General features: G+C 43.7%; 216 protein-coding genes, 6 tRNA genes, 2 rRNA genes, 1 pseudogene and 1 riboswitch (1 of these 226 cut by a window edge). Of the genes and pseudogenes, 71 read left to right on the top strand and 154 right to left on the bottom strand.

What is annotated here, in order from left to right:
- The 3 genes from motA to A3712_RS28565 all read left to right on the top strand — a co-directional run.
- Positions 1 to 648: the 3' portion of a flagellar motor stator protein MotA gene (gene motA, locus A3712_RS26100; protein ID WP_063525585.1), read on the top strand. The gene continues 210 nt to the left of window position 1, outside the view; 648 of the gene's 858 nt are visible here — the last part of the coding sequence; its start codon lies off the left edge, out of view; the stop codon is at positions 646 to 648.
- Entirely contained in the window at positions 648 to 1,640 is a 993-nt protein-coding gene (locus A3712_RS26095; protein WP_063525584.1) for a flagellar motor protein MotB, read from the top strand. The genes motA and A3712_RS26095 overlap by 1 nt, the downstream gene beginning before the upstream one ends.
- A 77-nt stretch (positions 1,641 to 1,717) precedes the next feature.
- On the top strand, positions 1,718 to 2,005 hold the full coding sequence (locus tag A3712_RS28565; RefSeq protein WP_063525583.1) for a hypothetical protein: 288 nt from the start codon (positions 1,718 to 1,720) through the stop codon (positions 2,003 to 2,005).
- A gap of 147 nt (positions 2,006 to 2,152) precedes the next feature.
- Here the strand turns inward: A3712_RS28565 and A3712_RS26085 are convergent, their stop codons facing one another.
- The 12 genes from A3712_RS26085 to flgB are packed head-to-tail and all read right to left on the bottom strand — an operon-like array spanning position 2,153 to position 12,167.
- Entirely contained in the window at positions 2,153 to 3,193 is a 1,041-nt protein-coding gene (locus A3712_RS26085) for a hypothetical protein (RefSeq protein ID WP_063525582.1), read from the bottom strand.
- A gap of 11 nt (positions 3,194 to 3,204) precedes the next feature.
- Complete coding sequence (gene flgL / locus A3712_RS26080; protein WP_063525581.1) at positions 3,205 to 4,104, bottom strand: flagellar hook-associated protein FlgL; 900 nt, start codon at positions 4,102 to 4,104, stop codon at positions 3,205 to 3,207.
- Between the two features lie 11 nt (positions 4,105 to 4,115).
- A complete protein-coding gene (gene flgK, locus A3712_RS26075; RefSeq protein WP_063525580.1) occupies positions 4,116 to 5,489 on the bottom strand; it encodes a flagellar hook-associated protein FlgK in 1,374 nt (457 codons plus the stop codon).
- Complete coding sequence (locus A3712_RS26070; RefSeq protein ID WP_063525579.1) at positions 5,490 to 6,038, bottom strand: rod-binding protein; 549 nt, start codon at positions 6,036 to 6,038, stop codon at positions 5,490 to 5,492.
- A 10-nt stretch (positions 6,039 to 6,048) separates the two neighbouring features.
- The gene (locus tag A3712_RS26065) at positions 6,049 to 7,170 is read right to left on the bottom strand and encodes a flagellar basal body P-ring protein FlgI (RefSeq protein ID WP_063525578.1); all 1,122 of its coding nucleotides are present in this window, start codon (positions 7,168 to 7,170) and stop codon (positions 6,049 to 6,051) included.
- Complete coding sequence (gene flgH / locus A3712_RS26060) at positions 7,170 to 7,841, bottom strand: flagellar basal body L-ring protein FlgH (protein WP_063525577.1); 672 nt, start codon at positions 7,839 to 7,841, stop codon at positions 7,170 to 7,172. Before flgH ends, A3712_RS26065 begins: the two co-directional genes overlap by 1 nt.
- Positions 7,842 to 7,869: 28 nt before the next feature.
- A complete protein-coding gene (gene flgG / locus A3712_RS26055) occupies positions 7,870 to 8,655 on the bottom strand; it encodes a flagellar basal-body rod protein FlgG (protein WP_063525576.1) in 786 nt (261 codons plus the stop codon).
- Between the two features lie 28 nt (positions 8,656 to 8,683).
- Positions 8,684 to 9,415: a flagellar basal-body rod protein FlgF gene (gene flgF / locus A3712_RS26050; RefSeq protein ID WP_063525575.1), complete on the bottom strand. Its 732-nt coding sequence runs from the start codon at positions 9,413 to 9,415 to the stop codon at positions 8,684 to 8,686.
- A gap of 12 nt (positions 9,416 to 9,427) precedes the next feature.
- Positions 9,428 to 10,627 carry a flagellar hook protein FlgE gene (gene flgE / locus A3712_RS26045; RefSeq protein ID WP_063525574.1) on the bottom strand — a complete coding sequence of 400 codons (1,200 nt, stop codon included), beginning with the start codon at positions 10,625 to 10,627 and terminating at the stop codon, positions 9,428 to 9,430.
- Between the two features lie 54 nt (positions 10,628 to 10,681).
- Positions 10,682 to 11,368: a flagellar hook assembly protein FlgD gene (gene flgD / locus A3712_RS26040; RefSeq protein ID WP_063525573.1), complete on the bottom strand. Its 687-nt coding sequence runs from the start codon at positions 11,366 to 11,368 to the stop codon at positions 10,682 to 10,684.
- Positions 11,368 to 11,802, bottom strand: coding sequence for a flagellar basal body rod protein FlgC (gene flgC, locus A3712_RS26035; protein WP_063525572.1), 435 nt, complete (start codon positions 11,800 to 11,802; stop codon positions 11,368 to 11,370). Before flgC ends, flgD begins: the two co-directional genes overlap by 1 nt.
- A 2-nt stretch (positions 11,803 to 11,804) precedes the next feature.
- Positions 11,805 to 12,167, bottom strand: a complete 363-nt coding sequence (flgB, locus tag A3712_RS26030; RefSeq protein WP_063525571.1) for a flagellar basal body rod protein FlgB — start codon at positions 12,165 to 12,167, stop codon at positions 11,805 to 11,807.
- A gap of 78 nt (positions 12,168 to 12,245) precedes the next feature.
- Between flgB and flgA the strand changes: the two genes are divergently transcribed.
- From flgA to A3712_RS26010, 4 genes are all read left to right on the top strand, one after another.
- Positions 12,246 to 13,043: a flagellar basal body P-ring formation chaperone FlgA gene (flgA, locus tag A3712_RS26025; RefSeq protein ID WP_063525570.1), complete on the top strand. Its 798-nt coding sequence runs from the start codon at positions 12,246 to 12,248 to the stop codon at positions 13,041 to 13,043.
- A gap of 135 nt (positions 13,044 to 13,178) precedes the next feature.
- A complete protein-coding gene (gene flgM / locus A3712_RS26020; protein WP_063525569.1) occupies positions 13,179 to 13,460 on the top strand; it encodes a flagellar biosynthesis anti-sigma factor FlgM in 282 nt (93 codons plus the stop codon).
- Positions 13,461 to 13,477: 17 nt separating this feature from the next.
- Positions 13,478 to 13,912, top strand: a complete 435-nt coding sequence (flgN, locus tag A3712_RS26015; RefSeq protein ID WP_063525568.1) for a flagellar export chaperone FlgN — start codon at positions 13,478 to 13,480, stop codon at positions 13,910 to 13,912.
- A 43-nt stretch (positions 13,913 to 13,955) separates the two neighbouring features.
- Complete coding sequence (locus A3712_RS26010; RefSeq protein ID WP_063525567.1) at positions 13,956 to 14,636, top strand: lytic transglycosylase domain-containing protein; 681 nt, start codon at positions 13,956 to 13,958, stop codon at positions 14,634 to 14,636.
- A 56-nt stretch (positions 14,637 to 14,692) separates the two neighbouring features.
- On the opposite strand, the gene efp is transcribed toward A3712_RS26010, so the two are convergent.
- Positions 14,693 to 15,259, bottom strand: coding sequence for an elongation factor P (gene efp, locus A3712_RS26005; protein WP_063525566.1), 567 nt, complete (start codon positions 15,257 to 15,259; stop codon positions 14,693 to 14,695).
- Positions 15,260 to 15,292: 33 nt separating this feature from the next.
- Here efp and epmB point away from each other — a divergent pair, with 33 nt between their 5' ends.
- Complete coding sequence (epmB, locus tag A3712_RS26000; RefSeq protein ID WP_063525565.1) at positions 15,293 to 16,315, top strand: EF-P beta-lysylation protein EpmB; 1,023 nt, start codon at positions 15,293 to 15,295, stop codon at positions 16,313 to 16,315.
- 123 nt (positions 16,316 to 16,438) lie between these two features.
- On the opposite strand, the gene A3712_RS25995 is transcribed toward epmB, so the two are convergent.
- Positions 16,439 to 17,416 carry a DUF3187 family protein gene (locus A3712_RS25995; RefSeq protein WP_004741345.1) on the bottom strand — a complete coding sequence of 326 codons (978 nt, stop codon included), beginning with the start codon at positions 17,414 to 17,416 and terminating at the stop codon, positions 16,439 to 16,441.
- A 433-nt stretch (positions 17,417 to 17,849) separates the two neighbouring features.
- Here A3712_RS25995 and A3712_RS25990 point away from each other — a divergent pair, with 433 nt between their 5' ends.
- Positions 17,850 to 18,338: an MgtC/SapB family protein gene (locus A3712_RS25990; protein ID WP_063525564.1), complete on the top strand. Its 489-nt coding sequence runs from the start codon at positions 17,850 to 17,852 to the stop codon at positions 18,336 to 18,338.
- Between the two features lie 75 nt (positions 18,339 to 18,413).
- Here A3712_RS25990 and A3712_RS25985 read toward each other — a convergent pair whose 3' ends face one another.
- From A3712_RS25985 to A3712_RS25950, 8 genes are all read right to left on the bottom strand, one after another.
- Positions 18,414 to 19,892: a sensor domain-containing diguanylate cyclase gene (locus tag A3712_RS25985; protein WP_063525563.1), complete on the bottom strand. Its 1,479-nt coding sequence runs from the start codon at positions 19,890 to 19,892 to the stop codon at positions 18,414 to 18,416.
- 195 nt (positions 19,893 to 20,087) lie between these two features.
- On the bottom strand, positions 20,088 to 20,645 hold the full coding sequence (locus A3712_RS25980; RefSeq protein ID WP_063525562.1) for a VC2662 family protein: 558 nt from the start codon (positions 20,643 to 20,645) through the stop codon (positions 20,088 to 20,090).
- A gap of 388 nt (positions 20,646 to 21,033) precedes the next feature.
- A complete protein-coding gene (locus tag A3712_RS25975; RefSeq protein WP_063525561.1) occupies positions 21,034 to 21,966 on the bottom strand; it encodes a KpsF/GutQ family sugar-phosphate isomerase in 933 nt (310 codons plus the stop codon).
- Positions 21,959 to 22,714: a 3-deoxy-manno-octulosonate cytidylyltransferase gene (gene kdsB, locus A3712_RS25970; protein ID WP_063525560.1), complete on the bottom strand. Its 756-nt coding sequence runs from the start codon at positions 22,712 to 22,714 to the stop codon at positions 21,959 to 21,961. The genes A3712_RS25975 and kdsB overlap by 8 nt, the downstream gene beginning before the upstream one ends.
- Before the next feature lie 3 nt (positions 22,715 to 22,717).
- Positions 22,718 to 23,281: a KdsC family phosphatase gene (locus tag A3712_RS25965; RefSeq protein WP_063525559.1), complete on the bottom strand. Its 564-nt coding sequence runs from the start codon at positions 23,279 to 23,281 to the stop codon at positions 22,718 to 22,720.
- A 413-nt stretch (positions 23,282 to 23,694) separates the two neighbouring features.
- Entirely contained in the window at positions 23,695 to 25,341 is a 1,647-nt protein-coding gene (groL, locus tag A3712_RS25960) for a chaperonin GroEL (RefSeq protein WP_063525558.1), read from the bottom strand.
- A gap of 52 nt (positions 25,342 to 25,393) precedes the next feature.
- Positions 25,394 to 25,684, bottom strand: a complete 291-nt coding sequence (locus tag A3712_RS25955; protein ID WP_047049180.1) for a co-chaperone GroES — start codon at positions 25,682 to 25,684, stop codon at positions 25,394 to 25,396.
- A 326-nt stretch (positions 25,685 to 26,010) separates the two neighbouring features.
- Positions 26,011 to 26,757 carry a hypothetical protein gene (locus tag A3712_RS25950; protein ID WP_063525557.1) on the bottom strand — a complete coding sequence of 249 codons (747 nt, stop codon included), beginning with the start codon at positions 26,755 to 26,757 and terminating at the stop codon, positions 26,011 to 26,013.
- A 338-nt stretch (positions 26,758 to 27,095) separates the two neighbouring features.
- Here A3712_RS25950 and A3712_RS25945 point away from each other — a divergent pair, with 338 nt between their 5' ends.
- Both A3712_RS25945 and A3712_RS25940 read left to right on the top strand, forming a co-directional pair.
- Positions 27,096 to 28,439 (top strand): MATE family efflux transporter, encoded by a 1,344-nt coding sequence (locus tag A3712_RS25945; protein ID WP_063525556.1) that lies wholly within the window; start codon positions 27,096 to 27,098, stop codon positions 28,437 to 28,439.
- Between the two features lie 241 nt (positions 28,440 to 28,680).
- The gene (locus tag A3712_RS25940) at positions 28,681 to 30,417 is read left to right on the top strand and encodes a methyl-accepting chemotaxis protein (RefSeq protein ID WP_063525555.1); all 1,737 of its coding nucleotides are present in this window, start codon (positions 28,681 to 28,683) and stop codon (positions 30,415 to 30,417) included.
- Positions 30,418 to 30,779: 362 nt separating this feature from the next.
- Here the strand turns inward: A3712_RS25940 and gpmM are convergent, their stop codons facing one another.
- Positions 30,780 to 32,312, bottom strand: a complete 1,533-nt coding sequence (gpmM, locus tag A3712_RS25935; RefSeq protein ID WP_063525554.1) for a 2,3-bisphosphoglycerate-independent phosphoglycerate mutase — start codon at positions 32,310 to 32,312, stop codon at positions 30,780 to 30,782.
- A 350-nt stretch (positions 32,313 to 32,662) separates the two neighbouring features.
- On the opposite strand from gpmM, the gene wecA (A3712_RS25930) reads away from it, so the two are divergent.
- Positions 32,663 to 33,727: a UDP-N-acetylglucosamine--undecaprenyl-phosphate N-acetylglucosaminephosphotransferase gene (gene wecA / locus A3712_RS25930; RefSeq protein ID WP_063525553.1), complete on the top strand. Its 1,065-nt coding sequence runs from the start codon at positions 32,663 to 32,665 to the stop codon at positions 33,725 to 33,727.
- A gap of 122 nt (positions 33,728 to 33,849) precedes the next feature.
- Here the strand turns inward: wecA (A3712_RS25930) and cysN are convergent, their stop codons facing one another.
- From cysN to A3712_RS25810, 24 genes are all read right to left on the bottom strand, one after another.
- Positions 33,850 to 35,259, bottom strand: a complete 1,410-nt coding sequence (gene cysN, locus A3712_RS25925) for a sulfate adenylyltransferase subunit CysN (protein ID WP_063525552.1) — start codon at positions 35,257 to 35,259, stop codon at positions 33,850 to 33,852.
- A gap of 98 nt (positions 35,260 to 35,357) precedes the next feature.
- Positions 35,358 to 36,317, bottom strand: a complete 960-nt coding sequence (locus A3712_RS25920) for a hypothetical protein (RefSeq protein ID WP_063525551.1) — start codon at positions 36,315 to 36,317, stop codon at positions 35,358 to 35,360.
- Entirely contained in the window at positions 36,317 to 36,964 is a 648-nt protein-coding gene (gene cysC / locus A3712_RS25915) for an adenylyl-sulfate kinase (RefSeq protein WP_063525550.1), read from the bottom strand. The genes A3712_RS25920 and cysC overlap by 1 nt, the downstream gene beginning before the upstream one ends.
- A 6-nt stretch (positions 36,965 to 36,970) precedes the next feature.
- Entirely contained in the window at positions 36,971 to 37,885 is a 915-nt protein-coding gene (gene cysD / locus A3712_RS25910; protein ID WP_063525549.1) for a sulfate adenylyltransferase subunit CysD, read from the bottom strand.
- Between the two features lie 17 nt (positions 37,886 to 37,902).
- Positions 37,903 to 39,642 carry an SLC13 family permease gene (locus A3712_RS25905; protein ID WP_197465922.1) on the bottom strand — a complete coding sequence of 580 codons (1,740 nt, stop codon included), beginning with the start codon at positions 39,640 to 39,642 and terminating at the stop codon, positions 37,903 to 37,905.
- A 294-nt stretch (positions 39,643 to 39,936) separates the two neighbouring features.
- Positions 39,937 to 41,040, bottom strand: a complete 1,104-nt coding sequence (gene wecA / locus A3712_RS25900) for a UDP-N-acetylglucosamine--undecaprenyl-phosphate N-acetylglucosaminephosphotransferase (RefSeq protein ID WP_063525548.1) — start codon at positions 41,038 to 41,040, stop codon at positions 39,937 to 39,939.
- Between the two features lie 241 nt (positions 41,041 to 41,281).
- Positions 41,282 to 42,148: a UTP--glucose-1-phosphate uridylyltransferase GalU gene (gene galU / locus A3712_RS25895; protein ID WP_063525547.1), complete on the bottom strand. Its 867-nt coding sequence runs from the start codon at positions 42,146 to 42,148 to the stop codon at positions 41,282 to 41,284.
- Positions 42,149 to 42,345: 197 nt separating this feature from the next.
- Positions 42,346 to 43,350: an NAD-dependent epimerase gene (locus tag A3712_RS25890; RefSeq protein WP_063525546.1), complete on the bottom strand. Its 1,005-nt coding sequence runs from the start codon at positions 43,348 to 43,350 to the stop codon at positions 42,346 to 42,348.
- A gap of 9 nt (positions 43,351 to 43,359) precedes the next feature.
- On the bottom strand, positions 43,360 to 44,526 hold the full coding sequence (locus A3712_RS25885) for a nucleotide sugar dehydrogenase (protein ID WP_063525545.1): 1,167 nt from the start codon (positions 44,524 to 44,526) through the stop codon (positions 43,360 to 43,362).
- 347 nt (positions 44,527 to 44,873) lie between these two features.
- Positions 44,874 to 45,029, bottom strand: coding sequence for a CBS domain-containing protein (locus A3712_RS27645; RefSeq protein WP_197465921.1), 156 nt, complete (start codon positions 45,027 to 45,029; stop codon positions 44,874 to 44,876).
- A 319-nt stretch (positions 45,030 to 45,348) separates the two neighbouring features.
- Positions 45,349 to 46,404 (bottom strand): DUF1972 domain-containing protein, encoded by a 1,056-nt coding sequence (locus A3712_RS25875; RefSeq protein WP_063525543.1) that lies wholly within the window; start codon positions 46,402 to 46,404, stop codon positions 45,349 to 45,351.
- A gap of 19 nt (positions 46,405 to 46,423) precedes the next feature.
- A complete protein-coding gene (locus A3712_RS25870; RefSeq protein WP_063525542.1) occupies positions 46,424 to 47,416 on the bottom strand; it encodes a hypothetical protein in 993 nt (330 codons plus the stop codon).
- 10 nt (positions 47,417 to 47,426) lie between these two features.
- Positions 47,427 to 48,887 carry a lipopolysaccharide biosynthesis protein gene (locus A3712_RS25865; RefSeq protein WP_063525541.1) on the bottom strand — a complete coding sequence of 487 codons (1,461 nt, stop codon included), beginning with the start codon at positions 48,885 to 48,887 and terminating at the stop codon, positions 47,427 to 47,429.
- A gap of 4 nt (positions 48,888 to 48,891) precedes the next feature.
- Complete coding sequence (locus A3712_RS25860; RefSeq protein WP_063525540.1) at positions 48,892 to 49,944, bottom strand: hypothetical protein; 1,053 nt, start codon at positions 49,942 to 49,944, stop codon at positions 48,892 to 48,894.
- On the bottom strand, positions 49,941 to 51,032 hold the full coding sequence (locus A3712_RS25855) for a glycosyltransferase (protein ID WP_063525539.1): 1,092 nt from the start codon (positions 51,030 to 51,032) through the stop codon (positions 49,941 to 49,943). Before A3712_RS25855 ends, A3712_RS25860 begins: the two co-directional genes overlap by 4 nt.
- 8 nt (positions 51,033 to 51,040) lie before the next feature.
- Positions 51,041 to 52,291, bottom strand: coding sequence for a hypothetical protein (locus tag A3712_RS25850; protein ID WP_063525538.1), 1,251 nt, complete (start codon positions 52,289 to 52,291; stop codon positions 51,041 to 51,043).
- A 79-nt stretch (positions 52,292 to 52,370) separates the two neighbouring features.
- Entirely contained in the window at positions 52,371 to 53,636 is a 1,266-nt protein-coding gene (wecC, locus tag A3712_RS25845) for a UDP-N-acetyl-D-mannosamine dehydrogenase (RefSeq protein ID WP_063525537.1), read from the bottom strand.
- Between the two features lie 18 nt (positions 53,637 to 53,654).
- Positions 53,655 to 54,785 carry a non-hydrolyzing UDP-N-acetylglucosamine 2-epimerase gene (gene wecB, locus A3712_RS25840; protein WP_063525536.1) on the bottom strand — a complete coding sequence of 377 codons (1,131 nt, stop codon included), beginning with the start codon at positions 54,783 to 54,785 and terminating at the stop codon, positions 53,655 to 53,657.
- On the bottom strand, positions 54,785 to 55,330 hold the full coding sequence (gene rfbC, locus A3712_RS25835; RefSeq protein WP_063525535.1) for a dTDP-4-dehydrorhamnose 3,5-epimerase: 546 nt from the start codon (positions 55,328 to 55,330) through the stop codon (positions 54,785 to 54,787). Before rfbC ends, wecB begins: the two co-directional genes overlap by 1 nt.
- A 3-nt stretch (positions 55,331 to 55,333) precedes the next feature.
- The gene (gene rfbD, locus A3712_RS25830) at positions 55,334 to 56,215 is read right to left on the bottom strand and encodes a dTDP-4-dehydrorhamnose reductase (RefSeq protein WP_063525534.1); all 882 of its coding nucleotides are present in this window, start codon (positions 56,213 to 56,215) and stop codon (positions 55,334 to 55,336) included.
- The gene (gene rfbA / locus A3712_RS25825) at positions 56,215 to 57,108 is read right to left on the bottom strand and encodes a glucose-1-phosphate thymidylyltransferase RfbA (protein ID WP_063525533.1); all 894 of its coding nucleotides are present in this window, start codon (positions 57,106 to 57,108) and stop codon (positions 56,215 to 56,217) included. The genes rfbD and rfbA overlap by 1 nt, the downstream gene beginning before the upstream one ends.
- Positions 57,108 to 58,205, bottom strand: coding sequence for a dTDP-glucose 4,6-dehydratase (rfbB, locus tag A3712_RS25820; RefSeq protein ID WP_063525532.1), 1,098 nt, complete (start codon positions 58,203 to 58,205; stop codon positions 57,108 to 57,110). The genes rfbA and rfbB overlap by 1 nt, the downstream gene beginning before the upstream one ends.
- A gap of 401 nt (positions 58,206 to 58,606) precedes the next feature.
- Positions 58,607 to 58,927, bottom strand: coding sequence for a hypothetical protein (locus A3712_RS25815; protein ID WP_063525531.1), 321 nt, complete (start codon positions 58,925 to 58,927; stop codon positions 58,607 to 58,609).
- 86 nt (positions 58,928 to 59,013) lie between these two features.
- Positions 59,014 to 59,994: a helix-turn-helix domain-containing protein gene (locus tag A3712_RS25810; RefSeq protein ID WP_063525628.1), complete on the bottom strand. Its 981-nt coding sequence runs from the start codon at positions 59,992 to 59,994 to the stop codon at positions 59,014 to 59,016.
- Positions 59,995 to 60,307: 313 nt separating this feature from the next.
- Between A3712_RS25810 and A3712_RS25805 the strand changes: the two genes are divergently transcribed.
- From A3712_RS25805 to A3712_RS25795, 3 genes are all read left to right on the top strand, one after another.
- A complete protein-coding gene (locus tag A3712_RS25805; RefSeq protein WP_063525530.1) occupies positions 60,308 to 60,727 on the top strand; it encodes a hypothetical protein in 420 nt (139 codons plus the stop codon).
- Positions 60,679 to 61,200 carry an N-acetylmuramoyl-L-alanine amidase gene (locus A3712_RS25800; RefSeq protein ID WP_443083628.1) on the top strand — a complete coding sequence of 174 codons (522 nt, stop codon included), beginning with the start codon at positions 60,679 to 60,681 and terminating at the stop codon, positions 61,198 to 61,200. The genes A3712_RS25805 and A3712_RS25800 overlap by 49 nt, the downstream gene beginning before the upstream one ends.
- A gap of 135 nt (positions 61,201 to 61,335) precedes the next feature.
- The gene (locus tag A3712_RS25795) at positions 61,336 to 61,671 is read left to right on the top strand and encodes a hypothetical protein (protein WP_063525528.1); all 336 of its coding nucleotides are present in this window, start codon (positions 61,336 to 61,338) and stop codon (positions 61,669 to 61,671) included.
- A 57-nt stretch (positions 61,672 to 61,728) separates the two neighbouring features.
- On the opposite strand, the gene A3712_RS25790 is transcribed toward A3712_RS25795, so the two are convergent.
- The 8 genes from A3712_RS25790 to A3712_RS25755 all read right to left on the bottom strand — a co-directional run bounded on the left by A3712_RS25790 (position 61,729) and on the right by A3712_RS25755 (position 72,131).
- Entirely contained in the window at positions 61,729 to 63,900 is a 2,172-nt protein-coding gene (locus A3712_RS25790) for a polysaccharide biosynthesis tyrosine autokinase (protein ID WP_063525527.1), read from the bottom strand.
- A gap of 143 nt (positions 63,901 to 64,043) precedes the next feature.
- Positions 64,044 to 64,484: a low molecular weight protein-tyrosine-phosphatase gene (locus tag A3712_RS25785; protein ID WP_063525526.1), complete on the bottom strand. Its 441-nt coding sequence runs from the start codon at positions 64,482 to 64,484 to the stop codon at positions 64,044 to 64,046.
- Positions 64,485 to 64,622: 138 nt separating this feature from the next.
- The gene (locus A3712_RS25780; RefSeq protein WP_063525525.1) at positions 64,623 to 65,759 is read right to left on the bottom strand and encodes a polysaccharide export protein; all 1,137 of its coding nucleotides are present in this window, start codon (positions 65,757 to 65,759) and stop codon (positions 64,623 to 64,625) included.
- Between the two features lie 516 nt (positions 65,760 to 66,275).
- Positions 66,276 to 68,405: a YjbH domain-containing protein gene (locus A3712_RS25775; RefSeq protein ID WP_063525524.1), complete on the bottom strand. Its 2,130-nt coding sequence runs from the start codon at positions 68,403 to 68,405 to the stop codon at positions 66,276 to 66,278.
- A gap of 198 nt (positions 68,406 to 68,603) precedes the next feature.
- Positions 68,604 to 69,506: a hypothetical protein gene (locus A3712_RS25770; RefSeq protein ID WP_063525523.1), complete on the bottom strand. Its 903-nt coding sequence runs from the start codon at positions 69,504 to 69,506 to the stop codon at positions 68,604 to 68,606.
- A 19-nt stretch (positions 69,507 to 69,525) separates the two neighbouring features.
- Positions 69,526 to 70,071 carry an outer membrane beta-barrel protein gene (locus A3712_RS25765; protein ID WP_063525522.1) on the bottom strand — a complete coding sequence of 182 codons (546 nt, stop codon included), beginning with the start codon at positions 70,069 to 70,071 and terminating at the stop codon, positions 69,526 to 69,528.
- A gap of 454 nt (positions 70,072 to 70,525) precedes the next feature.
- Entirely contained in the window at positions 70,526 to 71,074 is a 549-nt protein-coding gene (locus A3712_RS25760) for a sugar transferase (RefSeq protein ID WP_157618889.1), read from the bottom strand.
- Positions 71,075 to 71,186: 112 nt separating this feature from the next.
- A complete protein-coding gene (locus tag A3712_RS25755) occupies positions 71,187 to 72,131 on the bottom strand; it encodes a UDP-glucose 4-epimerase family protein (protein ID WP_063525520.1) in 945 nt (314 codons plus the stop codon).
- Positions 72,132 to 72,306: 175 nt separating this feature from the next.
- Here A3712_RS25755 and A3712_RS25750 point away from each other — a divergent pair, with 175 nt between their 5' ends.
- A complete protein-coding gene (locus tag A3712_RS25750) occupies positions 72,307 to 74,175 on the top strand; it encodes a nucleoside-diphosphate sugar epimerase/dehydratase (protein ID WP_063525519.1) in 1,869 nt (622 codons plus the stop codon).
- 30 nt (positions 74,176 to 74,205) lie between these two features.
- Here A3712_RS25750 and A3712_RS25745 read toward each other — a convergent pair whose 3' ends face one another.
- From A3712_RS25745 to A3712_RS25700, 10 genes are all read right to left on the bottom strand, one after another.
- A complete protein-coding gene (locus A3712_RS25745) occupies positions 74,206 to 75,024 on the bottom strand; it encodes a glycosyltransferase (RefSeq protein ID WP_063525518.1) in 819 nt (272 codons plus the stop codon).
- Positions 75,011 to 75,712, bottom strand: a complete 702-nt coding sequence (locus A3712_RS25740) for a CDP-alcohol phosphatidyltransferase family protein (RefSeq protein ID WP_063525517.1) — start codon at positions 75,710 to 75,712, stop codon at positions 75,011 to 75,013. Before A3712_RS25740 ends, A3712_RS25745 begins: the two co-directional genes overlap by 14 nt.
- An 18-nt stretch (positions 75,713 to 75,730) precedes the next feature.
- A complete protein-coding gene (locus A3712_RS25735; RefSeq protein WP_063525516.1) occupies positions 75,731 to 76,135 on the bottom strand; it encodes an adenylyltransferase/cytidyltransferase family protein in 405 nt (134 codons plus the stop codon).
- Positions 76,135 to 77,460, bottom strand: a complete 1,326-nt coding sequence (locus A3712_RS25730) for a capsular polysaccharide export protein, LipB/KpsS family (RefSeq protein ID WP_063525515.1) — start codon at positions 77,458 to 77,460, stop codon at positions 76,135 to 76,137. Before A3712_RS25730 ends, A3712_RS25735 begins: the two co-directional genes overlap by 1 nt.
- Positions 77,460 to 78,650: a CDP-glycerol glycerophosphotransferase family protein gene (locus A3712_RS25725; protein WP_157618888.1), complete on the bottom strand. Its 1,191-nt coding sequence runs from the start codon at positions 78,648 to 78,650 to the stop codon at positions 77,460 to 77,462. Before A3712_RS25725 ends, A3712_RS25730 begins: the two co-directional genes overlap by 1 nt.
- Before the next feature lie 41 nt (positions 78,651 to 78,691).
- A complete protein-coding gene (locus tag A3712_RS25720) occupies positions 78,692 to 79,576 on the bottom strand; it encodes a hypothetical protein (protein ID WP_063525513.1) in 885 nt (294 codons plus the stop codon).
- A gap of 23 nt (positions 79,577 to 79,599) precedes the next feature.
- The gene (locus A3712_RS25715) at positions 79,600 to 80,961 is read right to left on the bottom strand and encodes a capsular polysaccharide export protein, LipB/KpsS family (protein WP_197465920.1); all 1,362 of its coding nucleotides are present in this window, start codon (positions 80,959 to 80,961) and stop codon (positions 79,600 to 79,602) included.
- 86 nt (positions 80,962 to 81,047) lie between these two features.
- Positions 81,048 to 81,986, bottom strand: a complete 939-nt coding sequence (locus A3712_RS25710; RefSeq protein WP_082856317.1) for a glycosyltransferase family 4 protein — start codon at positions 81,984 to 81,986, stop codon at positions 81,048 to 81,050.
- A complete protein-coding gene (locus tag A3712_RS25705) occupies positions 81,983 to 82,930 on the bottom strand; it encodes an ABC transporter ATP-binding protein (protein ID WP_063525511.1) in 948 nt (315 codons plus the stop codon). The genes A3712_RS25710 and A3712_RS25705 overlap by 4 nt, the downstream gene beginning before the upstream one ends.
- A complete protein-coding gene (locus A3712_RS25700) occupies positions 82,927 to 83,703 on the bottom strand; it encodes an ABC transporter permease (RefSeq protein ID WP_063525510.1) in 777 nt (258 codons plus the stop codon). Before A3712_RS25700 ends, A3712_RS25705 begins: the two co-directional genes overlap by 4 nt.
- 298 nt (positions 83,704 to 84,001) lie before the next feature.
- Here A3712_RS25700 and A3712_RS25695 point away from each other — a divergent pair, with 298 nt between their 5' ends.
- From A3712_RS25695 to A3712_RS25675, 5 genes are all read left to right on the top strand, one after another.
- Positions 84,002 to 84,436, top strand: a complete 435-nt coding sequence (locus tag A3712_RS25695) for a rhodanese-like domain-containing protein (RefSeq protein ID WP_063525509.1) — start codon at positions 84,002 to 84,004, stop codon at positions 84,434 to 84,436.
- A 97-nt stretch (positions 84,437 to 84,533) separates the two neighbouring features.
- Positions 84,534 to 85,001, top strand: coding sequence for a protein-export chaperone SecB (gene secB / locus A3712_RS25690; protein WP_063525508.1), 468 nt, complete (start codon positions 84,534 to 84,536; stop codon positions 84,999 to 85,001).
- 176 nt (positions 85,002 to 85,177) lie between these two features.
- On the top strand, positions 85,178 to 86,242 hold the full coding sequence (gpsA, locus tag A3712_RS25685; RefSeq protein WP_063525507.1) for an NAD(P)H-dependent glycerol-3-phosphate dehydrogenase: 1,065 nt from the start codon (positions 85,178 to 85,180) through the stop codon (positions 86,240 to 86,242).
- Between the two features lie 201 nt (positions 86,243 to 86,443).
- The gene (cysE, locus tag A3712_RS25680) at positions 86,444 to 87,265 is read left to right on the top strand and encodes a serine O-acetyltransferase (RefSeq protein WP_004741407.1); all 822 of its coding nucleotides are present in this window, start codon (positions 86,444 to 86,446) and stop codon (positions 87,263 to 87,265) included.
- 94 nt (positions 87,266 to 87,359) lie between these two features.
- Positions 87,360 to 88,511: a murein hydrolase activator EnvC family protein gene (locus A3712_RS25675; protein WP_063525506.1), complete on the top strand. Its 1,152-nt coding sequence runs from the start codon at positions 87,360 to 87,362 to the stop codon at positions 88,509 to 88,511.
- A gap of 53 nt (positions 88,512 to 88,564) precedes the next feature.
- Here the strand turns inward: A3712_RS25675 and A3712_RS25670 are convergent, their stop codons facing one another.
- Both A3712_RS25670 and A3712_RS25665 read right to left on the bottom strand, forming a co-directional pair.
- Positions 88,565 to 89,203, bottom strand: a complete 639-nt coding sequence (locus A3712_RS25670; RefSeq protein ID WP_063525505.1) for a TetR/AcrR family transcriptional regulator — start codon at positions 89,201 to 89,203, stop codon at positions 88,565 to 88,567.
- Positions 89,204 to 89,311: 108 nt separating this feature from the next.
- Positions 89,312 to 90,475 (bottom strand): nucleotide sugar dehydrogenase, encoded by a 1,164-nt coding sequence (locus A3712_RS25665; RefSeq protein WP_063525504.1) that lies wholly within the window; start codon positions 90,473 to 90,475, stop codon positions 89,312 to 89,314.
- A 152-nt stretch (positions 90,476 to 90,627) separates the two neighbouring features.
- Here A3712_RS25665 and rfaD point away from each other — a divergent pair, with 152 nt between their 5' ends.
- The 4 genes from rfaD (at position 90,628) to A3712_RS25645 (ending at position 94,919) form a co-directional block, all read left to right on the top strand.
- Positions 90,628 to 91,569, top strand: a complete 942-nt coding sequence (gene rfaD, locus A3712_RS25660) for an ADP-glyceromanno-heptose 6-epimerase (protein ID WP_063525503.1) — start codon at positions 90,628 to 90,630, stop codon at positions 91,567 to 91,569.
- Between the two features lie 122 nt (positions 91,570 to 91,691).
- Positions 91,692 to 92,645 carry a lauroyl-Kdo(2)-lipid IV(A) myristoyltransferase gene (gene lpxM, locus A3712_RS25655; protein WP_063525502.1) on the top strand — a complete coding sequence of 318 codons (954 nt, stop codon included), beginning with the start codon at positions 91,692 to 91,694 and terminating at the stop codon, positions 92,643 to 92,645.
- A gap of 484 nt (positions 92,646 to 93,129) precedes the next feature.
- Positions 93,130 to 93,837: an O-antigen ligase family protein gene (locus tag A3712_RS28560; protein WP_231891892.1), complete on the top strand. Its 708-nt coding sequence runs from the start codon at positions 93,130 to 93,132 to the stop codon at positions 93,835 to 93,837.
- A complete protein-coding gene (locus A3712_RS25645; RefSeq protein ID WP_063525500.1) occupies positions 93,834 to 94,919 on the top strand; it encodes a polysialyltransferase family glycosyltransferase in 1,086 nt (361 codons plus the stop codon). Before A3712_RS28560 ends, A3712_RS25645 begins: the two co-directional genes overlap by 4 nt.
- A gap of 11 nt (positions 94,920 to 94,930) precedes the next feature.
- Here the strand turns inward: A3712_RS25645 and pseI are convergent, their stop codons facing one another.
- The 10 genes from pseI to A3712_RS25595 all read right to left on the bottom strand — a co-directional run bounded on the left by pseI (position 94,931) and on the right by A3712_RS25595 (position 105,892).
- Positions 94,931 to 95,965: a pseudaminic acid synthase gene (pseI, locus tag A3712_RS25640; RefSeq protein ID WP_063525499.1), complete on the bottom strand. Its 1,035-nt coding sequence runs from the start codon at positions 95,963 to 95,965 to the stop codon at positions 94,931 to 94,933.
- A gap of 6 nt (positions 95,966 to 95,971) precedes the next feature.
- Entirely contained in the window at positions 95,972 to 96,673 is a 702-nt protein-coding gene (locus A3712_RS25635; protein ID WP_231891891.1) for a VOC family protein, read from the bottom strand.
- An 11-nt stretch (positions 96,674 to 96,684) separates the two neighbouring features.
- Complete coding sequence (gene pseH, locus A3712_RS25630; RefSeq protein WP_063525498.1) at positions 96,685 to 98,871, bottom strand: UDP-4-amino-4,6-dideoxy-N-acetyl-beta-L-altrosamine N-acetyltransferase; 2,187 nt, start codon at positions 98,869 to 98,871, stop codon at positions 96,685 to 96,687.
- Positions 98,858 to 99,982 (bottom strand): UDP-2,4-diacetamido-2,4,6-trideoxy-beta-L-altropyranose hydrolase, encoded by a 1,125-nt coding sequence (gene pseG, locus A3712_RS25625; RefSeq protein ID WP_063525497.1) that lies wholly within the window; start codon positions 99,980 to 99,982, stop codon positions 98,858 to 98,860. Before pseG ends, pseH begins: the two co-directional genes overlap by 14 nt.
- 4 nt (positions 99,983 to 99,986) lie before the next feature.
- The gene (gene pseF / locus A3712_RS25620) at positions 99,987 to 100,676 is read right to left on the bottom strand and encodes a pseudaminic acid cytidylyltransferase (protein ID WP_063525496.1); all 690 of its coding nucleotides are present in this window, start codon (positions 100,674 to 100,676) and stop codon (positions 99,987 to 99,989) included.
- Positions 100,676 to 101,839 carry a UDP-4-amino-4,6-dideoxy-N-acetyl-beta-L-altrosamine transaminase gene (gene pseC, locus A3712_RS25615; protein ID WP_063525495.1) on the bottom strand — a complete coding sequence of 388 codons (1,164 nt, stop codon included), beginning with the start codon at positions 101,837 to 101,839 and terminating at the stop codon, positions 100,676 to 100,678. The genes pseF and pseC overlap by 1 nt, the downstream gene beginning before the upstream one ends.
- A gap of 8 nt (positions 101,840 to 101,847) precedes the next feature.
- Positions 101,848 to 102,861 carry a UDP-N-acetylglucosamine 4,6-dehydratase (inverting) gene (gene pseB, locus A3712_RS25610; protein WP_063525494.1) on the bottom strand — a complete coding sequence of 338 codons (1,014 nt, stop codon included), beginning with the start codon at positions 102,859 to 102,861 and terminating at the stop codon, positions 101,848 to 101,850.
- 81 nt (positions 102,862 to 102,942) lie between these two features.
- Positions 102,943 to 104,022, bottom strand: coding sequence for a glycosyltransferase family 4 protein (locus A3712_RS25605; protein ID WP_063525493.1), 1,080 nt, complete (start codon positions 104,020 to 104,022; stop codon positions 102,943 to 102,945).
- 14 nt (positions 104,023 to 104,036) lie between these two features.
- The gene (locus A3712_RS25600) at positions 104,037 to 104,807 is read right to left on the bottom strand and encodes a glycosyltransferase family 2 protein (RefSeq protein WP_063525492.1); all 771 of its coding nucleotides are present in this window, start codon (positions 104,805 to 104,807) and stop codon (positions 104,037 to 104,039) included.
- 20 nt (positions 104,808 to 104,827) lie between these two features.
- Positions 104,828 to 105,892: a CDP-glycerol glycerophosphotransferase family protein gene (locus tag A3712_RS25595; protein ID WP_231891890.1), complete on the bottom strand. Its 1,065-nt coding sequence runs from the start codon at positions 105,890 to 105,892 to the stop codon at positions 104,828 to 104,830.
- 102 nt (positions 105,893 to 105,994) lie between these two features.
- On the opposite strand from A3712_RS25595, the gene waaA reads away from it, so the two are divergent.
- On the top strand, positions 105,995 to 107,257 hold the full coding sequence (waaA, locus tag A3712_RS25590) for a lipid IV(A) 3-deoxy-D-manno-octulosonic acid transferase (RefSeq protein ID WP_063525490.1): 1,263 nt from the start codon (positions 105,995 to 105,997) through the stop codon (positions 107,255 to 107,257).
- Positions 107,258 to 107,273: 16 nt separating this feature from the next.
- Here waaA and A3712_RS25585 read toward each other — a convergent pair whose 3' ends face one another.
- Positions 107,274 to 107,987 (bottom strand): 3-deoxy-D-manno-octulosonic acid kinase, encoded by a 714-nt coding sequence (locus A3712_RS25585; RefSeq protein WP_063525489.1) that lies wholly within the window; start codon positions 107,985 to 107,987, stop codon positions 107,274 to 107,276.
- Positions 107,988 to 108,082: 95 nt separating this feature from the next.
- On the opposite strand from A3712_RS25585, the gene A3712_RS25580 reads away from it, so the two are divergent.
- On the top strand, positions 108,083 to 109,147 hold the full coding sequence (locus A3712_RS25580; RefSeq protein ID WP_063525488.1) for a glycosyltransferase family 9 protein: 1,065 nt from the start codon (positions 108,083 to 108,085) through the stop codon (positions 109,145 to 109,147).
- Position 109,148: 1 nt separating this feature from the next.
- On the top strand, positions 109,149 to 109,631 hold the full coding sequence (coaD, locus tag A3712_RS25575) for a pantetheine-phosphate adenylyltransferase (RefSeq protein WP_063525487.1): 483 nt from the start codon (positions 109,149 to 109,151) through the stop codon (positions 109,629 to 109,631).
- Between the two features lie 57 nt (positions 109,632 to 109,688).
- On the opposite strand, the gene A3712_RS25570 is transcribed toward coaD, so the two are convergent.
- The 6 genes from A3712_RS25570 to radC form a co-directional block, all read right to left on the bottom strand.
- Complete coding sequence (locus A3712_RS25570) at positions 109,689 to 110,693, bottom strand: NAD-dependent epimerase (RefSeq protein WP_063525486.1); 1,005 nt, start codon at positions 110,691 to 110,693, stop codon at positions 109,689 to 109,691.
- Positions 110,694 to 110,784: 91 nt separating this feature from the next.
- Positions 110,785 to 111,594 (bottom strand): bifunctional DNA-formamidopyrimidine glycosylase/DNA-(apurinic or apyrimidinic site) lyase, encoded by an 810-nt coding sequence (gene mutM / locus A3712_RS25565; RefSeq protein ID WP_063525485.1) that lies wholly within the window; start codon positions 111,592 to 111,594, stop codon positions 110,785 to 110,787.
- Between the two features lie 17 nt (positions 111,595 to 111,611).
- The gene (locus A3712_RS25560; RefSeq protein ID WP_063525484.1) at positions 111,612 to 112,127 is read right to left on the bottom strand and encodes a hypothetical protein; all 516 of its coding nucleotides are present in this window, start codon (positions 112,125 to 112,127) and stop codon (positions 111,612 to 111,614) included.
- Between the two features lie 202 nt (positions 112,128 to 112,329).
- Positions 112,330 to 112,497: a 50S ribosomal protein L33 gene (rpmG, locus tag A3712_RS25555; protein WP_002535344.1), complete on the bottom strand. Its 168-nt coding sequence runs from the start codon at positions 112,495 to 112,497 to the stop codon at positions 112,330 to 112,332.
- Between the two features lie 13 nt (positions 112,498 to 112,510).
- Complete coding sequence (gene rpmB / locus A3712_RS25550; protein ID WP_004728407.1) at positions 112,511 to 112,747, bottom strand: 50S ribosomal protein L28; 237 nt, start codon at positions 112,745 to 112,747, stop codon at positions 112,511 to 112,513.
- 291 nt (positions 112,748 to 113,038) lie between these two features.
- Entirely contained in the window at positions 113,039 to 113,713 is a 675-nt protein-coding gene (gene radC / locus A3712_RS25545; protein WP_004741426.1) for a RadC family protein, read from the bottom strand.
- Positions 113,714 to 113,938: 225 nt separating this feature from the next.
- Between radC and coaBC the strand changes: the two genes are divergently transcribed.
- The 3 genes from coaBC (at position 113,939) to lpxL (ending at position 116,947) form a co-directional block, all read left to right on the top strand.
- On the top strand, positions 113,939 to 115,186 hold the full coding sequence (gene coaBC, locus A3712_RS25540) for a bifunctional phosphopantothenoylcysteine decarboxylase/phosphopantothenate--cysteine ligase CoaBC (RefSeq protein ID WP_063525483.1): 1,248 nt from the start codon (positions 113,939 to 113,941) through the stop codon (positions 115,184 to 115,186).
- 169 nt (positions 115,187 to 115,355) lie between these two features.
- Positions 115,356 to 115,946 (top strand): nucleoid occlusion factor SlmA, encoded by a 591-nt coding sequence (slmA, locus tag A3712_RS25535; RefSeq protein WP_004741428.1) that lies wholly within the window; start codon positions 115,356 to 115,358, stop codon positions 115,944 to 115,946.
- Between the two features lie 17 nt (positions 115,947 to 115,963).
- Positions 115,964 to 116,947, top strand: a complete 984-nt coding sequence (lpxL, locus tag A3712_RS25530) for an LpxL/LpxP family Kdo(2)-lipid IV(A) lauroyl/palmitoleoyl acyltransferase (protein ID WP_063525482.1) — start codon at positions 115,964 to 115,966, stop codon at positions 116,945 to 116,947.
- A gap of 91 nt (positions 116,948 to 117,038) precedes the next feature.
- On the opposite strand, the gene pyrE is transcribed toward lpxL, so the two are convergent.
- A complete protein-coding gene (pyrE, locus tag A3712_RS25525) occupies positions 117,039 to 117,680 on the bottom strand; it encodes an orotate phosphoribosyltransferase (protein WP_063525481.1) in 642 nt (213 codons plus the stop codon).
- A gap of 107 nt (positions 117,681 to 117,787) precedes the next feature.
- Positions 117,788 to 118,504: a ribonuclease PH gene (gene rph, locus A3712_RS25520; protein WP_004741431.1), complete on the bottom strand. Its 717-nt coding sequence runs from the start codon at positions 118,502 to 118,504 to the stop codon at positions 117,788 to 117,790.
- A 248-nt stretch (positions 118,505 to 118,752) separates the two neighbouring features.
- Here rph and A3712_RS25515 point away from each other — a divergent pair, with 248 nt between their 5' ends.
- Positions 118,753 to 119,619: a YicC/YloC family endoribonuclease gene (locus A3712_RS25515; RefSeq protein ID WP_063525480.1), complete on the top strand. Its 867-nt coding sequence runs from the start codon at positions 118,753 to 118,755 to the stop codon at positions 119,617 to 119,619.
- A gap of 65 nt (positions 119,620 to 119,684) precedes the next feature.
- Here the strand turns inward: A3712_RS25515 and A3712_RS25510 are convergent, their stop codons facing one another.
- The 4 genes from A3712_RS25510 to A3712_RS25495 all read right to left on the bottom strand — a co-directional run bounded on the left by A3712_RS25510 (position 119,685) and on the right by A3712_RS25495 (position 123,390).
- Positions 119,685 to 120,548: an SDR family oxidoreductase gene (locus A3712_RS25510; protein WP_082856316.1), complete on the bottom strand. Its 864-nt coding sequence runs from the start codon at positions 120,546 to 120,548 to the stop codon at positions 119,685 to 119,687.
- Between the two features lie 16 nt (positions 120,549 to 120,564).
- The gene (locus tag A3712_RS25505; RefSeq protein ID WP_063525479.1) at positions 120,565 to 121,197 is read right to left on the bottom strand and encodes an alternative oxidase; all 633 of its coding nucleotides are present in this window, start codon (positions 121,195 to 121,197) and stop codon (positions 120,565 to 120,567) included.
- Between the two features lie 212 nt (positions 121,198 to 121,409).
- Positions 121,410 to 121,835, bottom strand: a complete 426-nt coding sequence (locus tag A3712_RS25500; protein ID WP_063525624.1) for a phosphate-starvation-inducible protein PsiE — start codon at positions 121,833 to 121,835, stop codon at positions 121,410 to 121,412.
- Positions 121,836 to 122,019: 184 nt separating this feature from the next.
- On the bottom strand, positions 122,020 to 123,390 hold the full coding sequence (locus tag A3712_RS25495; protein WP_063525478.1) for an NCS2 family permease: 1,371 nt from the start codon (positions 123,388 to 123,390) through the stop codon (positions 122,020 to 122,022).
- Between the two features lie 58 nt (positions 123,391 to 123,448).
- A riboswitch (purine riboswitch) is annotated at positions 123,449 to 123,548 on the bottom strand.
- A gap of 301 nt (positions 123,549 to 123,849) precedes the next feature.
- Between A3712_RS25495 and gmk the strand changes: the two genes are divergently transcribed.
- The 4 genes from gmk to recG all read left to right on the top strand — a co-directional run bounded on the left by gmk (position 123,850) and on the right by recG (position 129,387).
- Positions 123,850 to 124,473, top strand: coding sequence for a guanylate kinase (gene gmk, locus A3712_RS25490; protein WP_063525477.1), 624 nt, complete (start codon positions 123,850 to 123,852; stop codon positions 124,471 to 124,473).
- 119 nt (positions 124,474 to 124,592) lie between these two features.
- Entirely contained in the window at positions 124,593 to 124,865 is a 273-nt protein-coding gene (rpoZ, locus tag A3712_RS25485) for a DNA-directed RNA polymerase subunit omega (RefSeq protein WP_004741437.1), read from the top strand.
- Between the two features lie 39 nt (positions 124,866 to 124,904).
- Positions 124,905 to 127,031, top strand: a complete 2,127-nt coding sequence (gene spoT, locus A3712_RS25480) for a bifunctional GTP diphosphokinase/guanosine-3',5'-bis pyrophosphate 3'-pyrophosphohydrolase (protein WP_063525476.1) — start codon at positions 124,905 to 124,907, stop codon at positions 127,029 to 127,031.
- A gap of 277 nt (positions 127,032 to 127,308) precedes the next feature.
- On the top strand, positions 127,309 to 129,387 hold the full coding sequence (gene recG / locus A3712_RS25475; protein ID WP_063525475.1) for an ATP-dependent DNA helicase RecG: 2,079 nt from the start codon (positions 127,309 to 127,311) through the stop codon (positions 129,385 to 129,387).
- Between the two features lie 317 nt (positions 129,388 to 129,704).
- Here recG and A3712_RS25470 read toward each other — a convergent pair whose 3' ends face one another.
- From A3712_RS25470 to greB, 7 genes are all read right to left on the bottom strand, one after another.
- A complete protein-coding gene (locus tag A3712_RS25470; RefSeq protein ID WP_231891889.1) occupies positions 129,705 to 130,172 on the bottom strand; it encodes a hypothetical protein in 468 nt (155 codons plus the stop codon).
- A gap of 48 nt (positions 130,173 to 130,220) precedes the next feature.
- Positions 130,221 to 130,640, bottom strand: coding sequence for a MarR family winged helix-turn-helix transcriptional regulator (locus A3712_RS25465; protein WP_063525474.1), 420 nt, complete (start codon positions 130,638 to 130,640; stop codon positions 130,221 to 130,223).
- 311 nt (positions 130,641 to 130,951) lie between these two features.
- The gene (gene envZ / locus A3712_RS25460; RefSeq protein ID WP_063525473.1) at positions 130,952 to 132,247 is read right to left on the bottom strand and encodes a two-component system sensor histidine kinase EnvZ; all 1,296 of its coding nucleotides are present in this window, start codon (positions 132,245 to 132,247) and stop codon (positions 130,952 to 130,954) included.
- A gap of 166 nt (positions 132,248 to 132,413) precedes the next feature.
- Positions 132,414 to 133,133 carry an osmolarity response regulator transcription factor OmpR gene (ompR, locus tag A3712_RS25455; RefSeq protein WP_063525472.1) on the bottom strand — a complete coding sequence of 240 codons (720 nt, stop codon included), beginning with the start codon at positions 133,131 to 133,133 and terminating at the stop codon, positions 132,414 to 132,416.
- A 415-nt stretch (positions 133,134 to 133,548) separates the two neighbouring features.
- Entirely contained in the window at positions 133,549 to 133,758 is a 210-nt protein-coding gene (locus A3712_RS25450; RefSeq protein WP_063525471.1) for a hypothetical protein, read from the bottom strand.
- Positions 133,759 to 134,072: 314 nt separating this feature from the next.
- Positions 134,073 to 134,285, bottom strand: coding sequence for a transcription antiterminator/RNA stability regulator CspE (gene cspE, locus A3712_RS25445; protein WP_063525470.1), 213 nt, complete (start codon positions 134,283 to 134,285; stop codon positions 134,073 to 134,075).
- A 407-nt stretch (positions 134,286 to 134,692) separates the two neighbouring features.
- The gene (gene greB, locus A3712_RS25440) at positions 134,693 to 135,172 is read right to left on the bottom strand and encodes a transcription elongation factor GreB (RefSeq protein ID WP_063525469.1); all 480 of its coding nucleotides are present in this window, start codon (positions 135,170 to 135,172) and stop codon (positions 134,693 to 134,695) included.
- Positions 135,173 to 136,111: 939 nt separating this feature from the next.
- Here greB and A3712_RS25435 point away from each other — a divergent pair.
- On the top strand, positions 136,112 to 138,442 hold the full coding sequence (locus tag A3712_RS25435) for a Tex family protein (RefSeq protein ID WP_063525468.1): 2,331 nt from the start codon (positions 136,112 to 136,114) through the stop codon (positions 138,440 to 138,442).
- Between the two features lie 125 nt (positions 138,443 to 138,567).
- On the opposite strand, the gene A3712_RS25430 is transcribed toward A3712_RS25435, so the two are convergent.
- Positions 138,568 to 139,041: a hypothetical protein gene (locus A3712_RS25430; RefSeq protein WP_063525467.1), complete on the bottom strand. Its 474-nt coding sequence runs from the start codon at positions 139,039 to 139,041 to the stop codon at positions 138,568 to 138,570.
- A gap of 176 nt (positions 139,042 to 139,217) precedes the next feature.
- On the bottom strand, positions 139,218 to 139,994 hold the full coding sequence (gene bioH, locus A3712_RS25425; RefSeq protein ID WP_063525466.1) for a pimeloyl-ACP methyl ester esterase BioH: 777 nt from the start codon (positions 139,992 to 139,994) through the stop codon (positions 139,218 to 139,220).
- Between the two features lie 92 nt (positions 139,995 to 140,086).
- Here bioH and A3712_RS25420 point away from each other — a divergent pair, with 92 nt between their 5' ends.
- From A3712_RS25420 to cysQ, 4 genes are all read left to right on the top strand, one after another.
- Positions 140,087 to 140,800 carry a ComF family protein gene (locus tag A3712_RS25420; protein WP_197465919.1) on the top strand — a complete coding sequence of 238 codons (714 nt, stop codon included), beginning with the start codon at positions 140,087 to 140,089 and terminating at the stop codon, positions 140,798 to 140,800.
- Between the two features lie 109 nt (positions 140,801 to 140,909).
- Positions 140,910 to 141,494: a Fe-S biogenesis protein NfuA gene (gene nfuA / locus A3712_RS25415; protein ID WP_004741449.1), complete on the top strand. Its 585-nt coding sequence runs from the start codon at positions 140,910 to 140,912 to the stop codon at positions 141,492 to 141,494.
- A 288-nt stretch (positions 141,495 to 141,782) separates the two neighbouring features.
- Positions 141,783 to 142,334: an ADP compounds hydrolase NudE gene (gene nudE, locus A3712_RS25410; RefSeq protein ID WP_063525465.1), complete on the top strand. Its 552-nt coding sequence runs from the start codon at positions 141,783 to 141,785 to the stop codon at positions 142,332 to 142,334.
- 35 nt (positions 142,335 to 142,369) lie between these two features.
- Entirely contained in the window at positions 142,370 to 143,197 is an 828-nt protein-coding gene (gene cysQ / locus A3712_RS25405) for a 3'(2'),5'-bisphosphate nucleotidase CysQ (protein ID WP_063525464.1), read from the top strand.
- A 118-nt stretch (positions 143,198 to 143,315) separates the two neighbouring features.
- Here cysQ and A3712_RS25400 read toward each other — a convergent pair whose 3' ends face one another.
- The 12 genes from A3712_RS25400 to gspC all read right to left on the bottom strand — a co-directional run bounded on the left by A3712_RS25400 (position 143,316) and on the right by gspC (position 154,832).
- Complete coding sequence (locus A3712_RS25400; protein ID WP_082856315.1) at positions 143,316 to 144,095, bottom strand: type II secretion system protein N; 780 nt, start codon at positions 144,093 to 144,095, stop codon at positions 143,316 to 143,318.
- A 1-nt stretch (position 144,096) separates the two neighbouring features.
- Positions 144,097 to 144,585, bottom strand: coding sequence for a type II secretion system protein M (locus A3712_RS25395; protein WP_063525463.1), 489 nt, complete (start codon positions 144,583 to 144,585; stop codon positions 144,097 to 144,099).
- Positions 144,586 to 144,605: 20 nt separating this feature from the next.
- Positions 144,606 to 145,835: a type II secretion system protein GspL gene (gene gspL, locus A3712_RS25390; RefSeq protein ID WP_063525462.1), complete on the bottom strand. Its 1,230-nt coding sequence runs from the start codon at positions 145,833 to 145,835 to the stop codon at positions 144,606 to 144,608.
- On the bottom strand, positions 145,804 to 146,850 hold the full coding sequence (gene gspK, locus A3712_RS25385; protein ID WP_063525461.1) for a type II secretion system minor pseudopilin GspK: 1,047 nt from the start codon (positions 146,848 to 146,850) through the stop codon (positions 145,804 to 145,806). Before gspK ends, gspL begins: the two co-directional genes overlap by 32 nt.
- Entirely contained in the window at positions 146,837 to 147,601 is a 765-nt protein-coding gene (gspJ, locus tag A3712_RS25380) for a type II secretion system minor pseudopilin GspJ (protein ID WP_063525460.1), read from the bottom strand. Before gspJ ends, gspK begins: the two co-directional genes overlap by 14 nt.
- The gene (gene gspI / locus A3712_RS25375; RefSeq protein WP_063525459.1) at positions 147,588 to 147,962 is read right to left on the bottom strand and encodes a type II secretion system minor pseudopilin GspI; all 375 of its coding nucleotides are present in this window, start codon (positions 147,960 to 147,962) and stop codon (positions 147,588 to 147,590) included. The genes gspJ and gspI overlap by 14 nt, the downstream gene beginning before the upstream one ends.
- Entirely contained in the window at positions 147,949 to 148,542 is a 594-nt protein-coding gene (gspH, locus tag A3712_RS25370; RefSeq protein ID WP_063525458.1) for a type II secretion system minor pseudopilin GspH, read from the bottom strand. Before gspH ends, gspI begins: the two co-directional genes overlap by 14 nt.
- Before the next feature lie 66 nt (positions 148,543 to 148,608).
- Entirely contained in the window at positions 148,609 to 149,052 is a 444-nt protein-coding gene (gene gspG, locus A3712_RS25365; RefSeq protein WP_004741459.1) for a type II secretion system major pseudopilin GspG, read from the bottom strand.
- An 81-nt stretch (positions 149,053 to 149,133) separates the two neighbouring features.
- Complete coding sequence (gspF, locus tag A3712_RS25360) at positions 149,134 to 150,354, bottom strand: type II secretion system inner membrane protein GspF (RefSeq protein ID WP_063525457.1); 1,221 nt, start codon at positions 150,352 to 150,354, stop codon at positions 149,134 to 149,136.
- Between the two features lies 1 nt (position 150,355).
- Positions 150,356 to 151,858: a type II secretion system ATPase GspE gene (gspE, locus tag A3712_RS25355; protein ID WP_063525456.1), complete on the bottom strand. Its 1,503-nt coding sequence runs from the start codon at positions 151,856 to 151,858 to the stop codon at positions 150,356 to 150,358.
- Positions 151,858 to 153,894, bottom strand: coding sequence for a type II secretion system secretin GspD (gene gspD, locus A3712_RS25350; protein ID WP_063525455.1), 2,037 nt, complete (start codon positions 153,892 to 153,894; stop codon positions 151,858 to 151,860). Before gspD ends, gspE begins: the two co-directional genes overlap by 1 nt.
- A gap of 41 nt (positions 153,895 to 153,935) precedes the next feature.
- Complete coding sequence (gene gspC, locus A3712_RS25345; RefSeq protein WP_063525454.1) at positions 153,936 to 154,832, bottom strand: type II secretion system protein GspC; 897 nt, start codon at positions 154,830 to 154,832, stop codon at positions 153,936 to 153,938.
- Between the two features lie 315 nt (positions 154,833 to 155,147).
- On the opposite strand from gspC, the gene hslR reads away from it, so the two are divergent.
- The 4 genes from hslR to A3712_RS25325 all read left to right on the top strand — a co-directional run bounded on the left by hslR (position 155,148) and on the right by A3712_RS25325 (position 160,517).
- On the top strand, positions 155,148 to 155,534 hold the full coding sequence (gene hslR / locus A3712_RS25340) for a ribosome-associated heat shock protein Hsp15 (RefSeq protein WP_004741464.1): 387 nt from the start codon (positions 155,148 to 155,150) through the stop codon (positions 155,532 to 155,534).
- A gap of 18 nt (positions 155,535 to 155,552) precedes the next feature.
- Positions 155,553 to 156,431, top strand: coding sequence for an Hsp33 family molecular chaperone HslO (hslO, locus tag A3712_RS25335; protein ID WP_063525453.1), 879 nt, complete (start codon positions 155,553 to 155,555; stop codon positions 156,429 to 156,431).
- Between the two features lie 336 nt (positions 156,432 to 156,767).
- Positions 156,768 to 158,393: a phosphoenolpyruvate carboxykinase (ATP) gene (pckA, locus tag A3712_RS25330; RefSeq protein ID WP_063525452.1), complete on the top strand. Its 1,626-nt coding sequence runs from the start codon at positions 156,768 to 156,770 to the stop codon at positions 158,391 to 158,393.
- A gap of 153 nt (positions 158,394 to 158,546) precedes the next feature.
- Positions 158,547 to 160,517, top strand: a complete 1,971-nt coding sequence (locus A3712_RS25325; RefSeq protein ID WP_063525451.1) for an AsmA family protein — start codon at positions 158,547 to 158,549, stop codon at positions 160,515 to 160,517.
- Between the two features lie 44 nt (positions 160,518 to 160,561).
- On the opposite strand, the gene A3712_RS25320 is transcribed toward A3712_RS25325, so the two are convergent.
- Genes A3712_RS25320 through A3712_RS25310 form a run of 3 tightly spaced genes read right to left on the bottom strand, consistent with a single transcriptional unit; the run spans position 160,562 to position 162,864 of the window.
- Positions 160,562 to 161,497: a bifunctional GNAT family N-acetyltransferase/hotdog fold thioesterase gene (locus A3712_RS25320; RefSeq protein ID WP_063525450.1), complete on the bottom strand. Its 936-nt coding sequence runs from the start codon at positions 161,495 to 161,497 to the stop codon at positions 160,562 to 160,564.
- Between the two features lie 16 nt (positions 161,498 to 161,513).
- Complete coding sequence (gene dtd, locus A3712_RS25315; RefSeq protein WP_004741469.1) at positions 161,514 to 161,948, bottom strand: D-aminoacyl-tRNA deacylase; 435 nt, start codon at positions 161,946 to 161,948, stop codon at positions 161,514 to 161,516.
- Entirely contained in the window at positions 161,920 to 162,864 is a 945-nt protein-coding gene (locus tag A3712_RS25310; protein WP_063525449.1) for a virulence factor BrkB family protein, read from the bottom strand. Before A3712_RS25310 ends, dtd begins: the two co-directional genes overlap by 29 nt.
- An 84-nt stretch (positions 162,865 to 162,948) precedes the next feature.
- Here A3712_RS25310 and A3712_RS25305 point away from each other — a divergent pair, with 84 nt between their 5' ends.
- A complete protein-coding gene (locus A3712_RS25305; protein WP_063525448.1) occupies positions 162,949 to 163,590 on the top strand; it encodes a DUF2959 domain-containing protein in 642 nt (213 codons plus the stop codon).
- A 31-nt stretch (positions 163,591 to 163,621) separates the two neighbouring features.
- A complete protein-coding gene (locus A3712_RS25300; RefSeq protein WP_063525447.1) occupies positions 163,622 to 164,152 on the top strand; it encodes an AAA family ATPase in 531 nt (176 codons plus the stop codon).
- Positions 164,153 to 164,391: 239 nt separating this feature from the next.
- On the opposite strand, the gene typA is transcribed toward A3712_RS25300, so the two are convergent.
- On the bottom strand, positions 164,392 to 166,227 hold the full coding sequence (typA, locus tag A3712_RS25295; RefSeq protein WP_063525446.1) for a translational GTPase TypA: 1,836 nt from the start codon (positions 166,225 to 166,227) through the stop codon (positions 164,392 to 164,394).
- Between the two features lie 563 nt (positions 166,228 to 166,790).
- Here typA and glnA point away from each other — a divergent pair.
- The 4 genes from glnA (at position 166,791) to glnG (ending at position 171,740) form a co-directional block, all read left to right on the top strand.
- On the top strand, positions 166,791 to 168,200 hold the full coding sequence (gene glnA / locus A3712_RS25290) for a glutamate--ammonia ligase (RefSeq protein WP_063525445.1): 1,410 nt from the start codon (positions 166,791 to 166,793) through the stop codon (positions 168,198 to 168,200).
- Positions 168,201 to 168,427: 227 nt separating this feature from the next.
- Positions 168,428 to 168,985, top strand: a complete 558-nt coding sequence (locus A3712_RS25285; RefSeq protein ID WP_063525444.1) for a DUF4124 domain-containing protein — start codon at positions 168,428 to 168,430, stop codon at positions 168,983 to 168,985.
- A 167-nt stretch (positions 168,986 to 169,152) separates the two neighbouring features.
- Positions 169,153 to 170,229: a nitrogen regulation protein NR(II) gene (gene glnL / locus A3712_RS25280; protein WP_063525443.1), complete on the top strand. Its 1,077-nt coding sequence runs from the start codon at positions 169,153 to 169,155 to the stop codon at positions 170,227 to 170,229.
- A gap of 107 nt (positions 170,230 to 170,336) precedes the next feature.
- Positions 170,337 to 171,740, top strand: coding sequence for a nitrogen regulation protein NR(I) (gene glnG, locus A3712_RS25275; RefSeq protein ID WP_063525442.1), 1,404 nt, complete (start codon positions 170,337 to 170,339; stop codon positions 171,738 to 171,740).
- Positions 171,741 to 171,808: 68 nt separating this feature from the next.
- Here glnG and hemN read toward each other — a convergent pair whose 3' ends face one another.
- The 5 genes from hemN to A3712_RS25250 form a co-directional block, all read right to left on the bottom strand.
- Positions 171,809 to 173,200 carry an oxygen-independent coproporphyrinogen III oxidase gene (gene hemN / locus A3712_RS25270; RefSeq protein WP_063525441.1) on the bottom strand — a complete coding sequence of 464 codons (1,392 nt, stop codon included), beginning with the start codon at positions 173,198 to 173,200 and terminating at the stop codon, positions 171,809 to 171,811.
- Between the two features lie 282 nt (positions 173,201 to 173,482).
- On the bottom strand, positions 173,483 to 173,971 hold the full coding sequence (locus A3712_RS25265) for a DUF2489 domain-containing protein (RefSeq protein ID WP_008218483.1): 489 nt from the start codon (positions 173,969 to 173,971) through the stop codon (positions 173,483 to 173,485).
- A 6-nt stretch (positions 173,972 to 173,977) separates the two neighbouring features.
- Positions 173,978 to 174,535 (bottom strand): Der GTPase-activating protein YihI, encoded by a 558-nt coding sequence (gene yihI / locus A3712_RS25260; RefSeq protein ID WP_063525440.1) that lies wholly within the window; start codon positions 174,533 to 174,535, stop codon positions 173,978 to 173,980.
- Positions 174,535 to 175,173, bottom strand: a complete 639-nt coding sequence (locus A3712_RS25255) for a class I SAM-dependent methyltransferase (protein ID WP_063525439.1) — start codon at positions 175,171 to 175,173, stop codon at positions 174,535 to 174,537. The genes yihI and A3712_RS25255 overlap by 1 nt, the downstream gene beginning before the upstream one ends.
- Positions 175,174 to 175,743: 570 nt before the next feature.
- Positions 175,744 to 176,361: a c-type cytochrome gene (locus A3712_RS25250; RefSeq protein ID WP_063525438.1), complete on the bottom strand. Its 618-nt coding sequence runs from the start codon at positions 176,359 to 176,361 to the stop codon at positions 175,744 to 175,746.
- A 148-nt stretch (positions 176,362 to 176,509) separates the two neighbouring features.
- Between A3712_RS25250 and yihA the strand changes: the two genes are divergently transcribed.
- Both yihA and A3712_RS27235 read left to right on the top strand, forming a co-directional pair.
- A complete protein-coding gene (gene yihA, locus A3712_RS25245) occupies positions 176,510 to 177,169 on the top strand; it encodes a ribosome biogenesis GTP-binding protein YihA/YsxC (protein ID WP_063525437.1) in 660 nt (219 codons plus the stop codon).
- Between the two features lie 220 nt (positions 177,170 to 177,389).
- Positions 177,390 to 177,643: pseudogene (locus A3712_RS27235) on the top strand (GTP-binding protein); the annotation flags it as partial.
- Positions 177,644 to 177,962: 319 nt separating this feature from the next.
- Here A3712_RS27235 and A3712_RS29000 read toward each other — a convergent pair.
- From A3712_RS29000 to hemB, 4 genes are all read right to left on the bottom strand, one after another.
- Positions 177,963 to 178,010, bottom strand: a complete 48-nt coding sequence (locus tag A3712_RS29000) for a hypothetical protein (RefSeq protein WP_438356636.1) — start codon at positions 178,008 to 178,010, stop codon at positions 177,963 to 177,965.
- Between the two features lie 193 nt (positions 178,011 to 178,203).
- On the bottom strand, positions 178,204 to 181,002 hold the full coding sequence (gene polA / locus A3712_RS25240) for a DNA polymerase I (RefSeq protein ID WP_063525436.1): 2,799 nt from the start codon (positions 181,000 to 181,002) through the stop codon (positions 178,204 to 178,206).
- Between the two features lie 694 nt (positions 181,003 to 181,696).
- Complete coding sequence (locus tag A3712_RS25235) at positions 181,697 to 182,137, bottom strand: GNAT family N-acetyltransferase (protein ID WP_063525435.1); 441 nt, start codon at positions 182,135 to 182,137, stop codon at positions 181,697 to 181,699.
- Between the two features lie 76 nt (positions 182,138 to 182,213).
- On the bottom strand, positions 182,214 to 183,257 hold the full coding sequence (gene hemB, locus A3712_RS25230) for a porphobilinogen synthase (protein WP_063525434.1): 1,044 nt from the start codon (positions 183,255 to 183,257) through the stop codon (positions 182,214 to 182,216).
- Between the two features lie 208 nt (positions 183,258 to 183,465).
- On the opposite strand from hemB, the gene A3712_RS25225 reads away from it, so the two are divergent.
- Positions 183,466 to 184,227, top strand: coding sequence for a TatD family hydrolase (locus tag A3712_RS25225; RefSeq protein WP_063525433.1), 762 nt, complete (start codon positions 183,466 to 183,468; stop codon positions 184,225 to 184,227).
- Between the two features lie 286 nt (positions 184,228 to 184,513).
- On the opposite strand, the gene tatC is transcribed toward A3712_RS25225, so the two are convergent.
- The 7 genes from tatC to rmuC all read right to left on the bottom strand — a co-directional run bounded on the left by tatC (position 184,514) and on the right by rmuC (position 190,758).
- On the bottom strand, positions 184,514 to 185,269 hold the full coding sequence (tatC, locus tag A3712_RS25220; RefSeq protein ID WP_063525432.1) for a twin-arginine translocase subunit TatC: 756 nt from the start codon (positions 185,267 to 185,269) through the stop codon (positions 184,514 to 184,516).
- Positions 185,270 to 185,335: 66 nt separating this feature from the next.
- On the bottom strand, positions 185,336 to 185,743 hold the full coding sequence (gene tatB / locus A3712_RS25215; RefSeq protein ID WP_004740982.1) for a Sec-independent protein translocase protein TatB: 408 nt from the start codon (positions 185,741 to 185,743) through the stop codon (positions 185,336 to 185,338).
- Positions 185,744 to 185,746: 3 nt separating this feature from the next.
- Positions 185,747 to 185,989 carry a Sec-independent protein translocase subunit TatA gene (gene tatA, locus A3712_RS25210; RefSeq protein ID WP_008218506.1) on the bottom strand — a complete coding sequence of 81 codons (243 nt, stop codon included), beginning with the start codon at positions 185,987 to 185,989 and terminating at the stop codon, positions 185,747 to 185,749.
- Positions 185,990 to 186,041: 52 nt separating this feature from the next.
- Positions 186,042 to 187,676: a ubiquinone biosynthesis regulatory protein kinase UbiB gene (gene ubiB, locus A3712_RS25205; protein ID WP_063525431.1), complete on the bottom strand. Its 1,635-nt coding sequence runs from the start codon at positions 187,674 to 187,676 to the stop codon at positions 186,042 to 186,044.
- Entirely contained in the window at positions 187,673 to 188,278 is a 606-nt protein-coding gene (locus tag A3712_RS25200) for a ubiquinone biosynthesis accessory factor UbiJ (RefSeq protein ID WP_063525430.1), read from the bottom strand. The genes ubiB and A3712_RS25200 overlap by 4 nt, the downstream gene beginning before the upstream one ends.
- Positions 188,279 to 188,380: 102 nt before the next feature.
- On the bottom strand, positions 188,381 to 189,160 hold the full coding sequence (ubiE, locus tag A3712_RS25195) for a bifunctional demethylmenaquinone methyltransferase/2-methoxy-6-polyprenyl-1,4-benzoquinol methylase UbiE (protein ID WP_032554326.1): 780 nt from the start codon (positions 189,158 to 189,160) through the stop codon (positions 188,381 to 188,383).
- A gap of 65 nt (positions 189,161 to 189,225) precedes the next feature.
- The gene (rmuC, locus tag A3712_RS25190; protein ID WP_063525429.1) at positions 189,226 to 190,758 is read right to left on the bottom strand and encodes a DNA recombination protein RmuC; all 1,533 of its coding nucleotides are present in this window, start codon (positions 190,756 to 190,758) and stop codon (positions 189,226 to 189,228) included.
- A gap of 137 nt (positions 190,759 to 190,895) precedes the next feature.
- On the opposite strand from rmuC, the gene A3712_RS25185 reads away from it, so the two are divergent.
- From A3712_RS25185 to A3712_RS25165, 5 genes are all read left to right on the top strand, one after another.
- Positions 190,896 to 191,777, top strand: a complete 882-nt coding sequence (locus A3712_RS25185; RefSeq protein WP_063525428.1) for a DMT family transporter — start codon at positions 190,896 to 190,898, stop codon at positions 191,775 to 191,777.
- 252 nt (positions 191,778 to 192,029) lie between these two features.
- Entirely contained in the window at positions 192,030 to 192,827 is a 798-nt protein-coding gene (locus tag A3712_RS25180) for a substrate-binding domain-containing protein (RefSeq protein WP_063525427.1), read from the top strand.
- Between the two features lie 14 nt (positions 192,828 to 192,841).
- Positions 192,842 to 193,549: a hypothetical protein gene (locus tag A3712_RS25175; RefSeq protein ID WP_063525426.1), complete on the top strand. Its 708-nt coding sequence runs from the start codon at positions 192,842 to 192,844 to the stop codon at positions 193,547 to 193,549.
- Positions 193,550 to 193,559: 10 nt separating this feature from the next.
- Complete coding sequence (locus A3712_RS25170; protein ID WP_063525425.1) at positions 193,560 to 194,081, top strand: RNA polymerase sigma factor; 522 nt, start codon at positions 193,560 to 193,562, stop codon at positions 194,079 to 194,081.
- On the top strand, positions 194,066 to 194,827 hold the full coding sequence (locus A3712_RS25165) for a hypothetical protein (protein ID WP_063525424.1): 762 nt from the start codon (positions 194,066 to 194,068) through the stop codon (positions 194,825 to 194,827). Before A3712_RS25170 ends, A3712_RS25165 begins: the two co-directional genes overlap by 16 nt.
- 90 nt (positions 194,828 to 194,917) lie before the next feature.
- Here A3712_RS25165 and A3712_RS25160 read toward each other — a convergent pair whose 3' ends face one another.
- The 3 genes from A3712_RS25160 to ftnA form a co-directional block, all read right to left on the bottom strand.
- Positions 194,918 to 196,111 (bottom strand): NAD(P)/FAD-dependent oxidoreductase, encoded by a 1,194-nt coding sequence (locus tag A3712_RS25160; RefSeq protein ID WP_063525621.1) that lies wholly within the window; start codon positions 196,109 to 196,111, stop codon positions 194,918 to 194,920.
- Positions 196,112 to 196,339: 228 nt separating this feature from the next.
- Positions 196,340 to 196,663, bottom strand: coding sequence for a universal stress protein UspB (gene uspB, locus A3712_RS25155; protein WP_063525423.1), 324 nt, complete (start codon positions 196,661 to 196,663; stop codon positions 196,340 to 196,342).
- 68 nt (positions 196,664 to 196,731) lie between these two features.
- A complete protein-coding gene (gene ftnA / locus A3712_RS25150; protein ID WP_063525422.1) occupies positions 196,732 to 197,259 on the bottom strand; it encodes a non-heme ferritin in 528 nt (175 codons plus the stop codon).
- A gap of 189 nt (positions 197,260 to 197,448) precedes the next feature.
- Here ftnA and uspA point away from each other — a divergent pair, with 189 nt between their 5' ends.
- Together uspA and A3712_RS25140 are read left to right on the top strand one after the other, a co-directional pair.
- Positions 197,449 to 197,883: a universal stress protein UspA gene (gene uspA / locus A3712_RS25145; protein ID WP_063525421.1), complete on the top strand. Its 435-nt coding sequence runs from the start codon at positions 197,449 to 197,451 to the stop codon at positions 197,881 to 197,883.
- A 52-nt stretch (positions 197,884 to 197,935) separates the two neighbouring features.
- Positions 197,936 to 198,814, top strand: a complete 879-nt coding sequence (locus A3712_RS25140; RefSeq protein WP_063525420.1) for a carboxylate/amino acid/amine transporter — start codon at positions 197,936 to 197,938, stop codon at positions 198,812 to 198,814.
- Positions 198,815 to 198,932: 118 nt separating this feature from the next.
- Here A3712_RS25140 and A3712_RS25135 read toward each other — a convergent pair whose 3' ends face one another.
- The 3 genes from A3712_RS25135 to A3712_RS25125 all read right to left on the bottom strand — a co-directional run bounded on the left by A3712_RS25135 (position 198,933) and on the right by A3712_RS25125 (position 203,663).
- The gene (locus tag A3712_RS25135) at positions 198,933 to 199,499 is read right to left on the bottom strand and encodes a hypothetical protein (protein WP_063525419.1); all 567 of its coding nucleotides are present in this window, start codon (positions 199,497 to 199,499) and stop codon (positions 198,933 to 198,935) included.
- A gap of 121 nt (positions 199,500 to 199,620) precedes the next feature.
- On the bottom strand, positions 199,621 to 200,400 hold the full coding sequence (locus tag A3712_RS25130) for a class I SAM-dependent methyltransferase (RefSeq protein WP_063525418.1): 780 nt from the start codon (positions 200,398 to 200,400) through the stop codon (positions 199,621 to 199,623).
- A 140-nt stretch (positions 200,401 to 200,540) separates the two neighbouring features.
- On the bottom strand, positions 200,541 to 203,663 hold the full coding sequence (locus A3712_RS25125; protein WP_063525620.1) for an EAL domain-containing protein: 3,123 nt from the start codon (positions 203,661 to 203,663) through the stop codon (positions 200,541 to 200,543).
- 125 nt (positions 203,664 to 203,788) lie between these two features.
- Between A3712_RS25125 and asnC the strand changes: the two genes are divergently transcribed.
- Positions 203,789 to 204,253 carry a transcriptional regulator AsnC gene (gene asnC, locus A3712_RS25120; RefSeq protein WP_008218581.1) on the top strand — a complete coding sequence of 155 codons (465 nt, stop codon included), beginning with the start codon at positions 203,789 to 203,791 and terminating at the stop codon, positions 204,251 to 204,253.
- Positions 204,254 to 204,321: 68 nt separating this feature from the next.
- Here asnC and prlC read toward each other — a convergent pair whose 3' ends face one another.
- On the bottom strand, positions 204,322 to 206,364 hold the full coding sequence (prlC, locus tag A3712_RS25115; protein WP_063525417.1) for an oligopeptidase A: 2,043 nt from the start codon (positions 206,362 to 206,364) through the stop codon (positions 204,322 to 204,324).
- 277 nt (positions 206,365 to 206,641) lie between these two features.
- On the opposite strand from prlC, the gene A3712_RS25110 reads away from it, so the two are divergent.
- The 3 genes from A3712_RS25110 (at position 206,642) to A3712_RS25100 (ending at position 209,402) form a co-directional block, all read left to right on the top strand.
- A complete protein-coding gene (locus A3712_RS25110; RefSeq protein ID WP_063525416.1) occupies positions 206,642 to 207,481 on the top strand; it encodes a 23S rRNA (adenine(2030)-N(6))-methyltransferase RlmJ in 840 nt (279 codons plus the stop codon).
- 187 nt (positions 207,482 to 207,668) lie between these two features.
- Complete coding sequence (gene gorA / locus A3712_RS25105) at positions 207,669 to 209,024, top strand: glutathione-disulfide reductase (protein WP_063525415.1); 1,356 nt, start codon at positions 207,669 to 207,671, stop codon at positions 209,022 to 209,024.
- A 126-nt stretch (positions 209,025 to 209,150) separates the two neighbouring features.
- Positions 209,151 to 209,402 carry a DUF6482 family protein gene (locus A3712_RS25100; RefSeq protein ID WP_050644461.1) on the top strand — a complete coding sequence of 84 codons (252 nt, stop codon included), beginning with the start codon at positions 209,151 to 209,153 and terminating at the stop codon, positions 209,400 to 209,402.
- Between the two features lie 65 nt (positions 209,403 to 209,467).
- On the opposite strand, the gene A3712_RS25095 is transcribed toward A3712_RS25100, so the two are convergent.
- From A3712_RS25095 to A3712_RS25045, 11 genes are all read right to left on the bottom strand, one after another.
- Complete coding sequence (locus A3712_RS25095; RefSeq protein WP_063525414.1) at positions 209,468 to 210,709, bottom strand: NADH:ubiquinone reductase (Na(+)-transporting) subunit B; 1,242 nt, start codon at positions 210,707 to 210,709, stop codon at positions 209,468 to 209,470.
- Between the two features lie 217 nt (positions 210,710 to 210,926).
- Positions 210,927 to 211,898 (bottom strand): SPOR domain-containing protein, encoded by a 972-nt coding sequence (locus A3712_RS25090; RefSeq protein WP_063525413.1) that lies wholly within the window; start codon positions 211,896 to 211,898, stop codon positions 210,927 to 210,929.
- Between the two features lie 188 nt (positions 211,899 to 212,086).
- Positions 212,087 to 213,025, bottom strand: coding sequence for an ABC transporter permease (locus A3712_RS25085; protein ID WP_063525412.1), 939 nt, complete (start codon positions 213,023 to 213,025; stop codon positions 212,087 to 212,089).
- A gap of 2 nt (positions 213,026 to 213,027) precedes the next feature.
- Complete coding sequence (locus A3712_RS25080; protein ID WP_061033080.1) at positions 213,028 to 214,005, bottom strand: ABC transporter permease; 978 nt, start codon at positions 214,003 to 214,005, stop codon at positions 213,028 to 213,030.
- 178 nt (positions 214,006 to 214,183) lie between these two features.
- Positions 214,184 to 215,737, bottom strand: a complete 1,554-nt coding sequence (locus A3712_RS25075) for an ABC transporter substrate-binding protein (protein ID WP_063525411.1) — start codon at positions 215,735 to 215,737, stop codon at positions 214,184 to 214,186.
- A gap of 93 nt (positions 215,738 to 215,830) precedes the next feature.
- A complete protein-coding gene (locus tag A3712_RS25070; RefSeq protein WP_004740930.1) occupies positions 215,831 to 217,558 on the bottom strand; it encodes a dipeptide ABC transporter ATP-binding protein in 1,728 nt (575 codons plus the stop codon).
- A gap of 885 nt (positions 217,559 to 218,443) precedes the next feature.
- Positions 218,444 to 218,520, bottom strand: a tRNA-Pro gene (locus A3712_RS25065).
- 10 nt (positions 218,521 to 218,530) lie between these two features.
- A tRNA-His gene (locus A3712_RS25060) sits at positions 218,531 to 218,606 on the bottom strand.
- A gap of 45 nt (positions 218,607 to 218,651) precedes the next feature.
- Positions 218,652 to 218,728 (bottom strand) — tRNA-Pro (locus tag A3712_RS25055).
- Between the two features lie 76 nt (positions 218,729 to 218,804).
- Positions 218,805 to 218,880: transfer RNA gene (locus A3712_RS25050), tRNA-His, on the bottom strand.
- A 50-nt stretch (positions 218,881 to 218,930) separates the two neighbouring features.
- Positions 218,931 to 219,007: transfer RNA gene (locus A3712_RS25045), tRNA-Arg, on the bottom strand.
- A gap of 298 nt (positions 219,008 to 219,305) precedes the next feature.
- Here A3712_RS25045 and A3712_RS25040 point away from each other — a divergent pair.
- On the top strand, positions 219,306 to 219,719 hold the full coding sequence (locus tag A3712_RS25040) for a c-type cytochrome (RefSeq protein ID WP_063525410.1): 414 nt from the start codon (positions 219,306 to 219,308) through the stop codon (positions 219,717 to 219,719).
- Between the two features lie 96 nt (positions 219,720 to 219,815).
- Here the strand turns inward: A3712_RS25040 and rep are convergent, their stop codons facing one another.
- Positions 219,816 to 221,834 (bottom strand): DNA helicase Rep, encoded by a 2,019-nt coding sequence (rep, locus tag A3712_RS25035; protein WP_063525409.1) that lies wholly within the window; start codon positions 221,832 to 221,834, stop codon positions 219,816 to 219,818.
- A 181-nt stretch (positions 221,835 to 222,015) separates the two neighbouring features.
- Here rep and A3712_RS25030 point away from each other — a divergent pair, with 181 nt between their 5' ends.
- From A3712_RS25030 to ubiK, 4 genes are all read left to right on the top strand, one after another.
- Entirely contained in the window at positions 222,016 to 222,597 is a 582-nt protein-coding gene (locus A3712_RS25030; RefSeq protein WP_063525408.1) for a TetR/AcrR family transcriptional regulator, read from the top strand.
- An 18-nt stretch (positions 222,598 to 222,615) separates the two neighbouring features.
- Entirely contained in the window at positions 222,616 to 223,722 is a 1,107-nt protein-coding gene (locus A3712_RS25025) for an efflux RND transporter periplasmic adaptor subunit (protein ID WP_063525407.1), read from the top strand.
- A gap of 11 nt (positions 223,723 to 223,733) precedes the next feature.
- Positions 223,734 to 226,856 carry a multidrug efflux RND transporter permease subunit gene (locus A3712_RS25020; protein ID WP_063525406.1) on the top strand — a complete coding sequence of 1,041 codons (3,123 nt, stop codon included), beginning with the start codon at positions 223,734 to 223,736 and terminating at the stop codon, positions 226,854 to 226,856.
- A 118-nt stretch (positions 226,857 to 226,974) separates the two neighbouring features.
- Positions 226,975 to 227,226: a ubiquinone biosynthesis accessory factor UbiK gene (gene ubiK / locus A3712_RS25015; RefSeq protein WP_004740921.1), complete on the top strand. Its 252-nt coding sequence runs from the start codon at positions 226,975 to 226,977 to the stop codon at positions 227,224 to 227,226.
- A gap of 224 nt (positions 227,227 to 227,450) precedes the next feature.
- On the opposite strand, the gene ilvC is transcribed toward ubiK, so the two are convergent.
- Entirely contained in the window at positions 227,451 to 228,935 is a 1,485-nt protein-coding gene (gene ilvC / locus A3712_RS25010; RefSeq protein WP_063525405.1) for a ketol-acid reductoisomerase, read from the bottom strand.
- A gap of 145 nt (positions 228,936 to 229,080) precedes the next feature.
- Between ilvC and ilvY the strand changes: the two genes are divergently transcribed.
- Positions 229,081 to 229,971, top strand: coding sequence for an HTH-type transcriptional activator IlvY (ilvY, locus tag A3712_RS25005; protein WP_063525404.1), 891 nt, complete (start codon positions 229,081 to 229,083; stop codon positions 229,969 to 229,971).
- Between the two features lie 115 nt (positions 229,972 to 230,086).
- Here ilvY and A3712_RS25000 read toward each other — a convergent pair.
- The 3 genes from A3712_RS25000 to A3712_RS24990 all read right to left on the bottom strand — a co-directional run.
- Positions 230,087 to 230,177, bottom strand: a tRNA-Ser gene (locus tag A3712_RS25000).
- Positions 230,178 to 230,246: 69 nt separating this feature from the next.
- Positions 230,247 to 230,362 (bottom strand): 5S ribosomal RNA (gene rrf / locus A3712_RS24995).
- Positions 230,363 to 230,498: 136 nt separating this feature from the next.
- Positions 230,499 to 230,686 (bottom strand): 23S ribosomal RNA (locus A3712_RS24990); the annotation flags it as partial.

The following is a 230,686-nucleotide window of genomic DNA, read 5'->3' as shown; positions in this document are numbered from 1 at the left end:
GAATATGAGTACCACATGGAGCTAATGGCATTACTGCATAACTTGCTAGAAACCGCACGTAATCGTGGCTTTAAATTTTTAGACTCACATATTGAATCACCTGATCAAAGCTCGATCTTCCTCGCGTATCCAAAAGTTAATCAGGATCATCGCCTTGTTTCATTCATTACCGACAATTTACGTTTAATGGCAATGGGACAAATGTCGCCTCATGAATTAGAGGGACTGTTAGAACAAGAAATCGAAGCCATTCAAACCGAGATGTTGCTGCCTTCACGCTCAATGCAGCGCACCGCAGAAGCACTTCCAGGGTTTGGTATTCTTGCTGCAGTAGGTGGCATCATCATTACCATGCAAGCGATTGACGGCTCTATCGCTATGATTGGTTACCACGTTGCCGCAGCCCTCGTTGGGACATTCATTGGTATTTTCGGGTGTTACTGTTGTTTAGATCCACTCAGTAACGCCATGGCTCAGCGAGTAAAGCGAAACATGACGGCTTTTGAGTGTGTACGTGCCACTTTGGTTGCTTACATTGCGAAAAAACCAACATTACTCGCCATTGACGCTGGCCGTAAACACATTCAGCTCGATCTTAAACCGACATTTAACCAAATGGAGAGGTGGTTAGCTGAACAGGAGGGATAATGCAAAAACAAGAACACGTGGTATTCAAACGCGCTAAAGCTCACAGCTATGATGAGCACCATAATGGCGCGTGGAAAGTCGCATTTGCTGATTTCATGATCGCATTAATGGCGCTGTTCCTTGTCCTTTGGGTCATGCAAGTGGTCGATAAGGAAGAGCGTAAAGCCATTGTGGCGCACCTGAACAGTGCCAGCGTGTTCGAGAATAGCTATGGCAACCCTTTCGACACATCACCAAGCCTCTCTCCAGTCGATTTGGCACAGGAGTCTTCTGTGCCAAGCAAACATGAATCAAATCATATTGTAAGCTCATTCTTTAGAGGAGATGGCGATGGTCCAGAAATGGATTCATTAATTCCGGGAAGCTGGGATACCCAAGAACAATTGGCTTTACTTGCAAAAGTGATCGATGAGGTGATTGGGCAAATTAGCGCTCAAGACAACGTCAATATCACCATTACACCACAAGGGCTTCGTATTGTCCTACAAGATGATTATAAGCAACACATGTTTAGCCGAGGAGGAGCAGAACTTACCCCTTTCTTTGAGGATCTACTGCTTGCTTTAGCACCCGTGTTTGGCCGCATCAGCAACTCAGTCATCATCAGCGGACATACCGACTCAACCCCTTTCAAAAGACGTCTAAGTAACCAATCTAATTGGGCACTTTCTGCATCTCGAGCTGACGTCGCAAGACACACTTTAGTATCAGGTGGGATGCCTGAACAGCGTGTGATACAAGTCGCAGGAATGTCAGATCGCGCTCTACTTAATCCAAGTGAACCGGACTCAAGTGAGAATCGTCGAATCGAGCTGTTTATCTTAACGACACCAGCCGCACAAATGCTCGACACCTTATTTGGCCATCAGCAAAGTAGCGAACTACAACAAGCCAAACAAAAAGCCGCATTAAACCAGCCTGTGGTTCGCCAAGAAGCCCGTCACTATTCTGTGAATTCCGAGGCTCCAATCGCGAAAATTCAAGACTTGTAATCTTGACAGGTCACTGCGATGTGACCTTGCTGTTCTGTCATTTTTGTAGCCGCAACCATCGCTTCATTGAGTTAGATATGTCTGTATCCAAGTCCGATAAAAATAAAAGAGACGTCATCCAAAAAGCCTTTCTATGGTTAATCATCTTTGATTACCTATTGTTGGCTATTTTTCTTACTCGGTTATCAAGCTTGAACCTAAGTAGTGGCACCATGATCAGCCTGCTACTGGTTATCTACAATATCTTATTAGTTTCACTTTGCTACCAACGCACGACGCATCATGATTCTTACATCACTTACCCCGTACTCTCCGCTACTTTGCTTGCGTTTGTTTGCTTTATCTATTTTTTCTTTTTGGTGTAATCAAGCATCAAATAAGGCTAGCGCTTACCTCTATTACAAAAATATTTGGAGAGAGAAACACAATGATGACTCAGAGCCACGTAAAGAAGGAGCTTGGAGATAAGGCCGATATTTTCAAATAAATAGAAAGACCGACCTAAATACAGGTTATTTTAGAAGTGCGACAACCGTATGACGGCGCACATTAGCTTGTGCGTTGAGCGCTTGGAATGTCGAGATAAACTGCTCAGAAGTTGCCATAAAGCCATCGAGTTTCGCGTTCACATCAGCAGCGCTCAATGGGTTAGCCTGGCTCTGTACAGCTTGTATTTGTGAATTCAATTCTCCGTGAAATGCTCTCGCCTCTTCTAAGCTAGTTTGTACTTGTCTCAAATGTTGATTCACTGTGGCGATGGTTTGTTTAATACCGTTGCGAGAGCCCAAATCAAAACTTAACTCACCAATACCATCTGGCTCTGATTTCAAGCGCAAAGCATTCGCTTGCCCAGCAGGGAATCGATGCCCTTCTCCAGTCACTAATACTCTCTGTTGCATCTGTTGATAAGCCGAGTCACGCGCTTCAAATAAAATGGTCCCATCTTTCGAGAGTGACGCTCGCATCCCCATCGCAATCAAACTGCGATCAAGCATCTTAACTGTACGTTCTCCTTGGGATTGCCCATCAAACTGTATCATCACCGATTTCCCCTGTGGAAAATCTAAACGAATTTGCTCAGTTTTCTCACTGAGGCGATGGATATTCAGTCCGGGAATCGAAAAACGACGAACATCCGCTTTATCCAGATTAAAATTCAGTTCGTTGTCGATTAATTTTTTACCATCAAAGCGAGCTTTCTCAACCCCTTCTTGAATAGACAATTTCGAGCGGGTCAAACCTTCTTGCAACCCAGGGATATTTTGAATGCCTTGACTCATGGCTTGAGTCAGACTTCTCTTGATTTGAGTGAGCTCTTTGCCAATCGCTTGCAAAGATTTAGAGGCAATTTGCACCGACGTTGCTTGCTGCTGCCCTTGAACAAGCTGAAACCCAGAAATGGAATAGCCTGATGCGGTGTTTGTCTGAGCTTGCGAATGACGCGGGTTGACAATATGACTCGAATGGGTAGAACGAGTAGGCAGGATAGCGGGCTGCTCTTGCCCGCCTAAACGTATGTTATGAGCTCTTACATCGACGGTGCTCATTACCATATTAAACTTCCTTAGATACGATCAAATAAGTTAAGGTCATTGATCTTCACATAGCTCGCTTGTGTCGCTTGCAGCGCCACCATGTAATTACTCAAACGTACTGACGCTTCGCCATAATCCAGTGCTGATAAATCACTGGTCACTTTATCGACAAATAACTTATTTTCACTATGTGCGCTGTCCATAAGATCAAGATTGTTATGACGCCCGCCAATCTCAGTCATCGCACCGAGCACATTTGCCATCGTATCATCGATGGATGTCAAGCTCGCGTCGACGACCGATTGAAAATTGGGGCTTGGGTTCTCAAATTCAGCAAGCAATGCATCGAGTTGATTTAATACATTATCACCATTACTTAACTCTAAGATCTCTTTCGCCGTCATATTGGAGTCCATGGCTACCCCTTTCGCCACCGTCACAACTCGCTTATCACTATTACCATCGACTTGATATGTACCACTGTTATTGCCCACCGCTGGCACATCGGTTTTAGTTCCAGAGAATAAGTAAATGCCCTCTTCATCTTGCGCATTGAATGAGGACTCTATCGAATCACGGTAGCTCTTTAATTCAATAATTAAACCACTGCGGTCATCGTCGGTTAACGTACCGTTTGCCCCCCAAATCACTAAGTCACGTACACTCTTCAAACTTTCATTAATCGAGTCTAAGTGCGTTTCCTGTGAAGAAAGCGTCGTTTTCAAGTTAGCAATATTATCTTTATACTGACTAATCGCGCTATTTTCACGCTCAAGGTTAAGTAATTTAATGGATGCCATTGGATCATCTGATAGCTTAGTGAGCCGACTAGCAGTGGCCATTTGTTGCATAACTTCACCTAAACCAGAATTATTCATCTGCAGGCTTTGAAGCATCATTTGACTGAATTGGCTGTCACTGATTCGCATATTGAGTCCCTTTAAAATAACTGTAAAACAGAGTCAAATAACTCATTGGCGGTACTAATCACTTTCATATTAGCGTTATGCGCATTCGCAAATGTCATCAGATTTGCCGCCTCTTCATCACTGTTAACCGCACTAACATTATCACGAGCCGCATGAGCTTGTTTATTCATCACCGTTTTGGCTTGATAGTCGGACTCCGCCTGACGCGATTTAATCGCCGTTTCACCGACCATAGTCGTAAACGCATCATTCAAGCTCAGCATGCCATAGCCCGTTACGGAGACGGGTTTGTTACTCAGGTTAATCAGTTCATTCAATATATCTGCATTACCTGGTGTACCATCGCCTGAAAAGGCTAACCCTAGCGCACCGATATTGGTAATGGTCAAGCTGGCAGAAGGGTTGGCAGGATCATAGCTGAACAAAGGTTGCCCCGGATTACCGTTAAGGTCTTTACCGGTTGCCAGTACCGCGTTGTATTCATCAGCTAATGCTTTTGCCATATCGTCAAGTGCAACTTGATTTGGCTTTAAGACCTCTGTTTGATAATCATTAATCGCACCAAGCTTTCCCCCTACCGAATGATCAATAACAAAGCTTTGTGATGAAAAATCGACCGTCAAATCAGCAAGGTAAGGATCGCTCGGATTAGGTTTTGCCGTTAGCTGCCCGTATTCGCCCCCCATAATCAAAGGCTGTCCGGAAGCCAATGTGACTTGTAGGCTACCGTCTGACTGATCCGTAGTTTTGACTTCGACAATCTGAGAAAGCTCACCCACCAACAGATCTCGCGAGTCCATCAACTGAGCTGGGTTGCCTCCAGTTCCTTGCATCTCAACAATCTGTTTATTAATTTGGGCAATATTCGACATCAAACTATTCGCCTGACTCAGCGCTGCATTACGCTGATCACTCATGTCTTTTTGTTGATTATGGAGCGAATCGCTAAGCGTATTAAAACGACGCGCGAGCGCCTCTGATTCATTAATGATCTGTTGGCGGTAAGGAATTGATTCTGGTTTTACTGTTGCATCGTTAAGCGCTGCATTTAGGGAATCTAAGCCCGCCGACACACTGAAACCATCAGCTCCGAAAGTATTTTCAAGCTGGCTCATTGCCGTACTGTAGCTCGCTGAATAAGCAGCTAAACTATTGGTAGACCAAGTTTGTTTAACCAAATACTGATCGGTAACACGACGAATACTGGTTACTTCAACGCCCATACCGGGACTGACCTTACTGTACTTACTATCACCAACAGACGTCATCACCGCTTGTTGACGACTGTATCCTGCTGTGTTGATATTAGCGACATTTTGCGCGGTGACATCAAGCGCTACTCGGTTCGCATTCAGGCCTGAAAGGCCAATATTAACAAGATTCATTTACAGCTCCATTTTTCGGTTTAACGGCTGAGTAAACGCCGTTGTCATCCCAACCTCACCAAGTACTTGTTCAAATGAGGCGACCATATGCTGCACAGAATTAACTTCCTCAACGGATACCGTAGAGACATCGCTTTCAAGTTGTGAGATTCGTTCAGTCGCTGTGATCTTTTCATCGTTAGCTGAAGAAATATTGCGTGATGGGTCAAAGACCACCTCTTGCATTGAGGGGCTAAGCTGTTTGACCAACATATTGGCAATACCAGAGCTCTGCTTTTTAGCCAGCTCCATCGCCAGTTGTCCATCATACATGTCACGAAACACACCTTGTTGCTGGCTGGAAAATGGACTGTCTTTATCAGCCATAACATCGCTACTACTGCGCATTTGGCGCAGCACCATTTGTAAGAACATGGCTTCGAATTGACCCGCGACGGCCTCAAGTGCGCCCTCAGTTTCTGAGTTTTTCTTGATGCTCGCCAAAGCGCTGTTGTCATGATAAAGCAGCGTGTTTAATTGAGCTTGGTCATGGCCGGTATCTACTTTCATCCTAAACTCCTTAAATCACAACCAGCTCAGCATTTAACGCACCGGCTTCACTTAATGCTTGTAAAATCGACATCAAATCCGTCGGGGTCGCCCCTAAACTATTGACTGCATCTACGATGGTATTTAACTCCGTGCCCGGAGGCCAAATCACCATTTGGGCCAATTCTTCAGTGACATCGATTTGGCTTTGGTCCACCACTTTCGTTTCGCCTTCAGCAAACGCATTCGGTTGGCTTACTTGTTGCGACTCAGAGATCCGAACGGTCAGCCCTCCATGACTGACTGCAGCCTCACCCACCTGTACACTCTTACCAATAACGACAGTGCCAGTACGCGAATTAAACACGATTCGTGCTGGCTTACGCCCCTCTTCGACAAACATTTCTTCTAGCATTGACATCATGGTGACACGCTGCTGAGTATCCATTGGAGCACGCATCTCAACACGCGCTTTATTAATGGCCTTAGCCACATTACTACCAAACGTGTTGTTTATTTCACGTGCAATATTTTTTGCTGTGGTAAAACTCGGTTTACGTAAATTTAGGGTAATATCATCTCGTTGGTTGAAGTCCGTTTCGATTTCGCGCTCTAAGGTCGCCCCATTAGGAATACGCCCTGCCGTTGGAGTGTTAACTTCAACCTTAGATCCACTTCGACCTTCAGCCGACAAGCCTCCAACCACAACACTGCCCTGTGCAATGGCATATACCTCTCCATCAATTCCGCGAAGCGGCGTCAACAGTAAGGTACCACCACGTAAACTTTTCGCATCACCGATAGAAGAAACAACGACATCCAGTGTCTGCCCCTGCCCCGCCATGGGATTCACCGAAGCAGTGACACTTACAGAGGCGACGTTACGTAATTTAGGATTCATACTGTCATCAATCTGAACGCCGAATTGCCGTAACATATTAGTGACCGATTGTGCTGTAAATTTCACTTGGTTGCGATCGCCCTGACCCGCTAAGCCAACCACTAAACCATAACCAACCAATTGGTTTTCTCGGATGCCTTGCACATCCACAAGATCCATAAGCGGAATTTCTACTTCAGCATGAGAAGCCGCTGGAAATAAGAGACCTAACGCCAGTAAAAAATGAGAAAAAAATGCAAATATGGGCTTCATTAGAATGGTATCCATGGGCTGTTGAAAAACTGTGTCAGCCACCCGGCTGCATTACTGTCAGCTAATGCACCTCGGCCAGCATAGGTAATGCGGGCATCAGCAATACGTTGTGAAGAGACTTGGTTACTACGGCTAATATCGTCAACCCGAACGATGCCCGTCAGCCGAATAAATTCATCGCCTTGATTTAACCTCAACCACTTTTCACCGCTAATTCGAAGGACGCCATTAGGTAAGACTTCATGCACAGTAACCGTAATTGCACCTTTCAACTTATTTCCCTGTGAACTTGATGCATTACCATCAAAGTTACGACTGCCATCAACACTCACCCCTAAATCATCAATGGTTTGGGAGCCAAAGGTTGGGACTGCAAAGTTGATATTAGAACTCTTACCAAACTGCGTTCCCGCTTTTTTACTGGAGGACGTTTCTTCTGACAGATGCACCGTCAAGATGTCGCCAATGCGGTACGCTCGGCGATCTTGAAACAACGTCATGGTATATTGGTGGCGATAAAGGCTGCCAGACTGAGCATCAGGTAAGGTGTAATCTAATACAGGTGGTGCGTATTCTGCTGTATTAGGCTCTGGAGGAGTAAATTCATCACGTCCAGCGCAACCGGCTAGTAACACCATGGCCACTACCCAACTTTTTAAAAGCCACTTCATTGCTTTTTCCTCAATCACTCATTTCCACTTACATCGATTGCGAAACAAATTTCAGCATATCGTCGGCTGCAGAAACGACTTTGGCATTCATCTCGTAAGCTCGTTGGGTTGTAATCATATCGACCATTTCCTCTACAACCTGTACATTAGATCCCTCTAAAGCACCCTGCTTGATACTACCTGCGCCATCTTCTCCGGCCACCAATTCATCAGCAGGACCACTCGCTTCCGTCTCACGAAACAAGTTACCACCAACGGCTTCTAAGCCCGCCGGGTTAATGAAATTGGCTAAAGTGATCTGACCAAGTTGCTGCGGTGTCGGATCGCCGGCCGATGTCGCAGTGACAGTGCCATCGGTACCGACAGAAAAAGACACAGCATTATCTGGAATCTGAATTTGTGGCTCCAATGGCAAACCTTGGCTATTCACCATCAGCCCCTCGGAGTTGATATGAAACTGACCATTACGTGTATACATGATCTGACCATCTGAGTTTTCGATTTGGAAAAAACCTTTTCCCATCACCGCTAAATCCAATTCTTGGGTCGTGTTTTGCGTACTCCCTTGAGTAAACACTTTTTGTGTACCAACCACACGAACACCGGAACCAAGCTGTACCCCAGTTGGCAGCTCATTAACTTGATCAACCTGTGCGCCTGGCTGGCGTTGAATACTATAAAATAGGTCTTCAAATACCACACGGTCGCGCTTAAAGCCGACGGTATTAACGTTTGCTAGGTTGTTAGAAATCGCAGTCATCTTAGTTTCTTGAGCTGCCAATCCTGTTTTACTTACCCATAATGCTGAGTGCATTGCTTATCTCCTTTTAGGCATCAAATATCTATTTTGCCGCCATCAATTTATTCCCGGCTTGCGCCAATGTTTCTGCGGTCTTCATCATGCGCACTTGCATCTCAAAATTGCGCGTTAATGACATCACACTGAGTAGTTCATCAATTGCGGATACATTACTGCCTTCAATATGCTCAGGTGCTAGCTGTACAGTTTCATCCATAGGGAAAGGCACGCCGTCGACGCTATGGAGCAAGCTATCGCTCTCTTTCTGTAATTGGTTGTCGTCAGGTTTAACCATTTTTAATGTGCCGACTTCAATTTGAGCTCCCCCACCGGGTGGAATCACCGACACACGACCACGCTCGCTGATTTCCACTTTCTGAAACTCTGGCACGATTAGAGGCCCATTATCGCCAACCACGGGAAAACCATTGATAGTCATAGCACCAAAGGTATCCACTCGAATATTACCCGCTCGCGTATACGCTTCATTACCTGCTGGCGTTTCAACCGCTAAATACCCTTCGCCCATAATGGCTACATCAAGAGGACGTCCGGTTTGCATAATTTCACCAGAATCAAAACGTGTCGCCGCCGAGTTGGTTACCACCATAGTGCGACCATCAAAGCCAGCACCTTGTAGCTCGACACTGCGCACACGTTCCATATCAGCACGAAAGCCTGCTGTATCTGCATTTGATAAATTATTGGAGCGAACATGCTGTGCTTTCAGGACTCGACTCGCTCCTGACGTTGCGGTAAATAACAAGCTATCCATGCAATACTCCCATTACACTGCGTTAAACAGAGCTTGAGTGAGCTCATCACTGGTAGAAATGGTCTTTGCATTCGCTTGGTAATTACGCTGAGCCGTCATCAGTGCGACTAACTCTCCGGTTAAATCAACGTTAGACCCCTCTAATGCGCCTGATGTCAAACCACCTAGTGTGCCCGTTCCGGGAACCCCGATAATCGGTGCACCAGAGCTAAAGCTCTGAGTCCAAGACGTTCCGCTCACCGTCGATAGTCCTTGTGTATTAGCAAAATCGGCAAGAACAACCTGACCTTGTAGTTGCGATTGACCATTGGTGTACGTGGCATAAACCATCCCGTTATCTTCCACTCGAACACCCGCTAACTCACCCGATGTATAGCCGTTTGGATTGTTGGTGCTGACCCCAAAAGCCGAGCCAAACTGAGTACTACCACTTAAACTAATATCAATACTCACAGGGTCGGCACCCGCAGCAGGAAACGCGATATTGAATGAGCCACTTGGAGACGCTAACGTACCATCCGTATTAAATTGCACGATTTCGGATGTCGCGGGCACAGTCGGAGCGCCATCAACCTCAACGTTCAATTGCCACTCATTATCCGACGTTTTAGTGAAATATTGAGTTAAGGTATGAGGGTTACCAAGTGAGTCGTAGACCTTAGTCGTATAAGAGGAATTGAAGGACTTAGGGTTTGAAGAGTCGAAAGGGTGAACCGTTTGGTTAATCGAGGTTGTAGTGGCATCAAAATTCGCGACAAAGTCTAAGTTGTCAGTAGCCTTCGCGGTCAAAGAAGAGGTTGAAATCTGAATATCTCCAGCAGCACCGGTCAACAAAGTGTTGTTATTATCGACACTATATCCTTGTAACTTGGCGCCATTATTGGCGATAACATAGTTATTTTTATCTGTACCAAACACGCCAGAGCGTGTGTAGAGCGTTTGTCCCGCCTGATCTTTAGTAACGAAAAAACCATTCCCATTGATTGCTAAATCCATCGCTCGCCCAGTACCAGTCACCGAACCATTTTTATCAAAGCTTTGAGAAATCGATGCCACTTCGACACCACCAGGTTGCATACCGTTGTAAACCGCTGAAAACTCAGTACGAGCACCTTTAAAACCATATGTTGATGCATTGGCAATATTGTGACTGATGGTATTCAATTCTGTATTGGTCGCATCCAAACCACTTAATGCAATATTAAAACTCATAATGTCCTCTCATTTTCGACCGTTAATTTTTACTTCCATTTAATACAAAAAGGGTTAAGCACCAAACTGACTAATTTGATAAAAGGGCACATTGCCAACGCCTTGAACATTCACTAACGCCGCTCCCCCGGAACTCGGAATTCGGACTTGTTCCACAGTGCCAGCCATTAATATATTTGGGCTATCTTGACCATCTTGAACTTCGACCTCGACGCTATACTTCCCAGGCTTTAAGCCCAGTTCCTCTGGATTAATAGAAAACTCAACGTCACCCGCACCATGAGTACCGAGAGGTAACGTCGTTGACTGACCAAATTCATCTTTAATCACAAGATTGATTTGATTGGAGCCATGTTCTAACTCAAGCTTGCCACTCTGCACGCTATCGCCTAGCTCAAACTCATTCGACGAGACATACACGGTTTCCCCGACTAAACTAGCCGTGGAAAGCACCTGCATGTTATCGAGCAAAACCATGCTGTTTTGCATCAACGTCGACATATTTTCAGTACTCTGAACCTGCGAAAATTGAGCAAGCTGGCTGACATATTCAGTCCCATCTAGAGGGTTCAGTGGATCTTGATTTTGAATTTGAGCCACCATCAGCGTAATGAATTCATTTTCTAGCGAAGACGCACTATTAGAATCTGCTGGATTCGTCGCAATCCCACCAGCATTCTCACTGGCACTATTGGTCACAGGTACGTCTGAAGAGAGTGTGGTAAATTGTGCTATGCTCATTAGCTGCCCTGCCCTAATCTCAGTAAACCTTGCTGCATACTTTTCACATTCGATAGCACCTCAACATTGGTCTCGAAACTGCGTGTTGCTGACATCATGTCGGCCATTTCAGATACAACATCAATATCAGGGTAATACACGTAGCCTTCATCACTTGCCAAAGGGTTATTCGGTTCAAAGCGCTTTTCTGCCTGACCAGCGTTTTGCACCACATCAACGATTCGCACTTCTGCATTCGGATAAACGCCATTATCCGTAGCGAGTTGTGTTTTTTGATAGACAGTGGCAAAAACAGGCTTCAGTGCTTTATAGGCATCATCAGGATTAGCAGAAACAGCATCTGCATTAGCAAGATTACTGGCCACCGTATTGAGACGAACGGTTTGCGCCGTCATCGCAGAACCAGTAATCGAATAGATATCAGTAAATGACATGGTTAACGTCCCTCGATCGCTTTCGCCAAGCCGCTAAATTTCATATTGAGAAACGTCAGGCTCGTCTGAAAGTCCATGTTGTTTTGTGTGAATTTCGCTTGTTCAACCCCCAACTCCACAGTGTTACCGTCTTTGCTGTTTTGGTAAGGAACCGAATATTGTGCCTCTACCACTAACTTAGCTGCCGGTTTATTCACATTGCCCGCAAACGTATGATTCATCACAGTGGTAAAACTCAGATCCTTTGCCAGATACCCTGGGGTATCAACATTCGCTAGGTTACTGGCAAGGACTTTGGTACGCTGAACGCGAAAATTAAGCGCCTCTGGATGTACACCTAACGCATTTTCAAATGTGATCGCCATGCATCACTCCTTAAATTCGTCCTAATGACACAAAGAGTAAAACAAGATACATGCCAGAAATAAAAGCATTACATATCAATGATTTATAAAAACAAAAGGAAAGCTAACTTCCGCATATCGGAAGCGAGGCTAAGTAAGAGGAAAGCCCATACTTCCTCCGCTCTACTGCTGAGTGTGTTGGCGATAAGCACATGGTCGATGAGAAGCGTCGCCAGTGAGATAAGCTTCTCATCGGAGGCATTAAAAACGATCGTGAGTGAGCACTTTGAACAAGAGATCGCTCGTTCTGCACGATCGAATAACTGGCCAGACTATCAAGCCGACTATCGCGTTTGGGTACCAGGTTCAGCGAATCACTTACCAGTTTGCAAATCGCCTTTAACGATCACCGCTCGAGATAACCGTTCACTGCCTATTGGTCATTTAAAAAGGGCTGTGAGCTGTCAAGACGCCCAAACACCATGGCGAATTAACGTCACCATAAAATCGGCCATCACACTGCCAATTGTGGTAGCGAACAGTACCATTAGTCGTAATGAAGCGATTTCTCCTTCTCAGTTAAGAATCGAGAAACAGACCATCACGCGACAACATGATTTCTATACGCAGATAAACCAAGTAACGGGATTAGAGGCCACGCGCCGTATTCGCACGGGACAAATCATTGACCCAGCAACACTCACCTATTCCGCTCTGATTGAGAAAGGTAATCAAGTGGTTGTCATTGCTCAAAAGCAGGGGTTTAGTGCGACGATAAAAGGGGTTGCCTTAGAACAAGGTAGAAAAGGGCAGCAAATTGAAGTGAAAAATATCAGCTCGGGAAAAGTGATCAAAGCGATCGTCACAGGACTCAACCAAGTGCATACTCAGTTCTGATTTTTGGACTCAAGTTATCACTTCTGAATTTTTCTCCTCGTCAGAATAAGTAAATATCGAGTACAAAAAATATTTAATATTCTTTCAGACAAGTCGCCTATTAGATTTAGAATATGATGATTGAGGACAACAAGCATGAAAATCGACAAAGTCTCGGGCGGCCATGTCCCACAAACGACACTTCAGCAATCGAGTAAAAAGACCGCCGATAAAGTCACACGACATCAGGAAAGCGAGCCACTATTCGAAGCCAATACTGCCAGCATCGATCATGCGCAAGCCACCATGAAATCTCTACCCGATATAGACATGGCAAAAGTAAATCAAATACGTGATGCATTGGCAAAAGGTGAACTCAACCTAGATACCAAAGCGTTATCTAAAGCTGTCATGCAATTTCACACTGGTCACGAATAACACATTAGGAGTCATTCATGGCAACGGCATCACAGTACATTCAGCAGTTTGTTCGTTCTATTTCAGAAGACATCCAACGCTATCAACAATTATTGGTGTTGATTCAACAACAAAAAGCGTTGTATTTACAATTTGATGGCGAATTACTCAACGATAACATACAAAAACAAATGCCTATCCTGAATCAGATAGCGCACTCTACGCAGGAAAGAAGCCAGTTAATGCGCTCCTTGGGGATACTAAGTAATCAAAGCGGTGTTAACAGGATATTCAATGCTTTACCAAGTAAGGTCAGCGTCCCAGCTAGAAAACAATGGGTACTCTTAGAGTCATTGGTACTCCAATGCCAAGAGAGTAGCCAAAGTAATGGACAAAGTTCAGCCGCGTTCCAAGAATTACTGAACCAAATTCAACAGCCCGCGCAGCACACGTATGAAGAGTCATCCTTTTAATCTGCGTCTATCATGCCAACAGAAACGACAATTACAGAAATGGATGGCGCCAGGCTGGATATTGGCCTTCCTAATTTGCCTATCCCCGTTAGCGGCAGCCAAACCCAACGCTATGACTATTGAGAGAGAGTATCAAATACTCGCTCCATACCAATCACAAATCACCCAGCGACTCAATTCTGTCAGTACACTGATAGAACAAATTGTTAAACAACTCAAACAACAGTCGTTACCGATCGACCTAGCTCTCGTCCCTATGCTTGAGTCCTCATACAACCCCAAAGCAATATCACACGCGAATGCAGCGGGGCTGTGGCAGCTGATACCTGCAACCGCCACCCGATTTGGATTGAACGTCACCAAAGTTCAAGATCAGCGCTTTGATACGCAAGCCAGCACGCAAGCGGCCTTAGCGTATTTCACTTTTTTGTACACGAAATTTGAGCAAGATATGGCATTAACGCTTGCCGCCTATAACTCGGGGGAAGGACGAGTGGCTAAAGCGATAAAAGCTGCCGGGAGTAATGACTTCAATGCTTTAACACTGCCGAAAGAGACACAACAATATGTCAGCCGTTTTTATGCACTCCAGCAACTCGTGGATGTCCAGAGATTTCAAACCGAAACATTCCAACCTTTGCAATTATTCTCCTCCTCTCCCCAAGTGGCTAAACAACCATTAATAAACCTAGATCGATTGCCGCCACTCATTACTCTAAATTAACTTCCGTTAATAAAAAAGGCCGCCTAAGCGACCTTTTTTCAGAGGATTGAAGTCAATTACTTCACACGACCAACGTATTCGCCAGTACGAGTATCGACTCTTACCACTTCACCGATAGCGATGAATAGAGGTACGCGAACTACCGCGCCAGTGGCTAGAGTTGCAGGCTTACCACCAGTACCTTGAGTGTCACCTTTTAGGCCAGGATCAGTATCAGTTACTTCGATCTCAACAAAGTTTGGTGGAGTTACTGTGATAGGGTTATCATTCCACAACGTTAGAGTACATACGTCGTTTTCAACTAGCCATTTAGCTGTCTCGCCAACTGCTTTTACTTCAGCAGCGATTTGCTCGAATGTCTCGTTGTTCATGAAGTGGTAGAATTCGCCATCGCTGTATAGGTAGCCTAGTTCAACGTCTACAACGTCAGCGAGTTCTACTGTGTCGCCTGACTTAAATGTTTTCTCTAACACTTTGCCTGACAGCAGTTTACGAAGTTTTACACGGTTAAACGCTTGGCCTTTACCCGGCTTAACGTATTCATTTTCGATAATTGAGCAAGGCTCGTTATCCATCATGAATTTTAAACCGCCTTTGAATTCATTGGTGCTTACTGACGCCATGATTTCCTCTTACACATCTTTGAGTTGATTTCAATGCCGCATATCATAACCCGAAAAGTCGAATCTGTTGAGCAAAACTGGCTCAAACAACTATCGAATGCGATCTCAGACCCGACAAAACTCCTTGAAGCATTGGAAATAGACCCAACACCATGGCAAGGAGGCTTTGCCGCACGCAACCTATTTTCGTTGCGAGTACCGTTAAGCTTTGTCGAGCGAATGGAAAAAGGCAACCCGCATGACCCGCTATTACGCCAGGTTTTGCCATTGAGCGAAGAGTTCGAAGTTCATGAAGGCTACTCGGCCGATCCACTAGAAGAGCAAGACAACGCGATCCCGGGGTTGTTGCATAAATACAAAAGTCGCGCATTGATGATTGTGAAAGGTGGCTGTGCGGTTAACTGCCGTTACTGCTTTCGACGCCACTTCCCGTATCAAGACAACAAGGGCTCAAAGTCGGTGTGGCAAACCAGCCTCGATTATGTAGCTCAACACTCTGAGATTAACGAGGTCATCCTTTCGGGTGGCGACCCACTGATGGCCAAAGACAGCGAAATCGAGTGGCTGATTCACGCTATCGAACAGATACCACATGTGAAAACCGTGCGTATTCATAGCCGTTTACCCGTCGTTATCCCAGCTCGTATCACTGACGAGCTGTGCCAAATCTTATCTAAGACTCGCCTCAATGTAGTGATGGTGAGCCATATTAATCACGCCAATGAAATCAATGTAGAGCTTAAACACGCCTTCCATAAATTGAAGCTTAGTGGCGCGACGCTACTTAACCAAGGCGTGATGTTGAAAGGCGTGAACGACAGTGCTGACGCATTAAAAGCACTCAGTGAGAAGCTATTCAACGCTGGCATTCTACCGTATTACATGCACGTACTGGATAAGGTTCAAGGTGCCGCTCACTTCTATATTTCAGATGAAGAGGCGAAACATCACTTTAAGGGATTAATCTCTGAGGTTTCTGGCTACCTTGTACCTAAATTAACTCGTGAAATTGGCGGACGCAGCAGCAAGACACCACTCGACCTCCATATTGAGTGATAACGCACAATATTGAATAGTAGAACAGAAAAAAGGGCCAGCAACATCCGTTGATGGCCCTTTTGAGCAGAATACAACAATAACCTTTGGCTACTGGCTACGAACAATACGCGATCAAACACATCATAAGAAGTAACGAATTCCGAGCCCAAAAGCAATGTCTGCTGAGTTATCCATGTTGATAATGTTTTCAATCATGCTGGCTTCTAACATGGCGTTGCCAAGATTCAAACGATAGCCCAGAACCACTTCATTAGACGCTTCAGAGAACGCCCCCTCATCTTCCAACAAACCTTGGTACCAGTGATATTCAACAAGCACTTCATGAAAATAGCCAAATTTGTAACCATACCCAAAGGCGACCGCTCCGGTAAAATCGCGGATTTCAGTGCCTATCAACGCACTATTGTTGTCATTGTGCGTGACGCCAGCGCTTGCAAAAAATGAACTCGCCCCTCGGGCAAGGCTGTAATTCAACTGTACAGCTTGCTCAAAAGCACTTTTTTTGAATGGACCGCTGTCGACATTTTTGTAATAAACGCTTCCCCCGATGGCAAGTGCACTCGTATTCGAAGAAAAAAGCTGGTACTGAGTGTACCAATGCAAGGCTTTCGCTAACGCTTCCCCCTCGAAATCATCAATCGATACACCGTATTCATCACTGGATATATGGAATTGGTGTTTACCTGCTTCATCACGTCCGTTTTGTCCAATACCGAAAAAACTGTGGAAGTCCATGGTCAATGAGTCTAGGTGATTATTGGCCGCATAGGTGTATTGATATTTCACTTCGGTTTGCAATTGAGGGTTAACCTGCCAGTTGGCACCGACGAAAATGTGATTCTGATAATAATCAAGGTCTGCCGTATCAGAACTTGCCCAAACACTCGCCATCGTGCCCGATGCAAACAGCTCTACGCCATGGTTTCCAACCGGAAAAGCTGAACGTAGCTCCGTGGTTAAATGAGTCGATTGCTCGGGAGATTGAGCATAAGTACGAAGCGGGGTGGGAGGTTGAGCTGCGATAGCGGAGAGTGAAGTAAAAGTCATTGTAGTCAGAAGCAACATCGATGAGACTTTATTAGGGATAATCTTAACCATTACACAACATCCTAAAGTTATTAATTTAATGATAATCCAATAAATTAAATCCCTCTAGAAAATGTTGGACTTTCGAGCTTATTTATTTGGGCCTTAACAGCATTTCCTGGCCAAGCGCAATATCGATGCATAACCCAACAATATCAATAGCTTAGAAAGTCATTAAAAACAGTCACACCCTTGATACTCATAGAAAAGATAGGTAGCCAACGCGCTGTTACCTTACTGAAAAGAGCATGCCCAAAAGCCATCTCCATTTTGCCCTCACTGATCGCTAACGCCCCTCTTAGCCGTAGAATTGATAGTGTTTACCTGTCCCTTTTATCCATTGCGGGATCAACAAAATTAATCGAGAAGACAACAAATATTTGTTCGCTCGTCAGGCTGATTATCAGCATACTCGGCCCTATTCTAAATTTACAGGAGGGGTGATTTGTCACAATTTATAGAACAAACGTTAAACCTTGCCCCCTTTAGCTGGGCAGGACTGGCAGTATGTATGCTTTGTGGTTCGTTAATCGGTATCGAGCGACAAACACGCGGTAAACCAGTAGGTATCAGAACCTCGATTCTGATCATCAGCGGTACCTATTTCTTCCTTACCATGGCAATTAGCCTGTCACCAAACACACTCGATCAGGCTCGTGTACTTGGTCAGATCATAACTGGGGTTGGTTTTCTGGGTGCTGGTGTGATGATGACACTCGATGGAAAAATTCATGGTGTGACTTCAGCAGCCATCATTTGGGTATTAGCAGCATTGGGTATGATGATAGCGCTTGGTCACCTTTCACAATCGGTAATGATCACGCTGCTGGCGTTAGCAATTTTACTGGGTGTTGATAAGGTGGAAAACAGTTTCCAAAGCCTACGTCGTGGTGTTCACCAGAAATGGATGAGAAAAGGCCGTGTGAAAAAATAAAGCCACACTCAGTTACCTATAAGGACGACTGCAAAGACGAAGAAGCCTAGTCATGCGACTAGGCTTTTTTGTACATCAATGAACGTGGATACACAGTTGATTTGCGCCCAAGGACTTGGCAATGCCCAGTTGTTTACTTGAAGAACGGACACTCTGATTTTTCCATAGGTGTCCGATACTTTCGAACTTATGTAGAGAGTAGAGCACTGCTCCCCCAGAAACCGAGATAGCCACTTTCTCTCCTGTCAGACACTGGTAGTTCTGTAAACTAATATCGCTCTGGATTCGTTCAAATATTGACGAAAGCAATTCTGACGACTCTCCTGCAATCGCCACCACGAACTCCCGGCCATCAAATCTCGCCACGATATCGTGTTGTCTCACGCTGTTGGCGATAACTTCAGCAACGTGACAAATCACCCTATCACCAATCTCATTGCCATACCGATCGCAGATCGCCTTTAAATCATCGATTTCAAAGACACCAACCCCTAAGATTTTTCTCTCATCTTGCGCCAAAAATTGCGCTTCAAAGCCACTGCGATTGAGTAACCCTGTTAATGGATCGGTCATTGAAAGATCATTTAAACGGCGGTGTCTTTGCTCACGATAAAATCGCCATAGCCACCATGCTGCAATCACATATAGGAAAAAGAGTATCAGTACCCCTTTGTAGTCCCTTTCCAATATGTGTAAGAAGTGCTCGCTCTTTGTTTCTTGAATGGTCAAATACAGCTGCGTATTCACACCATCCACATACAAGGGTTGTGAAAAAGTGTAATCCAATAAGCCATATTTATTTCTGCCGCTGACACTGGTGATCTCATAGCCATGCTTCGCATTCGAAAATAAGCTAGAGGTATAGCCATCAATACCTAATACCCCTTTAAACTCACCGTTGATATAGATCCCTTTGGTTAAAGTCACCACTTTCTCACCAGTCAGGTAATCGTCGTATTGGCCAGTATAGACAACCTTATCTCTATTTTGAGATACGCCAAAGCGGATGGTATTGATCCAATAGGGCCGACGACTAACGATCGAGTCAAACGTATCACCTCTCATATATTGAGCAATATCAGAGGGGGCCGAGATGATAAATTTATCTTTGGAAATAAAATAAATGGCAGAGACACTACTGATGGTGTTCGTAAAGTAAGCCATCGTTGGGGCAATAAACAGACGCTTGCTCGCTTCCGCATACAGCGCAGATTGAGAGTCACACATCTCGGTAGGGCCAGAGAACATAAAATCAAAAAGAGGGTCTTTCTGCCCTTCACTAATGAAATAGCAGCTATCGTCTTCCGTCTTTTTTTCATACGGAAAGGTATAAGTCTCACCATGCAATGGGTGGAGCGCTGTAATGTTGTACTCTAGCGCATTCAGTATCTGAGTGAGTTCAGTGAGTCCATGTGTTACGCCTTGATTTTCTGATCCATACTGTTTGTCTGATTCTTCCGCTGAATCAAAGAGCAACAAGCTCAAAACTACTAAAAAACTGGCGGTCAGGCCAAAGAAAGCCTTTTTAAAATCGATAGTATGGGGATTAATCAAAGCATATCAATCATCGTTGTGAATTTAGCGCACATTGTACTTATGAATTAACTTACTGCAACAATAAATATAAAACAACATGCTTATATTATTCAGCACGAGAGAGTTTGAAAATGGATCAGAAAATACAGAGTAGAAATAACGCCTAAGTAAGAAGCACTTAGGCGTTACGAATCACAGTAGTAACACTAAGCCTTACTTAGCAAAGTTCACAATTGGGAAGCACGGGAAGAAACCGTTATCGGCACAGTTGAGCAAGCCTATTTGTACACCTTCAATTTTTTTCGTTTTGTTGAAGAGACCAACTTGAACTGTTGAAGTGTCTGAAAGGTTCGCCGCACCAACATCAACCATAGTGTCGCCTTCAGAGTAGTTTACGAAACTCACGTTTGCGCCTTTTACATCGTTAGTGATGTTCACAGCACCAAAGTTAAGGCCAGTCGTTTTACCCGTATTCCAGTTAAAGAAGCCCAGTGATGCACCTTTCATTTCTTGATTCACTTTCGATGCACCAAAAATACCCAGGTTCACACCCGTTGTCGTTTGAGTCTCAGACATCCCCACAACCGCAAGGTCAAGACCTTTAACATCACTGACTTGCCCGTGTAGTACCGCCAAGCGTACTCCACCAACACTATCAGAGTCTGGTGAGTTGTAACCATTTACCGTTGAAAACATAACAGGCGAAGAAGCGAATGCCGCTGGTGCCATTACCGCTGCCGACACAGCAAGTACTGAAAGTAGTTTTTTCATTGGGGAGTCTCCACTGACTATTGTTAACTTGATTTTATAATATCAATCAAGCGTTTATTATCCTTTATTTAACAGCTATCCATGTTATGTCAACGTCATAACTGTACTGTTGAATATAAGACGGTAAATCAGAAAGAGCAATATAAAGAAAGGGATACGATAAGAGGTAAGAGTAGCCATCGACACACATTTTGATGCATAACACGAAAGATTCCCTATCACGTTCGTGCCTCACTGTAGGGAGTGACGACGTCAGGACATAAAAAAACGGAGACTGAAGCCTCCGTTTTCAAGGTGTTAGTATGGTTAGATAATGACGAGAGACGTGGAGATAGAAAAAGCTCCTGACCTCATTAATAGAATCAAAGCCAAAACCACAAAGCCCAAGCTATTTCTTCAAAATACCCACTACAGAATTATTCTCTACGACGATCAATGAAGTAATTCCTTTATTCTCCATTACCTCGTAAGCCTCTTGTACATGCGCCTCAGGAGATATTGAAGCTGGGTTGAGCGTCGCAATATCTTTTGCAACAAGATCAAAAGCATCTCGTCCTTTCGACTCCATCGCTCTTCGTAAATCACCATCTGTAATAATAGCTAAAGACTCATCATTCAGATTAACCAATGTTAAACCTAAATGGCTCGATGATATTTTATGAATGATAGATGTAAAGTCTGCATTTGATGCAACACTAGGAAGGCTGTCAGAGAACATTTCATCTTGAACTTTCGACAGCAGTCTTCGACCTAAGCTTCCCCCAGGATGGAAGCGAGCGAAGTTTTCTGGTTGGAACCCACGAACGTCCATAAGGGCTACAGTCAAAGCATCCCCCATAACAAGAGTAGCTGTTGTAGAAGATGTAGGGGCAAGCTGCAGAGGACACGCCTCTTTAGGCACAGCAATATCTAAATGACAGTGTGAGTTTACTGCTAGTGTAGAGTTTTCTCTTCCTGTAATAGCAATGATGAAGTTTCCATTATCTCGTAAGAACGGCAACAGTTTCAAAACTTCATCCGTCTCACCTGAGTTCGAGATAGCAATAAATACATCTTCAGGTTTGACCATTCCCAGATCACCGTGAAAAGCTTCTCCAGGGTGCATGAAAAAGCTAGGCGTACCCGTACTCGCAAAAGATGCAGCTATTTTCTTTCCTATAATCCCAGATTTCCCCATCCCACAGATAATGGTACGGCCTTTGGTATTGATAATAGCGTTTATAGCAACTTCAAATTCAGAGCCTAATCTCTTTGCCATATAATCCAAACCGTCAATTTCGGTCTGAATTACTTGTTTTGCGATATCGATCGAGTTAACCATCGGTTTTTTCATCCATTATTTTTTTAGTATTTTCATAGTCTTCAATAGTATCAATCCCATGAGGCACAGCCCCTTCAAACACTATTGCTCCAATATTCATGCCATGGCTCAAGGCACGTAGTTGTTCTAGCTTTTCATAATTCTCAAGCTCATCTTCAGGATATGAACAAAATTGTTTTAGCGATGAAGCCCGATAAGCATAAATTCCGATGTGTCTTTTGGCCAATGACAAGTCATTTGGGGTATCACGGTTAATTGGTGATGCTGAGCGAGTAAAGTAAAGTGCACGACCATTATGACCAACAATAGCTTTGACCACATTGGTATTAATAAAATCATCAGCAGAGACCAAAGGAACGACAGCTGTTGTGATATCATATGAAGTATGTAACTGAGTAAAAGATACTATCCGTTGAATGAGTGCAGGAGGGATCATTGGTTCATCACCTTGCACATTCACAATAATAGTATCTTCACTCCAACCTTTAATTAAAGAAACTTCATTTATACGGTCAGTACCAGATTGGTGCTCTGGTGAAGTTAAAACAACTTGAATATTTTCAGATTTTAATGCATCGACTATGCGTTGATCATCAGTCGCAACAAAAATATCATTCTGCTCAATACCAGCTTCTTTACAACGTTCAATCACATGCCACACCACTGGCTTTTCAAGCAACGTGAGTAGAGGCTTTCCTGGCAGCCTAGATGAACCATATCTTGCGGGAATTACTACTTTAACACTCATCTTTTATTGCTCCATTGTTGCCACATCATCAAGGCGAATCTTATCAAGCAAAGGTTTGTAAACTTCTTTTAGTGAAAGGTTGAGTTGGTTTGTCAGAAGTAAATCGACAAATTCTCTGACCATCCCGTCTCCCCCCTTTAGACTTGATACCCAATCAGCATTACTAATAGCTAGACTATGAGCATCAATAGGAGCGACGGCTAACCCAACTTTTTCGAAGATAGGGATATCTAGGACATCATCTCCCAAGAATGCAATTTGATCTGCTGATATCTTATATTTAGAGCAGATATCAATCAAAGCAGGTAATTTATTCTTACAACCGGTAATTATTTCATCAAACCCCAATTGCTGACAACGAGTATCTAAAGCAGCACTTGCTTTACCTGAAATAACACCAACAAGAATATTATGACTACGTAATAACTCGATAGCTAAACCATCTTTAACATTAAATGATTTAAAAAACTCACCGTCTTTATTAATGTATATGGAACCATCAGTCATAACACCATCAACATCAAGCAATACCATTTTTATATTTTTACAAACTAACTTATCCAACATAACTAGACCAACTTAGACTCAATAAATGCTCTTGCGATGAACGGCTTCATCGACTTCCGATAGTTTTTCCATATACTTACGTGACAATATAGTTGGGCTATCACGCAATATTTGTTCAGCCCCTGAGAGTCCCTATAAAAACTCATGTTGTACATATTGCCAACTGATTGGGCAAAGTATGTGTTCCATACTTTTGAATATGGAGTATCCTAAAAATTTGAGGGGTATGATAACACTCCTGCTGAATGTTGAGTACCCATGCATACAGCGCCACTTCATAGTCTTGTCGAATTAATTATTAACGACGCTATTGAAATCTTCAGAGGACAACATTCAATTACCCCTAATGCTCTGTAACAAAAACGGAGACCGAAGTCTCCGTTTTTAATTTCACTATGAATAGCGAGGAATGATTACATCATACCGCCCATGCCACCCATACCGCCCATGCCACCCATATCAGGCATTGCTGGAGCATCTGTTTGTGGTAGGTCAGTTACCATCGCTTCTGTTGTGATCATTAGACCAGCAACGGATGCCGCGAATTGTAGTGCACTACGAGTCACCTTAGTTGGATCTAGGATACCCATAGCGATCATGTCGCCGTACTCGCCAGTCGCAGCGTTGTAACCGTAGTTACCTTCGCCAGCACGAACGTTGTTAGCAACAACAGACTCTTCGTCACCTGCGTTCTTAGTGATTTGACGGATAGGCGCTTCCATTGCACGTAGTGCAACACGGATACCAACGTTTTGCTCTTCGTTGTCGCCTTCAATGTTAGCCACTTTAGATGCAGCACGGATAAGCGCAACACCACCACCAGCAACCACACCTTCTTCAACGGCAGCGCGAGTTGCGTGAAGTGCGTCTTCTACACGGTCTTTCTTCTCTTTCATTTCAACTTCAGTCGCAGCGCCAACTTTGATTACTGCAACACCGCCAGCTAGCTTAGCAACGCGCTCTTGTAGTTTCTCTTTGTCGTAGTCTGAAGTTGCATCTTCGATTTGTTGACGGATTTGAGCAACACGACCTTGGATCATTGCTTCTTCACCCGCGCCATCGATGATGGTTGAGTTTTCTTTAGTGATAGTTACACGCTTAGCTTGACCTAGGTCTTCTAGAGTAACTTTCTCTAGGTCTAGACCGATCTCTTCAGAGATAACCGTACCGCCAGTTAGGATAGCGATGTCTTGTAGCATTGCTTTACGACGGTCGCCGAAACCAGGTGCTTTAACAGCAGCAACTTTCACGATGCCGCGCATGTTGTTCACAACTAGCGTTGCAAGTGCTTCGCCTTCTACATCTTCAGCGATGATTAGAAGTGGACGAGATGCCTTAGCAACCGCTTCTAGAGTCGGAAGAAGTTCACGGATGTTTGAAACTTTCTTATCGATAAGAAGGATGAATGGGCTTTCTAGATCAACAGAACCCGCTTCTTGGTTGTTGATGAAGTAAGGAGATAGGTAACCGCGGTCGAATTGCATACCTTCAACAACGTCTAGCTCGTCTTGTAGAGCTTGGCCTTCTTCAACAGTGATAACGCCATCACGACCTACTTTTTCCATTGCTTCAGCAATGATGTTACCTACTGTCGCGTCAGAGTTTGCAGAAATAGTACCTACTTGTGCGATAGCCTTAGTATCTGCACATGGAACTGAAAGTGCTTTTAGCTCTTCAACTGCTGCAACAACTGCTTTGTCGATGCCGCGCTTAAGATCCATTGGGTTCATGCCAGCTGCAACCGCTTTTAGGCCTTCAGTGATGATAGCTTGAGCAAGAACTGTAGCTGTAGTTGTACCGTCACCCGCAGCGTCATTCGCTTGTGAAGCCACTTCTTTAACCATTTGTGCGCCCATGTTTTGGAACTTGTCTTCAAGTTCGATTTCACGTGCAACAGAAACACCATCTTTAGTGATCGTTGGTGCGCCAAATGATTTGTCTAGAACAACGTTACGACCTTTAGGGCCTAGCGTTACTTTTACTGCGTCAGCCAGAACGTTTACACCTTCTAGCATTTTAACTCGTGCGTCGTTACCAAATTTAACGTCTTTAGCAGCCATCTTTATTTCCTTTAAATTCTTTATTCAGTCAGTTCAGTTTGTATAGCGCGGATTACTCAACGATCGCCATGATGTCGTTTTCAGACATGATCAGAACTTCTTTGCCGTCGATCTTTTCTGTTTTAGTGCCGTAGCCTTCAGCAAAGATAACCGTGTCGCCAACTTTAACGTCCAATGGTTGTACTGAACCATTTTCTAGGATGCGGCCTTTGCCCACAGCCAGAATTGTACCGCGAGTTGATTTTTCAGCAGCAGAACCAGTTAGAACGATGCCACCAGCAGATTTAGATTCAACTTCTTGGCGCTCAACGATAACTCGGTCGTGTAGAGGACGGATATTCATCGGTCGTATCTCCTGATAATTTCCATTTAATTTGATAGTTGCCACGATGGGCATTGGGTTAAAGAGTATGTTGGGGCGATACGGAAGATCCCAAGGGGTGGAAAGGAAATTTTGTGATCGAAACAGCAGATTTGGGATTCGAGATACAGAAGCCGTTATCGTCTCTCTGCTCGTACAATTGAAAAAGCCGAAGGGCGGAAGCGGCTTTCTCCGCTTTTCGCCCTTCGATAATCGTTTACTCGCTCATTGCTGCAGCCCTTTACTAATAGTAATAGAGACATTGCGTTAGGGTCTAACAGCATTTAAATACGAAAGGTCAACAGGCTCTAATTGCCATCCGTTAAGATAAGGTAAACATTACCATCCGGTAAATCACTGTGAGTAAAAACCTGAGATTCACCACCGCTCGCTTTGCTTATGGTCAGCTCTGTATAATCTTCGCCGTTAGAACACTTAGCAATCGTATCCTCGATACCTTTGGTAATAGAATACTTCTTAATTTGACCATTGCGTTCTAAACCCGACTCACACTTGGCCGTATAGTCATATACCTTATCAGTTGTGTTTTGTACGACAAACTTTGCATCCTCGCGACGAAAAGCTGAGCCATCGGTCAAGAACACATAATCACGCCCCTGATACTTTGCAATGGTCGCGACAGTATTCACTTTTCCTTTCTCAAACTCTTTCATCAACAAACCACAAATATTCGCAACGTCTTCTTTCGTGTTGCTATCAACAACATAAAAGCAACTATGACCAATATGGTGATAATCCTGAATCAGTCCACCTTGAGGCGCGCTAAAATTCACCGGATTCAGATCGGTTAAAAAAATATTATTGTCTTGATTGACATCAACGTACGAACTCAGCAATGAGACTACCAATGTTTGATAATGTTCAGGGCTGATAGAGGAGGAAGACTGCTCTTCAGGAATCACAATGTGCTTACCGACTTTTTTTGCCTCAAAGCTAATCAACTCGCTCCGACCTGCATCACCGCTACCACCACTGCCGTTGCAGGCAGAAACCATGGTTAATAAAAACACCATCGCAAACCATTTTCTGTACATAAAACCTCTCTGATAAAGCACCTTGCTTTCAATGGATGAACATCGCAGTGGCGCTATTGCCTTGACGATCAATTCTTAACCAGAACTGTAACCAAAAATAATCACCAAGCAACGAGAATCGTTATACATTTTACGAGCTACGTTCAGCCTCTCAAGTCTCACCATAAACCTTCCCGCTCCTCGAACTCCGTTTACTCTTATCTATTTTTCAGCTCTTCGCATCCCGAACCTCGTTGACTCGAATTTGCTCTTTAGAATTTCGCATCTGCTTTTCGCTTTTCTTTCTTTCCAAGCCACATCTGTTTATCCTACACCTTTCGTTCTAAATGGCGTTTTACATGCAAGATAAGCACGGGCTATTAACCGCCCCTATTGCGAGTACATTACGTACCATGACCATTCCGACTATCTTCGGTATGGTCGCGATCTTGATGTTTAACTTGGTCGATACCTTCTTTATCTCACTGCTTGGTACACAAGCACTGGCTGCCGTGAGCTTTACTTTCCCAGTTACCTTCGCAATCAACTGCATCACCATGGGCATCGGTGTAGGGCTTTCCACCTGTATTGGGCGGCTACTGGGCCAAGGGTGCGCACAAAATGCCGCTCGCTTTACTTGTCATGGATTATTGCTTGCTGTGTTGCTTGTTGGATTTGCATCAACACTGGGGCTTGTAACGCTAGAACCCATGTTTACTTTATTTGGGGCAGAACCAGAATTACTGCCACTGATATCTGAATACATGACAGTTTGGTACTTAGCCATTCCGCTGCTTGTTATCCCAATGGCAGGCAACAGCGCGATACGAGCGAGTGGCGATACCAAAACCCCCGCCAAGATCATGATGTTGGCGGGCCTGATTAACGGCATCCTCGACCCCTTGCTGATCTTCGGTTTCGGACCTTTCCCTGAACTCGGGATTCAAGGCGCAGCCATCGCTAGTGGTTTCAGTTGGTTTGGCGCATTGTGTGGCTCGCTGTATGTATTAATCAAACGAGAGAAATTACTCGCCCCGCCAAAAGTTCAAGAAGTTATCCTAGACTGGAAACAAATCCTCACTATTGGCACACCCGCTGCACTTTCAAACGCATTGAACCCACTCGCGGGTGCCATCATTATGATGATGCTGGCCAAGCAAGGAACCGAGGCTGTGGCCGCTTATGGTGCTGCTCAGCGTATTGAATCGATTCTGATCATCGTCTTGATGTCTCTCACTTCAGCACTCACCCCTTTTATGGCGCAAAACTTTGGCGCCGAGAACCCACAACGCAGTTTTAAAGCCCTGTTCTTAAGCATGCGTTTTGCCGTGTTGTTCCAAGGTTTGATCTTTTTAATGATGGTGCCACTGAGCATCCCTTTAGCGGCCCTCTTTTCTCAAGAAGAGTCGGTCCGAGGTCTCTTGTGGCACTACTTATTGGTAGTTCCATTTAGCTACGGTTTCCAAGGCATTGTGATGATGTTAATCAGTGCGATGAATGCGATGCATCAACCACTCAAAGCCTTCCAATGGAGCTTCATGCGCCTGTTCGTATTTACCCTGCCATTTGCCTGGGTCGGCAGCCAACTTGATGGTGTCGAAGGGCTATTTATTGGCCTAGCACTAGGAAACATAATGGGCGGCATTTCAGGATACTTGTTTGCGCTTCGTATAAGAGTTAAAGCGGGTGCGGGGTACGAGTAATAGGGATGCGAAGAGCCTAAAAAATCAGGTGCGTGAAGCGAAAAGATTTAAGCGCTAAACAGTAGAAATGATAATAGGAGCAAGTAAAGAGAATAGACCAACACCGCCTTTCAAGCGATAACATAAATATGGGTACTAATTTACATATATCATACAAGTGTCTTATTATTGAGCCGGTTTAACCCCTTTGACTGCGGATTTCAGTCATTTTTATAGTCACTTACAAGGATGTATAGGTTATATGACTCACCTTTCGTTTAAGAATAAACTCGTGTTACTGATCGTTGCGATCATCACCACAACGACGCTTATCTCCTACCTCAGCGTCAACCACTTTATAAGTCATTACATAAATCAATCAGACATTAAGAACATCACCCATGTTATTGACATCACCCGCGAAAAGATCGAAGCCGAACTCAATAGCAAAGTGACGCAAGCCACCAATCTCAACTTCAGTATGATGGACATTGCGGATACCAAAGAGGCCTCTGGTTTTGCTCAGATTGTGAAAATCGTCAACGGTTATGCGTTCGATGATACGGGCAACATCAGTGAAGAAGAGGCTCAGTATTTTATTAACGCTGCTGAGACACAAACTGAGCAACTCAGTATTAGTCCAATCACTGTTAAAGACAGCACCTCATACATCACTTTCTCCATTAAAAGATTTGACGATTCTGTTGATTTTCTCACTTACGATCTAGCTGCATTGACAAAGATCATCGTTGGGCTTGCGGCTGAGGGAAGCTTCGCGGAACTGATAGGTGATGGGACTGTTATTTACAACAATACGCACGGCAGTGACTTAACGCCGATAAAGCGAAATATCTCATTCGGTAATAGCCAGTGGCAACTCATTGGGTATATTGACCAAAGTAACATTCAAGCGAAAACAGACAAGCTAAATTGGATGATTACATTAGCGCTATTAATAACGGGTATGACCATAATATTGGGCAGTATTGTTTTGCTCCACTTTGCTTTTAGGCCTTTTGAGCAATTGAAGACATTAGTCGGTGACCTATCCGACGGCAACGGTGACCTAACGCAAAGGCTCAATATCGACAGCAAAGATGAGATAGGTCATATATCACAATCAATCGATCGATTTATTGCTCAACTGCAGAAGATGTTTGTTGATGTGTCTCATTCATCTGCACATATCGACCACGCGGTTGGTGAGCTTGCCAAACAGTCGCACAACAATAGTAGCACTCTAGATCAACACACCATTGAATCTGAACAGGCCATCACTGCCATTGAAGAAATGAGCGCGACGGCAGAGTCCATTGCGAACAGCGCTGACGATGCCGCTAAGCTGACTGACCGCACGAATCGCTACGCAGAAGAATCGAAACGTGCTGTTGGAAGCGCAGTACAAAGCGTCAGTGATATGGTCACACAAGCTGCTTCTATGTCTGAGACCATTGGAACAATGAACGAAGACACCAAGCAGATCAGCTCTGTGTTACAAGTGATAGGTGACATCGCAGAACAGACAAACCTGTTAGCCTTAAACGCTGCGATTGAAGCCGCTCGTGCGGGTGAGCAAGGACGTGGTTTTGCGGTCGTCGCTGACGAGGTACGCGCCCTCGCCGCTCGAACACAGCAAAGCACTTCTCAAATTAATGAAATGTTAGAGAAATTGAAGTCTACGACCGATAATGTCGTCAATGAAATGGCCTCAACGCACTCAAGTTGTCAACAAACGGTAGATCGTACTAACCAGGTCATGGACTCTTTAAACATTGTCACCGATTCTGTCGTAGAGATTAATGATCTTAACACCTTGATGGCGACATCGGCTCAAGAGCAGCGTCAGGTGACTCAGGAAGTCAGCCGGAATATGAGCGCAATTCAAGAGCTCATTCGTAAGCTCAACGAAAACGCCTCGCAAACAGCATCAGTCAGCGACGAACTGAAAGCAACCTCTGCAGGGCTGGGTGATGTCATTTCGCGGTTTAAAGTGCAATAACACAGGCGAACGACACACTTAAACGCCATCGTGACATACGATGGCGTTTTTCTTGGCGCAAATTTTTATTGGTGCGGAGAGGTGAGTGAATCAAACCTACCTAAGCTACCTAAGCTACCAGGCCGTTTATTCTTAAATTGACTGCGGAATCTCACCCCACTCTTCATCGCTTCTCATCCTGTTGACTCTAATCAAGCACCCGCTCTAAAGCTATTCTCATATCCTCTACTCGCACCCCGCATCTACTCCTGAGCTTTTCTCATCTCGTTTACTCGTATCTCGCATCTATTTTTCAAGATCCAGATACAAAAAAACGGCCACACTCGCGTGCAGCCGTTCTGGTATTAGATGAAAGTTAAAAGCTATTTAACTAAAACATCACCTGACATTTCAGCTGGGATTTCTGTACCAGTTAGAGAAAGCATGGTTGGTGCAAGGTCAGACAGCTTACCGCCTTCTTTGAACTCAACATCTTTGTTACCTACGTAGATAAGTGGCACTGGTAGGTTAGTATGTGCAGTGTGGATGCCGCCCGTTTCTGGGTTAACCATCATTTCTGCGTTACCGTGGTCTGCGGTGATAAGCAGTTGGCCGTCAGCTTCTTTGATTGCTTCAACCACTTTGCCAAGACACTCGTCTAGAGACTCTACGGCTTTCACTGCTGCATCGTAAACGCCAGTGTGGCCAACCATGTCACAGTTAGGGAAGTTACAAACGATAGCGTCGTATTTGCCCCCTTTGATTGCTGCAACGAGCTTGTCTGTTAGCTCTGGAGCGCTCATTTCAGGCTGTAGGTCGTAAGTTGCGACTTTTGGAGAAGCTACAAGTTGACGCTCTTCGCCTTCAAACTCGTCTTCGATACCGCCATTGAAGAAGAAAGTCACGTGCGCGTATTTCTCTGTTTCTGAAATACGTAGCTGCGTTTTACCTTGCTTAGATAACCACTCACCGTAAGTGTTCTCTAGAGAAGCCGGTGGGAATGCACATAGCAGTGGGATATCAGCTGCGTATTGAGTCAGCATCACGAAATCGATAGCTGGAAATACGTTACGCTCAAAACCAGCAAAGTCAGTCACGAATGTGCGAGTGATTTGACGAGCACGGTCGGCACGGTAGTTCATGAAGATAACAGCATCGCCATCAACGATAGCAGCAGACTCTTCGCCTTCTGCTTTAATTTCAGTCGCTTTAACGAACTCATCGTTTTCATCACGAGCGTAAGCGGCTTCTAGGCCAGCAACTGCAGTGTCAAATGTGAACTCTGCTTTTGCTTCAGTGAGCAGCTCGTATGCAGCTTGAACACGCTCCCAGTTGTTGTCACGGTCCATTGCGTAGTAACGGCCAACCAAAGAAGCCACACGGCCTTTGCCCAGTTTAGCGAACAGATCTTGGAAACGTTGAAGAGAATTTTCTGCACTACGTGGCGGCGTATCACGGCCATCTAGGAATGCGTGTAGGTAAATTTTCTCTGCGCCACGCTCTGCTGCCATTTCAACAGCTGCGTAGATGTGATCTTCATGAGAGTGAACACCACCTGGTGACATAAGACCCATGATGTGAACCGCTTTCTCCGCTTTCACCGCTTTGTCGATAGCATTCACTAGCGCTTCAGTTTGGCCGAATTCACCGTCTGCAATTGACTTAGTGATACGAGTAAGATCTTGGTATACAACACGACCAGCACCGATGTTGGTGTGACCAACCTCAGAGTTACCCATTTGGCCATCCGGTAGGCCGACATCCATGCCAGAAGCAGAGATTAGTGTGTTCGGTTGGTTAGCAATAAGACCGTCTAATACTGGTGTCTTAGCGTTCGCGATAGCGTTGTCTTGGTTGTCTTCACGGTAACCGTAACCGTCAAGGATCACTAGGGCCATTGGCTTCTTAGCTGACATAGAACTCACCTCGTTCAATTTGGAATAAATCGGTATAGAAACAAATTAGCGTAATTTTACTACAGTTTACAGTCAAAACTGTAGCGGAAGATCAAGAAACGTCTTAGGTAAGCGAATCGGATGTGAAAAAAAATGTCATTTTGTGTTCAAGACTCCGAGGCAATGTTTTGGATTAGACAGCAAATAACAACGCAAAATTCACGCAAGATGAGAGCTTGGATGCATATTTAAAAATGCTAACTTTGTTCCAAAAAAGTGAGCAGAACATACTCAACTAAGTGTACACATTGATAGTTTTAACGTAAGCTACACGCAAATAAAAACCATTAAAAATTTGGCTAGAGTTCATCATGTTAGTAGAGCTATCACTTGTTGGCTTCTTCTCCTTTTCGTCGCTCTTTGTGATGCGAAAAGCAGCAAAAGCCATCGGCTTAGTAGACAAACCCAACCAACGAAAACTGCATAACGGAGCGATCCCACTCGTAGGCGGAATCGCAATCAGCTTGTCGATAGCTCAGTTCATACTCACCCACCCCAATGTGATACCGCATAGCCAGCTTTTTTTAGCTTCTATCGCAGTGCTTATCGTTATCGGCGCGCTCGATGATAAATTTGATATTAGCTTCAAAATTCGGCTTGTCGTTCAAGCCATTCTCTCCATTTGCATGATGCACTTTGCCGATATTCGCCTAGAAAACATTGGTAATATTTTTGGCACAGGTGCATTACATTTAGGGTTTCTGAGTTCAGTAGTCACAATATTTGCGGTGATTGGAGCCATTAACGCGTTCAATATGGTTGATGGTATCGACGGCCTATTAGGTGGGCTTGCTATCGTCACCTTTGCTGGTATCGCCATTTTGCTCAAAATCGATAGCCAATACGGCTTGGCGTATTTGTGTACCGTATTTATTGCCGCGACTATCCCTTATATTCTGATGAACCTCGGGCTTCTAGGTCGAGAACGTAAAGTCTTTATGGGCGACGCTGGCAGCATGATGATTGGCTTTACTGTGATTTGGTTACTGCTGGGCGCAAGCCAAGATCCATCAGAAGCCATGATGCGACCGATTACGGCATTATGGCTAATTGCTATCCCGTTAATGGACATGGCCGCTATCATGTTTAGACGAGTAAGGCGTGGTGATTCCCCATTCAAACCCGACCGTGAACATTTACACCATATTTTCCAGCGCCTTGGTTTTACATCGCGCCAGACGCTGGCCATCATTTGTTTAATCGCCAGTGGCTTTGCTGGCTTCGGTATCTACGGTGAATTCCTAGAGATCGCGGAATCAACTATGTTCATCCTGTTTATGCTTTGCTTCATTTCGTACACCGTCGCGATGAGCTATGTTTGGCGTATCACAAGCTGGATTAGAAGTTGGCGTAATCTTCCTGAGAAAGTCTATTAATTTACATAAAGATAAGCTTTAAACTACAGCTGAAGTTTTGTAACGAATAGAGAAACAAAAATGGCCAAATTCACAATATGAACTTGGCCATTTTTTATTCTATGAAAATATAAGTTTCAAATTTATATTTCAGCACATCCCCATTCAGGGAAGTATTTACGTACATACGCATTCAAGTCTTTCTCTGCTTGAGAATACACCCGACCTTGCTCTTCATTTCCATCAATCACGGTTTCAACCATACCCGCACCTACTGTCACATTGGTATGGCGGTCAATCACAATGAAGGCACCGGTTTGCGGCAAGGCTTTGTAAGTATCTACAGCAACCTTATCAGTCAATGATACCTCTGACAGTGCTATTTCATTCAGCTCTAAAGAGTTACTATTTTCTGCGTGTTGATTTAGCGTGTTCACATCGATCTTGTGCGGGATTGCCTTCACTTTGCCCACACACGATTTGGTCGCAAACTTAAAGGTATACTCTTTGTGCGTACGCATTGGGTTTTCATCCATCCACACCACGTGCGCTTGCACTTTATTGGTCACATTTGGCTCATGACCGTTGTGTACAAGCATGTCGCCACGTGACACATCGATCTCATCTTCAAGCGTTATAGTAATCGCTTGACCAGGACGTGCGGTTTCAAGTTCACCGTCAAAGGTGTAGATAGACTTGATACGAGACTGTTTACCTGATGGTAGTGCCGTAACTTCATCACCGACTTGAACAAGACCAGAGGCTAGAGTGCCGCAGAAACCACGGAAGTTCAGGTTCGGGCGATTTACATACTGCACTGGGAAGCGCATGTGCTCCAAGTCTTTGTCTTGGTCGATTTTCACCGTCTCAAGCAGTTTCATCAAGGTTGCGCCTGGGTACCAGTCCATTTTCTCACTTTGGGTCACCACGTTGTCACCCTTCAGCGCTGAGATTGGTACAAAACGAATATCGTCGATGTTGAAGTTCTTCGCCATCTCACGGTAATCTGCTTTGATCTTCTGATACACCTCTTGACTGTAGTCCATCAAGTCCATCTTATTGATAGCCACAATTATATGCTTAATGCCCAATAAACTGCAGATGTAGCTATGACGACGAGTTTGAGTTTGAATACCGTAACGTGCGTCTACCATAACAATCGCCAACTCACATGTTGACGCGCCTGTTACCATGTTACGAGTGTACTGCTCATGTCCAGGAGTATCGGCAATGATGAACTTGCGCTTGTCAGTTGAGAAGTAACGGTATGCCACATCGATAGTAATGCCTTGCTCACGCTCAGATTGCAGGCCATCAACTAGCAATGCTAGGTCAAACGCTTCGTCCGTGGTGTTGAACTTTTGAGAATCTTTCTCAATCGCCGCCATTTGGTCTTCGTAAATCAGCTTTGAATCGTAAAGCAGACGTCCAATCAGAGTCGACTTACCATCATCTACGTTGCCACACGTTAAAAAGCGCAGCAAATCTTTATTTTCATGTACTTTCAGATACCCTTCAATATCCGACGCGATTAGCTCAGAGCTATGAGACATAACCTTCTCCTAAATTATTCATTGTTTCGGCTTTCCTGCCCAAACGTAAATTCTATTGTCCGCCCACACTGAGATCTGGGTAGGCATTGCTTGTTTCATTACTGGTAGAAGTCACTCAGCACTTGGGTAAACGTTTCAACGTTATATTTTGGCAATTGATTGATGCCAGCAGCGGCCTTACGCCCTCCTCCAGTCGGAAATGATGAACAGATCTCGTCTGCGCCGAAACGATTATTCAGCGGCGCACGTACGCTCACTGTGTAATCTTCACCATTTGCGTTTAGTGTTAACACTGCGTGAGCTAATTCGGGTTTTTGATTGGCAAGCTCATTACCAAAAACGCCACTGATGCGTCTCGCCCAAGCTTCACACGGTAGCTCAAACACTTTACATTGCGCATCGACATGGGAAGGCTCAATGTTAGTCACCTTCGCATGGTCGTTGGCATAACCTTTTTTCAACACGTGATATGGTGAGTTTTCATCATCAAGCAATACAAGCGGATCTTCAAATTCGCTCAACTGCCGATACAGCTCTGCAGGTTCGATATGCAAATCGCCAAGAGTTGCACCATAACCGTTGTAATTAATTAGTGTGCCAAGCTCTTTTAGAAACTCAGTTTCTGAGTCAGTCAAACCAACCTCTTGTGCCAGTTTTTGTGCTGAAACAAACAGGTTGTCACCAAACGCTGCCGCCACCGCCCACTTAGCATATTGACCATCAAGCTTTTTGTTTATAAGTAAACTAGTACACACTTCAGCATCAAGGTCGATCAGCGCTTCAAGCTTGTCAGAGTTTGGGATATCGCCGCTGCGGTGGTGGTCGCAGTAAAATACGGGGATATCCTTTGCAAGCAAACTTTCCAGCTCAAGCAGATTCTTCTCCATGGAGATGTCGAGTGCGGTAACCGAAGTCGCCTTTGCTACGTCAACTTGCTTAAGCAGTTTGATGTCGCGCTTCACACCCGTGACGAGAGTCGACTCTTTTGGCTCTGCAAAGCGAAGTTGCAGTAGCGCAATAATGCCATCAGCATCGCCATTAAATACATCGTAATGCATTACGCTTCATCCTTTAGGTTCAGATAGCCTTTCTTCTCAAGCTCACTCACCACATAGTCAGCGCAGGCTTCAATACTTAGCTTCTCTGTTTTGAGATGAATCTCGGGATTCACAGGCGCTTGGTATTCTGAGTCGATGCCAGTAAAGTGTTTAATTTCACCGGCGCGGGCTTTTTTATACAAACCTTTCGGGTCACGTTGCTCGCACACTTCAAGAGGCGTATCCACAAACACCTCAAGAAATTCGCCGTCCTGCATTAAATCACTTACTTGCTTGCGGTCGGAGATAAAAGGCGAGATAAACGCGGTCAAGACAATGTTGCCTGCGTCCACAAACAGTTTCGCCACTTCACCAATGCGGCGGATGTTCTCTATGCGGTCAGTATCTGAAAAGCCTAAGTCTTTGTTGAGACCATGGCGTACATTGTCACCATCAAGAAGATAGCTGTGTTTGCCCATTTGCAACAGTTTGCTTTCCACCGCATTGGCTATAGTGGATTTACCTGAGCCACTCAGACCTGTAAACCACAAGCAAACTGACCGTTGCTGTTTTAGAGCAACGCGATCTGCGTGAGTCACCGTCGAGTTGTGCCACACCACATCAGCGGATACCGAGTCATGGTCTTTACGTTGATAAGGAGTTGTCATGACTGCTTAGAAGTACCCTTCACGTTTTTTCTTCTCCATCGATCCCGAACTGTCGTGGTCGATAGCACGGCCTTGTCGCTCTGAAGTCGTCGTCAGGAGCATCTCTTGTATTATTTCAGGCAACGTTGCTGCTTCAGATTCCACAGCCCCTGTAAGTGGGTAACAACCAAGAGTACGGAAGCGAACCATTTTTTCTTCAACCACCTCGCCTTCTTTTAGCTCCATACGCTCATCATCTTTCATGATAAGCATACCATCACGCTCAACAACAGGTCGCTTAGCAGCAAGGTATAAGCCAGGGATCTCAATATTCTCTAAATAGATATATTGCCAAATATCGAGCTCAGTCCAGTTAGAAAGTGGGAATACTCGAATACTCTCGCCTTTATTCACCTTTCCGTTATAAATGTTCCATAGCTCAGGGCGTTGATTTTTAGGGTCCCAACGATGGTGTTCATCACGGAAGGAGTAAACGCGCTCTTTTGCACGAGATTTCTCTTCATCTCGACGAGCCCCGCCAAATGCCGCATCAAAGCCATGCTTCTCCAACGCCTGCTTCAAGCCTTGAGTTTTCATGATATCTGTATGTAAAGAGCTACCATGTACAAACGGGCTGATGTTCATTTTTACCCCTTCAGGGTTTTGATGAACAATCAACTTCATGCCTAACTTTTGGGCCATATAGTCACGAAACTCGATCATCTCCTTAAACTTCCACGTGGTGTCTACGTGCATCAATGGAAACGGCGGAATGCCTGGCGCAAACGCTTTTTGCGCTAAGTGCAGCATCACAGATGAGTCTTTACCTACGGAATACAGCATGACTGGGTTATCAAACTCAGCAGCAACTTCACGCATAATATGTATCGACTCAGCTTCAAGTTGCTTGAGATGAGTCATACGCTCTGGAGAAATCTTCATTTCTAAAAATCCTTAATTTACAATCCAATAAAGGCAGGGATTGCGGTTAATACAATCACGCCATAAAGCAGGCACATTGGAACTCCTACCTTAACAAAATCTTGCAGCTTATATTGCCCAGCGTTAAACACCATCAAGTTAGTTTGATATCCATATGGGCTGATAAAGCTTGCGCTTGCGCCGAACGCTATTGCAAGAATATACGCTTGTGGGTTAACCGACAAACTAGACGCTAGCTCAATACCAATAGGGAACACCAATGCGGCCGCTGCATTGTTAGTAACAAGTTCAGTCATAATCCAAGCCAACAAATAGACTACCACTAGCCCCATAAATGGCGAAAACAAGTAATCATACGAGTGAACAAGATATTTTAGTCCATCCAAAGCACCAGTATTGGAAAGCGCTTGAGATAGTAGCAATGCAGAAGAGATAATCAGCCAAATACCCTTAGGTATGCGTCGAAGAACCTCGTTCGCACTTAAGCAGCCAGTCAGCAGTAATAATCCAAGTAGGATCAACATCACCTTAAACAGCGATACTATACCGATTGCGGCCAATAAAATCGCACCAAGAAAGCCACCAATTGCTAGTTTCTCTTTCCACCCACCAAGGCAATGCTCAGTTTCCACTTCGTTCAATAGAAAAAAGTTCTTCGCTATGTTGTTACGAGAGGCATAATCATCACCCACAGCTAGCACTAAATAGTCGCCGGTTTGCAGTTCGACGTCTCCTAACTTGCCTGAAAGAGCTTCACCATCGCGCTTAATTGCCACTACAGCAGCATCAAACAGTGCGCGAAAGCCTGCATGTTTGAGTGTTTTTCCAATCAAGTGGCTTTCAGGACGAATGACCACCTCCGAGAGGTTATCAAGAGGGAGACCACTATCACTGGCAAATAACGACAAGCCATCAAATTGAGTTAAAGTAGTGACCTTTTTCACATCTCCACTAAACAGCAAGCGATCATGAGGCTGTATCACTTCCTGCGGCGTAACAGGAGATATCAAACGCCCACTTCGTAAAATCTCAACCAAGAACAACGACTCTAAATGTCGAAGGCCGTTTTGTTCAACCGTTTTACCAACTAAATCAGAGCTAACAGAAACCTCGGCATCAATAAGGTAATCACGAATTTCTACGCTGCCTTTTCCACGCTCAGGCAACAAGGGGCTAAGAATAAACAGTAGAACGCCGCAGCCTAACACTAAACATAAACCGACAGCGGTAAAGTCGAAAAATTTCAAACTTGGTAAGCCAGAATCAATCACTAGGCTATTTACGATTAAATTCGTTGATGTTCCGACTAAAGTGAGTGTGCCACCTAATATAGCAGCGTATGAAAGAGGTAAAAGAAGCTTGCTAGCCTTATGGTGGGGGTTATTGCGAATGGGTGCCAACATTGTTGAAACAACCGCAGTGTTATTCAAGATGGCAGACGAGAGTGTTGTCAAACTAAACAAGCGAAGCCAAGTAAGCCGATAATTCGGCCCAATCACATAGTTAGTAATTATACGCAGCAGTTTAGTTTTCTCCAGTGCCACCGAACAAATCATCAATAGTATTAGTGTGAGCAAACCTTTGTTGGAAAAACTCTGGATCACTTGTTCTGTGCTCACCAACGAACTTGTGAACAACACTAGCAATAACACACCAAATACTTTGTCAGATTGAGACTGATAGCGGATCAAACCTAAAATAGTCATCAAAAACAAAAGAATCACCTGCATGGCAGGGCTTATTAACCAATCAAGCAAAATGAATGCTCCGAATAAACGCACTAGGGTATAAAAGCACAACAGACTCGACAGCCTACCATGTTGAACATATTGAGTTAAGTGTACTTGTATTGTGTCGATAACCTAAACAAAAAGGGCCCAATCTCAATCTAGGTTGGGCCCTTTTGCTTGTGATATTGAATGATAACGACCTAAATGCAGAATTAGCGGAGCAGCACCAATAGATAACGATGAATTAAGCAGACGATAGATCAAGCCTAACCGTCGCGTCTACATACATGAAAAGACGGTTATCTCTGTACTCTCATCCCCTTATAATACTGCTGTTTCCTCTGGCTGTTTCTCTTCAAGCTTCTTCCACTGTCTTACAATCTTCGCCATCTTAAACGAGTGTGTCATCCAGTAAGTATGGAACAAGAAACACGCCACAATGGTGTAGAACATGATGAATTCAGGCACTTGGAAGTACTCTCCCAATAACCCCAAGGTTGAATAAAGCAATTGTACTAAGCATATCACCACTAACGATTCACGAGGGGTAAAGCCGATACGTTGCATAATGTGGTGGAAATGCTCACGGTCCGGTTTAAATGGAGAGTGCCCTTTACGAATGCGACGGATCATGATCGCCATCATATCGATCAAAGGGACGGCAATTAGCCATAATGCAGTGACAGGGCGAATCATATAGTGCCCGTCATCGGACTGCGTGCCACCAATCAATACCCAGATCACAATAAAGCCGATCATCATGCTGCCCGCATCGCCCATGAACACCTTACGAAGCTTGCCAAAGTAGCCCAAATTGAACAGAACAAAAGGGAATAACATGACCACTATGACCGCCATAGAAAAGGCATGAAACTCGAGTTCATAAGCAAAGAACACGACACCTAATGAGGTAAACACCACCATGCTTAAGCCGCCTAACAGGCCATCAATACCATCAACCATATTAAAGGCATTAATCGCAGCAATTACGGCTATCACCGTAATCACGCTGTCGAGCACCACAGGGAAATCTAACACACCAAGCCCAAATACATCCCCGACGTGAGAGAGGGTTAATTCGGTGTAATACATAATCACCATCGCCAACATCGCTTGTACGCCCATTCTGAGCTTAAAGCTGATGTCGAAGCGATCATCCGCCACCCCAACCAGCACTAGCACAGTTAAACACGTGGCAGCTACCTCTAGGTTATTGAACTGTTCTGCATTCACATACAGGAAGTACAACAAGGTAATGCACAAAGAGATGCCCCCGACTAATGGAACCACGCCTTCGTGGTGCTTTCTGGCATTGGGTTTATCGGTTAGGCCAATCGCATAACCGACTTTGCGCATGCAGTACAGCACAGCAAGGGAAATAAAGAAAAACATCGAGAGTTCGATGAGGTACTCAAACAGTGACATCAGGGAAAGCCTATTATTGGTTATTGTTTTATTGTTTTATTGTTTTATTGTTTTATTGTTTTATTGCTGAGGAATAGCCGAATGGCGAGTTATGGCAAGGCGCATTACTTTAAAACTTGTCGTTTCACGCCATTCTTTAAACTATGAGCAGTAGAGCATTGAAATAGGAGAAAGAGAGTAAAATGGTGAACCTCATTGATGAAATAACCTTCCATACCACGATTCACCACAGCCTAAAGTACTACCTTTTTTCTGTCGCCGTTTGGTCTATTTCCGCTTTGCTGCCTTTAAGGTAGATGTTTTGATAACAGTAGTTTGTCGCTTCAATGTAGCCATCGACGCTGCCACAGTCGAAACGCTTACCTTTAAACTTGTACGCAATCACACACCCTGTTTTCGCTTGCTCCAGCAGCGCATCGGTAATTTGGATCTCGCCGCCTTTACCTGGCTGAGTCTCTTCCAAAATATCAAAGATGTCTGGCGTGAGAATATAACGGCCAATAATGGCAAGATTGCTTGGCGCTGTGCCTTGCTCTGGCTTTTCAACCATATCGGTAATGCGAATCAAGTCATCACTCAAATGCTCACCCGCAATCACACCGTATTTGTGGGTTTCCGATTCTGGCACCTCTTCGACTGCAACAATTGAGCAACGGAACTGGCGATACAGTGCTGCCATTTGTGCCAGCACACCTTGATCTTCATTAATGCAAAGGTCGTCGGCCAATACCACAGCAAACGGGTTATCGCCCACAAGTTCTTTGCCCGTTAAAATGGCATGCCCTAGCCCTTTCATTTCACGTTGGCGAATGTAGGTAAATTGAGCGGAGTCGATCAAGGATCGAATGTCATCCAACAACGGCTCTTTATTGGTGCCTTGAATTTGGTGCTCGAGCTCGTAGTTCTTATCAAAGTGATCCATCAACGAGCTTTTACCACGGCCGGTCACCACCGCCATGCTGGTCATGCCCGCTTGAATGGCCTCGTCAACGCCGTATTCAATCAACGGTTTATTAACGATAGGCATCATTTCTTTAGGCATAGATTTTGTTGCAGGTAAAAAGCGCGTGCCGTAGCCCGCTGCAGGAAATAAGCAGTGTTTAAGCATTCTTTTTCTTTCTCGTTTTTATTATCAAGGTTCAGCAAGTATGGCTTTTGTTTGGGCATTCGAATGGCAAACAAAAGTGCCCCAAACCAGAATGGAATGAGGCACTAGCAACATCAGAAGAGCTGTATGTGTATAGAAGAGGTTTATAGAAATGGATTAATTTCTATAGTGGAGCTTTAGAAAGCTCTACTGTGGTTTTACTTGTTATAAAACTCGCGGTACCACTGAATAAATTCAGCGACACCCTCTTTCACAGTGACCTTAGGGGTATAGCCGGTTGCTGCAAATAGGTCTTGAGTATCGGCATAAGTTTGGTACACATCACCAGGTTGCATTTCGCGGAAGTTTTTCTTCGCTTCAATGCCCAGTTCATCTTCAATGGCTTTCACAAAATCCATCAAATTGATTGGTGAGCCATGGCCAATGTTATACACCGCATAAGGGGCAGAACTGGTTGCTGGCGAACCGGCTTCTACTGTCCATTCGTTATCACGGGTTGGCAGTACATCCGCGATGCGTACCACACCTTCAACAATATCATTGACGTGGGTAAAATCACGCCACATGTCACCATTGTTGTTGATATCGATTGTGTCGCCATCGAGAATCTTCTTAGTAAAGATAAACGGCGCCATATCTGGGCGGCCCCATGAGCCATAAACAGTAAAGAAACGCAGGCCTGTGGTTGGGATGCCATACAGATGAGAATAGCTGTGCGCCATCAACTCATTCGACTTCTTGGTTGCGGCGTACAGCGAAACCGGGTGATCCACCGAATCGGCCGTGGCAAACGGCGTTTTCGCATTTAAGCCGTACACAGAACTTGAAGAGGCATACACCAAGTGCTGCACTTTATTATGACGACATCCTTCAAGAATGTTTAAATGCCCCACAAGGTTTGAATCCGCATACGCGTGTGGGTTTTCAATCGAGTAACGCACCCCAGCTTGCGCCGCTAAGTGGATCACTTGATCAAACTGTTCCGCTTCAAACAAGTGAGCCACACCATCGCGATCAGCAATGTCTAACTCGACCAGTTTAAAATTGGTATGCTGAATACGCGCGAGGCGAGCTTCTTTCAGAGCGACATCGTAGTAATCGTTAAGGTTATCGACACCAATAACTTGATAACCTTTCGCTGTAAGCTGCTCTACCACCGCACTGCCAATAAAACCCGCCGCGCCTGTTACTAAATACTTCATTGTTTACCCTTAATCTGAACCAAATAGATCACGTGTGTACACTTTGTCTTGTACATCCGTCAGCTCTTGCGCCATGCGGTTAGACACAATCACATCACAGCTTGATTTGAACTGCTCAAAATCCGTTAGCACCAATGAGCGGAAAAACTCTTTTTCTTTCAGCTCTGGCTCAAACACCACTACTTCAATGCCTTTGGCTTTCAGGCGCTTCATAATGCCTTGAATGCTCGAAGCTCGGAAATTGTCCGAGCCAGACTTCATCACTAAACGGTAGATACCCACACGCATTGGGTTACGCTTGATGATTGAATCGGCAATAAAATCTTTACGTGTGGTATTCGAATCTACGATCGCACCAATAATGTTATTCGGTACGTCTGAGTAGTTAGCACGCAGCTGTTTGGTGTCTTTTGGAAGACAGTAACCACCGTAACCAAATGAAGGGTTGTTGTAATGCGAACCAATACGCGGGTCTAAACAAACGCCATCAATGATTTGGCGCGTATCTAAGCCGTGCGATTCTGCGTAAGTGTCAAGTTCATTAAAGTAAGCGACACGCAGGGCCAAGTAAGTATTGGAAAATAGTTTTACCGCTTCCGCTTCCGTAGAGTCGGTATACAAAATTTCAACGTCTTTCTTCACCGCCCCTTCTAACAGCAAGTTCGCGAAAACTGTCGCGCGTTCAGAACGCTCACCCACCACAATGCGCGATGGGTGCAGGTTATCGTAAAGCGCTTTACCTTCACGCAAAAACTCTGGTGAGAACATTAGGTTTTCACACCCTAGTTCCTCTTTAATACGCGCAGTATAACCAACAGGGATAGTAGACTTGATCACCATCACCGCATGCGGGTTAATCGTCATTACATCTTTGATTACCGCCTCAACAGAAGATGTGTTGAAGTAATTGGTTTCAACATCGTAGTCTGTTGGCGTGGCGATAATAACGAACTTCGCGTCGGCATACGCCAATTCTTTATCTAGTGTCGCGGTGAAGTTCAGCGATTTATTGATGAGAAAATCGGTGATTTCAGTATCAAAAATTGGAGATTGCTTATTATTTAGCATCTCTACTTTTTTAGCCATTATATCAACAGCAATAACTTCATGGTGTTGAGCTAACAACATAGCATTAGACAGGCCAACATAACCTGTACCAGCAATAGCAATTTTCATAAATAAGCCAACTGTATATGTGTCAATTAATTTTAATAGAAAGTATCAACAAACGGTGTATTCATTTAAATTCACAATAAGCGAACCGTATCCCAGAGGTGAGTTAATGTTTTCTTCTGAATACCTTAATATTGCCACTTGTAGAAGTTCACTCCAGTAGAACGTGATATGAAATTAACTCGTTCACACAAATTTCATATCAATAGCTTTTGAGTAAATAGTTAATTTAGCATGATACTAATTAAATAATAAATCAAGCATCTTCAATAATCACTGGTATGGTAATATTGTTGGAGGGGGGGGAAATACCTAAATCAGCACTGAACATTATCAAACTAAGAGCTAAATTATTCACTATTTTTTAGAAAGCCTACTAACCTAGTATCTTCAATGACTAATAGTGCATTAACTTTTTTAACTTCCATCAACTCATATGCACTTTGAATACTAACTTCAGGCGCTATAGTTACAGGATGGAAAGTTGCAATATCAATAGCCTTCATATCAAAAACGTCCTTACCATTCGTCTCCATAGCTCTTCGTAAGTCACCATAGACGCCACTTCATCAATAGGGGTATCTTCGTGAACATTCGTCAAAACACGTAAGCCAAATTCTTTCTTAACACTAGAAAGAATTTCCAATCCTTTGTCAATACCCAGTTCAACAGTAATATTTTGCATAGTTGAAGCAACTTCTAAAACGATTTATTCAGATTCAAATACACATGGCCCAGCGGTTAAAAGCATTTATTACACCTTAAAATAAATTAATTAAAAATTTCACAAAAACTATAGATTTATTCGTAAAAAACTAATAGAAATCAATAAAAGGATTCATATTGATTTTTTACAACATTCCAAGTATATCTACGTTGTGCAATTTCCTTAAGAGCCCTACCCATTTCTAAGCCAGTAGTTGCAAAGTCGAAACCAATAACTCCAGAAGTCAAACTGGCGACGTCAGAAAAGTAATAAGAAGCGTTTTCGGTACTGTACCTATTGAAAGAACAGTCAAAGGAAAAAACAGGTTTAGAGAAATGCATTATTTCTACCAATGAAGGGTTTGTACCACCTGCTGAGTGACCATGAATATAACCTATGCATTGTCTTCTCAGAAAATACAGCTTTTTCACATCATAAATAGGATCTAAAATCTCGATATTATCAAATTTTGAATACCTTCCCTTTAAATCCAACCCATATTCACTAGAATCCCAATTACCTACAAATATTATATTTTCATTTAAATTGGAAAATGCCTCCAATATAATATGAACATTGTTTTCAGGTTCAATCCGGCAAACCGATAAAAAATAGTTGTCTATTGAACCTATATCATTGCTAATTAAGGCATGATCACCGCCGTAAGCTATTATTTCGTTGCTCTTTCCATACTCATTTGTCACATAATCGCCAATAGCTTGGTTGTCAGCAATAACTACATCAGAATATTTTACCGCTATAGCCTCTGATAACTTCAAAAAAACTTTGGCAAGCTTGCTCCATTTATCCCTTTTCCACTCTAACCCATCAATATTTGTTATTACTTTTGCCTTAGACAAAAGCCGAAATACAGGCAAAAACAAACAACCGGAGACTCCGAGAATTAAAACGGAATCATACCTCTTAAAAACGCATAAAAACAGGGAAACTATATCGTAAAGTACACTTTGCATCCCATTAGCACGAAATGGCAGATAAATTAGTTTAGCACCATTATGTTCACATCGTTTGTTCTTATAATTTTCTGAAGAACAGAAAACTGTATACTGAATGTTATTAGAAGATTCTTTAGTCAAATTTTCGACTAAAGATTCAAAACCTCCATAACATGCAGGAATTCCAACAGTGCCTACCACGGCTACATTTTTTTTCATCAATTAATCAACTTATTTTCTAATTACAATCAAAAAGAACAGCTAGCATCTTCGTATGGACATCTGATGAGTGTTTCCATGAGCACTTCTCAATAAAATCCTTACAATTAGAACTATAAAATTCATAATTATGATAAATTTCATTATAAACATGATGTAAGTCAGAATAATCACACAACACTTTTCCAAGAGAATTCCTATAGACAATATTGTTAGAAGGAACATTATCTAATGAAATTATTGGAATTCCAAAACTAGCATACATGTATATCGAAGTAGGGACAGATAAATTTTCATGCCCCACAAACCCAACTAATCGGTCCGAAGATATCAGTAAATCAACAACTTCTTTTTTTACAAAACCATCATTATAAACCATGCAATTGTTAGAAGTCGAAAAACCTATATCTAAATTAGGTGCTATGATTAACGAAAAAATACCTTTACCATCATTTAGGCACCTGAGGTTATTTTTCTTAGCTGTTGATATTGATATTATATTTAAATCACCTTTGTGATTCTCTCTCCACGACTCTAATTTATTTTTGAAGTCAACATTGACTTGATTTTGACATAAGAAATGGTCTTTCATATCTCCGAATGTAGCTACATGAATTTTTTTATGGCAGTAACTTGGGAGACGGCACTTTATATCACTATGGAATACAACAATAGAATCAGAAAAGAAAACTACGATATTTCTAATCAAACCATTGTAAAACTTAGATTTAAAAGTATGCTCATAAACATTATGACAACTCCAAACAATTTTTACACTTTTCATCTTAGCCAAGGCGATGATAAAAACAAGCCTCAGCAGGGTAAAAATATACCCGCGAAATTTCAAATATCTGAAATGATAGATTGCATTTTTATCGCTCAAATTAATAATTTCTTTAACAATATAAAAAAAACCACCTGAAATAACATCTAAATTGTCTATACCAGAGAAAATACTTTTATATTTAAAATCAATAGGAGAGTCACAAAAAACTTTAACTAGCTTTTCCAAAACAAAAACCTTATTTTACACGCATATTTTCAAAAAAAGAAAAAATAAAAGAATAATGTTTAATCTTATATGTGAAAAAAGATACGATAGCCAATGAAACAATCATTGAAATAGAATGTAAACCAACAATCACAAAATCATTTTTCAATTCATATTTCAAAATTAAATCTAATTGATTTAGTAACAACATTACAATACAAACAAGAAAACCGAGAGTATGAGCTTTTAAAAAGTCGTGAGCACTGAGCTTTGAGATTGAGCAGCCCAATATAGTTTTTGTAATAAATTGAGCTAGCAGAGATAATAACATTCCAAATGCAATTCCCGTTAAACCATAATTAGCTCCTAGAGTACAACCAACAAATACATAGAATACATACATAACCTGACAAAAAGCTAATTTATATACATGCCCTCTAGCCCTAGCAATCACACCGTTCACTTTATAACCAATACGAAAATAAATTGCAAATGATAGTATCTGTAAAACTCTTGTAACATTTTCCCAGCCAGTGCCAAGAAGAATCATTACAATGTTCTTCGATATAAAAAATAGAAGCAATGAAAGCGGCATCAGTATAAAAGAAAGAGTAACTACAAATTGGTAATGCCTTTTTTTAAGTTCATCTTGACATTTCACGGCACTCAACGCGGGAAAAAGAACAGAGCTGAATACTCCTCCCATCATATTTGCAGGATAAGCCATTAATTGATATGCTCTATTGTAGTTCCCTAAAACAGACATACCCAGTAGTTTCCCTACTAGTAAAGTATCTAAGTTAACTGCAAATTTGTTTACAATACCAGTTATGAGCACACCACTAGAAAACCTAAATATTTTTTTCAGCTCACTAAATCGAAATCTTTTTAAACTTCTACTGTGCTTTTTAAGTAGTAGTAAAAATATAGCATTAACAAGCTCAAGGAATACTTGAGCATAGACTAAAGACCAAACGCCGAAGTCATTATAAGCAAGAGGAAGGGCTACACAGCTATATGCGATAACATATGATAATGTACTTCTCATTGCTAACTGCTTAAACTTCATATCTCTTATCAAAAGAGCTTCCGGTACAACACACAAACTTTTTAATATAAAAATCACTGACACAAATGGCAGGATTGAAATCAATTCTTTTTCATTAAAATACAAACTTATTTCAGATGAAAAACAATACAATGTAAATGAAAGTACAAAACCAACCATTAAATTAAAGAAAAAAACAGAGGACTCTTTATTTTTCGTCACATGCTCAGTTTGGATTAAAGCAGCGCCAACACCAGAATCAGTTAGTAATTGAGCTAGTGATACTAACAATAACACTATTGCGAAGATACCATAGTCTGTAGTCGACAAAAGGCGAGCAAGTAGTGCCATAAAAAGTAACTGTAAAAACACTTTAATCAAGGTTCCCGAGCTCATCCAAAAAACACCACTTAAAACGCGTCCTTTAAAACCTTTACTTTCCATAATGTCACTTCTTTATTAATCGAATTTTAATTGATTTTAACTTCTTTACTAAGCTTCGAAGAAAAAACTCAATATTAATATTATATGGTGACTCGAGCATGCTTCTGTACTCATTATTAATATCGAAGGTACCATCTTTCATGGTAAATTTACTGTTACCTTTTTCTATAATTTCCGATAAGGGCATAGTTCGATAATTTGTCTTTAGTATATTACGTTGAAAAGACATCCTTTCTGGGTTTGAATTGATAAGTTCCAAAAGCGTAGATTTTAAATCACATGACCGATGAATCATCCACCCTGACTGCATAAATAAGGGAGAGTCCCTATAAATTAGCTGACATGTCGGCTTATCAGCTAGCATCGAAGTAATAACTATACTGCTTGGCGTCGTGATCACACTAGATACTTTAGAAAGAACATGCTCAAAAGTATTTTTAACGTCGTTTTCAATATCAGAGCCATGCACGTTGTGTATACCTTGAAGTATACTGTCATCAAAAACTCTTAATATAAAATCAACTCTTAACTTTTTTAACTGGTTAATCGTTAAATTTAGCAATTGGATTATTTCAGTTAACTCCCTCTCGTCGAAATAAGCCGAGTTGGCTGTTGTCAATAATACTCTTGCGCGCCGGTCATCATTATTCATAATCTTTTCATTTATCTGTAATTTTTTTGGTAGGTACGAAAATGACCTATCGCTTATAAAGCTGCTCTCATAATCACCGGGGCAAAGTACAAAATCATGTAGTATATATTGAAACAATCTTTTCTTAGTTCTTAAAACTGCAGGGTGATGAAAGCAGTTATTCCATTCAATTATCCCATCAGTTAAAAGATAGGTAGGAATACCTGCCGCTTTAGACTTACTTATAATTATATTACTAACAGGCCATAAATATTGAATACTCAACACCGCATCATATCTATTAAACCAGCAAGTGGTTTTGCCATAAAATTTATAGCCATCAAACTCTATATCAATATCATTTAAAGAATCTTTATCTATAACATTAATAAAGTATTCTTTTGGCTCAACACACAAAATTCTCATAAAATTTCTTCATTTATAAAAGGAATTATTTGGGCATTGTAATTCAAAGTTGTAGAGTATAAGCCATAATTATAATTAGATTGTTTTTTAAAAGCATCATCAGACATACCATTAATATAATATAAAATATTTTCATTATCGCTATCGTCTACAGACACATAACCAAACTTATATTCTGAATTCAAATTAATCATTGAATGATTTTTGTAAGCAACAACTACCAAGCCACTTTGCAAATATTCATATAACTTATTCGGTGCGCAATACTTCGTATTTATAGATGTATCTTTCCATGTAATTAAACCAAAAGAGACTTTTCTTCTAAGCTCTCTCAGCTCTTTAGATCTCAAATAGCCATAATATTTGACTTTTTTATCATCTATCACTTTCCTAAATCTATCTTCATATTCTTTGTCAATTGGACCAGCAATATGGAATACATAGTCATCAGAACTCTCAGATATTAAATCCAAAAGCAACTCAGCATTTGCTTCCTTCCCTACCCTACCTTGATACAGAATTGACTTATTTTTCTTCTTTTCTATATCCATTTCGCCACTTAAAAACGGGCAGTTTTCGACCAAGTAAAACCGTGATTTCAAAAATATTCTCTTTAAAAACTCCAACCTATCCTTTTGAGCTGAAATTATCACATCGATATTATCAACAAAACAGTTAAATAATGTCCCCTTCCTATTCTCAACTTCAAACAACTCTGTACAGTAAAAAATTATTTTATATTTCTTAGGTAAAAATGAGAGTAGAGGAATATATCTAGCAGTAATTAGCACTCCTGGTTTTCTTAACATCAAAGAAAAGACAAAAATGTTAAAGAAGAAAATATTGAGAATCTTAATTATTAATTTCTTTAAAATTACATTGTCTACTTTAGATCTAATTACGTTCCCTAATTTAAGGAACCATAACTTCCTTTTGAAACCTTCAATATTTAAGTCATAATAATCTCTCTCGTAGTCTAGTGGCTCGATAAACTCAATTTTTTCCACTCCATTTTCTAATAGGATTTTAGAGAGACTAATATAGTTTTGATTACCGTACCCTAAAGTAACATTTGTGATAAATTGCATATTATAACCTAAAGCAACTTTAAAAGTTGATATAAAATTGGTAGGAACAACAATATTACTATTGTTAAATATTGATTATTTCTTGACAGAATCATCTCTTTATCAAAAAAAACATAACTTAATGAGAAAGCGAGTAAAAATGCGAATCGAACTCTAATATCTGTTCCACCTAAATGAGCAAGAGAGTATATTACCAAATTCAACAAGGAAAAAATATAAGCTGCATCTATAGTTTTCACATTTTTAATTACCAGACTTGTTCTCGTTAGGAATAGAGGAATAAAGAAGACTACGTTTATTATCCCTCCAAAAAAAATCAAAAACATATCTAAATCTGTATATATATTTAAAAAAACACCATCTGTTTCTGCAGAAAAATACTTTTCCATATAATTTGGTACTATTGGTGTAAATATAAACCTTACAAAGGCAAATATTATCACAGTCCCAATTGAAGTAAGAAATTCTGGACCTCTATTATACGACTGAACATTGGACAAAAAATAACCATAAAGTCCACCATAATCATTATAAAACCCATACCCAGCAACTACTGGGTATAAAATCGCTTGATAGAAAAGGTTAGAGTAAAAGAACAATACTAAGATGGCTACTATCACCATATACATGTGTATTTTTTTCAGTTTAAAGCTAATTCTATTTATAAGTTCTGATACAACTATGAAAAGAAAGTAAAAAGACCTACTAATTAACATGAGGCCATACGGTGTAGCCTTTTTTAACCAACCCACATTTCTATTGATTAAACTAAAACACATAAATGTCAAACCAAACACATGCAAGTCTCTAACATTTCTCAGCGTCGTTAACAGTAAATATGGGTGTAGCATTAATATTAACTCTATTCTAGAAAATTTGTAGCTACTCGTAGAAATCAAATAAAGTGATAAGAATATAGCTGCGTTAGATGATTTTATAAGAACAGAAATTAAATTAACATCGTGAAAATCTTTAGAAAAAATCCAGTTGATTAAAAAATAATAAACATTAGAACTGGTCTTATATTTTTCTATTACATCAAATATGGAGTCTAAGTCCTTAACACCTAAGAAATACACTTCAGGATCAGAGGGGTGGAACGACCTCCCCAGAGTTGTCAAGTTATATTGTGCTAAAAATATTAACAAGCTATAGAAGCAAATAAGAAACAGAGCAAAGCCCGTTCTTTTTCTATTTTTATGTTTTGCGATTGCATAGAGAAAAAATACAACTATAGATATTAGATATATTATTGACACTGGTTTACCATTTAAATTTAAAGATCTAATTTATTTTAAATTAATAGTGTTAAGTGCCAGTTTTCACGGCACTTAATATCTACCAAATCCCTTTAGTATCGATGATCTTACCTAACAAAGGTCTACTTACTTTAAACTCATGATGATCGACCAACATAACCTGTATATCAGATTCACTTCGTGCACAGTCAAATGTAACTAAATCAACACCGTTAATGTTAGGTGGTAATACTGTTATGTTTGGCTCTACGGCAACCACACGGCCAGGGTGCATATCAGAAATCTGTTTTGTTATCTCTACAGCTGGGCTCTCACGCAAATCATCTATATCAGGTTTAAACGCTAAGCCGTAACACGCAACTGTTACTTCGCGAGCAGTTTTGTCTGGATTTTCTTGAAGGAAATCAGCCACCGCTAGTTTTACTTTTTCTATAACCCACACAGGTTTGTTATCGTTTACTTCACGTGCAGTATGGATAATTTTCGCCTCATTTGGTGTTTTCGATACGATAAACCAAGGGTCAACCGCTATGCAGTGTCCACCCACGCCAGGGCCAGGCTGTAAAATATTAATTCGTGGATGGCGGTTTGCTAAAGAGATTAGTTCCCAAACATTAATATCCAGCTCATCACAAATAATCGAAAGTTCGTTGGCGAATGCTATTTGAACATCACGACATGAGTTTTCTGTTAACTTTGCCATTTCAGCGGTACGGGCATCGGTGATAACACATTCACCTAGAACAAAGCTTTTGTATAACTCCACAGAACGCTCAGAACAGCGAGTTGACATACCACCAATAACACGATCGTTTTCAACTAGTTCGCGAACAACGTGACCAGGTAAAACACGCTCGGGGCAGTGAGCAATATTAACATCTGCATTTTCACCAGCTATTTGAGGGAAAGTTAAGTCACTTCTTGCTTCAGCAAGCCATTCAGCCAGTTGCTCTGTTGCACCAACAGGAGAAGTTGATTCTAAGATCACTAAATCCCCTTTCTTTAAAATAGGGGCAATTGCTTTACCTGCAGCTTCAATAAACCGTAAGTCAGGCTCTGGAATTTCACCTTCAACGTACTCTTTAAAAGGCGTTGGAACTGCAATCAAAAAAGCATCCGCTGGTTCTGGAGTAGTGACAGCTTTTAAATAGCCTTCAGTTACTGCAGCATGTACGATCATATCCAGATCCGGCTCTACAATATGAATTTCACCGCGGTTAATGGTATCGACTGCATGTTGATTAACATCCACTCCAATTACTTTTTTCTTACGGGATGCAAACATGGCTGCTGTTGGTAGCCCTATGTAACCGAGGCCGACTACTGAAACTGTTTCAAAAGACATAATGGTTTCCTAACGTTACTATTTTTCTAATTCGTTTAAAATTCGTTGGCAAGCTTGCCCATCTCCGTAAGGGTTATGTGCAAAACTCATAGCTTGATAAGCACTTTCATTGGTTAACAACTCATTTAAACTATCAACGATCATCTCAACATCAGTGCCCACTAACTTCACCGTGCCCGCATCAACGGCTTCTGGTCTTTCCGTAGTATCGCGCATCACTAACACAGGTTTACCTAGTGAAGGGGCTTCTTCTTGAATACCGCCCGAGTCGGTCAAAATAATATTTGCGCGGTTCATAAGGTAGATAAAAGGCAGGTATTGCTGAGGTTCAATCAAGTGAATATTTTCAATGCCAGCAAGAATTCGGTTTACCGGTTCGCGTACATTTGGGTTAAGGTGCATTGGATATAGAATCTGTGTTTCTGGGTGAGCCTTTGCTGTAATGGCAAGCGACTCACAAATACGTTCAAAACCTCCGCCAAAACTTTCACGGCGATGGCCAGTAACCAAAATCAGCTTTTTGTTTTCGTCTAAAAAAGGAAATTGAGCAGAAAGTGTTGCCTTCAAATCACTGGCAGAGTCAATTTTGTCTTTTACCATCAACAACGCATCAATAACTGTATTACCAGTAACGCTTATGTTTTCTGGGTTAAAGTTCTCTTTTAGCAGGTTTTCTTTAGACGTTTGCGTGGGTGCAAAATGGTATTTCGTTAGCGCACCTGTTAATCGACGATTACCCTCTTCAGGCCATGGCGAATAGATATTTCCCGTACGAAGCCCAGCCTCCACATGCCCTACAGCGATTTGCTCATAATAAGCGGCTAGGCTCGCCGCAAATGTAGTTGCAGTATCACCATGCACCAAAACCACATCAGGTTTGAATTCTTCAAGTACGGGTTTAAGCTCTAACAAAATACGCGCCGTTACTTCGTTGAGTGTTTGACCCGCTTTCATTAAATTCAAGTCGTAGTCTGGTGTGATTTCAAACAGCGCTAAGACTTGATCAAGCATTTCACGATGTTGCGCGGTTACGCAGCACTTTGCTTCAAAGCGCTCATCGGCCGCAAGAGCATGAACTAATGGTGCCATTTTTATTGCTTCAGGACGAGTACCAAAAACTGTAAGAATCTTTTTTTTAGTTTTATTCATTACAAAGCCTTTATATCTAAGAAACGAAGAGCATTTATATCTTTTATTGATAATTTTGGTTGTTCTTTATTTGGCCACTTGATATCTAAAGTTTGATCATTCCACAGAATTGCCATTTCAGCATTCGAGTTATAGTAGTCAGTGCATTTATAAACAAACTCAGCCTCATCACTGGTCACATAAAAACCATGGGCAAAACCCTCAGGAACCCAAAGTTGACGTTTGTTCTCTGCCGACAAGTATTCACCAACCCATTGACCAAACGTCGGTGAGCCCTCTCGGATGTCGACCGCAACATCAAATACTTCACCAGACACCACGCGAACTAACTTGCCTTGTGTGTTTTCGGTTTGATAGTGCAAACCTCGCAAAATCCCTTTCTTTGACTTAGAGTGGTTATCTTGTACAAATTGTGTCGGCTTGCCCGTCACTAACTCTTCAAATTGCTTTTGATTCCAGGTTTCCATAAAGAAACCACGCTCATCACCAAACACACTGGGCTCTATAATTTTTACATCTGGAATACGTGTATCGATTACTTTCATTTTTTAATCCGTATACGCTTTAATATTATTTAATGCTACTTTCCAATCACTCACTTCAATGAAGAAGTTCGTCATAATTTTCTCATTGCTTAAACGAGAGTTACTCGGGCGTTTTGCTGGTGTTGGATATTGGTCAGTAGGAATACTTGTTAAAGCTGGCTTGTTCACAAGAACCTTTTGCTGAACAGCAACATCAAAAATAACGTCGGCGAATTCATACCAGCTTACATGGGGCAAACCCGAGAAATGGTAAACACCGTACTCTACTGTGTCACCTTGAGTAATACACTTCGTAATTTGAATCAGTGCCTTAGCAATATCACCGGCATAAGTTGGCCCACCCGACTGATCACCGACAATACTTAATGCATCACGCGTTGCACCTAGGCGAAGCATTGTCTTTACAAAGTTATTGCCGTGCTCTCCGAAAACCCACGCGGTACGAAGAATTATGTGCTTATCACATTCCTCGGCAATGGCGATTTCACCAGCAAGCTTACTTTTACCATAAACCCCTTGCGGGTTTGTCGTATCCGTTTCCGTATACTCGCCTGCTTTATTGCCTTCAAATACATAATCTGTTGAGATATGTAAAATAGCCGCATCGACACTTTGCGCGGCTTGTGCTAAGTACTTTGGACCATCACGATTTATCGCATAAGAGAGGTCAACTTCCTCCTCAGCCTTGTCAACCGCTGTATGTGCAGCTGCATTAATAATAACGCTAGGTTGAAATTCAGTAATGACTGTATTTACGGCATCTTGATTTGTAATATCAAGGTGCTCTCTATCAAGCGCTAATACTTCTGTATTATTATCATTAGCTAACTGCTTGGTGAGACAAGAACCAACTTGACCATGACAACCTGTAATTAATACACGCATTAAACCTCAGCCTTTTTCTTTGTTTCACTAACCAAACGAGTTAAATACTGGCCATAATCGTTTTTCATCATTGGCTTAGCCAAAGTTAGAACTTGTTCATCACTTAACCAACCGTTACGCCAAGCGATCTCTTCCAAACAAGCCACCTTCAAACCTTGTACGTGCTCAATGGTTTGTACAAATGACGACGCTTCATGAAGACTTTCATGTGTACCTGTGTCTAGCCACGCAAAGCCACGTCCTAGTAGCTCTACGCTCAACGAGCCATCATTAAGGTACATCTCATTAAGTGTGGTTATTTCTAGCTCACCACGCTCAGAAGGCTTCACTTGCTTAGCCATTTCAACGACACGGTTATCGTAGAAGTAAAGACCGGTCACTGCATAATTTGATTTCGGCTTTGTTGGCTTTTCTTCAATAGATACCGCTTTCATATTTTCATCAAATTCAACTACACCAAACCGTTCTGGATCTTTGACTTGATAACCGAATACCGTTGCCAAGCCTTTCTCTGTGAATTCACAGGCATGCTTCAGCTGCTTACCAAACGATTGGCCATAGTAAATATTGTCACCCAACACCAGACATACAGAATCATCACCAATAAACTCTTCACCAATGATAAACGCTTGTGCTAAGCCGTCTGGGCTTGGTTGAACAGCGTATTCAAGGTTAATACCAAAATCAGAGCCATCACCAAGTAAGCGCTGAAAGCCAGCATTATCTTCAGGTGTCGTGATGACCAAAATATCTTTAATACCAGAAAGCATTAATGTCGAGAGCGGGTAAAACACCATCGGCTTATCGTAAATCGGCAATAACTGTTTTGATACACCACGAGTTAATGGGTATAAACGTGTGCCAGAGCCACCAGCTAGAACAATCCCCTTCATTATTTCTTCACCTTTGATTCAACGGCTTCTATACCCAAACGCTCACGTTGATAGCTACCATCTTGAACATTTGTATACCAATCAGAATTATCTAGATACCACCGCACTGTTTTACGAAGACCCGTTTCAAAAGTCTCCTCCGGTGTCCAACCCAATTCACATTGCATTTTAGATGAGTCAATGGCGTAGCGACGGTCATGACCTGGGCGGTCTTGAACGTACGTGATTTGCTCTGCGTATTTAGTCTCTTTCGGAACTAGCGTATCAAGAATGTCACAGATAGTATTAACCACTTCCAGATTCTGCTTTTCGTTATGACCACCAATATTGTATGTCTCACCAACCTTACCTTCGGTTACTACCTTGTATAGAGCGCGCGCGTGATCTTCCACAAACAGCCAATCGCGGATTTGATCGCCTTTGCCGTAGATAGGTAAGTCTTTACCTTCAATAGCATTAAGGATGACCAGAGGTATTAGTTTTTCAGGGAAGTGATATGGACCATAGTTATTTGAGCAGTTCGTGACAATAGTTGGCAGGCCGTAAGTACGAAGCCATGCGCGAACCAAATGGTCACTTGATGCTTTTGAAGCAGAATAAGGGCTAGATGGTTCATAAGATGTCGTCTCTAAGAACATTGGGAGCTCAGTTCCCTCTGGCACTTCATCAGGGTGAGGAAGGTCACCATACACTTCATCGGTAGAGATGTGATGGAAACGAAACTGTGCTTTGGCTTGATCTTCAAGTTTATTCCAGTACTCGCGTGTCGCTTCCAATAACGTATATGTGCCAACTACGTTCGTTTCAATGAATGCAGCTGGGCCAGTGATAGAGCGGTCAACATGCGATTCAGCGGCTAAGTGCATTACTGCATCTGGCTGGTGCTCTTTAAACACACGATCTAAATCTGCTCGGTTGCAAATATCAACTTGCTCAAACGAATAACGTTCAGATGAATCCACTTCAATAAGAGATTCTAAGTTACCTGCGTAAGTAAGCTTATCAACGTTGACTACGCTCTCAGATGTATTATTTATGATATGACGAATGACTGCAGAGCCGATAAAACCAGCACCACCAGTGACGAGGATCTTCATAGTTTTCTCTTGTGATATATCGTTTAGAACAACTCACGAACGTGAATATATAGAGAGTTTTTGAGGTTTAACCTCATTGGTAGATCTCAGTTATTCAAAGTCACTGAGATACTTTTTATCCATTTTGAGACAGTCTGTTTGCGCGCTGCCTTAAAAGGCCAAAGTTTTACTTACTTTGTAAAACAGCCTTAATTGAGCAACCTGAAGACTATATAAATCCTTCAGGGTTACGATCTACTCTTGTTTAAGCACGCTACCGCCCTTAGGTTTGGCTCCTAAAGGCAATGGCTCATGATTTTTCACCGTACTTCATGCTAATACGGTTTTCATACGGTTTTTTGAAGGCCGAGATTGTAACAAAGTGTATGCATATTGACTAGTTTGAAATTTGAACCAATATCTCACAAAGCATTCACCCAGCGAAAGCGTTGTACGTCCTTAAGGTATTGTTTACCTATGTAATATCGGTTTTCTTGTGCGGCGTCGCAGTAGCGCTTCTCTATGTCGATGAATATTTTGCCGTTACGGTACAAAGAAACAAAACTGGGGTTGGTGTTCACCGCCAGTAGTGCTTTAATTTCAGTGCGGGTTAAACCTTGTGGGTAGTGGCTTACCAGTAGTTTTAAGAACTCTCCTATTCGCCCTTCTACTCGCGCCACCTCTTTGGCCAACAGCGTGGCTTGCTGTTCAGTCGTCAGTTTTTTTAAGCCTGTATCGTCCATGTTATTTTCTTCCTTGTTTACATTGCTTGCTCACTTACGTTGTGTGGTTTGGGTTGCTCGCTGTTTTAGTTGCTCCGAGCTTGGCTTCACTCAGTTTCACCGTTCATCTGCGCTTTCGATTGAATGAGCGCTTTAATGCGTGCTTCGAACGGGTTGTGGGTGTTATTGCTTTGGTATTCGGCCAGTGCTTGGGCAACAGGCGTTGTGCCTTTAGTTCGCTTTATTGGGGTGAATGCCCCCTGTTTGGTTTTGGTTTTCGCACTTCTTCTTAGCCAGCCATTCACAAAATGGCCAATGTGTTCAAACGGTTTACGTTTATCGGGGTTAATGTACAACCAGGCTTGCATGGCGTGCAGTTGTTGCAGTACGTCTAAGTTGGGGTAGGTGCGTTCTAGTATGGTAAAGAACTCGTGATAAATCGGAGCGCTTCCTTCTTGGGTAAGTAGGTGAATCACCGCGTCATCTGGGCTCTTGGTGTCCGAGTTTTTGGCGTCCGCGTTTTTGCTCTTCATGCTGAGTGTATCCGTTGTGGCTACGGCTCCCCTTTCTTGTTCTGTTTGCGCTAAGTGCCCCCTCTCGACCGTGGTCTTTTTTAAGCTCAACCCTGTTTTATGTTCTTTATGAGAGATTATGTGTGCCAGGAGGTCACTCTCCGTGCAGGATCGCCTGGCCTCCTGGTGGGTGTCGGATTGATCAGTACTAGGGTTGTGTATGGTATTAGCTACTGGATCCGTTACCGATACAGCTGCAGGCTGTGGGGTGTCATGAGTTAAGTCGCGCTGTTCAATATGGCAGCCTTCTGGCACACGCAGTTGGTATAAGTTGCTGCGCTGGCGCCCTGAATCATCAAAGCGCTTTATCCGCTGTAAAAAACCTTGTTTTTCCAGCTCTTTAACGTGCCGTGTCACGGTTCTTAATGACACTTCGCAATATTGCGCTAAATAATTTAATGAGGGGAAACACACGCCGCGCGCGTCGGCATTATCGGCCAATTTGAGCAGCACCAGCTTGCTGATCGGCGAGCCAGTTTTAAGCGGCATAAAAGAAAGAATCAGAGAAACACACATCATTAACGCTCCTTGTTAGCGGTTATTCATAAACCTTCTTCATGAAACTGATTCACAAACGAAAGTCTTGATAAAGTGATCATTAACACCGCTTTTTAAGAGTTAGGGGCATCTATGAGAGCGAGAGGTATCATTACACAGGGTGTTTTTCCTGTTCACTCTCATCTATATGCAACAAGAGTTGTTATTAAACTTATTCCCTTCGAAGCACCTCTCATTTTTTAGCTCAGCCTTGGTTATTGATGATCAACAGCACCCCTAATCGCAAATCTTGAATTACATTGCCTTCCCCGTCGCGACCATAAGGTGTTCAATGAAGGCAATCATCTCTCTTTTTATTTCCGTCTACCGAGGCAACATGGCCAGTGCAGAGTGCTACTCTTACTCTCCCCCTTACTCGCACTCTCACTATTATTCTCGCTGTTGCTCATATCAGAACTCTGTACATGGCGCACCACCTAAACACAGTGGCTTTGCCGCTGTTAACTACGAGGATGTTTGTTGGGCAATAAGCCGAGCTAGCAAGCGTGAAACCCTTGGCTACTGCATTGCTTACCTTCGCTATGTTCGCTACCACGACGCTTACGCTAATACAATGGAACGTGCTTGGCTGGAACATTGCAATTCGGAACTAAGCCAGGTGCCTGCATCCCAACAATGGTTACAGCAACATGAGGAAGCATTTTGTCACGCACTCCACCAGCAACTCATCGAAATCAATGGCCACGATTAACGGGCCAACCTTTATCCCTTTACTCCTTTTTGTGTCACCTCCCCGCCGGTTTGGCTTTCTCTTTTATTACCGTGCATTGCAGCGCCACGTCACCGCAGCAAGACATAGGCGTGAATGACATTCGCCGCTGGCATAAGAAAAGGGGCTGGCGCGATGTGGGGTATCACTTTGTGATTCGTCGTGATGGCAAGGTAGAGCTGGGGAGACCACTGTCGCAGACTGGCGCACATGTGAAAGGGCGCAACAAAAGTAATATTGGGGTTTGTCTAATCGGTGGCTGTAACGCAAAGCAGCAACCAGACGATAATTTCACGTTTGCGCAACGTAAGGCGCTGTTTGGCTTGCTGGCGGCGTTGCAAGAAAAGTTCGCTATTTCAGATGAAGCAGTAAAGGAGCATAAAGATTGGGGAGTGAATAAGGCGTGTCCGGTGATGAGATTAAGAGCAGATGCGAGATACGAGTATACGAGGTGAGAAGAGTTTAGGGGCAGATGCGGGGGATGGGTAAACGAGATATGAAGAGATTAGGATCAGAGGTAAAGAGCGAGAAGGTTAAACAGTCAAAGGCGATATAGTCAGCTAAAGCCAATCAATAAACTGAGGAGCAGTATGACATTGTTCGGGAGAATATTTGGAAGCCAGTCTTCCATTAGCAAAGGGTTAGAGGCACTCACCAACACAGGAGATGCGATGTTTTTTACTGATGAAGAAAAGGCGGAGCACAAGCTAGCACTACTGAAAGCGTATGAACCTTTTAAATTGGTGCAACGCTACATTGTGTTGTTGTTCACCATACCTTATGTCGCACTTCATGTGATGGTCATTCTTGGCTGCATGCACGGTTACGATTGGAAACCGTTGGGAGAAATGACCAATGAAGCGTTTGGTTATCCGGTGTTAGCTGCGATTGGATTGTATTTAACGGGAGGGGTGATAAAGAAGTAGAAAAACAGATAGGAGTGGCTTTTTCCTATCTCGCCACTCCCATCACGTCATTGCTGTTTATTCATTGTCGCTCGAATACGCGTAATTGTAGTAGCCGTAGCCGTATGAGCTTGAGGCTTTCTTCTCGACGGCGTTGAAGATAACACCTTTCACTTCAATGCCTGATTGTTCGAAGCGGTTACGAGCAACGTCGATCTCTTTAATGGTGTTTTGGCCATAACGCGCCACCATTAGTGTAGTACCGGCGAAAGCACCTACAATGCTTGGGTCGGTTACCGCTAATACTGGCGGAGTATCGACAATCACCAAATCATACTCTTTTGATGCCCACTCCATAAGCTCTGCAAAGCGTGGGTGCATCAGCAATTCCGATGGGTTGGGTGGTACTTGGCCGCGGGTAAGAATGTCTAGGTTCTCTATTGGTGTTGCTTTGATAGATTGCGCAAATTCTTGTTTATTGCTCAATACATCAGAAAGGCCATTATCCCATTTCAAACCAAAGCTTTGCTGTAGGTAACCTTTACGCATATCGGCATCAATGATCAACACTTTCTGGCCTGTTTTAGCCGCTACTGCCGCAAAGTTGGTCGAGATGAAAGATTTACCAATGCCTGGCGCCGGGCCAGAGATCATCAACACGTTGTTTTTGGCTTCAAGCATCGCAAAGTGCAAGCTGGTACGAAGGCCACGCAGCGCTTCCACCGAAAGGTCTGCTGGGTTAGATTCTGCCAGTAGTGCCTGTGCGCCTTTGGTTTTTATTTTTTTCGATTTATAGCGATTAGTTAGCTCAATTTGCAAATCGGATTTTGGTACCGCTGCGTAAACCGACAAACCAATCTGTTCAATTTGATCTGGGCTTTCCACACCACGATGGAACGCCGCTTTCACCAATACAAACGCCACACTCAACATGCCGCCTAGCAAAGTCGCTAATACTACGATCAGAGGCTTCTTAGGTTTAACAGCGCGCTTATAGGCTTGGGCGTCGTCTAGAATACGAACGTTACCTACCGTGCCCGCTTTAATAATGCTCAGCTCTTGCACCTTGTTTAACAGCTGAATGTAGATTTGTTGGTTCACTTCTACATCGCGTGTCATACGTAGCACTTCACGCTGCGTTTTCGGTAACTTTTGAATCTGTTCGTTCAGGCGGTCTTTCTCACGTAGCAGCGTTTTACGCTTATCAAGCAGTGATTTATAAGCGGGGTGATCTTTGGTGAAGCGCTGGCTTATTTCGCTCTCTTTAAACGTCAGTTCATTCAATTGCGCTTCAAGCTCTACCATTACTTTTAGGGTAGATTGCGCTTCTAAGCCAAGGTCGATCGATTCGTTCTTCTGGCGATAGTTGTTTAGTGTGTCTTCATAGCCCGTCAGCTCAGACTTGATGCCCGGCAGGTGGCTTTCTAAAAACGCTAGGCTCTTTTCTGCTTCTGCTGAATTGCGCTTCACATTTTGCAAGAAGTAGATCTGGCTGATGTGATTAAGGATCTCAGTGATCTGTTGCTTGTTTTCACCTACAAAGCTCAACTTCAAAATACCAGTTTGCTTACCCTGCTCAGACAAAGACAAGGATTTTTTCAACCATTCGATCGCTTCTAGTCGGCTTTGTTTAGCAATAGAGAATTCGAAACCGTTGTGAGATTCAAACCCTGCGACAAACAGGCTGTAGTCATCGGCCGTTGCTAACTCACCCACTTTACCTTGTAGGATAACGCGCTCATCATCACGCACCAGTTGGTAAGTGCCTTGCTTGGCATCCACAATCTCGATGGTGTGTGAGTAATCGCTCGCATAGCTTGGCAAGGTAAAACGGCTGACCGCAATATGGTTGATGTCACCGGTTAAGCGTGCAAAGCCTTTACCAACGATGGGTGCGTAAATGGGTGCCGTCACTGTAGTAAGGTTAAATTTATCCACCGTTTCACCTAAGATCATACGCGATTTGATGATCTCGACTTCGGTGGTTGCTGATGACTCTTGTGAGAATAGCTCGCCCATATCGCCAACCATAGAAGAGATGCCGCCAGAACTCTTCTCTTCAATTTGAATCAGCGCATCGGCTTTGTAGATCGGTGTTGAAAGCAGCGCAAACGCAATACCCAGCACAGCAAATACGAATGTGGTGAGCATGATTAGCCATTTGGCATCTAATAAGAGACCAAGCAGTTTTCCTAAATCGATCTCATCAGAGTTATCTGTATGCGATGGCTGCGAGGGTTGTGTTGTCATTGGTTTGCTACTTCCTAAATGATTGCTATTCAAGAGAGTGAACGACGCACCTCTTGTCTATGATTCTGTTATTGTTGCTTTTGTGACGGTTCGACGATGCGACGGTCAATGGCGTATACGCGGATTAAAGACGAAATATCAAGCTACAGCTTTTTGGCCCACGCTTGCGCGGCGTCGTCTATCAACTGATAAGCGTATTCAAACGCTTCTCGGCTTTGACGGTGCGGATCGGGAATGTCTTTCTGGCCAATCCACTGGCCAAACAACATAGTTTTGCCGCGTGCTTCTGGTGAGATCTGAGTGAGCGCTTCTAAATGGCCCTTCTCCATCACCAAGATCAAATCATATTGCGCACAAAGCTGAGGTGTCACTTGTTGGGCTTGATGGTTTTCCACATCGACGCCATTTTCTGCTGCAATTAAAATCGCGGCCTCATCGGCTGGCTTACCGAGTAAACGACTCTTTTCAGCCGCGATCCCTGCAGAGGCTATCTCTTTACCTGGAAGTAATTGTTGAAGAACGCGCTCTCCCGTTGGAGAACGGCAAATGTTGCCCACGCACACGACTAAAATTTTATTAAACATAGCTGTCTCTAATTGTATTGGGCTTGTACTCCCAAGCGACTTTAATAGGCAGGATTCAAGCATCCCGAAGTGACTTGGGTATAAATATAAAAATCAGGTCGCACTCAACATGCAACCTGATTGCCATTTTCTCTTAGCCTATGGCCAAGTGCGAATACGTTCAACGCCTTCAGTCAGGCTGTTGAATCCGTTGATGGTCGGTAATAGTTGGCCAATGACGCGGTTCCAACGAGTGAGCGGTGCTGCCGTCACATAAACCACATCGTAAGGTTTTAAATCAAACTCGGTGCCGATCACGAGCGCCGATGCGTCGGCAATGTCTAGCTGGTAGATGTCTGCCATACGCTGTGATTTATCATCAGAGGTACGAATCACAAACACACCGGTTGCGTCTGCCGTCAGTTCGTTAATACCGCCGACATTACTGAGCGCTTCAGTTAGGCTCATGCCAACGCGATCGATCTTCAGAAGTTTAGGCTCTTTCACTTCACCCATAACGAAAACTTTCTGATTATCGTTACGCGGCACGTGAACAATGTCACCCGCTTGCAATAAGCGGTTTTGAGTTAAGTCACCACGCTGCATTAAGCCATACAGCGATAGGTTCTCTTCTACACCGTTGCGCGTTAATGACACGTTGCGCCAATCGGCATCTTCTGAAAGGCCACCAGAACGGTTAACCGCATCAAGTAGCGTTAATGGGATATTGGTGATTGGCTGCTGGCCCGGTTTAGATACTTCGCCAGTGATGTAGGTTTTTTTAGAACGGAACGCCGCTACGTTAACATCCACTTGCGGGCTTTCGATGTATTTAGCCAAACGTGCTGCGATGTCAGCTCGAATTTCACGAACGGTTTTACCTGCCACTTCTACGGTACCAATGTAAGGGTAGAAGATGGTGCCATCGGCATGTACCCAATTTCCGGCTTCAGTACTACTGCGGTAAGAACCGGCTGGAATGGTCAACTCTGGGTGATCCCAAATCGTGATATTTAAGATATCCCCGACACCGACTTTGTATTCGTATTTCGCGATGTCTACGTCTAGCTCCGGGTTCGCTCTTGAAGCCGACAACTCGCCAGTTTGGTAAGTCGAGACTGACTGCGCGGTCAGTGGGTAAACGTTCACCACCTCAGAAATATCAGACTCTTGCTGATCTTCAGAAGTCTGAACCACATTCTTGCCACCCGTAGATAGGTGACTACCTGGAGTCGTACAGCCTGCAAGTAATACAGGAAGGAGCGCCAAAAGGAGACGATTTTTATTAATCTTCATGTTAACCAAGTTCTAGAAACGGAATGTGTTGTGATACCCCAAAGGACACCCAAAGGAATTAAACGAATAATTTTATCAGTTACGCTGTATTCAACGGAGATAAGAGCAACACCAACTGTGACTCTGCTTCCAATTAGTGTCAAAAGAATGAACCCAAAAACGCTACCGCCCCTTGGTACTCCGCGACACCACACTGCGTATAAAATGTATCCCTATCAATCTATGATTTATCTAGGAATTTTGAATTAAAACGTAACAAATCGAGTGTTTACGTAACGTTTATTTAATCCGTGTGCATTATCCACAAGATTGTGTTTATTATCAACCTAGTTGAATGGTTTCAACAAGGAAATCTAAGACACTAGACGCATAAGCTTAGATAATGGATGTGAGTAAATGAGATACAAAAAAGAATAACAGCAGATTAAGGGGACGAGTAAGCGGGATACGAGAAGTAAGAGCAAAAAAAGAGCCAACACTCTTGGTGTTGGCTCTTCCTTTTATAGTTACACTACGCTATTTAACGGCTTCTAAGTATTTTAGGTACGCATTGCGTAAGCGCTGTCGGTTTTCATGGTAGTAACTTGCGCCAATACGGTTACGGTTGAAGTACTGCCTTTCAATATTGTGTTGTAAGCCGGTATCGACACCTAAGCCTGTACCTAAATTATTATGGCTCTCACCAACGCGAGTTTGCAACGCATAAACAAACTGGTCAGTACCACGTAATTGAATATAGTCAGGGCTCATATCACGCCACAATGTTAAAGGAATCGCGATAGAAAGCGTAACAAAGTCTTCCGCTTCATTGCTGCCTTCGGCTTTTGTGGTTTGGTATGAAGCATCAACTCTTACGTCACCCAACCAGTGGCTAGTGGTAACACGCACTCCTTCATCGCCTTTCCAGAATTGGCCAGCTTGTACCTTACCTTGCCAGTTCCAATCCGGTCTTGAGTAAGTGTAGTGGCCAATCATCGGCGTCGCATCGGCAATCGCTTTCCCTCTTGAATCGTACTTATCTTGAGGAGAAAACGTCGCAAATTCTGTTCCTAAAATATGACGGCCGCTGTTACTCGCATACTGGGTTTCGTTCACGCCACCCAAAAAGTTTCCATAAACTTGTCCGAGTGAGAATTGAGTGGTGAGGTTATAAGGCAGTTGAAATGCTTGATGGAAAAGAACCCTATCAACTTCATTTTCAAAAGCATTCTTACCCCAAATTTCGCCCTCTTCAAAGTCATCACTATTGGCTAACGGCATTAAGTGTCGAACATCCAAAGCCGCACCTTTCCAAAGTGGTGTGTACAAGTTAGTCGCCAGTGCTAATGAGTAATCAAACACACCGTACTCTGTCGCGGTGTTGTGATACAAAGCTGGAGACACAATCACCTGTGTGCGGCCAAACCCCGAACGAGTAACCTCTTCACCAAAATTCGCTTTGGCATAACTCTTTTTCACATCAGAGGTACGAACAAGAAGCGTTTTGCAAGGCTCACCTGTTTTTACAAACTCACGGTAACAGGGTGCGCTGGTGATCACTTCCATCATCGGCATATCGTTCACCAAGTTAAACAAGCGAATGTTTTGTTGCTGGTAGTCTTTAACGCCAAGCTCTTGAAGCATCTCTTCTCCTACATAAGAGGAGATGATACCCAGAGCCACACCCACGCCATCCACTTGGTTACGATTATAACGACGGTTTTCTAACGCGACATTTAAACCAATATCGTCCGCCGAGATTCTCACATTAAGAAAACCTTCATCGACCAGCGCTTTTTTAAGCTGAACCACGCCAGCAAACTTATGATGCGCTTGCTCTACTGCGATCTTATCTTCTAAGGTTAACTCATTCACTCGTCGAGATTCAGAGAAGCCCATTAGGGGGGTTGATGCTGCTACCGACCAAATATCGATGTCGGCATTACCACTGGTGTAAAACTGGTATTGAAACGATAACTGCGTATCCAGTGGTAAGTAATGCTCTGGTGTGAACACCTTAAGGCCAGCATTAAATTGGTGGGAATCGTGCTCTGCAATCAGCTGAACAAAATCCAGTGGCTGATACTCTAAGCTAGCAAATGGCCCATTCAGAACGCCATGACTCACTTCTGATTTACCGTAGCCTGCACTGAACCTTGCTGGTACAAAATCAGGCTCAAAATCAGCAACCGCATAGTAAGTTTCAAAATTGCTGGCGGCGCCGCCTAAATCTTGGACACCGAGCGCCAAGTCAAACCCTGTCCACTCTTTGACAAAAGGAAGCTGGTATTTAAACGATGCTGATAGATCTCGAATACCAGAACCGCCACTGCCACCACAGTTGGGGTCATAGTTTGGTACATTTGAGTAGCCATGGCAGTTATACGTTTTTGTAACAATTCGACCAGCAGCTTCAAAGCCTTCAAACAGGCCAACACTGAACAAAATATTGTCTAGCTCGCTGGTTTTTCCTCTGTAGGGTACGCCCTGACCATAGAGAAAAGAGATATCTCCGGTGTCCATCACTTGAGCATTGGGCACGATGATCGCGCCAGTATAACTTTGGGATGACAATAAATTATCGACAGCGAAGGCATTCGGGGCGATGGCAAATGCATTCAGGGATGCAATCAGCGCTGCGTTTTTAGAGTGACTGAGTATTTTCATTGGTATGCAATAGGTTATAACTGTGTTCGCTAGTAGCTATTTGAAATAGAAACTATGCTCAATAGTGATAGTGCTAAATAATGAGTATTACTAAATAGCGAGTATGATAAATAGCAACTGCGTTTGATTGTGACGGTGTTGCTAGCAACAGCATGTAAAAAAGGCACCGACTGGTGCCTTTTTACCTCAATACTTAAATTAGCCGCCAGTACCACCGCCGTTACTACCGCCACCAGCGCCATTAGTACCGCCGGTACCGCCTGTACCGCCAGTGCCTCCGTTATCTCCATCAGGATCTGGAACCGGTTTAGATTCTTGTTCTGCTGAAGGTGGAATGGTTACGTCCGCTTCAGGGTTCGCAATAACATCTTCAATGAACGATGGATTTTCAGCAAGATCTAAGTAAATCTCACCGCCACCTGGTTTTTTAGGGTAATCAGGGTAGCTTTTGATCACTGCTTCGGTAATTTTAGCAGAAGCCTTAGAGATCTCAGCGGCTGATTTATCCGAGCTGACGACAAGCACATCAGATAGTACAGCCGTTGTCGCTGAAACTTGGCTAGCTTCGTCTGCAGGAAGATCTTCAATAATCTCTTGTGTACGACGTAAGAAATCAGCAACACTAGTAGCACGACCCTTGTTTATTAGATCGCCTAAACCAAGATCATTAAGAATCTGCTCACCAACTGAGTTGTTGTAAGGTTGGCCATCTAGCTCTTTCTCAATCAGTGTTGAAAGCGGAGAAGCCGTCGCCGTTTTACCTAGTGCTGCCAAGCCTTTAGGGAACTTGTAGCTTACATTGCTCATGTCTTTACCGTTGGATACATCAACGGCATCCGGCGTTTTATTGTAGGCAAACGCGCAAGTTTCTGGTGTATCAACAACCGTAGTTTCAGCTATTTTAGAAACACCTTTATAACTTGTTGCTTCCAATAGGCCAGTTACACCGTTGTCACAGCTGAATGTGCCCTTCATACCCATAATTGCAGGGTCGTACGCCATCGTCTCATATGACGGAGCGGGAACACTGTTTGTGTTATCGCTACCACAACCACCAAGAATTGCGCCAACGACGGATAGAGCTAGAATTTTATATTTCACAATTTATCCCTGAAAATAATTAGAAAGAGTGAGACAAAGCAAGATTAAACGAGTCGATATGCACACCACCAATATCTTGATAGATTTGGTACTCTAGACCAATCTTCATTGCCGGTGTGATAGAGAACTCAGAACCGAAGGCAATCGTTGGTGCAACGCCAGAGTCGTCAGACTTAACACCTGCTCCGCTTGCTTTCCAATCATAAGCGGCCACACCACCTTTTGCGTATAACGCTAGGCTATCCGTGACATTGCCCGACGCTTTTAGAACAACATCAAAGCTGCTTGCTTCGTAACTGCCGCCGCCAGCCACATCTTTCAGAGCATACTCACCAAGGTAGTTATAACCACCTTCGATCGCTAGCGTGTCTAGGATTTGGTAACCAACAAATAAGCCGTAAGACGTATCTGAATCGTCGATAGACGTGCGATTTTCCACTAATGGACCAAAGTTATCGGCCGTTACACTGCCGACTTTAGCGCCTACGTATAAGTTTTCAGCTCCGACAGCTGATGCTGATAACAACAACAACGGTGAAACCTTAGCTAACCACTGCATTTTCATATAATTATATCTTCCATATTTCAAACTGAACTGAGGCTGATTTTCCTAGCAAATCTGAGTTATAGGCAAATCATATCGATACAAACGAGGGACATATATGTACACCTCGCTTGTTCATGTATCGTGACACTTTAACTGCACGGTTTTCCTTCACGAAAGTGATTGGGTGAAACACCGAACATCAACTAAGCAACATATTTTGAAAGCGATATAAAAAAGCACCACAAGCAAGAGCAGTAAAGCTACCCTAAAACCTCTTACTTATTAGTTATCTCAAAATAAAGCACTCAGCTTAAACAACTAATTGAAGAGCATAATAGTTAATAACCACATTCAAGTAAATGGGTAAATCATAAACAATACCTTATAAAGCATCATATTAGAGGGGCTGCAGCACACAAACCTGTAAAAGTTGGCACACATCTCATATATCGTGAGCCTCAAGCACCGCTATTTACACTCGATCACCCGCCCCTTTACCTAATACCGTTTGAATGATGTATTGAAAGTAAAGCTTGGTCGTTAAGGTCTTGAGCATACGTTGATCCCATTCCGCCAATAGCTTGGGTGTCGACATATCGATATCATTGATTTGAGCCAACCCCGTAACACCGGGCCTTACCGCCAGCACACCTCTCGATTCTCTCTCATCGATCAGCTCTTGCTGGTTGAATAAGCATGGTCGCGGGCCAACCAAACTCATTTCACCTTTCAGAACGTTGTATAACTGTGGTAGTTCATCCAGCTTAGTCCTGCGTAAGAACCCACCCAACTTAGTCACTGAGCTCGCCCCCACCAGGTGTGTTGCTACTGATTGTGTTTCTACCGGCATAGTGCGGAATTTGACTAAAGTAAATGGCTTTTTGTTACGCCCGACTCGAGTTTGAAAAAAGACTGGAGAGCCAGTGTCAAAGTAACCAAGGATACAAATGACAACAAAAACAGGCCAAAGGAACAGCAGACCGAACAATGCAAAAAAGAAATCTAATAAACGAATCACAATGGATGCCTTAAACTCTGATAAACGAATATTGTGAATGCCGTAACTGACATTCGTTGATAAAGAGTACCTGACTCAATTACGGATATGAATGGTGGAAATTAGCTGAAACACATCAGTGTGACTTCAAGTATGCTTCTACAGTTTTATCGATCCCGTCTTTGAAAGTCACCGGAGGGTTCCAGCCCAAGATTTCGTTTGTATGGCGAGTTTCCACTTGAAGGTTGCCACATACTCTTTGGGCTAAATGCTGCTTTCGTAATACAGACGCGCCTCCCTTTATCCAAGACATTGGGATCGGTAAAAGCCTCGGTGATTTATCCATTGAAAGCGCAATAGCTCTTATTAATTGACTCGTTGAAACGTCCTGGCTATCAGAAGCCAAGAAGGTATGCCCGGGCGCAGAGGGGTGCTCACAACAAGTTAATATTAAACTTGTTAAGTTATCTACATACACCAAGCTTCTCTTATTATGAATCGCACCAAATGGAAGTGGGATGCCCTTTTCAACCAAACGCATCATTGATAAAAAGTTTGCTTTCACACCTGGCCCATAGACCAGTGGGGGCCTAACAATAACGACTTCCAAGCCTGTTTCTTTTGAGAGCTTCGTTAACGCAAGTTCCGCTTCATACTTACTCAAACCGTAAGGATCTTTCGGGATGTTATCTAGGTTAGGTAAAAAAGGTGAACCAGGTTCAGTAAACTCACCGTTAACTTTAATAGAGCTGACGAACACAAACCGTTTAACGCCGGCTTCAGCGGCTTGCTTCGCTAGGTTCAAAGTGCCAAGGGTATTGATATCTCGATAGGCAGCCAAAGCATTTTGCTCACTTTCATTCATTTGATGCACGCGAGCAGCACAATGAACAACACAATCTACACCTTCGAATGCATTGGACCAGTCAGTTTCCGGCCCAATAGATGAAACCAAGAAGAAGTTGGGTTGTGTTCTGGAACTCTGACGTACTACAGAAACTACTTCCCAATCAGACTCTTCTGCTAGCTCAACCACTCTAGCCCCCACAAAGCCCGTACTACCCGTAACCAAAAGTTTCATAAAAATCGCTCAACAATCGAACAAATAACAAACAAAATAAACAGTAAATCGATTAGGCAACACATAACCGCCAATTACATCTAGCTTACCGCACTTAAGAACATTAAAATATCGTGAATAAAATATTCAGTTTACCGTTTACTCGACTGAAGTTTAGAGAATATCAAGGAAAATCATGATTAAACCAATACGAGCGATTCTAAATACAAAGCGAAAAAATAAACGCTTAATCAGTATTGGTTACGACATCTTTGCCATAGTAATGTCGATTTACCTTGCCGTTGCTTTAAGGCTAGGTCGTCCTACATTTGAGCTAGGGGTAGACGAGTGGGTCACACTAGCGCTGACAATTACAATAACGATATTTACCTTCGCCAAACTTGGGATGTACCGAGCAGTGCTGCGCTATATGATGTTTCCTGCCGTAGGTAACATTTTCCTTGCTGTCTTTATCTCGTCTCTCACATTAGTGATGAGCGGATTCTTTTTTCAAACCTTTATCCCAAGAAGTGTTCCATTTATCTACGCCGGGCTAGCGATTCTTACTTTAGGTGGACCAAGAATAATGATCCGGACTGTCTATGACCAGATCATTAAGCGCAAAAAACCGAATGTATTTATCTACGGTGCTGGGGCTACTGGCCGAGAACTTGTCTACGCGCTAATACATGGTGATGAGTACAACCCAGTGATCCTATTAGACGATGACCCTAGCAAAAAAGGCAACATTTTGTTTGGGTTAAAGGTCCATCACCCTAGTGAATTTGAGCACCTTCAATCGCTTTATCAACCAGTGAAACTGTTGCTTGCGATGAACAACATTAACAAAGGTGCACGTCTACGATTGGTCGAGAAGTTGTCACACTGGCCAATCGAAGTACAGTCTGTACCATCTGTAGAGGATATAGCTGCAGGTAGAGCGACTGCGACAGAGATCAAGGATCTCGACGTAGCTGATCTATTAGGCAGAGCGCCTATCACTCCTGACAGTGGATTGCTGGCAAAAAATATTCATAACAAGTGTGTTATGGTAACCGGTGCCGGTGGCTCCATTGGTTCAGAGCTGTGTCGTCAAATCTTGGCGCAGCAACCGAAAACACTGGTTTTATTCGAACTCAATGAGTACAACCTATACAAAATAGAGCAAGAACTTAACGCAACAAATAAAAGTTTAGGAAATAATACTCAAATAATCGCTGCTTTAGGATCAGTTCAAAGACAGAATCGCCTAGAGAAGTTGATGCAAGCATACAGTGTGGAAACTCTATACCACGCCGCAGCATACAAACATGTTCCTATAGTTGAAGACAATGTCGTTGAAGGCATAAGAAATAACGTATTTGGAACACTTTCATGTGCACAAGCAGCAATAAACACGAATGTTAAAAACTTCACTCTTATTTCAACTGATAAAGCGGTCAGGCCTACTAATGTTATGGGTGCTAGTAAAAGGATGGCCGAACTTGTTTTACAAGCCCTATCCGACAAGGGAAGCGAAACAATTTTTACAATGGTGAGATTTGGTAATGTGTTAGGCTCGTCAGGTTCAGTTGTCCCACTATTTAAAAAGCAAATTAAAGCCGGCGGTCCAGTAACCGTTACTCATCCAGATATCATCCGCTATTTCATGCTAATACCGGAAGCTGCACAACTTGTTATTCAAGCTGGTGCTATGGGGAATAATGGACAAGTTTTCGTACTGGATATGGGTGAACCCGTTAAAATTCTAGACCTTGCAAAACGCATGGTACATTTAATGGGAATGAAGGAAAGCCTTAATTCAAGCTCGGATGAAGGTGATGTTGAAATCAAATTTACGGGTTTAAGACCCGGAGAGAAGCTATATGAAGAGCTTCTCATTGGTGACAATGTCGAAGGAACTAGCCACGAAAAAATCATGACGGCAATGGAAAGCAAGCTTAGCTGGCCTGAAATGGAGGTTTTATTGAACGAACTGGATGAATGCTGCCATGATTTCAACGTTGAGTGCATCAAAAGAATATTGTTAGACGCACCGACAGGCTATAAACCTAACAAAGGGTAATCTTGATTTTTCGTTCGCTAAATAGGGCGACTAATATCTATATTTACTCACTAAAGCCTCTAGTTTGTATTGAAATTTGAGAGGAAGAAGACTTCGGAAAAAAGGATAGAAAACACCAATTATTGCTACAAACCTGAAGTCGAAATGCCATACAGCTTTTAAGCCAACTTTAATTCGCCCCAAGCCTACAGCTATTGAGTTTTTCTTGAGATAGTCCGTTGGAGTTCTATATTTTATTAATACTGAGTCAATATTAGCAAAATTTAATCCGCCCAAAGCGCAACGAATCCAAAGTTCATAGTCCTCCTGTCTATGTGGTGCTTTAGCATCGTAACCGCCAACAGAGTTTAATCTCTCTTTTCTAAAGATGACAGTTGGATGAATCAGCGGGCATGTCCAAATGAGTTTAACTATATCTGCATGTCCGCATATCACGTCGCGTCTACCTAACTCTAAACCCAATTCATCGATCTTGACACACGCTCCCCCAACGATATCAACGCTAGGATGCTCTAACAAAAAGTCTATTTGTGACTTGAAACGATGACTCAGACAAACATCGTCAGTATCCATGCGGGCGATAAGGTCGTAACTACAATGCTCAACACCGACTTTAAGCGCATATGAAAGGCCCATGTTAGTTAGCAATTCTACCTGTTTGATATTTAAGGTTAACTCCCATTCACGTATAACACTTTCTAAAGCCGGTGTTAGCGGGCCATCTTTTACTAACACAACCTCAGTAGCCAAGAGTGATTGACTAGCCAAACTGGCAAAACACTCATTCAAATACTCAGGCTTTTCCTTTTCATAGACTGATAGTAAAACACTAAACTTAACGTTTTCCATTGTCACGTTCTACTCCAGCTTTGTATGCGATAAAAAAGTTAAAAATAACAAGAGGAAACACGACACCGGAGTAAAGTAATAACACTTCAACCTCGTAATTAAAATAAAATGATAGACATACGATGATATAAAGGTTGCCTGTTTCTAATAACTCATAAACTAATTTTGAGAAAGAAATAAGTAAGCTAGTATTTTCTCTGCGTCCGTATCCTTTTAGCTCAGGGAAATATAACACTCGAGTTGTTGAGAGCAATGCATTAAAAGTAATAAGGCCGCACCCTAAAATTATGACGAACAGCTCTATAGAAGTGTAGCTTTGAAAAGAGGCCCAAGAAGATACGATAGCCAAAAAGATTAAATTGATTAACCTGTCGATCGAAACATCTAAAAAGCCGCCAAATGAAGATTGTTTGTTCGAAGCCCTTGCCAATGCTCCGTCCGCGCAATCCAACACATATGACAACACCCAGAACCCTGCACAAAAAATAAAGCTCTCTTTAATAAAAAAGAAAGCTCCCAGGATAAACGATATTAAAGAAAAAAAAGTAATTAAATTGGGGGACAGACGTAACACAAAAAACAAATATGTGAATGGCATAGCAAGGTTTTGATACAAGAGCCCAGTTGACTTGCAAGAAACAACAGATTTGAACTTAGGGTACTCTCTTGCAAATGCAATAATATTCATCAATAGCAACCTTTGGGGTTAGATACTTTTAGTAACTTCTATAATTTGAGTTGTAGATATTGATGGGGTTCTTGGAAAATAGACCACCTCACAAATGTCTGAAAATTCATCAAACTTTCCCCTCCAATCATCTCCCATTGCAAGAATGTCTGCTTGATAGAACTCAATATACTCTCGCTTCTTTTCAAGAGACTTTTCAATAAACACCTCATCGACAAACTCCAAGGACTGAATGATCTTCATTCTGTCATCTTGAGGGTAAACTGGGTTGCGCCCCTTCTTATTGTAGTTTAGCTCGTCACTAGATACACCGACGATAAGTGTACCACCAAGAGAGGCACACCTTTCTATAATGTTCACATGCCCAACATGAAATATATCAAATGTTCCAAAGGTTATGACACGCTTAGATTCTTTGCTCATTATTTATTCAACCCTTCTAATCTATTGCATAAGGATTTGATAGAATCCTTATCTGCACCTTCATAATATATTTCTGAAAAATACTCTTCTCTCAAGTATTTTATATATTTGAAGACTAATTCAAAATTCAGTTCTTGACCTAATGTCTTTCCAATAACTTCATGAAGCACGTTATAATCTTGACAGTTGTTGACCAACCCTTCAATATTATAAAAAGCATCTCCCAAAGTTATAACATTCTTTCCTGATATTAACGCCTCAATTCCTACCGTCGAGTTAATGGTAATAACCAATTCAGAATTAGCAATAAGATCTTGTGTGTTTTCCTTCAATGAAATTAAAGAGGAGTTGTAACTTCCTAAATTTCGTATTATGTAGTCAATATTTACACTTTTATCAACAGGATGAGGTTTAAAAATAACTTTTAAGTTATCATCAAACTGCCTATTATATCGTTCAACAGAATCAGAGACTAATGCAACCAGATTTTTCATTGTCTTGATTTTATTGGAGAAGTTTATGATTTGAGAATCAGTTTCAACTTGAAAAGGCACAAAAATATAACGCTGATTCAAATCTACTTTAGAATAAGATCGCTCTTTTATCTTCTTGTAGATTACATTTTTAAGCTTCAACAGACTTGTTAAATTGACGGCTTTCTTTCGGCGAGGAAAACGGCTTGCTAAAACAGGATCAACCTCTGAAAAATATGCAGACTGAGGTTTAACTATCTTATCAAACTCATCACGACAACTTAGAGATTCATTATATCTTTCTAGATAAAATTGAGGGTCTCTTGGTAGTGAATTATCGAAATTCAAACCCTTAGTTTCGAAAGTAAGTGTATAAGGCCTAAAGTAACCATACTCAAAAATAACAACCTTAATACCCTTTGATTTAGCATAAGAAATAATGGAACTCTCTTTATACCTAAAACCTCCCCATACAACAAAAAGATCTATGTCAATTTCATTGCTTAGCTGGTCAACGGAGACAATAAAGTCGCTAATATTAGCTTTAACTCTATTATTTCTCTTGCCAACTTTTTTGTGTCTCTTATTTAAACCAAAAGAGTAGTTCCCAGCTTCGTTAATTAATTGAGAGCTAGGTTTGAAAGCATCAATGTTAGAAACTGTGGTATCTGGACTGTGGAAAGTTAGTGGAACTCCTAAATCCTTTGATAAACCACTAATATCATGCTTATAATTATAGTAATGGCAGGAGTGTCCATTAAGATCAAGCTCTTTAACCAACTTAAAAAGTAAGTCGGTTCTCCAAACTTCTATATCAAAGTTACAAAAACATATATTCAAACTAAAACTCACTAATTCTCTAACATACGAGCAACAACAGTGCTAGAGGCCACACCTGATTCAGCATGACAAAACTCTGTAACGACACTTTGTCGGGTATCAAATTCAAAATCATGAGATGCTAGATTATCAACTAATTCATCAAATGTATAACTTACCCTACCAATTCCACTAGTTCTGATATCAAAATAAACACCTCGGTCTTTCAAATAAGAATCATAATCATGAAGATATAAAACAACCGGTTTTCGATAATTAAGATAGTCAAACATTATTGATGAATAGTCGCTAATCAACATATCGGAAGCAACTAATAATTCTTGCGAGTCAGGATAATCAGAAAAGTCGTAGATAAAACCCTTATACCGTGACACATCTAAATTACTCGAGACTAGGTGATGTAATCTTAATATTATTACAGAATCCTTCGATAATAACTGGTGTAATTTTTCAAAGTCTAGATTCAAGGATTCACGTATATCGCTCGGCGAAGAAGACTCGCGCCAAGTTGGTGCAAATAGGATTACTTTCTTATCATTGTCTAAACCTAGCTTATTCCTAATCTCAAGTCTTTGAGAATTGCTCTTTGCACTATTGACTAAAATGTCATTTCTCGGGTAACCACATTCTAACACTTCACCTTCATATCTAAAAACTCTCTTAAATATTTTTGTGGTATAGCTATTGGGAGAAACAAGCAAGTCCCAACGTTTAGATCGAGAAAATAAACCTAGCAAATTTTGCTTATATGTATACTCTGGATTATCAATTAGGTCAGCGCCCATCAACTTTAGTGGGGTACCATGCATTGTTTGCACATGATATGTGCCTTCTCTTTTCTTCAAAAAATCAGGGTAATTGACATTGTTAACGACATACTTTGCTCGTGACAAGTAGTAAATATACTTAATACTCAATCTCTTTATATACAAAACCTCATCATTCAAATCATTATACAACTCCGGATTACGAACGAATGCTACACATTTAAAAGAAGAATCTCGCCTGGACAATTCTTTTTGTATATATTTTGGATTACCACTAAATGATTCACCTCTGTAACTTTCAAAAACAGCAAGCTTGTTATTAATAGGAAGAATACTAAAAATATCAAACATGACAGTAGGTGTTTTCCTTCTATAAAACGCGCGTGATTTTTTAACAAACCGTCGTAATAACCTAATAAAAGATTTAGCTTTCACTATATTCTCTCTCTTTAGTAATGCATAAAATTTAATGGAAATTAGTCGTTAAAAAATTCTTGTTCAATAATATCATTTGAAGGCTTATAAAAATCTTTTATTCTTTCCTCTACATCAACGGGGAAGATTTTGTGTTCAAGATCTAACATCTTTGCTAGCTTTCTATTATTTTTTATACATTTTTTCCTCAGTGCTTCTTTGAGAGACTCGTCAAACGGAGCGTTATTTATCCCCGCTATAATCAAAAGAGCCTCATCAGAAATAGCGACATTCGAGTATCTTTCCTTTGTTTCCTTAGATATGTTCTCCAAAAAATTTTCACAGTAGTTCTGTTTACTCATATTTTCAGCTATACGATTAAAAAATGATTCGATGATCGAACCTTTTGACTCTTTCTCATAAGAAAAGACAATTGCCTTGTGAGGATTTAATTCTGTAACCCAAGAAGATATTTTCTTATTATAGTCATAGTCTGATTTGTTTTTCTCAAAAAACTCTTCAAAAGAAACAGTCAACAAACCGCTTTTTACTTTTTGTTTATAGTGCGATTTTATCATTGATGTTTGCTCTCGAAGAAAACACACAAAAATAATTTCGAACTTTTTTAGAATCGGATAAGTGATTAACAACCTTTTAGGGCTAGCTGTCCAAAGTTGTTCTGAAGAAATTATGATATCTTTGTTGTGTAAAAGTGCACTTTCAAAGATGTTTTCATATTTTTCCTGACAAACAAGATCCTCGTTTGATTTATTTACTAGTAATGTTTTCCTAAATCCAGTTTGTCCTCCACCTTTGTTTCTTCCAACACTTGGATAAACAGAGTTATTTCTTGCAAGTACACCGCTCTCTTGCATTTCATTAAGAACATCTTGTATTGCAGTGGAGCCCGTTTTGGGACTACCTATATGTATAAAAAACTTAGGCATTGTTGTTCCTTAACCAGAAAAATTTATTTGATTGATTTCTTTATTTTTCTTTTTACTTTATTGGTAAAGTTAACTAAGTATGGTTTTTTCTCAGGCTCTATTTTCTTACTTTTTGTAACTCGTTTAGCCCCTGAGAAAATCACTCTATTTATCTTATCGAGTTCTGACTTTGTACTCTTAATGCTAAATAAATTTTCATTTAGATACATTGCCAAAAACAATTCAAGATTATCATATTCATCCAAATTAATTATTGATGAACTAGAAAGATACTCAACGATTTCGTCACTACCGATACAGTCGGATGTAAAACCAAATCCGCTATAAAAAGCATTACCTAATATAATCGGTTTAATTCCAGATAGCGCGCTTTCGATACCTGACTGTGAGTTAATTGTAATACAGTGATTAGATAATTCAAAAAGCTCTTGGAGGTTAAAAGACTCTGTTATAAACACTCTTGAAATTTCGGCTTTAGAATAACTTTCATTCAAATATCTAAGCAGCTCTGCATAAGTTACATTGGCATTTGATGCTAATTTAACTTTCTCCCAAGGGTGTGTTTTAACTATAATGTTATGATTTGTTTCTTTTAAAATAACATCAATTATTTCTTTATATAATTTGATTGATGAATAACTCGGTATATCTGACTCCAGAAGTGAAAAGTCATTGACTACCTGAGCTAAGATAAGAACATTTTCTTTATCATTTTTAAATGGCAACTCCTCAGAGCCTCTCTGAGGTTGAGTCACATTTTTATTTTTAGCATTATCTAGTTTTCTATATGCTTTAAGAACTGACTCTTTTATTTTTATATCGTCAGTAAGATTATTTTCAATTATCTTACTTCTAACATTGCTAAACTTAATATCAGAATTATTTGCAATGTGTTCATATTTCTCTTCGATATAATACTCATTTCCCGTGAATGAGCTTTCGCAAATATACGTTTTTACTCGAGTTCTTTTAGCTACCTCAATTAATGATTTGCTATAAATTAAAGAACCAGAGAATATAAATGCATGTGTATATTTTTCATCCGCAAGGTTAATTTTCTCATGCCAAAACTTCAACCAATACATCGCACATGACATATTACTTAACAATACATGGTAATGGTTTTCATACAGGTGTTCAAAAACCAGCTTCGAGTTTCCTTTTATTTTGAAGTCGAGATCAAAGTCATAAGGCATTGTGAAAGATAAGATCTCTGCTTGTGCAATTTTGAACAAGTTAATCCCTTGAAACGAAGACTCTTCAAATAAATCACATTTTGATAACTTTTCTAAATATTTATAACCTTCAATGATACGACTATCATTTACATCATAGTCTCCGTATTTAGCAATAATATCTTCGTTCTCAAGGTTATACTCAGTCAAGTATCCCTGCCTGTTAATGAGATCAAGAAGAGAGCGGAAGTTTCTTTTGTGGAAATGTAACTTATCCGAAAACAGTATCTTTACATTCATTTTTTAAATCTCTCATCAACTTCCAAGTAAATATTCTCATACAGCCTTGATACATCTTCCCACGATATCGGATCAATTTTGCTAGCAACTGTTTTTTGATAAATATCTTCATATTTATCAAATAATGAGTTTATGGTTTTAGCATCTTTATCGTAATCTCCATCAAGGAGTACACCATTGATACCATCTTTGATATAATCCGTCATCATACCAACATTAAAACCAATAATTGGTGTCTTGGTATACAATGCTTCGGGTACTGATGCCGGTCCCCCTTCATAAAAACTTACCATCAATAAGAAGTCGATCTTACTATACACCTGATCAAACATTCGATATGGCAACTTCTCATAAAGCTTGGCTTCAAACCCCATACTTACGGCCATTTTATATTCTTCAATCCGCCCGTTACCCACAAATAAAAAACTAAATCGGTTTTTATCGATCCTTTTTAGTAATTCATATATATAGGCTTCTCCTTTAACTCTGCGTCCATAACGTTTTGAGATAACACCTAAAACAAGCTTGTCATTACTTGGAACAACGGTGGCTTTTTGTCCTTTAGTTGAGAAAATATTAACATTAACACCATGAGGTATTATTGCTGAATTTATTCCATGGTTATTCAACAATAGTTTTTGTTGATTAGAATTCAAACAAACAACTTGGCCAGCCTGTTGGTAACGAGGAAGAAAAGAGTTAAAGTCTAACCATGAGTCGTTATCTCGTAAGTCATGGTGTATAGTTACAACACTATTTTCTAGTAATTCACACTCTAGTTGAGGTCTATGGTAGTGATATACATCCGCATCTGGTAAAGGCTCAATCGTAACGATATGCTCAAAGTATTGAGCGTTCTTCTCTATATACTTAATAAATGAAGAAAAAATACTACTCTCAGTACCGTTGCTCATAACATGATTAACTATCTTCACAATTTATTCCTTCCCAATTTTTTCTTATATTCTTCTACTTTATTGATGATAAGAGTTCCTGTCGGCCTCAGCTCAAGCGCCTTGTGCATGAAGTAATTAGCCATTTCCAAGTCAATATCCTCTATACATATAGCAATATTCCTCAGGGTTGATGCGCTGTTACCTGCCAACTCTTCCAACTCTTTATAATCTTTGGATATTATTTTTTTAACTAAGTTCCGATGTATCTTGGCATCCCCCTGAGCAATCTTAATTACAGGTTCTGCTTTAGGCTTTTTCGTTAATTCGGACTCATTCAAAGTGACTTCCTCACCAGTCGGTAACTTAATACAACGTTGGCAGATTCTTTTTATCTGGGCTTCGCTATGCGATACAAAAAGTACGGTTTGACCACCCCCAAGCTTATTTAAAAGAGCCTTCTCTGCCTTTTTTCTAAAGCTTTTGTCACCTACAGCCAATACTTCATCGATCATAAGAATATCAACATCAGTAATCAGTCCCGAAGCGAAACCAAGGCGAGCTCGCATACCTGACGAGTAGGTTTTTACTGGTTGCTCAAAAAATTCGTTGAGCTCAGAAAATTCTTTAATTTCCTCACAAACTTTTAGAGCTTGCGATTTAGAATAACCATTGAACATCGCACTTAATATAACATTATCTCGACCAGTCAACTCGTTATTAAATCCAAGCCCTAAAGACAATAGCGACCTTGTTGTATTTTGAGACATGGTCACCTTGCCGCTATCAGGAGATAAAACGCCAGCTAATACTTTAAGTAACGTAGACTTACCAGCCCCATTCCCTCCCAAAATGCCAAGAATCTCTCCCTTTCGGATTTCAAAACTGATATTATCGATTGCTTTATGCTTAAACGTGTTAAAAATACCTATCTTGTTAGTATATTCAACAGTCACATTTTCTACTTTTAATAATAAATCACTCATGAAAACAAAGATCTCGTAATTCGGTTATTATATTTTCTCAAGAAAATCAAAGAAGAGAACAAAATCGTAAAAGATATTAACAACACATTTAGTAGAATGTTAAAGTCTATCCATTGATTATGCATCATAATATCTCTGTACGATGAAACTAAAGATGCTAAGGGGTTAAATTTCAATATCAAATGCTTCAACTCTTCGTTAGGTAAAGTATTTACATCCCAAAATATACCAGAGCCAAACATTAAACCCATCATACACAAGCTAATTAGGTTAGAAAAATCTTTTGCTATTGCAACTAGAATTGAAAAGAACATTCCAACACTACATATAAAAATATACATCACAGCCGTCAATGGGATTATTTGCACCCAATTAATAGTAACTTCGTAACCTTGATTTAATATCAACAAAAACATAATTAGAAAAGAAAATAGACTCTTATACATAGACTCTTGTATATTAACCATTGGGAATATCCACTTTGGCAGAGCTCTTTGACCAATAATACCTTTATTCTGAGGTAAACTGTTTGAAGCAGATACAACACTCTTAGAAAACCAAGTGAATATTATTTTACCTATAATTAAAAAGCTCAGAAAGTCATCACCTCCCCTTTGCAAAATATGTCCAAAAACCAAGTAAAACAATGATATTAGTAATAATGGTTCAAGTACCCACCATATATAACTAAGTACAAGCTTATTCGCCTGAGCTTTCATCTTCATTTTCGCTTGAGTGTTTATCAATTCTATATATTGAAAGTGTTCTTTCATAACTTCTTCTATTAAGATTAATTTGATTTATTGTTAAAAAAATTAAACATTTCACGCGAGCCGCTATGCTTTATGTTAAGTGAACGCTACCGCCCTTTGATCTATACGAAACCACACTACGCAAACGCCAACAAATCCCTCTATTCTCTCATCTCAAACCTTAATAGGCAAACTCTTAGCTACTCTAGAGTCACAATGATAGTCCAAAGACATAAAACCACTCTATATACAAAACCTAAAACCTCGCTATACTCCTACCCTATAATTTTCTGCCCAATAACGAATAAGAGTTCAAGACATGCAAGAGTTAGTTCCATTTGTTCAAGAGAATATGATTTTAGCCATCGTATGGGTTGGCTTGGTTGTTGCCATCATTGCGAACGTAATCAAAACATCAAATGCAGCATACAAAGAGATCACTGCAGCACAAACTACACAGCTGATTAACCGTGAAAACGGCGTTATAGTTGATATTCGTACTAAAGATGAGTTCAAAAAGGGCCACATTACTGACGCACTTCACATTTTGCCGTCAGACATCAAATCAAATACCCTAGGTAGCCTTGAAAACCGCAAAGCAGACCCAATCATCGTAGTATGCAAGACAGGTCAAACCGCTCAAGAAAGCGCTAACTTACTGGTTAAAGCGGGCTTCGAAAACGTAAGCGTGCTGAAAAGCGGCCTAGTAGCTTGGAGCGAAGCTAACTTACCTCTTGTTAAAGGTAAGAAATAGTAAAGGGCAAAGTAATCTGACCTAGTAAACTAACTTTCGGGTTTTGTTCAACAAATATGACGAACAAAGCCTTATTTAAATTTTTAAGGACAAGAAAATGGCTGAAGCAGCACAACAAGACGCACAACAAAACTTCGCAATCCAACGTATCTTTCTAAAAGATGTATCTTTCGAAGCGCCAAACTCTCCAGACATGTTTCAAAAAGAGTGGAATCCAGATGTAAAACTGGATCTAGACACTCAAAGCCGTGAACTAGGCCAAGGCGTATACGAAGTAATTCTTCGTCTAACAGTAACTGTTAAAAACGCAGATGACACAGCATTCCTTTGTGAAGTTCAACAAGGTGGTATCTTCTCTGCAAGCGAAATGGAAGCGGGCCAACTAGCACATTGCCTAGGCGCATTCTGCCCGAACATCCTGTTCCCATACGCTCGTGAAACAATCTCTAGCCTAGTAGTTAAAGGGACGTTCCCACAATTGAACCTTGCACCTGTAAACTTCGATGCTTTGTTCATGAACTACCTACAGAGCCAAGCTCAGCAAACTGAAGGCGAGCAGGCTTAAGTCTCAAAGTAGAACTTAATCCTAACGATTCAAGCGTTAGTTAACTTTTAAATGCACATCGTAACTTCTGCGATGTGCATTTTTTCTTTACACTGTACTGAGATAGAAAGCCCTCTAATTTAGTAGGAAGCTTTTCCAGAACCCTTCGATTTGCCTCATTATTTTTAGGTGGAAGCATGACAGACACAACTCGCCCGACTCACACGACAGACGCTTGCGGTAAAGATAGCGCTTACGGCAAAGATATCGCAATGACTGTCATTGGCGCTGGTTCTTACGGGACCTCTTTAGCTATATCTCTCGCGCGTAACGGTGCAAATGTTGTTCTTTGGGGACACGACCCTGTTCATATGGCCCGCCTTGAATCAGAGCGCGCTAACAATGCATTTCTTCCTAATATCGATTTCCCAGAAAGTCTTATCATCGAATCGAACCTTGAGAAAGCCGTCACAGCAAGCCGTGACCTCCTAGTCGTCGTTCCTAGCCATGTATTTAGTACCGTATTAAATAGTCTAAAACCTTATTTATCAGAGAATTCTCGCATCTGCTGGGCAACGAAAGGATTAGAGCCGGAAACAGGCCGTCTACTCCAAGATGTCGCACACGATGTAATTGGTGACAATTACTCGCTAGCGGTTCTTTCTGGCCCTACTTTCGCCAAAGAACTTGCAATGGGTATGCCGACCGCAATTTCAGTCGCGTCACCGGATGAGATCTTCTTAGAGGAGCTACAAGAAAAGATCCACTGTGGAAAAACATTCCGCGTATACGCAAACTCAGATTTTATTGGTATGCAGCTTGGCGGTGCGGTTAAAAACGTTATCGCAATTGGTGCTGGCATGTCGGATGGTATCGGCTTCGGTGCTAATGCACGTACAGCGTTAATTACCCGTGGTTTGGCAGAGATGAGCCGACTGGGTGCTGCACTTGGTGCACAACCAGAGACCTTCATGGGTATGGCGGGACTTGGCGACCTAGTACTGACATGTACTGACAACCAATCGCGTAACCGTCGCTTTGGTTTGGCATTAGGTTCCGGTAAGGACGTTGATACTGCACAAGAAGAAATTGGCCAGGTGGTAGAAGGTTATCGCAACACCAAAGAAGTTTGGTTACTATCAGAACGCATGGGCGTTGAGATGCCAATTGTTGAACAAATTTATCAAGTGTTGTATCAAGGAAAGGATGCACACTTAGCCGCGCAAGATCTACTTGCTCGAGATAAAAAATCAGAAAGATAAAAGAGCAGATGCGGGATGCGAGTAGTCGAGATGCGAAGAGAATAAAAGCAGATACGAGATTCGATTAAACGAGATGTGAAAAGAAGAAGAGCAATAGAGCGTTTAATGAGGGCAGCTTTCGTTACTCGCTTCCTCTCTTATAGCTCTTCGAAACTCTCATCTCGTCACTAACATCTGCCCTGATAAAGAATGGATGGAAAAATGAAACACTGTGAACAACAAAAAGTTTGGCAATGCATTGTAAAAGAAGCTCGACAACAGTCTGAGCAAGAACCTATGCTTGCGAGTTTTTACCATGCCACGATTATCAACCATGAAAGTCTAGGGGCTGCGCTCAGCTATATTCTTGCCAACAAGCTAAAAACAGCTTCAATGCCAGCGATGGCAGTGCGTGAGGTGGTTGAGCAAGCCTTTAAAGAAGATGACTCAATCATTGATGCTGCCGCTTGTGATATTTGCGCCACCGTGACACGCGACCCGGCTGTAGAGATGTATTCTATGCCATTGCTTTACCTCAAAGGCTATCACGCCCTGCAAGGTTATCGCGTCGCTAACTGGTTATGGAAGCAAGGACGAATTGCCCTCGCCACTTACCTGCAAAACCAAATATCAGTCGCATGCCAAGTGGATATCCACCCTGCAGCACGTATCGGCAAAGCGATTATGCTCGACCACGCGACGGGTATTGTTATCGGTGAAACGGCGGTGGTCGAAAACGATGTATCCATCCTTCAAGATGTTACCCTTGGTGGTACTGGTAAAGAAGGCGGTGATCGTCACCCTAAAATCCGCGAAGGCGTGATGATTGGCGCAGGTGCGAAAATACTCGGCAATATTGAAGTGGGGGAAGGAGCGAAAATTGGCTCCTGTTCTGTGGTATTACAAGCTGTACCACCACATACTACGGTCGCTGGTGTTCCCGCGAAGATTGTTGGTAAGCCTCAAACAGACAAGCCCTCTCTAGATATGGACCAAGGGTTCAATGGCCGTACTCAGAACTTTATTCATGGTGATGGGATTTAAGAGCAGATACAACGCTAGAATAACCGAGATACGAAGCGAGTGTGAATTCGATTCAGCGACATTCGAAAAATTAAGAGTAGATGATTACAACTAAATGACGATAATGATGAAACATATTCGAGCTATCAGCCGAAATCTTCTTATATCAGTTAGCCTTAGTGCTGCGCTTTTATCAACATCGTCATTTGCCGCGTCTCAAGGTGAATTGAAAGGCGTATCTAGCGAAATATCTCGTCAAAAAAAAGCCCTCTCTTCACAACAAAAGAAGCTCGATACTCTACAAACAAACCTAAAGAAACAAGAGCTGTCTATCGCTGCACTGGAAAAAGCCATTCAAGACAGTAAAAAACAGCTTAATACGGCGAATGCAAATATTGCTAGCTTAGATGCTAAGATCACAGCACTTACCGCTCAGAAAAAAGTTCATACCGATAAGTTGGAACAACTGATTCAAACTTACTATATGACAAGCCGCGCCAAAGCCTCATCTAACATTCTCAACACGGGCGTCGAAGAAGATCGTATCAGCCATTACTACCAACATCTTGCTAAAGCCCGTTCTGCAACAATCAAAACCATTGAACAAACACAACTTGAGTTAGAAGAAAGCCATAAACAGCGCCAACTTGAACAAGAGCAGATCGCAACTCTGTTAAAACAACAGACAACAAAACGCGACAAGTTAGCCCAGACTCAAACACAGCGTAAGAAAACCGTTGGCAGTATTAAGAAGAACATCTCAGGTGATAAAAATTACTTAGCCGAGCTGCAGCGCAATGAGACTCGCCTCAAGGCGGAGATTGCCAAAGCAGAGAAAGCCGCTCGAGAAAGACGTAACGCGGTGCCTATGGATGGCTTAGCAAAGCGTAAAGGAAAGCTACCTTGGCCGATCAAAGGAAAAGTTCTGCATAACTACGGTTCACGCCAAACCGGGCAAGTTAACTGGAAAGGTATGGTGATCAATGCCAAATATGGTCAGCAGGTTAAATCTGTTTACTCAGGTACCGTTGTTTTTGCTGAGTATCTGCGTGGTTATGGCTTAGTAGTCCTTCTTGATCACGGTAAAGGTGACATGACGCTTTATGGCTTTAACCAAGCACTACTCAAGAAGGAAGGCGATAAAGTGAAAGCCGGTGAAGCGATTGCCCTTGCTGGTGATACTGGTGGTCAAACCCGCCCATCCCTATATTTTGAAATCCGCAGAAACAGCCAAGCTCAAAACCCAAAGAGTTGGTTGGTTAGGTAAAAGCAGATACGGGATGCGAATTAGTATCCCATACCGCACTTAATCCTATCTTTCTATTTAGAGTTCAACGCTCTGACACCATCTTCCAATAATGTCAGCTGTTCAAAACCTTGCGCGGTCGCAATCGGCTTAACGGTCGCGATCATCTGCAACATACCTTGATGAACAACTTGTTCCGTTATTTGCGCTTTTGGAGACATTGCTGATTGGTAAGCCAACCAACCCGATGCAATCAAGTGAAGAGAGGTCACCATCGACTTCATCTCTGAATCTGTCGCTTTCAGCAAGTTCAATTCAACAAAAGCTCCCATGATATCAACAAGATTCGTTTGTAATCTCTCTTGCACAGCCGTGTAATCGAGGTGAAGTTGTTCGTCACGAGATAAGATTTCAGGAAGGTTTGCATAGAAGAATCGGTACTTCCACATCAGAGTGAAAATCGAATCTAAATAATGTTTTAATAGCGTGAGGCTCTCTTTCTGACCTTGGATTGGAGTAAACCTTTCGAGCAACTCGGTAGAATAAAGGGTAAAAATATCACGGACAATTTCTTGCTTGTTACGAAAGTGGTAGTAGAGGTTACCAGGACTGATCTCGATGTGGTCAGCAATATGATTGGTCGTAATACTACGCTCACCATGCTCATTAAAAAGCTCTAAGGCAGCGTAAACAATCTTGTCACGTGTTTTCATTATTTATTAGTGTCCCTATCCGTTTAGTGATTCAGTATATCGCCACTAAACAGATAGATCGAGCTGTTAACATCTGGTCTAATTAGCCCTAGCAAAAATAGAACCAAATCAATCACTACCAAACAGATCTCGGGTGTAAACCTTGTCTGCAACATCTGCGATCTCTTCAACCATTCTGTTAGAAACAATCACATCAGATACCGCTTTGAATTCCTCAATGTCAGAATAGACTTTCGAATTAAAGAAGTGTTCTTCTTTTAGTACCGGTTCAAACACAACCACTTCGATACCCTTAGCTTTCAAGCGCTTCATAATCCCTTGAATTGAAGATGCACGGAAGTTGTCCGAACCTGCTTTCATGATCAAGCGATAAATGCCAACCACTTTAGGAGAACGCTTGATGATTGAATCCGCAATAAAATCTTTACGGGTGCGGTTAGCATCAACAATGGCACCGACAATATTGTTTGGTACATCTTGGTAGTTAGCTAATAGCTGCTTGGTATCTTTCGGTAGACAATAGCCACCATAACCAAACGAAGGATTGTTGTAGTGATTACCAATACGAGGATCTAAGCCCACCCCCTCAATGATCTGGCGAGAGTCCAAGCCATGTGCTTCCGCGTAAGAGTCAAGTTCATTGAAATATGCAACACGCATTGCTAGATACGTATTAGAGAAAAGTTTTACTGCTTCAGCTTCCGTAGAGTTGGTGAACAAAACATCGATATTCTCTTTTTCTGCGCCTTCGACAAGCAGGTCTGCAAACACTTTCGCTCGCTCAGAGCATTCACCAACGATAATCCGAGAAGGGTTCAAATTATCATACAACGCTTTACCTTCGCGCAAAAACTCAGGGGAGAATATGATATTTTCGCAGTTCAGTTCTTGTTTGATCCTTTCAGTATAGCCAACAGGTACCGTTGATTTGATGACCATCACAGCTTTAGGATTTACAGCCATTACATCTTTGATAACAGACTCAACGGAGCTGGTATCAAAGTAGTTGTTTTTAGGATCATAATCGGTAGGCGTTGCAATGATGACAAACTCGGCACCTTGATACACTGATTTATCGGTCGTTGCTCTGAAGTTCAGTGCTTTATTTGCCAGAAAATGTTCTATTTCAGCATCAACAATAGGCGATTGCTTATTGTTAAGCATCGTCACTTTTTCATCGATGATATCCACCGCGATCACTTCATGATGCTGAGCTAACAACATCGCATTTGAGAGACCTACATACCCTGTACCGGCTACTGCAATCTTCATGATAATACCTATAGTTTTGAGCAATTAACTCAACAAAATTTATAACTTAGCTTGCCGTATCATACTCCGGTTGGGGAATTATTCCACTAGCCCGCCTTATCCATTCCTTGCTATACTCGTGATAGTTTTGTATTCAAAAGAGTTAGAGAATTATGATTATCGTAACCGGTGGTGCTGGCATGATTGGCAGCAATATTGTTAAGGCGCTTAACGAAGCGGGCCACAACGATATTCTAGTCGTCGACAACTTAAAAGACGGTAAGAAGTTTAAAAACCTTGTCGACTTAGACATCACAGATTATATGGATCGTGATGACTTTCTAACTCAGGTGATGGCTGGTGATGACTTCGGCCATATTGAAGCAATCTTCCACGAAGGTGCGTGCTCTGCTACCACTGAGTGGGATGGCAAGTACATGATGCTTAACAACTATGAGTACTCAAAAGAGCTGCTTCATTACTGTGTTGAACGTGAAATTCCATTTTTATATGCTTCTTCTGCTGCGACATACGGTGAAACTGACACTTTCATAGAAGAGCGCAAATACGAAGGTGCATTGAACGTATATGGCTACTCAAAACAACAGTTTGATAACTACGTTCGTCGCTTAACGGCTGATGCAGCAGCGCACAACGAGACACTTTCACAAATCGTAGGCTTCAGATACTTCAATGTTTATGGCCCGCGAGAACAACACAAGGGCAGCATGGCATCCGTTGCCTTCCACCTTAACAACCAAATGAACGCCGGTGAGAATCCAAAACTGTTTGCAGGCAGCGAAACCTTTAAGCGTGATTTTGTTTATGTTGGCGATGTGGCAGCGGTAAATCTCTGGTTCTTAGAAAATGGCGCTTCTGGTATTTTTAACCTTGGTACCGGCAATGCAGAGTCATTTGAAGAAGTAGCAAAAGCGGTCATCAAACATCATGGCAAGGGAGAAATTGAAACCATCCCATTCCCAGACCACTTAAAAGGCGCTTATCAAAAGTTCACTCAGGCAGATTTAACGAAACTACGTAATACAGGCTGCGATATTGAATTTAAGTCTGTCGCCGATGGTGTTGCTGAATACATGAAGCTTGTTAACGCATAATAAGTTATCAAATATTGGATTTAATGACGGGGTCTCTTGGTGGAACCGACATTATAAGAATATGATCATTTCCTGAGTAGCGACCTCATGGTTTGCTCCCTTAATAAAACTGTAGTGTATTGATGACCACACAACGCAATGACTTTGACCCCAAAGCATACAACCCTGAATTTGAATGGGGCTTTTTAGCACCGAAGTACTGGGGCACCTGGATCGCAGTACTGCTATCTTCGTTAGTTAGCTTTTTGCCTAATCGTATTCGTTTAGCTATGGCGAAGTTTATGGCTAAACAGGCCGTGAAAATCAAAAATAAAGCCAACCGTCGAGCGCGTGTAAACCTTGCGATGTGTTTTCCTGAGCAATCAATCGAAGAGCGCGAAGAAGTTCTTTATAAGTCATACGTTACATCCATCTCATTTTTGATGGGCTTTGCATCCCTAACTCTTAAAAACAAAGATTGGCTAGAGAACAATACTTCAATTAATGGTCTGAGCAATCTCACCGATATTACAGACAGTGGCGATAATGTTATCTTGTTGGTGCCACATACATGGGCTATCGACATCCCGGCAGTATTACTCGCGTCACGTAATCTACCGGTATCTGCAATGGCGAAAGCCCAGAAGAACAAGCTCAGTGACTGGTTGATGCACCGTCAGCGCGTACAATACGGCGGACGAGTTTATGACCGCAGTGGTGGTATAAAGCCTTTCATTAAGTCTGTAAGGGATGGTTACCTAGGTTATTATCTCCCGGATGAAGATCTTGGTCGCGAGCACAGCGTCTTCGTTGATTTTTTTGCTACACAAAAAGCAACTATTTCAGGCCTTGGTCGATTATCTAAACTGAGCAAGGCTAAAATTGTTCCTCTGTTTGCTCAATATGATAGCAACACTGGTCAATATACTCTGGATTTCTACCCCGATTTGCCATTTCCAACAGGGAGCGAAGAACAGGACGCACGCATGATGAATCAATGTATTGAAGATTACGTGAGCAAAAAGCCTGAGCAATATATGTGGATCTTAAGACTGCTTAAGACTCGTCCTGAAAAAAACATCAACCCTTATAAATAATATGTTTCGAAAATTATTGCAATTTATACACTTACTACCAATTTATTGGACTGTTAGTGGCCTTTTTATTATCAGTAAAGGTGATAAGATTTTGGTCACCTTAATAATAATATCTTTAGTAACAAAGTTAATCTGCTGCCTATTCGATCGTGATGAGAGTATTGACATCCAATATAACCACATGATCGGAATTGTTTTGATCTGTGCTATATATGCATCCTTTAGTTATTATCACAATGGGTATAGCTCATCTGAAATTAGAGTACTTATTAGCACTGCTTTATATTCCGTATTTTCATTACCTAAAAAAATTCGCTACAAAAGCTTAATATATATAACTGCATTTAGTTCCATATATATATCTTATCAAACTATAAACATTATAGAGATACAACATCTAAGTCGGAACAAACTACCTCTGAATGCGATCCCTTATGCTAACTACACGGGATTATTATCAATTATTGCGTTGTATCTGAGTTACTTGAGCAGAAATAAATTACTATCCTTGCTATCATTTTTTAGCTTTATATTACTGACTATAAATGTAATTTTGGTTGATACGAGAGGAGCTTGGCTAGCTTTGATAGTTTCATATATTACCATTATTTTTATAATATTTTTAAGAAAAAGAAGCTTGAAGTTAACTCTGATTTCAATTTCTTTATTTTTAGCTGTGGCTTTACTAAGTTACCCTATAGTAGAGAGTAGAATCGAACGAACAATAAAAGAAGTCGAGCTCCTAGAAGAGGGAAATTTAGATTCATCCTGGGGAGTAAGAGTTCAACTTTGGACAGCAGGCTACAATATAGTAAAAGAAAACCCCTTAGTTTTAGGCTTAGGTCAAACTAAACATCTAAAACTAATTCAAGACATGTATAAAGAAGGCAAGTTAACACGACGAATAGCAAAGTTTGATAATAAAAACTTCCATAACAGCATTATTGACAGAACTGTTAAGTATGGCTTGTTGGGACTAGTTTTATACCTTGGGGTAGTTCTAATACCGTTCATTTACGGAATTATAAACTTAAACTCTAACTACTCTCCGTTACTAATTATCATGCCAATATTCATATTTGTAGCAGGGCTTAGCTATGTTCCACTGGCTCACCCCGGCACATATTTTCTCTATTTACTTACATCTATATTATTAATTAACAAAATAAGACATGACAGGACGTACAAATGAGCCTCTATGTTTGTTCTACACTAAGACACTTATTGTTTAGCTTATCCAGGTGCGCTTCATTACCAGAAGAAAAATCTGTCATTTTATTTTTCTATGACTACCAAAATGTAGACAAAGAAAAAATACAATCGAACATATCAAATAACAATGTAAAGATAATTCTTTTAAGTCGTAAAGAATTGATGACTCAGTTTAAAAGTTCTCTTTTAGGTAGGGTTCTTTTATTTCTCTCAATGAGAAGCATTAAACCAACAGAAAAAATAAAAAAATTAACAATCAATGAGATAGCAAAATTCATACCGTTAGATAAAAGTGACTTACAAAAATTACCTTTATTCCTTTTTAATGATAGAAATAGAACTTCTCGGATATTCAAATTACTCACACTGAACTATGAAATCATTGAAGATGGTGTGGGAAATTATTATGAAATACCCAAAAAAGGTATCAGTAAATACGTGAACCCTTTAAACTTTAGAGGGCTTAATACCTGGGTTATGGGGGAGAGTTCACGCTGCACATCTATAAATGTAGTAACACCGGAAAGGTTACCTAGTTCAGTCAAAGAAAAAGGGAAAGCTATTGATTTCCTTGGTAATATTGATGGTTTACCAATAGTCAACACTGTATTTAAGTTCACTCCAAAACTAACCAATGAACATTTAGGTGTTGTTATCATTGCAACCCAGCCATTGTCTTCTTCTCTTGCCAACAAGATCAAAGATAAAAACTATTTCCTCAACTTACATCAAGAAATAGCTAAACATATAGAAAGCAAAGGATTATCTTTTTTTATAAAACTACACCCAAGCGAAGATAAAGAAGACTATAGACCTTACTTTGATGAAGATAAGCTACTATCCGTCAAGCACCCTTTAGAACTCGAACTCCTAAATAGCTCAAATAAGATAACGGTCGCATCGATTAATTCTACTGCAGGGCTGGGATTTGAAAAATTTTGCGAAAGGCGTAGGCTGTTCAGAGATGAAGAAATGGGTAATTTTGATGAGCAGATCATTTCTTGGAAGAAGAACCCACACCTATTAAAAGAGCGCCTAGAAGAAACCTTTTACTCCCTCTAGGCGCTTCATACTTAATAATGCTTAAAGTCTAGAGGTGTTCCAAACTTAATATCGCATGTCGCTTTTGAGCCAATTACATCATCAAGGTATTTGGGCAATATGCCATTACCTGGACGGATTGAACGAACATGTTCTTCAGTAAACACTTCACCTTGTTTAATGTCTTTAACAACATAAAGTGAACGGCGATGACATTTAGTCTGTAACTCTGCCTCTGTACTTACAAAGTTTGGAGCTCCTATTGATTCAAAAGCCATAGTACAATTTGTTACTAGTGACTTTAGCTCTTCTTTTTCAAGCGAGAAAGCCGAATCAGGGCCACCGTCAGCACGCGCCAGTGTAAAGTGTTTTTCTATCACGCATGCGCCCAGTGCAACAGCAGCTACCGATACACCAATGTCCATAGTGTGGTCTGAAAGGCCAACTTCTACACCAAATGCATTGCGCATGACTGCCATTGTTGAGATATTAGCCTGTGATGCAGGGGTTGGGTAACCACTTGTGCAGTGAAGAAGTACGATATCTGACGCGCCTGCCGCTTTTGCTGCCGCAACCGCTTCTTCAATTTCTGCCAAATTCGCGTTACCTGTCGACATGATCATCGGCTTACCGGTTGCCGCCACTTTTCGAATCAATGGTAAGTCGATCAACTCAAATGACGCTATTTTATAAGCAGGAGCATTCAAGCTTTCCAGGAAATCGACAGCTGTATGGTCAAATGGGGAGCTAAATATGGTGATCCCAAGCTTTTCAGCCTCATCAAACAATGTTTTATGCCAATCCCAAGGTGTGTGTGCCTGCTCGTACAGGTCATACAGTTTTGAGCCATCCCATAGGCCACCGCGAATCATAAATTCTTCGCTATCGTGATTAATTGTGATGGTATCGGCCGTGTAAGTCTGCAATTTAACAGCATCGGCACCCGCATCTTTCGCGGCTTTAATCAATTCAATCGCACGAGTGATATCACCATTATGGTTACCTGACATCTCCGCTATGATGTAAGGTTTATGTCCCTTACCAATATCTCTATTTGCTATCTTCATTTTTTCCTACTTATTTGTCAGGTAACTTTCAATCTTTTTCAACGAATCCAACGTCGACATATCAGACGCTGGTATCGATATTTCGAATTGCTTTTCGATTTCCATTATTAACATCAAGTGTTTAAAAGAGTCCCATTCAGGGCAACTTGCCATATCCGTTCCGTCGTAATCAACGCGACTACTATCTATAACTGAACGATAGATCTCCATAAGCTTATCTTTTTTCGAATCTACAACATCAAGTTTAATAGACTTATGGGATACAGGTATTGAGTCTACAGGATAAGCTTCAAGTAACTCAAACAAACCATGATTTGGATGGACAAGAAAAGCAACTCTACGGCCATCAAATGCGCCGTCGGCACGAGGAGCAACCACAAGTTTTGCACCGAAATCCTGCTCAGCAACTTTGATCGCTTTATCAATGTCGTGCACGGCATAACACAGATGATAAGCCCCACCACCTGAGCCTAGGTGTCCGAGAATCGGAGAATGATCGTCCAGTGGTGCAAGTATCTCTACAACACCCATACCATTGAGCTCCACAAATGCATAGTACACTTGTTGTGCGGGATTTTCTCCAGGGCCACGGAGCAACTTAGCTCCGGGAACAGATAAAAAATCTTTCAATGTAGCTATCAAGTCTTTCGTCGTCACAGCATAGTGATCAACATGAAGTACACCTAAAGCCGAAAACATTGCATTCATATAAATTACTCCTACGCTTTCCAATTTAGAGTCATTATGTCGGACTCTGACGGCAACGACTGCTGAGCAAACTCAAATAACCATTGCTCGTTATCATCTGAAATAAAATGGTTGTTCTTGTAGAGCTCTCGAACTGGCATATTTTTAGAGCTCGCAATAAAGCGACCAACCACAGAATCCAGGGAAGACTCACTGGCTAAAAGAATCAACTTGCTCAATATGGCATGCTCAATATCTCTCCCCATAACACGGCACGACATTACGAAGTTATCAATTACCCAATGACGATCCTCTTTCACGATAACCAGTGCCGCAACGCCCTCATACTCTTTAGAGTATTTGTCTTTAGAGCGGACATGGAGGACTTGATGATCAGAAGTACTCATCCATTCGCTCAATTGCTCTTTGCTATAGCGTGTCGTTGTGGTGTTAAATTGATTCGTTTTATTAAAGAGTTGATGTGTTCGCTCGAAGTTATCTGAATTCAATGCTTCTACACATATTTCCATGCCCAAGCTTTTGATAAATGACGCTCGATCAACAAATTCGGTTTGTGCATTCTGAATATCCACTCTTTGTTTGTAGAGCTCCGAACGTCGTTTATCTGATTCACTCACTTGCGCGACACAAAGTTCAGGAAGATTACAAAGGAACTGGAACCATTCAGCAGGATCTTCCGGTAACTCAGGTACAAAAACGTCGGGGGCATTTCGACGCACTTCTGCACGCTCTACAGGGTTATCATCGATGAAACAAAAAGATGATAAACCAAGATTTAATTCTTTACTTAATGCATGAATATTCTGTGATTTTGGTTCCCAATTAATTCGATGACTGACAAAATCTTTCGCTCTGAGACGCATCTCTGGGTGGGTTTCAATAGCATCTAACGCCACTTCCTCAGTATTCTTACTGCATATAGTCAGCAAAATACCTCTGGATTTTAGTGTGAGGAAGAGCGACTGAAGGTCTTTGTAAATATTGCCTGGGTAGTCTCCCCCTAAGCTAATACCGTCTTTTCCATCGTCACCAATGATCCCTTTCCACAAGGTATTATCAAGATCAAGCACTAAGACTCGGGCAGAAAGTGCACTTGCAGCAAAGATAGTACCAATTAGAGCCTGGCTGTAGGCTTCCAGAAATTGAATGGAAAATGGTACTCTTGCCATATACCAATATTTATTGGAGAAACTTTGACCAATACGCTTGATGATTTGAGAGTAAGGAATCACTTCAACCAAATTCTCAGTTTTCATCGTATAAAGCGTATTATTCCATTCTTGGATTAGCTTCTGAATTTTTGAATCTGATAATTGTTCAGAAATCGAGAAAGGAAAGCCCTTCTGAATAGCAAAATCTGCAACAAAAACCCGATTCCCTCGCTGAGCTATACTTTTGACGAATGCAAGATATTGCAACACGCGTTGCTCTGTTTGTAACAAGGACTCTTCTGTTGGTAAGGTATAGATATCAGCAAAGAAGTCTTCAATTCGCTCGATAAAAGCGTAGCAAGAAGATGCATCATTGATATCAGCATTTTGAGAGTCCAGAAGATCCAGCTGATAGCGGCCGAATTCAGCTGTCGCTATTTTATAAGGAAACTGCGTATATGTCTTAATATGCTTCGTTAAGGTATCCGACAAAAAATCGGTATTATGAGATGCGAATAGGTACAACCGCTGACGTTTATCTAGCTTGTTTTCTGGGTAAACATATTTCATGTAAACAACATTTTTTGCAGTATCAGTCGCATCGACAGGAGCCTCACATTCTACAAAGCCGCTTTTTTGATGTAGTTTCCACGCGAGCTGATTCTGTCTTAGTGATTCACAATACAACTTATGAACCTTTAACGTTTTACCCGCATAGTGAATAACAGCTTGTTCCAGCTCAAGCCAAATAGCTGTTTTTTCAGCTTGCTCAAGCGCACTGTTGTTGAGGTAAAAACCCCACCATGCTGTCGCTTTATCTTGTTCCCATGAATAAATGGTCACGACACCAACTGGTTTCTCATCGCGACAAAATATTAAAATCTGTCTTTGGTTCATTAGCATGGTTTTATCCCACCATGCAGAATGTTCCGTTTTAGAGATAATATGGTCAGTTAACATCACAGCACGCACATCAGCGTGGTTGCGCCACTCTAACACTGCCCACTTATCGCCTTCTTGTGCAGGGCGGAGACTAAATGTTGTCATTTTTTGAAATCTCTTCTAAGTGTTCAACAACTCTTTCACACCCTTTACCATCAACGAGGTCACCGCAAATGGAAGATTGATTCAAGAGAAGTTCTTTTTGAGAAATAAAACGCTGATATGCAAGCGCATAATCTTGTGATGATAGCTCGGAGTTCAAGCCCAAATAGCAATGGCCGTCTATGTCATGCAAATCTTTAGCAAGCTGAGTTTGATTATCGGCGACCGAGCACACGATACCAGGAAGGGCAAGCACACACCTTTCCCACGTTGTAGCACCGACCGCTCCAACATACAGGTAGGCATCTGAAAAATAATCCATCATGTTTTTCACTTGAACATGAAGGGTCACCCTAGCCTTATGTTCAACACACAACGCTTCCAACTGTTGCTTGTGAGGGTTGTTCATCCCAATAATCACCTCGAGATGATCACCACTATCGACACTCAACAATCCACGTAACGCTTTAGATGTTTCATTAGCCCAATCAATGCCCCCAAAAAAGAGCACAACTTTTCTCTTAGAGAGCCGCTGTGTATAGCTTGGAATATGCTTTCTGCTTTCACGAAACTCATCTCTCAGCAACGCATATTTAGGGCCACAAAGGCGCTTAGTATAACTGGGAAGGTAAGCATCATAACGACTGTTACCTAAAGAATAATAATTCTGATCAAGTAACATGTTTACATCATGAACTCTATCAGCCAAGTCGTCGATTTGAAGAATACGGCAAGATAGTGGTCTCAAAGCCACCTGAAAGCGCTCATCTAACGCATAGTGATCAATTACCAACCAGTCCAACTTTGTTTGAGTTAGACCAGATAGATAATCAGACACGACATCTTGTACTTGTGCAATCTCAGTTTGATAAGGAACTTCCAACCAATTACCATGAGCACAATGCGTATTGTGAGTATCCTCTCCGTCCGGCTCAGGTAAACTAATAACATTGAAACTCTCTTCAATGAAATTAATTAAGTTTCCTCCCAATTTTCGACAGATGAAAACGACTTGATGTCCATTGCTCTCTAACTTACGTGCAAGTGTGAGCATTCTGAATGAATGCCCCGTACCCATCTTGAACGACGCATCAACGCGAATACCAATAAGCACCTATCTAACCTTTTAATGCTTGAGAAAGTAATAGAGCAAAATCCCAATCCTCGGGGGTATCAAGATCAACAACTCGTTTTCTAGAGATAGGGTATGCGATTGCTTTATCTGAAAACATAGGGGTCTTTTGACGATAAGCGCTTGGTTTACCCCAATAAAATTGCCCTACATCATGATACCCGACCTCAAGATCCTGAGAGCGGGTGTTGAAATGTTCTGGTTGGAACATCTCAACACGTTGTCCTTGAATCAACTTTACGCCTCTTTGTATTGGGAATGGAAACTCACACACAGGGAAGCAGTAATCAGCAGAGGGTGACTCTAGTAGCAACTTGTAGGTATTGCGTATGTCGTTGACATCGATAAAGGGTGCGGTTGCGTATATACAACACAGATACTCAATCGACTGCGACTTTTCTTCGTACCAATCAATAGAATGCAACAGAACGTCTGCTGTCGTAGCAAAATCATCCGAAACGTCTGCTGGACGCATAAACGGTACTTCTGCGCCATACTGTTCTGCGACTTCAGCAATTTCAGCGTCATCCGTTGATACGATGACCTTATCAAAGCATCCAGATGCCAATGCTGCTTCTATAGAGTACGCAATGATCGGCTTTCCGTTAAAGTCTTTAATATTTTTTCGCGGGATGCGTTTACTCCCCCCACGAGCTGGAATAATCGCTATTTTCATTACGCACCTTTTAGAATATCAGTTAATACGTCGACAACCATATTCTGTTGAGCTTCCGTCATACCGTGGAACATCGGCAGAGAAATCGCTTCGCGATAGTACTGTTCGGATTCAGGGAACTCCCCTTCAGTGAAACCTAAGTCTTGATAATACGGCTGGGTATGTACTGGGATATAATGCAAATTCACACCGATACCACGCTCACGTAGCGCATCAAAGACCTGTTGATGAGTAAGTGAAATATCATCTAGTTTCAAACGAATCACGAACAAATGTAACCCTGAGTATGTATCAGGAAGCTGATAAGGCAAGATAACCGGTAGATTGTCCAACTTAGTATAATAGCCTCGTGCTAACTCATGACGAGCAGAGACAAACTCATTCAAGCGCTTCATTTGGTTTACACCCAATGCTGCTTGCAGCTCTGTCATGCGATAATTAAATCCAAGGTCTATTTGCTGGTAATACCAACCACCATGAGACTCACCACGCATCAACTCTGGATCACGCGTAATACCGTGACTACGCAGCAGAGCCATTTTATCAGCAAGTTCTTTATTATTGGTCAGTGCCGCGCCACCTTCAGCAGTTGTCACAATTTTTACTGGGTGAAAACTAAACACCGTAATGTCTGAATATTCGCAATTCCCTATCGGCTGGTCTTGATATCGGCCACCAATCGCATGTGATGCATCTTCGATGACTCTAAAACCATACTCTTTAGCTAACTTACCTATGGCTGCCATATCACACGGCTGCCCACATAAGTGTACTGGCACGACGACTTTGGGCAGCTTACCGTCAACTTTTGCTTTAATAAGCTTCTCTTCAAGGCGTTTAGGACACATGTTGTACGTGTTTGGGTCAACGTCGACAAAGTCGACTTTTGCACCACAGTACAAACCACAGTTTGCTGATGCCACAAAAGTGACCGGAGATGTCCACAACCAGTCACCTTGCCCCAAACCTAGCGCGAGACAAGCAATATGCAATGCCGAAGTAGCACTGTTCACTGCCAATGCATAGCTCGCGCCAGTATGTTCAATCAGCGCATTCTCGAACGCAGGAACCTGAGGCCCCTGCGTCAAAAAATCCGATTTTAAAACGTCTAACACACTGTCAATATCTTGCTGGTTAATATCTTGTTTACCGTAAGGGATCACTTTTCATCTCACACTGTAAAATTTGGATCAACGTGCTCTTTAATGAGCTCACGTAAACCTTCAATGGTTTCCCACTCAGTATTCGTGCCTGAGTTATATTTAAAGCCAAACGGTACTTTTTCTGCTTTGTGATGGCCTAGGTACTCAGCCTCGGTGTACGTAAATGACACTGAAGGTAAAATTGCGTAGTACTTGCCCAGATCGATCGTATTCAAAGAGTCCGTATCAGTGATCATTTCTTCATGCAGTTTCTCACCAGGGCGAATACCGACAACTTTAGTTTTTATTCCAGGAGCGACAGCCTCCGCAATATCAAGAATCTTGTAAGACGGTATCTTAGGAACAAAGATTTCACCACCTAAGTGGTTTTCAAGAGCGTACATCACCATGTTCACGCCATCTTGCAAAGAAATGTTAAAACGAGTCATCTCTTCATGGGTAATTGGCAGCACACCTTCTTCTTTTTTCTTCATGAAGAATGGAATCACTGAACCTCGTGAACCCATCACATTACCGTAACGAACCACACTAAAACGAATATCTTTTGAACCTTTAATATTGTTCGCAGCGGCAAACAGCTTATCTGAAGCCAGTTTTGTTGCCCCGTACAGATTGATTGGTGCACAAGCTTTATCAGTCGAAAGTGCTACAACATCTTTGACACCACACTTTAATGCAGCATTAATTACATTTTCTGCACCATCGACATTCGTTCGGATACATTCTGTCGGGTTATATTCCGCAGTATCTACTTGCTTGATCGCTGCCGCATGAATGATGACATCAACACCTTCACACGCCTGTATCATGCGCTCACGATCGCGAACATCACCAATAAAAAAACGTAATTGAGGGAAATCCTTATGGGGATATTGTTGCTTGATCTCAAATTGCTTCAATTCATCACGCGAAAAAATGATGATTTTCTTTACGTCCTGGTAACGCTCAAGAATGGTTTTGATGAATTGTTTACCAAATGACCCTGTGCCACCGGTAATTAGTACTGATTTGTTATTTAGCATACTCAACTACTCTAATGTATTTCTTTTAATTCTATGTCTTCTGACTTAGAAACTTAAATTCAAAAATTATATCTAGCTATTTTATCTGACTAGCAAATTTTCAAAAAATTCCAGGTGCTTTTTCACTGTCACTCGTGAACTAAAGCTTTCATCTAGGCGCTTCTTAGCAGCTTCACTCATGGCTGTGCACTTGGCCTTGTCTTGTGCAAGCTTATCCATAGCCTCACCCAACGCTTTAGCGTCACCAGTTGGAACAATATAGCCAGTCTCGCCATCGACAACGAGTTCAGGAGCACCGCCAGTGGTCGTAACGACTGACGTTGTGCCATTAGCCATTGCTTCGACAATGGTGCGTGGCAATCCTTCTCCGCTGATCGATGGTTGAACTTGAAAGTCTGCCATACACATAATTGAAGGGATATCAGTTCGATGACCAATGTAATGAATTCGCTCACTCATCGGGCTCGCTTTCATCTCATCAAAATAAGGCTCATAACCACTACCCGCTAAGATCAAGTGGAAGTTGGGTGCCGAAATGTATTTGGTCGCTTCAAGCAGAACGGAAATACCTTTACTTGGCCTTACGTGCGCCGCGGTAATCGCAACTATATCTTCTTCACTCAATCCAAATTCAGAACGCTCAGTTGGTGGTACCTTGTACCAATCCAATTCATGCCCTTTGTATATGGTAACAACGTTATCTTTGTTCTTCCAAACACGCTTCACTACATCCTGTCGCACTGCTTCAGACACACACACAATGCCATCAACACGAGGATGGAGCTGAGTTAAGTAAGCGCTTGGGTCATGTCGATACAGCCCGCCAGTAGTTCCTCGATAAACAACCAACTTAACGTCAAAACCAATACATGCAAATGCTGCATTGGGGATTGTCTTAGAGTTAAAAGCATAGCAGATGTCATAATTGTGCGTTTTTAACTCATGACGGATCTTTTTAATGGTATCAAAACAGATTTTACGTTTCGGATAGCCATCGACCACTCGGATACCGTGTTCTTCTAGCTTCGATACGTGCTCAGATTCTCCCTGGGTCATGATCGTCACTTGATGGCCTTGACGAGCTAGCTCGATAAAAATCGCAGCTTCTGGGCGTAAGCTGTTCCATGCATGTAAGTAAGATGCACAAACTAAAATCTTCATCTATCGGTTCCTATTTAGTCTTCTGAGCAATTTTCAATAATCCACAAGCCAACGTGTTTGTTAAAATTCACTTGTGCATAGGTCATTGCCACAATAAATCCGACACTACCATCTAAAAAGCCACGACGAATGACATAGATTAAAAGGAACGTCCAAATAGCACGTAACAATGCTACCAGTAAACCTGAGCTCTTCTTTCCTTTTCGATGATACTTCTGAGAACCGAGCCACGCATACTTTGCAGCTTTATCCAAGCCATGCCCATAATCACGATGAGTATAATGGAGCAAATAGCCTTTCAGAATACCAGTCGTTCCTTGAACCGGTACAACGGTTTCGTGCACTTCATCCAACGTATATCGAGAGCCCTCTCTTCTGAAGAGCCTTAACACGGCACGAGCACTTCGACCGTACTTAAGCGTTGTTCCATAGAGCGTCACTCCCCAAGGAAGTTTATAAGCGGTATGTTTAATTTGCTCTTGTTTTAACAACTCTACAAGAGCCTTGCTCATTTCAGGATCTAAAGCTTCATCTGCATCGATTGACAACACCCAATCACATGTCGCTTTATCTAGCGCCCGTTGCTTTTGCTTACCAAAACCTGGCCAATCTGTGATGGTCACATTGTCTGTGTATTTTTGGCATATCTCAACGGTTGCGTCTGTTGAACCGCTGTCTAATACAATAATTTCATCAGCAATATCCACCACCGACTTTAAACATTCTTCAACACGATCTTCTTCATTTTTTGTAATTAAAATAACGGATAGTGAATGCTTTCTCATAACTGTTCTCTTTCGATAGTTTAAAACTTCCAGTGCCCCAGCACTTTCCTCATTTTATATTGTCTTAGTAAGTTAAGCGGCTTTCTCTTCAAATGTGAGGTACCTTTATCGATCAAATCGTTAGTTACACCTAATACTCTTAGGCTAGACTCTCCATCATTATACGGATGAATAAACTGACAGTATGCCTCCACCTCATCCATTAAATTGCTTGGTCGCGACAACGCCAACTCTAAAGCCCCTTCAACTTCACGTTTGTCCTGAATATTTAACAAATGAGGCTTAGGGCTTTGATTCTTAAAACTCACAACGGGTTTGTGTTGAAGTAAAAACATTAACAGAACTGAAGAAGTATCACACAACATAACATCAGCCGCTTGTAGCAACGGAACAACGTTATCAGTTTCCACAAATGTTAGATGCTCACTCTGAAGAGACTTGTACATTTCAACAATTTCTGTCGACATTTTAGGGTGGAATTGTACTAACCAACGCCACTTACCGCTTTGTGACATTCGTTTTACTTCTTCGTACAGATGAGGTGCACAAGTAAGATTGCGTGAAAACGTCGAGCACATTAAAACAACAGGGCGAGAATCATCATTATTTAAGTATGGATTTTCATTATGTTGCGAAAACAATGGGTCTAACATTGGCCAGCCAGTTTCTTCAACATCAAAAAAGCCATGCTTCGCTTTTAGCTCCAAAAATGGTGCAGTTGTTTGAGGGCCTTGAGTACAATACATATCAAAGCACCCTCGAATTTCAAAATGGTCTTCTCTGCCACGTCGATTGAGCTTTCCTGAATTAAAACCATGGAAAACCCCAACTTTAACGCCGGGGATAAAATTAGGGACGACGTTACCAGGTACAAATACAGCATCAGGGTTCCATTGGTTCACCTCGGCTATACTGTTTAATTGAACCTCGTCATGTAATAGAAACCGATCATCAACTTCGCTCCCCTCTAAGAACCAACGCACCTCCCCTTGATGTTCCAATATAACTTTTTGTAACGGGCGCAAGATTGCATATGAATAGTTTTGTGATATGTACATCAAATAACGACGTTTTTGGCAATTCACAGTTTATCCCTTTAATGCATGTTTTCTAGAGTCTCATTCTAACTTAAGATAGAGTTAATCTACGATGTTTCTTCGTTTTACTCTCAAAGTTTTTATATTTTTATGCTTATACGACTTATATACACTCTTATGTTGTCATTAGCCTCACCACTGCTCCTCTATGGGCTCTATAAAAGCAAACCCGGCAAACCAAGTTTCGGTAAGCGCTGGAAAGAGCATTTCGGTATTACGCCGCAAACCCAAGGTAAAAAACCTATCTGGATTCATGCGGTGTCGGTAGGTGAATCTATTGCTGCGATACCTATTATCAAGCAATTGAAGCAGCGAGACCCAAATCAAGCCATCATCGTTACCACGACAACCAGCACAGGAGCAGAGCAAATAGACAAACTTGGTGGTTTGGTCGAGCATCGCTACATGCCGATTGATTTTTCTTGGTGTGTACGAGGCTTCCTTAAATCAGTAAAACCAAAGCAAATGTTGATCATGGAAACAGAGCTTTGGCCAAACACGCTGCATTGCGTCGCGAAAGCTGGGATTCCTATTTCAGTACTCAACGCTCGTCTATCTGAACGTTCATGCCAGCGCTATGCCAAATTCCAACCCGTGTTTGACCTTCTAGCTAATAACCTTTCTCAGGTACTCTGCCAATACCCTAGTGATGCGGAGCGTTTTGTTAGGCTAGGCCTAGATAAAGCATCTGTGCATGTGACGGGCTCTATCAAGTTTGATATTGAAGTCTCTGCTGAACAAGTTGAAAAAGGCAAAGTATTAAGGGCACAATTTGGCTTTGAACGCGCTGTCTGGATTGCTGCTAGCACTCATCAAGGTGAAGACGACATTGTTTTAGATGCTCATAAGCAACTTCTAAAAGACAATCCGAATGCGCTACTGATCATCGTGCCTCGACACCCCGAGCGATTCAACCAAGTGACAGAGCTCGCTAAGCAGCACGGCTTCAACACAGTCACTCGAACGAGTCAGCAAGCATTAACATCTGATGTTGAAGTCTATATAGCTGATACCATGGGCGAAATGTTGGTACTACTCGGCGGCGCTGATGCCTGTTTTATGGGCGGAAGTCTTATTGGAGATAAAGTTGGAGGGCATAATCTGCTAGAACCAGCAGCTTTACAGCTACCCTTACTGAATGGCCCTAGCTACTTTAATTTTAGCGAGATCACCGACAAACTGCTTGAAGCTCAAGCTGTCACTATTTGCCAAAACAGCAATGAAATTGCAGGCCAACTCAAAAAGCTGTTCACACAACCTAACTTACGTAAAGATAAAGGCTTAGCGGCTTATCAAGTGGTTGAGCAGAATCGAGGGGCGTTGGGTAACACCTTACAATACATTAGTGGCTAACAACCATTCGATTTCGTTAGCCTTGGTAGCCTGTTAAAAGAGGCTCCCAATCCGACTCTTGCCATTGAATCTGGCGCTTGTTTACTTCTTTTAGAAATGAGCGCTTTAAGCGATTCAAGTTACCTTCTTTCCAGTCATCACCCGCTTGTTGACCGCACTTGTCAAAGTCAATAATCCACACCTTTTGTGAATCATCAAGCAGGATGTTATGAATGTTGAGATCAGTGTGATTAACGCCAGCATCATGCATTTTACGTATCTCTTGACCAATTTTTTGATAAATGTCCGCACCTATCGGATTAGCTACCAAGACATCAACCAGATCTTTCGCATTGGGGATTCGCTCCGACATCAGATCTGCACGATAAAAGAATCCGCTTTTGGTCGCCCTCGCAGCAATCGGCTTGGGTACATTCACACCGGCATTAGCCAATACATTAAGAACATTAAGCTCCATCGCGCAGCGCGTGCTTTCCCAATCAGAAAATCGATATTGGTCTTCAACGAGTTTGCCAAATAGCCCACCACGTCGATAGTGACGCAACGCAGCTTGCAGTCCATCAAGCTGAATAAACCAGGTGGTGCCACGACCCTGTGCACTCCCTGAAATAGCCTCACGTTGCTGCCAGTATTCTGCCTCAAAGATCTGAACCATCTCACTCACCGGCACTTGAGCCAGAAGTTCAGAGTCATACCAAATTGTTTGGTTCTTAGTGTTAATCGTTTCCATCTATGAGGCCTTTGGGTCGCTTTTAGTCATTGCTATTTTACAACTAATGCGAGTATCTGCATAATTCTGATGTTATTCACTTTCTCGGACTCTTTATGTCACTGTTCTCAACTGCACCTCAATCTCTTTGCATACTTCGCCTCTCTGCGATTGGCGATGTTTGTCATGCTATTTCTGTGGTTCAAGCCATCCAGAAGCAGTGGCCTGAAACGAAAATAACTTGGATAACTGGAAAAATAGAGGCCATGCTTATCGGCGACCTGCCAGATATTGAAGTCGTTGTTTTCGATAAGAAACAAGGCTTCAAAGGGATGCGTGAATTATGGCGTCAACTATCTGACCGCAAATTTGATGCGCTGCTACACATGCAAGCCGCACTCAGAGCCAGCGTACTTTCCTGGGGAATAAAGGCGAAATGTAAGGTAGGATTTGGCAAAAACCGCACTCGTGAAATGCAATCACTCTTTACTAATCGCCACCTGCCTATTTCAGATAAGTTTCATGTGTTAGATAACTTTGCCGAGTTTGCTCGCTACATTGGTGTACCCTTCGATAAACCTCAATGGGATATTCCTTTAACACCGGAAGACGAACAACTAGCCATCGACACTACGGCTGGGAAACAAACCTTGGTTATATCTCCTGCAGCAAGCAAAGATTCACGTAATTGGTTAACTGAACGATATGCCGCTATTGCCGATTATGCAGTAGAAAAAGGGATGCAAGTGGTACTCTGTGGCTCTCCAGCTCCACGAGAAGTAAACCTTGGTAAAGACATCGAAGCGCTATGCCAATCTCCTGTCATCAATTTAATTGGCAAAACTAACCTAAAGCAACTCACCGCTGTACTCAAGCATGCGACCATGGTAATCGCACCAGATACCGGCCCAGCACACCTAGCAACAACACAATCAACACCTGTTATCGGGTTATACGCACACAGTGATCCTCGAAGAACAGGGCCCTATAATGACCTTGATATTGTGGTCAGTGTTTATCAACAGCACGTAGAAGCGCAACAAGGGAAACCGGTTAAAGACCTTCCATGGGGAACTCGAGCAAAAGGCGATGATTTAATGAAAGACATCACGCTCGACATGGTAAAGCAGACTCTCGACAAAGCCTTAAACTCAATTAAAACACCAAGCAAGGACAGCTAATATGACCACACACGTTATCTACCCAGGCACTTTCGATCCGGTAACCAATGGTCACCTCGATATTATTGTCCGAGCTGCAAGCATGTTTAATCATATCACGGTGGGAGTAGCCGCGAGCCCAAGCAAAAAGACCATGTTTAAGCTAGATGAACGAGTCGAGCTGTTGCGTGATGCCGTGTCTCACTTGCCTAATGTATCTGTTGAAGGCTTTTCTGGGTTACTTGTCGACTTTGCCAAAGAACAGAAAGCTGACGTATTGGTGCGGGGCTTAAGAACAACCATGGACTTTGAGTACGAGTTCGGTCTCACTAGCATGTATCGCAAGCTCCTACCCGGTCTTGAAAGCGTTTTTCTAACGCCTTCGGAAGAGTATGCTTTCTTATCTTCAACGATCGTTCGTGAAGTCGCGATCCACGGTGGGGACATAAGTCAGTTTGTGCCACAGAAAGTTGCAGATGAAATCAAACTGAAAACAGTGAAATAAGCCTGTGTAAAAAAATAGCGCTCATTGAGCGCTATTTTTTATTAGAAGAATTAAGATTTACAAAGAGTAGTAAGCTTTATACCAATCCGCGAATGCTTTGGCGCCTTCTTGGATTTTAACTTGAGGCTTATAGCCTACTGCTTGAAACAGATCTTCAGTATCGGCGTAAGTTGCGTACACATCACCTGGTTGTATTGGCATGAAGTTCTTCTTCGCTTCGATGCCTAAAGCCGTTTCCAATGCTTCAACGTAATCCATCAATTTAACTGGGCTACCATGACCTATGTTGAACACACGGTATGGTGCAGAGCTGGTCGCCGGTGATCCTTGCTCTACCGTCCAATCTGGCTGTTTTGCTGGAATTCGATCTTGTACACGAATAATGCCTTCAACGATATCATCGATATAAGTGAAGTCGCGCATCATGTCGCCGTTGTTGTAAATGTCGATCTCTTTGCCCGCCACAATTAAGTTCGCAAACTTAAACATCGCCATATCTGGGCGGCTCCAAGGACCGTACACCGTAAAGAAGCGTAGACCGGTTGTCGGTACATCGTACAGATGAGAATAGGTATGTGCCATTAGCTCATTCGACTTCTTAGTCGCTGCGTACAATGAAATCGGGTGGTCAACGCTGTCTGCCGTGTGGAATGGCATTTTCTGGTTCAAGCCATATACCGAGCTTGATGAAGCATAAACTAAGTGTTCGACCTTGTTATGGCGACAGCCTTCCAAAATCGCTAAGTGACCAACAAGGTTGCTGTCGGCATAAGCCATTGGATTATCGATTGAATAACGAACGCCAGCTTGCGCCGCTAAGTGAATCACACGGTCAAATTTTTGCTGTGCGAAAAGCTCAGCGATACCTTCTCTATCAGCGAGATCAAGCTCGATAAAGGTAAGGTTTTCATGTCCGATACGCTTGAGGCGATCATGTTTCAAAGAGACTTCGTAGTAGTCATTTAGGTTATCAATACCAATAACCTCATGCCCTGCCGCACATAGTCGCTCCGACACTGCAGAGCCAATAAAACCAGCAACGCCAGTTACCAAATATTTCATTCTACTATTCTCAATTCATATAATTAGTACAATTGTAGCCACTCGCTAGTCTATCGACTAGCAATAAAAAGTGAACACGCGTTCAGATTTTCTATACTTGGCACTCGTCGCAATAAAACGTATTACGCTGACCGATTTTGAGCTCTTGAATCAGCGCTTCGCAGCTTGGGCACTTTTCACCTGCTTTACCATACACTTGCAGCTCTTGCGCAAAGTAACCTGGTTTACCGTCAGCCTGAGAGAAATCTTTCAGCGTCGTGCCACCTTGCTTGATAGCCGTCGCGAGCACTTGTTTGATCTCATCGGTTAACAAGATCCATTCGGCTTTGGTTACTTTGTTTGCTGCTCGTAACGGGTGAATTTTTGCAGAGAACAAGGCTTCATTAGCGTAGATATTCCCGACACCGACCACCACTTTGTTATCCATGATGAACTGCTTTACCGCGACTTTACGCTTTTCTGCTTTTTCAGCGATATAGTCAGCGTTAAAGTCATCCGTTAACGGCTCAGGGCCAGAGCCAAGCAACACAGCGTGGACTTCATCAGGTGCTGACCACAACCAAGCACCAAAACGACGCGGATCGTTATAGCGCAGTACTTTGCCGTTAGTGAGCTTGAGATCCACGTGATCGTGCTTTGCTGCCGGGAAATCGGCATCTAATACGCGCAGTGATCCCGACATTCCAAGATGAACAATTGCAGTTCCTGTATCAGTTTCAATCAACAGATACTTAGCACGACGTGAGATCGCACGAATCACCTGCCCTTCTAGCTTTTTAAGCTCTTGTGGGATATCCCAGCGCAGCTTTGGCGTACGAAAGGTCAGTTTCTTAATGGTCTCGCCGACTAAATGAGGTGAGATCCCCATGCGGCTTACTTCGACTTCGGGTAATTCAGGCATAATCTAATCGTCCGATTTTAGGGATTCTCTGAGCTAAGATTTGGAAACAGGTAGCTCTCTTCAATAGACACCGCCAACCACTGACCATTCCAGTTTTTTAGTAACCAAAACTCAGGCAGCTGATAGTAAGTAACGCGTTGAGGCTCTTCTTGGTCTTGATACCACACTTCTATGGTATGCGGAGTGCTGAGCTGAGAAGCAAGGTTAGTATAGGTTTGCGAGTCAACCTTGGTGCCAACAAGCTGTTGCCAGCGTTGAACGCGTTCTTGAGCACTAATGTTTTGCTCTGGGGCAAAGCCTTTCAATTGATAGCCCCACTGATCACCTTCGAGCACCAATGACCACTTCGCAAAGTATAACGCTTGCAGCTCGGCTCTAGGATTTAACAGGTGGGGGTAAGCGCTACTAACCTGTTGCTCAGGTTCTGGCTCGATAAGATACGCTTTGATCAAAGTAGGAAGGTTGAGTACCCCAATAAAAGCGATCACGCTTAACATGAGTATGTTGTTCCACCTACGTCCACGATATCTCATCTGATTCTGCCATCTAACCTATTGAGTCTTCAGTATATCGTGAAAGTGGCGATACTTTCTATGTTGCTATTTGTACTGGCTAGATCCTTATAAAGATTAAAAGATACGTGGAGGCATCAAATTTTAGGTATAAAAAAACCCAGCGATTAAGCTGGGTTTTTCAATTCTTTCTTCTACTAAAGAAGAGCCAAAAAAGCATCAATTACTTGATTTTCGCTTCTTTGTACATAACGTGTTGGCGAACTACTGGATCAAACTTTTTGATCTCAAATTTGCCTGGCATGTTACGCTTGTTCTTATCAGTTGTGTAGAAGTGACCAGTACCTGCAGAAGATACTAGACGAATTTTCTCACGAATGCCTTTAGCCATTGCTTAATTCCTCTTAAACGTTTTCGCCACGTGCACGAATATCAACAAGAACAGCATCGATGCCTTTCTTATCAATGATACGCATGCCTTTAGCAGTTAGACGTAGTTTAACAAAACGTTTTTCGCTCTCTACCCAGAAACGATGAGTTTGTAGGTTCGGCAGAAAACGGCGCTTAGTAGCATTGCGTGCGTGTGAACGGTTGTTACCCGTTACTGGACGCTTACCAGTTACTTGGCATACTCGGGACATGAATGTCTTCTCCAATCGTTTCAGCTCGATATCAACCTTGGTGGCCGAACCTCTCTATCAATAAAAATAGAAGGTAAAAACCGTTATGGAAAATCCATACAAGGCTATCAAAGGTCGCGCATTATACTAACTTGACACGCATTGCTCAAGACCCGAACAGATCCTTTTTGCGGATTTCGTGATCTTTTTTTGTGCAGCGCAGCTTGCTTGAGTAATCAGAGCTGATTTTAGGTCTAAAAATGTGGGCGGAATGATAGCAGATTTAACGTAGTTAACAACCTAAAATGTGATTCAAATCCATCCGCGCTCAGCAAAAGAGACAACTTCACCATCTCCGACCACAAAATGGTCGAGAATTCGAATATCCACCAGCGCCAAAGCGTCGGTCAATCGACGGGTTATTCGCCTGTCCGCTTGGCTTGGCTCTGCAATACCCGAGGGGTGGTTATGCGCCAAAATGAGAGCGGCTGCATTATGGTGAAGCGCCCGCTTAACGACCTCTCTGGGGTAAACCGATGCAGCATCAATCGTCCCCTCAAACATCACTTCATCCTTTATTACCCTATTTTGATTATCAAGAAACAATATATAGAAGGCTTCTCGCTGGCGGTCGCGCAACATACTCGACAGATATAGCTTAGTATGACTCGGGCTAGTCAATGCGTCACCTCGAGATAAGGTCTCCGCGAGGTAACGCTGCGTCATCTCTAATACGGCTTGTAATTGAACATACTTCGCTTGTCCCATCCCTTTATGAGCACAGAACTCAGCTTGTGTTGCTGAGAAAAGGTGCCTGAGTGAACCGAAGTCTTTGAGCAGCTTGTCTGCCAGCTCTAGTACGTTCATTCCTTGCGTGCCAGTTCGAAGAAAGATGGCCAGCAGCTCTGCATCACTCAAAGAGTCTGGCCCTCGAGTCAGTAGTTTCTCTCTTGGCATCGATTCTGCGGGCATTTTATTTATCGGCATAGAAGAGCAAATCCATTGCTTATGAACATAACCCATCAGCGTAACCAGCGAGTATCCAGAGATCCTTTAATAGAGATAAAGTCAGCCGAGCCACCAGCAAAACCGTGTAATTGATAAGTTTGATAACGCCAATTTGATGAGCGTCAAGTCTGTTCAAGTTCTGCTTCTAGGCACTCATCCTTTGTTCTGATATCGTAAGTCGCAGAAAAATTAAGGAACAGAATCATGCAAACACAGGTTAATCCACTGAGTAACGCTGACCAACCAGGCCTAGCAGGGAAAAAAATTCTTCTTGGTATTAGTGGTGGTATCGCTGCTTACAAATGTGCCGAGCTAACTCGACGCTTGGTTGAACGTGGGGCACAAGTGCAGGTCGTCATGACCAATGCAGCTAAGGAGTTCATCACTCCACTGACTATGCAAGCGGTCTCGGGAAGGCCAGTGTCCGATAGTTTGCTTGATCCTGCTGCTGAAGCTTCAATGGGTCACATCGAACTCGCAAAATGGGCTGACTTAGTATTGTTAGCACCGGCGACTGCCGATCTTATTGCACGTATGACTGCAGGCATGGGCAACGACCTACTGACCACTTTAGTTTTAGCGACCGATGCGCCAGTTGCGGTATCGCCAGCAATGAACCAACAAATGTACAGCCACCCCGCCACTCAAGAGAACATCGCGACACTAAAACGTCGTGGTTGTGAGGTTTGGGGGCCAGCGTCTGGCGAACAAGCATGTGGTGATGTTGGTATGGGCCGCATGTTAGAGCCAATGCAGCTTGTACACTGCTGTGAAGACTTCTTCCAACCTAAACCACTTGCAGGTCGCTCTGTGCTTATCACTGCAGGACCAACTCGTGAAGCCATTGACCCTGTGCGTTACATCACCAACCATAGCTCAGGCAAAATGGGCTATGCGCTAGCTGAAGCCGCAGCTAAGCAAGGTGCAACGGTCACGTTAGTGAGTGGGCCTGTGTCACTCGCTACGCCAGACAAAGTGACTCGCGTCGATGTCGATAGTGCTCAACAGATGTTTGATGTCGTTACTGCTCACGCCGCTCAACACGATGTTTTCATCAGCTGTGCTGCAGTTGCCGATTACCGCCCACAGACCATTGCAGACCAGAAACTTAAAAAAGTAGATGGCAAAGATGACATGACTATTCACATGGTGAAAAACCCAGATATCGTCGCTTCTGTCGCAGCAATGACAGAAGGTCGTCCATTTACAGTAGGGTTTGCGGCTGAAACGCAAGATGTTGAGAAATATGCTCGCGGTAAGCTAGAGCGAAAGAACCTCGATATGATTTGCGCTAATGATGTATCTGTTGAAGGCCAAGGCTTCAATAGTAGCAGTAACGAATTGCACCTTTATTGGAAAGGTGGCGATAAGTCTCTGCCACTGGATAGCAAAGGCGCGCTTGGCTTCCAGATCCTTGAGCAGATCCAACTATTGCTAGAAAAGCATCACTAACTCACTGATTAGAGCAATATTGTCGGATAAATAGACAATTTTGAGCTGACAATCTGCTGACACCTCTCGATTCTGTTGACCTAGGGCTTACAAAACTAGGAAACAGAATTGAATGGTGTTTATAATCCTTCTTCACTCAATCCTCATCTTTAGGAAAGGAAGTAAATAGATGGCTGGTACTCGAAAATCAAACCGTCGTGAAGAAATCCTACAAGCTCTCGCACAAATGTTGGAATCGACCGAAGGTGCTTCCCGTATCACGACGGTAAAATTAGCCAAGCAAGTTGGCGTTTCTGAAGCTGCACTTTACCGCCACTTCCCTAGCAAAGCTCGCATGTTCGAAGGTCTTATCGAGTTTATTGAAGAAGCTTTGATGTCTCGAATCAACCGCATTCTGGATGAGGAGAAAGACACGCTAGAGCGTATACGCCTAGTACTGCAACTGATCTTAGTTTTCTCAGAACGTAACCCAGGCCTGACTCGAATTTTATCTGGCCATGCTCTAATGTTTGAAAACGAGCGCCTACGTGACCGCATCAATCAACTGTTCGAACGCATTGAGACTCAACTTCGCCAAATTCTGCGCGAGAGAAAGCTTCGTGAAGGGAAGTCATTCCCCGTTGATGAGAAAATCTTAGCGGCACAATTGCTCGGCCAAGTTGAAGGCAGTCTGAATCGATTCGTACGTTCTGACTTCAAATATCAACCGACAGAAAACTTCGATGCTTATTGGGCACTACTCAGCGCTCAAATTAAGTAGCAATCCAACTTTAAGTGATGGTTATGACAAAAACTTCTCCGACAAGTAGCACTGCACAACACGTTATTACTAAGCCACCTTTTACCTTAGCACTGCTTCACCCTAAATATTGGGGAGTATGGTTCGGCTTTGGGCTGTTGGCACTTATTGTTAACGTTCTCCCTTACCGCCTGTTATTACTGTTAGGCCGTTCATTGGGCACTTTAGGCGCCCGCTATGGTAAAAAGCGCGTCGCAGTTGCCACTCGTAATTTAGAGCTCGCTTTCCCAGATAAGCCAGCAGATGAAGTCGCGGCTATGGTAAGCGAGAACTTTAAGAATACGGGTATGGCGCTGATCGAAACCGGCATTACTTGGTTCTGGCCAACATGGCGCTTTAAACGAATCTTAGTCGACAAAGACACTCAGATGCTGCGTACGCACAAAGCCAATGGCAAAGGTGTTCTTCTAAGCTGTGTGCATGCCTTGAACTTGGAGATCACCGCGCGAGCAATGGCTGTGCTGGGTATTCCTGGGTTAGGGGTGTATCGCCCACACAATAACCCAGCTTATGAGTTCATTCAGTACCGCGGTCGTACCCAAAACGGCAACCGCCTCATTCACCGTAAAGATGTGAAGCGCATGATCCGAATCTTGCGTCAGGGTGAGATCCTTTTCTACCTACCAGATCATGATTACGGGCGTAATAAAGCGGCATTTGTGCCTTTCTTCGCCGTGCCTGATGCATGTACGACGACTGGTACTAGTATTCTGGCTTACACTAGCCGCTGCGCGATTGTTCCAGGCTCTGGTTTTAGAAACGACAACGGCAAATATGAAATCATGGCCGATGAGTCCATCGAAGATAACTACCCGCAAAAAGATGAGAAAGCGGCTGCCGCTTACATGAATAGCTATCTAGAGAAAATCATCTTACGCGCGCCAGAGCAGTGGATGTGGCTGCACAAGCGTTTCAAAACCATGGAAGACCCAGAGGCTGAACGCGGCATTCGTTATAAGTAGAGTAGCCGCTATAAGTAATATTCTGAACCAAAAGAAAAGGGGCTGATGATTCATCAGCCCCTTGTGCATTCTATAGCTATAACAAATTGTATTAGATGCCGTACTGAGCGCGGTACGCTTTCACTGCTTCAAGGTGCGCTGCATCAGTCCCCTTCTCTTCAAGGAAAGTCACTAGGTCAGTCAGGCTAACGATAGAGATAATCGCACAGCCAAAGTCACGTTCTACTTCTTGAATCGCAGAGAGCTCGCCTTTACCTTTCTCTTGGCGGTCAATCGCAACAAGAACGCCCGCTAGATCGGCACCATTCGCTTGGATAATTTCCATCGATTCACGAATTGCAGTACCTGCAGTGATTACGTCGTCCACCAGCATGATACGACCTTCCAGTGCGCTACCGACTAGGTTGCCGCCTTCACCGTGGTCTTTCGCTTCTTTACGGTTGAAGCAGTAAGGCGTATCTACATCGTGGTGATCGGCCAGTGCAACAGCTGTTGTCGTTGCGATTGGAATACCCTTGTATGCAGGGCCAAACAGTACATCAAATTCAATACCAGAATCCACCAATGCTGCTGCGTAGAAACGACCCAAGCGCGCTAGGTCACGGCCTGTGTTAAACAATCCAGCATTGAAGAAGTAAGGGCTCTTACGGCCAGACTTTAAAGTAAACTCACCAAACTTAAGTACTTCTTTCTCTAGTGCAAATTCAATAAATTCACGTTGATATGCTTTCATGCTCATCCTCTATGTTTACTCAATAAAACTTAACTTACGCTCTGTACCACCCTCTCAGGTTTTACAGACAAAAAAATAGCCCCCAAATTGGGAGCTATTAAAATTGATTATTCTGCCAACGCCGATTTCTGCGCTTCAACAATATCGGCAATGCCCTTATTCGCCAAGGCTAAAAGCTTCATCAGCTCTTCGTGGCTGAACGGTTCGCCTTCCGCAGTACCTTGAATCTCAATCATTTTACCGTCTTCCGTCATTACAACGTTCATATCGGTATCGGCTGCTGAGTCTTCAACATACTCAAGGTCACACAGTGCTTCTGCACCAACGATACCCACTGAAACTGCCGCTACGTGGCCTTTCATTGGGTTCTTTTTCAGTTTACCGCTGTCTAGTAGGCTCTTGATTGCGTCAGCCATTGCTACGCTTGCACCAGAAATAGACGCAGTACGTGTGCCGCCGTCTGCTTGAATAACATCACAATCAACCGTGATCATGATTTCACCCATCGCTTTAAGATCCACAACAGCACGTAGGCTACGAGCGATCAGACGTTGGATTTCCATCGTGCGACCACCTTGCTTACCGCTCGCCGCTTCACGACGGTTACGAGTGTGCGTTGCACGTGGCAGCATGCCGTATTCAGCCGTTACCCAACCCTTTCCTTGACCTTTCAACCAACGCGGTACGTTTTCTTCTACCGTCGCATTACATAGAACTTTAGTGTTGCCGAACTCAACTAATACAGAACCCTCAGCATAAGCTGTGTAGTTACGAGTAATTTTAATTGGACGAATTTGATCTACAGCGCGGTCATTTGGACGCATTGGTATCTACCTTATTAACAGTCTGAAGTGATTTACTATCGAAAGCGTGCATCACCTAAGAAAGGGGTGAGACATATTTGATTGGGGCGAGATTATATAGCAGTTTACTGTGCAAAGCTATTTACCATTCGAAGACGCTGCTGAAGAAAAGCAATTCCTTAACGAAAGTGATGAGCTTCGGCTGTCACCCGTATCGTGATACTATGCGTGCGCGTTATTTTCAGAATGATAAAAGACAGGAAAATTCGATGATTTATAGTATGACCGCGTACGCACGCAAAGAAGTAAAAGGCGATTGGGGCAGCGCAGTATGGGAAATCCGTAGTGTAAACCAACGCTACCTAGAAACTTACTTCCGCATGCCTGAACAGTTCCGTGGTTTAGAGCCAATCCTACGCGAGCGTTTCCGTAAGCGCCTAGCGCGCGGCAAAGTAGAGTGTAACCTACGCTTTGAAGCTAACCCAGCAGCAAAAGGCGAGCTAAGCATCAACGAAGGTTTAGCGCAGCAAGTCATTAATGCGGCGAACCAAGTGATGACCATGACAGGTGAAGAGAGCCGTCTTAACCCATTCCAAGTCATGAACTGGCCTGGTGTGATGGAAACACCTGAGCAAGACATGGATGCGATCAACAAAGACCTGCTAGCAGCGTTCAACGATGCGATTGCAGAGTTCATTGATGCTCGTGCTCGTGAAGGTGAGAACATGAAGGCGCTAATCGTACAGCGCTTAGATGCGATCACTGAAGAAGTGGTAAAAGTACGTGCACGCATGCCTGAAATCCTAGAGTGGCAACGTGAGCGTCTGCTTAACAAATTTGAAGAAGCGAAGATTGAGCTTGAAGGTTCTCGCGTTGAGCAAGAGCTAATCCTACTCGCACAGAAGTCAGACGTAGCCGAAGAGCTAGACCGCCTAGACTCTCACGTGAAAGAAGCCAATACAGTATTGAAGAAAGGCGGCGCATGTGGCCGTAAACTGGACTTCATGATGCAAGAGTTCAACCGTGAATCAAACACGCTAGCGTCTAAGTCTATCAGCACTGATATCACTGCATCAGGTGTCGAGCTTAAAGTACTTATCGAACAGATGCGTGAGCAGATTCAGAATATCGAATAAACCAACGCTGAGTTAATACAAGTAGCCCCTGTATCGAAAGATGCAGGGGCTTTTCTTTTATGGTTTTATGCTAGCGATAGCGCTTTTTTAACATTGAGTTCAAACTCTTCTTGAGTCAGCTCACGACTCAGCTTGTCAAAATAAACGGAATCATTACCAGCTGGCACACGAGCCTGTTGCGCGTCACCTTCAGCAACGGCCAATACCGCTTTTGCCACCTCAATAGGTGATGGGCCTTGGTTTATCTTCTCAACAACCTGTGGCAATAAGATGTTCGCTTGCTCGGCATATGGAGAATCAGGACTCACCGTCAAAGGGTTCGCTTTCAGCCCATTCTTAATGAAGCCAGTTTGGAACAAGCCTGGTGCAACCGTGTGTACCTTGATTCCGTGAGGCGAGAGTTCATAGCGAAGTGAGTCCGTGATCCCCTCTACCGCATATTTACTGGCATTGTAGTGAGTAAGCAGCGGCAGCCCCATTTTTCCTAAGAATGAGCTGACGTTGATGATCATTCCTGAGTTCTGCTCGCGCATAAATGGAATCACAGCGCGACAGGTGCGAAGGACACCAAACACATTTACGTCGAACTGATGCATAAACTCTTCATCCGTTCCCTCTTCTACACTGGCCACTAAACCATAACCTGCGTTATTCACCAGAATATCGAGTCGACCTGCATTACTCACGACCATTCTGATTGCATTGTTCACATCTTCTGATCGCCTGACATCACACACAACAGGCGTCATCGCCAACCCTTTTTCAGCAAACACTTTTTCAAGCTCTATACCTTTGGCAATACTGCGAACCGATCCATAAACGCGATAATTTTTTTGTGCAAACAATAGTGCCGTCTCAAGGCCCATCCCCGAGTTTGCACCAGTAATAAATACGACCTGATGAGATTGCTGTTGAACGTTACTCGTCATAATAATTTCCTTTGAATTAGCATTGGTGCTCAGGTAAGTCTTTGGTTTTGTAGAGATTGGCAATGTCGTGATTCTTGTCACGATGCTTGGCTTCATCTTCTCTTATACGGAAAAGTACATCTAAGAATGTCGCATCTTCAGGTAGCCCGTAATAGGTCATCGCAATTCTCGGCGCAGGATGATTGGGTAGACTACCCTCTTCAATTTTGGCGATATACTCTGAGTAACTGTTGCAAGCTTCCTCTTCAAAGTAACCGACAATCCGATGTGCGGTTTTAGAAGAGGCTAAGTAAATCACGCTGTAGATAATTAAGAAGAGAAATTGTAAAAGCATCACTAAGATTCGCTCTATAATGGACGGCTTGGTAACGGTCAAGAAGATCATCAAGTGCATCCGTTCATTGTCCGCTTCGTCCAGCAGCTCTTTGATCCAACCACCGTCATCTTTCATGCGACGCAATGCTTTAAGGTGATTAAATACCCCCGCGACCATGCCCGGAACAGCCGCAATGGTCTCCAATAACATTGCTCGTTTGGCTAAATGTTTCCCATAAAACAGATTAAGCGTTTTTTTTAGAAGTCGAGTCACGACAAGTGCAACCTTTTCGGAGAGAACTTCAGGTTGATAGTGGGTACTTTCAAAATGCATAGCGTGTTCCTTAATATGAGTCTACTATTCACCAATCAACATTCATGCCAGAAAACAAAGCCTTATATTTCAAGGAAAAGCCAGAAAAAAGAGTCATTAGGACACCACAATAAAAATAGTCATTAAAACATTTAAATGTCTTTTTGACTCTTAAGAGGTAGTAAAAAGCCCAGCGACATGGCTGGGCTCTAAATGATTTGTCAGTCGACGGTTTACTCGTCCGGTTGCTTGGTTCGAAGATCAACATACGGCCAATAGTGATGCCCAACTCGAATCAACAAGGTAGCGGCAGCTAAGATAAACGCGGCTAAAGATAACCAAACAATGAGAACCGCATCCAGCTCCTTCATTCCAAGTGTTATGTAACGAGCAATCGCCATAATCGCGATATAGATAGGGTAACGTACCGGAATCTTACCGTTCATCACAAATTGTTGGACCATAGCTAACACTTCTAAATAGATGAACATCAGAAGAATATCGGTCAGCCGAACTTGTCGCTCAACAAACAAATGCATGAACTCTTCAACCATCGCAAACACGGTAGCGAGAGTAATCGCCACCAATAGTACCGCTTCAAGAGTATGAAAGACTTTCAAGAAAGGCTTACTAAAAGATTTAGGTAAATGAGAAGGCATTGTCACTCTGCAAAAAATTAATCCAATCTCTACAATAGCATGCCTCAGTATAAGCAGCTCCTTCTCTAGCGGAGAAACCATCAATTACACACCTTATGTGGAGACAGAAGATACAAAAATGGCCCCACATTCACTGTAGAGCCATCTATTCATTCTTCGTTTCAACTTAAATCGCCGATTAGCCTTAAAGAAGAATCAGGTAGGTCAGGAACACCACACACAGGCTATAGATCAACGGGTGAACTTCTTTACCCTTACCCGCGACAACCATAGTGAACGCATAGCTGATAAAACCCATCGCCATGCCGTTTGCAGGTGAAAAACTTAGTACCGTGAACATAATGGTGAAGAAGGCTGCGATGCGAGACTCTTTCTTCTCCCAGTCGATCTGACCAAGGCGGCCCACCATGTAGATGCCTACTACGACCATCGCCGGCGCAACCATAGCCGCCGAGAAAATAGAGAAGATTGGGTACAGGAATAGCGAGATTAGGAACAAGCCTGCAACCATCACTGCCGCCAAACCTGTCTTCGCACCTTGAGAAGAAGCAATACCCGACTCAGAGAATGCCGTAATCGATGTGGTACCAAGAACAGAACCAATCACCGTACCACCCGCATCTGCCACTAGAGCAGATTTCGCATTTGGTACCTTACCGTCTTTATCGATGATACCCGCATCACGGCCAACACCAACAATCGTGCTTAAGCCATCAAAGAAGTCAACAATCAGGAAGATAAGTACGATGAACAATAGATCGAACATTTTCTCAGGAGTAAACGCAGAGAAGTCGAAGATCGCACCAAAGCTGCCTGCCATGCTCGGTGGCATCGCGACTAGCTGATCTGGGATTGGCGCATTTGATGTACCCATGAACACATCAGCCATGATTGTCAGTGCAATCGCTGATACGAATGAGATAAATGTCGCCAACTTAATGTCACGAACCATACAGCCAAGGGCAATAAAGATGCTGATGTAAGCGATGATCACTTGTGGGTCTAAGATATCTCCTAAACCAACCAATACAAACGGATTCGAAACGATGATGCCCGCGTTCTTAAGCCCCAAGAAAGCGATGAACAAACCGAGCGATACCGTAATCGCCAGCTTTAAGTCCTCAGGGATCGATTCAATCATCGATTTACGAATATTGGTCAGTGAGAACGCGAGGTACAAAATACCAGAGAGGAAGATGCCAAATAGCGCTTCGTTCCAAAGCACGGCAACAGAACCACTCAATAACAAGCCTTTGAAAAAGCCATTCATGCTCATGCCCGGCGCTAGCATCACAGGGTAGTTGCCCCAAATGCCCATGATTAACGTCGAAATAGCTGCAGCCAAAGCCGTTGCAGTAAATACCGCCCCTTTATCCATGCCCGGGATACCGCCAAGAATTGCTGGGTTAACCGCCAGAATGTAGCTCATTGCCAAGAAAGTAATGAAACCAGCGTACAACTCAGTGCCAATCGTGGTCTTTCTTTCTGTGATTTGAAACATTGAATCAAGCGAACAAGAGGTGTTCTGGGCTTTCAGGGTGGAATCGGTACTCACAACAAAACCTTTGCAATAAATTAAGAATTTGGGGACTCAAATGCTGTGAGAATAGAGAAGTCTCTACACTAAAAACTGTAGTCACCAAGATAGGCTCGGTAGTAGAAACATTTGATCCATTTCATCAAACATATACAGCATTTAATCGTTTGCGCGGATTGTAAGGATTGAGATTAAAACTTCAATAAATTTTGTCGAGATCACATAAAAAACTGCAGTTGATGAGTGATTACATTTCTAGAACGATCTTTGAAAGGATCATTCGCTAATAAATAACGATCAAGCCAGTTGTTCTCAATAACCTAAATATGCTACTCTTCGCCTCCATTTTTCTGACCTAATTTTCACCAATTGTCGTTATATACGTGCAATTACCGGAACGCAGTTAAGGTCAGTGCTATCTTTTATAGTGTCGGTTTATCGCCTTCACTCAATCCAACCAACAGTGGAAATATACAGATGGGCAAAGGTACTCTTTACATCGTATCTGCACCTAGTGGCGCAGGTAAGTCGAGCTTGATCTCAGCAATGCTAGAAACCAATCCAACCTACGCAATGAAGGTATCTGTTTCACACACCACTCGCGGTATGCGCCCTGGTGAAGAAAATGGTGTTCACTACCACTTTGTAGAGAAGCATCACTTCGAAGACCTCATCAAGAAGAATGAATTCCTAGAGTACGCTGAAGTATTCGGCAACTACTACGGTACTTCACGCGTTTGGATTGAAGAAAACCTAGACCGCGGTATTGATGTATTCCTAGATATCGACTGGCAAGGTGCTCGTCAGATCCGCAAACAGATGCCTCAAGCGAAGAGTGTATTCATTCTTCCACCATCAAATGGTGAGCTAGAGCGTCGCCTAAACGTTCGTGGTCAAGACAGCGAAGAAGTTATTGCGAAACGCATGAGCGAAGCAAAGTCAGAAATCTCTCATTATAATGAGTATGACTACGTGATCGTGAATGATGACTTTGATGCAGCCCTAATGGACTTCAGAGCTATCATTCGTGCGGAACGCTTAAAAGAAGATAAGCAAGCAGCAAAATACAGCGGCATGCTTACTGCATTACTGGCGGAATAATTTAGCAAGGCTAGATTTTCCATTGAGATAAGTATACGGTGATCTAGAAAGTCTCTAGTTAAACTTGTATACTTTCTCGTCATCAAAAATTTATTAGTTAATTACTATTTGGAGTCCTCATGGCACGCGTAACTGTTCAAGACGCTGTTGAAAAAGTTGGCAACCGTTTCGACCTAGTTCTTATTGCGGCTCGCCGCGCACGTCAAATGCAAACTGGCGGTAAAGATTCACTAGTGCCTGAAGAAAACGATAAGCCAACGGTTATCGCTCTTCGCGAAATCGAAGAAGGTCTTATCACTAAAGACGTACTAGATGCTCGTGAACGTCAAGAGCAACAAGAGCAAGAAGCGGCTGAACTTGCAGCAGTAAGCAGCATCGCTCACTCTCGTTAAGAACGTCATTCGAACTAATTAACCTTCCGGGCCTTTAATTTGTATCTATTCGATAGCCTCAAAGACGTTGCCCAAGAATACCTAACAGAGCCTCAAATTGAGGCTCTGCGTCAATCTTATGTGGTAGCGAGAGACGCCCACGAAGGGCAAACCCGCTCAAGCGGTGAACCATACATTATCCACCCTGTAGCTGTTTCAAGAATCCTGGCAGAAATGCGTCTGGATATCGAAACTCTACAAGCTGCTCTACTTCATGATGTGATTGAAGACTGTGATGTCACTAAAGAAGATCTAGAGGAAAAATTTGGCAATACCGTTGCTGAATTGGTAGATGGTGTATCTAAGCTGGATAAGCTTAAATTTCGTGATCGCAAAGAAGCGCAAGCAGAGAACTTCCGTAAGATGGTTCTCGCCATGGTGCAAGACATCCGCGTTATCTTGATCAAATTAGCTGACCGTACTCACAACATGCGTACGCTTGGGGCACTTCGTCCTGACAAAAAGCGTCGTATTGCTCGTGAAACCCTAGAAATCTATTCTCCACTAGCTCACCGTCTTGGTATTCATAACATCAAGACCGAACTAGAAGAGCTAGGCTTCGAAGCCCTCTACCCTAACCGTTATCGCGTACTTAAAAACGTAGTGAAAGCTGCGCGTGGTAACCGTAAAGAGATGATTCAACGTATCCATAGCGAAATCGAAGGCCGCCTTGAAGAAGTCGGTTTACCTGCTCGCGTTCTTGGTCGTGAAAAGAACCTGTTCTCCATCTATAACAAGATGAAAACTAAAGAGCAGCGCTTCCACACCATTATGGACATCTACGCTTTCCGCGTGGTGGTTGATACTCCAGATACTTGTTATCGCGCATTGGGTCAGGCACACAGCCTGTACAAGCCTCGTCCTGGCCGCATGAAAGATTACATCGCGGTACCAAAAGCCAACGGCTACCAATCTCTGCATACATCGATGATCGGCCCTCACGGGGTACCAGTTGAAGTTCAGATCCGTACTGAAGATATGGATCAAATGGCAGATAAAGGTGTCGCGGCGCACTGGTCATACAAAGGCAATGGCTCACGAAGCAGTAATGGCACTACCGCACAGGTTAAAGCACAACGTTGGATGCAGAGCTTACTTGAGCTACAACAAAGCGCAGGTAACTCATTCGAATTCATTGAAAACGTTAAGTCTGATCTGTTCCCAGATGAGATCTTCGTGTTCACGCCGAAGGGTCGCATTGTCGAACTTCCTGCTGGCGCAACAGCGGTCGATTTTGCTTACGCGGTACATACCGATGTCGGCAACATGTGTGTAGGTGCTCGTGTAGACATGAGCCCTTACCCACTCAGCAAATCGCTGAAGAACGGTCAAACCATTGAGATCATCAGTGCTCCGGGCGCACGTCCGAATGCAGCATGGCTCAACTATGTGGTGACATCACGTGCGCGTACTAAGATCCGTCAGGTTCTGAAAACCATGCGTCGTGAAGAGTCGATTACCCTAGGTCGTCGCCTGCTGAACCACGCACTGGGTGAACATTCGATTGGTGATATCGGCCAAGAAAACGTTGAACATGTATTGTCTGATCTTCGTCTCGACAATATCGAAGACTTGCTGGCATCGATTGGTCTTGGTGAGCTAATGAGTATCGTGATTGCTCGTCGTTTACTGGGCGATGCTGACGAACTGACTGAAGTGGAAAACAACAGCGGGATACCAAGGAAGAAACTTCCGATCCGTGGTGCTGAAGGATTATTGCTGACGTTCGCCAACTGTTGTCACCCGATTCCAGATGATCACATCATTGCCCATGTATCTCCAGGTCGTGGTCTTGTGGTTCACCGTGAAACGTGTCCAAACGTTCGTGGCTACCAAAAAGAACCAGACAAGTATATGGCGGTGGAATGGTCTGACGATTACGACCAAGAATTCACAGCTGAACTTCAGGTTGATCTGCAGAACCACCAAGGTGCACTGGCTGAGTTAACTAACGTTATCTCGAAAACAGGCTCAAACATTCACGGTATTTCGACCGAAGAACGTGATGGACGCTTGTACACAGTGACAATCTTGCTGACGACTAAAGATCGTGTTCACCTTGCGAGCATTATGAAGAAGCTACGTGTGATGCCACACGCGCTCAAAGTAAGACGCCGTAAGAACTAGCTCTAAAAGCAGATAGATAAAGCAGATGAGAGATACGAGTCTCAAGATGCGAAGAGCAAAAGCTTTTCAGCACTCAACTTTTCGTCTTTCGAGTCTGCTTTAATTTTTTCTACTGCCTTATTCTTTCATCACACCGATAACTCCAAGATCCTATTTGCTTTTTATCTCTTCGCATCTCGTTTACTCGAACCCCGTATCCGCTTCTAAGCTTTATCCTGTACAAAAATCCAGTAAAATGCTTGAATAGATCATCACTCTTACGTTTATGAGCCTTGTTATGTCACAGCTTTTATCTGCTATCCCTCTCAACTCTTTATCTGGAGTCGGCGCTAAAGTCGCAGAGAAACTGGAAAAGGTTGGGCTTAGCAATGTACAAGACCTACTGTTTCATCTGCCATTACGTTATGAAGATAGAACGCGAATCTATCCGATCATCAAACTGCACGCTGGAATCTGGGCCGCAGTCCAAGGCAAGGTGATGAGCGTGGATACCATTTTCGGTAAACGTAAGATGTTGGCGGTAAAGATCAGCGACGGTAATGGCACTATTACACTGCGCTTTTTCAACTTCACCGCCGGTATGAAGAACAACTTTGCCGAGGGCAAGCAAGTTCATGCTTATGGTGAAATCAAGCGTGGTAATATGGGGCTTGAGATCGTCCATCCGGATTACAAATTCTTTGCTCCAAGACAGCAACCAGACGTGGAAGCGAACCTTACTCCTGTGTATCCAACCACTGAAGGACTGAGACAAGTCACACTGCGTAACCTGACCGACCAAGCATTAGAACTGATCGACAAAGCAGCCGTCAATGAGCTACTACCGTCTGGTTTGTACGACCATCAAATTACTCTCGCACAAGCACTGCATACCATTCACAGACCACCTCCGGGTATCGATCTCGAGTTATTTGATGAAGGTAAACACCCAGCCCAGCTGCGTTTGATTATGGAAGAATTACTGGCTCAAAACCTGTCGATGCTGTCTGTTCGCAGTAAAGGACAGCAAGATAAAGCGATGCCGCTTCCTCCCGTGAATACACTCAAAGATAAACTACTGGCTCAGCTACCATTCTCGCCAACCAATGCTCAAGCACGCGTAACCCAAGAAATTGAAAGTGACTTAGAAAAGCCACACCCAATGATGCGCTTAGTACAAGGCGATGTAGGTTCAGGTAAAACCTTGGTTGCTGCGCTAGCGGCGGTTCGCGCACTGGAACATGGTCAGCAAGTCGCTTTGATGGCACCAACCGAACTATTAGCAGAACAGCACGCAATCAACTTCGCCAATTGGTTTGAAGCCATGGGCATTCAAGTCGGTTGGCTGGCGGGCAAACTCAAAGGTAAAGCACGTGAGACTGAGCTTACGCGCATTGGCAGTGGTGAAGCACAGATGGTGGTCGGTACTCATGCTCTCTTTCAAGAACACGTCGAATTCAAAAACCTTGGCTTAGTCATCATTGATGAGCAACACCGATTCGGTGTCCACCAGCGATTAGAGCTGCGTGAAAAAGGCGCTAAGCAAGGTTACTATCCTCACCAATTAGTGATGACGGCAACGCCCATTCCACGAACACTAGCAATGACGGCCTATGCTGACCTCGAGACCTCAATCATTGATGAGCTGCCGCCGGGTCGAACACCTATTCAAACCGTCGCCATCCCTGACACCAAACGTGAGGACATTGTTGAACGAGTGCGTAATGCCTGCCTCAACGAAGGCAAACAAGCCTATTGGGTGTGTACTCTGATTGATGAGTCTGAGGTATTGGAAGCGCAAGCTGCTGCAGATACAGCAGAAGAGCTGCAACGTAAACTGCCAGACGTAAAAATTGGTTTAGTACACGGCCGAATGAAACCTGCCGAAAAACAGGCTGTGATGCAGGATTTCAAAGGGAATAAGCTGCACTTACTGGTTGCCACAACGGTGATTGAAGTGGGTGTGGACGTACCGAATTCGAGCTTAATGATCATCGAGAACCCAGAGCGTCTTGGCCTAGCTCAACTTCACCAATTACGCGGTCGTGTTGGCCGTGGTTCGGTCGCAAGCCACTGTGTACTACTGTATCACTCTCCGCTATCAAAAACCGCTCAGAAGCGCTTAGGGGTGCTACGTGAAAGTAACGATGGCTTTGTGATTGCTCAGCGAGACTTAGAGATCCGTGGCCCTGGTGAACTGCTTGGTACTAAACAAACAGGCTTGGCTGATTTCAAGATTGCCGACTTAGTACGAGACCAACGTTTAATCCCTGAAGTGCAACGTATCGCACGCCATATTCATGATAGCTATCCCGATAACGCTAAGGCGATCATCAATCGCTGGCTAGGTGAACGTGATGTGTATTCGAAGGCATAATAGCCCAGATATTCAAGCTTACAATGTAAAAAGGCTTCCATTTAGGAGGCCTTTTTTACGCTACTTTTACTTTCATAGTGAAAGCAGTTCTGAATATCAGCTTATACAGTAAAGATTATGCAATATAGTTAGCAAAAGGTGTTTAGCTAAGCCTTCAATTAAAAATCTATGTTCATCTTTCTTGCTCGATCAAGAATCAAAACTGAGTACTTAGATGTGACATTTCCGACTCGAAAACCCCTTTTGTACCTAGGAGAGTGTGATACCGACGAATAATTGCTTCTCAATCAATTGGACATCGACAAAACTCAATAATCTTAATTTGCTTTCATGGCTCTTTTAATGCCTGCAACAGATAACTTAGGTTTACTCACAGCGAACACAATAGACATTAAAATAAGCACAATGTTGAATGCGCCAAAGACAGCTTCATACTCAAGAGCCTCTAGAAATTTCAACTCATCAGTACCTAATGCCAAAGTCGATGTCACGATTGCCGGGTAAACAAAGAAGTAGGTGTTAAGGCAAATCAACATAAAGCTAAACAACTTGGCCCAAACCCAAAAAGATTTAGGTTTACCGCTTAAGACTAACCCAGTAAAACCTGTAGTACACATAGCCACTACAGTTAAGTAAGTCGTACTTTTTAAAACCCACTCTCGATTCAAAGCAAGCGCATGCATGTCAGTTTCTGGTGTGATTAAACCAAGAAATACATATGTCACTATGCTGCCAAAAAACACACATAAACTAATTAAATGAACAATTTTCATTAAGTTTTTCATTCTATCCTCTGCGAAAATAGTTAGCACGCTAACTAAATGGGTAAAAATTTAATCCATATTATCTAGGATTCTTTTTAAATACATTTTCAGGATCTTTGTCTCTTCTGCATCAAAGTTCTTGAGTGCTTTTGTGTTTACGGCCATGGCCAAGTTGGGAAGCTCAATCATCAAGTCTTTTGCTGCACTCGTTAAATAGATCGTTATGATTCTTTGATCCTCAGACTGACGTCGTTTAACGATTAGACCTTTATTCTCCAGACGTTTTATGATTCCAGATATCGTTGGCTTATCAAAATATAATGACTTGCCAATTGCGCCTATTGTTTGCCCCTCCTTTTCTGTTAGACGTGACAGAACTGACCATTGGCCAGGTGTCAGATTGAAAGGTCGTAGAGAGTTTTCAAATGTGTATTTCATCTCTCCGGCGGCTTTATTGATTAAAAAACCAAGGCTATCATCTAGTTTCATATTAAAAGGTTAGCATGCTAACAATATAAATGCACGCTCTTATAAAATTTTTATATCTCAATTTACATCGAAAGTGGGGGATTTATGGATTAGATCTTTACCCCACATCCAGATCAATTCAAAGCCAAGCATCGTTGGCCTCAATAAGCATTTCTAAAGAAAATAAACACCATTTCTGAGGTAATTCACTTACAGGCGCCCCATATTTTACAATGCAGGATTTTTTAGGTTAAGACCAACATTAATGTTACTGCAAGGAAAAGACCGAACTAGGAGGTTATTTTCATCCCCTCCCTGTAACTCATTATGACCTAAGGCTTAACAGGGAAACTGATCTGCGCTTTTAAGCCGCCTTCACTACGGTTATTCACCACTACCGCACCTTGGTGTTGGCTAACAATACGTTTCACAATCGCCAAGCCTAAGCCTGTTCCTTCACTGCCACGAGCCGTATCGCCACGAGTGAAGGGTTCAAATAGCTTGCCGATCTGGTCTTGTGGGATACCCGGACCGTTATCTTCTACTGTCACCCAAGCCAGTTTGTTATCCGCTGTCATACCCGTTGATACTTTCACCCAACCATTACCATAACGCAGCGCATTGACCACTAAGTTACTCACAGCACGCTTCATCGCGATCGGGTTGCCTAATGCAGGCTTCATGGTATCCGGAATATCCGTTTCAATTTGTACCTCATAGCCACCTTCAGAGCTTGATACCTCGCGTGCAATATCATCGACAGCGACCGCTTCAAATGACTCTCGATCAACTGGCTTTAGGTAATCCATAAATTGGCTAATGATCTCATTACACTCTTCCGTATCACTGATAATACCTTCGGCTAAATAACTGTCTTCCGGTGACATCATTTCTGTCGCTAAACGAATACGAGTAAGTGGGGTACGTAAATCATGACTCACCCCTGCCATCAACAACGTTCTATCTTCTTCTAACTCTTGGATATCCTTAGACATTTGATTAAAAGTCCGAGTCACTGAACGAATTTCCTTTGTTCCTCGCACCGTTAATGGCGGTGGAATTTCACCACGCCCAACCTCCTGCGCTGCTCTTTCTAAAGCGATCAATGGCCTGTTTTGCAAACGAATAAATAACCATCCACCAGCAACGATTAACATTGCCATGATCAGACTATTGCGAAATAGTGGCATAAAGTCTTCTTCTTGAAGCTCTGATAACGGTATGCGAATCAGTGAATTAGGAAGTTTTGCAATATCCATCCACAACACATAGCTATCTTTGGCTAGAATCAGACGCACTTCAGTCTCAGATCCTAACTCTTTGGTCATCTCCTCACTCATCAAGTCAATCGAGACTGCGTGGTAATATTCGTTCGCTACTTCGCTATCTTTAGCATGTACCGTCACCCCTAATTGCTCAAGCACGCGCTGGCGCATTGGGGCCTCAATCTCAATATCATGTCTTTGGTCTAGAACTAAATTCAGCTCATGAGCCAGTATCTTATTGAACTGCTGCAAACTAGGCATTAAAGCGTAATTAAATACTGCGTAGTAAGAAAAGATTTGGCTTGCGACCAATAACGTTAAGAAAAGTACTATCGACTGAGTAAAGGAGCTACGTATACGCATGGGGCACCCAAGATGTTGAGAGAAAAAACAAAGCGTTATATGACTATAACCATAAACCTTCGCTCTGAATAGAAAACGGGCCATCACATATCAATGAGATGGCCCGCAAATAGAGAGCTCTGAATCGCAGAATCAATGAAACGGCTTTCGGGCTTTCAATACTAAATTACAACGCCTTACCATCAGGAACGAAGACATAACCTAAACCCCACACTGTTTGGATATAGCGAGGCTTACTTGGGTCTTCTTCCACTAGGCGACGTAAGCGAGAAATCTGCACGTCGATAGAACGTTCCATCGCTGAATACTCACGACCACGAGCCATGTTCATCAGCTTATCGCGAGACATTGGCTCACGTGCGTTGGTGACTAATGATTTAAGTACCGCAAATTCACCTGAAGTCAGCGGCATTGGCTCTTCACCGCGGAACATCTCACGCGTACCCAAATTCAAACGGAATTCACCAAACTCAACCACTGATTCTTCTGTGCTTGGGGCACCTGGCGCTTCAATTACTTGGCGACGTAATACTGCTTTGATACGAGCAAGCAGTTCACGTGGGTTGAATGGTTTTGGTAGATAGTCATCAGCACCAACTTCCAAACCAACAATACGATCCACTTCATCACCTTTTGCTGTCAGCATCAAGATAGGCAAAGAGTTATTTGCATTTCTTAGACGACGACAGATTGATAGACCGTCTTCGCCCGGCAACATTAGATCCAATACCATTAAGTGAAAGTTTTCACGGGTTAACAGGCGGTCCATCTGTTCACTGTTTGCCACGCTACGTACTTGAAAGCCTTGCTCTGACAGATAGCGTTCTAGCAAAGAACGTAAACGAGCATCGTCATCGACCACTAAAATTTTGTAGTTTTCTTGCATGTAATGGTTCCACCAATTAAAGCTCAGACCTAAGGTTAAGCGTTCCTAGTAAATGTATTTTGGTATAAGACACTTAAAATGTAACAGCCTTGGAGAAAAAGTCGCCAAAAGAATTGTTAGCGTATGTTGCCTTCCTTATGGTAACTCATCACACTATACACCTAGGTAAAGTTGATAAAAGTTAAATCATTAATCTATAAGAATAATCAAACATGCTTAAGTAAACAATCAGCAAATCTTTGCATGCCATGGCAGACACTAACTAAGTGTCATTTGCTGTATTACGTATACTTTTATAGCGATGCTAACAAGGGGGTGTGGTATTCAGTAGCGCACGCTAGAGGAAAGAGATTCGATTGGTGGAAAATGGGGGGAAGTCATCATGAAACGAAACAAAGCATCTAAGTGCCCTGTATTAGGCTAAAATACTGAACTCGCCCAAAGTATCATCATGCTGATTACTAATGCGACCAGTAGATGTCGCTTCACAGTATGAAAACCTGACATCTACACAACCCACATTGCCATTGACAAGCACATGGCGCTTTAAAATATCACTATTAAGCTGATGAATAACACCGCTCCAAGAAAGATTATCTTTAAATAGATTAAATTTAATATTCATACTATTCCTACTTATTATTAGAAGTTTGTTTTTGTCTATTTTGTTGAAACCAAAAAAGCTTACGTCCGGTAGATCGAGACATATTTATCCCTTATTTATTTTCGTTAGATATAACGAACCTGTAGTATTTTAAATATTACTTACAGTATGTGATGATTATTTTATTTATAAAAACGAAGTAAATAAGAAACGTAACGACAAATACAAAGAGTATGAGAGGAATGTTGAATATTTTCGCGAGGTGATATAAATATAATTTTTGTTACGAGGGAAGTGACGCAAGCATTCATCGACCACTTGCGCCTACTTAAATCTTATGCAGCTACAACGTTTGCAGCTTGAAGACCTTTTTGGCCTTGCTCTACTTCGAAAGACACTTGCTGGCCTTCTCTAAGAGTCTTGAAACCTTCAGAAGCAATTGCACGGAAGTGAACGAATACGTCAGCACCGCCGTTGTCTTGAGTTAGAAAACCAAAACCTTTCTCTTCGTTAAACCATTTTACTACGCCGTTTGTTTTATTAGACATGTTGTGTCCCTTATATAAAATAAAAATTAATCGCAAGAATAGTGCGATGCGCTGAAAGCTTGAATTATTTAATGTATCTATGAAGCTAAGGGAAACACTGAGGACAACAACAATAACGAAGGAATTCTGAGGGCTTGACTTTTACAACTGGATGTTTCATTTAATAACTCTGAACAACAGAGCGAGGCCATTGTTAGTCATTATCGGTTCATTGTAAAGATATATTTTCACTTGATAAAAATAACTGTTTTTTTATTTAGCCAAAAATCATCGATTTTGACGTACAAGCCTTTCTCCATAAGGGTTTTTAGTTCTTAAAAAAGAATGATAAAAAATTTTATTTTTTGCAATGCCTTTTATCCCACGACATAAAAATGACGCTCAGTCCATAAAAATAGAAATTCAAATTAAGGTTTATCGTATGAGATGGAATTTATAAACCACTCTTTATCCCCATCCGGAGTACGAACAACAAACTCATCATCCACTTCTTTTTTGAGTAACGCACGTGCCATAGGAGAATCAATCGAAATGTAACCTTTCGCATCACCGTAAATCTCTTCAGGTCCAACAATGCGGAAGGTTTTAACATCACCCTCTTCATTTTCAATTTCGACCCAAGCCCCAAAAAAAACTTTCCCTTCCTGTTGTGGTGAATAGTCGACAATAGTGACATCAGGCAAGAACTTGCGTAGAAAGCGCACACGGCGATCGATCTGACGAAGCAAGCGCTTATTAAATGTGTAATCTGCATTTTCAGAGCGGTCCCCTAGGCTCGCAGCCCAAGTCACGATCTTAGTAATCTCAGGGCGTTTCTCGTGCCATAAATGATCATGCTCAGCTTTAAGCTTGTTGTAACCTTCTCGAGTGATTAGTTTCGTCTTCAATTCAATAACCTTGAGTATTCATAAATGCATTAAAGGCGTTAGTAACGTTTTGTTTATCAGAGATAACAAACGGAAAGCATGATAATAGAGCCTGCTTTACATCATGTTCAAGCCTATCAGCACTTTTTAATCATACATTCGATTTGACTCGTCACCACACTATCACCAACAGTATGATAAATCGCAAGAGACGCTATACGAGAGGGCCTTGGTACAATAGTAAGTGAGCAAGAGAACGAGGTATATCGAAGTGAATTCAATATGTAGGATTCATCTTATCATCGTAAATGATAAAGCAGCACTGTAAGTCCTTTCCAAGATATTTGACGCAGATAAAAGAAAACCCCGCAAGGCTTTCGCCAAGCGGGGTTAAGTCTCTATCGCAGCAATCCGGCTACTGTTTATCTCTTCGAGATAAGGTGCTCCCTGCATCTTTCCTTGATAGTGGCTAAATCCTTTAACCAATTTCCTTTTTGTTCATCGCCATCCTAGCGGTGTCCATTCTAGCCTGTCGTCCTGACTGGCGAATCTCATCCAGAGATTATCACTTCCTTGCTGACTACTCATCCTAAGTAATCAAATCTTCATCCTGAAGATACCTAGTCCATTAGGCTTTTTCCTGTTCCTGCCAACTCCCTGTCGACAAGTTAAATATTACGGCAAATGGCTGTGTTTCCTAGATAGTCCTAAAAAACATTTACTATGGGAAATACGCCCAAAAACATCAAGTTCAATAAAATCATAGCCTTACGTTTTTGTTAGGACAATTTTCTGAGTTTAAAGTGACTTAGTCTCACATCACTTGTAAGAGATCTCGCACAAAGCGGGTATCACAAACGGAAATTCGACTTCTGACAGGATAATTACACAATCAAAGCTAGAAAAAGCGTACGCTCACCCCCATGTATTTGTCACGATATTAAATAAGAGATTCATCGGATGAGCCAAGCTATCTGTCGACTGATCGCTGAAGAACTGAATGTTCGTTCAGAGCAAGTCACCGCCGCAGTAACCCTAATTGATGACGGAAATACCGTTCCCTTTATTGCCCGCTACCGTAAAGAGGTTACGGGAGGCTTAGACGATACCCAATTACGTAACCTTGATAGCCGCCTTTCTTACCTTCGTGAACTTGATGATCGTCGCCAAACGATTCTTAAGTCGATTCAAGACCAAGGTAAGCTCACGCCAGAACTCGAGCGTGATATCACTCAAGCCGACAGCAAGACTCGCCTAGAAGATTTATACCTACCTTACAAACCAAAACGTCGCACGAAAGGTCAGATCGCGATTGAAGCAGGTTTAGAACCACTTGCCGACACACTGTGGAATGAACCACAGCACGACCCAGAAACGGAAGCAGCGAACTTCATCAGCAACGATAAAGGCATTGCCGATACCAAAGCCGCTCTCGACGGCGCTCGTGCGATCATCATGGAACGCATTGCGGAAGACGCAAACCTACTAGAAAAGATTCGCCAACACCTAACCCGCAACTCAGAGCTAGTCGCTCGTGTGGTGGCAGGTAAAGAGCAAGAAGGCGAGAAGTTCAAAGACTACTTCGAGCACAACGAAACACTCAGCAAGGTGCCTTCTCACCGTGCGCTTGCGATGTTACGAGGCCGTAATGAAGGCTTCCTAACACTAGCGATGAATGCCGATCCTGAACAAGAAGAAGGCGCTCGTGGTTCTTACTGTGAAAACATCATCTCTGATCACTACGGTATTACTCTGAGCAGTGCACCTGCAGATGCATGGCGTAAGCAAGTGATCAGCTGGGCATGGCGTATTAAGGTTTCTATGCACATGGAAACCGAACTCATGAGCGCGATGAAAGAGCGTGCAGAGATCGAAGCGATTGAAGTATTCGCCACCAATCTAAAAGACCTACTGATGGCAGCGCCTGCTGGCCCTCGTGCAACGTTAGGCCTAGATCCAGGTTTACGAACCGGTTCAAAAATCGCGGTTGTTGATTCAACAGGTAAGGTTCTCGCTACAGAAACTATTTACCCTCACCCACCACAAAAACAATACGACAAATCAGCACACATTGTTGAGCAGATGGTGCGTCAGTTCAACGTTGACCTGATTGCGATTGGTAACGGTACCGCTTCACGCGAAACCGACAGCTTTGTGGCTGATGTGATTAAGCGTGGCAACTTAAAAGCACAAAAGATCATTGTTAGCGAAGCCGGTGCATCGGTGTACTCAGCGTCTGAATTAGCAGCAAAAGAGTTCCCGAACATGGACGTATCGCTGCGCGGTGCTGTATCTATCGCGCGTCGTCTACAAGATCCTCTGGCAGAGCTTGTGAAGATTGACCCTAAATCGATCGGTGTGGGCCAATACCAACACGATGTAAGCCAAACCATGCTTGCTAAGCGCCTAGATGCGATTGTCGAAGACTGTGTAAACGCGGTGGGTGTTGATGTGAATACGGCTTCTGCTGCACTACTGACGCGTGTCGCAGGCCTTTCTAGCGCGATCGCTCAGAACATCGTCGACTACCGTGATGAAAATGGTCGCTTCGAAGCGCGTACGACACTGAAAAAAGTCGCTCGTTTGGGGCCAAAAGCCTTTGAACAGTGTGCTGGCTTCCTGCGTATCATGGACGGCAAGAACCCGCTAGATGCATCATCGGTGCACCCAGAAGCTTACCCAGTGGTGAAGAACATCGCTGAGAAAAACCAGAAAGACATTAAGTCTCTGGTAGGTAACACAGACTTCCTACGTAGCTTGCATGCGATTGATTACACCAATGAAAACTTTGGTGTACCGACGGTGACTGACATCATCAAAGAGCTGGATAAGCCGGGCCGTGACCCTCGCCCTGAGTTCAAGACTGCTACCTTCGCCGATGGTGTAAACAGCGTTTCAGACTTGGAACCGGGCATGATTCTAGAAGGTGTGGTATCAAACGTGGCTAACTTCGGTGCCTTCGTCGATATTGGCGTTCATCAAGATGGTTTAGTACACATTTCAGCGCTTACCGATCGCTTTGTCTCTGATCCACGTGAAGTGGTTAAAGCGGGTGACATCGTGAAAGTGAAAGTGATGGAAGTGGATGTTCAGCGTAAGCGTATTGCACTCAGCATGCGTATGAAAGATGAGCCGGGACAAGATAATAGAGCTCAACGTTCAAGCGCACCTCGCACGCAAAGCCGCCCGCATCAACACTCGCAAGGTGGACAACGCCGTCGTGAGGAGCCACAACAGAATGGCGCGATGGGTGGTGCATTCGCAGCAGCTTTTGCTAAAGCGAAAAAATAATCCGTTAGCGGATCTGAGAAACGAATTCGCCTAAAACAGAAAACCTGCATCCCTAAGGGTATGCAGGTTTTTTATTATTTGTTCAAAAAAGACATCGAAATTTGGTTGTATCATGAATTTTCGATTCATAGCACGACTAACATTTCAGATGGAGCATGAGGCGCAACAGCATGACCATAATGATACTTAATGACCTTACGTCGTTTCTCCATCTGTCCCTCCTGAATCGCCGCATCTAAAACATGCTTTGGCAGGCGGAAACGCATGGTATAGCCTTTTCCTTGGTCAGCACTGTATGTTCGCAGCGCCAACAAGCTGAACAGCCTATCAAAGGGATCTTGTGACTCTTCTTGGCTAACCGAATTGGCCTCTGACTCGTTCTCCCTTTCATAACCTGGATGGTCTGAAGGATCCCAAGCCGACTGCTGCCTTCGTTTATCGTCCGACTTTACCTTGCGCTCTGCATTGGTTCTTGCCAATGCTACTGCGGGAGCAACAGGCTCTCGGACTTTGTTATCACGCGCGACTTGCTCTGTTTGCACATTAACGGACGGGGCGATTAGTGGCACACTCACTGCAGTTGCAGGTGACACAATCATCGCGAACTCTCCTCAAGAATCGCCCATTGCTGCTGCCATAACACTCTTGTACTGAGTTAGCACAACAAGTATGGCCCAAGTTACTGCACTCTGCTCAGGTGAGAGAGAGATGTCTGAGTATCATGCAGTGCATTGGTTAGATTATATATCGACCAAGATGGTGATAAATTTAGCCATTATTTTTGTGCGAAACTGACTAGCTCACTGCAAAAGGCATCTGCTTCCGTCATAAACGGTGCATGTGAGGATTGAGTGAAGATGTACTGCTCGGTGTGAGGCAGTGCATTGCCCAGATCTTTGGCTACCTTGATTGGTACCAGCCCGTCTAATCGACCATACAAGCGCAGCATAGGAACGGAAATCTCCGGTAATTGCTCTCTTAAATCGACATCAGACAACATCTTTAGTCCTACCAATAATGAATCAGGGTTTGGTAATGGACGGGACAGTACCGCTTGCTTAAGCTGTTTTACGTCTTGCCTTGCTGAAGGACTGCCCATGGCTTGCAAGGCCATAAAACGCTCAATGGTGGTTTGAAAGTCTTCAACCAACTGTTCCGTAAACGCGGTTAATACCTTGGGTTGAATACCGCGCCATAGTACCGGCTCTTTCGCGGCAGCGAATTTCGGTGAACTGGCGACCGTCACCAGCTTGCTTACGTAATCGGGATGATGAAGAGCCATGTGCGTCGCGACTAAGCCACCGAGTGACCAACCGACCCAAATCGCTTGCTTAGGAGCTTCGGTCAACAGTTGCTGGGCTATCCCTTCAAGATCTTGAGCGTGACAATGAGAGCTATGGCCGTATCCAGGCAAATCGACAACGTGAACTCGGAAATCAGCCTCTAACGCACTAACGGTTTGCTGCCATACAGCACCGTTCATTCCCCAACCGTGAACCAACACCAAATCGGGGCCCTGCCCTGAAACATGCCAATATAACGCGTCACTCATTCTCAAATTCCCTACTTTTTCCATCAGCGATAACCTGCACTTTTCAGTATGGTGAGCAAAAGGAACACCATAACCCAAAAGCATCGCGAGCTATGTTATCCGATTGGCTACAAAAACACACACCGCGTCTGGTCACACCTCAATGCCACCTCTGTAAGCTAGATAAACAGCCCGATGATAGCCACCCTCGATGGTGTAATAGTTGCCTAAAGCTGTTCGAGTCCGTGCCTCGCTGTAAAAGGTGCGGGCTGAAAACGGTTGCAGCCGTCGAACAATGTGGTGAGTGCTTAGCTAACCCACCACCTTGGCATCGGCTCTATTGTGTCGGTGATTACACCTTTCCAACCGCAGGCTATATACAACAGATAAAGTATGCCGATAAATTCTGGTTTGCCCGAGATTTGTCGACTTTGCTCGCATCACGCATCGAAGAGCCAGCATCGCTAGTCACCAGTGTTCCCTTACATTGGCGTCGATACTTTCATCGTGGCTTTAATCAAAGTCAGCTACTAGCGCGTTACACCGCTCAAGAACTCAAGGTGGAGCATGCTGTTTTATTCAAGCGCATTCGCTCAACCGCTTCGCAACAAGGGCTAACTAAATCAGCAAGAAAAAGTAATTTGAAAGGGGCATTCGCGATGAGAAACGCCAACTTTTCAGCTTTGGATTACTCGCATATCGCGATAATTGATGATGTTGTAACCACAGGCAGTACTGTGTATCAATTATGCCAATTATTACTTGAAGTAGGGGTGAAAAGGATTGATATTTACTGTATCTGCCGCACTCCTGAGCCCTCTGGATAACTGGCGTGAGTCGCTACTTGTACAGCAATCCAACAAAAAAGGGCTGAATTACAAATCTGACAGGAGTAGAATGGCGCTAATAGCCTACAAATTTACTCAGGTATTCGTCGTGTCAAATATTACTATTACAGAAACAGCTCAAACTCATTTTGCCAATCTGCTGTCACAGCAGCCTGAAGGTACAAACATTCGTGTGTTCGTGGTAAACCCAGGTACACAAAACGCAGAGTGTGGTGTTTCTTACTGCCCAACAGATGCTATTGAAGCGTCTGACACAGAACTTAAATTCGAAGCTTTCTCTGCATACGTAGATGAGCTAAGCCTACCGTTCCTAGACGAAGCTGAAATTGACTTCGTTACTGACAAAATGGGTTCTCAGCTAACGCTTAAGGCACCAAACGCTAAAATGCGTAAAGTAGCAGACGATGCACCCCTTCTAGAACGTGTTGAATACGCAATTCAAACACAAGTTAACCCACAACTTGCTGGTCACGGCGGTCACGTTAGCTTGGTAGAAATCACTGAAGACGGCGCAGCTATCGTAGCATTCGGTGGTGGTTGTAACGGTTGTTCTATGGTTGATGTAACGCTGAAAGAAGGTATCGAAAAAGAACTTCTTCAACAGTTCGAAGGTGAACTGACTGCTGTTCGTGATGCAACAGAACACGATCGTGGTGAGCACTCTTACTACTAATCTCTAATTTAGAGTTAATCGCTATTTGAAGGTTGATGCGCAAGCGTCAACCTTTTTTGTTATGTGTATGAGCAAGTTAGGACTATCGCGCTCTCTCTATAGTCTTTTGTGATCCAACAATATTTTCACCTCGTTACCAGCTTGAGTAAGGTATGCAAGTGATCGTAATCGATTCTTGCTTCAATAATTTTCGGATATGAAAACTCGGATCTAGGAACTCAAGGTCATTTCCCCTATATTAGAATAACTTTATAAGAAAGAATTCCAATGAGCTAAGGAGTGAGCGCAATGACAAAAAGGACCAAGCCAGAGATTTTGGCTAAACAAACTGTCGCTCAATCAAGACTATTCTCTATCGAGTCTCTCGACTTACGCTTTTCAAACGGTGAAGAGCGCACTTACGAACGCATGAAGCCTAGTGGGCGCAACGCAGTGATGATGGTTCCGATTACTGAGCAAGGCGATATTCTATTAGTACGTGAATATGCAGCGGGAACTGAACGCTACGAGCTCGGCTTTCCAAAAGGGCTGATTGATCCGGGTGAACAACCAAGTGACGCTGCGGTTCGTGAACTCAAAGAAGAGATTGGCTTTGGTGCTAACAAACTCACCCCACTCAAGGAAGTGGTTCTCGCTCCCTCTTACTTTTCTAGCAAAATGACGCTGTTTATCGCAGAAGACCTCTACCCAGAGAAGCTAGAGGGTGATGAACCTGAACCACTGGACATTGTGCGCTGGCCGCTTGCTCAAGCCGAAGAGCTATTAACGCATCTCGACTTCTGCGAGGCTCGCAGTATTACCGCCCTACTATTGACCCTTCGCTCGCTAAAAAATAACTAAAGCAATAAGCGCACTCGAAGAGTAAGAGAATATTTATGCCAACAACAAAAGATTTGTCTCATCTCCTACCCTCTGTGATTGAGGTTGCTCGCTCTGCAGGCCAGCTCATTTTAGAGATCTACGAAAAGAAAGATTACGAAGAGTTCACCAAGAGTGACGACACGCCGGTCACCAGTGCGGATCTAGCAGCGCATAAACTGATCTCGAAAAAACTGAGTGAACTCACGCCAGATATTCCTGTGCTATCTGAAGAGGCCGCTGACATTAGCCTAGAAAAGCGGGCGCAATGGGACCGCTACTGGCTGGTTGACCCACTAGATGGAACACAGGAGTTCATCGCAAGAAGCGGTGATTTCGCGACAATTATCGCCTTAATTGAACACAACAAGCCGATAATGGGTGTGGTGTATGCTCCAGTTTCTGGTGTGAGCTATTACGCATACAGCGGTAAAGGGGCTTGGAAGATTCCAGACCTCAATGACAGTGTTAAAATCAAAACGCATCGTCATGAGCTACCAAATCAATCTATCGCAATGGCGATCAGCCGTCGTCAAGACATCAACCGTATTACTAGCCGTATGAGTCCCGCTTGGAACTATGACTTAGTGCCATTAGGCTCAGCAGCTTTGAAAGCCTGTTTAGTCGCAGAAGGTGCTGTCGATTGTTACTTGCGCCTTGGGCCTACTGGCGAGTGGGATACCGCGGCGACACAATGCATTGTTGAAGAGGCAGGTGGACGCATCTTAAGCACGCAATTAGAGCCACTCTCTTACAATGAAAGAGAGACGCTTGAGAACCCGAACTTCATTGTACTGGGTGATTCAGACTTACCATGGGCCGAGATCTTACAGAGCAAAGATTAGGGGCTGTTGACCTTTCGAGCTGATACAGTATTAAAATAAAATGGGCACCTCGATGAGGTGCCCATTTTTTATGTCTTGTTATCGGATAACTAGCACAACTTAGTTATTGAGAAGCTAACTAGAAGCGCCCTTGATAGCTAAACTGGTACTTACCTTGGCTATCTGGATTACCAAGCCATTTCAGCTGACTTTGCATCGCTGGTGGGAATTCTGCACCCGGTTTAAACCATGCTGCCGAAGTGTAGCTTTGATTTGGTGTGACACTTGCAGAGAACTCACTATCCACTTGAGCACTCTTCTGAGAGCCCTTTGCTGCCAATGTATTATCTTCACAAGTGATGTCAGCAATCACAGGACCGAGGTCCAACGAACCCACTGGCGAGTCGACTGCAGCACCAGACCAAGCCACAGTGCCTTCTCCAGACTGACACCAAGGTTGAGCATGAATCGCATGCTTGATCGTCAGCTCAACTTGTCCAGCAATTGAAACCGGGACTGGAATCGCTGGCGCATACTTCATCACGTTAGCAGCGGGCATTGATGCGACTAAGTTTTCCGCATACGCACCGCTCATACTGTACCCAACGCGCCCTTTTCCTGACAAGTTCATGTCGCTATTGCGGCCAAAGCGCACCGCTAATTCAGCTTTAGCTTGGAAGAGTTTAGAGAACTGGAAGTCCCACTGCACTGATCCGTAATTAACACGCTGCCAAGATATATTATTAGCGCTGCCTTGCCAAACCGTTCCTTCAACACCTTCAATATTCAAGCCTCGCACAGCAGGTGCATGTTTGAGCACAAAAGAGGCCGGTAGATGTAGCAACAGACTAACCGAGAAAAAGACAATAAAGATACCGCCAAAAAGTAAACCTAACTTCAAAGATAAACCGCGTTTCACATTAACCTCGTTTAAACTGTAGTCGGTTGACCTCAATAACCCCTGGGCTATCGGAACGATCAATGTCCATAAACTCAACCTCGACACCCTGCTTCTCTTTCAAGTATGTCAGCCAGTCTACGAACTGATTAAAAGGCACAGGTTTGACCCAGACTTGCAGCATCTCGCCACGCGGCTGAACTCGAATCAATTCAATCTTAAAACGACGCATAGAAGCAGGCACAGATTGGTTCAAAGGCTGGCTAGCAACAATCCCACCACTTCCTCGCAGCTCTACCACTTCGTTGGCTTTATTGGTTACCCAAGCCAGTAGTTGCTTCTCGCTTTGAATACGACTTTGCGCCATCTCAGCTCGCTGGCTAAGCGGCTGCAATAGCCCCCAGTACACGATGCCTACCACCAACAGAATGGAACAACCGATCACTAATCGTTGCTCTCTTTGACTTATTGAAGTCCACCACGCTTGGAGTGGCTCAATCATATTTCTCATCACTGATCTCCTTACGCAGTTTATTGACGGGGTTTAAGGGTGAAGCTGCCAAATACGGCATCACCATTACGATTCAATGGCCCTTGCTCAACGGTAAACTTCTCTTCAAGCTTCACTCGCGCGGTCTCGAAATGTTGGAAGTCAGAACTTTTCGCTTCCAATCTCACCTCTGAGCGGTTGCCGTCGTAGCGAATACTATTCACTTCGATGGCTTTCACTTGTCCTAAGGTTTCTGGCAGTAACGCTAGCCATCCAAGTAAGGAGTCACCATCACCCGATCCACCATACTTCTTAGCTTCATCGTTCATCTGGCGCTTCAGGTAGCTAACCGTCGGAATACGTTGCTTACCCGGAAGTACGCTTCTAAAAATACGTTCACTCTCCATTCGATACGCTTCAGCTTGTAACTCATACTGCCGAACCTTTAAGACTTGTTGAGTGACGATTACCGCCACCAGCAAACAAGCTGCAATCGCTACTTTTTGCCATACGCGCCAGTACTTACTGAATGAAGATTTGGTTTTAAAGGTGCCAGTCAGTAAGTTTACGCTACTCGTGATGGCTTGTTGGCTCAGTAAAGACATCACCAGTTCAGCAGGCTTAGCTTGCCATTCAATGCCACTTTGCTGTTGGACGTCATCACTTGGCAGTGCGGTGTAGCTAAAAATCGTTGGTGACTGCTCTTCATCACCCAGGGCAACCCAATCGCTTTGTAAGAACATCGCTAGCCATGCTTCACTGATCGACACTGCTTGGTAGTGGCTTTGACGCAATAACCAATGTTGGTCGATCTGCAGCGCACTGATGCCCTGCTCTTCTAAAGGCAAGGCTAAGGTGTCTGGCAGTACTTTACGAAAGATAATGTTCGCTTCGCGGAAGGTATCTAGCGCCTGCTTAAGCCACTCACGCTCAACACCACACACAGTGGCATGGGTTGCATCTTTATCTAAAACGGTCAGGTGTAAGTCTTCGATATCTTGCGCGACTTCGTCTTCTAATAAAAACGGCAGCATAGAATCGAACTGGCGAGCAGCACCTTTCGGGATCTCAACACGCTTAATTAAGCACTCATTTCCCGGCAATAAAGCGATACAACTGCGTTTTTCTGCGTAAGGGGTTAACTCATCCAGCTGCTCCCAGCTAGACAATTCACCACTTGCTATCACTTCTTGTTGGCTTGTCGACCAAACTAACCACTGCACAGGGCTCTGTGGTTCGCTACTCAGTCGAACGGTCAGAAACTCGCTCACTGATTCCTCCAAAACGACGGCGTACCACCGTCACTGTTTCTCGATTACTACTATAGAAAAGCGTTCGTATACGTACACGAGATTGCTCAACTAAAACCTCTGCATCTAGCTCAAAATAGGCACTATCTACAGTTAAATATGCTTTTGCTTTTTTGCTGACGTCAGCACTCACTGCGGTAATGGCGCCCTCTGCCATGAAGTCATCCACAGTCTCCCAGCCATCAAACGGACGCTTATCAATCAGTTGTTTCGCATCCGACTCACTCAAGCCTGGTGCAAACATCGCTTCCAATAACGGCGCTTGTTGCTCCGTCAAGGTATTCACATTCAGTCGAAAGTCATCGGTCGGTAAGGCACACACAAAAGGACGAACTTTATTCATGACCTCACCAGTCACCTGATACACCGCTCTCAACTCGGACTCATCCGCCATCAAACCATTTGGCGTAACATAAGGTGGCTTCATCGCCTCATAAGTGCTGTCCTCGACGCCTGCAGAAGAGGTTGCTCGAGTATCGCTGTCGACAAATTCCCAGCTTGAATGCGCGATAACCTCAGCTTGATAAGGCTCAACGTCTTGATTTTCTAATAAGGTTTGCCAAACCTTCACTAAATAAGGTGCTTGGTTACTGGAAGTGGTTGCCACTCCCGCTAATGCATTGAGATTAAAACAAGATTGCGCGTCAATAATACGCCCTTTAACTTGTCCATAATCTAATGGGTATACCTGCTCTTCCAATGCCCACGGCTGACTTAAGTTGACCGTATCACTGTCTTTGTAGCTTTGCCTAATACCATCTTGTACGAGCGCTTCAACGCCAATGCTATACCAATAAGCTTGTTGGTAATTCAGCTGATTACCAACGCGTTTGAATTGAGTAAACAAGCGTTCCGACATGCTGCCTGCAATGGTTGCCATTATCGCCAATAACATCAGAATAATAATCAGCGCAACACCACGTTGCTTGCGCCCTAACGATCGTCTTGTTAGTACAAGCTGATTAGTTCGACGCATCACCGTCCCCCTCGCGACTATCTGAGGAGTCACTGCTTGAAGAGTCACTGTTTGAATCACCACCAACCTGATCTAGGGTGCCACTTGGTGTCAGATAAATTCGCTCTATCTCACCATAATCTTTTAACGTCAGCTTAAGTCTCACCGCCTTTGGTAACGACTTATCGCCTTGCCATTCTTTGCCCCAACGCTTTCCATCGTAGAACTCAAACTCCAAAGCCTCAACCTCACCAAGCAAAGGGGTAATGACCGCTTCCTGCCCTGCGGGTGTATCTGGGTAGCGCCACCACAGGCGTTCAAGCGTCTCTTCTTTTAGACGGTAGCCCACTTTCGTCACTTCACCACGAGGAAACTGCTGCTGTGGGTTGTGCCAACCAAGACGAGTAAACACGATACCTATGCTATCGGAGTCCAATAAATACTCTTTCACTATGACCAGCTTAGATGGTGCTTCTTCACCATCAGTACGAAATTGTCGCACTGCCATCTGGCGAAAATCATTATCTAAGATAACTAAACTGCGCTGCAGTTGGTTCAAACGAGCACTACGCTCTGTTGAAAGCTCGTTGCTTCGCTGCACTTGATTTACTACTTGATAGGCCGCCATACTCAGCGTAGCAAAAATAGCAATCGAAACGAGCACCTCAATTAAAGTAAAGCCTCTCCCTTTTGAAGGTAGACCTAGTTTGCGAGGTATACTGTTGTTTACCGTCATGCTTTTTACTAACCGCATTCTCTTAGTTGACCACATAACTGCGCACCGTAACGACTGGAGAAGCCTTTTTGCTAGTTGCCACACTCACATCAAAAGCTTTTAGCATATTATCGGCCGTATCGATTGGGGTAACTTTCCAAAACCACTCTCGACCGGCTAGCTCTTGCGTGCCTTGTGTCTTTTTCAGCTTCTCCGGGTGTAACATCACCAAAGCCATTTGATTATCAACGACCATAGCCGCGAAGGTTTTTTCTTCTAAATAGCTCAATGTATTGATGTGCTGGGTTACGGCGCGAATAACACTGATCGCCGCAGTAGCAAATATCGCGAGTGCCACTAACACCTCAAGTAGCGTCATACCACGAGAGCGATAAGGAGAACGGTTATTCCTCTTCATCTTCTTCTCCTGGTTCTAACAGTCGAATCACACCATTATCCGACGCTTTAATGCGCCAGCCATCTTGTATGGTATCGCCTGTATTGGGATAAAAAGAGAGTGTAAATGGTGTCACTTCAGCACTCGACAAGATGTATACTTGAGGTGGCTTAGGTTTCTTTTCTTCTTCAAGATCAGCAAACATATCTTCATCAAATAGGCTTCCTGGGTTGAATAACCGATCATCATCTGCCCATGCGCCACCGCCTAAGTTAAGTGATAATGCGAGATCTTCTGGTAATTCTGTTGAAGAGGGTATTTTTTCGAATTCGACTTCTTGCCAGCCTTCAGACTTAAGCGTCATCAGAACATAGGTCGACTTCTTTTCATCGATGCGAATACCAAAATCCAGACCACTCAAAATCGCTTCTTCGCTAAGCAGCTGAATTCGTTGATAGAAACTTTGAGCGTATTTTTTTGCGGCATCTTTACTGTTGGTAGGAATGGTCGCAATCACAGCGACCGCCGTTACTGATAGCAATACCAACACCAGCAGAATCTCAATCAAGGTGAAACCTGGCTGTTTGTGCGTAGTTTTCACCTTGCAGACTCCATATGTTTACGTCCGACCATCAAATAGCGGCATCAAGCGACAATAAGCTTAGGCTTACTGAAAGTCTTGCATGTTCCAGTTACCGATATCCGCAGCAATACCTTCACCACCTTCTTGGCCATCAGCACCAAGCGTAAAGATGTCGATAGTGCCGTTATCACCAGGGCTTAGGTATTGGTACTCGTTGCCCCATGGGTCGTTAGGTAAACGCTTGATGTAGCCACCGTCGCGGTAGTTACGAGGCTCTGGGCTGCTTGGCTTAGAAACCAGTGCATCAAGGCCTTGATCCGTTGTTGGGTACACGCTGTTATCCAGTTTGTACATATCTAGCGCATTCTCTAGTGCCACGATATCTGTGATAGCTTTCTGTTGGTCAGCCTTCTCTTTATTACCCAATAGGTTAGGTACAACAAAGCTCGCCAACACGCCAAGGATAACCACAACCACCATCACCTCTAGTAGGGTAAAGCCTGATTGTTTCTTCATTTTATTCTTCATTATTTTCTCCAAAGTACAGACAACGAGTTGAGGGGAATGGTGTCCTTCTCTCGATAATCCAAAAACGTTTTATGAACGGAATTAGCCGCTCATTAAATTGTTCATTTCAAGCATTGGCATCAAAGTTGCCATCACAATAAACAGCACCAACCCCGCCATCAAAGCAATAAGTGCCGGGGTAAAAATGCCTAACGCAATATTTACCGTCGACTCAAAGCTTTGGTCTTGGTTATCGGCTGCACGAGTCAGCATCTGCTCTAATTGACCACTCTGCTCACCACTAGCAATCATGTGCAGCATCATCGGTGGGAAAAGCTTAGTATGATCAAGCGCTTTACGCAGGCTTGCCCCTTCCCTCACGCTATCTGATGCTTGTAAGACTTGTTGTTTCACATGGTGGTTCGACATCACGTCAACCGCAACCTTCATCCCTTCAAGGATTGGAATCGCACTTGAAGTACAGATTGAAAGTGTACGGGCAAAACGAGAGGTATTAATGCCTTTCGCTATCTTGCCAATCAACGGGATACTCAACAATTTTCGATCCCAACTTAGACGCACGCCCGGTCTTTTAAGCGCAGTCTTAATCAACACAATCACACCAATGATCAACAACAGTAATTGGATGCCCCAATCCTGGATAAATTCACTCGATGCCAATAAAAATTGGGTGGATTGAGGAAGCTCTTGTCCCATCTGGATGATTGGTTCAACAATCTTGGGTACTACCGTTGCTAATAGGAACGAAACGATAGTGACCGCAAACACTACTAGAACCACTGGGTAGATCATCGCTTGCAGCAGCTTAGAGCGCATTTTCTGGCGGTTTTCCGCGTAATCGGCTAATCGCTCTAGTACCGCGTCTAAGTGCCCGGATTTCTCACCAGCCGCCACCATGGCTCTAAACAGTTCATCAAAGATGTGCGGGTAATCAGCTAAGCTATCCGCTAGCGAGTAGCCTTCCGTCACTTTGGAGCGAACTGCCAGTAACATAGTTCGAATACGAGGCTTTTCGGATTGCTCAGCTACGGCCTTCAAACACTCTTCCAATGGCATACCTGATTGTACTAGAGTTGAAATTTGGCGAGTAATCAAAGCAAGGTCTGGTGTACTGATGCCACGCTTAAAGCTGGTCGATGGCGTTGAGCCTTTCGCTGTTTTCGCTTTAGCTTCGGTCATTTCAACCGGCATTAAGCCTTGCTCTTTTATGCGCTGGCGAGCCTGACGAGCGTTATCCGCTTCAATCGAACCCTTTTTACTTTTGCCTTTGGCATCCAGTGCTTTGTATTCAAATGCCGCCATATTAGACTTCCTTGGTCACGCGCATCACTTCTTCTAGAGACGTTATCCCTTTCCGAACCTTGCTCAAGCCATCATCTCGAATACTTGGTGTTGTGCCACGAATTGCTTTTTCAATCGCCTGTTCGCCCGCTTCACTGTGAATCAGTTCTTGTACTGAGTCATCGATCATTAGCAACTCATGAATACCAGTTCGGCCACGATACCCCTTATGGTTACACTCTTCACAACCTTTTGCATGATAAAGCGTTAGGCTGTCTTTCTTCTTTAAATCAAAAAGCTTTTTGGTCTCTTTGTCCGCTTCGTACGGTTCTTTACAGTCGTTACACAAGGTACGAACTAAGCGCTGCGCTAACACACCAAGCAGAGAAGAGGAGATAAGGAATGGTTCAATACCCATATCGCGCAGACGCGTAATGGCACCTATCGCGGTATTGGTATGCAGAGTCGACATCACCAAGTGACCCGTCAAAGAGGCTTGAACCGCAATCTCAGCAGTTTCTAAGTCACGAATCTCACCAATCATTACCACGTCCGGGTCTTGACGAAGAATCGCACGTAAACCGCGAGCAAAGGTCATATCCACCTTAGGGTTTACTTGTGTTTGGCCGATACCATCGATATCGAATTCGATTGGGTCTTCGACAGTAAGGATATTACGTTCGTTGCTATTTAGCTCTTGCAGGCCAGCGTACAAGGTTGTGGATTTACCCGAACCTGTAGGACCCGTTACTAAGATAATGCCGTGCGGACGCTGAATCAGTTTACGGAAGTTTTCGTGGTTCTCTGCCGTCATACCTAAACTGTGCAAGTCTAGGCGAGTCGCGTTTTTATCCAACAGACGCATTACCACACGCTCACCATGCGATGAAGGCATGGTAGAGACACGAACGTCGACAGCTCGACCACCAATACGCAGTGAGATACGACCATCCTGTGGCACGCGTTTTTCTGCAATATCCAACTTTGCCATCACCTTTACACGCGACACAAGCAACGGCGCCAATTTACGGCTTGGCGCGAGAACATCACGCAACACACCATCAATACGGAAACGGATCGAAAGCGACTTCTCAAAGGTCTCGATATGGATATCCGAAGCACCTTCTTTTATCGCCTCACCCAACATCGCATTAATCAGCTTGATGATTGGCGCATCGTCTTCTGACTCAAGCAAGTCTTCATCTTGCGGTAACTCTTCTGCTAGCGAGAAAAAGTCGTCGTTGTCAGCCCCAATGTCTTCCATGAGCTGACGAGCTTCTGACGAGTCACGCTGATAAGCGTCGGTCAATTTTTTATCAAACTCATCGAGAGTAATCGCTTGTGGCGTGAAACCATTTTTCACAACACGACTCACTTCAATGATCGCCGCCGATTTCAGTGGCTCAACATAATAAAGTATCGGTGCGCGCTCTGGATGCTGAGACTCCAACACCATCTTATAGCGATTCGCAAAGCTAAACGGCAAGCGCTGATAAGTACGTGCCGCCCCTATCAACTCAGCCATTATTCTTGTTCCATTTGATCGATGAAGGCTTGGATCTCAGCCGGATGATTCCTCTCTGAACCGAATTTAGGCAACACTGGGATGTTGTCGTTATCCATCAATTTCAGGCCTTGCTCTGACTTATACAGCTGTTCAGCACGGATGAAGTTGTATTTACGCTGAGTGATACCATCGGCTGTCATACCATCACGAATGATGGTTGGCTTGATGAATACCATTAGATTCTTTTTCTCAACCTGAGTACTGGTTGATTTGAATAGATGACCGAGCACCGGGATGTCGCCCAATAGTGGCACCTTAGACTCACTCTCTAATGCACGCTCGTCAATCAGACCACCAAGTACCAACATTTGACCGTCTTGAACAATCACTGAAGTATTGAGCTGACGCTTAGCAAAACGCACATCAACCGCACCGTTTGCGCCTAATACGTTCGATACTTCTTGTTCTATTTGCAACTGAACCGAGTCACCTTCGTTGATCTGTGGCACCACTTTAAGCTTGATACCCACTTCTTTACGTTCAACCGTTTGGAATGGGTTATCGTTGTTTGAACCAGCTGAAGAGCCAGTGAGAACCGGCACCTCTTCACCGACAATGAATGATGCCTCGCCGTTATCCATCACGGTAATGCTTGGAGAAGATAAGATATTTGAGTTGGAATCGGTCGCAACTGCACTGATCAAGGCTGTCCAATCGCCCATCACCACACTCATCGCCGCACCATTTACGCTAGACAGTGCAGAGGCTAATGTCGAATAATCCCCTTTTTCAGAGAACTTACGTTCAACATAACCATCAATCGCATTTGGGTTTTCAGGGTCGTATGTGCTTTCTGTTCTTTCCGTATCCTTGGCCTCTTCTAAGCCAATCATAACCTGGCCAACCGAGGTGCCAGTATTGCTGTATTGAATCATGGCACCCGTTTCTAGGTTACCCCACTGCACACCAAGGTTAACGCCATCGCCTTCTGCCATTTCAACAATCAAGGCTTCAATCAATACTTGAGCACGACGAATATCTAATTGAGCAATCACATCTTGTAGCGCGTTCATGATATCGGGTTGCGCGGTAATCACTAACGAGTTGGTATCGCTGTGTGCCGAAATCACAACTTTATCGCGTTGAGAAGAGCTGCCTTTGGTTGAAGTCTGCTTTTCTGACTGCAGGTTATCCGATACACCTTTAAGTACATCGACTAAGTCTTCTGCTTTTGCATATTTAAGATAGATAACTTGGTTGTTGCCCTTGGTTGCCATCTCGACATCAAGTTGCTCAATCAGTTTTCTTAAACGGCTACGAACTTTAGGGTCACCAGAGATAAGAATTGCATTGGTGCGCTCATCGGCTACTAGCTTAGGTTGTAGAAATGCTGGAGTGTTTTTCGCGTCAGTGTTTTTGTTCAAAGCATCTACGATACGCACCATCTCAGCGGCTGAAGCGTTCTTTAATTCAACCACTTCGATCTCTTTATCACCGGCTTGGTCAACACGTTTGATGATTTCAGCTAAGCGATTCACGACCGCAGCACGGCCAGTGATTAGGATGATGTTGGCTGGATCATAGTGCACAACGTTACCCGCACCTGCATTGTCATTCAGCTGACGTAGCAATGGCGAAAGCTCGCGAACCGAAACATTACGAACCGTCACAACGCGAGTGACCACGCTATCGCCTTTAATATTTTCACGCTCGCCAACCACAGGAATCGCAGAAGTCTTAGAGTCTTTGGCTTTGATGATCTTCAAAACACCAGATTCCATCTCAACCACGGCGTAACCGTAAACCTCTAAGACGTTGAGGAAGAAGCTATAATATTGCTCTTCATTGAGTACGTCATAGCTACGCACATCAATTTTTCCGCGCACTGACGGGTCAACGATGATCGTTTTCTCAAGGTTACGGCCAACAATATTAATAAACTCTTGAATATCAGTGCCTTTAAAGCTGGCACTAAAATCATTAGCGAAGGCTGCGGGCGTGCAGATTAAGCTTCCTGCCAGTAACCATGCACTTTTCTTAAACCAATGCTTCACGTACTTCTCCTACACTTTCGTCTTTCGTTAGACGCAAAGTTTTAAAATTCAATAAACACTTCATGTTGTTGTCCATCTCGCTCAACGACCAGGTTTAACTCTGTCAGTTCTGAGATTGAACGGAATATCTTGCCCATAGCCGCTGGGTCAGTCAGGTCTTGACCATTTAACTGAGTTGCAATATCGCCGTTTTGGAGCCCAACAGAGTTAAAAAGTTCTGAATCTTTGCCAGGGCTCACACGATAACCAATCACACTGTCGTCGCGCTTCACTTGAGATAAGCGAACATATTGGAAGATTTGCTGTGGATCTTTCATTATCTTCGCTTTAATTTCATCGAGCTTCTCTTCTGCAGAAGCTGGGTTGTTGCCACGCACTGAAGAGGAAGCCCGACGTGGTGCGGGTTCAGATACAGCTAAACGCTTATACTCGATACCTTCTAGCATCAGCGTTTCATCACGACCTGAGTTATCAATGATGACGCGGTCAATTAATACGGCTTTGAGTTTGGCTCTGGTGCCTTCTATCTGTTCATTAATCCCGTAGGTCGCTTGCGTACCACGGTTGGCAATCACAGCTAAGCTCAGCTCCGAGTTAGAACTGGCAACCGCACCCACTAACACCAAGTTAAGACGAGTCTTAGGCGCATCCTGAATCACCTGTTGTTCAACCACTGCAGGCTTGCTTGGGTTGTAAGCGCCAAACATGTTGCTCTTTTGCAAAGAAGAGATGTCTAAGGTTGATTGAGGAGTCGCAGACGATGAGATTGTTGCTTTCCAGGGCAAGACTGTTTGCTCAACTGGTTCAATAAACCAGACAAGCTGCCCTAAAATCCATGCAGAGACTGCAATAAGCACACAACAAATAGCGAGGCTCAGTTTCTGCTGAAGCACAAATCCATTCTCTAATAGGCGGCTCAGCAGCGGGGAATTCCCCATGCGACTTTTGAGCTCTAAAAAGTCCACTTCCTTTGCCCCTTCTCATGACAACAAACATTGCAAACTATTAAACTTTCAGCTTTTTTATTCATTCGTTAGATACCGAGTTCATATAAGCATAAGATCTCGAACTATATCATAGCTAATCGATAAATCGTCATTACAAAGCGATTTTGCTCTATGACTTGAAAAAAATGCTAACTGCCTCCACATAAAACCTCTACCTAACGTGATAAGCACCATCAAAAACATGTTGCGCACTGTTCATAACAGTTAAACCGAATTCATTTTTCACTAAATAAGGTACAGCCCTATATGAAAACTTCTAATGAAGCTGTCAGACTCGATAAATGGTTGTGGGCAGCACGCTTTTACAAAACTCGATCTATTGCTCGCAATATGGTCGATGGTGGCAAAGTCCACTATAATGGTCAGCGCAGCAAGCCAAGTAAGATTGTCGAACTTGGGGCAGTTATTACACTGCGCCAAGGTAATGAGGAAAAGACGGTAACGATCGAGAAAATTTCAGCCCATCGTGGCGGAGCACCGATCGCTCAAACCCTCTATGAAGAAACCACTGAGAGCTTGGCGAAACGAGAAGAATTTGCGAAACAACGCAAGCTACACGCACATAACCCAGCTCCAGAGCGTCGCCCTGATAAAAAGCAACGTCGTGACATCATCAAGTTCAAGCATCAATAAGCTAGAAGGAATAGCCAAATGGCAAACAATGTTTTAAATCGCTACCTATTTGAAGACCTATCAGTACGTGGTGAATTGGTACAAATGGATGAAGCGTACCAACAGATTATTTCTAGCAAGGAATACCCAGCTCCAGTACAAAAGCTGCTGGGTGAGCTATTGGTTTCAACCACGCTACTGACTGCGACTCTAAAATTTGAAGGCTCTATCACTATGCAACTGCAAGGTGATGGCCCAGTATCTCTAGCAGTTATCAATGGCGACCATAACCAAAAGATCCGTGGTGTTGCTCGTTTTGAAGGTGATATTGCCGACGATGCTGGCCTACACGACCTAATGGGCAAAGGCCACCTAGTGATCACTATCGATCCTAAGAAAGGCGAACGCTACCAAGGTATCGTTGGTCTTGAAGGCGACACACTAGCTCAAGTACTTGAAGGTTACTTCGCGAACTCTGAGCAGCTTAAGACTCGTCTATGGCTGCGTACTGGTGAGCACGAAGGCAAAGCACACGCTGCTGGTATGTTGCTACAAGTTATGCCTGACGGCACTGGTACTCCAAATGACTTCGAGCACCTAGAGCAGCTAACAGACACAGTGAAAAACGAAGAACTATTCTCTCTAGAAGCAAACGAACTGCTTTACCGTTTGTACAACCAAGAGAAAGTACAACTTTTCACACCGCAACCAGTTGAATTCTTCTGCGGTTGTTCTCGTGAACGAAGCGCAGCAGCGATCATTACCGTTGCTCAAGAAGAGATTTACGACATCCTAAGCACTGAAGGTAGCGTTGCTCTTCACTGTGATTACTGTGGTACGAGCTACTCGTTCGACAAGAACGATGTTGATGCACTGTATGCAGAAGCAGCAGATAAAGGCAGCAATACGGTTCATTAATTTACGTCGTACCAAAAACACGTAATTTACCCCAAAAAGGTCAGCACTAAGCTGGCCTTTTTTGTGATCAAAATAGCGCAAACTTCGTAACATCTCGTAATAAAATCACCGCTTAATTTTAATCAATTAATAATGTTTCAGCCCCTAGCGCAAAGGTTTGCGTACAGGATAGACTAGTTAGGCCAATATGTGACGAGACACTTAAAACCCCATGGTTAATATGGATGTTTTTGAGCTACATCCCTGTTTCCCCCGAGTCTCGTTGCTAGCATGGTGAGCAGATAACAATAAAAAATTAATACAAAATCCCTACAAAATATCCTACAAGGAGCACCTATGACCGTTATGGAACATACTAAGGCTGCACAAATTGATCTAACAAAGCACGGACTTACTGGCGTTACCGAAGTTCTTCGCAATCCTAGCTATGAGCAGTTATTCGTTGAAGAAACACTGCCAGGTTTGGAAGGCTACGAAAAAGGCGTAGTAACGGAACTAGGTGCTGTTGCTGTTGACACTGGTATCTTTACTGGCCGCTCACCGAAAGATAAGTACATTGTTAAAGATGACACAACCCGCGATACCATGTGGTGGTCAGATCAAGGCAAAAACGACAACAAACCGATCACAACTGAAGTATGGAATGAGCTAAAAGAGCTTGTAACAACTCAGCTATCTGGCAAGCGCCTGTTTGTCATTGACGGTTACTGTGGTGCTAACCCAGATACGCGCCTAAGTGTGCGTATTATCACAGAAGTAGCGTGGCAAGCGCACTTCGTTAAGAACATGTTTATTCGTCCAACTGACGAAGAGCTAGCAACGTTCGAACCTGATTTCGTGGTAATGAACGGTGCTAAAACAACCAACCCTAACTGGGAAAAACAGGGCCTAAACTCTGAAAACTTCGTAGCATTCAACCTAACAGAGCGTGTTCAAATCATCGGTGGTACTTGGTACGGCGGTGAGATGAAGAAAGGCATGTTCGCAATGATGAACTACCTACTTCCTCTGCAAGGTATCGCTTCAATGCACTGTAGTGCAAACGTCGGCGAGAAAGGCGATGTAGCGGTATTCTTCGGTCTATCGGGCACAGGTAAAACAACGCTATCAACAGACCCTAAACGTGAGCTAATCGGTGATGATGAGCACGGTTGGGATGACGACGGTATCTTCAACTTTGAAGGCGGTTGTTACGCGAAGACGATCCGTCTATCTAAAGAAGCAGAACCAGAAATCTACAATGCAATCCGTCGTGATGCACTGCTAGAAAACGTGACGGTTCGTGGCGATGGTTCTATCGATTTTGATGACGGTTCTAAAACAGAAAACACTCGTGTTTCTTACCCGATTCACCACATCGACAACATCGTTAAGCCAGTATCAAAAGCAGGTCACGCTCAAAAGGTTATCTTCCTGACTGCTGATGCATTTGGTGTACTACCACCAGTTTCTAAACTGACTCCAGAGCAAACGAAGTACCACTTCCTATCTGGTTTCACAGCGAAGCTAGCAGGTACAGAGCGCGGCATCACAGAGCCGACTCCAACCTTCTCTGCAGCGTTTGGCGCGGCGTTCCTAACGCTTCACCCAACTCAGTACGCTGAAGTACTAGTGAAACGCATGGAAGCAGCAGGCGCTGAAGCTTACCTAGTAAACACAGGTTGGAACGGTACTGGTAAACGTATCTCTATCCAAGATACTCGTGGCATCATCGACGCTATCCTAGATGGTTCTATCGACCAGGCTGAAACTAAGGTTATCCCTATGTTTAATCTAGAAGTGCCTCTAGCGCTGCACGATGTTGACCCAGCGATCCTAGACCCACGCGACACGTACACAGACCCACTACAATGGGAAAGCAAAGCGAAACATCTAGCAGAGCGCTTCATCAACAACTTTGATAAGTACACTGACAACGCTGAAGGTAAGTCACTGGTTGCGGCTGGTCCACAACTCGATTAATCCAAGCATCTGCTCGGGCTAAGCCAAAAGCGAACGCTCATTTAAAACGATATTTTTGTAGCAAGCCCCTCTTTTGAGGGGCTTTTTTGTTGATGCTTGTCCCTTTTTGTTCCACTCTGTTTTAAGACTATTGAAATGTAAGGCTTTCAGGGAATGAAAAAGGTATTCATGGTGTTCGGTATTGTGTTGGCTATCGCCGTTGCGGTTATCGCAGCGTTGCTATTAAGCCTACAGACTCAATACCGTGCGGATGTTGCTAACTTTTTTATCAAGCACACGGTTGATCAACCAGTGGTCATTGAAGATGTCGAGTATCAAGCGCCTTATCACATCACCCTAATGGGAATCACCTATACCCAACCAGAAAAGCAACCACCTCTGTATATCGATAAGGTCGATCTCTGGTTCAGCCCTGACTCTCTCATTGAAGCCAAACTCGTCTTAGACTCTGTATTAATCAGTGGTATCCAGTTGGAATCGAGCGATCTCGAAGCGCTCTCACCTCTGTTAACCGAGCAAAACCTCAAGCTCCGCCAGTTGGCGATCAATAATCTGGATTTTTCGACCAACAGCTTTAATGTGCGGGGCATCGATCTACAGATCGCCGAGCCAACCTTTAGCAATAATCAGACACTGCTGCCTTATGGCAAAACCCAACTTTCCGCTTCGCAACTCTATTGGCAAGGTGAAGCCTTCGATAACCTTCTGATCGACCTTGACCTTAAACCGAGCGACAGCACTCTTTATGGCGCTTCGTTTGAATGGCGCGGTGCCAAAATTTCAGGACAAGCAGAACAATATAAGCATGATTGGTCACTAGTGAATGTCACTGTAAATGGTTTACGCCTCAACCAGCAGCAAAGTCAGAGCCTATTAAACAAAGAATGGGACGTAGCGGGCATTCGTATTAACCATATCAACAGCTTAGATATTTTACATAGCGACATCGAATGGCCAAGCGGGCACCTTGCTGCCTTTGATGCTTCACTAGAAAACATCAAATTGCCTTTCGAGCTTTGGCGACAACAGAAAGCACTTTTCTCGCTGCAAGCCGAAGGGGTCACTGTTGATGATGACATCTTCATCGAGCCAAATATCAAGCTAAGCCTAGAGCCAAACCAGATACTGATTGAAGATTTCTATACTCAATTTCTGCAAGGCACCGTTCAGCTCAATGGTGAAGTCACCCCTAGAAGCATTGAATTAGCTCAGCTCGATCTGCAAGGCATTAAATGGGTCACAGAAAGCCAAGATAAACCACAGCCAGTAACACGCCTCTTACCTTGGCTTAAAGAGCTTCAGCAAGCTTCTATAGACCGACTAAATGTGGAACGCACCCAACTCATACAACTGGCACAAAAGCCTTACTGGCAAGTCTCTGGGCTCCACATTGAAGGACACCACGTTCAACTGCTTCAAGATAGAAAGCTAGGTTTGTGGCAAGGAAAACTGATGGCCAGCGCGAACGACGCTAGCTATCACAATATTCTCAGCGCTCAACCTGTGATTGAGATGAATAGTAACCAAGGGAAATGGACGCTAACACGCCTGTTTGCTCCTCTTAAGCAGGGTTATATCGAAGCCAATGCGACACTCGACTTTAACCAAATCAGCAAACCGTGGCGTGTCGATATCTCCGCAGATGGCTTACCTATCTCGCCAATGCTGCAGCAACTCGACTTACCACTCGATGCAACGGGTTTTTGTGAGTTTGAACTGCAAGCCTCTGGTCTCTATGGCGATTCACTCATGCTGGGCTATTCAACCACGGGCCAACTTAAAGGCAGCGTTCGCCAGGGTGTGATGACCTTTAACAATACGCTTTCGGAAACCTCGACCGATAACGTGTTTGAAATCCCCGAATTCAACGCGAGTTTTGACCGTGGTCGCTTCAAGCTTGAACCTATGCACATTATTGGAGCATCCGCTGCAGAGGAAGCTTCACAGAGCGTTCAAACTTTAAATGGTGAAGTTTCTGGAGAGCTAGACCTGCTTAAAAAAGAACAACACACTCTCTCAGTTATGCTATCCGACCCATGTAACCAAATCTCTGGCAAGCTTGATCAACCGGAGTACACAGCGATTAATGACTGCCAACAAAAAAGCGCCACTTCAGAGGAGTAGCGCTTTCAATCCATAACTCAATCTATCATCAAGCGAGCGTGGAGTTATTCGCTCACCTTGCTGTCACTCGACAGGACCCTCTTGTAGTCAGGGATTATCATATAGGTTCCGGTAAACTCTACGGCTTCCGCATCACCGCTGTGGATGGTCACATGAATAATGATACGTGCCTTTCTTCCTGATGCGAGGCGATCTAAGTCACCACTGATACCATCTAAAGAAGTTGAAGCGACAGGGTTTTGCTCCACAGGATGACGGTAACGAATATGACTGTCGGCTAAGACAATGTCGCCAGTTAGACCACGTTCTTTCATCAATAACCATGTCATACCCCAACCCGTCAGTGTTGCTAGCGTAAAAGCCGAGCCTGCGAACATGGTGTTGTGTGGGTTCAAATTTGGGTTTAGCTGAGCACTGCACTCGAACTGATAACCTGTGTACTGGTTTATCTTGATACCCATCTTGTCGCTGATAGGGATCTGATGCTCCCAACGCTGCTGAAGCTCATTACACCATTCAGGCTTGCGCAAAACATCCGCCATTGGATCAAGATGTTTCACCATCTGTTGGTGGCGAACTGGGCCACGTTGGTCGTTAATCTCACCACGACGCTCAAAGCTGTTCTTTTCATAGAATGAGATAGCATCTTCACGCGCGTTACACACCAAGCGCTTAGCGCCCTCTTGGCGAGCCAACGACTCTAATGCAACCAAAATCAGTGAACCCATGCCTTTGCTACGGCGAGAGTTTTTTACCGCCATATAGCGGATCTGACCTTCAAGATCTGGGGTGATATACAGACGGCCAATCGCCATCGGACGACCTCGACCATCCACAATCATACGATGGTGACTCATGCCATCGTATTCGTCACGCTCGGAACCTACCGGCATTCGCCAAGGTTCACGCAACATCTGCCAACGAAAATGATAATACTTGTTCAGTTGATTTTCGGTGGTTGGAGTTATGAGTTTAAACATGCTTATTCCTTTAAGCTTAAACCTGCAGCCAGAATGTTACTGGACCATCATTAACCAGAGACACTTTCATGTCGGCTGCAAATCGGCCACGTTCCGTTGGCAACACTGATTCACATTGGTCAGAAAAATAATTGTAAAGACGCTCGGCATCTTCTGGGTGAGCGCCACGAGAAAAGCCTGCTCGTGTGCCTTTTTTGGTATCGGCTGGCAGTGTGAATTGAGAAACCACTAACACCTTGCCATTCACCTGCTTCACGTTGAGGTTCATTTTATCGTCTTCATCTCCAAAGACACGATAAGTCGTCACTCGTTCCATCAAACGCTTCGCTTTGGCTTCGTCGTCACCTTTTTCTACGCCTAATAGTACTAATAAGCCTTGTTCAATCTCACCAACTACTTCGCCATCAACACGGACGGCAGCTTCACTTACTCTCTGAATCAGTGCTATCACTGTTGTTTCCTTGCTCTGTGATTTTGTCGTTATCCGTGGAGTGTACCATTATTTTTTGCGTCTCACTCCACTCTTCCTTCTCACCGAGCGCAGCCGTCACCTCAGCACCCACCAGCACGATCAACCAACATAAATAAACCCAAACAAACAGAATCGGGATCGCCGCTAATGCGCCATAGATCACCTGATATGAAGGGAACTGAGTGATGTAAGCAGCGAAGCCTTTCTTACTGAGTTCGAACAGTAATGCCGCCACCAAAGAGCCAGCCGCGGCATGAGAAAAATGGATTTTCTTATTAGGTACCAATAGGTATAAACCAAAAAACGCAAAGAAAGAGAGAATCAGAGGGAGTTTGCGAATCAGAGTATTAAAGGCACCAGATACCACTTCGTTTTGTAACAAGCTTAATGATGTCACATATGAGGTGGCTGCAATGCTCGCCCCAACCAAGATTGGCCCGAGAGTGAGCACCATCCAGTACATCGAGAACGACAGTACGGCACGTCGCTTCTCAGTGACACGCCAGATATAATTTAGGTTCTTATCGATGTTAGAGATAAGCATTAGCGCGGCAATAAATAAGAACGCACCACCAACCGCCGTCATTTTACCCGTGTTAGCGACAAACTCTAACAAAGCGCCATGCACCGCATCCCCAGATGCAGGGACAAAATTGGTAATGATGAAGTTTTGAATTACGATCCCCATGTCAGCGAATACGGCAAATGATGACAAGATAGAGAGCAAAACCGTCAACATGGGTACGATTGAAAGCAAGGTAATGTACGCCAAATAGCCCGCATTCACATTGACTCGATCATGCGTCATACGTGCTAAAAGGTAGCGAAAATACTGGATACTAAGTATGCCGACCTTTGTTATCTTCAACTTGTAACTCCCTGGTAACTCGTTCATAGTTCTAATTAATAATCCGTTATACCAATCACAGAGAGCAAGTGATTTACTACAATTGGTATTAGTTAACTATAGGAGACAAGGATGCCTTATTTAATAGTTATAGTCCTCTCTATTTTTACTCTTACTGGATGTCAATCCGCTTATTACTCTGCAATGGAGCAAGTGGGTTATCACAAACGCGACATCATGGTCGACAGAGTAGAAGATGCCAAAGAGTCGCAGCAGGATGCTCAGGAAGAATTTACCAGCGCACTTGAAGCACTCAGCAGCCTGACTAATTTCAGTGGCGGCGACCTAGAAGACATGTACAACAAGATAAACGATAAATACCAAGACAGCGAAAAAGCAGCGCAAAATTTGACTGACCGAATCGCTGCGATTGAAGATGTATCTGATGCGCTGTTTGAAGAGTGGCAAACTGAGCTCGACCTCTACACCAGTGACTCTCTACGTCGTTCGAGTGAGCAAAAGCTGCGTGAAACGAAATCGTCTTACCAAACTATGCTGTCAGCAATGAAGCGCGCAGAGAAGAAGATGGAGCCGGTGCTCAATACCCTTCGCGACAATACTCTTTATCTGAAGCACAACCTCAATGCGAGTGCGGTTGGCTCGTTGCAAGGTGAGTTTATGAGTCTAGAGAAAGACATCGCGTACGCGATCAAACAGATGAATGCAGCGATTGCCGAGTCGGACAAGTTCCTTGCTCAACTAAATCAGAAATAACGCCTGAAAGGGCTAAACAAGATAAGCCTGTATGAATCCAATTATTATAACTGGCGGCCCCGGCGCCGGAAAAACCACTCTGATTAATGCCTTGGCTGATACGGGTTATCCCACCTTCGCAGAGTCCTCTCGTCAATTAATAGAACAGCAAAGTCAGCTTGAATACGGTATCTTACCTTGGGTAGACCTTGCTGGCTTTGCTGAGCTTTGTTTAGATGTGATGAACAAGCAAAAAGACCAAGCCAATCAACATCCGATTGCCTTTCTCGATCGCGCTATTCCCGACATCTGTGGCTATTTGGCTCAGGCTAACTTAGAGATCGATGCGGCCTATCGAGATGCAAGTCAAGGTTACCACCCTCAAGTGTTGTTCTGCCGCCCCGAGGTTTCGATCTATGTTCAAGATGAAGTGCGCCCTTACCCATTTGAAGAAGCGTTAGAGATTCACCACGCGCTGGTCAACGTCTATCAAGAGCTTGGGTATGAGGTAGTTGAAGTGCCGTTTATGTCGGTAGATGAGCGAGTGCAGTTCGTTGAAAGCCACCTAGGAATCAAAAGCTAGATTCCTGACATCTCGTTCCTCGATTCTGGAATGACGACTCGATGATAGGAAATGGATAAAAAAGACAGGCAACGAAGGTACTGACCCTCTTAGTATGTTGCGATCTCCAGTCTAAACACGCTCTTCGTATCCTGCATCTCGTGTACTCATATCTTAGCTAACTAAAAAGCAAAAACCCTGAGCAGCTAGGCTACTCAGGGCTTTCTTATTTACTTAGCTAGAAGCTAGTCAGCGAGCAATTAAGCTTTAGCTGGACGTGCTGCACGCTTACGTTCATTTTCAGTAAGAAGCTTCTTACGGATACGAATGTTTTCTGGCGTTACTTCTACTAGTTCGTCTTCGTCGATGAACTCAAGAGCTTGCTCTAGAGTGTGACGGATAGGTGGCGAAAGAACCTGTGCTTCATCAGTACCAGATGCACGAACGTTCGTTAGCTGCTTACCTTTCAGACAGTTTACTGTCAGGTCGTTTGAACGGTTGTGAATACCGATGATTTGACCTTCGTATACTTCGTCCGCGTGCTCAGCGAATAGACGACCACGTTCTTGTAGGTTGAATAGTGCGTAAGTCAGAGCTTTACCTGTTGCGTTCGAGATTAGAACACCGTTGTTACGTTGACCAATTACGCCACCTTTATGTGGACCGTAGTGATCGAACGTGTGGTAAAGAAGACCAGAACCAGACGTCAGCGTTAGGAACTCAGTTTGGAAACCGATAAGACCACGAGAAGGCATCATGAAGTCCATACGAACACGGCCTTTGCCATCTGGAGACATATCAGTTAGCTCACCTTTACGTAGACCGATGTTTTCCATGATGCCACCTTGGTGCTCTTCAAGCACGTCGATAGTCACAGTTTCAAACGGTTCTGTTAGGTTGCCATCTTCATCTTTCTTGATGATTACTTCTGGACGAGATACTGCTAGCTCGAAGCCTTCACGACGCATGTTCTCGATCAGGATAGAAAGGTGAAGCTCACCACGACCAGATACACGGAAACGGTCTGGATCATCTGTTTGTTCAACACGTAATGCTACGTTGTGTACTAGTTCTTTCTCTAGACGCTCAAGGATGTTACGTGAGGTAACGAACTTACCTTCTTTACCCGCGAACGGAGAAGTGTTTACTTGGAACGTCATTGTTACTGTTGGTTCATCAACAGAAAGCGGAGTCATCGCTTCAACGTTGTTCACGTCACAGATAGTGTCAGAGATTTTAAGCTCGCCAAGACCTGTAATTGCAATGATGTCACCAGCATTCGCTTGTTCAACTTCATGACGGTCAAGGCCTAGGTAACCTAGTACAGTACCTACTTTACCGTTACGCTTATTACCGTCAGCGCCGATGATAGATACTTGTTGGTTTGGCTTAACAGAACCACGAGTAACACGTGCAACACCGATAACACCTACGTAAGAGCTGTAATCTAGTTGAGAAACTTGCATTTGTAGTGGACCGTCAAGGTCAACAGCTGGTGCGTCTACTGTATCTACAACAGCTTGGAACAGTGGTTCCATGTCCGTACCAGTTTCACCTTCAGTCATTGTTGCCCAACCGTTTAGAGCTGAAGCGTAAACAACTGTGAAGTCTAGTTGCTCATCAGTCGCACCTAGGTTGTCGAAAAGGTCGAATACTTGATCCATAACCCAATCAGGGCGAGCGCCTGGGCGGTCAATCTTGTTGATTACAACGATTGGCTTAAGACCGTGTGCGAATGCTTTTTGCGTTACGAAACGTGTTTGAGGCATTGGGCCGTCAACTGCGTCAACGATCAGTAGAACAGAGTCAACCATAGACATGATACGCTCAACTTCACCACCGAAGTCCGCGTGTCCCGGGGTATCTACGATGTTGATGCGGTAATCATTCCAGTTGATTGCTGTGTTCTTAGCAAGAATGGTAATGCCACGCTCTTTTTCGATGTCATTCGAATCCATGACACGCTCTTCAGCTTCACCACGAGACTCAAGAGTGCCTGACTGTTGTAGCAGTTTATCAACCAAAGTCGTTTTACCGTGGTCAACGTGCGCGATGATCGCGATATTTCTTAACTTATCAATCTGTGGAGTAGACATGGATTCTCGATTCACTCATAAAAGTAGCCGCAAATGACCTCTGAAAATAGAGGAAATGCCACTAGCTTGATTAAAAAAACGGTCAATAATATACCAGATTCTAGACAAAAACCCAGAAATATGTGATCTGAACCAAGGCTTTTTTCTTAGTTAGCGATTCACATTAGCTTAACTTTGATTCAGTACAGTGTTGGCTAGCAAAATCTGTAGGATTCTAAAAAGTCTCGTACGCGAGTAACTCGCCAAAACTCCGGCTAAATAACAAAAGTGGATTGACAATGTCTGCAATTCATTGCTGAATGGTGTTCGCTTTTGTCTCATATTGGTGCATTGAAAAACAAATGCACCAATATAGTGCAATCAAAGATCATTTTGGTGCATAACTAGAGGCGGGCGAAACAGAAAAAACAAGTAAAACATTGAAATTAATGGAATAATTTTTTTGGCACGCTTTTGGCAACAGTTAAATCAGCATCGATTAATGCACTTGTCAGACATTAATCAATGCTAGTTTCAACCGAATCGAGCTAATACCAAATTAATAACACTGGAGGTTATCCAAGATGTCAGTAGAAAACGTACTATCGCTGATCCAAGAGAACGAAGTTAAATTTGTAGACCTACGCTTTACAGATACTAAAGGTAAAGAGCAGCATATCTCTATTCCTTCTCACCAAGTTGACGCAGACTTCTTCGAAGAAGGTAAAATGTTCGACGGCTCTTCAGTAGCTGGTTGGAAAGGCATCAACGAATCTGACATGGTAATGATGCCAGACGCATCATCTGCTGTTCTAGACCCATTCACAGAAGACGCAACGCTAAACATCCGTTGTGACATTCTAGAGCCTGCAACTATGCAAGGCTACGACCGTGACCCACGCTCAATCGCAAAACGTTCTGAAGAGTACATGCGCTCTACAGGTATCGCAGACACAGTTCTAATCGGTCCTGAGCCAGAGTTCTTCCTATTTGATGACGTTAAATTTTCAACTGACATGTCAGGCTCTTTCTTCAAGATCGACGACATCGAAGCAGCATGGAACACAGGTTCCGACATAGAAGGCGGTAACAAAGGTCACCGTCCGGGCGTTAAAGGCGGTTACTTCCCAGTAGCTCCAGTTGATTCATCTCAAGACATCCGTTCAGCAATGTGTCTAGTAATGGAAGAGATGGGCCTAGTTGTAGAAGCGCACCACCACGAAGTAGCAACTGCGGGTCAAAACGAAATCGCAACTCGCTTCAACACGCTAACAACGAAAGCTGACGAAACTCAAATCTACAAGTACGTTGTACACAACGTTGCTCACGCATTTGGTAAAACAGCGACATTCATGCCTAAGCCACTAGTTGGTGATAACGGTTCTGGTATGCACGTTCACCAATCTCTAGCAAAAGATGGCGTTAACCTGTTTGCTGGTGATAAGTACGGCGGCTTATCTGAAATGGCACTTTACTACATCGGTGGTGTAATCAAGCACGCTCGTGCAATCAACGCGTTTGCTAACCCATCTACTAACTCGTACAAGCGTCTTGTACCAGGCTTCGAAGCTCCAGTTATGCTTGCTTACTCTGCACGTAACCGTTCTGCTTCTATCCGTATCCCAGTGGTACCAAGCCCTAAAGCACGTCGTATCGAGCTACGTTTTGGTGACCCAGCAGCTAACCCATACCTATGCTACTCAGCAATGCTAATGGCTGGTCTTGACGGTATTAAGAACAAGATCCACCCAGGCGAAGCTATGGATAAAGATCTATACGACCTACCAGCTGAAGAAGCGGCAGAAATCCCAACTGTAGCTTACTCACTAAAAGAAGCTCTAGAATGTCTAGACGCTGACCGTGAGTTCCTAACAGCTGGCGGTGTATTCTCTGACGACTTCATCGACTCTTACATCGACCTTAAGTCTCAAGATGTAGAGAAAGTAAACATGACAACTCACCCACTTGAGTTCGAACTGTACTACTCTGTTTAATCTCTGCTAGATAAGCTTTCTTACTGCAATCATGTAAGAATCGCTGACTAAATATTAGGCTCGCCTCGCAGGCGGGCCTTTTTTATATTCTCCCAACCTCTCCTTCTTCATAACATGCCTTAAATAATAGACAAAAGCCCTCAGAGGCTGTCGAGCTAAATAGAATAAAATCAATAATAAACCAACGCCAAACGTGAAATCACCTAACGATGAAAGGGGCCAACCATATGAAAAAAATACTGTTCCTGTTCGGGTTAACAGTCGCATTCTCATGCTCTGCTCAAACGGTCTATACCTGGGTAGATGAAGATGGCGTACTTCATTTTAGTGATACACCGACAGGCAAGGGCGCTAAGTCTCTTGAGCTTCCGGATGTTCAAGCCTCAGCACCCGCATCTAAATTCGAGCCATCGAAACCCGTTGACGACCAAAGCGCCTCGGCTATGCCAAGCCAAGAGCAACCAAAAACACAACAGACCGAGCGAGAAGTCCCAGCACCATTAGCTCTTACTATGCTCACTCCCATTCACGACCAAACTATTCGCAGTAATCGTGGCTTCATCTCAATTCAAATCGAACTCAACCGTAAACTGGGCATAGGTGAGCGGCTGCAATTGATGCTCGATGGGCGACGTTATGGCGCACCACAAACCCAACCTAACTGGCAGTTGAAAGATATCGTTCGCGGCACTCATACCATTGCAATTCAAGCACATAGAAGCGGCAAGCTTATTGCATCTACTAGTCCAGTCACCGTGTATTTACATCGAGCGACGATCAAGTAGGCCAATAGGTTAAAAGAGACTGAATAACATCAACTTTTACCTTTTCTCAGCAGCTTTTCGCGACTTTTATGAATTATCTTTAGCTTCTGATTGATATGCGCCATACTTGAACTTAGCTACGCACCAATTTGGTGCAGTGAGAAAAACACCAGTTCAAGGACGAAACAGTGAATCGATCAGCCAAAAGCGACAGCATAGATACACACGATCTTTCCAACGCCATTCTCGATAATATGGTGACATCGACATTGATGCTCGATGAACAGTTATACGTACGATACGCCAACCCGGCAGCTGAACAGCTCTTTTCACAAAGTGCGAGACGCATAGTTGATCACCCACTGAGTCAACTTATTCAACACGCTTCGCTCGACCTAGCACTGCTTACTCAACCTCTACAGAGTGGCCAGAGCATTACCGACAGTGACGTGACTTTTGTTGTCGATAACCGCCCGCTGATGCTTGAAGTGACGGTAAGCCCGATCACCTGGCAGCGCGAGACGCTGCTGCTCGTTGAGATGCGCAAGATCGACCAACAAAGGCGTCTCAGCCAAGAGTTAAACCAGCATGCACAACAACAAGCGGCGAAGCTGCTAGTACGCGGTTTAGCTCATGAAATAAAGAATCCGTTGGGTGGCTTAAGAGGGGCAGCGCAACTGCTTGGAAAAATGCTTCCCGATCAATCGCTGAATGAATACACCCAGATCATTATTGAGCAAGCCGACCGCTTGCGTGCCTTGGTCGACCGTCTACTTGGCCCACAAAAGCCGGGAACCAAGTCAGAAGAAAATCTCCATCAGATACTCGAAAAAGTCAGGCAGTTGGTCGAGCTCGAATCTGGCTCAACATTAGCTATCGAACGAGATTACGATCCAAGTCTGCCACCAATTGTGATGGATTCAGCGCAGGTTGAACAAGCGATGCTCAATATCGTGAGCAACGCGGCACAGATTTTAAAGGAACAGGATTCAGGCAAGATCACCATTCGCACCAGAACGGTGCATCAAGCCAACATTCATGGTCAGCGACACAAACTCGCGGCTCGTATTGAGATCAGCGATAACGGCCCGGGTATACCTGATGAATTAAAAGACACCCTGTTCTACCCCATGGTCAGTGGGCGTGAGGGCGGTACAGGGTTGGGACTATCGATATCTCAAAACCTAATCGACCAACACAACGGAAAAATCGATGTTGAGAGCTGGCCGGGGAACACCACATTTACGATTTACTTACCCATTTAAACAAAGCAACACTTCTCGATGAGAAACCAAGCTTCAGGCAAGGAACGAATACAGAACAATAAAAACAATGATTATCACAATAGATTTGGCTGCAAAGGAATTGAATTATGAGTAAGGGATACGTTTGGGTCGTCGATGACGACAGCTCTATCCGCTGGGTAGTAGAAAAAACACTTTCATCTGCGGATATAAAGTGTGAAACATTTGCTGATGCAGAGAGCGTACTGCTTGCGCTTGAGCGCGAGACACCCGATGTACTGGTATCTGATATCCGCATGCCCGGTATTGACGGGATTGAGCTATTGCATCAAGTGCATCAACGCTCTCCCGATCTACCTGTGATTATCATGACGGCGCACTCCGACTTAGATGCCGCGGTGAATGCTTATCAAAAAGGCGCCTTTGAATATCTACCTAAGCCATTTGATATCGATGAGACACTTACCCTCGTGGAGCGAGCGATCGCTCACAGCCAAGAACAAAAGCGCGAACAAGCTAACGAAGCCTCTGAAGAGACCAACGCCCCTGAAATTATTGGTGAAGCGCCTGCAATGCAGGAAGTATTTCGTGCTATCGGTCGTTTATCTCGCTCATCGATATCGGTATTGATTAACGGTGAATCAGGTACTGGTAAAGAGCTGGTTGCTCATGCTTTACATCGCCACAGCCCAAGAGCAAAGAAGCCTTTCATTGCCCTCAATATGGCGGCAATACCGAAAGACCTCATCGAATCAGAACTGTTTGGTCACGAGAAGGGTGCCTTTACCGGCGCTAACAGCGTTCGCCAAGGACGCTTTGAACAAGCCAACGGCGGCACCCTATTTCTGGATGAAATCGGTGACATGCCACTCGATATTCAGACTCGTTTGTTGCGTGTACTTTCTGATGGTCAGTTCTATCGTGTCGGCGGCCACTCAGCAGTTAAGGTAGACGTTCGTATCGTTGCCGCAACCCACCAAGATCTTGAGCGATTAGTGTATGAAGGCGATTTCCGTGAAGATTTGTTCCACCGACTTAACGTTATTCGGATTCACATTCCTGCCCTACGTGAACGTAAACAAGATATCGAAAAGCTGACTCATCACTTCTTAGCCTCAGCGGCTGAAGAACTGGGTGTGGAAGTGAAAACACTTCACCCAGAAACCATAATCAAGCTGAACCAGCTAAATTGGCCAGGTAACGTGCGTCAACTAGAGAACATCTGTCGTTGGTTAACAGTGATGGCGAGCGGTAGTGAAATCCTTCCTTCAGACCTACCACCGGAGCTATTGGAAGAAAAAACCGTCACACCATCAGGTACTGGCGATAACTGGCAGCAGCTACTTGCTAATTGGGCAAAGTGTGCACTTGATTCAGGAGAAAAAGAACTGCTCACTTATGCTCTACCGGAGTTTGAACGTATACTGCTAGAGGCTGCACTCAACCATACGAATGGTCACAAGCAGGACGCAGCCAAGGTTTTGGGCTGGGGAAGAAACACCCTAACTCGTAAGCTCAAAGAACTGTACTAGGCCTCTTAGGATACAAAAATGCCAGCATGATGCTGGCATTTTTTATGTTTTGATTCTCAAGCGCGTGATTAGATAACGCGAGAGAACTGCTGTTGGCGAGCCTTAGCACGCAAGTATTTATCGAAACACATGCAGATGTTACGAATCAGCAGACGACCACGAAGCGTTACGCGGATTTCTTTGTCGTCTACTTCAACCAAGTCATCATTAATGAAGGTTTGCAGAAGCTCTAAGTCTTCTTTGAAGTAACGATTAAAATCAACAGCGAACTCAGATTCGATCATCTTCTTATCGAGTTTGAAGTTACAAATAAGCTGCTTAATCACTTCACGACGTAGTAAATCGTCGTTATCTAGTACTACACCTTTCCAAAGCGCATGGCGAAGGTCATTCACTTGAGCATAGTATTTCTTAAGTTCTTTTTGGTTTTGCGCGTAAGAGTCACCCACCATAGAGATAGCCGACACACCAAAGCCTACTAGGTCACACTCGCCCTGAGTCGTGTAGCCTTGGAAATTACGGTGCAGTACCCCCTCACGCTGTGCCACTGCTAGCTCATCTTCTGGAAGCGCGAAGTGATCCATACCGATGAACTGGTAACCTGCTCCCGTTAGAGTCTCGATGGTATCTTGCAAGATAGCCATCTTCTCTTCAGCTTTTGGTAGGTCTTCATCTTTAATCTTACGCTGCGCCGCAAACAGTTGTGGCATGTGAGCATAGTTAAATACCGATAGACGACCAGGTTTCATCTCAAGTACTTGCTTCAGCGTTTCAGCGAATAACGCTTGAGTCTGCTTAGGCAAGCCGTAAATCAAATCTAGGTTAGTTGAACGGAAGCCAAGCTCTTTAGCACGCTGAACCATAGCTACGATGAACTCTTCATCTTGCTCACGGTTCACCAGCTTTTGCACTTCTTTATTGAAATCTTGAACACCGATACTCAGGCGGTTGAAGCCTTCATTACGTAGGTGATCCAGTACATCGAGTTCAATCTCACGTGGGTCAATCTCGATGCTGATCTCAGCGTCAGCAGTGAAGTTAAACTCATCACGTAGGATCATCATTAGACGAGTGATTTGGGCCTTGCTTAGGAAAGTTGGCGTACCACCACCGAAGTGCAATTGAGTCACTTCACGACCATTTAATAAAGAGGCACGTTGGCGGATTTCATGTTCAATCACATCTAGGTACTCGTCTGCTTTGTGCGAGTGACGAGTAATCACCTTGTTACAACCACAGTAGTAACAAAGCTTATGGCAGAACGGAATATGTACGTAAAGCGACAGTGGACGCTCTGGGTATTGCGTGCACGCCATGTCGTAATCAGAGACGGTAAACGCTTCATGGAACTCCAACGCAGTTGGGTATGAAGTGTAACGAGGTCCCGAATAGTTGTACTTGTTTAAGATTTCTTGGTCCCAAACGATTTGCTGATTCGTTGTTACTGGCTTGCTCGACATAGCGGTACTTCCAATTTAGATTCGCGAGAACCTAGGCTCTCTCAAATCAATTTACATACATTAAAATATAGACGGGTTATTTTGCCACACGACCTGTAAGGTCGTTTCAAGACAAAATCCATTTTCTAGATAAAAACTCAGAACTGCTAGCTTGATCACTAACAATGCACCGTAATAAAGAGGTGCAAAAGGTAAGAAGGCTCATTTAGCAATCGGGTTAAAGATTATTCATCTTAAAAACACCGGTAGTAAACAAGCCTCTATATTTAATAGTCTTAGCGACTAGATCATCTGGATATTGATTTGGTTGTTAAGAGGCTTAACCTTCTCCTGCAACCTTTTCAAATCCTCAATAACTGCATCGTTCAAGCGAGTCTCTGCCTTGTGGCGTGTGAGATTCTGCTGCATGCGCTCTTTCTTGGTCAGTTCCTGCCTTTCTTCTCCGCGCGCCATATCTTTAACAATATGGTACAGCTCGGAGAGGGCCGGATATTCTGCGTCAAGGTCGACACGCTCATCTCCCTGAACATTATCCATGATGATACACACTCGGATACTGATCTCAGGCAAATCACACTGGCCTTGAATACCCGCAAGGCACAAAGTATTTACGTTTTCGTAAATCGTCGCGTTACGTTTTTCAATCGCTAGTGCTTGATGCTGCTTTTGCAACTCCGTCTGCTTCTTCACTTGAAGTAGAAGGTAACCTGCGTAAGAGCCCAAGCCGAGAATGATAATTCCACCAGCAATTGCTAATAAGGTTACGTTCATTGGCTATTAACCCTTAAAGCTGTCTAAGTCGATGTCTTCGAATTGAGATAGCAAGTCTTCATCAGAGTTTGCTTTCTTGTTCGATACTACCGGCGTTTCTTCGAAGAACTCTTCTTCATCGTTTTCTGGCTCTAATAGACCCAAACGGCCCATTAGGTGCTCAATGCGATCAAGCTTCTCATCAACGAACTTCTGTAGACCTGCACCTAGGTTTTCACCATTTTCGATACGGTCTAGTAGCGTGTTCAGTTGTGGATCATTCTCAAGCATCTCTAACTCTTGCTCGTTAGATAGCTTGCGCTCTTGCTTAGTTAGCTTCTTCACTGGTTCAACGATCAGTGGGATTTTTTTCTTGCTGCCTAAGCGTGGGTCGCGAGATTGTGCTGCTTTACGCTGTTTCGCGTCGCTACCATCTGAGTGGCGGCTGCCTGATTTTAGGCCTTTACGCTTTTTCAGACGCTTACGTTCACGACCTTCAACATCAGATTCGCTACGGTTACGAGTAACGATAACTTCAGGAGCACCATATGCTCCCGGCTTTCTAGATTTTTTACTACGGCTCATTACTGGGTCTTCCTCAGTAAAATTACATCATTTCCAATAAATTCGAGTTCGAGCTTATCCCGCTCTGCCAAAAACTGGAATGTTTGGCGACTAAAGAAGGCGACATGTGTCGGGTCATTCTTATAGTGCCAACCAGCAAACGCGTCCACGTCTATTACCAGCTTGGTCATCAGACCAATCCAGCCCTTGGGCTTAACTAAATTCAACCACTGCTGCCACACCTTATCCGGGTGGTAAAGGTGCTCTATCACCTCGGTGGCAGTCATAAAGTCATACGTTTTCTCCAGCACAGAAGTTTCTGGGTGGTAGTAAATATCGTACAACTCCATGGTGTGTCCGGCTTCTTCTAACATAATAGATAGCGTAGGGCCCGGGCCACAACCAAAATCCAACCCGTATGAGTTAGATGAAATTTTGTCTGTCAATGGATCCGCGATGCGAGATAAAAAGCGGCGATAGCCCGCATCACTAGGATCGTTCTCATGGAGATCATAGTGCGCTTTCTCTTCGTTTGCTTCTAACCTTTTATCTGGTTTTACAAATACCAGCTCACATTGCTGACACTGCAGATAAGCTCTGCGTTTGTCTTCAAAATAGTGATTCACGCCTTGGTGATGGCATAAGGGACAAGTATACATAGCACATCCTTAAACAGGGATGCGAAACATACCAGAAACTGCGTTTATAGTGGAGAGGTATTGGGTGTTTTTTCATCAAATCAATAAAAAAAGCGATAGGAAAACCTATCGCTCTCTAAATCTGCCTATATCGGCCAAAATTTGCATACTCAACTTGGTACACAAATCTCCATTTGTTATTGGTGCTTTCCATGCCAAATTTGTTTGTTGTTCATCGTCCTGATGAGTTTTGGCTATCCTTTTCTAACACCTTGTTGCTGGGCTGTCCTAGCCTGATCCGTTTCTGTCTATACCGTTAGACGAGATGATCATCCGTATCTAAGTCAGCTCCTAGCTGATGGCACTTACTTTACCGTGTTACAAAAAGACTACAATAGTGCGACTTCACACTTTCGAACACTAATTGATCACACATTGATAAATTAGACACAACAAGATAAATCATCACAAATATCTATTGGTAAAGCCTAAAAAAAGAAAACGCCCCAATCATTTCTGATCGGGGCGTCTTCTTCAATCTCGCTCGAACGTACATTTCTTCACTCTGGCTAAGAGCGAAAAACCGACAAATTAGTGTAGACCACCAACGTACTTCGATAAGGTATCAATTTCTGCGTCTGTTAACTTTTTAGCTACATCACGCATCATCGCATTCATGTCGTTATTACGGTTACCATCGCGGAATTTTTCAAGTTGAGCCTTGATGTATTCTGCGTGTTGGCCTGAAATTTTAGGGAAGCCTGACAACTCGGTGCCGTTACCACGAGGGCCGTGACAAGCGATACACGCTGTTAGGCCGCGCTCTGCGTTGCCCGCTGTGTATAAGGTCTTACCTTCTTTAACTACGTTCTCAGGAGTAGAGTTGTTAGAGATTGGGAGAGATGCGTAGTATGCCGCTAGGTCAGCCATATCTTGTTCAGACAGAGGCATCGCCATTGCACCCATTACAGGCGCATAACGACCTTGCTTACCACCACTCGTCATACCTAGCTTAAGCTCTTTTAACTGCTTCTCTAGGTACTTCTCATGTTGACCAGCCAACTTAGGGTACTGAGTGATCAGACTGTTGCCGTCAGCACCGTGGCAGGCAACACATGTTTGTGATTTGGCTTTACCAGCTTCTATACTACCTTGAGCCCATACTGAGCAGCTGGCTAAAAGACTCAAAATTAGCGCTAATTTCTTCATGACATTCCATTATAATTATCAAGCTTCCAGTACCACTCTATGTTGCCACTCATGGTACAATAGGCGACCTTATGCCGAGCACGGTTATTTTACACAAATTCACAAAAAAGTAATCAATCGACTACACAAAGTCGAGATGGAGTTAACAGTGAGCGTAAAAATTCATTATCAAAACACGCATTTCATTACCAGTGCACCTGATATTCGTCACTTACCAGAAGACGAAGGGATCGAAATTGCGTTTGCAGGACGCTCCAATGCTGGTAAATCTAGCGCGCTAAATCGCGTTACCAACCAAAAAAGCCTAGCGAAAACCAGTAAAACACCTGGTCGAACTCAGCTTATTAACCTATTTAAGGTAACGGACGGTTGTCATATCGTCGATTTGCCTGGGTACGGTTTTGCTCAAGTACCGCTTGAGATGAAGAAAAAGTGGCAGAAGTCGCTAGGTGAATACCTTCAAAAACGTGAGTCGTTGAAAGGTTTGGTGGTATTGATGGACATTCGACACCCAATGAAAGACCTAGACCAACAAATGATTTTCTGGGCCATTGATAGCCGTATTCCAGTACAAGTACTGCTAACTAAGGCTGACAAACTAAAACAAGGCGCACGTAAAGCACAGCTACTGAAAATTCGTAAAGATGCGCAATCTTTCGGTGGCGATGTCGCTGTTGATGTTTTCTCTTCACTGAAAGGCATTGGTGTTGACCAACTACGTAACAAGATGGATGAATGGTTCGCGCCAGCGCTTGCTGATCAACTCATCGACGAACTAGAAAACGAAAAACACAACGATTCAGAGTAGTCTCTATATAAAGGGAACACATAGCGAATCGATCGCGACTCCAAGAGATCGCACCTTAACAATACCCTGCCTTATATAGGTGGGGTATTTTTTGTCTATAAATTAACGATTTAAGCTCAAAAACCGAGAATAAAAAGTAAGATAAACCCGTTACAAACAACAGAATGAACCATACTAAAAGACAAGCTTTTATAAACAGTACAATGAGAAAGGAACACTCATGTGGAAAATGCCCCTAATCGTAATAGCGTTGATTATGGTTTCATTTTCAGGATCCGCCTCTGAAAAAGAAGCATCGGAAACGCCACTAATCAACGTTGATATGACTTTAGACCTTGATGGCATGGAGAGGTTTGCTCAAGATGCAAGCCATCGTCAAGAACCCTATCCTTAGTGACGAACAAAAATGGCGCTTAACCAAACGGTTGAAAGCATAAACAAAAACTCGCTGACACCACCAAGACTTCACTCAAGTAACTGCCACAAGCCTTAGACCAACATTCACCCACTCAATGCACTGATAAATAAGGCGCGCGCGATCAATACTTTATCAGCACTTTGTAAAATAAAAGTTATTTCAAATGATAAAACAATCATTTTATGTGTGGATTTAAATTACCAATTGCTGATTGAATTCCAAATTCACAACGAATGGAATAGATAAAGAAGGCATTTAAAAAGCGTAACAAAAGCACTAGAAATAGGGCGTTTTTCAGGGGGATTGTAGGTCGAAAATATTTTTCCTTCGCACAAGAAAAAACGCCCCAGTCAAATACTGACTGGGGCGGCTGAATCAGCCTAATCCAATAACGTGAAACAAAAGGTCTGAAAGATAGAACATCTTACCTCTGTACCCTACGAGATTTAATGTACAACAATTGCTCAGAAATGAAAACAATTTTTGTAGTTTTTTTTCATGAATGTTTTATTAAAACACTTACCCCCTTTGCGTAATTGAACTTTATTCGAGACAAAAAAAAGCCAGTGTTTGTGCACTGGCTCATACTAATTTGCTCAATAAGGTCAAAAACTGATTAGTGGGCTTGGTCCCAGTTGTCACCGTGACCAGCTTCCGCAACAAGCGGCACATCTAGGTCAGCAGCAGATTCCATCAATTCTCGTACTTTACTTTCAATTTCGGCTAAAGATGACTCTTCCACTTCAAATACCAATTCATCGTGTACTTGCATCAATAGCTTAACTCGGCCATCACCTTCCGCCTGAATCCATTCATCCACCAACAGCATCGCTTTCTTAATGATGTCTGCCGCTGTACCTTGCATTGGCGCGTTGATCGCTGCACGCTCAGCTGCCTTACGACGCATGCCATTACGAGATTGGATTTCAGGTAGGTGCAGACGACGACCATAAATGGTTTCAACGAAGCCCTGCTCTGAAGCAGCGCTGCGTGTGTCTTCCATGTACTGCATCACACCAGGATAGCGCTCGAAGTAAGTATCCATGTAGTGCTGTGCTTCACCACGAGGAATACCAAGCTGCTTAGCCAAGCCAAAGGCACTCATGCCGTAGATAAGACCGAAGTTAACCGCTTTAGCACGACGACGTTGCTCAGAAGTCACATCCTCAATATTAACGCCAATGATCTCAGCTGCCGTTGCCGCGTGGATATCTTTGCCTTGTTGGAATGCCTCCAGTAGCGCTTTATCACCCGATAGGTGCGCCATGATACGCAATTCAATTTGAGAGTAATCGACTGCTAGAATCTTCCAACCATGCTGTGCAACGAATGCTTGGCGGATACGACGGCCTTCTTCATTACGAATTGGGATGTTCTGTAGGTTTGGATCGGTCGAAGACAAACGACCAGTCGCCGTTACCGCTTGATGATACGAGGTATGAACACGACCCGTTTCTGCATTGATCATCTTCGGAAGTTTGTCAGTGTAAGTCGACTTCAGCTTCGCAAGACCACGATACTCAATGATCAACTTAGGTAGCGGATAATCTAGCGCCAGTTCCTGTAGTACCTCTTCATTAGTTGAAGGCGAACCAGATGGCGTTTTCTTGATAACAGGCAAACCCATTTTCTCGAACAGAATCGCTTGCAGCTGTTTCGGGGAGTTCATGTTGAACTCTTGCTCTGCAATCTCGTAAGCTTTTTGCTCTAACTCATCAAGACGAACCGCAATCTCTTGTGACTGTGCACCTAGCAACATGTCATCAACGAATACACCGGTACGTTCAATGCGAGACATGACTGGAATCAGCGGTACTTCGATCTCTTCATAGATCGCTTTTAGCTTTTCATCTTGCTGGATATTTTCCATTAGGCGGTTATGCAGACGCAGTGTTACGTCAGCATCTTCAGCTGCATATGGAGACGCTTCATCCAGCTCGATCTGGTTGAACGTCAATTGTTTCTTACCTTTGCCCGCAATTTGCTCAAATGAGATGCAGCTATGTTGTAGGAAACGCAATGCCAAACTGTCCATATCATGCTTACCGCCAACGCTATTGAAAACGTAAGACGCTAGCATAGTGTCATGCTTGATGCCTTTCATCTCAATACCGTAACGCGCTAAAACGCTCATATCGTACTTGAGGTTTTGACCCACTTTAGCTTGTGCATCATCTTCAAGAATCGGCTTAAGCTGCTCTAGTACCCAATCGCGATCCAGCTGTTGTGGTGCGTCTAGGTAGTCATGAGCAACTGGTACGTAAGCAGCAACACCTTCTTCAGTTGCGAACGATAGGCCAACCAGGTTAGCTACCATGTAATCTAGACTGTCAGTCTCGGTGTCAAAAGCAAACACCTCTGCCGCTTTCAACTTCTCTAGCCAAGCGCTGAAAGTCTCTTCATCAAGAATAGTTTCGTATTTGCTACGATCAATCGTCACTGCTGAAGTGTTCATCTCAACGGTTGAGGTTGCTGATGTGCCACTGCTACGTACGGCTCCAGATTTCTCGTCAGCTTCAACGACACCAGTACCGCCCTCAAGAAGCTCACTCAGCCAAGACTTGAAAACTAATTGACCATATAGCTTAATCAGCTCATCGGTATTTGGTTGCGTTTTTACGAGTGATTCTGGTGTCTCTTCAAGCTCAACATCCAGCTTAATCGTCGCCAGTTGGTAAGACATTTCAGCGTTATCTTTATTGTCGATAAGCTTCTTAGCCATCGTCTTAGAACCACGAAAACCAAGCGCAGCAATATCATCTAGGTTTTGGTACAACTTCTCGATGCTACCAATACCTTGCAGTAGAGCTGTTGCTGTTTTGTCACCAACACCTGGAACACCAGGTATGTTATCCACTTTATCGCCCATCAGAGCAAGGTAGTCGATGATAAGCTCAGGTGGGATGCCAAACTTCTCGATAACACCTTCGCGATCCATCACCACATTGGTCATGGTGTTGATCAAAGTAACGTTGTCATCAACCAGTTGGGCCATATCTTTATCGCCAGTACTGATCAAAACCGGCATGCCCGCTTTAGATGCTTGAGAAGCCAGTGTACCGATCACGTCATCCGCTTCAACGCCTGGGATCGAGATAAGTGGCAGACCCATTGCACGAATCACATTGTGCAAAGGTTCGATCTGGCAACGCAGATCATCCGGCATAGGTGGACGATTAGCCTTGTACTCTGGGTACATGTCATCACGGAACGTCTTTCCTTTCGCATCAAAAATAACCGCAATACGATCAGAAGCAAATTGACGCATCATGCTGCGCAGCATGTTAACTACACCGTAAACCGCGTTAGTCGGGATATCACCATTGCTCATGGTGCCAGGGTAAGCATGAAACGCGCGATATAAGTAAGAAGAGCCATCGATCAGAATCAATGGATTGTCAGGAATACGAGCCATAATGTTTGTGTATCCAGTAAGTACAGAAATTATCTGTTAAGAATGCCACGTCTGTTGGTTGGATTCCACGTTGTCGATCCGTATCCGTTCACTCGGTTGTGTTCGATATAATCAATTTGTTGTTATTTTTTGTTCTTAGATACAGGCGTTCTGTGGATAACTCTGTTTATATTATTTATCCACCCTGTTGAGAACTAAGACAAACAAAGCAAAAAACACAAACAAACCATTGAAAATAAAGTATAAATTTACAGATCGAACAGATGATCAACGATCTTTTTAAGATCTTACGTTGTGGAAAAGAATACTGATGGCGTTTTATTCGTAAAAATACGTGCCACTAAATATGCATCATGTGAAATGGTAGGCATAAAAAAAGCGACACCCGAAGATGTCGCCTAGCAAAAACCGGTAAAGCCATTCAAATTGAATACCACAGCTTTACCTAAAAGCTATAAATTACACTGGAAGCAATGTGAGCAATGTCGTGTCAAAAAGAACTCAGTACAAGTTCGCGAGAATTCTGTTGGGTAACCAAGTTAATACTCGATTACTTAACATCCTTGTGAACATTTCCTCATTCCCTAAGACAGTTTTAATAATAATGATTCTCATTTAATAGTCAACCACTAAATGATAATAAATCTCATTTAATTTCATTTAACTGATTAATGCCACGACTTAGAGATGTTAACTATGCTACCAGACGCTTAACAAAATGAATGCGATGCTCTCGAATATCCTTTTTTTCTTCCAGTTTTTCGATCTGGTAACCATTCCTCAGTAATAGGCGCAACATAGCAGGAAACTGGTTACGCGATTTCACTTTGAGTTGTTGGTAGCCTTGTTGTTTCACCCACTGTTCTTGCACATCTAATTGTCCCTGTGCGACTCCTTTGTTTCTCGCGAGCGGTGATACGCCACCAAACCAACTATAAAAAGTGTTCGATTCCAATTCATAGCCGATCTTAAAACCTAGTAGCACACCCGCTTCTTCCGCGACTAAAATCAAACTCTTCTTGCCTGATAAGCGCTGCGCAAGGGAGGCCACACTCTCTTTTTGAGCAAACTCGTTAATCTGCTCAACAACCGAAACCACTTCTTCCAGCGAGCCTTCACGTATGATAACTGACATACTTTCCACCCTCATAAACGAAAGGGTTGGCACGACGGCCAACCCTTTAAATAACTTATAGCTTAACCTAAAGTCGTTACTTTTCTCTTAGATGCTCAGCGGCCTTTGCATTGTGTTCAGTTAGCCACTCAGCTACATCTTTAGCAAAGTAAGTTAGGATGCCATCCGCACCAGCACGCTTAAAGCACAGTAGTGATTCCATAACTGTATCGCGCTCTTTCAGCCAGCCGTTTTGAATCGCCGCTTTATGCATCGCGTATTCGCCAGACACTTGGTATGCATACGTAGGAGCTTGCAGCTCATGCTTCACACGGCGCACGATATCTAGGTAAGGCATGCCTGGTTTCACCATCACCATGTCCGCACCTTCGTTAAGATCCATAGCGACTTCGTGAATCGCTTCATCACTGTTTGCAGGATCCATCTGGTAGTTCTTCTTGTTACCACCTTTCAGGTTAGATGCACTGCCGACAGCATCACGGAATGGACCGTAGTAGCACGACGCGTATTTCGCCGAGTACGCCATGATTTGAGTGTGAATGTGACCTGCTTCTTCTAGCGCTTCACGAATCTTACCAATACGACCGTCCATCATGTCCGATGGAGCAACCACGTCGGCACCCGCTTCAGCGTGAGACAATGCCTGTTTGATCAGCACTTCTGTTGTCTCATCATTCATCACGTAGCCATCTTCATCGATGATGCCATCTTGGCCATGTGTGGTGAACGGATCTAGCGCGACATCTGTGATAACACCAATGTTCGGCACATGTTCTTTTAGTGAACGTACAGCACGCTGAACCAAACCTTCCGAGTTATGGGCTTCAGCTGCGCATAAACTTTTAGCATCTTGGTTCACGACTGGGAATAGAGCAATCGCAGGAACACCCAATTTAGAAAGGTAATCCGCTTCCTCAAGCATAAGGTCGATCGACAGGCGTTCAACACCCGGCATAGACTCTACAGGCTCGCGGCGGTCTTTACCCATTAGGATAAACATTGGGTAAATTAGATCATCCACAGACAATTGATTTTCTGCCATTAGGCGACGGCTAAAGTCGTGCTTACGCATACGGCGCATACGGCGACCTGGGAATTGACCTTGAATTGAAACAGACACTAGATTCTCCTTGCCTAGTCTAAGTACTGAAATACTCAGATATGAAAAGTGCTAAATACAGGCAAAAGCATATCACTGATGGCTCAGGACGCTAGCAGTAAAATATAAAACCCACTCAAAAACAGGGAGAAATGGCAAAAAATGACCTTCTCCTCACACTGCCGTATACTCATGGCAACTCAGTAAAGACCCCATTCAGGACAAAACAATGATCGACACCCATGCTCATATTTACGCTAGCGAATTCGATGAAGACCGCGAACAGGTAGTGCAGCGCGCACTGGCTCAAGGTATTGATACGATTCTACTACCAAACATCGACCTAGAATCTATCGAGCCAATGCTAGCAACGGAAGCTCAATTTCCAGAAGTATGTCGTTCAATGATGGGCTTACACCCTTGTTATGTTGATGGAAATATTGAAGAAACGCTAAAGACCATTCGCGCGTGGTTCGATAAACGCGATTTTATCGCAGTGGGTGAAATCGGTATCGACCTCTACTGGGATAAAACCTTTAAAGCCGAGCAAGAGATGGCTTTCGTCACCCAACTGCAGTGGGCAAAAGAACTCGACCTGCCGGTGGTGATCCACACTCGAGATTCAATAGAAGAGACCCTGACTCTGCTAAAACAAGAACAAGACGGCAGTTTACGTGGTGTATTTCATTGCTTTGGCAGTAGCCTAGAAGAAGCTCAAGCGATCAATACGCTCGGCTTCCACCTTGGTTTAGGTGGTGTTTCAACCTTTAAGAATTCAGGTATGGATAAGGTGATCCCACACCTAGATATGGACTTCGTTATCTTAGAAACAGACTGCCCTTACTTAGCACCAGCGCCAAACCGTGGTAAACGCAATGAACCTGCGTACACAGAGCTAGTCGCTAAGCGCATTGCAGACCTGCGAGGCATCACTCTAGAAGAAGTTGAAAAGATCACAACAGCCAACGCTAAATCATTGTTTAATTTATAAATAATGTAGAAAACCAATTTCTATTGTTTTCAATAAAATTCATTTGTTAAAACAAGGTGACATGTATATTATCTACTGCTTGCATATAGAGGTAGTTAATAATGTGTGACCACTCACAATACTTACAACGTCAGCATCGAACTCTATGGCATAAAATCTTGGGCATTAAAGAGCTCTATGTATGTCAAAACTGTGGCTATCAGCTGAAAATTCGATAACGAAGAAGAATAAAAAAGCGGCCTAGGGCCGCTTTTTTATTATGAGATTTTTACTGCAGAGATCTAGCTTACGATTCAGCTTCTTCCTCTTCATCGCCATCTGACTTACGCACATAGAAACGAGAGAAGAACAGGCCGATCTCAAACAGGATACACATTGGAATCGCTAACAGTGTTTGAGAAATCATATCTGGCGGTGTCAGCATCATACCGATAATAAAAGCACCCACGACAATGTAAGGGCGCTTCTCAGCTAGCGCTTTAGGTGTCGTTGCACCCGTCCAACACAATAAGATAATCGCAACTGGTACTTCAAAGGCAATGCCAAAAGCAAAGAACAGTGCGAGTACAAAATCAAGATAACTCGATATGTCCGTCGCAAACTCTACCTGCCCTAACGAGATAGCCGTAAAGAAGCTGAATACCAATGGGAACACCACGAAGTAAGCAAACGCCACACCACAGTAAAACAGCAGAGAACTTGAAGCCAAAAGTGGCATGATCAAGCGCTTCTCATGCTTGTACAAACCCGGAGCCACAAAAGCCCACACCTGATACAAAATAAACGGTACCGCGACAAACACTGCGGAAATTAACGTTAGTTTCAAAGGTGTGAAAAATGGCGATGCAACATCGGTTGCGATCATCGTCGCCCCTTCAGGTAGACGATCTACCAAAGGTGCGGATACGAATTCATAAATATCATTAGCAAAATAAATTAGCCCGATAAACACCACTAGAACGGCGAGAATCGATCGTAGTAGTCGATTACGGAGTTCTAGAAGATGGCTAATTAAAGGCTGTGTCTGCTCAGTCGAAGACATTTCAAACCTCTTAAACAGGAAGATCGAAAAGGAGTCGCGTATATTTGGCGACCCCTCCTTGCGAGACTATTCGGCTTTTTTATCTGACGGTGCTGAAGCTTCACTGTTTACCTGAATGGTTTCAGATTCGACAGTTTCCGTGACACTAGGTGTAGTCTCACTCGGCTTATCAGACTCAGGCTTAGCATACGGACGTTGAACCTCAGCAGCGGCCTGCTTGAGTTCATCGACTGACGCTTTAAGGTCTGGAGATAAATCTTCCATACCCATTTGTTCCGCCTTGCGTAGATTTTCTTGTAGCTCTTGCACCTTAAGCTCGTGAGAAAGTTCATCTTTCACACTGTTTGCCATACTTTTCGCCGCACCCACAAACTTGGATACACTGCGAATTGCCACAGGCAAACGCTCAGGCCCTAGAACCACTAACCCAACGACAGATATTAATACCAGTTCCCAAAAACCGATATCAAACACGATTTACGCCTGCTCTTTGTCTTTCTTTGTTTCAGCAGTCGCTTCTGTCTTCTGCTGTTCAATATTCTTTGGTTCGAAGTCTGCGTCTTTCTTATCTGCAGGCTTTTCATCATCGCTCATTGCTTTCTTGAAGCCTTTAACCGCTGAACCTAAGTCACCGCCCATACCGCGCAGTTTCTTTGTTCCGAATAGCAAAATTACAATTACAGCAATGATTAGAAGTTGCCAAATACTGATACCACCCATTGTCATTGTCCTCGGGTCTGTCTACACAAAAAATATAAAGAGAGTCTACTGTCTATCGACGGTAAGCTCGCCAACTAAGCAGCCAAAATGTGACACCTGCGATGCCACAGCCCATAGATAGCTGCTCATAAGGGCTTGAAACTAATATTGCGGAGCATACGACTAAAGTGGCTCCAACGCCAAACAAAAACTTTCCAGTTGCTTGCTGACGCTTACTCTCTCGGTAACCTTGATAAAGCTGATCCATTCTATGGTTCATCGCTTTACCTTGGCGCAAGCTGTCATAAAGTAACTCTGGCAGCTCTGGCAGTTTTTCTGCCCAGAATGGCGCGCGCTCTTTGACTGCGTTAATCACAGCTTGCGGCCCCACCTGATTCATCATCCAAGTTTCAAGGAAAGGCTTTGCGGTTTCCCACAAATCAAGTTGTGGATACAGCTGACGACCTAACCCTTCAACATACAACAAGGTCTTTTCTAGCAGTACCAACTGAGGCTGAACCTCCATGTTGAAACGCCTTGCTGTATTAAATAAGTTTAGCAACACATGACCAAATGAGATCTCACCGAGTGGCTTGGCAAAAATCGGCTCACACACCATGCGGATCGCGAACTCGAAGTCATTAACGTTGGTATCATGAGGTACCCAGCCCGAATCAACGTGCAGCTCTGCAACTTTACGATAATCTCGGTTGAAGAAAGCCAGCAGGTTTTCCGCTAAATAACGTTTATCTTCGCTGCTTAACGTGCCGACAATGCCACAATCGAGACCAATCCATTGAGGATTATCTGGGTTATCTGGGTTAACGAATACGTTGCCCGGGTGCATGTCGGCATGGAAAAAACTGTCTCGGAATACCTGGGTGAAGAATACCGTCACACCACGTTCCGACAGCAATTTCATATTGGTGCCGTTGGCTTTCAAAGTCTCGACATCCGACACTTGAATACCATAAATACGCTCTGACACCATCAAGGTTTCGCTACTTAAATCAGGAATCACCTCAGGAACGTATAACTCTTCACTGCCTTCAAAATTACGACGCAGTTGAATGGCATTTGCAGCCTCTCGGCGTAGATCCAATTCATCAATTAAGGTTTTTTCGTACTCATGAACCACCTCAACCGGTCTTAAACGACGTGCTTCAGGAAGCGACTTAGCGACTATACTAGCCATTCGATGCATCAGTTTTAGATCTGCATCAATCACCGGGCGAATATCTGGTCGAATTACCTTCAGAACCACCTCTCGGCCGTTCTCTTTTAACTTCGCAGTATGCACCTGAGCGATGGACGCTGAAGCAAGCGGTGTAATATCGAAGTCGGTAAACCAGTTATCTAAACTGCCACCCAGTGCCTTCTCTATATCTTGCTTAGCCAATTCACCATCAAACGGCGCCACCTGGTCTTGCAAAAGTGCCAACTGATCGGCGATATGAGGAGGGAACAGATCACGACGTGTCGACATCATCTGTCCAAACTTAATCCATACCGGACCTAGCTCTTGCAAAGCCAGACGTAAACGATGCCCTAACTCTTTATCTTTGTGCTTGTTCTTAATCCAAAACAGAGACTTTCTCGCCAACAAAGGCGCTTTGGTCAATTGGTGCTCTGGCATCAGCTCATCAAGGCCATATTCCAATTGTACCTTGATAATATGATAAAGACGTTTCAGTTCTGTTGGGGTCATGCTTTCTCCAACAGAGCGTTCAACTTAGCTTCTAGGCGTGCAGCTGAGCTTTTTACGTCATCAACCTGATCGCAAAAATGTGCCACCTCTAATGGCGCAGGAGCGATCTTCCACTCCTCAGTCAGAACCTGAGCGAAGTGGTTTTGATGTCTCGTCGCTTGCTTTGCCACAAGCCCACCAACGTTCTTAACGCCTTGTACCAAGGTATGAGCCACCACATCACCTGTCACGCGAGACAACCACTCTTCCAAATCAGGTTTGCAGTCTGTCATCAACTGAGAAAACTTCTGCGCCAACTGAATATCACCTTCCAAGATCAGCTTATCTTGCTTGATAAGCTTAGTAATATTCGATTGTTCGCGGAGTTCTGGCAATACAGATAGATTCAAAGATAAGTAGCAATCAGGTTGCCCTTCGTATTCTGACAACACATCAATTTGTTGGCTAAAAACGAACGTAAGTGTTTTATTCAACTCTTTCAAATTGACTTGAATGATCTGCCCTTTTAAACGCGACAAACGACGAACCAGTGCTGGATCATCGTTTACTAGCGTATTCAAAGAGGTTTCAATAACCGCGGTTACCAATGGATCAAATGGCATGACTGTCCTTACCTTTGAAAACGGATAAGCCTTAACCTATCCGTTCTATCTTTATTCTTATCTTCTATCTAACACGCTCAAAGCACTTGCTACCAAGTTCAACTAGAACTTGTAACCTCGGTGCAGCGCTACAATACCGCCCGTTAGGTTGTAGTATTTCGTATTCTCAAATCCCGCTTCTTGCATCATGCCTTCCAGCGTTTCTTGGTCTGGGTGCATACGGATAGATTCTGCAAGGTAACGGTAGCTGTCTGCATCGTTAGCAATCAACTCACCCATTTTTGGCAATAGGTGGAATGAGTACGCATCGTATACTTTAGACAGTGGCTCAAGTACTGGCTTAGAAAACTCTAGAACCAATAGGCGACCGCCCGGCTTAAGCACACGGTACATAGAGCGAAGTGCTTTATCTTTATCGGTTACGTTACGCAGACAGAAGCTGATGGTAATGCAATCGAAGTAGTTGTCTGGGAAAGGCAGCTCTTCAGCATTCGCTTGTACGTAATGTACGTTGCCAACAATACCGCTATCACGCAGTTTATCGCGGCCAACATTCAGCATTGAATTGTTGATATCAGCAAGAACTACGTGGCCTTTTTCACCAACGATACGCGAGAATTTCGCGGTCAGGTCACCAGTACCACCACCAAGGTCTAGAATACGCTGACCAGGGCGAACGCCACTGCAATCAATCGTGAATCGTTTCCACAAACGGTGAACACCACCCGACATTAAGTCATTCATGATGTCGTATTTAGCGGCTACAGAGTGAAATACCTCTGCTACTTTCGCGACTTTTTCGTCTTTCGCGACTGTTTCGAAACCAAAGTGTGTGGTTTCTGACTCTACTGCTGAATTTGTCTGCACGCTTGTGTCCATAATGCTGTTATCTACCATGGTAAGTTCTCATCGACAGCACACGCTATGTTTAGAGGCGCTGCGGCCAATTAGTTTACTTTATCCTCAGCGGGTTGTCTTTCTACTAAGGAGGCATTTTCTGAAAAAGCCTCATTTTGCGCCATTTCTGCCAAGCCAATAGAGATAGGTTTCTTCACCTCAACGCCAAGTTGCTTGAAGCTTTCTGCCTGACGAATCACGTTACCTCGGCCTGTTGCTAGCTTATTCATGGCGCCTTGATAGCTTTGATTGGCTCTATCTAACGAGCTACCAAGGCCTTCCATATCATCGACAAACAGACGCAGCTTGTCGTAAAGCTTGCTTGCGCGATCGGCAATCACCTGAGCGTTCTGGTTCTGTCTTTCATTGCGCCACAAGTTATCAATGGTGCGCAGTGCCACCAGCAAAGTAGTTGGGCTTACCAAGATGATGTTTTGCTCCATCGCATCTTTCACCAAGCTAGGGTCAGCTTGAATCGCGACTTGGAATGCAGGTTCAACTGGGATAAACATCAATACGTAATCCAAACTTTGGATACCTTTAAGCTGATGATAATCCTTCTGGCTCAGGCCTTTGATGTGCGCTCTCAGTGAGACCAAGTGATCACGCAATGCGGCATCACGCTGCTGATCAGTTTCGGCATTGAAGTAGCGCTCAAACGCGACCAACGCCATTTTCGAATCGACGACCACTTGCTTATCTTGTGGCAAATGGACAATCACATCGGGCTGATAACGCTTACCTGCATCATTCTGTAGGTTCACTTGCGTTTGGTATTCATGCCCTTCTCGCAGGCCTGATTCAGCAAGCACACGAGCCAGTACTACTTCACCCCAGTTACCTTGCTGTTTGTTGTCACCCTTGAGCGCCTGAGTCAGGTTAACCGCTTCACGAGTCATGCTTTCATTGAGGCGCTGCAAGTTTTTCAATTCATGTACTAAGGTATGACGCTCTTTGGCTTCTTGGCTAAAGCTATCGTTAACCTGCTTCTTAAAGCCTTCCAATTGATCTCTTAACGGTGAGAGTAACCCCTCTAAGCTCTGCTTATTTTGCTGATCGACCTTAGCGGTTTTGGTTTCAAACAGCTGATTAGCAAGATGCTCGAACTGCTGCTTTAAGCGTGATTCAGCCTTTTCTAAGAGCTGCAGCTTTTCACTGTTAGCAAGGTTCTCTTGATCGTGCCTTGCCTCTTGTTCACGCAGTTCAGCCTCCAGCTCAGACTTATGGTCTTTCAGCACATTAATCTCATCGGCATACTGCTGTCGTTCTTGTTTGACCGCTTCGAAGTAGCGAAGCTTTTCCATTGCCGCCATCACCTTGCCATGTGCTTGTTTAAGCTCGAATGCGGCTTTGTCTCGCTCGTCATCCATTTCATCGAGCTCTTGCTGTGCCTCTGCCAAGGAGGATTTGAGCTGTGACTGCTGAGATTCATGCAACAAACGATCAGACTCAAGTTGCTGCTCGAGCAGTCGCTGCTGAAAAGAGAGCTTCTGTTTAACCCACCAACCCACAACGCCTCCACTGACGAGTGCGCCAGAAAGTGCAGCAATAAGCGTTGCCTGATGTTCGATAATCCATTGCATGATAATGATTTAGCCTAATTGGAAATAACTCATTAAATGGTATTTTGATACTGGATAAATGTCCAGTTTGCCGTATTAAAATTCGACAGATAGACTAAGCGCTCCGTATTCAGTCCCCCCCATTAGAGTGAGTTGTGATGAACGAACGTCGTGCCTTGGGCTTTGGCATTTCCGCAGTACTGCTGTGGTCAACGGTCGCTACTGCTTTTAAGCTGACCCTTGCTGAGTTTTCACCTATCCAAATGCTGACCATTGCCAGCATTGTGTCGTCGATTGCGCTGATCGCGGTCTGCGCCTTTCAAGGTAAGCTTTCTCAGCTAAGCACAACATTCCTATCAAACCCTTGGTACTACCTACTGCTCGGTTTGGTTAACCCTCTGGTCTACTATCTGATCCTCTTCAAAGCATACGACCTATTGCCAGCTTCTCAAGCTCAGGCCATCAACTACAGCTGGGCGATCACGCTAACACTGATGGCTGCCGTTTTTCTGGGGCAAAAAATTCGCAAGCAAGATTGGGTGGCTTGTACCTTCAGTTATGCGGGTGTGGTTGTAATTGCTACCAAAGGCGATGTACTAGGCATGCAGTTCGATAGCCCACTTGGTGTAGCACTAGCACTGCTTTCAACTCTACTGTGGGCGGGCTACTGGATCCTTAACACCAAAAACAAGGCTGATCCTGTGGTAGGCGTACTACTTGGATTCTTAGTGGCGCTGCCCTTCGCAATTGGTTTAACCATTTTCGAAGGTGAGAGCTTTAGCCAAATCACGGCGAAAGGTTGGATGGCGGTGACTTATGTCGGCCTGTTTGAGATGGGGATTACCTTTGTGTTGTGGCTATCGGCATTGAAGCTAACCAACAACACAGCACGCATCAGCAATCTGATTTTCGCCTCACCATTTATCTCTCTAATGCTACTTTCCACCATTATCGGCGAAGAAATTCACCCATCAACCCTGTTTGGCTTAGTGCTGATTATTGCTGGTTTGGTGATTCAACAAATCAAAGTGAGTAAATAGATCAGGCTCATTATAAAACATAACTTTCTAATCTCTTGGTAAACATTGTTAGGTGCCAACCTTCTTTAGGCTGGCACCTAAAATCGCGAACTACCCACTTCTTTAACCCTCAACTGCACCTTCTATCTCATTGAGAAAAAATAAAATCACGACCTAAATAACAAGGCTGAACAAAAAATTTACCTTTACCGCATCCAATCGATGATCTCTTGCGTCTCTTGTAAGCATTTTGAGTTTAGATTAGGAGAAAAGATGCAACTTAAACTAACTACTGTAGGCCTAAGCATACTGCTTGCGAGCACTTCAACACTCGCCTCACCTCAACTTGATTCAGACATCACCCATCAACCTCAAGATGGAGAAATCAATGTGTATGGTCCAGGAGGCCCCGACACTGCTCTTCGTCATGCCGCAGAAGCTTTCAGTAAAAAAAGTAATGTGACGGTAAACGTGATCGCTGGGCCTGAATCAAAGTGGACGAAAGATGCACAGAAAAATGCTGACTTAATCTTTGGATCCGCTGAACAATCCATGAGCGCTTTTGTTGAAACCTACCCGTTTATTACCGATCAAGATGTTGAGCCAGTGTATTTGCGCCGTGCAGTGATTGCGGTCCCAAAGGGGAACCCAAAAAATATCAACGGGATTAAAGACCTACTCGAAAAACCAGCACGAATAGTCGTGACTGAAGGTTTAGGGGTTTACAACACTTCCGGTACAGGCGTTTGGGAAGACGTCGCAGGGCGCACAGGTTCGCTGGCTGACGTACAGAACTTTCGCAAAAAAATCATTGCTTACGCCAAAGGCAGCGGAGCAAGTTTCAAAGCTTTTCAACAGCAAAAGGCTGATGCGTGGATCACTTGGATTCACTGGCCACTCAACCATGCCGATAAAGTCGCCTATGTAGAAATTGAGCCAGAAAGACGCATCTACCGAGATCTCACCCTAGCAAAGGCAAAAGGTGCAGATCCACAAACTCAAGCTTTCATTGATTTCGTTAACAGCAGTGAGGGAGAAACCTTTTTCACTCGCGAAGGTTGGACTCGTTAATAAGGAAAACGACTGTGAAAAAATTACTATTTTCGGCATTACTGGTCACCTCAACTAGTTTTGCTGCGCCAACTACAACTACGTCAGTTGGAGAGGTGTACACCGATGCCTCGGGCAAATCACTTTATACCTTTAGCAAAGATCCCGTTGGGAAATCTGTATGTACTGACCAATGTGAGAAGTTATGGCCGCCTGTTCTTGTAACCGCACAATCCAGCGAGCACTTCGGTACGCAAGCAGACTTCAGCCAAATAACAAGAGAAAACGGTAATAAACAATGGGCTTTGAACGGAAAACCACTTTATCGCTGGCATCAAGACTCTCAGAAAGCAGAGATCACAGGTGCGGGCATCAAAGGCGTTTGGCCGCTAGCCCGTGCGGATGATGTCACCATCAGACTATTCAATAATGGTAAGCAACGTTATCTAGTCGATAGCCACAATCAGACCCTTTATACCTTTGATAAAGACAAGCCAAACCAATCCGTTTGCTACGATGATTGCGCCTCCAAGTGGCCACCTGCTCTTGTGGATACAGAGATAACTCAAAAGGGGATAGACAATCTAAAGCTGACGGGAGGGTTTGGTGTGACTCAGCGCAACGACGACTCATATCAATGGACATATCACAACAAACCGCTTTATCGTTGGATAAAAGACCAAAAGCCCGGTGACACTAGCGGTAATGGCGTAAAACATGTCTGGCACATCGTAGAACAATAATGAGGAAAGCGTGAACACCGATAAACATAAAATAGGTTTACTGCTTTCCCAAGTAGCGCTTCGAGACCAAGCTGCGTTCGAAGCGCTATACCAGTTGACCAGTACCCGGCTTTTCAACGTTATCCTCGGCGTCGTTAAAGACGAACACGTTGCAGCGGATATACTTCAAGAGGGGTTCGTAAAGCTCTGGCACAACAACCAGCAATATCCAGTAAATCACCCTTGGGCTTGGTTATGCCAAAGTATGAGAAACCTCGCTATAGATGAAATTAGAAAGCGGAATAATCGAGGGGAAGAACAACTGGTAAAGCCCCCCGAAGAGGTCGTTCTCGAAGTAACATCTGACTCAGGAGCCAACTTATCATACTGTCTAAACACGCTCGCTGAAGAGAAAAGGAATGCGATTATCTTGGCCTATCAGCATGGGATGAGCCATCAAGAAATCGTCCAGCATGTGAGCACTCCACTTGGTACAGTAAAATCGTGGATTCGCCGAGGTTTACAGGAGCTAAAACGATGCCTAACCAATTAAAACACGCACGTTATCAAAATCAAAAGCTAAGAGATAAACTCGCCGGCGAATACGTTCTTGGAACATTAACGCCACTCGTACGAAAGAGGTTGGAAACACTCATGCGATCAGATCCCACTTGGTGGGAACACATCGACCTTTGGCATCAGCATTTATCTAGCTTAACCCCAGCAGTTGACATGGCACATTCTGAAGGCAACTTAAAACCTCCGCCACGCCAAGTATGGAAAAACATCGTATCCCAAACAATCAAACCACCGAAGCAAACTCAGACTATGCGTTGGTGGTGGCTCCCTATTAGCATGGCTTTTTCTCTGCTCCTAGGGTTGTCGCTACAACCTTTTTTATCGCCAACCTCGCAACCAACAGAGATAGCACAGGTACGCCCTATTAGTTACTTAGCCATGATGTCGTCTGAGAGCCAAAAAGACCATTTTGCTTTGGTCGCCTATCAAGGAGAAAAGCCCGGGCAATCAAGCATCCGCATGCAGAGAAACCGTGCGATGGCGAAAGTACCTATGGATAAAACAATGGTATGGATGAGGGACGGAAATACTGGTGAGCTCAAACTCATTGATAGCCTAGAAAATGTAAATAACGTCCGCTATATGTCGCCAACTGAATGGCAAACGCTTAAAAACAGTTCTGAACTGCTAGTGACCGCTAATCGCGATCCAAACAGTGAAATTTTATATCGAGGGCGTTGTGTAGAACTAAGCAACCCACCAACAAGCAAAGCATCATAAGCCCTTAGCTTTCGGCAAAGCCTAGTACGGTATTGAACAGCAGCGATGGTCGTCATTATGAGTCCATCGCTATTGCGTATAAATTGTTAGCTACACCCACTGTCCAGCAGTAAAACCTGAGCTCCAACACCATTGGAAGTTGTAACCACCAAGCCAGCCCGTTACGTCCATCACCTCACCAACGAAGAACAAGCCTTTGATGTTCTTACATTCCATGGTTTTTGAAGACAGGTGATCGGTATCCACGCCGCCAAGAGTAACCTCCGCCGTACGGTAACCTTCAGTGCCATTTGGTGCGATTTTCCAGTTTTCTAGATGCTCAACAATGCCATTAAGCTGCTTTTCGGTGAACTGCTTAAGTGGTTTGTCTTCAAGCTCTTTACGGTCAATCAACACTTCAACAAAACGCTTTGGTAGTGCTTTTGCTAGTGTGTTCTTTAAGCTCTGGTTTGGATGCTTCTCGCGAGAGTTAGTCAATAACTCAGCCACATCGACTTCAGGTACTAGGTTAATTGAAACCGACTGACCCGCTTCCCAGAACGAAGAGATTTGCAGTACAGAAGGGCCAGATAGACCGCGGTGCGTAAACAGCAGCGCTTCTTTAAATAAGGTCCCATCTTGCGCTGTAATCTCAGCAGGAATCGCAATACCAGAAAGCTCGGCGAAGTCTTCTTTGTCTTCTTTATGCAGCGTAAACGGCACTAAGCCTGCTGTGGTCGGCATGACGGACAAACCAAATTGCTCCGCAATCTTGTAGCCAAATGGCGTTGCGCCCAGCTTAGGCATCGATAAACCACCAGTCGCTACCACCAGTGAATCACATTCAACTTGGTCGGTATTTAGTTGCATCTTGAAGCCAGAGTCGGTCTTTTCGATAGAGTGAACGTCGCAGCGGTAGCGTTGCTCAACTTTCGCTTGCTGACACTCTTCAAGCAGCATGTTCACAATATCTTTTGCTGTATGGTCATTCACACAAAATAGCTGACCATGATCGCGCTCTTCGAATTCAATGCCGTACTTGCTCACCATAGAGATGAAATCCCAGTTAGTGTATTGAGACAAAGCTGACTTTACGAAGTGAGGGTTTTTACATAGGAAGTTATTCGCAGACACATCGTAGTTGGTGAAATTACAACGACCACCACCTGAGATTAAAATTTTTCTGCCTGGCTTTTTAGCATGATCAACCACCAGCACTCGTCGGCCACGTTTACCAGCTTCCGCGGCACACATTAAGCCTGCGGCGCCCGCACCAATCACGATTACATCAAATTTTTCACTCATTGCGGTTCTGCTTTCTTCATTTTGCACCTTGAGGACGCCCTGTTCTCAAAATGCCATCAATAAAAAAGGATGTGCATTAACAGCACATCCTTACTAATTGCCCGCTATTCTAGCGGCAATTTTAAACTTTGCAATTGGTGTTCGACCGTACAAACTTCATACACTAACTAGCGTATATCAAAGTCCAACGAGAAAATAACCGACACTCTAATCACACACGTTAGTTGCCTAGACGATAAAGGCGGCCACTAACGTCACACCAAGCAGAGCCGAAGACAGTATGAATAGCTCTCTCACTCGATCACATTTAGATGTGAACACCTCGTCGTGGTGATGGTGATACTCTTTGCTTTTGATGTAACTAAACAATCGAACTTGTTTAGTCATATTGCCATGAGTCGTGAAGAACCCGCCTCCGTCTACTTGTTGATACAGTAGAGGATGTGCTTCCCGCATAATATGAATGAGCGTTCGTAGAGTCGTAAAATAACGCGCCCAGTTCACACACGTCACAGCCATTAGTGCAAATAGAATAGTGTCGCTGCTGATCATCCTTTCCTCCCTACATCTTCAAAGGAAAACTCAAAAGAAAAAGATAATCAGAGTCTTTTTCTTACAGCCTAGGCTGCAGGAGCATCCATGATTGAAGATGAACCATCTTTTGCCAATTGCGCTAGGTCTTTATCGATAAAAAACAGTGCTTTCCCGTCTTCACCAACAAGCTCTAGCTTATCCAATACACCTTTAAATAACTTCTCTTCTTCGTGTTGCTCTGCAACGTACCATTGCAGGAAGTTAAAGGTTGAGTAGTCTTGTGTGCTGAAAGCAACGTGGGCAAGCTTGTTGATTTTTTCTGTAATCATCTGCTCATGCTCATAAGTTTCTCTGAACACCGCTCCAAGACTATCGTATTCATGTTTTGGTGCTTCGATCGCGCCTAAAATTGGCATCGCACCTGTCTCACTCACGTAGGTAAATAGACGCTGCATGTGCTCCATCTCTTCTACAGCATGAGCTCGCAGAAATTCTGCTGCACCTTCAAATCCTTTGTCTTCACACCAAGCACTCATTTGTAAGTATAGATTGGATGAGAAAAATTCTAGATTAATTTGCTCATTCAGTTGCTCAACCATTGTTTTTGACAGCATTTAAGACTCCTAAGTACATCCTCAATTTTCTCTACTATATCACTTTTTCATTAATATCTCGCTGACCATTAGTTAACCGATATTTTGAACCTTCATTACGCAAGACGATGGATATGAGATCACTTCAGCAAAAAAAGGCATCGCATAGTGCTAATCTTTAATCAGGCAATGAATAAAGGAGGTTGCGATATGAGTTACAAACATATTTTGGTCGCGGTCGATTTATCAGAAGACAGCAAATTAATTGTGGATAAAGCGGTAGCATTGGCAAAGCCATTAGAAGCCAAAGTCTCTTTTATCCATATCGATATTAACTATGCCGAGCTTTATACCGGGCTGATTGACATCAACATGGCCGAGACCCAACACAACGCAATGGAAGCGTCTCGCATTCAGCTACAAAACTTTGCAGAGCATGCTCAATACCCGATTACTCACACGCTTGTGGGTAGCGGCGATCTGAGTCATGAGCTGTGCGATACCATCACCGAATACAACGTTGATTTAGTGGTGTGTGGTCACCATCAAGATTTTTGGAGCAAGCTGCTCTCTTCTACACGACAACTGATCAATGCTACTCCGGTTGATATGCTGGTCGTGCCTCTAAGAGATTCAGAAGACTAATGAGTTAAGGTTAGGTAACATACAGCTCATCTCTTAAAAACGAAGTTTTACTATGAGCTATTTAGCTGGTGTTACCCTCCTATGGGCCTTCTCTTTTAGCCTGATTGGCGTCTACCTTGCTGGTCAGGTTGATTCTTGGTTCTCTGTTCTGATGCGTGTAGCTATAGCAGGTATCGTCTTCCTTCCTTTCCTGAAGTTCCGTGGCATCCCTGGTAAGTTGATCGCTAAATTAATGGCGATTGGTGGTATTCAGCTTGGCCTGATGTACTGCTTCTACTATCAATCCTTCTTACTGCTATCCGTACCGGAAGTGCTGCTATTTACCGTCTTTACTCCAATCTATGTCACTCTGATTTATGACTTCCTAAAAGGGCAATTCTCACCTTGGTACTTAGTCACGGCTGCGATTGCGGTATTGGGCTCAGTGTTCATTAAGTTCGCTGGAATTAACGACAACTTTTTGGTTGGATTCCTTGTCGTGCAAGGTGCAAACCTCTGCTTTGCGATAGGTCAGGTGGGCTATAAAGTGGTGATGGAGAAGGAATCGACAGAGCTTCCTCAACATACGGTATTTGGCTATTTCTATCTGGGCGCTCTGTGTGTGGCTTCGGTTGCGTTCATGCTTCTAGGCAACCCTGAAAAACTACCAACCACTTCACTTCAATGGGGAATCCTAATCTACTTAGGCTTAATTGCTTCTGGATTAGGCTACTTTATGTGGAACAAAGGTGCATGCATGGTAAACGCAGGTGCACTTGCCGTAATGAACAACGTATTAGTACCTGCTGGTTTGGTGGTGAACATCCTGATCTGGAACCGAGACGTTGATGTAGTGCGACTATCGATTGGTGGCGGTGTTATCTTGCTTTCTCTCATCGTGAATGAGACGTGGGTGAAAAAGCGTGTGGCGAGATCGGCGGCAAACGCCTAACAAATTTTAATGCGCCAGCGCCGCCAAATCTTCAACGAAGACAAAAAAACAAAAGAGCGACCTAAAGTCGCTCTTTTTAGATATGGCTGACGTGTTGAATAATGTTCAACAGCTGTTGTTAGTGAATGTGATTCACAACCACAGCCTGGTTTTCAGTGAAGGCGGCATCATCAAGTCGTAGGTTAATGCGTTCCAATTCACTTTCTAGCTTCTGGCTCTTCTTAAACAACTTTTGCTGCTTCTTAATCATCTTCGCCAGCTTCTTATTGTATTTCTCTTGTTTCTTAGCCGCTTTCTTCGCTCGCTTAAGTTCTGATTTCTCATCACCACTCGCGTGAGCGATGCGTTTTTTCAGCTTGGCTTTTTTCGGTGTCGCTTGTTTTTCTGCGTCCCCGAGAGCAACGGCTGGGTCAAACATCTGTACGGATGAATCAGGCATCTCTGCCAGGGTGACCTCAGGCTTTGGTAGCGTTTCGGCTAACAGACCACAAGCCGCCTTTTCTTCAGCTGGCTTACTCTGGCAACCGAGCGGTGGGATTGCAGTTGGTTTGCATAGGTTCGCTTCGTCCGCCGATGAACGTGCACAAGAACGGCACACAAACTTTGGCTCAGTAACCAAGCTGTGGATCTCGCCTAGGTGTTCGGTAATATCTCGACGATTTAACTTACAAAAGCGTTTAGCCATGCTACAACTCCAGCTAAGAATAATAATGATTCTTAGTTAGATATACATCCGTAACGCGACTATCGCAAGTGTTAAATGGCAATTTATCGTATTTATGACGGGAAATTTTCTTAGCGCATCGCTAAGTCATTGATGCTTTCACATACACGTCAAAACGGTTCTTTTTGGTTTCGATCGCCATACTCGGTTTTTTCTCATCTAACCAAGCCGCATAATCGGGTCTTTTGACCACAACTCGCTTTGATGCGAGCTTCATTGCAGGTGCCAATAGAGCATCCGCATCCAAATCTGCACCGACCAAAGATTGGAATACGCGCATCTCTTTTTTGACTAAAGCCGATTTCTTTTTGTTCTCAGGGTGTGGGTACATTGGATCTAGATACACCACATCCGGTTGCTCAAAGTTAGGGTCGTCACTGAGCTTATCCAGCGCATCATGGCTTGAAGCATGAATCAACTTCATACGTTCGCTAACCCAACCACCGATATCAGGGTCTTGCTGTGCACGCTGTAATCCATCATCAAGCAGCGCTGCAACAACAGGGTGACGCTCGACCATCTGCACCTTGCAACCTAGAGAAGCGAGTACAAATGCATCGCGCCCTAGGCCAGCCGTACCATCAAGAATGGTTGGCGTAGCGCCTTTATTTAAGCCTGCCGCCTTGGCGATAGCTTGGCCTTTGCCACCACCAAACTTACGTCGATGACCAACCGCGCCGCCAACTAAATCAACGAAGATAGCGCCTAGTTTGGGCTCGTCTACTTTGCGCAGCTCAAGTCGCTCGCTAGTCAGCACCAAAGCAAATTCGCTGTTTTCATCGTGAGATAAATTCCAACGGGTCGCTAAGTCATTCAGGTGATCGATTTGGGTAGCATCTTCGCAAATCAGTTGTAGTTGCAAGGTCGTCTCCAACAGACAGTAGTATTCAAAACAAAAGAGGCAACCAGTTTACCTGATTGCCTCAACAATACATATTAGCGGTGCAAACTATTAGCACCGAAAGTCGCGAGTTTAAAACAAGGGCTGTACGCAAGACCTAGTTAGTTTACGTTTTCTAACGCTCGTTCTTGCTGAAGTTCATCAACCAACTCAGCGAGCGGCTTAGGTCGACCAATGATATACCCCTGAGCATAGTTCACTCCGAGCTCAATCAGCTTGTCGATGATCTGGATGTTTTCAACGAACTCAGCCACTGTGTGCTTACCCATCTGCTTGGCTAGATCATTGATAGAACGAACCATCACATGGTCCATCTCATTGACATCAATATCACGCACGAACAAACCATCGATCTTAACGATGTCGACTGGTAGCTTCTTCAAGTAACCAAACGACGATAACCCAGACCCGAAATCATCGAGTGCAATCATGCAGCCAAGGTCTTTGATTCGAGTGAAGAACTTGATCGCCTGCTTCATGTTACTCATCGCCGCTGTTTCGGTGATCTCTAAGCAGATCTTATGACACGGAATCGACGAGTTGCTCAAGCTTTCAATCAAGAACTCAACAAACTCTCGATTACCCATCGAGTGGCCGGAAAGGTTAATAGAACACATCCCCAAATCATCAATCAGATGTGGGCGTTGCTCTAACCAACTGAGTGTCTGACCGATCACTTGGCGGTCAATCAAATGCGCAATGTTGTAGCGCTCAGAAGCAGGCATGAAGATCCCCGGAGAGATGTATTCCCCATCCACATTCTTAATGCGCACTAAGATCTCGAAGTGCATTTTGTTGCTGTCTTCGTCTAAGCCAAGAATACGCTGTGCAAACAACTCCAGGCGATCATTGGCCAGGGCTTCATGCACTAGGTTAACGCATTCCATCTCTAGGTGACGTCGACGCAAGTCTTCATCATCTTGATGGTAGAGGTGATAACGGTTACGCCCTTCCTCTTTAGCCGCATGACACGCCGCATCTGCCTGAGCATGCACCATTTGTGGCGTTGCGGCAGTATGGTCGATCAGTCGAATGCCGATAGAACAGGTTAAATTAAGTCGGATGTCACCCCACAAGAATGGATTTTCTCCCATCATCGAAATGATACTGCGACACACATTCACCGCGTCTCGCTCAGTACAGTCTTTGATGAGCACCGCAAACTCATCTCCACCCATACGTGCCAATACCGCATTGTATGGCAGCACCTCTTCCAATAACTGCGCGCTAAACAAGATCGCAGCATCGCCTGCTTCATGCCCTGCGGTATCGTTCAGTACTTTCAGCTGGTCTAGGTCTAAGAACAGCATTGCGTGAGTGCGCATGTGGCTCTCAACCTCTTTGAGTGCCTTCTGCAGCTCTTGCTCAAAGTGGTTGCGGTTAAAAGTATCAGTCAGCAAATCATAGCGTGCCTGATACTCCAACTTTTCTGAAAGCTCATGTGTCTCAGTGATGTCCTCTCCCACAATCAACAACTGATCAGATTCCACCAGCGGGCGGATATTTTCTCGAATCCAAATCGTGCTGCCATCGGCATGACGATATTCAATATCACGACGCCATACACCACGAATCTTATGCTGTGGCTGCAACAAGATATGACGTGGAATCATTGCGTTTTCATCGACATAGAACTCTCTAGGGCGATGACCTAAAAGCTCATCCAGTGGGTAGCCAAGCAGCTCTTCGGCAAACTGATTCACTTGTTGGATGCGGTTATTGCCATTCAAGGTAATCATCATCACCGGTTGTTTGTCGTAATAGAGTTTTAGGTTCGCTTCACGTTGGAAAAGCTTGTTCTCAGCCAACTTACGTGAAGTGACATCGCGCGCCTCAAACAAGAACTGAATATCACCTTCTTCACTACCCGGCATTGGCTTTAATGAGATATCCAATACCATGGCACCGCGATCTCGGCACCAAACCTCAGCTTCGAAGCGTAAAGATGGGTGATCATCTCGCTCAATAAAATACTCTCTCAACACCTCACTGGCAGAATCTTCCCAGTGCTGATGTTCTTGCAAAGGTGTTCCTAGCTTATAGCCCTGATTATAGAGCAGCTCATGCAGCTTGCTATTACTCGACAGCAACACACCGCCTTTGTCGATAATGCCCATAAACTGAAGGCTCTGGTCGAATATCGACTCCAACAGTCGCTGGCTTTGGCGGCTTGCTCGTTCGCTCTTCTTGAGACGATTGAGGTAATACACCAAGGTGGCGATTACGCATGACATACCAAGGAAAATTAAACCAATATTGCGAATTTCATCACGATAGCGCATCAGGAAAGGCTTTGGCTTGTTAAGAAACGTTACTGCCGCTTCGTTTTCTGCTCCCAAATCCCAACGCGATATTTGTTGATAGTCGAGTTTAATCTCCGGTGAACCTGCAACCACAGGAGGCAACGGTTTATTAGGGTTCGCCAACACCTGCAACAAAACACGACCCGTGTTACGCCCTTGAGTTTCACCGCTTTGAATCACACCGCCAATGGCACCAAAACCTAGACCTAAGTCGTGCACCATATATAGTGGCATTTGCGTTTTAATGTTCAGCTGGCGCCAGTCTTCATCACTACTCACATTACCTTTTGCATCTCGGTAATACGCCCAAAACAGCAAGCTTTTCCCTAAGTCTGCGCGCTGCGAAAAAGTCGTCAGTTCTTGGTATGAGTCCGGAACATAGTGTTCAATTAAGTCTGCAAAGTTGGGGTTGTTTTCAATAAACAGGTCGATTTGCGCGCGAATGGCCTCACCAGTCACCGAGTGATCGGTCACCATGTAAACCTTTTTCACGGTCGCCTGGAGACGTTTGATAAGTTCGATGTTCCCAACCAGATCGATGTCTTCAGTGATACCCGTTGCGTTCAAACCTTCTATCATTTTAGGAGAGAAGTGGTTGATGCCACCGAAGATGACCGGGGTTCCATCGAGCTCTGACGCTAAACGCTTCATCAGGTTCAGGGCGTTGTTATCACTCACCACAACCGCTGCAAACTCTTCGTGCATTAATTTGGTATGGTAAAGCTGGTACACGCGCTCTAAATATTCAGGGTTTTGAGAACGTTTGCTGTCGAGGTAAACAACGCGGTAAGACAACCCGTCGCGATCAAGTTCTTCGGACAATCCTTTATGGAAATCATTTGTCCAGAAGAAGCCTTGATGGTAGGAGTGGATCACCAATACATCTTTTGTCTGCGCCGAAGCAAATACGCTCCAACACATCACAATAAATAACACCCAAAATCGCACTGAATTCACCCTAACATCACTGTTGCTGCTAATATTATCACCCTTGGCTATGATATGTGCTCTAGCCAATATATTTTCACTCAATCTAAGGGTTAAGCATGTCCACAACTACCGCTCGTCTCGATGATCTAGACCGTGCCATTCTGAAAACCTTAATGGAAGATGCTCGTACGCCTTACGCTGAGATGGCAAAGCAGTTTGACGTAAGCCCAGCGACTATTCACGTCCGTATCGAGAAAATGAGATCGGCCGACATTATTGAGCGTACCGAGGTGGTGGTTAACACGAAAAAGCTAGGTTACGACGTATGTTGCTTTATTGGCATCAACCTTAATGCAGCCAAAGATTACCACTCGGCAATCGCTAAGCTGAATGCCCTAGATGAGGTGGTTGAAGCCTACTACACCACTGGTGCCTACAATATTTTCGTTAAGCTGATGTGTAAATCGATTGAAGAGCTGCAGTTCGTTCTAATCGATAAGTTGCAGGCAATTGATGAGGTGCAATCGACCGAGACGCTAATCTCACTGCAAAACCCAATCAATCGTAATGTGAACCCATAATCAATTGATAAACAGTGACAAAAAGAGCCTCACAAGGAGGCTCTTTTTACATTCTGACCAGCACAATATTACGCGCTGATACCTGCATGGCGCAGCATCGCGTCGATTTGCGGCTCACGACCGCGGAAGCGTTTGAACAGCTCCATTGGCTCTTCACTGCCACCCATTTCTAGGATGTTATTCAGGAAGCGATTACCCGTTTCAGTGTTGAAGATACCCTCCTCTTCAAATGCTGAGAACGCATCTGCCGATAGCACTTCAGCCCATAGGTAGCTGTAGTAACCCGCGCTGTAACCACCAGCGAAGATGTGGCTGAAGCTGTGTGAGAAACGGTTCCAATCAAGGCTTGGTAGTACAGCCACTTTAGACTTCACGTCAGCCAGTGTTTCAAGTACGCGCGCGCCCACTTCTGGGTCGTAAGTAGTGTGTAGCGTAAAGTCGAACAGACCGAACTCTAGCTGGCGTAAAATGAACATCGCTGATTGGAAGTTCTTCGCCGCTAGCATTTTCTCTAGCATCTCTTTTGGTAAAGCTTCACCGGTTTCGAAGTGACCAGAAATGAATGCTAGAGCCTCTTCTTCCCAACACCAGTTTTCTAGGAACTGACTTGGCAACTCAACCGCATCCCAAGGCACACCATTGATACCGGCAACCGCGCCTGTTTCTACTTGAGTCAGCATGTGGTGGATACCGTGGCCGAACTCATGGAACAGAGTCACAACTTCATCGTGGGTAAACAATGCTGGCTTGTCGCCAACCGGTTTATTGAAGTTACACGTTAGGTAAGCAACTGGCGTTTGTAGTTCACCAGCAGCGGTAATACGACGACCACGGCAGTCGTCCATCCATGCTCCACCGCGCTTGTGTTCACGAGCGTACAAATCTAGGTAAAAGCTACCTCGCAATGTGTCATTAGCACCAAAGATATCAAAAAAGCGTACCGACTCATGCCATGTGTCGACGCCTTCTCGCTCTTTCACTGTCATACCAAATACACGATTCAGTACTTCAAACAGACCCGATACGGCTTTCGATTCAGGGAAGTAAGGGCGCAGCTCTTCATCTGAGATTTGGAAGAGGTGCTGTTTCTGTTTTTCGCTGTAATAAGGGATATCCCAAAGCTCTAGCTCAGACACACCAAACTCTTTTTCAGCGAACTGGCGCAGCTCTTCGACTTCACGCTCACCTTGAGGTTTTGCTTTCACCGCTAAATCATTTAAGAAGCCCAGAACCTGATCTGGCGTCTCTGCCATTTTGGTTGCCAGAGACTTCTCGCTGTAAGTGCCAAAGCCAAGCATACGTGCGATCTCATGACGCAATTTAAGCTGCTCGGTGATGATCTCAGTGTTGTCCCACTTGCCTGCATTTGGACCACGATCTGAAGCGCGAGTAACGTAAGCTTCGTACAGCTCTTTACGCAGCTCTTGGTTATCACAGTAAGTCATTACTGGTAAGTACGATGGGATATCTAGCGTCAGCAGGTAACCTTCTTGCTCTTTAGCCTCTGCCGCCGCTTTTGCCGCCGCCAGTGCTGATTCAGGCATGCCTGCCAACTCAGCAACATCAGTGACCTGCTTGCTCCAACCCATAGTTGCATCAAGTACGTTATTTGAGAATTGAGAACCCAGCTCAGACTGACGCTTGCTTATCTCGCCATAGCGATGCTGCTCGTCAGCGGGTAAGCCAATGCCCGACAATTCGAAATCACGCAGTGCATCAGTAATGGTTTTTTGTTGAGCTCGATTTAATCCAGAGAACGCTTCGCTCGCCTTGATCGCTTTATACGCTTCAAACAGACCTTTGTGTTGACCAACCCAAGTGCCGTACTCAGACAGCAGGGGTAAACAGCTTTCATACGCTTCACGCAGCTCGTCGCTGTTCACAACCGAGTTCATGTGGCTTACTGGTGACCAAACACGGCCTAAACGATCATCCACTTCTTCAATTGGAGCAACTAAGTTGTCCCAGCTTGGCGAAGTATTACCTTCAAGTACTTGTTCTATCTTGTTGCGACACGCTTCAATCACTTGCTCAACCGCTGGCTTAACATGCTCAGGTTTGATTTGTGAAAACGGAGGTAAGTCCGTGAAGGTTAATAGCGGATTAGACATATAAACATTCCTTTGGCGTTAGAGACTTTCGTCTTTTTTGTAATGAGGTCGTCTTACAGTCATCAGGCTAAGCTGCGCCCTAAAAATCACCTGCGAATAGTTATTAAGTAGTGTCCATAAAGGCAAATTTCAATAGTAGAACCAATAACTAACTGCAGATAGCTGACGACTGTCCCTGAATTGTTCGAGAATTTATGGTCCATTGAGGGTTATAATAATCAGATTAGCCCACCTACACTAACCACACTCTAAAACGAGAGTGTTACGAGAGTTTAATTTGTTAAGTTATCGCCACAGCTTCCACGCAGGTAACCATGCCGACGTAGTAAAGCATATCGTACAGAGCCTTATTCTTAATTCTTTGAAACAGAAGGATAAGCCTTTTGTTTACCATGACACTCACTCTGGTGTAGGTCGTTACGACTTAACACATGAATGGTCTAAAAAAACCAGTGAATACAAACAAGGTATCGCTCGCGTCTGGGAACAGCAAAATCTTCCTGAAGACATTCAAAGCTACCTTGAGTCTATTTCAACGCTAAACAACGGCGACAAGCTGCGCTACTACCCAGGTTCGCCACGTGTTGCACGTGCCCACCTACGTGACCAGGACCGCATGGTACTGACCGAGCTTCACCCAGCTGACCACCCGCTGCTTGAGCAAGAGTTCCACCGTGATCGTCAGGTATCGATCTACAAAGAAGATGGCTTTAAGCGTCTAAAAGCAAGCCTGCCGCCAAAAGAGCGCCGCGGCTTAGTACTGATCGATCCACCGTACGAACTTGCAAAAGAGTACCGTGATGTAGTGACAGCCATTGCTCAAAGCCATAAGCGCTGGGCAACGGGTATCTACGCAATTTGGTACCCGGTAGTGAACCGTTGTGACATCGAAGACATGATTGAAGGCTTAGAAAGCCTGGGCATCAACAAGATTCTACAGATCGAACTTGGTGTATCACCAGACACCAACGAGCGTGGCATGACAGCATCAGGCATGATTGTTATCAACCCACCTTGGAAGCTGGAAAGCCAAATGAACGAGATTCTTCCATTCTTGAAGGAAGCAATTGCTCCAGCAACCGGTCACTACAAAGTAGAGTGGATCGTACCTGAGTAATCTCGATGCCACATCGAAGCTCAAAGAGCAGTCAAAAGACTGTGATGTGGACGAATAAATTTAAAACAGGGAGATTGAGTTCAACCAATCTGCCCTCAATATAATAATTAGACAATTTTAGAATCTATAGGACGTAGATATCCAGTGTACTCACTGTGACTACAACCCTCAATAAATGGAGAAAGTAATGGCGACTCATTTTGATTACATCTGTATCGGCGGCGGCAGCGGCGGCATCGCATCAGCAAACCGCGCGGCAATGCACGGTGCAAAAGTTGCACTTATCGAAGCTCAAGACCTTGGTGGTACTTGTGTAAACGTTGGTTGTGTTCCTAAAAAGGTAATGTGGCACGGCGCTCAAGTCGCTGAAGCGATCAACCTATACTCTGAAGACTACGGCTTTGATGTTGAAGTGAAGAAGTTCAACTGGAGCAAGCTGATTGAGAACCGCCAAGCGTACATTGGTCGTATCCACCAATCTTACGATCGCGTACTTGGTAACAACAAAGTAAACGTAATCAAAGGTTTTGCTAAGTTCGTTGACGAAAAGACGGTTGAAGTAAACGGTGAACACTACACAGCTGATCACATCCTGATCGCGGTAGGTGGTCGTCCAACGATTCCAAACATCCCAGGTGCAGAATACGGCATCGACTCAAATGGTTTCTTCGAGCTCATGGAGCAACCAAAACGCGTTGCGGTTATCGGTGCAGGCTACATCGCAGTTGAGATCGCAGGCGTACTAAGCGCACTTGGCACAGAAACACACCTGTTCTGCCGTAAAGAGTCTCCACTGCGTAGCTTCGACCCAATGATCGTTGAGACATTGGTTGAGGTAATGGAAGCAGAAGGTCCAACACTTCACACGCACTCTGTGCCTAAAGAAGTAGTGAAAGAAGCGGATGGCACGCTGACTCTACACCTAGAGAATGGCAACATCCAAAACGTTGACCACCTAATCTGGGCTATTGGCCGTCACCCAGCGACTGACGCTATCAACTTAGCATCAACGGGCGTAGAGACAAACGACCGTGGCTACATCAAGGTAGACGAGTTCCAAGCGACTAACGTTCCTGGCATCTACTGTGTTGGTGACATCATGGAAGGTGGTATTGAGCTAACTCCTGTGGCAGTTAAAGCAGGTCGTCAGCTTTCTGAGCGTCTATTCAACGGTCAAACTAACGCGAAAATGGACTACAACCTAGTTCCTACTGTTGTATTCAGCCACCCACCTATCGGCACAATCGGTCTAACGACTCAAGAAGCTGAAGAGAAGTATGGCAAAGACAACATCAAGGTTTACACATCTGGCTTCACTGCGATGTACACAGCAGTAACCAAGCACCGCCAACCTTGTAAGATGAAACTAGTATGTGCTGGCGAAGAAGAGACAGTCGTTGGCCTACACGGCATCGGCTTCACGGTTGATGAGATGATTCAAGGCTTCGGCGTTGCAATGAAGATGGGCGCAACCAAAGCAGACTTCGACTCTGTTGTGGCAATTCACCCAACGGGCAGCGAAGAGTTCGTAACTATGCGTTAATCAACACCTTTAGTTGATACTTTTAAAAAGCAGTCCTTAGGACTGCTTTTTTTATGCCCGCTTTGAACCTTAGTTCTCGATTCGACGTAACACAAATATCCACCTAACTAGAAAATGGAGTTTGTGATGAATCTACTAATTGAATCATTTGAAGGCGGAATTTACTTAGCTTACCAAGTCGTTGGCGAGCAAAAGCGATTAATTAAAGACGACCACCAGCACCCGATGAAATTTTTGAGTGTCAACCAAGCGCGTGACCACTTCAGTGATCAAGGCGTGTCGTCAGCAACGCTGATACATAACAGCGCTTACGATGAGATGTGTGGTGAGCACTGTGGTAGTACACAACCATTCGAGATTGATTTGAAGTGGAGTTGAATGGCTTTTATGTTTCTTTATCAATAGAAAGGCTTGCACATAGGCAAGCCTTTTTCTTTAGTAGATTAACGCGCCATGCGTTTTTGCCTACGCTTAATATTCTGTTCTTTCACAATGAAATCAAATAACGGAGCAAACAGGTTCGCAAACAAGATTGCGAGCATGATGCCCTCTGGATAGGCAGGGTTGAGTACTCGAATACCAACCGTCATTACGCCAATCAGGATCCCGTAGGCCCATTTACTATTATTAGTGAACGCTGCAGATACAGGGTCGGTAGCCATGAAGAAGGTACCAAACGCGACGCCACCTAGTACAAAGTGCCAGTAAAACGGCATCGAAAACATTGAGTTAGTATCCGATCCGATCCAGTTCAATAGACTCGACGTCACTACAAGACCAACAATCACACCAGCCACAATACGCCAAGACGCTATCTTCATGACAATCAGAATCACACCGGTCAGCATAATAAGCAGTGAAGACACTTCGCCCATCGAGCCTGGAATGTTTCCGATGAAGGCATCCATCCAAGTAATTGCCTCACCAGTCATGTTATTGACAAGCGATGAGCCACCACCTTCATACCATTGGCTGAGCGGTGTCGCTCCTGAATAGCCGTCAGCGGCAACCCATACCAAGCCACCGGACATGTTGGCAGGGTAAGCAAAGTAAAGAAACGCTCGCCCCGCCAGTGCAGGATTGAGGAAGTTTCGCCCTGTGCCACCGAACAACTCCTTGGCAACGACAATACCAAAGGTGATACCTAAAGCGGCTTGCCACAGCGGGATGGTTGGCGGAAGAATAAGTGCAAACAATACCGAGCTAACAAAAAAGCCTTCATTCACCTCGTGTTTTCGTACAACGGCAAACAAAACTTCCCAGAATCCCCCGACCACAAATACGGTGGCATAAACAGGTAAGAAGTAGAGCGCTCCCAAAAACATCTGGCTTCCCCAGCCGCTTGCTACTAACGACTGTGTATCACCAAACGCCCACGATAGGCGCCAACTACTATCAATGATAGAAGCCAGCTCGGCACTGGAGTAGGTAGCCGTTAACCCCATCACGGATTGATGGCCTACGTTGTACATACCCCAAAACATCGCGGGGAAAGTGGCTAACCACACCAGAATCATAATCCGTTTTAGGTCAATGCTGTCTCGGACATGGGTTATACCTCGGTTCACATTCCCTGGCGTGTAAAATATGGTCGCAAATGCCTCATACACTGGGTAGAGCTTCTCGTACTTCCCCCCCGCTTCGAAGCTAGGAGCCACATCTTCTAATCGTTTTTTCAAACTCATAATCTCAATCACCTTGTTGCTGAGTTATGGTTTTCTACGCATCAACTGCACTATTTGAGCAATTTTTAGTGCTTTTTGATCAAATTCATTTGAAGGTGTCTGCCATCGGCTTCCTATAGACTACTTAACAGCATGTCCTAACCTTTAAATAACAAGGTCTAAAAACAACAAAGCCCCAGCAATCGCTGAGGCTTAAGTAAGGTTTCAATCCAACGTGTTACTTCACACACATCACGTTAAGTAATGAAGAGCCTTTGAGTTGGTTTACGTTACCATTGGTGAACAGGCCTTTCTTATCCGCTCCCCAATAAGGTAGGTGCATTGGCCAATTCTGGTTTTCCATCACTCTTGATCCGAGGATGCTCTGCCATTGCTTTTCAGTCATCAGCTTCATGTTGATCTTATTACATACCAGCTCTGCACTACCATAATCCAAACGACTCCAAGGCTTACCTTGCTCCATGTAGAACTGCTGCTCATGGTCTAGCAAGTAAGGGATCGCATATTGGCTACCGGCAAAATTTGTCGTCACGCGAACTTCAATCTCTAGATCATTATCTGAATTTTTGCCACCACTTGGTAATGCCTGAATGGCTGCCGCACTGGTGACTGTTGCCGCTGGCTTCGCTGCTACGGGTTTCGCTGCTAGCTTAGTTGCAGGTTTTACAGGCGCCTTAACCGGTGTCGGTTTTGCTGCTTTAGGCTCGGCCGCCTTTGCCACGATAGGTTGTGATGAGGTCTGCGACTTATCAACCATACGAATAAAGGCTTCTCCATAACCTGACACCTTACGAACCTGAGCTAGATCTTTTCTTGCATCTGAAAATGTAGAGTAAGGGCCAATCAAGCAACGATAATCACCACCCTCAGGTTTCATCCATACGTTGGTCGAAATTTTGCCGTAAAGAGGTTTTGCTTGGCTCAGTGACAAAGGCTTGTTCAACAGGCCACATTGAACCCAAAACAGCTCGTTATCTGAATGACGTTTAGGCGCTTTATTCCCCCAAACACCCTTACCGATCGGACATGATTGCTCTAGCTGTGGTAATTGATTGGTACTTGCCTGAGTAGCATCACATAAAACCGATTCTGCATTAACTTGGCTCGATACCAAGAGGGATGCAGCAATAAGCCCCATACGATAATTTCTAGTCACAGCACGACATACATCATTCATTGTCAATTTCATAACCACCACTTAAACCCTCACGGGTTAATTGTTACCGAATTAATGTTGATAAAACATAAATTCCATTTTAAGTACTATTGACACAATCAATGATACTTAGTTCAAGATCCATTAAGCAAAAAAAGAGCCGTAATTGCTTACGGCTCTTAGTTTAGTGATTTTTTTTTACTAAAAATCAAACCAAGCTATCACCCTTTATAAATTTTAGGGTTAAACACGTCACGTAACCAGTCACCTAGAAGGTTGATCACCAGTACTAGCGTCACCAATACGATACCAGGGAAGGCTGTAATCCACCATGCACCAGAGAAAATGTAGTTAAAACCAGTACTGATTAGTGCGCCTAGTGACGGTTGGTCTACCGGTAGGCCTAAACCTAGGAAAGAAAGTGCCGCTTCTGACATGATGGCATTTGCCACCTGTACCGTAGAGATAACCAAAATTGGTGATAAACAGTTCGGTAGAATATGACGGAACATGATGCGCGGCGCTCTGAAACCCATCACGCGTGCTGCTTCTACATACTCTTTCTTCTTCTCAGCCAATACCGATGCACGAATCGTACGAGCATATTGTGGCCATTCGGCAATACCGATGATCACCACCAGCATCACTACCGCATATTGCGCGTAGAAGTCACTACCGAAACTCGCCTTAAAAATAGCCGAGACAATGATCGCAACCATCATGGTTGAGAACGAGAGCTGAACATCAGCAAAACGCATCAAGAAGCTATCAATACGGCCACCGAAGTAACCCGCAGACAAGCCAATGATGATACCAAGCGTCAGTTGTAGGCCTACCGCTAGGAAACCAATGGTCAGTGATAATCGCGAACCATAAAGCATAGTCGATAGAATGTCACGTCCCTGCTCATCGGTACCCAGTAAGAAACGCTCTTCGCCATCTTCCATCCAAGACGGTGGTAGCTCAGAGTCCATGATGTCGATAGACGTCACGTCATATGGGTCTGTTGGCGCGAGAATAGGTGCCGCCAATGCCATCACCAAGAAAGCAGTGAAAACAGCAAAGCTGAACATTGCCACTTTGTCACGCAAGAAGTAGTACAGAATATCTGACTGCTTAAATCGCTCCCAACGAGATGGAGCTGTTGTAGTTTGTTCCATGATTATGCTCCTTTCCCTGTGATGTTCACTGTTGGGTTAATGATGCCATATAGCAGGTCAACAATGGTGTTCGTTACTACGAAGATAAGACCAACGAAGATAACGTATGCGGTAATCAGTGGTGTATCCACTCGGTTAATCGCTTCAAGGAATAGGAAGCCGGTGCCCGGCCACTGGAATACAGTTTCAGTAAGAATGGTGTAAGCCACCATAGTACCAATCTGAACACCACCTACCGTTAGTACAGGCAGCATTGTGTTTTTCAGAGCGTGCTGGTAGTAAATCTTGTTCAGTTCCAGACCTTTCGCTTTACCAAACTTGATGTACTCAGAGCTCAGCACTTCTAGCATCTCTGAGCGAACCAGACGAATGAAAAGCGGTAGCATGATCGATGCAAGCGCGATACTTGGCAGAACTAAGTGTGCAAGACCATCTAGCGTTAGGAAACCAGACTCCCAGCCAAACCAGTTTGCAGTTTCACCACGGCCAAACGACGGCAGCCAGCCAAGTTCAATTGAGAAGACGTACATCAACATGATTGCCGTTAAGAAAACAGGCACAGAGATACCGATACTACTGCCCGCCATCACCAGCTTAGTGAAGAAACTTTTTGGGTGTATTGCTGAATAAACGCCTAGTGGAATCGACAGACAAACGATGATCAGAGAAGCGCCAAACACAAGTTCAAGCGTCGCCACCAGCTTATCTAAGATTACGTCCACTGCAGGGCGTTTAAAGAAATATGAAGTACCAAGATCACCTTGTAGAGCTGCGCCTACAAAGCGAGTGTATTTTGTAATGAAGGGATCATTTAAGCCGAGTTCATCACGCAGCGCTTGACGCTCCGATTCTGACACAGATTGACCGACTAACTCACGCAACGGGTCGCCCAGGTTATCCTGAATGGCAAACGCCACCAAACTGATCACAAACATCACTATCAGTGCCTGAAACAGGCGCTTGACCAGAAACGTAACCATTCCTTGCCCCTTATCTATCCATGATTATCTAATCAAAATCCGCGACCAGATAACAAAAATTCAGTCTTAAAAAAGGTATTTAGCCAGACTGAAGGAAGACCAAATACCTAAACTTAAATCTATTTCTTAACAGTTTGAGAGCCTGAAAGCTTCAGGCTCTCGATTCTCGCAAGCTAGGTTATTTTACAACTAGATCACCGAAGTAAGGGAAGTTCATGCCGTTGATAATTGGACCAATCTCAACGTTACTCTTAGCTGCCCATGAAGGGTCTTGCCAATGAAGTGGTACGAACGCAGCTTCATCATATAGGACGGCTTCAACTTGCTTCAGCATCGCACTTCGTTTAACAAGATCAGTTTCTGAATTCGTTTCTAAAACTACTTTATCGATTTCAGAATTTGAGTAGTGACCACAGTTATACTGACCTTTACCTGTAGCTTCATCACGAGTCATCGTGAGGAATTCAGAGAAGTTCGCAGAGTCTTCAGTATCAGGGTGCCAACCAATCATCATCATATCAGCAGCACACTTATCAAACTCAGGCCAATACTGCGCTTTAGGCATAGTCTTAAGATCAACTTTAATACCAATCTTAGATAGCATTGCCGCCGCTGCTTGCGCAATCTTAGCATCGTTCACATAACGATTATTTGGTGCCATCATAGTTAGCGTAAAGCCGTCTTCATAGCCCGCTTCTTTCATCAGCTCTTTTGCCTTTTTAACATCATAGCGAGGTTTTAGTTCTTCGTTATAGCCAGCGTATCCCACAGGGCTCTGTTGCGCAGCTGCAGTAGCCGCACCTTTCATGATTTTTTTAACGATACCTTCGTTGTTAATCGCATAAACAATCGCTTGACGAACGCGCACATCTTTCAGTGCCTCATTACTGTTTTGGTTCATTTGAAAGGTAATAATACGCGTTCCAGGCATTGTATATAAATCAACACCATCAGCATTTTTAACTCGCTTGTAATCATTTGGTGCAACAGGCGCGATCATATCAACATCACCGGAAAGAATAGCAGCGACACGCGTTGCATCTTCCTTAATTGGCACAAGCGTAAGCTTGTCGACATTACCTTTTGAAGCGCTATCCCAGTAATCAGCGAAACGTTCAAACTCAACCTTAACACCCTGTTCACGAGAATTGATGATAAAAGGACCCGTTCCAGACTCATTGGTTGATGCAAAGGAGTTACCATGCTTAACCAACTCAGATTTGTCTTTTCCGTCTGCAGTTTTTCCAGAGTAGAACTTGCTGTCCATTGGGAAAATATAGGTCGCCACATTTTCGATCAATGGATACGTACCATCAGTCTTAACTTCAACGGTATAGTCATCTACCTTAGTCAAAGATACCAAAGGACCAAAGATGCCTTTGAAATCTGCCGAAGACTTCAAACGTTCGAAAGTCCAAACTACATCATCAGCTGTAAATGCATTTCCTGAGTGGAATTTGACTCCCTTACGAAGATTGAAGCGCATAGTCTCATTATCAATTCGCTCCCAGCTTGTCGCTAGACGGCCTTCGAAATCCATCTCTTGAGTGAAACGTACTAGAGGGTCAAACACCATGTGAGACATTTGCAGTGTGCCACCAGACAGCTGCTCGTGCGGGTCAAGTGATACTGGGTCAGCTGCATAGCCAACGGTAATATCTGCTGCTGCTGCACTAAAGCTTAGGCCAGCTGCCATCAAAGCTACTGCTAATTTGCTTTTCATGGTTTTCATTGCATAACTCCTTCATGCGGGAATCCAGATCCCTAGTTGTTGTATTTGCGTCTGTTTATTGTTGTTAGCAAGCTAAACTCCAGCCTGCTGATTTTATACCGCGGCTTGTGCCACTGCTTTTTCTTCTCTCAAACCTGTAAATTCAGGCATTAAAGAAATCAGTTGTTTGCTGTATTCATGCTGAGGTGATTGGAATAGCTGCTCTGTAGGCGCAACTTCCAATAGTGTCCCCATCTGCATCACACCAACACGGTCACACATTTGGCGAATAACCGGTAAATCGTGACTGATGAACAGCATGGTTAGGTTTAACTCGTCTTGTAAGTCTTTTAGTAGGTTAAGGATTTGAGCCTGTACCGACACATCCAGTGCCGATGTTGGTTCATCACAAATCAAAAGACGTGGGCGAGTCGCCAAAGCGCGAGCGATAGAAATACGCTGACGTTGACCACCTGAGAATTCGTGTGGGTACTTCACCCCAGCCATTTTACCTAAACCAACGTGCTCTAGCAGGTCATTAACAATCTGACGAGTTTCGCTTTCGTTGCGAGTAAGCTTATGGAATCGAATAGGTTCAGCAATGATGTCGAATATCTTCATTCGAGGGTTCATTGATGTATAAGGGTTTTGGAAAACCATCTGCATTTGGCGACGCATAGGGCGACGCTCTTTTTCAGATTTCAGGCCAGTCAGGTCAACGCCTTCAAACGTTACCTTGCCCGAGTTTGGCGCGTACAAACCAGCAATTACACGAGCAATCGTTGATTTACCTGAGCCTGATTCACCCACCAAACCAAACGTCTCGCCTTCATGTACTTCAAAGCTCACGTTGTTTGACGCCTGAACGTACTCACGACGGCTCTCAAAGAATGAATCTTTAGTGGTGAAACGCAGGTTTACGTTTTCAACATTTAATAGTGGGCCTGTGTAATCACGGTGATCTTGGCTTTGACCCAACCAGTGATTTTTCACATCAAGTGGTTCCATCTCGTGCGCTTCTTCGATGTAGCTCACCAGTGGGAAACGATCGAGTTTGCGGTCTGAACGCGGAACCGCAGAGATCAAGCTGTGTGTGTATGGGTGTTCTGGCGTACCAAGCACTTTAGCTGTTGGGCCAAACTCAACCAAATCACCACGATACATTACGGCTACGCGATCGGTTACGTTAGATACCACACCCATGTCGTGCGTTACCAACATACAACCTACGTTTTTCTTAATACATAGATCGCGAATCAAACCTAAGATTTGGTCTTGGATAGACACATCCAGTGCGGTGGTTGGTTCATCTGCGATGATAAGGTCAGGCTCACCAGCCAATGCAATCGCAATAACCACACGCTGACGCATACCACCAGAAAATTGGTGAGGATACTGTTTTAAGCGGTTTTCTGGCTGTGGGATACCAACTTGATTCATCAAGTCGAGGGAGCGCTCATAGGCTTCTTGATCGGAAACCTTCATGTTGGCGTGAATCGTTTCTTTTAACTGCTGTTCTACGGTGAATAGAGGGTTAAGAGACGTCATTGGATCTTGGAAGATAAAACCAATCTTTGAGCCGCGAACAGAGCGCATCTGTTCAGGAGATAAGCCAGAGACTTTTTCGCCATCCAGAAATACCTCGCCGCTAGCAATGCGACCAGGAGGGCTCAACAGATCGATAACCGCGTTACCTACCGTTGACTTACCAGCACCAGATTCGCCTACAACACCAACAATTTCACCACGTTCAATATTGAACGAAAGCGATTTAACTGCGGCGTGAACTCCATGACGAGATGGGTATTCGATACGAAGATTTTTTACTTCTAAAAGTGACATTACCAGACCTCTACTGCTTTGGCAGCTTTCTGCCCTGTCTGCAAAATTGAATCCATTCTTACCAGAATATTGTTCTGATATTTTATACGATTGACAATTTGGCAAATAATTCACAGAAAATCAACAAAAATAGGATAAAAAGTCGACATTAAACGCTTAACAAGCAAAACCAACACATAACTATTCATCACAAAGGCATATAGTAAGAAAAAACAGCATTATACTAGTGGTAATAAACACTCACAAAACCCTTGCCACAACTTACTTGTAAAGCTAAAGCCATGGTTGAGAGCAGATCTCACTACCAATCATCAAAAACAAATAATTATTCCAAAAAACAATTAACACTATAGAAACATAATCTAATTTATCTATTTATATCAAACAGAACAACTAAATAGGGTTGTTTGAGCCATATTTACAACCACTAATATAGGCTAGAGAAATATGAGATAACAAAACAAGCAGATGGATAAATTAGTTGGAATTTTCGGCGATTTGGGAGGGGGAAAAATGCTAAATACGGCCATTAATCGACAGTTTTGGGATTAGGTTTCATTTTTCGTAAAAGTCTTTAGACCAAACCTATCAACCTGTCGAATTTATCAGTCATTAGATTATATGAAATTAGATATAGATCGACCGGTTTAATGAATTGTGGTTTTGTGGGGAGAAAGCTGAGGAAAAGAGCGGTCACATTGAACGTACGACACTTCTAAGAGGTTATTTTTCTTGTACCGCATTTATGGCACGGATAGCTCTAGTTAAAGCTATTTATAGTGGGTTCGATCGAGTTAGCTCTCAAGCCAACACCCTTCAAGTCACAAATGCTCTAAATACTAAACGAAAAAAAGCCCCGTCATTTCTGACGAGGCTTTCTTATAGTGGTCGGTGAAGAGGGATTCGAACCCCCGACCCTCTGGTCCCAAACCAGATGCGCTACCAAGCTGCGCTATTCACCGACAAAATTAATGGGGTGGCTAACGAGATTCGAACTCGCGACCACCGGAATCACAATCCAGGGCTCTACCAACTGAGCTATAGCCACCACTAATTTTTTGTATAATCGCTTAATGAACGATTATTGAAATAGTGGTCGGTGAAGAGGGATTCGAACCCCCGACCCTCTGGTCCCAAACCAGATGCGCTACCAAGCTGCGCTATTCACCGACTAGTTTTATATCGATTCTTGGGATAATGAATCAACACTGGAAGCCGAAGCTACCGATAATTTGTAAAGAAAGAATGGGGTGGCTAACGAGATTCGAACTCGCGACCACCGGAATCACAATCCAGGGCTCTACCAACTGAGCTATAGCCACCATAATTTCTTTTTCTGCCAATTTTTTACTTACCTAAGTAAGTGACCGGATGGCGCGCCTGAAAGGATTCGAACCTTCGGCCTTTGGCTCCGGAGGCCAACGCTCTATCCAGCTGAGCTACAGGCGCATGCCCTGTCGGCGGAGTGGAATAATACGTATATCACCCAATGCCGTCTAGTACTTTTTTAACTTTTTTTTCTGTTTGGTCTCTTTTTCGACAGTTAATATGTGATAAACCCCTTATTTGAGTACTACAACCCGCCACAGCTTATAAGTTGTTGTTTATTGCAACAACTTATCGGGATATAATCACCCATTATTTACATTGGTTTAACAGTTGCTCTTTAGTGGTTAAAGCCAAAACACCCCTCCAACACTATAATTTGGTAAGCATGTACTTACCTTGGGAATGTAAAGTGAGTTTAATGGATATATCTCGTCGGATTTTAAGCGTTGTTATCGCAGTTTTAACCTTCTCAACTGGTGCAATGGCTTCAGGCCTAAGTGAAGCAGAGCAAGATGCAATTGCTGAGCGCATCAAACCAGTTGGTCAAGTATACCTAGTCGGCAGTGAGCCAGTAGCCGCTGAACCAACAGGCCCTCGTGATGGCGCAACAGTTTATGGTACCTTTTGTATCGCTTGTCACGCATCTGGCGTAAGTGGCGCACCTAAAAAAGGTGATGCTGGTGACTGGGGTCCTCGTATTGCCCAAGGTCGCGATGTTCTAGCTGACCACGCAATCAATGGCTTCAACGCGATGCCAGCAAAAGGTTCATGTATGGACTGTTCAGACGACGAAATCAAAGATGCTATCGAGCACATGATTGCTGGTCTGTAATTTGCTGAGCTATAGTTAAAAATGCCAAATTCAAAAAAGGTGACCATCAGGTCACCTTTTTATTGTCTTCTATATAATGCTATTTAAAACAGAACATCACTTCTTATTGAACATCGCTCGAATATTGGCAATGTGCGCCTGCCCTTTCTCCATTCGCTCTTCAGCAGACTGTGGCTTCTTCACACTTTCCCATTCCACATCATCATGTGGCAATTCATCAAGAAAACGACTTTGTGTTGGTTTAATTAACTCACCAAACTGGCGACGTTCACGACACTTAGTAAAAGTCAGCTCTTTCTGCGCTCGAGTAATGCCCACATACATCAGGCGACGCTCTTCCTCAACGTTACCTTCATCAACACTGGTTTGGTGCGGCAAGATGCCCTCTTCTGTTCCCATCAAATAAACATATGGGAACTCCAAGCCTTTCGATGCGTGTAGTGTCATTAACTGTACCTGGTCAGCATCGTCATCATCTTCACCTCGTTCCATCATGTCGCGCAGGGTTAAGCGTTGCACAACCTCACGTAGCGACTTCTCTTCTTTATCGTAATTGTCGCCTTCTAAGTCAGCCACAATCCAGCTGTAGAGATCAGACACGTTCTTCATACGCATCTCTGCCGCTCTCGGGCTTGCTGAGGTTTCGTATAACCAATCTTCGTAGTTAATATCACGTACCAAAGCACGAACCGCATCTACGGTATTGCCACGCTCTGCATTATCCGAGATACGAACGATCCAATCAGTGAATCGACGCAGGTTCTCTAAGCCTCTACCTGTTAGGGTTTGCTCTAAGCCCATCTCGAAGCTAGCCTCAAACAAGCTCTTGCCACGCATGTTGGCGTAACTACCTAACTTCTCTAGCGTCACCGGGCCGATCTCACGGCGAGGCGTGTTTACAATACGTAGGAACGCGTTGTCATCATCAGGGTTCACCAGCACACGCAGGTAAGCCATGATGTCTTTAATTTCCGCTCTAGCGAAGAACGAGGTGCCGCCGGAGATCTTATAAGGCACACGGTTCTGCATCAGCGCTTTTTCAATCAAACGAGATTGGTGGTTACCACGGTAGAGCACCGCGTAATCTTTATGCTCAGTACGATTCAAAAACTTGTGCGCGATGATCTCACCAGTAATACGCTCGGCCTCATGTTCCTCATTCTTGGCATTCAATACTTTCAGCTTTTCGCCATCGGGGATCTCAGAGAATAGAGACTTTTCATACACGTGCGGGTTATTGGCGATCAGGATATTCGCTGCACGCAAGATTCGACTGGTTGAGCGGTAGTTTTGCTCTAGCTTGATTAAACGAAGATTTGGGTAATCTTCACCGAGCAACACCAAGTTTTGCGGTTTAGCACCACGCCACGAGTAAATAGATTGGTCATCATCACCCACAACCGTCAAGCGGCCACGCTCTCCCACCAGTAGGCGAACCAATTCGTACTGGCTGGTGTTGGTATCTTGGTATTCGTCCACAAGTAGGTAGCGAATACGTGACTGCCAACGTTCACGCACTTCTTGATTGGTTTTGAGTAATAATACTGGTAGTGCAATCAAATCATCAAAGTCGAGGGCGTTGTAGGCCTTCATCTGCTTTTGATACATCTCGAAACAGAACGCAAACAACTGCTCTTGCTCACCTTGAGCACGCGCTTTGGCCTGATCTGGCGTCAGCATGTCATTCTTCCAGTTCGAAATCGCACTCATCAATGCACGCAATAAGTCCTTATCGCCATCAATTTGTCTTTCAGTTAGCTCTTTTAACAGCGCTAACTGATCTTGGTCGTCAAACAGAGAGAAGCCCGCTTTTAAGCCCAGTGCTTTGTACTCACGACGAATAATGGTCAAACCCATAGTGTGGAACGTCGAAACGATAAGTCCTTTCGCTTCACCTTTACCTAAAGTTTGCCCTACACGCTCTTTCATCTCACGCGCTGCTTTATTAGTAAAGGTTACCGCCGCAATGTTACGCGCCTTGTAGCCACACTCCTGAACCAAATAAGCAATCTTATTGGTGATAACACGTGTTTTGCCTGATCCAGCGCCTGCTAATACTAAACAGGGTCCTGAAACATACTTCACGGCTTCATCTTGTCTGGGGTTCAGTTTCATTTGGTTCTCTATCTGTTTTTACAAGGTCAAATTAGTTGCGTGCCTATAGTAATGCTGCAACATCACGAATGCTACGTTCTCCTATTGAAGAATTTACATCATTCATACAAAAGGGGGTTACACATAAGTCTAGTTATTAGGCTATAATGAATGAACGTTCATTCGCTGGGGTGATAAGTATATGACAATTCATACACATAGTGACAAACGCCAGCAAATACTTTCTGCTGCAGAAAAACTGATTGCTGACGTCGGTTTTCAAGGTCTGTCGATGCAAAAGCTTGCAAAGGAAGCTGGAGTCGCTGCGGGGACGATATATCGCTACTTCGACGATAAAGAACACTTGATTGCTGATGTTTGTGTACTCGTAACTCAACGAGTAGCTGATGCTGTTCAAGAAGGCGTGAACGATTCAGATCCAATCAAGCAACGCTATAGAACCATGTGGCTTAACATATGGAACTTAGCAGGAACGAACTTGGCTGCGATTAAAAATCGGGTCCAGTATGAGGCTCTACCCATCACAAATAGCCTAAACTTCAGGGAACTTGAACGGAAAATGTTTGACCAAGTTGAGCAGCTATTTAATGAGGGGAAAGAGCAAGGGTTGTTTAAACCGCTTCATAACGAAGTATTAAGCGGGTTGAGCTTAGCGGCTAGTGTTTCTCTAGCGCGAAAGCATTCTTTAGGATTTTACCAAATGGATGAGGCCGCATTAGAAGCAGCAATAGAAGCCAGTTGGGACGCAATAATTACACACTAGATCGGAGTTTTGACCATAATGAAAAAGTGGACTTTCTTCATGTTACTCATCGCTGTATTACTCTTCGGCAGCGTTATTGGGTTTAACATGTTCAAGCAACAAAAAATAGCGGAATACTTGGCAAATCGCCCTGAACCAGAGTTTCCTGTCACCGTTACTGAAGTTCAGCCGATCGACTGGGTCCCTGTGATTGAAGCTATCGGCTTCATCGAACCAAACCAAGGTGTAACTCTAGCGAATGAAACCAGTGGTGTAATCGACCAAATTTCTTTCGAATCAGGCACTGAAGTTAAAAACGGTCAGCAACTTGTTCGTTTAGATTCTGATGTTGAGAAAGCGAATTTAAAAAGTTCTGAAGCGCGCTTACCTGCTGCAAAAGCGAAGTACAAGCGTTACCAAGGCCTATTCAAAAAAGGGTCTATCTCTAAGGAAGCTTATGACGAAGCAGAAGCAAACTACTTCTCTCTTTCGGCTGATATTGAGAGCTTAAAAGCGTCTATCGATCGTCGTGAAATTCGCGCACCATTCGATGGCACCGTTGGTATCCGTAACGTTTACCTAGGCCAGTACCTACAATCAGGTACAGATATCGTTCGTCTAGAAGACACCAGTGTAATGCGCCTGCGCTTCACAGTATCTCAAACTGACATCTCTCGCATCAGTGTGGGTCAAGCGGTTGATATCTTCGTTGACGCATATCCTGAAATCCCATTTGAAGGATCAATCAGCGCTATTGAACCAGCAGTTAGCGTACAAAGCGGTCTTATTCAAGTTCAAGCAGACATTCCAAACAATGATGGCAAGCTTCGTAGCGGTATGTTTGCTCGCGCTAACATCATTCTGCCTAAACTAGAGAACCAAGTAACCCTGCCTCAAACAGCGATTACTTTCACTCTATACGGTGACAATGTTTACATCCTGAATGAAGAAGACGGTGTTCAACGCGTTACTCAACATGTTGTAAAAGTTGGTGAACGCACTGCTGATATCGCACACATCCTTGAAGGTGTGAAAGCTGGCGATACCGTTGTGACTTCTGGCCAAGTACGTCTGAGTAACGGTGCCAAAGTTAAGGTTGTGGAAAGTGATGCAATCACACCACCAACTGAAACACCTAAGCTGTAACTGGAGGCATAATGCGCTTTACTGATGTTTTTATTAAACGTCCAGTTCTAGCGGTATCCATCAGCTTTTTGATTGCTCTGCTTGGCTTACAAGCAATCTTCAAAATGCAGGTGCGTGAATACCCTGAAATGACGAATACCGTCGTAACCGTGACCACGAGTTACTACGGTGCAAGTGCCGATCTTATTCAAGGCTTTATCACCCAGCCCCTCGAACAGGCTGTGGCACAAGCGGATAACATCGATTATATGACTTCATCTTCTGTACTCGGTAGCTCTACGATTACCGTTAACATGAAGTTGAACACCGACCCGAATGCAGCGCTATCTGACATACTGGCCAAGACAAACTCGGTTCGTTCTCAGCTTCCAAAAGAAGCGGAAGATCCAACCGTAACCATGTCGACCGGTTCAACGACAGCGGTACTCTACATTGGTTTTACTAGTGATGAGTTGGTTTCGAGCCAAATTACCGATTATCTAGAGCGTGTAATCAACCCGCAGCTATTTACGGTAAACGGTGTATCGAAGGTTGATCTATACGGTGGTATGAAATACGCACTACGCGTGTGGCTAGACCCGTCAAAAATGGCTGCAGTTAATCTAACCGCTAGCGATGTGATGTCGGTACTGAATGCCAACAACTACCAATCGGCAACCGGTCAGGCAACTGGTGAGTTCGTTCTCTACAACGGCAGTGCTGATACCCAAGTATCTAACGTTGAAGAACTAGAGAATCTTGTAGTACGAAGCGGTGAAGGCGAAATCATCCGTCTATCTGACATTGCTAAGGTTTCTCTAGAGAAAAGCCACGATGTGTACCGTGCAAGTGCGAACGGTCAGGAAGCGGTTGTTGCAGCGATTAACGCGGCACCAAGTGCTAACCCGATCAACATTGCAGCCGATGTTCTTGAGCTTCTTCCTCAGCTAGAGAAGAACCTACCAAGCAACATCTCAATGAACGTAATGTATGACTCAACGATTGCGATTAACGAATCGATTCAAGAGGTTATCAAGACTATCCTTGAAGCAGCATTAATCGTACTGGTTGTAATTACCTTGTTCCTAGGTTCTTTCCGTGCGGTACTGATCCCTATCGTTACTATCCCACTGTCTTTGATTGGTGTGGCAATGGTAATGCAGGCAATGGGCTTCTCTTGGAACCTGATGACGCTACTAGCAATGGTACTCGCCATCGGCCTGGTAGTAGATGATGCGATCGTCGTGCTAGAGAACGTCGACCGACATATCAAACTCGGGGAATCCCCTTTCCGTGCTGCAATCATCGGTACTCGTGAAATTGCGGTACCAGTTATTGCAATGACATTAACGCTAGGCGCGGTATACGCGCCGATCGCGATGATGGGTGGTATCACAGGCTCACTATTTAAAGAGTTTGCATTAACCCTAGCGGGTTCAGTATTTGTATCTGGTATCGTGGCATTAACGCTGTCGCCAATGATGTGTTCAAAAATGCTGAAAGCTCATGCAGAGCCAAGCAAGTTTGAAAAAAAGGTACATAGCGTACTGGATGGTATGACTAACCGTTACGAGCGTATGCTTGGTGCGGTAATGAACCATCGCCCGGTATTCATTGGTTTTGCGGTTATCGTATTTGCCAGCTTACCGATGCTGTTTAAGTTTATCCCAAGTGAGTTAGCACCTTCTGAAGATAAAGGTGTAGTCATGCTGATGGGTACAGCACCATCAAACGCAAACTTAGACTTCATGCAAAATACCATGAACGACGTAAACACGATTCTGTCTGATCAGCCAGAAGTGGCGTACGCACAGGTGTTTACTGGTGTGCCAAATGCAAACCAAGCGTTTGGTATCGCATCTATGGTTCCATGGAGTGAACGTAAGGAAAGCCAGTCAGCAGTGACTAACCGCGTAGGTGAGCTAGTAAAAGACGTACCAGGAATGTCAGTAACGGCGTTCCAAATGCCTGAACTTCCAGGTGCCGGTTCAGGCCTTCCAATTCAGTTTGTTATTACAACACCAAACAGTTTTGAAAGCTTGTTCCAAATCACTACTGACATCTTGGCTGATGTAGCATCGAACCCACTGTTCGTTTACTCAGATCTTGATTTGAACTACGATTCAGCAACGATGAAGGTACACATCGATAAAGACAAAGCAGGCGCATACGGTGTGACCATGCAAGATATTGGTATCACACTTGGTACAATGATGTCTGATGGCTACGTAAACCGTATCGACTTAAACGGTCGTTCTTATGAGGTTATCCCTCAGGTAGAGCGTAAGTTCCGTTTGAACCCTGAATCGATGAATAACTACTACGTTCGTGCTGCAGATGGCAGAGCGGTGCCACTGGGCAGTTTAATTACGATTGATGTTGTGGCAGAGCCTCGCTCTCTTCCTCACTTTAACCAATTGAACTCAGCAACGATTGGTGCAGTACCAGCCCCGGGCGCAGCCATGGGTGATGCGATTGCGTGGTTTGAAGATACGGCAACGAACAAGCTACCAAGTGGCTACAACCACGATTACATGGGTGAAGCACGTCAATACGTAACAGAAGGTAGCGCACTTTACGCAACCTTTGGTTTGGCGCTAGCAATCATCTTCTTAGTACTGGCGATTCAGTTCGAATCTCTAAAAGATCCATTGGTTATCATGGTATCTGTACCACTGGCGATTTGTGGTGCCTTAATTGCTCTAGCTTGGGGCGCGGCAACGATGAACATTTACTCACAAGTAGGTTTGATCACGCTGGTCGGTCTGATTACCAAGCACGGTATCTTGATCTGTGAAGTTGCAAAAGAAGAACAGCTGCATCACCACAAAACTCGTATTGAAGCGGTAATGGAAGCGGCGAAAGTTCGTCTTCGTCCAATCCTGATGACAACGGCAGCTATGATCGCGGGCCTAATCCCACTAATGTACGCAAGTGGTGCGGGTGCAGCTCAGCGTTTTAGTATCGGTATTGTAATCGTTGCAGGTCTAGCGATTGGTACTATCTTTACGCTATTTGTACTGCCAGTGATTTACAGCTACCTAGCTGAAAAACACAAACCTCTTCCTGTATTTGTTGAAGACAAAGATCTAGAAAAACTAGCTCGCGTCGATGAAGCAAAAGCAGCACACAGAGAATTAGCAGACAACAAGTAATCGCTGAGTCGTAAAATAATTAAAAAGGCTACTTCGGTGGCCTTTTTTATGCACGATAGGCGACATATCAAGTGTGATTAAATAGAATAGTGATAAATAGTCAGGAGTTTTAATCGATATGTTTGATCCAAAAAAACTAGAGCAAATTGCTAAGCAGATCCACGACTCTATGCCTCAGCCAGTAAAAGAACTGGGTTCAGACGTAGACCAGAAAGTTCGTCAAGTTATACAAGGCCAGCTAAACAAACTAGATGTTGTAAGCCGTGAAGAGTTTGATGTTCAGACCCAAGTACTACTACGCACTCGTCAAAAGCTGACTGAAATGGAACAAAAGCTTGCAGAGCTAGAAGCTAAACTTGCAGACAAGTAAGCACTCAAGCAAGAAATGATAAGTGGGCTGGCGTGAAAACGTCAGCCCTTTTTTATGCACCCGAGCCTTCAGGGAGCGGCTCCCGACAGCGCTTGCATGCTTCCCAAATAAACAAAAAAGGCTTGGTCAACGGCAACCAAGCCTTTTAATTAGATGTTGTGTTTTTATTTATGACTCCGTTTTTGGAGCTCTTTAAATTTTTTTAATGCTATCGAGTTAAGGAATTAACCGCCTACTGCAATGCGCTTCATGTCGCTCATGTAAGCACGTAGCTCTTCGCCGATGTACTCAACTGGGTGGTTACGGATAGCTTCGTTTACTTCAATTAAACGAGCGTTATCTACTTGGTTAGATGTTTCACCTAAGCCTTTTCCGATTACGTCTGTTGATACTGAAGGCATGAACTTCTCACGTAGTAGTGGTGTTGCTACGTTAGCAAATAGGTAGTTACCGTATTCAGCTGTATCAGAGATTACTACGTTCATTTCGTATAGACGCTTACGAGCAACCGTGTTTGCGATTAGTGGAAGCTCATGTAGAGACTCGTAGTATGCAGACTCATCGATGATGCCAGATGCTGTCATTGCTTCGAACGCTAGCTCAACACCCGCACGAACCATAGCAACAAGTAGGATGCCGTTATCGAAGTACTCTTGCTCAGAGATTTCTAGATCAGAAGCTGGGTAGTTTTCGAATGCTGTTTCACCTGTCTCTTCACGCCAGCCTAGTAGGTTCGCATCGTCGTTTGCCCAGTCAGCCATCATAGTGCTAGAGAATTCGCCTTGGATGATGTCATCCATGTGCTTGTTGTAAAGCGGGCGCATTAGGTCTTTTAGCTCTTCAGAAAGCTCAAATGCTTTGATTTTAGCTGGGTTAGATAGGCGGTCCATCATGTGTGTTACACCACCAAACTTAAGCGCTTCAGTGATCGTTTCCCAACCGTATTGTAGAAGCTTACCAGCGTAGCTTGGGTCGATACCGTCAGCAACCATCTTCTCGTAAGATACGATAGAACCAGCTTGTAGCATGCCACAAAGAATTGTTTGCTCACCCATAAGGTCAGATTTAACTTCAGCAACGAAAGAAGACTCTAGACAACCTGCACGGTGACCACCTGTACCAGCAGCCCAAGCTTTAGCGATATCCCAACCTTCACCCTTAGGGTCATTCTCTGGGTGAACAGCGATTAGTGTTGGTACACCAAAACCACGCTTGTACTCTTCACGTACTTCAGTACCTGGACACTTAGGTGCAACCATTACAACCGTTAGGTCTTTGCGGATTTGCATACCTTCTTCAACTACGTTGAAGCCGTGTGAATAACCTAGTGCAGCGCCTTCTTTCATTAAAGGCATTACGGTTTCAACTACATTAGTATGTTGTTTGTCTGGAGTTAGGTTGATTACTAGATCCGCTTCAGGAATTAGCTTCTCGTAGCTATCTACTTCAAAACCGTTCTCTTTTGCGTTTTTGTAAGACTGACGTTGCTCGTCAATCGCTGCCTGACGTAGAGCATAAGCCACGTTTAGACCTGAATCACACATGTTTAGACCTTGGTTAAGGCCTTGAGCACCACAACCAACAATTACGATTTTCTTGCCTTCAAGGTATTCAGCTTCTGTCGCAAATTCTTCACGATCCATGAAGCGGCAACGACCTAGTTGGTCTAGTTGTTCACGAAGGTTTAATGTATTGAAATAGTTAGCCATTTGAGGCACTCCTTTAAAAATAAGTCCGTAAGGTCGATATCTCTCTATCGAATGACTTCATACTAAAACAGACATTCCGTTGCTGAAAGTGATATATTCACAATTAGTTATTGCAATAAATGCAACATGGAAAAGATCACAGAACATGAACATAAAATCTCTACAATTGTTTATACATTTATGTGATAGCAAGAGTTTCAGCAAAACCGCTGCAGCCATGCATGTCAGCCCTTCAGCACTGAGCCGTCAGGTACAAAAGCTTGAGGAAGAAACAGGACAGGAACTGCTTATCAGGGATAATCGAAGCGTTGATCTCACTCCAGCAGGAAAACACCTATTGCCAGTAGCGTTGAGTATTGTTGGAGAATGGCAGCAATATAACCTTCACCTAAAAGGTGGTGAACAAGAGTTAAAGGGTGAGATCAGGATATTTTGCTCCGTGACTGCAAGCTATAGCCATCTTCCTGAATTAATTACCGAGTTCAGAGCTATTCATCCATATATTGAGTTCAAGCTCTCGACGGGCGATCCAGCTCAATCTATCGATAAAATATTAAATGACGAAGCGGATATCGCGATTTCAGCGAAACCAGACATCCTCCCTTCAAGGTTAGAATTCGAAACCATTAGTGATATACCACTATCTGTCATCATCCCATCTGGTGTCAGTAGCTTTGGTCAACAACTGCAATCCGACAAACCAAACTGGAATAAAGTCCCTTTTATCATCCCTGAAGCGGGCACCGCTCGTGAGCGTGCAAATGCATGGTTTAAGAAGATGAAGATTAAACCCAACATATATGCACAAGTGTCAGGTCATGAGGCAATTGTAAGTATGGTAGCGCTAGGGTGTGGGGTTGGTATCGCACCCGATGTGGTCATAAACAATAGCCCAGTAAGAGATAAAGTAAGCCGCTTAAAGATAGAGCCCATCAAGCCATTTGAGTTAGGCGTATGTTGTAAGCGAGCGCAGCTAGATAACCCTCTAATTCGAGCGTTCTGGCAAGTCGCAGAAGGTAAGTATTTAGCGGACTAGTTGTCACTACTTTCAATCCTAAGAAGGGAAGAGCACTTTAGTGCTCTTCCCTTTTTTATTTATATATCGCAGATAAGAAAAAAGCCCGCTGATTTCTCAGCGGGCTTTCTAATGGTGGTGGAGGGATAGGGATTTGAACCCTAGAACCGCTATTAACGGTTGCCGGTTTTCAAGACCGGTGCTTTCGACCACTCAGCCATCCCTCCAACAAATTGTCATCAACAGCTTAGTGCACTGTTGAGGTTGCTACTTGTTATGCAAGTAACGAAATTAAAGCCTGGCGATGTCCTACTCTCACATGGGGAAGCCCCACACTACCATCGGCGCTATTGTGTTTCACTTCTGAGTTCGGCATGGAATCAGGTGGGTCCACAATGCTATGGTCGCCAAGCAAAATTTTGCTTTTACTTTCAGCTTCTTTAAAAACTGAAGGCAAAATAATCTGGAAAGCTTATTAAAAGTCTTGTCTCTTCAAACTCATTCAAGCGTTTGTATTTTTGAGTCCATCAAAACCCCTTGGGTGTTGTATGGTTAAGCCTCACGGGCAATTAGTACAGGTTAGCTCAACGCCTCACAGCGCTTACACACCCTGCCTATCAACGTTCTAGTCTTGAACAACCCTTTAGGACGCTTAAAGCGCCAGGGAAAACTCATCTCAGGGCTCGCTTCCCGCTTAGATGCTTTCAGCGGTTATCGATTCCGAACTTAGCTACCG

The sequence above is a fragment of the Vibrio sp. HI00D65 genome (genome assembly GCF_001635455.1).
Taxonomy (GTDB): Bacteria; Pseudomonadota; Gammaproteobacteria; order Enterobacterales; family Vibrionaceae; genus Vibrio.
This window is presented reverse-complemented; position numbering and strand designations above follow the sequence as displayed.

Excerpts from the sequence above, each read along its gene's own strand:
- wecB (WP_063525536.1), bottom strand. The coding sequence starts at position 54,785 with ATGAATAAAACTAAAAAAAAGATTCTTACAGTTTTTGGTACTCGTCCT.
- A3712_RS25775 (WP_063525524.1), bottom strand. The coding sequence starts at position 68,405 with ATGAAAATACTCAGTCACTCTAAAAACGCAGCGCTGATTGCATCCCTG.
- glnA (WP_063525445.1), top strand. The coding sequence starts at position 166,791 with ATGTCAGTAGAAAACGTACTATCGCTGATCCAAGAGAACGAAGTTAAA.
- A3712_RS25180 (WP_063525427.1), top strand. The coding sequence starts at position 192,030 with ATGCAACTTAAACTAACTACTGTAGGCCTAAGCATACTGCTTGCGAGC.
- recG (WP_063525475.1), top strand. The coding sequence starts at position 127,309 with ATGTCACAGCTTTTATCTGCTATCCCTCTCAACTCTTTATCTGGAGTC.
- A3712_RS25945 (WP_063525556.1), top strand. The coding sequence starts at position 27,096 with ATGCAAGATAAGCACGGGCTATTAACCGCCCCTATTGCGAGTACATTA.
- A3712_RS26010 (WP_063525567.1), top strand. The coding sequence starts at position 13,956 with ATGGCGCCAGGCTGGATATTGGCCTTCCTAATTTGCCTATCCCCGTTA.
- A3712_RS25505 (WP_063525479.1), bottom strand. The coding sequence starts at position 121,197 with ATGCATTTTGAAAGTACCCACTATCAACCTGAAGTTCTCTCCGAAAAG.
- A3712_RS25465 (WP_063525474.1), bottom strand. The coding sequence starts at position 130,640 with ATGAAACTAGATGATAGCCTTGGTTTTTTAATCAATAAAGCCGCCGGA.
- A3712_RS25980 (WP_063525562.1), bottom strand. The coding sequence starts at position 20,645 with ATGAAAAAACTACTTTCAGTACTTGCTGTGTCGGCAGCGGTAATGGCA.
- flgC (WP_063525572.1), bottom strand. The coding sequence starts at position 11,802 with ATGTCATTTACTGATATCTATTCGATTACTGGTTCTGCGATGACGGCG.
- uspB (WP_063525423.1), bottom strand. The coding sequence starts at position 196,663 with ATGATCAGCAGCGACACTATTCTATTTGCACTAATGGCTGTGACGTGT.
- cysE (WP_004741407.1), top strand. The coding sequence starts at position 86,444 with ATGAAACACTGTGAACAACAAAAAGTTTGGCAATGCATTGTAAAAGAA.
- hslO (WP_063525453.1), top strand. The coding sequence starts at position 155,553 with ATGGCAAACAATGTTTTAAATCGCTACCTATTTGAAGACCTATCAGTA.
- A3712_RS25160 (WP_063525621.1), bottom strand. The coding sequence starts at position 196,111 with ATGAGTGAAAAATTTGATGTAATCGTGATTGGTGCGGGCGCCGCAGGC.
- A3712_RS25765 (WP_063525522.1), bottom strand. The coding sequence starts at position 70,071 with ATGAAAATGCAGTGGTTAGCTAAGGTTTCACCGTTGTTGTTGTTATCA.
- A3712_RS26065 (WP_063525578.1), bottom strand. The coding sequence starts at position 7,170 with ATGAAGCCCATATTTGCATTTTTTTCTCATTTTTTACTGGCGTTAGGT.
- A3712_RS25570 (WP_063525486.1), bottom strand. The coding sequence starts at position 110,693 with ATGAAATATTTGGTAACTGGCGTTGCTGGTTTTATTGGCTCTGCAGTG.
- A3712_RS25030 (WP_063525408.1), top strand. The coding sequence starts at position 222,016 with ATGACAATTCATACACATAGTGACAAACGCCAGCAAATACTTTCTGCT.
- groL (WP_063525558.1), bottom strand. The coding sequence starts at position 25,341 with ATGGCTGCTAAAGACGTTAAATTTGGTAACGACGCACGAGTTAAAATG.
- A3712_RS25235 (WP_063525435.1), bottom strand. The coding sequence starts at position 182,137 with ATGTCAGTTATCATACGTGAAGGCTCGCTGGAAGAAGTGGTTTCGGTT.
- A3712_RS25855 (WP_063525539.1), bottom strand. The coding sequence starts at position 51,032 with ATGCAATTTATCACAAATGTTACTTTAGGGTACGGTAATCAAAACTAT.
- prlC (WP_063525417.1), bottom strand. The coding sequence starts at position 206,364 with ATGTCTAATCCGCTATTAACCTTCACGGACTTACCTCCGTTTTCACAA.
- A3712_RS25040 (WP_063525410.1), top strand. The coding sequence starts at position 219,306 with ATGGATATATCTCGTCGGATTTTAAGCGTTGTTATCGCAGTTTTAACC.
- A3712_RS25310 (WP_063525449.1), bottom strand. The coding sequence starts at position 162,864 with ATGAACGAGTTACCAGGGAGTTACAAGTTGAAGATAACAAAGGTCGGC.
- A3712_RS25740 (WP_063525517.1), bottom strand. The coding sequence starts at position 75,712 with ATGAATATTATTGCATTTGCAAGAGAGTACCCTAAGTTCAAATCTGTT.
- A3712_RS25305 (WP_063525448.1), top strand. The coding sequence starts at position 162,949 with ATGCCTTATTTAATAGTTATAGTCCTCTCTATTTTTACTCTTACTGGA.
- A3712_RS25695 (WP_063525509.1), top strand. The coding sequence starts at position 84,002 with ATGCAAGAGTTAGTTCCATTTGTTCAAGAGAATATGATTTTAGCCATC.
- gspG (WP_004741459.1), bottom strand. The coding sequence starts at position 149,052 with ATGAAGAATAAAATGAAGAAACAATCAGGCTTTACCCTACTAGAGGTG.
- efp (WP_063525566.1), bottom strand. The coding sequence starts at position 15,259 with ATGGCGTCAGTAAGCACCAATGAATTCAAAGGCGGTTTAAAATTCATG.
- A3712_RS25865 (WP_063525541.1), bottom strand. The coding sequence starts at position 48,887 with ATGGAAAGTAAAGGTTTTAAAGGACGCGTTTTAAGTGGTGTTTTTTGG.
- wecA (WP_063525548.1), bottom strand. The coding sequence starts at position 41,040 with ATGTCACTGTTTGAGTACCTCATCGAACTCTCGATGTTTTTCTTTATT.
- flgL (WP_063525581.1), bottom strand. The coding sequence starts at position 4,104 with ATGCGAATCAGTGACAGCCAATTCAGTCAAATGATGCTTCAAAGCCTG.
- A3712_RS25325 (WP_063525451.1), top strand. The coding sequence starts at position 158,547 with ATGAAAAAGGTATTCATGGTGTTCGGTATTGTGTTGGCTATCGCCGTT.
- rfbD (WP_063525534.1), bottom strand. The coding sequence starts at position 56,215 with ATGCGTGTATTAATTACAGGTTGTCATGGTCAAGTTGGTTCTTGTCTC.
- wecC (WP_063525537.1), bottom strand. The coding sequence starts at position 53,636 with ATGTCTTTTGAAACAGTTTCAGTAGTCGGCCTCGGTTACATAGGGCTA.
- A3712_RS25580 (WP_063525488.1), top strand. The coding sequence starts at position 108,083 with ATGTCACTGTTCTCAACTGCACCTCAATCTCTTTGCATACTTCGCCTC.
- radC (WP_004741426.1), bottom strand. The coding sequence starts at position 113,713 with ATGCCGATAAATAAAATGCCCGCAGAATCGATGCCAAGAGAGAAACTA.
- A3712_RS25605 (WP_063525493.1), bottom strand. The coding sequence starts at position 104,022 with ATGAAGATTTTAGTTTGTGCATCTTACTTACATGCATGGAACAGCTTA.
- A3712_RS25780 (WP_063525525.1), bottom strand. The coding sequence starts at position 65,759 with ATGAAGATTAATAAAAATCGTCTCCTTTTGGCGCTCCTTCCTGTATTA.
- A3712_RS25165 (WP_063525424.1), top strand. The coding sequence starts at position 194,066 with ATGCCTAACCAATTAAAACACGCACGTTATCAAAATCAAAAGCTAAGA.
- A3712_RS25470 (WP_231891889.1), bottom strand. The coding sequence starts at position 130,172 with ATGAAAAACTTAATGAAAATTGTTCATTTAATTAGTTTATGTGTGTTT.
- cysC (WP_063525550.1), bottom strand. The coding sequence starts at position 36,964 with ATGACAACTCCTTATCAACGTAAAGACCATGACTCGGTATCCGCTGAT.
- polA (WP_063525436.1), bottom strand. The coding sequence starts at position 181,002 with ATGGCTCGTATTCCTGACAATCCATTGATTCTGATCGATGGCTCTTCT.
- A3712_RS26095 (WP_063525584.1), top strand. The coding sequence starts at position 648 with ATGCAAAAACAAGAACACGTGGTATTCAAACGCGCTAAAGCTCACAGC.
- asnC (WP_008218581.1), top strand. The coding sequence starts at position 203,789 with ATGTCCACAACTACCGCTCGTCTCGATGATCTAGACCGTGCCATTCTG.
- envZ (WP_063525473.1), bottom strand. The coding sequence starts at position 132,247 with ATGCGTATACGTAGCTCCTTTACTCAGTCGATAGTACTTTTCTTAACG.
- A3712_RS25430 (WP_063525467.1), bottom strand. The coding sequence starts at position 139,041 with ATGATTGTGTCACCTGCAACTGCAGTGAGTGTGCCACTAATCGCCCCG.
- A3712_RS25955 (WP_047049180.1), bottom strand. The coding sequence starts at position 25,684 with ATGAATATCCGTCCTCTACACGACCGAGTTATCGTTGAGCGCCAAGAA.
- A3712_RS25705 (WP_063525511.1), bottom strand. The coding sequence starts at position 82,930 with ATGAGTGATTTATTATTAAAAGTAGAAAATGTGACTGTTGAATATACT.
- A3712_RS25095 (WP_063525414.1), bottom strand. The coding sequence starts at position 210,709 with ATGAGTTTGAAAAAACGATTAGAAGATGTGGCTCCTAGCTTCGAAGCG.
- A3712_RS25600 (WP_063525492.1), bottom strand. The coding sequence starts at position 104,807 with ATGAGAAAGCATTCACTATCCGTTATTTTAATTACAAAAAATGAAGAA.
- A3712_RS27645 (WP_197465921.1), bottom strand. The coding sequence starts at position 45,029 with ATGAAGGCTATTGATATTGCAACTTTCCATCCTGTAACTATAGCGCCT.
- A3712_RS25920 (WP_063525551.1), bottom strand. The coding sequence starts at position 36,317 with ATGCATTACGATGTATTTAATGGCGATGCTGATGGCATTATTGCGCTA.
- A3712_RS25075 (WP_063525411.1), bottom strand. The coding sequence starts at position 215,737 with ATGAAAACCATGAAAAGCAAATTAGCAGTAGCTTTGATGGCAGCTGGC.
- rfaD (WP_063525503.1), top strand. The coding sequence starts at position 90,628 with ATGATTATCGTAACCGGTGGTGCTGGCATGATTGGCAGCAATATTGTT.
- A3712_RS25720 (WP_063525513.1), bottom strand. The coding sequence starts at position 79,576 with ATGCCTAAGTTTTTTATACATATAGGTAGTCCCAAAACGGGCTCCACT.
- A3712_RS25950 (WP_063525557.1), bottom strand. The coding sequence starts at position 26,757 with ATGTACAGAAAATGGTTTGCGATGGTGTTTTTATTAACCATGGTTTCT.
- ubiK (WP_004740921.1), top strand. The coding sequence starts at position 226,975 with ATGTTTGATCCAAAAAAACTAGAGCAAATTGCTAAGCAGATCCACGAC.
- A3712_RS25255 (WP_063525439.1), bottom strand. The coding sequence starts at position 175,173 with ATGTATACTTGTCCCTTATGCCATCACCAAGGCGTGAATCACTATTTT.
- A3712_RS25745 (WP_063525518.1), bottom strand. The coding sequence starts at position 75,024 with ATGGAAAACGTTAAGTTTAGTGTTTTACTATCAGTCTATGAAAAGGAA.
- waaA (WP_063525490.1), top strand. The coding sequence starts at position 105,995 with ATGCTTATACGACTTATATACACTCTTATGTTGTCATTAGCCTCACCA.
- A3712_RS25975 (WP_063525561.1), bottom strand. The coding sequence starts at position 21,966 with ATGGTTAACTCGATCGATATCGCAAAACAAGTAATTCAGACCGAAATT.
- nudE (WP_063525465.1), top strand. The coding sequence starts at position 141,783 with ATGACAAAAAGGACCAAGCCAGAGATTTTGGCTAAACAAACTGTCGCT.
- A3712_RS25070 (WP_004740930.1), bottom strand. The coding sequence starts at position 217,558 with ATGTCACTTTTAGAAGTAAAAAATCTTCGTATCGAATACCCATCTCGT.
- hslR (WP_004741464.1), top strand. The coding sequence starts at position 155,148 with ATGAAAACTTCTAATGAAGCTGTCAGACTCGATAAATGGTTGTGGGCA.
- A3712_RS25790 (WP_063525527.1), bottom strand. The coding sequence starts at position 63,900 with ATGACAACACAACCCTCGCAGCCATCGCATACAGATAACTCTGATGAG.
- cysD (WP_063525549.1), bottom strand. The coding sequence starts at position 37,885 with ATGAAGATTTCTCCAGAGCGTATGACTCATCTCAAGCAACTTGAAGCT.
- gspJ (WP_063525460.1), bottom strand. The coding sequence starts at position 147,601 with ATGTGGTCAACTAAGAGAATGCGGTTAGTAAAAAGCATGACGGTAAAC.
- A3712_RS25020 (WP_063525406.1), top strand. The coding sequence starts at position 223,734 with ATGCGCTTTACTGATGTTTTTATTAAACGTCCAGTTCTAGCGGTATCC.
- A3712_RS25185 (WP_063525428.1), top strand. The coding sequence starts at position 190,896 with ATGAACGAACGTCGTGCCTTGGGCTTTGGCATTTCCGCAGTACTGCTG.
- A3712_RS25085 (WP_063525412.1), bottom strand. The coding sequence starts at position 213,025 with ATGGAACAAACTACAACAGCTCCATCTCGTTGGGAGCGATTTAAGCAG.
- glnG (WP_063525442.1), top strand. The coding sequence starts at position 170,337 with ATGAGTAAGGGATACGTTTGGGTCGTCGATGACGACAGCTCTATCCGC.
- A3712_RS25795 (WP_063525528.1), top strand. The coding sequence starts at position 61,336 with ATGACATTGTTCGGGAGAATATTTGGAAGCCAGTCTTCCATTAGCAAA.
- flgK (WP_063525580.1), bottom strand. The coding sequence starts at position 5,489 with ATGAATCTTGTTAATATTGGCCTTTCAGGCCTGAATGCGAACCGAGTA.
- pyrE (WP_063525481.1), bottom strand. The coding sequence starts at position 117,680 with ATGAAAGCATATCAACGTGAATTTATTGAATTTGCACTAGAGAAAGAA.
- A3712_RS26085 (WP_063525582.1), bottom strand. The coding sequence starts at position 3,193 with ATGGTAATGAGCACCGTCGATGTAAGAGCTCATAACATACGTTTAGGC.
- ilvY (WP_063525404.1), top strand. The coding sequence starts at position 229,081 with ATGAACATAAAATCTCTACAATTGTTTATACATTTATGTGATAGCAAG.
- tatA (WP_008218506.1), bottom strand. The coding sequence starts at position 185,989 with ATGGGTGGTATCAGTATTTGGCAACTTCTAATCATTGCTGTAATTGTA.
- rph (WP_004741431.1), bottom strand. The coding sequence starts at position 118,504 with ATGCGTCCAAATGACCGCGCTGTAGATCAAATTCGTCCAATTAAAATT.
- A3712_RS25965 (WP_063525559.1), bottom strand. The coding sequence starts at position 23,281 with ATGTTGGATAAGTTAGTTTGTAAAAATATAAAAATGGTATTGCTTGAT.
- A3712_RS25090 (WP_063525413.1), bottom strand. The coding sequence starts at position 211,898 with ATGAAATTGACAATGAATGATGTATGTCGTGCTGTGACTAGAAATTAT.
- A3712_RS25755 (WP_063525520.1), bottom strand. The coding sequence starts at position 72,131 with ATGAAACTTTTGGTTACGGGTAGTACGGGCTTTGTGGGGGCTAGAGTG.
- gpmM (WP_063525554.1), bottom strand. The coding sequence starts at position 32,312 with ATGTCAGCTAAGAAGCCAATGGCCCTAGTGATCCTTGACGGTTACGGT.
- A3712_RS25225 (WP_063525433.1), top strand. The coding sequence starts at position 183,466 with ATGATCGACACCCATGCTCATATTTACGCTAGCGAATTCGATGAAGAC.
- rpoZ (WP_004741437.1), top strand. The coding sequence starts at position 124,593 with ATGGCACGCGTAACTGTTCAAGACGCTGTTGAAAAAGTTGGCAACCGT.
- A3712_RS25875 (WP_063525543.1), bottom strand. The coding sequence starts at position 46,404 with ATGAAAAAAAATGTAGCCGTGGTAGGCACTGTTGGAATTCCTGCATGT.
- A3712_RS25435 (WP_063525468.1), top strand. The coding sequence starts at position 136,112 with ATGAGCCAAGCTATCTGTCGACTGATCGCTGAAGAACTGAATGTTCGT.
- pseB (WP_063525494.1), bottom strand. The coding sequence starts at position 102,861 with ATGCTAAATAACAAATCAGTACTAATTACCGGTGGCACAGGGTCATTT.
- mutM (WP_063525485.1), bottom strand. The coding sequence starts at position 111,594 with ATGCCTGAATTACCCGAAGTCGAAGTAAGCCGCATGGGGATCTCACCT.
- A3712_RS25635 (WP_231891891.1), bottom strand. The coding sequence starts at position 96,673 with ATGAATGCAATGTTTTCGGCTTTAGGTGTACTTCATGTTGATCACTAT.
- epmB (WP_063525565.1), top strand. The coding sequence starts at position 15,293 with ATGCCGCATATCATAACCCGAAAAGTCGAATCTGTTGAGCAAAACTGG.
- gpsA (WP_063525507.1), top strand. The coding sequence starts at position 85,178 with ATGACAGACACAACTCGCCCGACTCACACGACAGACGCTTGCGGTAAA.
- A3712_RS25025 (WP_063525407.1), top strand. The coding sequence starts at position 222,616 with ATGAAAAAGTGGACTTTCTTCATGTTACTCATCGCTGTATTACTCTTC.
- gspI (WP_063525459.1), bottom strand. The coding sequence starts at position 147,962 with ATGAAGAGGAATAACCGTTCTCCTTATCGCTCTCGTGGTATGACGCTA.
- A3712_RS25395 (WP_063525463.1), bottom strand. The coding sequence starts at position 144,585 with ATGAGAAATATGATTGAGCCACTCCAAGCGTGGTGGACTTCAATAAGT.
- A3712_RS25320 (WP_063525450.1), bottom strand. The coding sequence starts at position 161,497 with ATGTTTAAACTCATAACTCCAACCACCGAAAATCAACTGAACAAGTAT.
- cysN (WP_063525552.1), bottom strand. The coding sequence starts at position 35,259 with ATGTCTCATAGCTCTGAGCTAATCGCGTCGGATATTGAAGGGTATCTG.
- rep (WP_063525409.1), bottom strand. The coding sequence starts at position 221,834 with ATGAAACTGAACCCCAGACAAGATGAAGCCGTGAAGTATGTTTCAGGA.
- A3712_RS25510 (WP_082856316.1), bottom strand. The coding sequence starts at position 120,548 with ATGACGAGTAACGTTCAACAGCAATCTCATCAGGTCGTATTTATTACT.
- gspE (WP_063525456.1), bottom strand. The coding sequence starts at position 151,858 with ATGGCTGAGTTGATAGGGGCGGCACGTACTTATCAGCGCTTGCCGTTT.
- A3712_RS25135 (WP_063525419.1), bottom strand. The coding sequence starts at position 199,499 with ATGGCTAAACGCTTTTGTAAGTTAAATCGTCGAGATATTACCGAACAC.
- flgB (WP_063525571.1), bottom strand. The coding sequence starts at position 12,167 with ATGGCGATCACATTTGAAAATGCGTTAGGTGTACATCCAGAGGCGCTT.
- rfbB (WP_063525532.1), bottom strand. The coding sequence starts at position 58,205 with ATGAAGATCCTCGTCACTGGTGGTGCTGGTTTTATCGGCTCTGCAGTC.
- A3712_RS25450 (WP_063525471.1), bottom strand. The coding sequence starts at position 133,758 with ATGAATATTAAATTTAATCTATTTAAAGATAATCTTTCTTGGAGCGGT.
- lpxM (WP_063525502.1), top strand. The coding sequence starts at position 91,692 with ATGACCACACAACGCAATGACTTTGACCCCAAAGCATACAACCCTGAA.
- rpmG (WP_002535344.1), bottom strand. The coding sequence starts at position 112,497 with ATGGCTAAAGGCATTCGTGAGAAAATTCGTCTAGTATCTTCTGCAGGT.
- A3712_RS25585 (WP_063525489.1), bottom strand. The coding sequence starts at position 107,987 with ATGGAAACGATTAACACTAAGAACCAAACAATTTGGTATGACTCTGAA.
- hemN (WP_063525441.1), bottom strand. The coding sequence starts at position 173,200 with ATGTCGAGCAAGCCAGTAACAACGAATCAGCAAATCGTTTGGGACCAA.
- wecA (WP_063525553.1), top strand. The coding sequence starts at position 32,663 with ATGTTAGTAGAGCTATCACTTGTTGGCTTCTTCTCCTTTTCGTCGCTC.
- flgA (WP_063525570.1), top strand. The coding sequence starts at position 12,246 with ATGATTTATAAAAACAAAAGGAAAGCTAACTTCCGCATATCGGAAGCG.
- A3712_RS25810 (WP_063525628.1), bottom strand. The coding sequence starts at position 59,994 with ATGTGTGTTTCTCTGATTCTTTCTTTTATGCCGCTTAAAACTGGCTCG.
- cysQ (WP_063525464.1), top strand. The coding sequence starts at position 142,370 with ATGCCAACAACAAAAGATTTGTCTCATCTCCTACCCTCTGTGATTGAG.
- A3712_RS25645 (WP_063525500.1), top strand. The coding sequence starts at position 93,834 with ATGAGCCTCTATGTTTGTTCTACACTAAGACACTTATTGTTTAGCTTA.
- gspK (WP_063525461.1), bottom strand. The coding sequence starts at position 146,850 with ATGCGTCGAACTAATCAGCTTGTACTAACAAGACGATCGTTAGGGCGC.
- flgE (WP_063525574.1), bottom strand. The coding sequence starts at position 10,627 with ATGAGTTTTAATATTGCATTAAGTGGTTTGGATGCGACCAATACAGAA.
- A3712_RS25080 (WP_061033080.1), bottom strand. The coding sequence starts at position 214,005 with ATGGTTACGTTTCTGGTCAAGCGCCTGTTTCAGGCACTGATAGTGATG.
- rmuC (WP_063525429.1), bottom strand. The coding sequence starts at position 190,758 with ATGCAATGGATTATCGAACATCAGGCAACGCTTATTGCTGCACTTTCT.
- slmA (WP_004741428.1), top strand. The coding sequence starts at position 115,356 with ATGGCTGGTACTCGAAAATCAAACCGTCGTGAAGAAATCCTACAAGCT.
- galU (WP_063525547.1), bottom strand. The coding sequence starts at position 42,148 with ATGCTTAAACACTGCTTATTTCCTGCAGCGGGCTACGGCACGCGCTTT.
- A3712_RS25885 (WP_063525545.1), bottom strand. The coding sequence starts at position 44,526 with ATGAAAATTGCTATTGCTGGTACAGGTTATGTTGGCCTGTCTAATGCT.
- ompR (WP_063525472.1), bottom strand. The coding sequence starts at position 133,133 with ATGCAAGAAAACTACAAAATTTTAGTGGTCGATGACGATGCTCGTTTA.
- A3712_RS25675 (WP_063525506.1), top strand. The coding sequence starts at position 87,360 with ATGACGATAATGATGAAACATATTCGAGCTATCAGCCGAAATCTTCTT.
- A3712_RS25700 (WP_063525510.1), bottom strand. The coding sequence starts at position 83,703 with ATGAAAGAACACTTTCAATATATAGAATTGATAAACACTCAAGCGAAA.
- typA (WP_063525446.1), bottom strand. The coding sequence starts at position 166,227 with ATGTCTACTCCACAGATTGATAAGTTAAGAAATATCGCGATCATCGCG.
- A3712_RS25750 (WP_063525519.1), top strand. The coding sequence starts at position 72,307 with ATGATTAAACCAATACGAGCGATTCTAAATACAAAGCGAAAAAATAAA.
- coaD (WP_063525487.1), top strand. The coding sequence starts at position 109,149 with ATGACCACACACGTTATCTACCCAGGCACTTTCGATCCGGTAACCAAT.
- secB (WP_063525508.1), top strand. The coding sequence starts at position 84,534 with ATGGCTGAAGCAGCACAACAAGACGCACAACAAAACTTCGCAATCCAA.
- kdsB (WP_063525560.1), bottom strand. The coding sequence starts at position 22,714 with ATGAGTGTTAAAGTAGTAATTCCCGCAAGATATGGTTCATCTAGGCTG.
- A3712_RS25500 (WP_063525624.1), bottom strand. The coding sequence starts at position 121,835 with ATGCCTTCTCATTTACCTAAATCTTTTAGTAAGCCTTTCTTGAAAGTC.
- A3712_RS26070 (WP_063525579.1), bottom strand. The coding sequence starts at position 6,038 with ATGAAAGTAGATACCGGCCATGACCAAGCTCAATTAAACACGCTGCTT.
- rfbC (WP_063525535.1), bottom strand. The coding sequence starts at position 55,330 with ATGAAAGTAATCGATACACGTATTCCAGATGTAAAAATTATAGAGCCC.
- A3712_RS25515 (WP_063525480.1), top strand. The coding sequence starts at position 118,753 with ATGATTTATAGTATGACCGCGTACGCACGCAAAGAAGTAAAAGGCGAT.
- A3712_RS25785 (WP_063525526.1), bottom strand. The coding sequence starts at position 64,484 with ATGTTTAATAAAATTTTAGTCGTGTGCGTGGGCAACATTTGCCGTTCT.
- gorA (WP_063525415.1), top strand. The coding sequence starts at position 207,669 with ATGGCGACTCATTTTGATTACATCTGTATCGGCGGCGGCAGCGGCGGC.
- ilvC (WP_063525405.1), bottom strand. The coding sequence starts at position 228,935 with ATGGCTAACTATTTCAATACATTAAACCTTCGTGAACAACTAGACCAA.
- A3712_RS25125 (WP_063525620.1), bottom strand. The coding sequence starts at position 203,663 with ATGTGTTGGAGCGTATTTGCTTCGGCGCAGACAAAAGATGTATTGGTG.
- rfbA (WP_063525533.1), bottom strand. The coding sequence starts at position 57,108 with ATGAAGGGGATTGTTCTAGCTGGTGGCTCTGGCACACGTTTATACCCA.
- tatC (WP_063525432.1), bottom strand. The coding sequence starts at position 185,269 with ATGTCTTCGACTGAGCAGACACAGCCTTTAATTAGCCATCTTCTAGAA.
- yihI (WP_063525440.1), bottom strand. The coding sequence starts at position 174,535 with ATGAGCCGTAGTAAAAAATCTAGAAAGCCGGGAGCATATGGTGCTCCT.
- gmk (WP_063525477.1), top strand. The coding sequence starts at position 123,850 with ATGGGCAAAGGTACTCTTTACATCGTATCTGCACCTAGTGGCGCAGGT.
- A3712_RS25200 (WP_063525430.1), bottom strand. The coding sequence starts at position 188,278 with ATGCCATTTGATCCATTGGTAACCGCGGTTATTGAAACCTCTTTGAAT.
- lpxL (WP_063525482.1), top strand. The coding sequence starts at position 115,964 with ATGGTTATGACAAAAACTTCTCCGACAAGTAGCACTGCACAACACGTT.
- A3712_RS25815 (WP_063525531.1), bottom strand. The coding sequence starts at position 58,927 with ATGGACGATACAGGCTTAAAAAAACTGACGACTGAACAGCAAGCCACG.
- A3712_RS25140 (WP_063525420.1), top strand. The coding sequence starts at position 197,936 with ATGAGCTATTTAGCTGGTGTTACCCTCCTATGGGCCTTCTCTTTTAGC.
- pseH (WP_063525498.1), bottom strand. The coding sequence starts at position 98,871 with ATGACAACATTTAGTCTCCGCCCTGCACAAGAAGGCGATAAGTGGGCA.
- ftnA (WP_063525422.1), bottom strand. The coding sequence starts at position 197,259 with ATGCTGTCAAAAACAATGGTTGAGCAACTGAATGAGCAAATTAATCTA.
- uspA (WP_063525421.1), top strand. The coding sequence starts at position 197,449 with ATGAGTTACAAACATATTTTGGTCGCGGTCGATTTATCAGAAGACAGC.
- A3712_RS25265 (WP_008218483.1), bottom strand. The coding sequence starts at position 173,971 with ATGAACGTAACCTTATTAGCAATTGCTGGTGGAATTATCATTCTCGGC.
- A3712_RS25560 (WP_063525484.1), bottom strand. The coding sequence starts at position 112,127 with ATGAGATATCGTGGACGTAGGTGGAACAACATACTCATGTTAAGCGTG.
- flgN (WP_063525568.1), top strand. The coding sequence starts at position 13,478 with ATGGCAACGGCATCACAGTACATTCAGCAGTTTGTTCGTTCTATTTCA.
- flgG (WP_063525576.1), bottom strand. The coding sequence starts at position 8,655 with ATGCACTCAGCATTATGGGTAAGTAAAACAGGATTGGCAGCTCAAGAA.
- A3712_RS25860 (WP_063525540.1), bottom strand. The coding sequence starts at position 49,944 with ATGAGAATTTTGTGTGTTGAGCCAAAAGAATACTTTATTAATGTTATA.
- A3712_RS25735 (WP_063525516.1), bottom strand. The coding sequence starts at position 76,135 with ATGAGCAAAGAATCTAAGCGTGTCATAACCTTTGGAACATTTGATATA.
- A3712_RS25250 (WP_063525438.1), bottom strand. The coding sequence starts at position 176,361 with ATGAAGAAATTAGCGCTAATTTTGAGTCTTTTAGCCAGCTGCTCAGTA.
- ubiB (WP_063525431.1), bottom strand. The coding sequence starts at position 187,676 with ATGACCCCAACAGAACTGAAACGTCTTTATCATATTATCAAGGTACAA.
- A3712_RS25300 (WP_063525447.1), top strand. The coding sequence starts at position 163,622 with ATGAATCCAATTATTATAACTGGCGGCCCCGGCGCCGGAAAAACCACT.
- bioH (WP_063525466.1), bottom strand. The coding sequence starts at position 139,994 with ATGAGTGACGCGTTATATTGGCATGTTTCAGGGCAGGGCCCCGATTTG.
- flgH (WP_063525577.1), bottom strand. The coding sequence starts at position 7,841 with ATGAAGTGGCTTTTAAAAAGTTGGGTAGTGGCCATGGTGTTACTAGCC.
- A3712_RS25805 (WP_063525530.1), top strand. The coding sequence starts at position 60,308 with ATGAAGGCAATCATCTCTCTTTTTATTTCCGTCTACCGAGGCAACATG.
- flgM (WP_063525569.1), top strand. The coding sequence starts at position 13,179 with ATGAAAATCGACAAAGTCTCGGGCGGCCATGTCCCACAAACGACACTT.
- flgF (WP_063525575.1), bottom strand. The coding sequence starts at position 9,415 with ATGGATAGCTTGTTATTTACCGCAACGTCAGGAGCGAGTCGAGTCCTG.
- coaBC (WP_063525483.1), top strand. The coding sequence starts at position 113,939 with ATGCAAACACAGGTTAATCCACTGAGTAACGCTGACCAACCAGGCCTA.
- rpmB (WP_004728407.1), bottom strand. The coding sequence starts at position 112,747 with ATGTCCCGAGTATGCCAAGTAACTGGTAAGCGTCCAGTAACGGGTAAC.
- A3712_RS28565 (WP_063525583.1), top strand. The coding sequence starts at position 1,718 with ATGTCTGTATCCAAGTCCGATAAAAATAAAAGAGACGTCATCCAAAAA.
- A3712_RS25285 (WP_063525444.1), top strand. The coding sequence starts at position 168,428 with ATGAAAAAAATACTGTTCCTGTTCGGGTTAACAGTCGCATTCTCATGC.
- A3712_RS25420 (WP_197465919.1), top strand. The coding sequence starts at position 140,087 with ATGTTATCCGATTGGCTACAAAAACACACACCGCGTCTGGTCACACCT.
- A3712_RS25665 (WP_063525504.1), bottom strand. The coding sequence starts at position 90,475 with ATGAAGATTGCAGTAGCCGGTACAGGGTATGTAGGTCTCTCAAATGCG.
- A3712_RS25670 (WP_063525505.1), bottom strand. The coding sequence starts at position 89,203 with ATGAAAACACGTGACAAGATTGTTTACGCTGCCTTAGAGCTTTTTAAT.
- A3712_RS25995 (WP_004741345.1), bottom strand. The coding sequence starts at position 17,416 with ATGGTTAAGATTATCCCTAATAAAGTCTCATCGATGTTGCTTCTGACT.
- pseF (WP_063525496.1), bottom strand. The coding sequence starts at position 100,676 with ATGAAAATAGCGATTATTCCAGCTCGTGGGGGGAGTAAACGCATCCCG.
- A3712_RS25940 (WP_063525555.1), top strand. The coding sequence starts at position 28,681 with ATGACTCACCTTTCGTTTAAGAATAAACTCGTGTTACTGATCGTTGCG.
- A3712_RS25890 (WP_063525546.1), bottom strand. The coding sequence starts at position 43,350 with ATGAAGTATTTAGTAACAGGCGCGGCGGGTTTTATTGGCAGTGCGGTG.
- pseI (WP_063525499.1), bottom strand. The coding sequence starts at position 95,965 with ATGAAGATAGCAAATAGAGATATTGGTAAGGGACATAAACCTTACATC.
- gspF (WP_063525457.1), bottom strand. The coding sequence starts at position 150,354 with ATGGCGGCATTTGAATACAAAGCACTGGATGCCAAAGGCAAAAGTAAA.
- A3712_RS25100 (WP_050644461.1), top strand. The coding sequence starts at position 209,151 with ATGAATCTACTAATTGAATCATTTGAAGGCGGAATTTACTTAGCTTAC.
- pckA (WP_063525452.1), top strand. The coding sequence starts at position 156,768 with ATGACCGTTATGGAACATACTAAGGCTGCACAAATTGATCTAACAAAG.
- flgD (WP_063525573.1), bottom strand. The coding sequence starts at position 11,368 with ATGAGCATAGCACAATTTACCACACTCTCTTCAGACGTACCTGTGACC.
- gspC (WP_063525454.1), bottom strand. The coding sequence starts at position 154,832 with ATGGGGAATTCCCCGCTGCTGAGCCGCCTATTAGAGAATGGATTTGTG.
- cspE (WP_063525470.1), bottom strand. The coding sequence starts at position 134,285 with ATGTCTAATAAAACAAACGGCGTAGTAAAATGGTTTAACGAAGAGAAA.